197 protein-coding genes, 11 pseudogenes and 1 riboswitch (1 of these 209 running past the window's edge) are annotated in these 227,620 nt (G+C 72.8%); of the genes and pseudogenes, 106 read left to right on the top strand and 102 right to left on the bottom strand.

The features are described from left to right. The 5 genes from HS99_RS45730 to HS99_RS03160 all read right to left on the bottom strand — a co-directional run. Nucleotides 1-1,882, bottom strand: partial view of a putative Ig domain-containing protein gene (locus HS99_RS45730; RefSeq protein ID WP_063737767.1) — the 5' portion only. 5 nt of this gene lie to the left of the window's left edge; the window shows 1,882 of its 1,887 coding nt (coding positions 1-1,882); its start codon is at nt 1,880-1,882; its stop codon lies off the left edge, out of view. Nucleotides 1,883-2,457: 575 nt separating this feature from the next. Continuing rightward, nucleotides 2,458-3,270: an ABC transporter permease gene (locus HS99_RS03175; protein WP_030279358.1), complete on the bottom strand. Its 813-nt coding sequence runs from the start codon at nt 3,268-3,270 to the stop codon at nt 2,458-2,460. A 12-nt stretch (nt 3,271-3,282) separates the two neighbouring features. After that, the gene (locus HS99_RS03170; protein WP_030279355.1) at nt 3,283-4,167 is read right to left on the bottom strand and encodes an ABC transporter permease; all 885 of its coding nucleotides are present in this window, start codon (nt 4,165-4,167) and stop codon (nt 3,283-3,285) included. Next, complete coding sequence (locus HS99_RS03165) at nt 4,167-5,369, bottom strand: ABC transporter substrate-binding protein (protein WP_030550412.1); 1,203 nt, start codon at nt 5,367-5,369, stop codon at nt 4,167-4,169. The genes HS99_RS03170 and HS99_RS03165 overlap by 1 nt, the downstream gene beginning before the upstream one ends. Nucleotides 5,370-5,433: 64 nt before the next feature. After that, nucleotides 5,434-6,498 carry an ABC transporter ATP-binding protein gene (locus tag HS99_RS03160; protein ID WP_046385608.1) on the bottom strand — a complete coding sequence of 355 codons (1,065 nt, stop codon included), beginning with the start codon at nt 6,496-6,498 and terminating at the stop codon, nt 5,434-5,436. Nucleotides 6,499-6,762: 264 nt separating this feature from the next. Between HS99_RS03160 and HS99_RS03155 the strand changes: the two genes are divergently transcribed. Beyond that, nucleotides 6,763-7,344 carry a PadR family transcriptional regulator gene (locus HS99_RS03155; RefSeq protein WP_030279348.1) on the top strand — a complete coding sequence of 194 codons (582 nt, stop codon included), beginning with the start codon at nt 6,763-6,765 and terminating at the stop codon, nt 7,342-7,344. A gap of 19 nt (nt 7,345-7,363) precedes the next feature. Here HS99_RS03155 and HS99_RS03150 read toward each other — a convergent pair whose 3' ends face one another. Beyond that, on the bottom strand, nt 7,364-8,158 hold the full coding sequence (locus HS99_RS03150) for an SGNH/GDSL hydrolase family protein (RefSeq protein ID WP_030550408.1): 795 nt from the start codon (nt 8,156-8,158) through the stop codon (nt 7,364-7,366). Then, nucleotides 8,155-8,556, bottom strand: a complete 402-nt coding sequence (locus tag HS99_RS03145; RefSeq protein ID WP_030279344.1) for a nuclear transport factor 2 family protein — start codon at nt 8,554-8,556, stop codon at nt 8,155-8,157. Before HS99_RS03145 ends, HS99_RS03150 begins: the two co-directional genes overlap by 4 nt. A gap of 262 nt (nt 8,557-8,818) precedes the next feature. Here HS99_RS03145 and HS99_RS03140 point away from each other — a divergent pair, with 262 nt between their 5' ends. After that, nucleotides 8,819-10,957 (top strand): alpha-galactosidase, encoded by a 2,139-nt coding sequence (locus tag HS99_RS03140; protein WP_046385609.1) that lies wholly within the window; start codon nt 8,819-8,821, stop codon nt 10,955-10,957. 76 nt (nt 10,958-11,033) lie between these two features. Here the strand turns inward: HS99_RS03140 and HS99_RS47635 are convergent, their stop codons facing one another. From HS99_RS47635 to HS99_RS03130, 3 genes are all read right to left on the bottom strand, one after another. Further along, the gene (locus HS99_RS47635; protein WP_267885506.1) at nt 11,034-11,162 is read right to left on the bottom strand and encodes a hypothetical protein; all 129 of its coding nucleotides are present in this window, start codon (nt 11,160-11,162) and stop codon (nt 11,034-11,036) included. Nucleotides 11,163-11,305: 143 nt separating this feature from the next. Then, complete coding sequence (locus HS99_RS03135; RefSeq protein WP_046385610.1) at nt 11,306-12,067, bottom strand: FadR/GntR family transcriptional regulator; 762 nt, start codon at nt 12,065-12,067, stop codon at nt 11,306-11,308. A 316-nt stretch (nt 12,068-12,383) separates the two neighbouring features. After that, nucleotides 12,384-12,935, bottom strand: a complete 552-nt coding sequence (locus tag HS99_RS03130) for a hypothetical protein (protein ID WP_030550406.1) — start codon at nt 12,933-12,935, stop codon at nt 12,384-12,386. Between the two features lie 211 nt (nt 12,936-13,146). Between HS99_RS03130 and HS99_RS03125 the strand changes: the two genes are divergently transcribed. Beyond that, nucleotides 13,147-14,112, top strand: a complete 966-nt coding sequence (locus HS99_RS03125) for an extracellular catalytic domain type 1 short-chain-length polyhydroxyalkanoate depolymerase (RefSeq protein ID WP_094742846.1) — start codon at nt 13,147-13,149, stop codon at nt 14,110-14,112. A gap of 29 nt (nt 14,113-14,141) precedes the next feature. Here HS99_RS03125 and HS99_RS03120 read toward each other — a convergent pair whose 3' ends face one another. From HS99_RS03120 to HS99_RS03105, 4 genes are all read right to left on the bottom strand, one after another. Then, nucleotides 14,142-16,445 carry a beta-xylosidase/alpha-l-arabinosidase gene (locus tag HS99_RS03120; protein ID WP_094742852.1) on the bottom strand — a complete coding sequence of 768 codons (2,304 nt, stop codon included), beginning with the start codon at nt 16,443-16,445 and terminating at the stop codon, nt 14,142-14,144. Nucleotides 16,446-16,531: 86 nt separating this feature from the next. After that, entirely contained in the window at nt 16,532-17,350 is an 819-nt protein-coding gene (locus tag HS99_RS03115) for a carbohydrate ABC transporter permease (RefSeq protein WP_030279332.1), read from the bottom strand. Beyond that, nucleotides 17,350-18,246: a carbohydrate ABC transporter permease gene (locus HS99_RS03110; RefSeq protein WP_030550402.1), complete on the bottom strand. Its 897-nt coding sequence runs from the start codon at nt 18,244-18,246 to the stop codon at nt 17,350-17,352. Before HS99_RS03110 ends, HS99_RS03115 begins: the two co-directional genes overlap by 1 nt. Continuing rightward, entirely contained in the window at nt 18,243-19,535 is a 1,293-nt protein-coding gene (locus HS99_RS03105; protein ID WP_030550400.1) for an ABC transporter substrate-binding protein, read from the bottom strand. Before HS99_RS03105 ends, HS99_RS03110 begins: the two co-directional genes overlap by 4 nt. 208 nt (nt 19,536-19,743) lie before the next feature. On the opposite strand from HS99_RS03105, the gene HS99_RS03100 reads away from it, so the two are divergent. After that, on the top strand, nt 19,744-20,775 hold the full coding sequence (locus HS99_RS03100; protein WP_232790636.1) for a LacI family DNA-binding transcriptional regulator: 1,032 nt from the start codon (nt 19,744-19,746) through the stop codon (nt 20,773-20,775). A 152-nt stretch (nt 20,776-20,927) separates the two neighbouring features. On the opposite strand, the gene HS99_RS03095 is transcribed toward HS99_RS03100, so the two are convergent. Next, on the bottom strand, nt 20,928-22,400 hold the full coding sequence (locus HS99_RS03095) for an endo-1,4-beta-xylanase (RefSeq protein ID WP_046385612.1): 1,473 nt from the start codon (nt 22,398-22,400) through the stop codon (nt 20,928-20,930). A gap of 474 nt (nt 22,401-22,874) precedes the next feature. On the opposite strand from HS99_RS03095, the pseudogene HS99_RS03090 reads away from it, so the two are divergent. The 3 genes and pseudogenes from HS99_RS03090 to HS99_RS03085 all read left to right on the top strand — a co-directional run. After that, nucleotides 22,875-24,497, top strand: a pseudogene (locus HS99_RS03090) (glycoside hydrolase family 6 protein); the annotation flags it as partial. A 101-nt stretch (nt 24,498-24,598) separates the two neighbouring features. Then, nucleotides 24,599-24,895 (top strand): cellulose binding domain-containing protein, encoded by a 297-nt coding sequence (locus HS99_RS48315; protein ID WP_234344513.1) that lies wholly within the window; start codon nt 24,599-24,601, stop codon nt 24,893-24,895. A gap of 56 nt (nt 24,896-24,951) precedes the next feature. Then, complete coding sequence (locus HS99_RS03085; protein ID WP_030550397.1) at nt 24,952-26,466, top strand: cellulase family glycosylhydrolase; 1,515 nt, start codon at nt 24,952-24,954, stop codon at nt 26,464-26,466. A 19-nt stretch (nt 26,467-26,485) separates the two neighbouring features. On the opposite strand, the gene HS99_RS03080 is transcribed toward HS99_RS03085, so the two are convergent. After that, on the bottom strand, nt 26,486-27,520 hold the full coding sequence (locus HS99_RS03080; protein ID WP_030550395.1) for a LacI family DNA-binding transcriptional regulator: 1,035 nt from the start codon (nt 27,518-27,520) through the stop codon (nt 26,486-26,488). Between the two features lie 281 nt (nt 27,521-27,801). On the opposite strand from HS99_RS03080, the gene HS99_RS03075 reads away from it, so the two are divergent. From HS99_RS03075 to HS99_RS03065, 3 genes are all read left to right on the top strand, one after another. Next, entirely contained in the window at nt 27,802-29,160 is a 1,359-nt protein-coding gene (locus tag HS99_RS03075) for an ABC transporter substrate-binding protein (protein WP_078938908.1), read from the top strand. 85 nt (nt 29,161-29,245) lie between these two features. After that, nucleotides 29,246-30,229, top strand: a complete 984-nt coding sequence (locus HS99_RS03070) for a carbohydrate ABC transporter permease (RefSeq protein ID WP_046386654.1) — start codon at nt 29,246-29,248, stop codon at nt 30,227-30,229. A gap of 5 nt (nt 30,230-30,234) precedes the next feature. Further along, nucleotides 30,235-31,095, top strand: a complete 861-nt coding sequence (locus HS99_RS03065) for a carbohydrate ABC transporter permease (protein ID WP_030550388.1) — start codon at nt 30,235-30,237, stop codon at nt 31,093-31,095. A 48-nt stretch (nt 31,096-31,143) separates the two neighbouring features. Here the strand turns inward: HS99_RS03065 and HS99_RS03060 are convergent, their stop codons facing one another. Further along, nucleotides 31,144-32,367, bottom strand: coding sequence for an RNA-guided endonuclease InsQ/TnpB family protein (locus HS99_RS03060; RefSeq protein ID WP_030279308.1), 1,224 nt, complete (start codon nt 32,365-32,367; stop codon nt 31,144-31,146). Between the two features lie 213 nt (nt 32,368-32,580). Between HS99_RS03060 and HS99_RS03055 the strand changes: the two genes are divergently transcribed. The 7 genes from HS99_RS03055 (at nt 32,581) to HS99_RS03020 (ending at nt 44,467) form a co-directional block, all read left to right on the top strand. Then, nucleotides 32,581-34,044 carry a glycoside hydrolase family 1 protein gene (locus HS99_RS03055; RefSeq protein ID WP_030550386.1) on the top strand — a complete coding sequence of 488 codons (1,464 nt, stop codon included), beginning with the start codon at nt 32,581-32,583 and terminating at the stop codon, nt 34,042-34,044. A gap of 121 nt (nt 34,045-34,165) precedes the next feature. Next, entirely contained in the window at nt 34,166-35,170 is a 1,005-nt protein-coding gene (locus HS99_RS03050) for a LacI family DNA-binding transcriptional regulator (protein WP_030279304.1), read from the top strand. 437 nt (nt 35,171-35,607) lie between these two features. Further along, on the top strand, nt 35,608-36,765 hold the full coding sequence (locus HS99_RS46185; protein WP_030550384.1) for a glycoside hydrolase family 11 protein: 1,158 nt from the start codon (nt 35,608-35,610) through the stop codon (nt 36,763-36,765). A 96-nt stretch (nt 36,766-36,861) separates the two neighbouring features. Then, nucleotides 36,862-38,283 (top strand): non-reducing end alpha-L-arabinofuranosidase family hydrolase, encoded by a 1,422-nt coding sequence (locus tag HS99_RS03040; RefSeq protein WP_046385776.1) that lies wholly within the window; start codon nt 36,862-36,864, stop codon nt 38,281-38,283. Between the two features lie 265 nt (nt 38,284-38,548). Beyond that, nucleotides 38,549-39,469, top strand: coding sequence for an NADP-dependent oxidoreductase (locus HS99_RS03035; RefSeq protein WP_030279297.1), 921 nt, complete (start codon nt 38,549-38,551; stop codon nt 39,467-39,469). A gap of 167 nt (nt 39,470-39,636) precedes the next feature. Beyond that, nucleotides 39,637-42,048, top strand: coding sequence for a SpoIIE family protein phosphatase (locus HS99_RS03030; RefSeq protein ID WP_030279295.1), 2,412 nt, complete (start codon nt 39,637-39,639; stop codon nt 42,046-42,048). Nucleotides 42,049-42,433: 385 nt separating this feature from the next. Continuing rightward, nucleotides 42,434-44,467: an alpha-amylase family protein gene (locus HS99_RS03020; RefSeq protein ID WP_078938605.1), complete on the top strand. Its 2,034-nt coding sequence runs from the start codon at nt 42,434-42,436 to the stop codon at nt 44,465-44,467. Here the strand turns inward: HS99_RS03020 and HS99_RS03015 are convergent, their stop codons facing one another. Then, nucleotides 44,468-45,625, bottom strand: coding sequence for an ROK family protein (locus HS99_RS03015; RefSeq protein ID WP_030550377.1), 1,158 nt, complete (start codon nt 45,623-45,625; stop codon nt 44,468-44,470). Nucleotides 45,626-45,700: 75 nt separating this feature from the next. Continuing rightward, complete coding sequence (gene xylB, locus HS99_RS03010; protein WP_030550375.1) at nt 45,701-47,131, bottom strand: xylulokinase; 1,431 nt, start codon at nt 47,129-47,131, stop codon at nt 45,701-45,703. 98 nt (nt 47,132-47,229) lie between these two features. On the opposite strand from xylB, the gene xylA reads away from it, so the two are divergent. Next, nucleotides 47,230-48,402, top strand: a complete 1,173-nt coding sequence (gene xylA / locus HS99_RS03005) for a xylose isomerase (protein ID WP_030550373.1) — start codon at nt 47,230-47,232, stop codon at nt 48,400-48,402. Between the two features lie 217 nt (nt 48,403-48,619). Next, nucleotides 48,620-51,472: a glycoside hydrolase family 2 TIM barrel-domain containing protein gene (locus HS99_RS03000; RefSeq protein ID WP_030550371.1), complete on the top strand. Its 2,853-nt coding sequence runs from the start codon at nt 48,620-48,622 to the stop codon at nt 51,470-51,472. A 78-nt stretch (nt 51,473-51,550) separates the two neighbouring features. On the opposite strand, the gene HS99_RS02995 is transcribed toward HS99_RS03000, so the two are convergent. The 4 genes from HS99_RS02995 to HS99_RS02980 form a co-directional block, all read right to left on the bottom strand. Further along, nucleotides 51,551-53,533 carry a glycoside hydrolase family 31 protein gene (locus tag HS99_RS02995; RefSeq protein WP_030550370.1) on the bottom strand — a complete coding sequence of 661 codons (1,983 nt, stop codon included), beginning with the start codon at nt 53,531-53,533 and terminating at the stop codon, nt 51,551-51,553. A 113-nt stretch (nt 53,534-53,646) separates the two neighbouring features. Then, nucleotides 53,647-55,929 carry an alpha-xylosidase gene (yicI, locus tag HS99_RS02990; protein WP_030550368.1) on the bottom strand — a complete coding sequence of 761 codons (2,283 nt, stop codon included), beginning with the start codon at nt 55,927-55,929 and terminating at the stop codon, nt 53,647-53,649. A 127-nt stretch (nt 55,930-56,056) separates the two neighbouring features. Continuing rightward, a complete protein-coding gene (locus tag HS99_RS02985) occupies nt 56,057-57,040 on the bottom strand; it encodes an acetylxylan esterase (RefSeq protein WP_030279280.1) in 984 nt (327 codons plus the stop codon). Nucleotides 57,041-57,185: 145 nt separating this feature from the next. Further along, a complete protein-coding gene (locus tag HS99_RS02980; RefSeq protein ID WP_043480365.1) occupies nt 57,186-60,044 on the bottom strand; it encodes a glycoside hydrolase family 3 protein in 2,859 nt (952 codons plus the stop codon). A gap of 237 nt (nt 60,045-60,281) precedes the next feature. Between HS99_RS02980 and HS99_RS02975 the strand changes: the two genes are divergently transcribed. From HS99_RS02975 to HS99_RS02940, 8 genes are all read left to right on the top strand, one after another. Then, the gene (locus HS99_RS02975) at nt 60,282-61,952 is read left to right on the top strand and encodes a type 2 periplasmic-binding domain-containing protein (protein WP_046385774.1); all 1,671 of its coding nucleotides are present in this window, start codon (nt 60,282-60,284) and stop codon (nt 61,950-61,952) included. Continuing rightward, nucleotides 61,949-62,896, top strand: coding sequence for an ABC transporter permease (locus HS99_RS02970; RefSeq protein WP_232790647.1), 948 nt, complete (start codon nt 61,949-61,951; stop codon nt 62,894-62,896). The genes HS99_RS02975 and HS99_RS02970 overlap by 4 nt, the downstream gene beginning before the upstream one ends. Then, complete coding sequence (locus HS99_RS02965) at nt 62,893-63,867, top strand: carbohydrate ABC transporter permease (RefSeq protein WP_078938604.1); 975 nt, start codon at nt 62,893-62,895, stop codon at nt 63,865-63,867. Before HS99_RS02970 ends, HS99_RS02965 begins: the two co-directional genes overlap by 4 nt. Before the next feature lie 115 nt (nt 63,868-63,982). After that, a complete protein-coding gene (locus HS99_RS02960; RefSeq protein ID WP_030279269.1) occupies nt 63,983-65,011 on the top strand; it encodes a LacI family DNA-binding transcriptional regulator in 1,029 nt (342 codons plus the stop codon). A gap of 27 nt (nt 65,012-65,038) precedes the next feature. Then, on the top strand, nt 65,039-67,024 hold the full coding sequence (locus HS99_RS02955; RefSeq protein WP_030550360.1) for a beta-galactosidase: 1,986 nt from the start codon (nt 65,039-65,041) through the stop codon (nt 67,022-67,024). A gap of 177 nt (nt 67,025-67,201) precedes the next feature. Then, entirely contained in the window at nt 67,202-68,965 is a 1,764-nt protein-coding gene (locus HS99_RS02950) for a cellulose binding domain-containing protein (RefSeq protein ID WP_046387123.1), read from the top strand. A 94-nt stretch (nt 68,966-69,059) separates the two neighbouring features. Beyond that, nucleotides 69,060-70,571 (top strand): glycoside hydrolase family 43 protein, encoded by a 1,512-nt coding sequence (locus tag HS99_RS02945; RefSeq protein WP_030550357.1) that lies wholly within the window; start codon nt 69,060-69,062, stop codon nt 70,569-70,571. Nucleotides 70,572-70,619: 48 nt separating this feature from the next. Beyond that, nucleotides 70,620-72,371, top strand: a complete 1,752-nt coding sequence (locus tag HS99_RS02940) for a cellulase family glycosylhydrolase (RefSeq protein ID WP_030550355.1) — start codon at nt 70,620-70,622, stop codon at nt 72,369-72,371. Between the two features lie 195 nt (nt 72,372-72,566). Here the strand turns inward: HS99_RS02940 and HS99_RS02935 are convergent, their stop codons facing one another. The 7 genes from HS99_RS02935 to HS99_RS02905 form a co-directional block, all read right to left on the bottom strand. Next, nucleotides 72,567-73,655, bottom strand: coding sequence for an aldose epimerase family protein (locus HS99_RS02935; protein ID WP_232790706.1), 1,089 nt, complete (start codon nt 73,653-73,655; stop codon nt 72,567-72,569). Between the two features lie 86 nt (nt 73,656-73,741). Further along, nucleotides 73,742-75,250: an L-arabinose isomerase gene (araA, locus tag HS99_RS02930; protein ID WP_030279255.1), complete on the bottom strand. Its 1,509-nt coding sequence runs from the start codon at nt 75,248-75,250 to the stop codon at nt 73,742-73,744. Between the two features lie 10 nt (nt 75,251-75,260). Beyond that, entirely contained in the window at nt 75,261-75,929 is a 669-nt protein-coding gene (locus tag HS99_RS02925) for an L-ribulose-5-phosphate 4-epimerase (protein ID WP_030279252.1), read from the bottom strand. After that, nucleotides 75,926-77,755, bottom strand: coding sequence for a ribulokinase (locus HS99_RS02920; protein WP_078938856.1), 1,830 nt, complete (start codon nt 77,753-77,755; stop codon nt 75,926-75,928). The genes HS99_RS02925 and HS99_RS02920 overlap by 4 nt, the downstream gene beginning before the upstream one ends. Before the next feature lie 206 nt (nt 77,756-77,961). Further along, nucleotides 77,962-78,960: a LacI family DNA-binding transcriptional regulator gene (locus HS99_RS02915; protein WP_046386489.1), complete on the bottom strand. Its 999-nt coding sequence runs from the start codon at nt 78,958-78,960 to the stop codon at nt 77,962-77,964. Between the two features lie 299 nt (nt 78,961-79,259). Then, nucleotides 79,260-79,913: an MOSC domain-containing protein gene (locus tag HS99_RS02910; RefSeq protein ID WP_030279242.1), complete on the bottom strand. Its 654-nt coding sequence runs from the start codon at nt 79,911-79,913 to the stop codon at nt 79,260-79,262. Between the two features lie 240 nt (nt 79,914-80,153). Next, nucleotides 80,154-81,638 (bottom strand): arabinofuranosidase catalytic domain-containing protein, encoded by a 1,485-nt coding sequence (locus tag HS99_RS02905; protein WP_078938855.1) that lies wholly within the window; start codon nt 81,636-81,638, stop codon nt 80,154-80,156. Nucleotides 81,639-82,003: 365 nt separating this feature from the next. Here HS99_RS02905 and HS99_RS02900 point away from each other — a divergent pair, with 365 nt between their 5' ends. From HS99_RS02900 to HS99_RS02860, 9 genes are all read left to right on the top strand, one after another. Further along, nucleotides 82,004-83,152, top strand: a complete 1,149-nt coding sequence (locus HS99_RS02900) for a substrate-binding domain-containing protein (protein WP_030550347.1) — start codon at nt 82,004-82,006, stop codon at nt 83,150-83,152. Continuing rightward, on the top strand, nt 83,149-84,717 hold the full coding sequence (locus tag HS99_RS02895) for a sugar ABC transporter ATP-binding protein (RefSeq protein WP_046387278.1): 1,569 nt from the start codon (nt 83,149-83,151) through the stop codon (nt 84,715-84,717). Before HS99_RS02900 ends, HS99_RS02895 begins: the two co-directional genes overlap by 4 nt. Continuing rightward, on the top strand, nt 84,714-85,721 hold the full coding sequence (locus HS99_RS02890; protein WP_030279234.1) for an ABC transporter permease: 1,008 nt from the start codon (nt 84,714-84,716) through the stop codon (nt 85,719-85,721). The genes HS99_RS02895 and HS99_RS02890 overlap by 4 nt, the downstream gene beginning before the upstream one ends. A 332-nt stretch (nt 85,722-86,053) precedes the next feature. Further along, on the top strand, nt 86,054-87,148 hold the full coding sequence (chvE, locus tag HS99_RS02885; protein WP_030550343.1) for a multiple monosaccharide ABC transporter substrate-binding protein: 1,095 nt from the start codon (nt 86,054-86,056) through the stop codon (nt 87,146-87,148). A gap of 101 nt (nt 87,149-87,249) precedes the next feature. Continuing rightward, on the top strand, nt 87,250-88,797 hold the full coding sequence (gene mmsA, locus HS99_RS02880; protein WP_030550341.1) for a multiple monosaccharide ABC transporter ATP-binding protein: 1,548 nt from the start codon (nt 87,250-87,252) through the stop codon (nt 88,795-88,797). A 2-nt stretch (nt 88,798-88,799) separates the two neighbouring features. Then, nucleotides 88,800-90,035 (top strand): multiple monosaccharide ABC transporter permease, encoded by a 1,236-nt coding sequence (mmsB, locus tag HS99_RS02875; RefSeq protein ID WP_030279228.1) that lies wholly within the window; start codon nt 88,800-88,802, stop codon nt 90,033-90,035. 340 nt (nt 90,036-90,375) lie between these two features. After that, complete coding sequence (locus HS99_RS02870; RefSeq protein ID WP_232790780.1) at nt 90,376-91,335, top strand: expansin EXLX1 family cellulose-binding protein; 960 nt, start codon at nt 90,376-90,378, stop codon at nt 91,333-91,335. Nucleotides 91,336-91,466: 131 nt separating this feature from the next. Further along, complete coding sequence (locus HS99_RS02865; protein WP_030279223.1) at nt 91,467-91,997, top strand: SigE family RNA polymerase sigma factor; 531 nt, start codon at nt 91,467-91,469, stop codon at nt 91,995-91,997. Then, nucleotides 91,994-92,782: a hypothetical protein gene (locus HS99_RS02860; protein WP_030550337.1), complete on the top strand. Its 789-nt coding sequence runs from the start codon at nt 91,994-91,996 to the stop codon at nt 92,780-92,782. Before HS99_RS02865 ends, HS99_RS02860 begins: the two co-directional genes overlap by 4 nt. A gap of 193 nt (nt 92,783-92,975) precedes the next feature. Here HS99_RS02860 and HS99_RS02855 read toward each other — a convergent pair whose 3' ends face one another. From HS99_RS02855 to HS99_RS02845, 3 genes are all read right to left on the bottom strand, one after another. Beyond that, nucleotides 92,976-94,985, bottom strand: a complete 2,010-nt coding sequence (locus tag HS99_RS02855) for a PTS fructose transporter subunit IIABC (RefSeq protein WP_030550335.1) — start codon at nt 94,983-94,985, stop codon at nt 92,976-92,978. A gap of 106 nt (nt 94,986-95,091) precedes the next feature. Next, nucleotides 95,092-96,051, bottom strand: a complete 960-nt coding sequence (pfkB, locus tag HS99_RS02850; protein WP_030279218.1) for a 1-phosphofructokinase — start codon at nt 96,049-96,051, stop codon at nt 95,092-95,094. After that, nucleotides 96,048-96,809, bottom strand: coding sequence for a DeoR/GlpR family DNA-binding transcription regulator (locus tag HS99_RS02845; protein ID WP_030279217.1), 762 nt, complete (start codon nt 96,807-96,809; stop codon nt 96,048-96,050). Before HS99_RS02845 ends, pfkB begins: the two co-directional genes overlap by 4 nt. A gap of 350 nt (nt 96,810-97,159) precedes the next feature. Here HS99_RS02845 and HS99_RS02840 point away from each other — a divergent pair, with 350 nt between their 5' ends. Next, nucleotides 97,160-97,432 carry an HPr family phosphocarrier protein gene (locus tag HS99_RS02840; RefSeq protein ID WP_030279216.1) on the top strand — a complete coding sequence of 91 codons (273 nt, stop codon included), beginning with the start codon at nt 97,160-97,162 and terminating at the stop codon, nt 97,430-97,432. 8 nt (nt 97,433-97,440) lie between these two features. After that, a complete protein-coding gene (locus HS99_RS02835) occupies nt 97,441-99,087 on the top strand; it encodes a putative PEP-binding protein (RefSeq protein ID WP_078938578.1) in 1,647 nt (548 codons plus the stop codon). Nucleotides 99,088-99,172: 85 nt separating this feature from the next. Here HS99_RS02835 and aspA read toward each other — a convergent pair whose 3' ends face one another. The 4 genes from aspA to HS99_RS02815 form a co-directional block, all read right to left on the bottom strand. Then, nucleotides 99,173-100,582 (bottom strand): aspartate ammonia-lyase, encoded by a 1,410-nt coding sequence (gene aspA / locus HS99_RS02830; RefSeq protein ID WP_030279214.1) that lies wholly within the window; start codon nt 100,580-100,582, stop codon nt 99,173-99,175. 50 nt (nt 100,583-100,632) lie between these two features. Beyond that, complete coding sequence (locus HS99_RS02825; protein ID WP_030550330.1) at nt 100,633-101,649, bottom strand: asparaginase; 1,017 nt, start codon at nt 101,647-101,649, stop codon at nt 100,633-100,635. A 100-nt stretch (nt 101,650-101,749) separates the two neighbouring features. Further along, nucleotides 101,750-103,189 carry an amino acid permease gene (locus tag HS99_RS02820; RefSeq protein WP_030279212.1) on the bottom strand — a complete coding sequence of 480 codons (1,440 nt, stop codon included), beginning with the start codon at nt 103,187-103,189 and terminating at the stop codon, nt 101,750-101,752. Continuing rightward, nucleotides 103,186-103,866, bottom strand: a complete 681-nt coding sequence (locus HS99_RS02815; RefSeq protein ID WP_030279211.1) for a FadR/GntR family transcriptional regulator — start codon at nt 103,864-103,866, stop codon at nt 103,186-103,188. The genes HS99_RS02820 and HS99_RS02815 overlap by 4 nt, the downstream gene beginning before the upstream one ends. Nucleotides 103,867-104,327: 461 nt before the next feature. On the opposite strand from HS99_RS02815, the gene HS99_RS02810 reads away from it, so the two are divergent. Next, nucleotides 104,328-105,236, top strand: coding sequence for a LysR family transcriptional regulator (locus HS99_RS02810; protein ID WP_050367055.1), 909 nt, complete (start codon nt 104,328-104,330; stop codon nt 105,234-105,236). A gap of 98 nt (nt 105,237-105,334) precedes the next feature. Here the strand turns inward: HS99_RS02810 and HS99_RS02805 are convergent, their stop codons facing one another. Then, nucleotides 105,335-106,594, bottom strand: a complete 1,260-nt coding sequence (locus tag HS99_RS02805; protein ID WP_030279209.1) for a hypothetical protein — start codon at nt 106,592-106,594, stop codon at nt 105,335-105,337. A gap of 537 nt (nt 106,595-107,131) precedes the next feature. Between HS99_RS02805 and HS99_RS02800 the strand changes: the two genes are divergently transcribed. Next, on the top strand, nt 107,132-107,953 hold the full coding sequence (locus HS99_RS02800) for an SAM-dependent methyltransferase (RefSeq protein WP_030550328.1): 822 nt from the start codon (nt 107,132-107,134) through the stop codon (nt 107,951-107,953). A gap of 154 nt (nt 107,954-108,107) precedes the next feature. On the opposite strand, the gene HS99_RS47625 is transcribed toward HS99_RS02800, so the two are convergent. The 3 genes and pseudogenes from HS99_RS47625 to HS99_RS02790 form a co-directional block, all read right to left on the bottom strand. Beyond that, on the bottom strand, nt 108,108-109,193 hold the full coding sequence (locus tag HS99_RS47625; RefSeq protein ID WP_370863215.1) for a chitinase: 1,086 nt from the start codon (nt 109,191-109,193) through the stop codon (nt 108,108-108,110). Between the two features lie 42 nt (nt 109,194-109,235). Further along, a pseudogene (locus HS99_RS47620) lies at nt 109,236-109,664 on the bottom strand (carbohydrate binding domain-containing protein); the annotation flags it as partial. Between the two features lie 483 nt (nt 109,665-110,147). Then, on the bottom strand, nt 110,148-111,308 hold the full coding sequence (locus HS99_RS02790; protein WP_030550324.1) for a citrate synthase/methylcitrate synthase: 1,161 nt from the start codon (nt 111,306-111,308) through the stop codon (nt 110,148-110,150). Between the two features lie 150 nt (nt 111,309-111,458). Here HS99_RS02790 and HS99_RS02785 point away from each other — a divergent pair, with 150 nt between their 5' ends. After that, nucleotides 111,459-112,748, top strand: coding sequence for a citrate synthase (locus HS99_RS02785; protein WP_030550322.1), 1,290 nt, complete (start codon nt 111,459-111,461; stop codon nt 112,746-112,748). A gap of 130 nt (nt 112,749-112,878) precedes the next feature. Then, nucleotides 112,879-113,916, top strand: a complete 1,038-nt coding sequence (locus HS99_RS02780) for a zinc-binding alcohol dehydrogenase family protein (RefSeq protein ID WP_043480361.1) — start codon at nt 112,879-112,881, stop codon at nt 113,914-113,916. A gap of 20 nt (nt 113,917-113,936) precedes the next feature. Here HS99_RS02780 and HS99_RS02775 read toward each other — a convergent pair whose 3' ends face one another. Further along, a complete protein-coding gene (locus HS99_RS02775; protein ID WP_050367054.1) occupies nt 113,937-114,662 on the bottom strand; it encodes a hypothetical protein in 726 nt (241 codons plus the stop codon). A 66-nt stretch (nt 114,663-114,728) separates the two neighbouring features. Then, complete coding sequence (locus tag HS99_RS02770) at nt 114,729-115,433, bottom strand: metal-dependent hydrolase (RefSeq protein WP_030279197.1); 705 nt, start codon at nt 115,431-115,433, stop codon at nt 114,729-114,731. Nucleotides 115,434-115,813: 380 nt separating this feature from the next. On the opposite strand from HS99_RS02770, the gene HS99_RS02765 reads away from it, so the two are divergent. The 4 genes from HS99_RS02765 (at nt 115,814) to HS99_RS02750 (ending at nt 119,341) form a co-directional block, all read left to right on the top strand. Then, nucleotides 115,814-116,395, top strand: a complete 582-nt coding sequence (locus tag HS99_RS02765; protein WP_030550318.1) for a hemerythrin domain-containing protein — start codon at nt 115,814-115,816, stop codon at nt 116,393-116,395. A 102-nt stretch (nt 116,396-116,497) separates the two neighbouring features. Further along, the gene (gad, locus tag HS99_RS02760; protein WP_030550316.1) at nt 116,498-117,925 is read left to right on the top strand and encodes a glutamate decarboxylase; all 1,428 of its coding nucleotides are present in this window, start codon (nt 116,498-116,500) and stop codon (nt 117,923-117,925) included. Between the two features lie 72 nt (nt 117,926-117,997). Continuing rightward, nucleotides 117,998-118,867, top strand: a complete 870-nt coding sequence (locus HS99_RS02755) for a class II glutamine amidotransferase (protein WP_030279190.1) — start codon at nt 117,998-118,000, stop codon at nt 118,865-118,867. Nucleotides 118,868-119,074: 207 nt separating this feature from the next. After that, nucleotides 119,075-119,341, top strand: a complete 267-nt coding sequence (locus HS99_RS02750; protein WP_030279188.1) for a hypothetical protein — start codon at nt 119,075-119,077, stop codon at nt 119,339-119,341. A 289-nt stretch (nt 119,342-119,630) separates the two neighbouring features. Here HS99_RS02750 and HS99_RS02745 read toward each other — a convergent pair whose 3' ends face one another. Then, a complete protein-coding gene (locus tag HS99_RS02745) occupies nt 119,631-120,650 on the bottom strand; it encodes a YdcF family protein (RefSeq protein WP_232790734.1) in 1,020 nt (339 codons plus the stop codon). Then, nucleotides 120,647-120,946, bottom strand: a complete 300-nt coding sequence (locus HS99_RS02740; protein WP_141763641.1) for a hypothetical protein — start codon at nt 120,944-120,946, stop codon at nt 120,647-120,649. Before HS99_RS02740 ends, HS99_RS02745 begins: the two co-directional genes overlap by 4 nt. 160 nt (nt 120,947-121,106) lie before the next feature. Between HS99_RS02740 and HS99_RS48310 the strand changes: the two genes are divergently transcribed. Next, nucleotides 121,107-121,556: a helix-turn-helix transcriptional regulator gene (locus tag HS99_RS48310; RefSeq protein ID WP_078867059.1), complete on the top strand. Its 450-nt coding sequence runs from the start codon at nt 121,107-121,109 to the stop codon at nt 121,554-121,556. 116 nt (nt 121,557-121,672) lie between these two features. Here the strand turns inward: HS99_RS48310 and HS99_RS02730 are convergent, their stop codons facing one another. The 3 genes from HS99_RS02730 to HS99_RS02720 all read right to left on the bottom strand — a co-directional run bounded on the left by HS99_RS02730 (nt 121,673) and on the right by HS99_RS02720 (nt 124,625). Beyond that, nucleotides 121,673-123,172, bottom strand: coding sequence for a bifunctional phosphatase PAP2/diacylglycerol kinase family protein (locus HS99_RS02730; RefSeq protein WP_030550311.1), 1,500 nt, complete (start codon nt 123,170-123,172; stop codon nt 121,673-121,675). Nucleotides 123,173-123,311: 139 nt separating this feature from the next. Then, nucleotides 123,312-124,334: a YihY/virulence factor BrkB family protein gene (locus HS99_RS02725; RefSeq protein WP_046385404.1), complete on the bottom strand. Its 1,023-nt coding sequence runs from the start codon at nt 124,332-124,334 to the stop codon at nt 123,312-123,314. Nucleotides 124,335-124,454: 120 nt separating this feature from the next. Next, nucleotides 124,455-124,625 carry a hypothetical protein gene (locus HS99_RS02720; RefSeq protein ID WP_030279177.1) on the bottom strand — a complete coding sequence of 57 codons (171 nt, stop codon included), beginning with the start codon at nt 124,623-124,625 and terminating at the stop codon, nt 124,455-124,457. Between the two features lie 282 nt (nt 124,626-124,907). Between HS99_RS02720 and HS99_RS02715 the strand changes: the two genes are divergently transcribed. After that, nucleotides 124,908-125,897 carry an aldo/keto reductase gene (locus HS99_RS02715; protein ID WP_030550307.1) on the top strand — a complete coding sequence of 330 codons (990 nt, stop codon included), beginning with the start codon at nt 124,908-124,910 and terminating at the stop codon, nt 125,895-125,897. Between the two features lie 141 nt (nt 125,898-126,038). Here HS99_RS02715 and HS99_RS02710 read toward each other — a convergent pair whose 3' ends face one another. From HS99_RS02710 to HS99_RS44525, 3 genes are all read right to left on the bottom strand, one after another. Continuing rightward, the gene (locus tag HS99_RS02710; RefSeq protein ID WP_030550305.1) at nt 126,039-126,827 is read right to left on the bottom strand and encodes a phytanoyl-CoA dioxygenase family protein; all 789 of its coding nucleotides are present in this window, start codon (nt 126,825-126,827) and stop codon (nt 126,039-126,041) included. 118 nt (nt 126,828-126,945) lie between these two features. Next, entirely contained in the window at nt 126,946-127,173 is a 228-nt protein-coding gene (locus HS99_RS02705; RefSeq protein ID WP_232790619.1) for a hypothetical protein, read from the bottom strand. Nucleotides 127,174-127,556: 383 nt separating this feature from the next. Further along, nucleotides 127,557-127,709 (bottom strand): hypothetical protein, encoded by a 153-nt coding sequence (locus tag HS99_RS44525; RefSeq protein ID WP_157881748.1) that lies wholly within the window; start codon nt 127,707-127,709, stop codon nt 127,557-127,559. A 57-nt stretch (nt 127,710-127,766) separates the two neighbouring features. Here HS99_RS44525 and HS99_RS02700 point away from each other — a divergent pair, with 57 nt between their 5' ends. Continuing rightward, nucleotides 127,767-127,967 carry a hypothetical protein gene (locus HS99_RS02700; protein WP_030550301.1) on the top strand — a complete coding sequence of 67 codons (201 nt, stop codon included), beginning with the start codon at nt 127,767-127,769 and terminating at the stop codon, nt 127,965-127,967. 238 nt (nt 127,968-128,205) lie between these two features. Continuing rightward, entirely contained in the window at nt 128,206-129,810 is a 1,605-nt protein-coding gene (locus tag HS99_RS02695) for a sialidase family protein (RefSeq protein WP_063737766.1), read from the top strand. Between the two features lie 86 nt (nt 129,811-129,896). Here the strand turns inward: HS99_RS02695 and HS99_RS02690 are convergent, their stop codons facing one another. Further along, complete coding sequence (locus HS99_RS02690) at nt 129,897-130,388, bottom strand: DUF3995 domain-containing protein (protein WP_046385406.1); 492 nt, start codon at nt 130,386-130,388, stop codon at nt 129,897-129,899. Nucleotides 130,389-130,582: 194 nt separating this feature from the next. Here HS99_RS02690 and HS99_RS02685 point away from each other — a divergent pair, with 194 nt between their 5' ends. Continuing rightward, complete coding sequence (locus HS99_RS02685) at nt 130,583-131,089, top strand: RNA polymerase sigma factor (RefSeq protein WP_030279163.1); 507 nt, start codon at nt 130,583-130,585, stop codon at nt 131,087-131,089. Next, complete coding sequence (locus HS99_RS02680) at nt 131,086-131,598, top strand: SRPBCC family protein (RefSeq protein WP_050367053.1); 513 nt, start codon at nt 131,086-131,088, stop codon at nt 131,596-131,598. The genes HS99_RS02685 and HS99_RS02680 overlap by 4 nt, the downstream gene beginning before the upstream one ends. Nucleotides 131,599-131,634: 36 nt before the next feature. Here the strand turns inward: HS99_RS02680 and HS99_RS02675 are convergent, their stop codons facing one another. Next, nucleotides 131,635-132,348 carry an IclR family transcriptional regulator gene (locus HS99_RS02675; RefSeq protein ID WP_030279159.1) on the bottom strand — a complete coding sequence of 238 codons (714 nt, stop codon included), beginning with the start codon at nt 132,346-132,348 and terminating at the stop codon, nt 131,635-131,637. Nucleotides 132,349-132,563: 215 nt separating this feature from the next. Next, nucleotides 132,564-132,706, bottom strand: a riboswitch (SAM riboswitch). Between the two features lie 510 nt (nt 132,707-133,216). Next, complete coding sequence (locus HS99_RS47615) at nt 133,217-134,002, bottom strand: class I SAM-dependent methyltransferase (protein WP_030279158.1); 786 nt, start codon at nt 134,000-134,002, stop codon at nt 133,217-133,219. Nucleotides 134,003-134,294: 292 nt separating this feature from the next. Between HS99_RS47615 and HS99_RS02665 the strand changes: the two genes are divergently transcribed. The 5 genes from HS99_RS02665 to HS99_RS02645 all read left to right on the top strand — a co-directional run bounded on the left by HS99_RS02665 (nt 134,295) and on the right by HS99_RS02645 (nt 143,167). After that, nucleotides 134,295-135,491, top strand: coding sequence for a hydroxymethylcytosylglucuronate/cytosylglucuronate synthase (locus tag HS99_RS02665; RefSeq protein WP_030279156.1), 1,197 nt, complete (start codon nt 134,295-134,297; stop codon nt 135,489-135,491). Between the two features lie 180 nt (nt 135,492-135,671). Then, nucleotides 135,672-137,072 carry a M1 family metallopeptidase gene (locus HS99_RS02660; RefSeq protein ID WP_232790777.1) on the top strand — a complete coding sequence of 467 codons (1,401 nt, stop codon included), beginning with the start codon at nt 135,672-135,674 and terminating at the stop codon, nt 137,070-137,072. A gap of 88 nt (nt 137,073-137,160) precedes the next feature. Then, nucleotides 137,161-138,951 carry an RNA ligase family protein gene (locus tag HS99_RS02655; protein WP_030550294.1) on the top strand — a complete coding sequence of 597 codons (1,791 nt, stop codon included), beginning with the start codon at nt 137,161-137,163 and terminating at the stop codon, nt 138,949-138,951. Next, nucleotides 138,951-141,812, top strand: a complete 2,862-nt coding sequence (locus tag HS99_RS02650; protein WP_030550292.1) for an RNA repair domain-containing protein — start codon at nt 138,951-138,953, stop codon at nt 141,810-141,812. The genes HS99_RS02655 and HS99_RS02650 overlap by 1 nt, the downstream gene beginning before the upstream one ends. A gap of 149 nt (nt 141,813-141,961) precedes the next feature. Continuing rightward, nucleotides 141,962-143,167, top strand: a complete 1,206-nt coding sequence (locus HS99_RS02645) for an MFS transporter (protein ID WP_046387114.1) — start codon at nt 141,962-141,964, stop codon at nt 143,165-143,167. A gap of 119 nt (nt 143,168-143,286) precedes the next feature. On the opposite strand, the gene HS99_RS02640 is transcribed toward HS99_RS02645, so the two are convergent. After that, a complete protein-coding gene (locus HS99_RS02640) occupies nt 143,287-143,649 on the bottom strand; it encodes a PRC-barrel domain-containing protein (protein ID WP_063737765.1) in 363 nt (120 codons plus the stop codon). A 254-nt stretch (nt 143,650-143,903) separates the two neighbouring features. Between HS99_RS02640 and HS99_RS02635 the strand changes: the two genes are divergently transcribed. Next, nucleotides 143,904-144,380, top strand: a complete 477-nt coding sequence (locus tag HS99_RS02635; protein ID WP_046386946.1) for an ATP-binding protein — start codon at nt 143,904-143,906, stop codon at nt 144,378-144,380. A 145-nt stretch (nt 144,381-144,525) separates the two neighbouring features. Here HS99_RS02635 and HS99_RS02630 read toward each other — a convergent pair whose 3' ends face one another. The 6 genes and pseudogenes from HS99_RS02630 to HS99_RS46160 form a co-directional block, all read right to left on the bottom strand. Then, complete coding sequence (locus tag HS99_RS02630; protein ID WP_051835457.1) at nt 144,526-144,900, bottom strand: aggregation-promoting factor C-terminal-like domain-containing protein; 375 nt, start codon at nt 144,898-144,900, stop codon at nt 144,526-144,528. 693 nt (nt 144,901-145,593) lie between these two features. Next, complete coding sequence (locus tag HS99_RS02625) at nt 145,594-145,944, bottom strand: hypothetical protein (protein ID WP_030555568.1); 351 nt, start codon at nt 145,942-145,944, stop codon at nt 145,594-145,596. A 39-nt stretch (nt 145,945-145,983) separates the two neighbouring features. Beyond that, entirely contained in the window at nt 145,984-146,544 is a 561-nt protein-coding gene (locus HS99_RS02620; RefSeq protein ID WP_078938987.1) for a DUF2165 domain-containing protein, read from the bottom strand. A gap of 72 nt (nt 146,545-146,616) precedes the next feature. Beyond that, nucleotides 146,617-146,805, bottom strand: coding sequence for an amidase family protein (locus HS99_RS43075; RefSeq protein WP_030555572.1), 189 nt, complete (start codon nt 146,803-146,805; stop codon nt 146,617-146,619). Between the two features lie 13 nt (nt 146,806-146,818). Next, nucleotides 146,819-147,181, bottom strand: a pseudogene (locus HS99_RS40565) (amidase family protein); the annotation flags it as partial. Then, nucleotides 147,168-147,377: a hypothetical protein gene (locus HS99_RS46160; RefSeq protein ID WP_030555574.1), complete on the bottom strand. Its 210-nt coding sequence runs from the start codon at nt 147,375-147,377 to the stop codon at nt 147,168-147,170. The pseudogene HS99_RS40565 and the gene HS99_RS46160, both read right to left, overlap by 14 nt. On the opposite strand from HS99_RS46160, the gene HS99_RS46155 reads away from it, so the two are divergent. Further along, nucleotides 147,297-147,815 (top strand): helix-turn-helix domain-containing protein, encoded by a 519-nt coding sequence (locus tag HS99_RS46155; RefSeq protein WP_078938989.1) that lies wholly within the window; start codon nt 147,297-147,299, stop codon nt 147,813-147,815. The genes HS99_RS46160 and HS99_RS46155 overlap by 81 nt on opposite strands. On the opposite strand, the gene HS99_RS02605 is transcribed toward HS99_RS46155, so the two are convergent. Then, nucleotides 147,816-150,662, bottom strand: coding sequence for an ATP-binding protein (locus HS99_RS02605; RefSeq protein ID WP_046386947.1), 2,847 nt, complete (start codon nt 150,660-150,662; stop codon nt 147,816-147,818). 204 nt (nt 150,663-150,866) lie between these two features. Here HS99_RS02605 and HS99_RS02600 point away from each other — a divergent pair, with 204 nt between their 5' ends. The 5 genes from HS99_RS02600 (at nt 150,867) to HS99_RS02580 (ending at nt 155,362) form a co-directional block, all read left to right on the top strand. After that, nucleotides 150,867-151,643, top strand: coding sequence for a chitinase (locus HS99_RS02600; RefSeq protein ID WP_030555578.1), 777 nt, complete (start codon nt 150,867-150,869; stop codon nt 151,641-151,643). A 16-nt stretch (nt 151,644-151,659) separates the two neighbouring features. Further along, a complete protein-coding gene (locus HS99_RS02595) occupies nt 151,660-152,445 on the top strand; it encodes a thaumatin family protein (RefSeq protein ID WP_030555580.1) in 786 nt (261 codons plus the stop codon). An 18-nt stretch (nt 152,446-152,463) separates the two neighbouring features. After that, nucleotides 152,464-153,282: a glycoside hydrolase family protein gene (locus HS99_RS02590; protein WP_030555582.1), complete on the top strand. Its 819-nt coding sequence runs from the start codon at nt 152,464-152,466 to the stop codon at nt 153,280-153,282. A 189-nt stretch (nt 153,283-153,471) separates the two neighbouring features. After that, nucleotides 153,472-154,065 (top strand): winged helix-turn-helix domain-containing protein, encoded by a 594-nt coding sequence (locus HS99_RS02585; protein WP_030279131.1) that lies wholly within the window; start codon nt 153,472-153,474, stop codon nt 154,063-154,065. 31 nt (nt 154,066-154,096) lie between these two features. Continuing rightward, nucleotides 154,097-155,362: an MFS transporter gene (locus tag HS99_RS02580; protein WP_030279129.1), complete on the top strand. Its 1,266-nt coding sequence runs from the start codon at nt 154,097-154,099 to the stop codon at nt 155,360-155,362. Between the two features lie 22 nt (nt 155,363-155,384). Here HS99_RS02580 and HS99_RS02575 read toward each other — a convergent pair whose 3' ends face one another. From HS99_RS02575 to HS99_RS02565, 3 genes are all read right to left on the bottom strand, one after another. Beyond that, nucleotides 155,385-156,089, bottom strand: coding sequence for a hypothetical protein (locus HS99_RS02575; protein ID WP_232790741.1), 705 nt, complete (start codon nt 156,087-156,089; stop codon nt 155,385-155,387). 140 nt (nt 156,090-156,229) lie between these two features. Further along, a complete protein-coding gene (locus tag HS99_RS02570) occupies nt 156,230-157,048 on the bottom strand; it encodes a 2OG-Fe dioxygenase family protein (protein ID WP_141763640.1) in 819 nt (272 codons plus the stop codon). Between the two features lie 224 nt (nt 157,049-157,272). Beyond that, nucleotides 157,273-157,554, bottom strand: a complete 282-nt coding sequence (locus HS99_RS02565) for a hypothetical protein (RefSeq protein WP_030279123.1) — start codon at nt 157,552-157,554, stop codon at nt 157,273-157,275. Between the two features lie 229 nt (nt 157,555-157,783). Here HS99_RS02565 and HS99_RS02560 point away from each other — a divergent pair, with 229 nt between their 5' ends. Together HS99_RS02560 and HS99_RS02555 are read left to right on the top strand one after the other, a co-directional pair. After that, nucleotides 157,784-159,181, top strand: a complete 1,398-nt coding sequence (locus HS99_RS02560; RefSeq protein WP_030555588.1) for a pyridoxal phosphate-dependent decarboxylase family protein — start codon at nt 157,784-157,786, stop codon at nt 159,179-159,181. Nucleotides 159,182-159,394: 213 nt separating this feature from the next. After that, a complete protein-coding gene (locus HS99_RS02555) occupies nt 159,395-159,823 on the top strand; it encodes a PPOX class F420-dependent oxidoreductase (protein ID WP_030285737.1) in 429 nt (142 codons plus the stop codon). Nucleotides 159,824-159,936: 113 nt separating this feature from the next. Here the strand turns inward: HS99_RS02555 and HS99_RS02550 are convergent, their stop codons facing one another. The 3 genes from HS99_RS02550 to HS99_RS02540 form a co-directional block, all read right to left on the bottom strand. Further along, nucleotides 159,937-160,728 carry a putative protein N(5)-glutamine methyltransferase gene (locus HS99_RS02550; RefSeq protein WP_030285738.1) on the bottom strand — a complete coding sequence of 264 codons (792 nt, stop codon included), beginning with the start codon at nt 160,726-160,728 and terminating at the stop codon, nt 159,937-159,939. 326 nt (nt 160,729-161,054) lie between these two features. Next, nucleotides 161,055-163,181 carry an NAD-dependent DNA ligase LigA gene (gene ligA, locus HS99_RS02545; RefSeq protein ID WP_030555590.1) on the bottom strand — a complete coding sequence of 709 codons (2,127 nt, stop codon included), beginning with the start codon at nt 163,179-163,181 and terminating at the stop codon, nt 161,055-161,057. A 282-nt stretch (nt 163,182-163,463) separates the two neighbouring features. Then, a complete protein-coding gene (locus tag HS99_RS02540) occupies nt 163,464-164,186 on the bottom strand; it encodes a ScbR family autoregulator-binding transcription factor (RefSeq protein ID WP_046387272.1) in 723 nt (240 codons plus the stop codon). Nucleotides 164,187-164,575: 389 nt separating this feature from the next. Here HS99_RS02540 and HS99_RS02535 point away from each other — a divergent pair, with 389 nt between their 5' ends. Continuing rightward, on the top strand, nt 164,576-165,052 hold the full coding sequence (locus HS99_RS02535) for an ArsR/SmtB family transcription factor (protein ID WP_078968662.1): 477 nt from the start codon (nt 164,576-164,578) through the stop codon (nt 165,050-165,052). Then, nucleotides 165,049-165,543 carry an SRPBCC family protein gene (locus HS99_RS02530; protein WP_030285745.1) on the top strand — a complete coding sequence of 165 codons (495 nt, stop codon included), beginning with the start codon at nt 165,049-165,051 and terminating at the stop codon, nt 165,541-165,543. Before HS99_RS02535 ends, HS99_RS02530 begins: the two co-directional genes overlap by 4 nt. A 67-nt stretch (nt 165,544-165,610) precedes the next feature. Here the strand turns inward: HS99_RS02530 and HS99_RS02525 are convergent, their stop codons facing one another. After that, nucleotides 165,611-166,015 carry a RidA family protein gene (locus tag HS99_RS02525; RefSeq protein WP_030285747.1) on the bottom strand — a complete coding sequence of 135 codons (405 nt, stop codon included), beginning with the start codon at nt 166,013-166,015 and terminating at the stop codon, nt 165,611-165,613. Between the two features lie 232 nt (nt 166,016-166,247). On the opposite strand from HS99_RS02525, the gene HS99_RS02520 reads away from it, so the two are divergent. Further along, nucleotides 166,248-166,862 carry a C40 family peptidase gene (locus tag HS99_RS02520; protein ID WP_030285748.1) on the top strand — a complete coding sequence of 205 codons (615 nt, stop codon included), beginning with the start codon at nt 166,248-166,250 and terminating at the stop codon, nt 166,860-166,862. Nucleotides 166,863-166,864: 2 nt separating this feature from the next. Here HS99_RS02520 and HS99_RS02515 read toward each other — a convergent pair whose 3' ends face one another. Continuing rightward, nucleotides 166,865-167,341, bottom strand: a complete 477-nt coding sequence (locus HS99_RS02515; protein WP_046387336.1) for a MarR family winged helix-turn-helix transcriptional regulator — start codon at nt 167,339-167,341, stop codon at nt 166,865-166,867. Nucleotides 167,342-167,409: 68 nt separating this feature from the next. Between HS99_RS02515 and HS99_RS02510 the strand changes: the two genes are divergently transcribed. Further along, on the top strand, nt 167,410-167,820 hold the full coding sequence (locus HS99_RS02510; protein ID WP_030285752.1) for a VOC family protein: 411 nt from the start codon (nt 167,410-167,412) through the stop codon (nt 167,818-167,820). A gap of 122 nt (nt 167,821-167,942) precedes the next feature. Here the strand turns inward: HS99_RS02510 and HS99_RS02505 are convergent, their stop codons facing one another. The 3 genes from HS99_RS02505 to HS99_RS02495 all read right to left on the bottom strand — a co-directional run bounded on the left by HS99_RS02505 (nt 167,943) and on the right by HS99_RS02495 (nt 170,841). After that, entirely contained in the window at nt 167,943-168,485 is a 543-nt protein-coding gene (locus HS99_RS02505) for a hypothetical protein (RefSeq protein ID WP_030555592.1), read from the bottom strand. 130 nt (nt 168,486-168,615) lie between these two features. Beyond that, the gene (gene thrS / locus HS99_RS02500; protein WP_046385473.1) at nt 168,616-169,893 is read right to left on the bottom strand and encodes a threonine--tRNA ligase; all 1,278 of its coding nucleotides are present in this window, start codon (nt 169,891-169,893) and stop codon (nt 168,616-168,618) included. 213 nt (nt 169,894-170,106) lie between these two features. Beyond that, nucleotides 170,107-170,841 carry a leucine-rich repeat domain-containing protein gene (locus HS99_RS02495; RefSeq protein ID WP_030555594.1) on the bottom strand — a complete coding sequence of 245 codons (735 nt, stop codon included), beginning with the start codon at nt 170,839-170,841 and terminating at the stop codon, nt 170,107-170,109. Between the two features lie 284 nt (nt 170,842-171,125). Between HS99_RS02495 and HS99_RS02490 the strand changes: the two genes are divergently transcribed. Beyond that, complete coding sequence (locus HS99_RS02490; RefSeq protein WP_043481126.1) at nt 171,126-172,166, top strand: zinc-dependent alcohol dehydrogenase family protein; 1,041 nt, start codon at nt 171,126-171,128, stop codon at nt 172,164-172,166. A gap of 22 nt (nt 172,167-172,188) precedes the next feature. Here the strand turns inward: HS99_RS02490 and HS99_RS02485 are convergent, their stop codons facing one another. Together HS99_RS02485 and HS99_RS02480 are read right to left on the bottom strand one after the other, a co-directional pair. Further along, entirely contained in the window at nt 172,189-172,848 is a 660-nt protein-coding gene (locus tag HS99_RS02485) for a helix-turn-helix domain-containing protein (protein ID WP_030555596.1), read from the bottom strand. 25 nt (nt 172,849-172,873) lie between these two features. Further along, nucleotides 172,874-173,917 (bottom strand): zinc-dependent alcohol dehydrogenase family protein, encoded by a 1,044-nt coding sequence (locus tag HS99_RS02480; RefSeq protein WP_030555597.1) that lies wholly within the window; start codon nt 173,915-173,917, stop codon nt 172,874-172,876. Nucleotides 173,918-174,112: 195 nt separating this feature from the next. Here HS99_RS02480 and HS99_RS02475 point away from each other — a divergent pair, with 195 nt between their 5' ends. Continuing rightward, entirely contained in the window at nt 174,113-175,828 is a 1,716-nt protein-coding gene (locus HS99_RS02475) for a sensor histidine kinase (RefSeq protein ID WP_030285767.1), read from the top strand. A 16-nt stretch (nt 175,829-175,844) separates the two neighbouring features. Here the strand turns inward: HS99_RS02475 and HS99_RS02470 are convergent, their stop codons facing one another. From HS99_RS02470 to HS99_RS02455, 4 genes are all read right to left on the bottom strand, one after another. Continuing rightward, on the bottom strand, nt 175,845-176,834 hold the full coding sequence (locus HS99_RS02470; protein ID WP_030285769.1) for an Acg family FMN-binding oxidoreductase: 990 nt from the start codon (nt 176,832-176,834) through the stop codon (nt 175,845-175,847). Between the two features lie 237 nt (nt 176,835-177,071). Next, nucleotides 177,072-177,752, bottom strand: a complete 681-nt coding sequence (locus HS99_RS02465) for a response regulator (RefSeq protein ID WP_030285772.1) — start codon at nt 177,750-177,752, stop codon at nt 177,072-177,074. A 185-nt stretch (nt 177,753-177,937) separates the two neighbouring features. Beyond that, complete coding sequence (locus HS99_RS02460; protein ID WP_030555598.1) at nt 177,938-178,540, bottom strand: CBS domain-containing protein; 603 nt, start codon at nt 178,538-178,540, stop codon at nt 177,938-177,940. Nucleotides 178,541-178,549: 9 nt separating this feature from the next. Then, nucleotides 178,550-179,245, bottom strand: coding sequence for a CBS domain-containing protein (locus HS99_RS02455; RefSeq protein ID WP_030555600.1), 696 nt, complete (start codon nt 179,243-179,245; stop codon nt 178,550-178,552). 459 nt (nt 179,246-179,704) lie between these two features. Here HS99_RS02455 and HS99_RS02450 point away from each other — a divergent pair, with 459 nt between their 5' ends. After that, entirely contained in the window at nt 179,705-180,589 is an 885-nt protein-coding gene (locus HS99_RS02450; protein ID WP_046385472.1) for a YhjD/YihY/BrkB family envelope integrity protein, read from the top strand. A 90-nt stretch (nt 180,590-180,679) separates the two neighbouring features. Here HS99_RS02450 and HS99_RS02445 read toward each other — a convergent pair whose 3' ends face one another. Together HS99_RS02445 and HS99_RS48305 are read right to left on the bottom strand one after the other, a co-directional pair. Then, nucleotides 180,680-181,108, bottom strand: coding sequence for a DUF7144 family membrane protein (locus HS99_RS02445; protein WP_046385471.1), 429 nt, complete (start codon nt 181,106-181,108; stop codon nt 180,680-180,682). Then, nucleotides 181,105-181,755 (bottom strand): STAS domain-containing protein, encoded by a 651-nt coding sequence (locus HS99_RS48305; protein ID WP_360329626.1) that lies wholly within the window; start codon nt 181,753-181,755, stop codon nt 181,105-181,107. Before HS99_RS48305 ends, HS99_RS02445 begins: the two co-directional genes overlap by 4 nt. 74 nt (nt 181,756-181,829) lie before the next feature. Here HS99_RS48305 and HS99_RS02435 point away from each other — a divergent pair, with 74 nt between their 5' ends. The 4 genes from HS99_RS02435 to HS99_RS02420 all read left to right on the top strand — a co-directional run bounded on the left by HS99_RS02435 (nt 181,830) and on the right by HS99_RS02420 (nt 184,675). Beyond that, nucleotides 181,830-182,177: a hypothetical protein gene (locus HS99_RS02435; protein ID WP_030285786.1), complete on the top strand. Its 348-nt coding sequence runs from the start codon at nt 181,830-181,832 to the stop codon at nt 182,175-182,177. Between the two features lie 76 nt (nt 182,178-182,253). After that, entirely contained in the window at nt 182,254-183,897 is a 1,644-nt protein-coding gene (locus tag HS99_RS02430) for an MFS transporter (RefSeq protein WP_094743023.1), read from the top strand. Continuing rightward, the gene (locus tag HS99_RS02425; RefSeq protein ID WP_046385470.1) at nt 183,894-184,358 is read left to right on the top strand and encodes a DUF6325 family protein; all 465 of its coding nucleotides are present in this window, start codon (nt 183,894-183,896) and stop codon (nt 184,356-184,358) included. The genes HS99_RS02430 and HS99_RS02425 overlap by 4 nt, the downstream gene beginning before the upstream one ends. A gap of 50 nt (nt 184,359-184,408) precedes the next feature. After that, entirely contained in the window at nt 184,409-184,675 is a 267-nt protein-coding gene (locus HS99_RS02420; RefSeq protein ID WP_030555603.1) for an SHOCT domain-containing protein, read from the top strand. 116 nt (nt 184,676-184,791) lie between these two features. Here HS99_RS02420 and HS99_RS02415 read toward each other — a convergent pair whose 3' ends face one another. The 3 genes from HS99_RS02415 to HS99_RS02405 form a co-directional block, all read right to left on the bottom strand. Further along, the gene (locus tag HS99_RS02415; RefSeq protein ID WP_030555604.1) at nt 184,792-186,141 is read right to left on the bottom strand and encodes a chloride channel protein; all 1,350 of its coding nucleotides are present in this window, start codon (nt 186,139-186,141) and stop codon (nt 184,792-184,794) included. Nucleotides 186,142-186,263: 122 nt separating this feature from the next. Beyond that, nucleotides 186,264-186,995 carry a CBS domain-containing protein gene (locus HS99_RS02410; protein ID WP_030285795.1) on the bottom strand — a complete coding sequence of 244 codons (732 nt, stop codon included), beginning with the start codon at nt 186,993-186,995 and terminating at the stop codon, nt 186,264-186,266. A gap of 6 nt (nt 186,996-187,001) precedes the next feature. After that, nucleotides 187,002-189,725, bottom strand: coding sequence for a bifunctional acetate--CoA ligase family protein/GNAT family N-acetyltransferase (locus HS99_RS02405; protein WP_043481129.1), 2,724 nt, complete (start codon nt 189,723-189,725; stop codon nt 187,002-187,004). Between the two features lie 284 nt (nt 189,726-190,009). Between HS99_RS02405 and HS99_RS02400 the strand changes: the two genes are divergently transcribed. Then, nucleotides 190,010-192,406 carry a glycoside hydrolase family 65 protein gene (locus HS99_RS02400; protein ID WP_232790626.1) on the top strand — a complete coding sequence of 799 codons (2,397 nt, stop codon included), beginning with the start codon at nt 190,010-190,012 and terminating at the stop codon, nt 192,404-192,406. Nucleotides 192,407-192,412: 6 nt separating this feature from the next. Here HS99_RS02400 and HS99_RS02395 read toward each other — a convergent pair whose 3' ends face one another. Then, nucleotides 192,413-193,030 carry an Rv1733c family protein gene (locus tag HS99_RS02395; RefSeq protein WP_050367052.1) on the bottom strand — a complete coding sequence of 206 codons (618 nt, stop codon included), beginning with the start codon at nt 193,028-193,030 and terminating at the stop codon, nt 192,413-192,415. A 260-nt stretch (nt 193,031-193,290) separates the two neighbouring features. On the opposite strand from HS99_RS02395, the gene HS99_RS02390 reads away from it, so the two are divergent. The 6 genes from HS99_RS02390 to HS99_RS02365 all read left to right on the top strand — a co-directional run bounded on the left by HS99_RS02390 (nt 193,291) and on the right by HS99_RS02365 (nt 200,385). Continuing rightward, the gene (locus HS99_RS02390; RefSeq protein WP_030555609.1) at nt 193,291-193,824 is read left to right on the top strand and encodes a flavodoxin family protein; all 534 of its coding nucleotides are present in this window, start codon (nt 193,291-193,293) and stop codon (nt 193,822-193,824) included. A 165-nt stretch (nt 193,825-193,989) separates the two neighbouring features. Next, complete coding sequence (locus HS99_RS02385) at nt 193,990-195,255, top strand: APC family permease (RefSeq protein ID WP_030555611.1); 1,266 nt, start codon at nt 193,990-193,992, stop codon at nt 195,253-195,255. Nucleotides 195,256-195,456: 201 nt separating this feature from the next. Next, a complete protein-coding gene (ppsA, locus tag HS99_RS02380) occupies nt 195,457-197,820 on the top strand; it encodes a phosphoenolpyruvate synthase (RefSeq protein WP_030285805.1) in 2,364 nt (787 codons plus the stop codon). A gap of 240 nt (nt 197,821-198,060) precedes the next feature. Further along, nucleotides 198,061-198,555, top strand: coding sequence for a universal stress protein (locus tag HS99_RS02375; RefSeq protein WP_050367051.1), 495 nt, complete (start codon nt 198,061-198,063; stop codon nt 198,553-198,555). A gap of 244 nt (nt 198,556-198,799) precedes the next feature. Then, nucleotides 198,800-199,663 carry a universal stress protein gene (locus HS99_RS02370; RefSeq protein WP_030285809.1) on the top strand — a complete coding sequence of 288 codons (864 nt, stop codon included), beginning with the start codon at nt 198,800-198,802 and terminating at the stop codon, nt 199,661-199,663. A 14-nt stretch (nt 199,664-199,677) separates the two neighbouring features. Continuing rightward, nucleotides 199,678-200,385, top strand: a complete 708-nt coding sequence (locus HS99_RS02365) for a helix-turn-helix domain-containing protein (RefSeq protein ID WP_046385456.1) — start codon at nt 199,678-199,680, stop codon at nt 200,383-200,385. A 138-nt stretch (nt 200,386-200,523) separates the two neighbouring features. Here HS99_RS02365 and HS99_RS02360 read toward each other — a convergent pair whose 3' ends face one another. After that, nucleotides 200,524-201,012 (bottom strand): carboxymuconolactone decarboxylase family protein, encoded by a 489-nt coding sequence (locus tag HS99_RS02360; RefSeq protein ID WP_030285813.1) that lies wholly within the window; start codon nt 201,010-201,012, stop codon nt 200,524-200,526. Between the two features lie 117 nt (nt 201,013-201,129). Between HS99_RS02360 and HS99_RS02355 the strand changes: the two genes are divergently transcribed. Further along, nucleotides 201,130-202,101, top strand: a complete 972-nt coding sequence (locus HS99_RS02355) for a pirin family protein (RefSeq protein ID WP_030555614.1) — start codon at nt 201,130-201,132, stop codon at nt 202,099-202,101. A 388-nt stretch (nt 202,102-202,489) separates the two neighbouring features. Here HS99_RS02355 and HS99_RS02350 read toward each other — a convergent pair whose 3' ends face one another. Continuing rightward, nucleotides 202,490-202,708 carry a hypothetical protein gene (locus tag HS99_RS02350; RefSeq protein ID WP_030555616.1) on the bottom strand — a complete coding sequence of 73 codons (219 nt, stop codon included), beginning with the start codon at nt 202,706-202,708 and terminating at the stop codon, nt 202,490-202,492. 51 nt (nt 202,709-202,759) lie between these two features. Between HS99_RS02350 and HS99_RS40550 the strand changes: the two genes are divergently transcribed. The 13 genes from HS99_RS40550 to HS99_RS02295 all read left to right on the top strand — a co-directional run bounded on the left by HS99_RS40550 (nt 202,760) and on the right by HS99_RS02295 (nt 213,167). Next, nucleotides 202,760-202,930, top strand: coding sequence for a hypothetical protein (locus HS99_RS40550; RefSeq protein WP_198549594.1), 171 nt, complete (start codon nt 202,760-202,762; stop codon nt 202,928-202,930). 172 nt (nt 202,931-203,102) lie between these two features. Then, nucleotides 203,103-203,957 (top strand): universal stress protein, encoded by an 855-nt coding sequence (locus HS99_RS02345; RefSeq protein WP_030555618.1) that lies wholly within the window; start codon nt 203,103-203,105, stop codon nt 203,955-203,957. Between the two features lie 124 nt (nt 203,958-204,081). After that, nucleotides 204,082-204,522 (top strand): hypothetical protein, encoded by a 441-nt coding sequence (locus tag HS99_RS02340; protein ID WP_050367050.1) that lies wholly within the window; start codon nt 204,082-204,084, stop codon nt 204,520-204,522. Next, nucleotides 204,519-205,439, top strand: a complete 921-nt coding sequence (locus HS99_RS02335) for a V-type ATPase subunit (RefSeq protein WP_030555622.1) — start codon at nt 204,519-204,521, stop codon at nt 205,437-205,439. The genes HS99_RS02340 and HS99_RS02335 overlap by 4 nt, the downstream gene beginning before the upstream one ends. After that, nucleotides 205,426-206,826: a V-type ATPase 116kDa subunit family protein gene (locus HS99_RS02330; RefSeq protein ID WP_030555624.1), complete on the top strand. Its 1,401-nt coding sequence runs from the start codon at nt 205,426-205,428 to the stop codon at nt 206,824-206,826. The genes HS99_RS02335 and HS99_RS02330 overlap by 14 nt, the downstream gene beginning before the upstream one ends. Continuing rightward, entirely contained in the window at nt 206,827-207,243 is a 417-nt protein-coding gene (locus tag HS99_RS02325) for an ATP synthase subunit C (protein ID WP_030555626.1), read from the top strand. 10 nt (nt 207,244-207,253) lie between these two features. After that, entirely contained in the window at nt 207,254-207,466 is a 213-nt protein-coding gene (locus HS99_RS02320) for a V-type ATP synthase subunit F (RefSeq protein ID WP_232790623.1), read from the top strand. After that, nucleotides 207,463-207,975, top strand: a complete 513-nt coding sequence (locus HS99_RS45705; RefSeq protein ID WP_043481135.1) for a V-type ATP synthase subunit E family protein — start codon at nt 207,463-207,465, stop codon at nt 207,973-207,975. The genes HS99_RS02320 and HS99_RS45705 overlap by 4 nt, the downstream gene beginning before the upstream one ends. Beyond that, entirely contained in the window at nt 207,963-209,690 is a 1,728-nt protein-coding gene (locus tag HS99_RS02310; protein ID WP_043481138.1) for a V-type ATP synthase subunit A, read from the top strand. The genes HS99_RS45705 and HS99_RS02310 overlap by 13 nt, the downstream gene beginning before the upstream one ends. Then, nucleotides 209,687-211,060, top strand: coding sequence for a V-type ATP synthase subunit B (locus HS99_RS02305; protein WP_030555631.1), 1,374 nt, complete (start codon nt 209,687-209,689; stop codon nt 211,058-211,060). The genes HS99_RS02310 and HS99_RS02305 overlap by 4 nt, the downstream gene beginning before the upstream one ends. Then, nucleotides 211,057-211,731: a V-type ATP synthase subunit D gene (locus HS99_RS02300; protein WP_050367049.1), complete on the top strand. Its 675-nt coding sequence runs from the start codon at nt 211,057-211,059 to the stop codon at nt 211,729-211,731. Before HS99_RS02305 ends, HS99_RS02300 begins: the two co-directional genes overlap by 4 nt. 170 nt (nt 211,732-211,901) lie before the next feature. After that, nucleotides 211,902-212,099: an SDR family NAD(P)-dependent oxidoreductase gene (locus tag HS99_RS40545; protein ID WP_078938451.1), complete on the top strand. Its 198-nt coding sequence runs from the start codon at nt 211,902-211,904 to the stop codon at nt 212,097-212,099. A 105-nt stretch (nt 212,100-212,204) separates the two neighbouring features. Beyond that, nucleotides 212,205-213,167 carry a pyridoxamine 5'-phosphate oxidase family protein gene (locus tag HS99_RS02295; RefSeq protein WP_030555634.1) on the top strand — a complete coding sequence of 321 codons (963 nt, stop codon included), beginning with the start codon at nt 212,205-212,207 and terminating at the stop codon, nt 213,165-213,167. A 438-nt stretch (nt 213,168-213,605) separates the two neighbouring features. Here HS99_RS02295 and HS99_RS02290 read toward each other — a convergent pair whose 3' ends face one another. The 6 genes and pseudogenes from HS99_RS02290 to HS99_RS47595 all read right to left on the bottom strand — a co-directional run. After that, nucleotides 213,606-214,367 (bottom strand): MIP/aquaporin family protein, encoded by a 762-nt coding sequence (locus HS99_RS02290; protein ID WP_050367047.1) that lies wholly within the window; start codon nt 214,365-214,367, stop codon nt 213,606-213,608. 64 nt (nt 214,368-214,431) lie between these two features. Further along, a complete protein-coding gene (locus tag HS99_RS47610; protein ID WP_283809992.1) occupies nt 214,432-214,560 on the bottom strand; it encodes a hypothetical protein in 129 nt (42 codons plus the stop codon). A gap of 240 nt (nt 214,561-214,800) precedes the next feature. After that, nucleotides 214,801-215,043 carry an acyl carrier protein gene (locus HS99_RS02285; RefSeq protein ID WP_030555639.1) on the bottom strand — a complete coding sequence of 81 codons (243 nt, stop codon included), beginning with the start codon at nt 215,041-215,043 and terminating at the stop codon, nt 214,801-214,803. Beyond that, entirely contained in the window at nt 215,040-215,327 is a 288-nt protein-coding gene (locus HS99_RS47605) for a hypothetical protein (protein WP_275937835.1), read from the bottom strand. The genes HS99_RS02285 and HS99_RS47605 overlap by 4 nt, the downstream gene beginning before the upstream one ends. A gap of 125 nt (nt 215,328-215,452) precedes the next feature. Beyond that, nucleotides 215,453-215,812 (bottom strand): annotated as a pseudogene (locus HS99_RS47600) (AAA family ATPase); the annotation flags it as partial. Between the two features lie 319 nt (nt 215,813-216,131). After that, nucleotides 216,132-216,440, bottom strand: a pseudogene (locus tag HS99_RS47595) (ATP-dependent metallopeptidase FtsH/Yme1/Tma family protein); the annotation flags it as partial. A gap of 182 nt (nt 216,441-216,622) precedes the next feature. Here HS99_RS47595 and HS99_RS02265 point away from each other — a divergent pair. Then, a complete protein-coding gene (locus HS99_RS02265; protein WP_030555641.1) occupies nt 216,623-217,075 on the top strand; it encodes a universal stress protein in 453 nt (150 codons plus the stop codon). A 41-nt stretch (nt 217,076-217,116) separates the two neighbouring features. Here HS99_RS02265 and HS99_RS44500 read toward each other — a convergent pair whose 3' ends face one another. Next, the gene (locus HS99_RS44500; protein WP_170066659.1) at nt 217,117-217,257 is read right to left on the bottom strand and encodes a hypothetical protein; all 141 of its coding nucleotides are present in this window, start codon (nt 217,255-217,257) and stop codon (nt 217,117-217,119) included. A 263-nt stretch (nt 217,258-217,520) separates the two neighbouring features. Between HS99_RS44500 and HS99_RS02260 the strand changes: the two are divergent. After that, nucleotides 217,521-218,865 (top strand): annotated as a pseudogene (locus tag HS99_RS02260) (nicotinate phosphoribosyltransferase). Nucleotides 218,866-219,170: 305 nt separating this feature from the next. Then, a pseudogene (locus tag HS99_RS46140) lies at nt 219,171-219,266 on the top strand (IS5/IS1182 family transposase); the annotation flags it as partial. Between the two features lie 15 nt (nt 219,267-219,281). On the opposite strand, the pseudogene HS99_RS02255 reads toward HS99_RS46140, so the two are convergent. Next, nucleotides 219,282-219,545 (bottom strand): annotated as a pseudogene (locus HS99_RS02255) (aldo/keto reductase); the annotation flags it as partial. Between the two features lie 497 nt (nt 219,546-220,042). Continuing rightward, nucleotides 220,043-220,630, bottom strand: a complete 588-nt coding sequence (locus tag HS99_RS02250; protein WP_030555645.1) for an NADPH-dependent FMN reductase — start codon at nt 220,628-220,630, stop codon at nt 220,043-220,045. Between the two features lie 89 nt (nt 220,631-220,719). Between HS99_RS02250 and HS99_RS02245 the strand changes: the two genes are divergently transcribed. Continuing rightward, a complete protein-coding gene (locus HS99_RS02245; RefSeq protein ID WP_030555647.1) occupies nt 220,720-221,208 on the top strand; it encodes a MarR family winged helix-turn-helix transcriptional regulator in 489 nt (162 codons plus the stop codon). A gap of 160 nt (nt 221,209-221,368) precedes the next feature. Continuing rightward, nucleotides 221,369-221,655 (top strand): annotated as a pseudogene (locus HS99_RS40530) (transposase); the annotation flags it as partial. 2 nt (nt 221,656-221,657) lie between these two features. Here the strand turns inward: HS99_RS40530 and HS99_RS02240 are convergent. Continuing rightward, nucleotides 221,658-221,975, bottom strand: a pseudogene (locus tag HS99_RS02240) (aldo/keto reductase); the annotation flags it as partial. Between the two features lie 130 nt (nt 221,976-222,105). Between HS99_RS02240 and HS99_RS02235 the strand changes: the two are divergent. After that, the gene (locus HS99_RS02235) at nt 222,106-222,549 is read left to right on the top strand and encodes a winged helix-turn-helix transcriptional regulator (RefSeq protein ID WP_030555651.1); all 444 of its coding nucleotides are present in this window, start codon (nt 222,106-222,108) and stop codon (nt 222,547-222,549) included. A 67-nt stretch (nt 222,550-222,616) separates the two neighbouring features. Here the strand turns inward: HS99_RS02235 and HS99_RS40525 are convergent. Beyond that, nucleotides 222,617-223,397 (bottom strand): annotated as a pseudogene (locus HS99_RS40525) (IS5 family transposase). Between HS99_RS40525 and HS99_RS44495 the strand changes: the two are divergent. Beyond that, nucleotides 223,387-223,554 carry a hypothetical protein gene (locus HS99_RS44495; protein ID WP_157881755.1) on the top strand — a complete coding sequence of 56 codons (168 nt, stop codon included), beginning with the start codon at nt 223,387-223,389 and terminating at the stop codon, nt 223,552-223,554. The pseudogene HS99_RS40525 and the gene HS99_RS44495 overlap by 11 nt on opposite strands. 46 nt (nt 223,555-223,600) lie before the next feature. Continuing rightward, nucleotides 223,601-224,539, top strand: coding sequence for a ribose-phosphate diphosphokinase (locus HS99_RS02225; protein WP_030555653.1), 939 nt, complete (start codon nt 223,601-223,603; stop codon nt 224,537-224,539). Between the two features lie 175 nt (nt 224,540-224,714). Here the strand turns inward: HS99_RS02225 and HS99_RS47590 are convergent, their stop codons facing one another. The 4 genes from HS99_RS47590 to HS99_RS02210 all read right to left on the bottom strand — a co-directional run bounded on the left by HS99_RS47590 (nt 224,715) and on the right by HS99_RS02210 (nt 227,565). After that, nucleotides 224,715-225,467 (bottom strand): RtcB family protein, encoded by a 753-nt coding sequence (locus HS99_RS47590; protein ID WP_275937837.1) that lies wholly within the window; start codon nt 225,465-225,467, stop codon nt 224,715-224,717. Nucleotides 225,468-225,519: 52 nt separating this feature from the next. After that, nucleotides 225,520-226,143, bottom strand: a complete 624-nt coding sequence (locus HS99_RS47585) for an RtcB family protein (RefSeq protein ID WP_275937836.1) — start codon at nt 226,141-226,143, stop codon at nt 225,520-225,522. A gap of 5 nt (nt 226,144-226,148) precedes the next feature. Continuing rightward, on the bottom strand, nt 226,149-227,132 hold the full coding sequence (locus HS99_RS02215; protein ID WP_030555655.1) for a CapA family protein: 984 nt from the start codon (nt 227,130-227,132) through the stop codon (nt 226,149-226,151). A 73-nt stretch (nt 227,133-227,205) separates the two neighbouring features. Then, nucleotides 227,206-227,565: an archease gene (locus HS99_RS02210; protein ID WP_232790675.1), complete on the bottom strand. Its 360-nt coding sequence runs from the start codon at nt 227,563-227,565 to the stop codon at nt 227,206-227,208. Nucleotides 227,566-227,620 lie beyond the last annotated feature (55 nt).

The raw sequence follows: 227,620 nt of genomic DNA, 5'->3' as shown, positions 1-227,620 counted from the left end.
AGACGGTCACGTCGTCGTAGTAGGTGTAGGTCGGGTCACCCGCGTAGTCGTCGTCGTGGTTGCTCAGGGTGAGCGTGTACGAGTGACCGGGGGTGACGGTCGCGCTCTGGTTGGTCCAGCTCGCGGCGGAGGAGCAGGTCTTGGCGAGGACCGTGGTGGTCGTGCCGGTGGTGTTGTCCTTCAGGGTCGCGGTGGCCCAGTCGTAGGTCACGGTGTCCGGGCAGGTGTTGCTGTACCAGAAGGACAGCTTGCTGGAGCCGGTCGGCGCGGTGAAGGTCTGGGCGGCGGTGGAGTCGGTGCTCGGGCTGCCGGAGCCGAGCTGCAGGCCGTAGCTGCCGCTGTGGGCGGCCGCGCCGAGGACGGAGGCGCTGCCGGTGGTGCTCCAGCCGGTCGCGTTGCCGTTCTCGAAGCCGCCGTTGGTGACGGCGCTGCCGCCCGAGGTGGACGACTCGGTCCAGGTGAAGGTGGTGTTGCCCGCGGCACCGGTGGAGTCGGTCGCGGTGACCGTCACGCTGGAGGTGCCGGCGGCGGTCGGCGTGCCGGAGATCAGACCGGTCGAGGAGTTGATCGACAGGCCGGCGGGCAGGCCGGTGGCCGAGTAGCGCAGGGTCTGGCCGGAGGCCGAGTCAGTGGCGTGGATCTGCAGGCTGGCCGCGGTGCCGACGGTGCCGGACTGGTTGCCCGGGTTGGTGACGGTGACCGTGTTGCCGTGGGTCAGGATGGCGTGCGAGATCGCGCAGGAGTTGGTGTCGTTCGACCAGCTGGCCTGCTCGGCGAAGGTGCCGTAGGAGCCGAAGGAGACGTTCGCGGCGCCGCCGGCCGAGCCGGGCTGGATCCAGGCGCACTCGTCCGAGTTCTCCTGGCCGTTGTACGAGCTGCCGCTCACGTGGTTGGTCCAGCCGCCGGCCGGGTTCTGGTCGGACATCATCTCGTGCCACTCGTGGCCGAGGGTCATCGTGTAGCCGTCCAGCGTGCCGGGCGAGTTGACGAAGCCGACGCCGCAGGTGGAGCCCTGGTCGATGTTGTACGGCTGGTTGGAGAACGCGATGTCGCCGTAGGGCGAGCTGGCCGCGCCGCCGGTGAGGGTGGTGTCGCCGTTCCAGTCGTGCCAGGCGCAGTACCCGGTGGTCGGGTTCTGGTAGTCGTCCGGGTTGGTGCCGTGCGGCGACAGGATGACGTAGTACGCGTCGCGGTTGGCGGCGGCCGTGGTGTTGCCGAAGTGGCCGGCGGCCTTGACGGCCTCCTGGGCCAGCTGGTTGCCGGTGGCCTGGGAGGGCGAGGCGGCCGCGTTGTCGTACCAGACGCCGGACAGCACGCCGCCGCTCTGGTACGGGATGAAGTTGGCGTTGGACGGGCAGCTGGTGGCACCGGTGGAGACGTTGGGGCCGTCGCACCACTGGGTCAGGTCGGCCGACCAGGTCTCGCCGTTGGTGCCGATGCCCTTGAACATCTGCTGGGTGGCACCGGCGGCGCCGGCCGAGTCGCCGGAGAACTTCGCGTTCCCGTTGGCGTCGGTGGTCTGGGTGCCCCACTGGGTGCCGTAGAAGACCAGGTAGACCTTGGAGTGGCCGCTCTGCACGCCTATGCCGTCGACGCCACCGCCGTAGGAGAGCGTCTCCTGGCCGGTGGCCGCCGCCTGGTTCTTGGCGGCGAGCCACTTCTTGTACTGCTCGTGCTGCTGCTTGCCCGGGACCGCGCCGTGGCGGTACGGGTGACCGTTCTGCGGGCTCCAGGGGTTGAACTCGTTGCCGGCGCTGCCCGAGGAGCTGGAGGCGCTGGAGATGTCCTGAGCGGCGGCCGGGCCGGCCGCACCGGCCAGGCCGGCGGCGGCGAGGGCGAGTGACGCCATGCCGGTGAGCGCTGCGTACTTCGCGCGCCGCATTCTGCGGGAGTGACCCATCAGGTGGGGGTGCCTCTCTCGTACCGATCGCCCGTACGGCTGGGGGCCGCGAACGATCCCTTTGTGGGGAAGGAGCAGACGGCGGAATCCGCCCGAACGCCAAATCCGGTCGTTTCTTCCGGGCAACCGGAATTGACTGTCTTTCGGTGGGGGCTGCCTGCTGGGCTGAAGGAAAGCAGAGTTGATGAACGCAGGTCAACGGCCAGGGGTAAGGAAACATTAAGAACGGCATCCGGGCAGGTGAAAAACCTGATCCGAGGTCACTCCGAAGGGCTCCGCATTCACTGAATAGCTGTCAGGAGACTGTTTTCACATTCAGTGAAACGTCGCAGTTTCAACATTTCCTCATGGGTGGGGGACGGTCGGTTCGACCACGACCCGGGCGGCGCGGAGCCGTTGGCGCGGGCCTCGTGGAGAGAGTTCCGGAAGGCCGGGCGGCGGCTCACCGACGGGGGGCGCGGCCCGGGGTCGGGCGCGCGGCGCCGAGGACCGGGACCGGACGGAACGGGACCGGGTGGCAGCGGGTCCCGTTCCGCAGGGCCTGCCGCTGCCCTGCGCTACAGCCGCCCGCCGGGGCTGTCCGCGGAGAGCCGCTGGGCCAGGTACACCGGGACGACGGAGAGCAGCACCAGCACCGCGGCCACCACGTTGACCACCGGGGCCTGGTTGGGCCGCGCCAGGTTGGCATAGATCCAGACCGGCAGGGTCTGGACGCCCGGGCCGGCCGTGAAGGTCGTCACCACGATCTCGTCGAAGGACAGTGCGAAGGCCAGCAGACCGCCTGCCAGCAACGCCGACCGGACGGCCGGGAAGGTGACGTACCGGAAGGTCTGGAAGGTATGGGCCCCGAGGTCCGCCGAGGCCTCCTCGGCCGAGGGGAACGTCCGGCGCAGCCTGGCGACGACGTTGTTGAAGACCACCACGATGCAGAACGTGGCGTGGCCGATGACCACGGTGAGCAGACCGAAGCCGATGCCCGCGGGGCCGAGGACGGTCCGGAACGCGGCGTTCAGCGCGATGCCGGTGACGATGCCGGGCAGCGCGATCGGCAGAATCACCAGGAACGACACCGTCTGCCGCCCGAAGAACCGGTGGCGCTGGACGGCGAAAGCGGTCATGGTGCCCAGGACCAGGGCCACCAGGGTGGCCCCCGCGCCGGCCTGCAGCGAGGTGAGGACGGCGCTGCGCGCGCCCTCGGACTGCCAGGCCCGTACCCACCACTGGGTGGTGAGCCCGGCCGGCGGCCAGGCGAAGGAGCGGTCCCGGTTCAGCGAGTTGAGCAGGACCAGCAGCAGCGGCAGGTAGACCACGGCGAGGCCCGCGACCATGGCCGCGCGCAGCGCGATCCGGGTGCGGCGGGAGAGGATCACGAGGTTCGCCCCCTACAGGGATTCCAGGGCACCGGTGCGGCGCACGGCGAGCAGGTAGCCGACGATCAGCACCACCGGTACGCAGGACAGTGCGGCGGCCAGCGGCAGGTTGAGCGTCACGTTGTCGGCGATGGCGGTGCCCAGCACCTGGGTCTTCCCGCCGACGATCCGCACGGTGACGTAGTCGCCCAGGCTGAGCGAGAAGGTGAACACCGACCCGGCGAACACCGAGGGCAGCACCTGCGGGAGGACCACCGAGCGGAAGGTCCGTCCGGCGGAGGCGCCCAGGTCGGCCGAGGCGTCGAGCAGGTTGGCCGGCAGGTTCTCCAGCCCCGAGTAGACCGGCAGGATCATGTACGGCAGCCACAGGTAGGCGAGGACCACGATCACCGCCGTGGTGCCGTACCCGGGGCTGGAGAGCCCCAACGGGCCGACCAGCCAGTCGAGTACGCCGCCCTGACTGAAGATGACCCGCCAGGCGTAGGCTTTCACCAGGTAGCTGGCCCACAGCGGGGTCAGCACCGCGACCACCAGCAGCTTGCGGGTGCGCGGCCGGGCGACCCGGGCCATGTAGAAGGCCATCGGGAACGCCACCACGGCGTCGATCACGGTGACCGCGACGGCGATGCCCAGTGTGCGCAGGGCGATGGCCCGGTAGACCGGCTCGGTGAGGACGGTGGAGAAGTTGGCCGTGTTCCAGACCCGTTCGACGTCGTAGGTGAAGTCGTCGACGGCCCAGAAGGCGGACAGCAGCAGGACGGCGAGCGAGCCCAGGTAGGCGAGCACCAGCCAGGCCATCGGCGCCGACAGCAGCAGCGCCAGCCGCAGTCCGGCCCGCCGGTGCAGGACGGAGGCCGCCCGGCGCAGCGGCCGGGCGGCCGTGGGGGGCGGGGCCATCAGCCCTTGATCTCGGTCCAGGCCGCCGTCCAGGCGGCGTAGTCGGTGCAGGCCACCGTACGGCCGTCCAGGCAGCTCTTGACCGGGGTGGTCCAGTAGTGGACGTCCTTCCAGTAGGCCTCGTCGGCGGCGTGGAAGGTGTTGCAGAAGTCCTTGTCCGTGGTCCGGTCGCAGGCCTTGGCGTTGGCCGGGGCCTCGCCGAACCACTGGGCGACCTGGGCGTTGGCGGTCGGTGAGACGATCCAGTTCATCCACTGGTAGGCGCAGTTGGGGTGCGCGGCCTTCGCCGACACCATCCAGGTGTCCGACCAGCCGGTGGCGCCCTCCTTCGGCAGCACCGCCTTGACCGGCGCGTGGTCGGTCTGCGCCATGTTGGCGATCACCTGCCAGGTGGTGCCGACCACGGTGTCACCGGTCTTGAAGGAGTTCTCCGACTTCTGGAAGTCACTCCAGTACTCGCCGATCGCCTTGTGCTGGGTCTTCAACAGGTCGACGGCGGCCTTGAGTTGGTCCTGGTCCAGGGCGTAGGGATTCTTGATGCCCAGCTCCGGCCTGGTCCTCATCAGGTACAGCGCGGCATCGGCGATGTAGATCGGGGAGTCGTAGGCGGTGACGTGGCCGCTGTAGGGCGAGGCGCCGTCGAAGACCACGCTCCAGGAGTCCGGGGCGGGAGTGACCTTGTCGGTGCGGTACATCAGCAGGTTGGCGCCGCGGCCGTGCGGGATGCCGTACATCTGGCCGTTCACCGAGTTCCACGGCTGGTTCTTCAGGCCGTCGAAGACGTCGGCGTAGTTCTGGACCAGGGCGGTGTTGACGGGGGCGACGTCGCCGGCCGCGATCAGCCGCAGGGTCGCGTCGCCGGAGGCCGAGACGGCGTCGTACTGGCCGGTCTTCATCAGCGAGACCATCTCGTCCGAGGTGCCGGCGATCTTCGTGTTGACCTTGCAGCCGGTCTGCTGCTCGAAGGGGTGGACCCAGTCGACGGACTTGTCGTCCGAGCCGTCCTCGGCGTAGCCGGCCCAGGCGACCAGGTTCACCTGGCCCTCGCCGGGGCCGAGGGACTGGAGCATCGGCAGTTTCGGCGGGTTCAGGCCACCGTGTCCGCTGGTCGATCCGGCCGTGCCGCCGCTGCCGCACCCTGCGGCGAGCAGGGCGGCGGCGGTGGCGGCGGCCGCGGTGCGGGCGATCCGGGAGATGCGCATGCGAGGTGTTCCGATCTTCGGGTCTTCGGGTCTTCGGGTCTTCGGGGGTGAGGGTTGTCGGGGGCTACGGGCCGACGCGGACGGTGTGCTTGCGCTGCCAGGCCAGCACGACGTCCGTGCCACGGTGGCGCAGGACGTCGGCCGAGCCCTCGTCGAGGTTCTGCCGGACGGCGGTCAGCCGTCCGCCGGCCTCCAGGTCCACCAGGAACCGGGTGTGGCCGCCCGCGTAGACGACCTCGGCGACCCGCCCGGTGGCCGACAGTTCGTCGGGCCCGGCGGGATCGTCCGGGTGCGCTATCCGGATCTTCTCCGGCCGGACGCTGAACAGCCCGGTCTCGCCCACGACCTGTTCGGCCGCCGCGCCGTCCAGCAGGTTGGAGGTGCCGACGAAACCGGCGACGAAGGCGGTGGCCGGGTGCTCGTACACCTCGGCGGGCGAGCCGACCTGCTCGATCCGCCCCGCGTTGAACACCGCCACCCGGTCGCTCATCGTCAGCGCCTCGTCCTGGTCGTGGGTGACGAACACGAAGGTGATCCCGACCTCGCGCTGGATCCGCTTCAGCTCCGCCTGCATCTCGTGCCGCAACTTCAGGTCGAGCGCGCCGAGCGGCTCGTCCAGCAGCAGCACCTTGGGCCGGTTCACCAGCGCCCGGGCCAGGGCCACCCGCTGGCGCTGGCCGCCGGAGAGCTGGGCCGGCCGGCGCCGCTCGAAGCCCTCCAGGCGGACCATGGCGAGCGCCGCACGCACCCGCTCCGCCCGTTCCGCCTTCGGCACCCGGCGGACCATCAGGCCGTAGCCGACGTTCTGTTCGATGGTCATGTGCGGGAACAGCGCGTAGTCCTGGAACACCGTGTTGACGTCGCGGTCGAACGGCGGGAGCGCGGTGACATCGACTCCGCCCAGCAGCACCCGGCCGGCCGTCGGCCGCTCGAAGCCCGCGATCATGCGCAACACCGTGGTCTTCCCGGAACCGGACGGCCCGAGCATCGCGAAGAACTCGCCCTCGCCGATCTCCAGGTCCACCCCGTCGACCGCACGGACCCGGCCGTCGAAGGACTTCGCCAGCCCTTCGAGCCGGACGGCGCCGGCGGGCCGGTCCGGGTGGGGCGGGCTGTCGTCGCTCTTCAACTCCGGTGGCCCCTCTGCTCGGTGTCGGCGGGACGGACGGATCGGCCGTCCCGGTCGGATCTTTCGGAACACTAGGAGAAGATCCGTTCCTTGAAAGATCGGTAAACCTCGGGGATTCGCCCGCTATCGGGGCGAAGGTCCTGGTCCGGTCCGCTCCCGCCGCAGCGGGAGGCGCGAGGTGGCCTGCCCCTGCCGGCACCTATGCAACTTATTGATTAACCGCAACACTGGCCGACGGGAAGCGCTGCTCGCTAGGCTGGCGGCATGGCACTGCGCAACGCGATCATGTCGACCCTGTTGGAGGGCGAGGCGTCCGGCTACGACCTGGCGAAGGCGTTCGACGCGTCGGTGGCGAACTTCTGGATGGCCACACCGCAACAGCTCTACCGGGAGCTGGACCGGATGGAGGCCGAGGGGCTGATCAGCGCTCGGGTCGTCGAACAGGAGCGGCGGCCGAACAAGCGGCTGTTCTCGCTCACCGGGGCGGGCCGCGCCGCGCTGCGCTCGTTCACGGCCACGCCGCCACGGCCGTCCGCGATCCGGGACGAACTCCTCGTCCAGGTGCAGGCCGTGGACGCGGGCGACCCGGACGCCGTGCGTACGGCGCTGCTGGAACGACTGACGTGGGCGCAGGCCAAGATCGACCGCTACGAGCGCCTGCGGGCGCGGCTGCTGGACGGGCGTTTCGAGGACGAGTACCTCGCCACGGCCGAACGGATCGGGCCGTATCTGACGCTGATGCGCGGCCTGTCGTTCGAGCACGAGAACCGGCGCTGGTGCGAGCGGGCGCTCGCGGTCCTGGAGCGGCGTGCCGCCACGCCGGCCCCCGCACAGGGGCCGGCCTGACGGTCGACGGGCCGGCCGGTCACTGCACCTGGCGGGAAGCCTCGACGGGCCGCAGTTCGGGGCGCTTCGCGACCCGCCCGTCGCCGGAGGAGCGGCCGCGCAGACGGCGCAGCAGCCACGGTCCGAGGAAGGTGCCGATCCAGGCGGCCTCCTCGGCGGCCCGCTGCCGGGTCCCCGCCACCGGGAGCGGCGGCAGCGGCTCCGCCCACCCGTCGTCGCTTCCCGGCAGCGCGAGCGCGTGGGCCGCCGCTGCGGCGATCCCGGCGTGGCCGAGCGGGCTGGCGTGCAGCCGGTCCGCGCTCCACATGCGCGGATCGGTCGTCACCCGGTGCGGGAAGAAGTCGACGACCACGACGCCGCGGTGGTCGGCCGCGGCCCGGATGCGTGCGTTGAGGTCCAGGACCCGGGGTCGCAGTCCGCGGGCCAACGGCGCGATCCGGCCGATGTCGGGGAAGGTGAAGGTGAGCACCCGCGCCCCGGTGGCCGTGAAGGCGGCGAACATCGCGTCCAGTTCCGCCACGACCGCGCCCGCGTCGAACCCCGGCCGCATCAGGTCGTTCATCCCGGCGACCACGGTGACCAGGTCCGGCCGCAACGCGAGGGCGGGAGCGAGCTGTTCGGCCCGCACCTGGGCGGCGAGCCGGCCGCGGACGGCGAGGTTGGCGTAGAGCAGGCCGGGTTCCCGCTCGGAGATCGTCTCGGCCAGTCGGTCCGCCCAGCCACGCCAGCCGGCCGTCCCGTCACCGTCGCCCAGGCCTTCGGTCTGGCTGTCGCCGACCGCGACGTAGCGGCGGTAGCCCGTCGTCGCGCTCACGCTCCGGCCGCGCCCCGCGCCTCGGCGGTGATCCGCTCGAACTGCGCGCCCATCGCCGCGGCGAGTGCCTGCGCGCCGGAGAGCGGGCGGACCATCACCGTGAACTCGTCGATCAGGCCGTCCTCGTCGAAGTGGAGGAAGTCGCAGCCGTGCACCTCGCGGCCGTCGACGGTGGCCTTGAACACGAAGGCGTGGTCGCGGCCGTCGGCGCCGTTGATCTCGCGGACGTAGTGGAAGTCCTCGAAGACCCGACCTGCACCGCGCAGGATCGCGGCGGTGACGGCCTTGCCGGAGTACGGCTTGAAGGCGACGGGGCTGGTGAAGACGACGTCCTCGGCCAGAAGGGCCTCGATGGCGTCGTGGTCACCGGCATCGACGGCTGCGCGGAAGGGGTGCACGGCGGGCTCCATAGTCAACAAATTGAGTAGTGTCCTGCGCGGGAGCCTAGCCTCGTGCTCCATGTGCTGTCGAGGGTGCGTACAGCGGCGGCCACGGCTCCGGGTCCGGCTGTTTGAGGACGCGGCCGTGGAACCGTCTTGTTAGCGCTAACAGAAGCATAGGATGCCAAGCGACGTCCCCCTGGCCGGCACGGCAAGGCAGGGCCCGGGAAGGCTCGTTGACCGCCACGTTGACCTGCATCACCCCCTGAACGAGGACCACATGACCGAGTCGAACCTCGTCGTGCTGTCGGCCGGTGACGCGGCCCTCGCGCTCGACATCACCGGACCCGACCTGCCCCGGGTGCTGCACTGGGGCGTCGATCCCGGCCTCCGCGCCGACGACGCCGCACAGGTGCTCGATGCCATGGGCCGGACCCCGCGCCACCAGGCCGGAAGCCTGATGCCCTCCCAGGGGAAGGGCTGGTTCGGGCGTCCGGCCCTGACCGGGCACCGCGACGGCCGGGTCCGCCCCCCGCGTTTCGAGCTCGCCGAACCGGTCGCCGTGCGCGCCATGGACGGTTGCGGCGGCGCCGTCCACGTGCGGGCCCTGGACCGTGGCGCGGGGCTCGCCCTGGACACCGAGCTGCAGATGACGGAGCAGGGCGTCGTGCGGCTACGCCACGCCCTGACCAACACGGCGGCGGGCACCTACACCCTGGACGGGCTGGCGTGCGTGCTGCCGGTCCCTGCCCACGCCGTGGAACTGCTGGACTTCGCCGGCCGCTGGGCCCGTGAACGCTCCCCGCAGCGCGCCCCGCTGCGGCAAGGCGTGTGGTCGCGGGAGAGCCGCCGGGGCCGCACCGGCTTCGACGCCGGACTGCTGCTCGCCGGCGCCGCGGGCTTCGGTTTCCGGCACGGCCAGGTCTGGGGCGTGCACTCCGCCTGGAGCGGCAACCACGTCCAGTACGCGGAGCGGCTGGCCGACGGAACGACCGTCCTCGGTGGCGGCGAGCTCCTGGACGCCGGTGAGATCCGACTGGCCGACGGCGAGTCCTACCGGACCCCGTGGGTGTACTTCGCGACCTCCGGGACGGGGCTGGACGGAATCAGCCGCGGCTTCCACGAGATGCTCCGGGCCCGGCCCCGGCACCCGGCCACCGCCCGGCCGGTCACCCTGAACATCTGGGAGGCGGTCTACTTCGACCACGATCCCGAGCGGTTGCACGCCCTCGCACGCACCGCGGCCGCGGTCGGGGTGGAACGGTTCGTCGTGGACGACGGCTGGTTCCGGCACCGCCGCCACGACCGGGCCGGCCTCGGCGACTGGTACGTCGACGAGGAGGTGTGGCCCGACGGACTCCGCCCGCTCGCCGACCACGTCCACGGGCTCGGCATGCAGTTCGGTCTCTGGTTCGAGCCCGAGATGGTCAACCCCGACTCCGACCTGGCCCGCGCCCACCCCGACTGGCTCCTGGCCGACCCCGAACGCCTCCCGTTCGAGCAGCGCAGCCAGCACGTCCTGGACGTCGCGCACCCCGACGCCTACGCCCACCTGCTTGAGCGGATCGGCACCCTGATCGGGGAAGTGGGCATCGACTACCTCAAGTGGGACCACAACCGCGACCTCGCCGACGCCGTCCACGACGGCCGACCCGGCGTGCACGCGCAGACCACGGCGGTCTACCGGCTCCTGGACGAACTGCGCACCCGCCACCCCGAGCTGGAGATCGAGTCCTGCTCCTCCGGCGGCGCCCGCGCCGACCTCGGCATCCTCGACCGCACCGACCGGATCTGGGGATCGGACAACATCGACCCGATCGAACGCCAGGCCATCCAACGTTGGACCGGCCTGCTGCTGCCCTACGAACTGATCGGCTCCCACGTCGGCTCCGCCCCCGCCCACATCAGCCACCGCGACACCGAACTCGCCTTCCGCTGCGCCACCGCGCTGTTCGGCCATGCCGGCATCGAGTCCGACATCTCGGGTTGGTCGAAGGACGACCTGACCGCGCTCACCGCCTGGGTCAGCGCCTACAAGCAGCTGCGGCCGCTGCTTCACGGCGGCGACGTCGTCCGCACCGACCACCCCGACCCCGCCGCCTGGGTCCACGGCGTCGTCTCCCGGGACCGGGCCCACGCCGTCTTCGCCTACGTCCAGTTGGACACCTCCGTCGCCGAGAACGGGGCACCCGTACGGCTGCCGGGCCTGGAGCCCGCGACCCGCTACACCCTGCGCGTGCGCCCCGAGCTCTCCTCCCCCGAGGACACCTGGCCCGCCTGGGCACGGCGGACGACCGCACCCGCCCTGACCGGGCGGTACCTGGCCCAGGTCGGCCTGGCCGCTCCGTACCTGGCCAACCGCCCCGGCCGGGCGCTGGTGATCGAAGCACGGGCGCAGCCGGCCGCCGCGCCGGAGTGATCCGCGCCCACCGCGCCGGCGCCGCGCACCGCTCCCGCTCCGATCCGCCGCTCCGTCAACCGTGACTAGCGGCGGGTCAGTGGCCGATGTCCGGCGCCGGACAGGTGAGCCGGTGGCGACTGCCCGCCGCCAGACGCAGCCGCAGACGCCGCACGTCGCCCGCAACCGTGGCCGCCACGAGCAGGTTGCCCTGGTCATCGGTCACGACGGGAGGACCCGCGCGCTCGGGCAGGTGGAGGTCGACCGTGATGCCCCGGGCGGCGCGCAGTTCCGCTCAGCTCCGCGGGCGCCGGCCCCACTCCCGGACGTGGTGGTGCGCGTCGGCTCTCAGCCGCGGTCACTCCTCGGTCAGTGGCGCACGACTGGTCCGGTGGCACCGGGACGGTCCGGATCCGGGGACGGGCGGTCACGGGCCGGCGGGGATGGCTCTCCCCCGGCGAGGTGGTCGCGCAACCAGCGTTCGGTGGTGTTGACGTGCATCAGGGCGGCGGCCTGGGCGAGGTTCGGGTCGCGGGCGACGAGGGCCTGGTGGATCGCCTCGTGCTCGGCGACGGTCCGCCCCGCCGCGTCCGCTTCCGCCAGTCCCCGCCAGGCCCGGGCGCTGAGGGTGCGTCCGGAGATGTGCTCCAGCAGCGTGGCCAGGGTCTCGTTGCGGGTGGCGCGGGCCACCGCGTGGTGGAAGGCCGCGTCGTGCCGGAGCAGCAGTTCCACGTCGTCCTGGGCGTCCCGCATGGCCGACAGGTGCCGCTCCACCTCGGCGAGGTCCTCGTCGGTGACGCGGGTGGCGGCCAGCGCGGTGGCGACCGGCTCGAACAGCCTGCGCACCTCGGTGAGTTCCAGGACGGTGTCCCCCTGGAGCAGTTCGACCGCGCCCCCGAGGCCTTCCAGCAGCAGGCCGGGCGCCAGGCTGGTCACGTAGGTGCCGTCGCCGCGCCGGATCTCCAGGACCCGGGCGACGACCAACGCCTTGACCGCCTCGCGCATCAGGTTCCGGGAGAGCCCGAGGTCGGCCGCGAGCTGCTGTTCGGGGGGCAGCTTCGCTCCCGGGGGCAGCTCGCCCTCCCGGATCATCCGGCGGATTCGGGCGATTGCTCTGTCAGTCAGCGACACGGCGCCAACGTAGCAGGTGGTCCCATGTCCTGAAAGGGAACGAGTCCTTCCTGTCGCGCCAGTGAGCCCAACCGGCCAGGTAGTTGTCCGATCGCCCCGGACGCATCGGGGTGCCCGGGGCCGGATCCGTCCCATCTGTCGGCGCGGAGGCGACCGGAACCGGCGATGCGAGGAACCGCCCGGTCGCGCGCACGCGAACCACACGTGATCTCCGCAGAAGCCTCGCGCCGGGCCGGTGTCGCGAGCGGGGCAGTTCTGCGTAGGCTCCGCAGATCACCCGTCGCGGTATGCGGGCATCTACGGAAGATCGAATGAGTTACTGCACGCTCTGCCAACGGCATCTCAACGGCGCGCTCTCCTGCCCGGGCTGTGGACGGCCGCAGGAGGCGCTTTCCCGGCAGGAGCCCGAACCCCCGGTCGCGGACCCGCCCACCGCGGCTCCCGAACCCCGGAGGGCCCGGCGGCGAACGACCCGGCGGCGCAGCGCCCGGCTCGCCCTGGCGGCGCTCGGTCTGACGGCGGTCGGACTGGCCACCGCGGTGGCGGCCTTCGGCCAGGACGATGGCGAGGCGGTCCCGCTCACCTCGGGCGGTACGGTGACGTCCACGTCGACGGCCACGCCGTCCGCCCGGGGGCCTGTGAGCGTTCCCACGAGCGTGACGGCCTCGCCGAGTACGGCGAGCCCTCCGACACAGCCGTCGGTCGGCAGCACCCGGCCCACCGCGTCGAGGACGACCGCCACTCCGTCGCACACCGCCCCGACCGAGCCGACCGCTCCCCGGCCGACGCAGCCCACCACGGCGCCGCCGCCCACCCGGCCGTCGCCCGGCCCGGCCACTCCCACGGCGACAGCGACGCCGGCCTGCAAGCCGTTCCTCTTCTGGTGCGCCTGACCCCTTTCCGCCGTCCGTCGCAGGGAAGGGGCCCGACCGGCCGCGCCGCCCGCCACGGTGAAACTTTCACCAGCGGGACCGGCCCCATCGGCCGTATCACCGGTATTGCGGCGAAGGGACCTTGACTGCTCCTGGACAACCAACGGTCACTGATGCAGCGTCGACATCCCGTCGAGAAGAGGTCCCATGCTGCCTTTCCGGTACTTGAAGTCCCGCCTGCTCGCCGTGCTGCTGGCGATCGGCGCCGCGTTCGGGGCGAGCCTGTCCGTCGCTCCTCAGGCCGGCGCCGCCTCGTTGACCCGGATCACGGGTTTCGGCGACAACCCGACCGGCCTGCAGATGTACGTGTATGTGCCGAACGGCGTCAGGGCGCGTCCGCCGATCCTGCTGGCGCTGCACGGCTGCCAGGGCTCCGGGCCCTACCTGTACTCCAGCACCGACTTCGCAGCGCTGGCCGACCGGTACGGGTTCGTCGTCGTCTACCCCTCGACCAGCCCCGGCGGCAGTTGCTGGGACGTCTCGTCCGACCAGGCGCTGACGCGCAACGGCGGCAGTGACCCGGTCGGGCTGATGTCGATGATCAGGTACACGGAGCAGCACTACGGCGGGAACCCCGACGCCGTGTACGTCACCGGCGAGTCGTCGGGAGGGATGATGACGAACGTCATGCTCGCCGACTACCCGGACGTGTTCAAGGCGGGCTCCGCGTTCATGGGCGTGCCCTACCACTGCTTCCACACGGGCACCGTGCGCGGTTGGAACGGTCCGTGCGCCGGGGGCCAGGTCTCCATGACGGCGCAGCAGTGGGGCGACCTGGTGCGCCGTGCCGATCCCGGCTACACCGGGCCCCGCCCCCGTGTGCAGTTGTGGCACGGTACCGCCGACCCGATCCTGAACCACCGCGACCTCGGCGAGGAGACCAAACAGTGGACGAACGTCCTCGGGGTGCGCCAGACCCCGTCGTCCACTGACACCCCGGCCACCGACTGGAACCGGGCCCGGTTCGCCGACCGCTCCGGCGTCACACAGGTCGAGACGTACAGCATCACCGGCGCCGGCCACCAGCTGCCGGTCAAGGGCACGCCGATGGCCGCCTACGCCGTTCACTTCATGGGGCTGGACGGCCGCGGACCCGCCCGGGCCCGCGGCTGAACAGGCTTCGGAGCCGTGAGCTCCCTCCGTTACGGGGTGTCGGCCGGTGGGAGGTCGTGGACGGTGACGGTCGGGTGCAGAAGGCGGGTGTGGTCGAGTGCTCGTGCCCGGCCGGTGAGGCGCAGCGGCACGGTGAGGCGGGGGTCGGTGCTGGAAGCGGAGATCCGCAGTTCCAGGGCGCCGGGTTCGACGATCCGCCGGCCGTCGCGGCCGGTGAAGGAGGCGAGGTCGGCGGGGACGGTCAGCTCCACCCGGCAGGTGGCTCCGGCCGCCAGCGGGATCCGCCGGTAGCCGATCAGCCGCTGAACCGGCTGGACGACGGAGGCCACCGGGTCGTGGAGGTACAGCTGCACCACCTCGGCGCCCGCCCGCGAGCCGGTGTTGCGGAGGTCGAAGGCGAGGCGGAACGCGCCGTCGGTGCCGGTCTCGGCCTCCCGCACCTCCAGGCCGGACCACGCGAACTCGCTGTAACCGAGGCCGTGTCCGAAGCCGTAGGCGGGTGTCGGGTCGGTGCTGGAGACCCCGCCCGCCTGGGCCAGCCTCGCGGCCAGGTAGGTCGAGGGCTGGACCCCCGGGTGGGCGGGGACGGAGACGGGCAGCCGCCCGGACGGGTTGACCCGTCCGCTGAGCACTCCGGCGAGCGCCTCCGTCCCGGCTTCCCCGGGGAAGAAGCACTGGACGATCCCGGCCGCCTCGGTGACGGCCCGCCCGAGGGCGTAGGGGCGCCCGGCCAGCAGGGCGACCACCACCGGCTTCCCGGCGTCCAGCACCGCTTCCAGCAACTCCCCTTGTCTGCCGGGCAGTTCGAGGGAGGCGACGTCGCAGCCCTCTCCGCTGGTGCCGCGACCGAACAGCCCCGCCCGGTCGCCGAGGGCGAGCACCACCACGTCGGCCCGCTCGGCGGCGCGCACGGCTTCCGCGATGCCGGCGGTGTCCTCGCCGCCGTCCTCGCCGTCGACCGTCACGCCGCGCACCGTACACAGCTCACTGCCGGGGAACTCGGCCGCCAGCGCCTCGCGCAGGGTGGGGAGTCCGATGCCGAGCGGGGTGTCCGGGTGCCGGCTGCCGACGTGCACGGGGAAGGAGTAGCAGCCGAGGACCGCCATGGGTTCGTCGGCGTTCGGGCCGATCAGCGCGATCCGGCTGGGCTCGCGCAGCGGCAGCAGGCCGTCGTTGCGCAGCAGTACCACGGCCTGCTGGGCGAGTTCGGCGGCGAGCGCCCGGTTGGCGGGCCGGTCCAGGTCGATCAGGCCGCGCAGCGCCCGCGGTTCGCTCGGGTCCGCGTCGGCGAGGGCGGCCGGAACGGGCGACCAGTCGGCGTCCAGCAGCCCGAGTTCGGCTTTCTGGACGAGGACGCGGCGCAGCGCCCGGTCGATCAGCCGCTCCGGGACGGTGCCCGAGACCACCGCGTCGAACAACGGCTGCCCGAAGGTGTCGACGGTGGGCAGTTCGACGTCGACCCCGCTCTCCAGGGCCATTGCGGCGGCGGCGGACCGGTCCTCCGCCACACCGTGCAGGGTGTGGAGGAAGGCGATGCCGAAGTAGTCGGCGACGACCGTGCCGGTGAAGCCCCAGGTGTCCCGCAGCAGCCCGGTGAGCAGGTCCCGGTCGGCGGCGGAGGGCAGGCCGTCGGTGTCGGTGTAGGCGTGCATGACGGAGCGGGGGCGGCCTTCCCGCACGGCCATCTCGAAGGGTGGCAGGATCACGTCGGCGCGCTCGCGCGGGCCCATCGACACGGGGGCGAGGTTGCGGCCGGCGCGGGAGGCCGAGTACCCGGCGAAGTGCTTGAGCGTGGCGACGATCCCGGCCGACTCCAGGCCCTGGACGTAGGCGGTCGCGACGGTGCCGACCAGGTACGGATCCTCGCCGATCGTCTCCTCGACCCGCCCCCAGCGGGCGTCACGGACCACGTCGAGCACCGGCGCGAGGCCCTGGTGCACGCCGACGGACCGCAGGTCGCGTCCGATGGCGGCGGCCATCGTCCGGACCAGCTCCGGATTGAAGGTGGCGCCCCAGGACAGCGGTACGGGGTACGCCGTGGCGCCCCAGGCGGCGAAGCCGGCCAGGCACTCCTCGTGGGCGAGGGCCGGGATGCCGAAGCGGTTGGCGGCGGCGATCCGCTGCTGGGTGCGCAGCAGCGAGAGCGCGCCGAGCGCCGGGTCGACCGGGGCGGTGCCGAACGGCCGGGTCAGCTGGCCCAGTCCGAAGGGCAGGAGGGTGTCGAGGTCGGGTGGCGGCTCCATCTCGTGCTGGTGGGGGGCGACTTCCTCGCCGTCGGCGTCGGCGCCGACCCAGACGCCGACCAGTTGGGCGGTCTTCTCCCGCAGGGTCATCGCGGCGATCAGGGCGTCGGCCCTGGCCTCCGGGGCGAGCGAGGTGTCCCGCCAGGCGGGTGCGGGCTCGGGGTTCCGGTGGTCGTTCACTTTCCTCCGACCCCCGTCAGGCCCTGGACCAGGGCGCGGCGGGCGAACAGGTAGACGATGAGGACGGGGAGCATGGACAGCACCACGGCGCTGAGCAGTCCGGGCACGTCCACGCCGTGTTCGGTCTGGAAGTCGTACAGGCCGAGGGTGATGACCTTGGTGGAGTCGGACTGGGTGAGGATCAGCGGGAAGAGGAAGCCGTTCCAGGCCTGGAGGGCGGCGAAGACCGTGATCGAGGACAGTCCGCCCCTGGACAGCGGGAGCACCAGCTGGCGGAACACCCGCGCCGGGGACGCGCCGTCCATCGCCATCGCCTCGTACAGCTCGGGGCCGATGTCGCGCATCGCACCGGTCAGCACCAGGGTGCAGACCGGCAGGCAGAAGGCCGCGGTCGGGAGGATGACGCCGATCAGGTGGTCGTACAGGCCGGTCTGGCTGATGACGTAGAACATCGGCACGATCACCGCCTGGGCCGGGATCGCCAGCCCGAGCAGGAACAGCCGGAACACCCAGCCGGTCGCCCGGCCGCGGGCGCGCACGATGGCGTAGGCGAGTGGCGGGACGACCAGCAGCACGATGGCGACCACGCCGGCGGTGACGGTCAGGGTGTTGAGGAAGTCCTGGCCGAAGCCGTTCGACAGGTCGGTCAGGTAGTTCTGCAGGGTCCACCGGGCGGGCGGCTTCAGCGGGCCCCCGGTGGAGTAGTCGGAGCGGGTGCGGAAGGTGGCGATCAGCAGGACGTACAGCGGCAGGCCCACCAGCACCAGCCACACCAGGGAGCCGAACCCGGCCAGGACGTTGGGGCGTCGTCGCATCACAGGCCCTCCGCCGTGCCGCGCATCCGGTCGTAGCCGGAGAGCCGGACCACCGCGAGCGAGATCAGGGTGGCCACCACCACGAGGACCAGCGCGATGGCCGAGCCCACACCGAAGTCGAAGCCCTTGAAGGCCTTTTGGTACATGTAGTAGGCGGTGACGGTGGTGTCGGTGCCGGGTCCGCCCTGGGTGAGGATCAGCACCGTGTCGAAGGTGGTCAGACCGCCGACCACCATGAGGATCACCGAGGTGATGATCGTGTTGCGCAGCTGCGGCAGGGTGACGTGGAGGAACTGCCGTACCCGGCCCGCGCCGTCGACGGCGGCGGCCTGGTAGAGCACCTGGGGGATGGCCCGGGCGCCGCCCTGGTAGATCAGGGCGTGCAGCGGGGTGAACTGCCACACGCCGACGAAGGTCAGTACGCCGATCGCGCCGCCCTTGCTGCCGAGCAGGTTGCCGTCGCCGAACAGCCAGGTGAGCTGGGCCGGCACGCCGAAGTTGGGGTCGAGGACGGCCCGCCACACCACCGAGACGGCGGTGGCCGAGAGCAGCAGCGGCACGAAGTAGACCGCCGACAGGACGGCCCGGTTGCGCTGGTGTCCGGCGGCCCAGACGCCGAGCAGGATGCTGACCGGCGTCTGGGTCACCACGCCGAGGGCGGTGAGCAGCAGGGTGGTCCAGACGGACTGGATCATCACCGGGTCGTGGAGCAGGGCGGTCCAGTTGTCCAGGCCGTTGAAGCGCGGTTCGCCGATGCCGTCCCAGCTGGTGAAGGAGAGCACGACGACCAGCAGTAGCGGTGTGAGCGCGAACATCAGGAAGAACACCGCGGCGGGGAGCGCCCAGACGAAGCCCGGGCGGGTCGCCGCCGCGCCCGGACGCGCGGCGCGCGTCATGAGGTCGGCAAGGCCTGCATGGCCTTGATGAAGCCGTCGGTGTCGAGCCTGCCGTCGAAGAACTGCTGGACGGCGGTGTGCATGGGGGTCATGGCGCTCGGCGGGTACGCCTGGTCCCAGGAGAGCTGGAAGGAGGGGGCGGCCTTGACCAGCTCGTACTGGTCCTTGGAGTACCCGGGGCTGGCCGAGAGGTCGAGGAAGTTGACGGTGCTGGTGGTGGTCGGGAGGTTGCCGATGGCCAGTTGGGCCTTCACGAACTCGTCGGAGTACATCAGTTCGAGGAAGGCCGCGGCGGCCTCCGGGTGCTTGGTCCTCTTGAGCACGGAGTAGAAGTTGTTGGTGTTGCCGACGACGTCGGCCGGGTCGCCCTTGCCGCCGTTCAGGGCCGGGAAGCCGGTGTAGCCGAGGCCGGACTTGGCGAAGTCGGGGTTGGCGTCCTGCTGGGTGGAGTAGTACCAGGAGCCCATCAGCTCGAAGGCGGCCTTGCCCTTGGCGACCAGGGCCGGGGAGCCGCCGTCGGTGAACTTGACGGAGTCGTAGTTGCTGCCGAACGCCCCGGCGTCGACCAACTGCTTGAGGGTGGTCAGCGCCCTGCGGCTGTCCTCGCTCGCCCAGGCCTCGCGGTCGCCGCCGAGCGCCCGTTGGAACAGGCCCGGGCCGGCGATCCGGTCGTAGAGGTACTCCAACCACATCAGGGTGGGCCACTGGTCGCCGCCGCCGAGCGCGATCGGGGTGACGCCCCTGGCCTTCAGGGTCCTGGTGGCGGCGACCAGGTCGTCCCAGGTCTTCGGCGGGGTGAGCCCGGCGTCCGCGAGCACCTGCTTGTTGTGGAACAGCAGCACCGGCTGGGTGCCGCGCATCGGCACCCCGTACGGCTTGCCGTCCACCACCGCCGAGTTGAAGACCGAGGGCAGGAAGTTGTCCTTCAGGCCCGGGTCCTTGGCGATGAAGTCGTCCAGCGGCAGCAGCAGGCCCGCCTTGACGAACGGCTGGATGGAGCCGCCGCCCCAGTTGAAGAAGACGTCGGGGGCCCGCGGCGTGTTGATCACGGTCTGGAGCTTCTGCTGGTAGTCCGCGCCGGGGATGGTGTCCAGCACGGCCTTGACCTTGGAGGTCTTGTTGAAGGTGTCGACGAGCTGCTTCTCGACCTTGTTGGCGGCGTCCCCGTAGACCAGTACGTGGATCGTGCCGTCGCCGGCACCGGAGGAGGAGTCCCCCGAGCCGCAGGCTGCGGACGTCCCCAGGACGAGTGCGGTGACCGCGGTGATCGCGGCGGCTTTCGATCGCATATCCTGCCCTCTGTTTCGAATGTTTCGAGCAAGTTGCCGAATGTTGTGGGAAACCTAGATCCGTGGTGACCGTCCGTCAAGAGCCCCGACGGGATCGGCCCGCGACTCGTCCGGGGGGCTAGCATCCGTGCGGTACGGCCACCCGCGGCCGTCTCGTACAGCCATCCACGACGGAGTTCGCCCAGCAGGGGCAGTGCAGGAGGAACCCGTGACCAGAGCGGCCACGCTCGCCGAGATCGCGCAGGAGGCCGGAGTCTCCGCGCCGACTGTTTCGAAAGTCCTGAACGGGCGCGCCGACGTCGCGCCGGCCACCCGGGAGCGGGTGGAGGAGCTGCTCCAGCGGTACGGCTACCGGCGGCGGCGCGGCAACCGCCGGGCCAGCCCGCTGCTGGAGCTGGTCTTCCACGAGCTGGAGAGCGCGTGGGCGGTGGAGGTGATCCGGGGCGTCGAGAACGCCGTCCGCGAGGAGGGGCTGAGCATCGTGCTCTCCGAGTCCGCCGAACGGCACGGCCCCGGCCAGTCCTGGGTGGACGGGGTGCTCGCGCGGCGCCCCACCGGTGTGGTCCTGGTGCTGTCCGACCTGGACCGCTCGCTGCGCGAGCAACTGTCCCGCCGGGACGTCCCGTTCGTGGTGCTGGACCCGGCCGGCGACCCCGGGCAGGACGTGCCCGCCGTCGGGACCACCAACTGGGACGGCGGCCTCGCCGCCACCCGGCACCTGCTCGACCTCGGACACCGCCGGATCGGCCTGATCGGCGGCCCCGCCCGGATGATGTGCAGCCGCGCCCGGGCCGACGGCTACCGGGCGGCGCTCGACATGGCGGGCATCCCGTACGACGCGGACCTGGTCCGCGAGGGCTCCTTCCACCACGAGTCCGGACGCCTGCTCGGACTGGAGCTGCTCGGCCTGCCGGAGCGGCCGACCGCCGTGTTCGCCGGGAACGACCTCCAGGCGCTCGGCCTGTACGAGGCCGCCCGCGAGCTGGGGCTGCGCGTTCCGGAGGACCTCAGCGTGGTCGGATTCGACGACCTGCCGCTGGCCCGCTGGGTCGGACCGCCGCTGACCACCGTGCGCCAGCCGCTGACCGAGATGGCCGAGGTGGCGACCCGTCTGGTGATCGACCTGGCCCGCGGGGTGCGGCCCGGCACGCTCCGGGTGGACCTGGCCACCAGTCTGGTCCAGCGCAGCAGCACCGCCCCGCCGCGAACGGCCGTGCCCGGCCAGGTGGAGCGCGGTTGACGGGCGGCCGGGCCGTCCGGCGGTCCGGGCAGTCGAACCCGCCGAGCCGCCCGGGCCGTCGGGCGGCCGGCGGCCGGGCCGGGGACCGCAGAAAGCGGTGCGGCCGGACGGCCGGGGAACCCGGCGCCGTCCGGCCGCACCGCACCGCTCGGTCAGCCGAGGGTCCACTGCTGGTTGCTCCGGCCACTGCAGGTCCACAGCTGTGCCGGGGCGCCGTCGGCGGTGGAGCCGCCGGAGACGTCCAGGCACAGACCGGACTGGACGCCCGTGACGGTGCCGTCGGCGTTCACGTGCCACTGCTGGTTGGCCTGGCCGTTGCACGGCCAGACGACTACCTTGGTGCCGGGCACCGTGCCCTGCCCGGAGGCGTCCAGGCACATCCGGCCGGCACCTCCGTAGACGCTCAGCTGGTCGGCGGCGGTGTGCGTCCAGATCTGGTTGATGCCGCCCCAGCAGCTGTAGAGCTGCACCTGGGTGCCGGCCGTGGTCGAACCGTTCGGCACGTCGAGGCACTTGCCGGCACCGGCCGCGCGCAGCTCGCCCGTCGTGCCGCCACCGCCGCCGGTGCTCGAACCGCCGAGGGCGGAGAGCGTCGCGGCGAAGGCCGGCTTGGGCCGGTCGTTGTCGTCGTACATGGTGGCGGCGCCGTACCCGGGGAAGGTGCCGGGGATCCAGGAGTGCGCGTCGTCCACGCCCCACTGGCTCACGCCCACGCAGCGGGAGACGGCCAGGCAGGCCCGCACCACGGCGGCGTAGTCGGCCGCCTGCTGCTGGAGGGCGCCTCCGGAGGCGGGCAGCTGGATCCGGTCGTCCAGTTCGGTGACGGCCACGTCCAGGCCCAGGTCCGCGAACCGCTGCAGGTTGGCCCGCAGGTCAGTGGGGACCTGACCGACGACGAAGTGGCTCTCGAACCCGATGCCGCCCAGCGGCACGCCCTGGGCGAGCAGCGACCGGGCGAGGCTGTAGAGGGCATCGCTCTTCGCGTTCACGCCCTCGATGTTGTAGTCGTTGATGTAGAGCTTCGCGCCCGGGTCGGCGGCGTGCGCGGTGCGCAGCGCGTCGGCGAGGTAGTCCGGTCCCATCGCCCGGTAGAACGCGTCCGGGACGAGGGAGCCGTCGCCGTTGAACGGCTCGTTGATCACGTCCCAGGCGTAGACCTGCCCCTTGTAGTGGCCGGCCTCCGCGGTGATGTGCGCCTCCATGGCGGAGCGCACCTGGTTCAGCGGCAGGTTCGACATCCAACCGGGGAGCTGGTTCTGCCACACCAAATTGTGACCGCGCACCCGCATGCCGTGCGCCCGGGCGAACTGCACGAGCTGGTCGCCCGGGCCGAAGTCGTAGGAGCCGGGGGCCGGCTCGACAGTCTCCCACTTCATCTCGTTGGTCGGGGTCAGCGCGTCGAACTGCGCCCCGACGACGGCGGTTTCGCCGCCGACACCGAGGTCACCGTCCGACAGGGCGGTGCCGAAGTACCGGCCGTTCGCTTCTGCCGCCGCCTTCAACGTGCTGCCGGCCGCCGCGGCCGGGGTCGTCGCGGCCAGCGCACCGGTCGCGAGCACCAGCGCCAGGACCACCGCGGCGGTCCAGGCATGGTGAATTCCGTTCAGGGTCCTTCGAAGAGACATGGTCGCCCTCCAGCGTCGCTCCAGGGAAGGGGCACACCCGCGCTGACGGCGGGTCATGGCGCACGAGCGATGACGGCGGTGGGGCCGTCGGTTCGGGGAACAGGGGGGAGCGCTGCGGCGACCGTCCGGCAGACGGTGCCCCGGGTGGGTTGCGCCCCGGGCTAGGTAACTCGGAGTGTGCGAGACTCGTCAATACGTGGTTGAAAGTTTCGGCAATGTTTCGGAAATCTCTGCCGACACTCGGGGCACTGGCGACTCGGAGGTTGCCGGGTGTCCAGGCGTTCTGGGCGGGTGCCTTCCCCGGCGCGGCGGCATGTAACTTACAGCCTCTTTTGGGAGCGCTCCCGCGACTATTGACGCCGTTTCTCAGGCCCTGGCTTGATGTGACAGGGGTCGCCATGCCCCTCGTGGGCGCGTTCCCACCCGATTCCGCGACCCCGTCAGGAACCCCCACCCATCGGAAAGGACCCGGACGTGCCTCATCCCGTCCTGCGTCGGCTCCGCACGGCAGCGGCCGCCACGCTGTTCGGCGCCACCGGCCTGCTGCCGAGCATCGGTGCCGCCGCCCCCGCACACGCCGCGCCCGCCCCGGCGGCCGCGGCCGCCGTCCACCTCACCAACCCGTTCGCCGGCGCGACCGGCTACCTCAACCCCGACTTCGCGGCCGAGGTCAAGGCCCAGGCCGCGGCCGACGGCGGCACCCTGGGCGCTCTCGAAACCCAGGTCGCCGCCAACCCCACCGCGGTGTGGATGGACCGCATCGGCGCGATCGCCGGCGACGCCACCCACCTCGGCCTCCAGGCCCACCTCGACCACGCACTCGGCCAGCAGCAGCAGGGCGGCACGCCGGTGGTCTTCCAGGTCGTGATCTACGACCTGCCGGGCCGGGACTGCGCCGCGATCGCCTCCAACGGCGAGCTCCCCGCCACCGCGGCCGGTTTGGCCACCTACGAGGCGCAGTACATCGACCCGATCGCGGCCGTGCTGGCCAACCCGAAGTACGCCGGCCTGCGGATCGCGGCCGTCATCGAGCCGGACTCGCTGCCCAACGCCGTGACCAACCAGTCCAAGCCGACCTGTGCCACCGCCACCCCGTACTACGAGTCGGGCATCGAGTACGCGCTCAACAAGCTGCACGCGATCCCCAACGTGTACGACTACCTGGACATCGGCCACGCGGGCTGGCTCGGCTGGTCCAACAACATGGTCCCGGCGGGCAAGGAGTACGCCAAGGTCGCCCAGGCCACCACGGCCGGGTTCGCCAGCATCGACGGCTTCGTCAGCGACACCGCCAACACCACGCCGCTCACCGAGCCGTACCTCACCGACCCCGACCTGTCGGTCGGCGGCCAGCCGCTCAAGTCGGCGAACTTCTACCAGTACAACCCCGCGTTCGACGAGTACCACTACGACACCGCGATGTACTCCACCCTGGTGTCCAACGGGTTCCCGAGCAGCATCGGCATGCTGGTCGACACCTCGCGCAACGGCTGGGGCGGCTCCGCCCGGCCCACCGCGCTCAACTCCGGCCCCACCACGGTGGACGCGTACGTCGCGGCCAACAAGGTCGACCGGAAGCCCTTCCGCGGCGACTGGTGCAACGTCAACGGCGCGGGCATCGGGGAACGTCCGCAGTCCCTGCCGTACGGTACGGGCAGCCCGATCATCGCGTTCCTCTGGGTCAAGCCGCCAGGCGAGTCGGACGGCGACTACCCCGACGCCTCCCACCCCCACGGCGACCCGCACTGCGACCCGAACGGCACCCAGAGCGACGGCAACGGCAACACCTACCCGACGGACGCCATCCCCGGCAGCAACATCCCGGCCGGACAGTGGTTCCCGGCCCAGTTCCGGCAGTTGGTGCAGAACGCCTACCCCGCGTTCGGCAGCGGCTCCGGCGGCAGCACCGGCCCGAGCGTGCCGAGCGGGCTGACCATCACCGGCACCACCAGCAGCAGCGTGTCGCTCAGCTGGACGGCCTCCACCGACCCGGCAGGCGTGACCGGCTACTCGGTGTACCGGAACGGGGCCAAGGTCGCCACCGTGACCACCACCGGCTACACCGACTCCGGGCTCTCCCCCGCCACCTCCTACCAGTACACCGTCACGGCCCAGGACGCGGCCGGGAACGTCTCCGCCGCCTCGGCCGCGGTGACCGGCACCACGGCGGCGCCGGGCGGGGGCGGTGGCAGCAGCGGCTGCTCCGCCGCCTACGCGGTCGGCAACGACTGGGGCAGCGGCTTCACGGCCGGTGTCACCGTCACCACACCGGCAGTACGGCCACCAAGTCCTGGACGGTCACCTGGACGTGGGGCGGCAACCAGCAGGTCACCAACAGCTGGAACGCCACCACCGCCCAGAGCGGCAGCGCGGTGACGGCCGCCAGCCAGACCTACAACGGCGCGCTGGCGCCCAACGGCACCACCAGCTTCGGCTTCCAGGCGAGCTACTCGGGCGGCAACACCGCTCCGACGCTGACCTGCACCGCCAGCTGACCGCCCCCGGCCGGGGCCGCACCGGCGGCCCCGGCCCCCACCCACGAGGACCCGGCATGCCCCGTACCGCCACACCCCGCACGGCCGCCCTCGCGGCCGCCACCGCCGCGTGCACCGCCCTGGCCGTGCTCCCCCTCACCGCCTCCGCGACCACCTCCTCCCCGACCCCCGCCTCCGGCACCTCCTGCGACGTGAAGTACGCCGTCAACGACTGGGGCAGCGGATTCACCGCCAACCTCACCATCACCGACACCGGCACCCTCCCGATCAACGGCTGGACCCTCGGCTACTCCTACACCGGCAACCAGACCCTCCAGAACGGCTGGAACGGCACCTGGAGCCAGTCCGGACAGGCCGTCACCGTCACCAACCCCGGCTACGCCCCCACCATCGACCCCGGCGCCACCTACACCACCAGCGCCAACTTCTCCTACAACGGCACCAACACCGCCCCCACCGCCTTCACTCTCAACGGCACCCCCTGCGGTCCACGGTCGAGCCCGTCCCCGAGCCCCTCCCCCACACCGACCAGCACCCCGCCGACCACGCCGCCCCCGAACGGGTCCGCCCCGGCCGTGCACGTCGCGGGCAGGACGCTGGCGAAGGCCGACGGCACCCCGATCACCCTGCACGGGGTCGACCGCTCCGGGGCCGAGTTCATGTGCGTCCAGGGCCACGGATTCTTCGACGGCCCGGCCGACCAGGCCTCCGTCACCACGATGAAGTCCTGGCACGTCAACTCCGTCCGGGTGCCGCTCAACGAGGACTGCTGGCTCGGCCATTCCAACGTCGACCCCGCCTACGCCGGTGCGGCCTACATCGGTGCGGTGCGCAGCTACGTCGACCTGCTGGAACGGAACGGCCTCGTGGCGGTCCTGGACCTGCACTGGACCGACGGGGTGTACACCGGACCGTCCGCCGGCTGCCCGGACGCCAACGCCACCTGCCAGAAGCCCATGCCGGACGCGGCCGGTGCCATCCCGTTCTGGACGTCGGTGGCACAGACCTTCAAGGGCGACGACGCGGTGGTCTTCGACCTGTTCAACGAGCCGTACCCGTCACGCGCCACCGGGAGCGAGGACAGCGGCTGGACCTGCTGGCGGGACGGCGGCAGCTGTCCCGGAATCGGCTACCGGGTCGCCGGGATGCAGGCGATGGTCGACGCGGTGCGCTCGACCGGCGCGGACAACGTCCTGATGCTGGGCGGCCAGGAGTACGCCAACGACCTCACCCAGTGGGCCGCGCACCAACCCGCCGACCCGCTGCACAACCTGGCCGCGTCCTGGCACTCGTACAACTTCAACGCCTGCAGCACCACTTCCTGCTGGGACGGCCAGATCGCCCCGCTCACCGCGCAAGTGCCGGTCATCGCCGGTGAGTTCGGCGAGAACGACTGCGCGCACGGCTATCTGGACGCCCTGCTGCCCTGGCTGGACCAGCACGGTGTGTCCTACCTCGCCTGGACGTGGAACACCTGGGACTGCAGCAACGGCCCGGCGCTGATCAGCTCCTACGACGGCACCCCGACGGCCTTCGGCGCCGGATACCGCGCCCACCTGGCCGGCACGTAACGCCGCCGGGCCGTTCCGGTCACGAGGACTCCCGCACCACCAGTTCCGTCGGCAGGACCGTCTGCCGGCGGAACCGGCCCGGCTGAGCGATCTCCTTGAGCAACGACCGGACCATCAACCGCCCCGTCTCCTCGATCGGTTGGCGGACACTGGTGAGCGGCGGCTCGGTGTGCCGGGCCACCACGGAGTCGTCGAAACCCACCACGGCGACGTCCTGCGGCACCCGCCGGCCCGCCTCGCGCAGCGCCTGCAACGCACCCGCCGCCATCAGGTCCGAGGCGCAGAACACCGCGTCCAGACCGGGCCGGCGGGCGAGCAGTTCCCGCATGCCCTCGCGGCCGCCGCGCTCGGTGAAGTCCCCGTGGGCCACGAGCCCCTCGTCCGCCGGCACCGCGGCCTCGGCGAGCGCCTGCCGGTAGCCGGCCAGGCGCGCCGCGGCGCCCTCGATGTCGAGCGGCCCGGTGACGGTCCCGATGGCCGTCCTGCCCCGGGACAGCAGGTGCCGGACGGCCGCACGGGCGCCGCCCGCGTTGTCGGCGTGGACGTAGCTCAGCGTTTCCCGCTCCGAGCGGCGGCCGCCGAGCACGGCGGGCAGTTCCAGTCGCTCCAGGAGCTCGGGGAGCGGATCGTCCTGGTGGACCGAGACCAGGAGGACGCCGTCCACCCGGCGGGCGGTGAGGTAGCGGCTCAGCCGCTCCCGCTCGTGCTCGTCGCGGACCAGCACCAACAGCAGCTGCAGGTCGGAGTCGGCGAGTTCGGCGGAGACTCCGGTGATGATGTCGGAGAAGTAGGGCTCCGAGCTCAGTTTCGCGACGCTCTCCGGGATGACCAGGGCCACCGCGTCGGTGCGGGAGGTGACCAGGGAGCGAGCCGCCTGGTTGGGGACGTAGCCGAGTTCCGCGATGGCCTGTTCCACCGCCGCGCGGGCCTTGGCGCTCACCTTGGACGAGCCGTTGACGACCCGGGAGACGGTGCCCCGGCCCACTCCGGCCCGCGCGGCCACCGCCTCCAGGGTGGGACGGGCAGCGGGCGGCTGCTGCGCGGCTCGACTCATGATCGTTCTCCCGGCGGGCGATGGACGGACGGTGGACGGCGACGACCGCGGCGCGGACGTCCGGACGACACGGTCCGGTAACGGAGCCGTTGCCCGCCCTTGACACGCCTCGCGCGGCGAAGCAATCTTCCCACATCGAGGTGGGAGCGCTCCCATATGCCTTCCCATTCACGTTCCCCCGCATTCGCAAGTACTCGCACTCCCACAGTTCCGAGCACGGCTGCGCGCCGCCCCGGTGGCGCCGCGCAGCCGTGCCCCACCCTGGACAAGGAGATCCGGCCATGCGGAACCCCGGTACCACCCACGGCGGCAGAGCCACCGCCCCCCTCCCCGTGCGCAAGGTCCCCAAGCCGCTGCTGAGCGCCGCGACCGCCGCCCTGGGCGCCCTGCTGGTCGCCGGGTGCAGCAGCGCGGGCTCCGGCTCGGGCGGCGCCGCGGCCTCGGACTCCAAGATCACCCTGACCGTCGGCGACTACGGCACCTTCGGCTACAAGCAGGCCGGCCTGTTCGACGCCTACATGCGGGAGCACCCCGGCATCACCATCGTCGAACACACCGTCGAGCAGGAGACCGACTACTACCCCGCCCTGCAGACCCACCTCGCCTCCGGCAGCGGCCTGGACGACATCCAGGCGGTCGAGGTGGGCCGGATCGCCCAGGTGGTGAAGAAGCAGGCGAACAAGTTCGTCGACCTCGGCAAGGCGGACGGGGTGGACAAGGGCGCCTTCCTGCCCTGGAAGTCGCAGCAGGCCAGCACGACGGACGGCCGCACCATCGGCCTGGGCACCGACATCGGCCCGATGGCGATCTGCTACCGCAAGGACCTGTTCCAGCAGGCCGGACTGCCCACCGACCGCGAGGAGGTGGCCAAGCTCTGGCAGGGCGACTGGGCCAAGTTCGTCGAGACGGGCAAGCAGTACCAGGCCAAGGCACCTGCCGGCACCTTCTTCACCGACTCCGCCGGCGGCCTGTTCAACGCCGTGGTGTCCTCCAGCACCACCCAGTACGACAACGGCAGCGGCCAGCTGGACTACAAGAACAGCCCCAGCGTCAAGAACGCCTGGAACCTGGCGACCGGCGCGGTCCAGGCCGGGATCAGCGCCGGTCTCAAGCAGTTCGACACACCGTGGTACCAGGCGTTCGCCAACTCCAAGTTCGCCACCGTCGCCTGCCCGTCCTGGATGACGGCCATCGTCGCCGACAAGTCCGGGAGCGCCAACAAGGGCAAGTGGGACATCGCCACGGCGCCGGCCGCCGGGAACTGGGGCGGCTCCTTCCTCACCGTACCGAAGGCCGGCAAGCACCAGAAGGAGGCCGAGGCGCTCGCCGCCTGGCTCACCGCACCCGCGCAGCAGGCCAAGGTCTTCACCACGGTCGGCAACCTGCCGTCCAACACCCAGGCGCTGGGCCGGCCGGAGGTGCAGAACGCCCACCTCGACTTCTTCGGCGACACGCCCACCGGCCGGATCTACGCCGCCACCGCGCAGTCCATCCAGCCGACCGTGATCGGCGAGTGGGACGGCCTGGTCAAGGACACCCTCACCAACGGCGCCCTGCTCAGCATCGAGCAGCACCAGAGCGACCCCGCCAAGGCGTGGGGCAACGCGGTCAAGGAGATCGACGACAAGGTCAGCGACTGACGACCGGTCTCCCGCCGTCCGCCCGCCCGGCCCCGCTGCCCCGGCCGGGCCGGGACGGCGCCCCCCTCCAGAGAGGTCCTCACCCATGCTCGACGAGGCCGTCCCGGCCACTCCCCTCGGCAGGCCACGCCCCGCTCCCCCGCCGCCGCGCCCCTGGCGCGCCCGGCTCTACCGGTGGGACCTCAAGGCTTCGCCGTACCTGTACGTCGCGCCGTTCTTCCTCTGCTTCCTCGCCTTCGGACTGTTCCCGCTGCTCTACACCGGCTGGGTCTCGCTGCACAGCGTCGACCTGCAGACCTCCGACCAGATGCAGTGGCGCGGCTTCGACAACTACACCCGGCTGCTCCACGACGACCTGTTCTGGAACGCCCTGCGCAACACCGTCACCGTCGGCCTGCTGTCCACCGTGCCGCAGCTGCTGATGGCCCTCGGTCTGGCGCACCTGCTGAACTACCGCCTGCGCGGCCGCGGCTTCTTCCGGATCGCGATGCTCGCGCCGTACGCCACCTCGATCGCGGCGGCGACCCTGGTGTTCACGCTGCTGTTCGGACGTGACTACGGGATGGTCAACTGGCTGCTGGGCAACCTCGGCCTGGGCCACGTCGACTGGGAGGGCGGCACCTGGACCTCCCAGATCGCCGTCTCCACGATCGTCACCTGGCGCTGGACGGGCTACAACGCCCTGATCTACCTCGCCGCCATGCAGGCCGTCCCGCACGACCTGTACGAGGCGGCGGCGCTCGACGGCGCCAACCGGTGGCAGCAGTTCCGGCACGTCACGGTGCCGACCATCCGGCCCACCATCCTGTTCACCGTCGTGGTCTCCGGCATCGGGGCCACCCAGCTCTTCGGCGAGCCACTGCTGTTCGGCGGCGGAGCGACCGGCCACAGCGGCGGCTCGGCCCACCAGTACCAGACCCTCGGGCTCTACCTGTACGACCAGGGCTGGTACGCCTTCCACCTCGGCCGGGCCGCCGCCGTGGCCTGGGCGATGCTGCTGATCCTGCTGGCCATCGGCGCGCTCAACCTCGCCCTGGTCCGCATCCGCCGCAGCCGGAACGGAGGTTGAGAGCGATGGCCGTCAACCCGGGACGACGGCGCGCGGGAGCCCGCGGCCTCACCGGAGCCGGACCGTTCACGTACGCGGTGCTGATCCTCGTCGCCGTCCTCTCCCTGTTCCCCCTGTACTGGACGCTGGTCGGCGCCTCGACCTCCGGCAGCCGGATCGCGCAGACCCCGCCCCCGCTGCTGCCCGGCGGGAACCTGTGGCACAACCTCGACATCGCCTGGAACCAGGTCCACATGGGCCAGGCACTGCTCAACTCGGTGGTGGTGGCGAGCTGCGTGACCGCCAGCACCGTGCTGTTCGCGACGCTGGCCGGCTTCGCCTTCGCCAAACTGCCCTTCCGGGGCCGCAACGCCCTGCTGAGCCTGGTGGTGGCGACCATGACGGTGCCCGCCCAGCTGAGCGTCATCCCGCTGTACCAGATCATGGCGCGGCTGCACTGGACCGACCGGCTCCAGTCGGTGGTCCTGCCCAACCTGGTGGCCGCGTTCGGGGTGTTCTTCATGCGGCAGTTCCTGTCGGAGGCGTTGCCGATCGAACTGGTCGAGGCCGCCCGGATGGACGGCGCGAGCAGCCTGCGGATCCTGTGGAGCGTGGTGCTGCCGATCGCCCGGCCCGGGATGGCCGTCCTCGGCATGCTGGTCTTCGTCCAGTCCTGGAACGACTTCTTCTGGCCGCTGATCGCACTGAGCCAGAGCAATCCCACCGTGCAGGTCGCGCTGGCCGGGCTCGGCGGCGGATCGTACGACTCCGACCAGACCGTCATCCTCACCGGCGCGCTGCTCGGGACCGCACCGCTGCTGCTGGTGTTCGCCCTGCTGGGCAGGCAGGTCGTCGGCGGCATCACCGCCGGCGCAGTCAAGAACTGATCTTCAGTCGTTGACTTCCTCCCCTCCCTGGAAGGGAGGGGATTCCCCTCAGCCTCGCGGCTGAGCCGCTGCGCGTGTGCGCTGCGGTGGGATGACTTCCTGCTTCATCGACGACTGCCCGCCCGGAGTACTCCGTTGAGGTCTTACACCGTCTCCACAGGCTGCAACCGCCAGTCCGGCGGCCAGGATGTTGCGTGCCGCGTTCACGTCGCGGTCGTGGACTGCTCCGCAGTCGCACGCCCACTCGCGGACGTTGAGGGGCATCTTGTCGCGGATGGTTCCGCAGGCCGAGCACAGCTTGGAGCTGGGGAACCACCGGTCGATGGTCACCAGGTCGCGGCCGTACCACGCGCACTTGTACTCCAGCATGGTCCGCAGCTCGGTCCAGGAAGCGTCCGAGATGGCTCGGGCGAGCTTCTTGTTCTTGAGGAGGTTGCGGACGGTCAGGTCCTCGATCACGACCAATTGGTTTTCGTGGACGAGTCGGGTGGTGAGCTTGTGCAGGAAGTCCCTGCGCCGGTCGGCGATCCTCGCGTGGACGCGGGCGACCTTCGCGCGGGCCTTCTCGCGATTCTTCGAGCCCTTGGCCTTGCGGGCAAATTCCCGCTGGGCCTTGGCCAGACGCTCCCGATCCTTGCGCTCGGACCGGGGGTTGGTGATCTTCTCCCCGGTGGAGAGCGTCACCAGACTGGTGATCCCGGCGTCGATACCCACCGCCGCGCCAAGCGCGGGCAGGGGTTTGACGCCGGGGTCCTCACACAGCATGGAGACGAACCAGCGCCCCGCCGCATCCCTGGACACGGTCACAGTGGACGGCGACTGCCCTTCGGGCAGGAGACGCGACCACACGATACGCAGCGGCTCCGCCATCTTCGCCAGTGTCAGTTGACCGTCGCGGTACCGGAATGCGCTGGTGGCGTACTCGGCGCTGTCGCGGGACTTCTTCTTCGACTTGAACCGGGGGTACCTCGCCCGCTTCTGCCAGAAGTTGGAGAACGCCCCTTGCAGGTGCCGGAGAGTCTGCTGGAGCGGCACGGAGGAGACCTCATTGAGGAACGCCAGCTCCTCGGTCTTCTTCCACGCCGTCAGCATCGCGGACGTGGCGTTGTAGTTCACCCGCTCCTGCCGCATCGTCCACGCCTCGGACCGGGCATGCAACGCCATGTTGTAGACGAGCCGCACACACCCGAACGTGCGCGACAGCTCAGCCGCCTGCGCATCGGTCGGATAGAAGCGGAACTTGAAGGCCCGCTTCACCTGAGTGGTCGTCATGGATCGCACACCAGCGCCAATCTTTGTGACCATCTGCGGCTGATCAACCTACCGAGACACCGGTTCGCCCTGGCGGCGAAACGGCTATCCCTGCCCCGCTACGCGGGAGCTTCGTTTCTCCCCCGCAAGCGGGAGGTACCCCCACCCCCGGCTGAGGCCGGGGGTATCCACGAAGGAGTCCTGATGAACCCGCGAGAAACGAAGAAGCCGGCGATGACTTCCGCACGGACCGGGTCGGCCCCGGTCGACGCCTCCCCCTCCGCCTTCCCCCCCGGTTTTCTCTGGGGAGCCGCGACGGCGGCCTACCAGATCGAGGGAGCCGTCGACGTCGGCGGCCGGACCCCCTCGATCTGGGACACCTTCAGCCGCACCCCGGGCCGGACGGCCGGTGGCGACACCGGTGACCGCGCCACCGAGCACTACCGCCGCTACCGGCAGGACGTCCGGCTGATGAGCGAACTGGGCCTGGGCGCCTACCGGTTCTCGGTGTCCTGGCCCCGGGTCCAGCCGACCGGCCGGGGGCCGGCCGTCGAACCGGGCCTGGACTTCTACCGGCGCCTGGTGGACGAGCTGCTGGAGCACGGCATCCAGCCCGCCCTGACGCTCTACCACTGGGACCTGCCACAGGACCTGGAGGACCTCGGGGGCTGGCCGGCCCGCAGCACCGCGGAGCGGTTCGCGGACTACGCCGCGCTGGTGGCCGATGCCCTCGGCGACCGGGTCGGCATCTGGACCACCCTCAACGAACCCTGGTGCTCGGCCTTCCTCGGTTACGGCTCAGGGGTGCACGCCCCGGGCCGCACCGACTGGACCGCCGCCCTGCGCGCGGCCCACCACCTCAACCTCGGCCACGGACTCGCGGTCGAGGCGCTGCGCACGGTGCTGCCCCGGGACGCGCGGATCGCGGTGTCGCTCAACCTGCACGAGGTGCGACCGCTCACCGCGTCCGCGGCGGACCGCGAGGCCGCCCGCCGGATCGACGCGGTGGGCAACCGGGTCTTCACCGGACCGATGCTGAACGGCGCCTACCCCGACGACCTGCTCGCCGACACGGAACACCTGGTCGACTGGCAGGCCCTGGTCCACGACGGCGACCCGGCCACGATCGCCCGGCCGGTCGACCTGCTCGGCGTCAACTACTACACTCCGACGGTGGTTTCGGCCCTGCCGCACGGGCAGGACCCGGACCCGGCGACCGCGGGCGAGGCGGGTCACGGCGACGGTGCCCAGTCCCCATTCGCCGGCTGTGCCGACGTGCTCTTCCACCGCGCGCCCGGCCCGCGGACCGTCATGGGCTGGCCGATCGACCCGTCCGGCCTGACCGACCTGCTGCTGCGCCTCCACCGCGAACATCCCGGGCTGCCGCTGATGGTCACCGAGAACGGTGCCGCCTTCGACGACCGGCTGACGCCGGAGGGCACGGTGCACGACCCTCAGCGCATCGACTACCTGCGCGGACACCTCGACGCCGTCCGGCGGGCGATCGCCGCCGGAGCGGACGTGCGGGGCTACTTCCTCTGGTCGCTGATGGACAACTTCGAGTGGGCGTGGGGCTACGGAAAGCGGTTCGGTCTGTACCACGTGGACTACGCCACCCAGACCCGGACCGCCAAGGACAGTGCCCGCTGGTACGCGGAGGTGATCCGCCGGAACACGCTGCCTGACCTGCCCGGGTGAGGGTGCCGGATCCCTTGACGCAGACCGTTCAACCCTCCAAGCTGGCAGCCGGTGGGTGGACCGGCGCAGGACGGGTTCGGGGTGCGGTTCCCGTGTCGAGGATCGATCCAGGACGGCCCCCATGCCCCAGCCCTTGCGCAGCAACGACCCCGCTCCGACACTGGCCGAGGTCGCCCGGCGCGCCGGTGTCTCCACCGCGACCGCCTCCCGGGTGCTGAATCGTTCCGCCCCGGTTTCCACCGACGTGGCGGCCCGGGTGGAACGGGCCGCCCGCGAGTTGGCGTACGTCCGCCTCCGGGCGGCCAGTGCCCGGGAGACCGGCGTGGTGGCCGTCGTGGTCTTCGCCGATCCGGCGCAGTACCACGCCGACGCCTTCCCGGTGCGGCTGCTGTCCGGGCTGCGGCGCTCCCTGCCGGGCGCAGAGCGGGAGCTGGCCGTCTTCACGGTGCCGAGACGCTCCCGGCGGCCACCGCTGGTGCGCTACCTGTGCGGTGGTCACGTCGACGGCGTGTTGCTGGTCGGCCCCTGGGGGGACACCGCGCTCGTCAGGCTGCTGCACGCGGCCAGGGTGCCCGTGGTGTCGCTGGGCCGGCCGCCGGAGCCGGGCACCGTGGCGTTCGTGGACGCGGACAACCTCGCCGGCGCCACGGACGCGGTACGGCGGCTGTGCGCGTCCGGGCGCCGCTCGGTGGCCACCATCGCCGGACCGCCGGACACCGCCGCCGGCGCGGACCGGCTGGCCGGCTACCGCCAGGTGATGGCCGCGGTAGCGGCGGTACGGCCCGCCGTGGCCTACGGCGACTTCAGCAGCGCCTCCGGTGAGCACGCGATGCAGCGGCTGCTGGACCAGCGCCCCGAGGTGAACGCGGTGTTCGCCGCCTCCGACCAGATGGCCGCGGGCGCCCTGCGGACCCTGCGGCGGCGCGGCCTGCGGGTGCCGGAGGACGTCGCGCTGATCGGCTTCGACGACGCCCCCGTCGCGGCGCGCTGCCGACCTGGCCTGACCACCGTCCGCCAGCCGGTGGAGGAACTCGGCTCGCGCGCCATGGAGTTGCTGCTGGGGAACCCGGCGCGCGGCGAATCGGTGGTGCTCCCCACACGGCTGGTCGTCCGGGCATCGGGCTGAGCGCACCGCGGAGCGGTCACTCGCATGCGGTCCGAAACTTTCGAGCCGCCGACTCCCGCAACTCACTGGCCGCGCTGCCGGGAACGGCAGGTTCCCGTCGGACTCTTCGGCCACCAGGGGCTTGACCATTGCCTTTGGAGGAAGAGGCGGGGCGGCGCCCTCGCCGACTCTTTCGCCCTCTCGGCCGCAAGAGTTGACAGCTTGTCGGGGGCAGGCCAACACTGTCGCCGTCGACACCTGTGCACGGCCGTGGCCCCGGATCCGGGTCGCATGCGCGTGCCGCCGGCCACCTTTCGCCGTTCGCCGGAGCGGCGGTGACGGCACGTCGACTCCCTGCGCCGCCATGCGGTGCCGTCCGGCCCACCCTTCCCTCGGCGGTCACCGGGTGGCGCAGGGCCCCTCCCCGCCCCCCACCCATCGGCAGAACGGATCACCCTGTGAAATCTCCCCACCCCGAGAGCCGCAAGGTCGGCCGCCTCCGGCGGTCCGTCGGCAAGGTGCCCCTTCTCGCGCCGGCCCTGGCGGTCGTCCTGCTCCTGCCCGGCACCGCCGACGCCGACACGGTGACCACGAACCGGACCGGCACCGACGGCGGATACTTCTTCTCGTTCTGGACCGAGGGCACCGGCTCGGTCTCGATGTCGCTGAACGGCGGCGGTCACTACGGCACCTCCTGGACCAACGCCGGCAACTTCGTCGCCGGCAAGGGCTGGAGCACCGGGTCCCGCAATCCGGTGACGTACTCGGGCACCTGGAGCACCAACGGCAACGCCTACCTGTCGCTCTACGGCTGGAGCACCGATCCGCTCGTCGAGTACTACGTCGTCGACAACTACGGCTCCTACAAGCCCACCGGCACGTACAAGGGCACCGTCACCAGTGACGGCGGCACCTACGACATCTACGAGACGACCCGCTACAACGCCCCCTCCATCGAGGGGATCAGGACCTTCAACCAGTACTGGAGCGTCCGTCGGGACAGGCGGACCGGCGGGACCATCACCGTCGGGAACCACTTCGACGCGTGGGCCGGGCACGGCATGAACCTCGGCACCCTGAACTACGAGATCCTGGCCACCGAGGGCTACCGGAGCAGCGGCAGCTCCGACATCACGGTGGGCGGTTCCCCTGGCGGGGGCAGCGGCGGCGGCACGCCGGGCGGAGGCATCACCCCCGGCGCCGTCTACACGCTCACGGACGCTGCCGCCGGTCGCGTGCTCGACGAGCCCGCGGGGCAGAACGGCAACGGCACTCCGCTCCAGGTGTGGGACGCCAACGGCGGTGCCGCCAACCAGAGGTGGCGGGCGGACCGGAACGACGACGGCTCCTACACGCTCACCAACGTAGCCTCCGGCCGGGCGCTGGACGAGCCGAGCGGCCGTACGGGCAACGGGACGAGGCTCCAGGTCTGGGACTCCAGCGGCGCCGCCAACCAGCACTGGCGGGCGGACCGGAACGACGACGGCTCCTACACCCTGACCAACGTCGCCTCCGGCCGGGCCCTGGAACTCCCGGGCGGTCAGACCGCCAACGGCACGCCCGTCCAGGTCTGGGACTCCAACGGCGGCGCCAACCAGCACTGGAACCTCGGTTGAGCCGGGCCCCGGGGCAGGCGGCGCCCTCTGCGCCAACGTTTGTTAGCGCTCACATACTCGTCTGTCGGCCCCACCCGGCCGTGAAGGAGTCTCCCCATGCGTGAACGAAGGTCCTGTCTCCGGCGACCGCACAAGATGCTCGTCGCCGTCGTCGCGGCCGTGGCGGCGTTGGCGGCCGTACTGGTCGCCGGCCCGGCGCAGGCGGCCACCAGCGGCGCCCTTCGCGGCACCGGTTCCGGCCGCTGCCTCGACGTGGCGAACGCGAGCCGGACGGACGGCGCTCCCCTCCAGGTCTACGACTGCTGGAACGGGGCCAACCAGCAGTGGACGTTGACGCCCGACAACCAGCTGACCGTGTACGGCGACAAGTGCCTGGACGTTCCCGGCCACGCCACCGCCGCCGGTACCCGGGTGCAGATCTGGACCTGCACCGGAGCCGCGAACCAGCAGTGGCGGGTCAACGCCGACGGCACGGTGGTCGGCGTGGAGTCCGGGCTCTGCCTGGACGTCGCGGGCGCCGGTACGGCCAACGGCACGGCGGTGGACATCTGGCAGTGCAACGGCGGCAGCAACCAGAGCTGGACCGGCCTGTCCTCCTCGGCCCCGCCGGGCGGCTCGTGCGCGCTTCCCTCGACGTACCGGTGGTCCTCGACCGGCGCGCTGGCGCAGCCGGCGAACGGCTGGGTTGCGCTGAAGGACTTCACCGACGTGGTGTACAACGGCAAGCACCTGGTCTACGCGTCGAACGTGTCGGGGTCCTCGTACGGCTCGATGGCCTTCGCCCCCTTCACCAACTGGTCCGACATGGCCTCGGCCGGGCAGACCGGGATGAACCAGAACGCGGTTGCGCCCACCCTGTTCTACTTCGCGCCCAAGAACATCTGGGTGCTGGCGTACCAGTGGGGCCAGTGGCCGTTCATCTACCGCACCTCGAGCGACCCGACCAACCCCAACGGCTGGTCCGCGCCGCAGCCGCTGTTCACCGGCGGCATCCCGGGCGCGGCCCCGATCGACCAGACGCTGATCGGTGACGACCAGAACATGTACCTGTTCTTCGCCGGTGACAACGGCAGCATCTACCGGGCGAGCATGCCCATCGGAAACTTCCCCGGCAACTTCGGCTCCTCGTACACGACGGTCATGAGCGACTCGGTGAAGAACCTCTTCGAGGCGCCGCAGGTCTACAAGGTCAAGGACCGGAACCAGTACCTGATGATCGTCGAGGCCCGCGGCGCGAACGAGCAGCGCTACTTCCGCTCCTTCACCGCCACCAGCCTCAACGGCCAGTGGACCCCGCAGGCCGCCAGCGAGAGCAGCCCCTTCGCGGGCAAGGCCAACAGCGGCGCCACCTGGACCGACGACATCAGCCACGGCGACCTCGTCCGCAACAACCCCGACCAGACCATGACCATCGACCCCTGCAACCTCCAGCTCCTCTACCAGGGCAAGTCCCCCGCCGCCACCGGCCCCTACGACCAACTCCCCTGGCGTCCGGGCCTCCTCACCCTGCGACGCTGACCCACCCGTCACGACGGGGCACGAGGAACCCCGGCCGCCGTTGCGGCCGGGGTTCCGTCCGAAGCCGGTGAGCCGGGCCGGATTCCGTGAGCGCTGACAAGTCGTTGCTGACCGGGATGGGCCCTGGCCCGGAATCGGTGTTCGACAGCCCCGTCCGGCGGTTCGGGGATGCCGGGCACCGGCCCACGGCATAGCGTGGCCGATGGCGCCCCGCCCCCGGTGGCGGTGCGCGAGGCCGCAACACCGCTTCCCTGGAGGTCAGTTCATGCGCGCCGTGACCTACGACTCGTACGCCCAGGACAACTCCCGGCTGAAGTACGGCGAGGTGCCCGATCCCAAGGTCGGCCCCGGGCAGGTGCTGATCCAGGTCCGGGCCGCCTCCGTCAACCCGGTCGACTGGAAGGTCATGGCGGGTGGCCTGGACGGCATGATGGACACGGTGTTCCCCGTCATCCCCGGCTGGGACGTGGCCGGCGTCGTCACCCGCACCGGGCCGGACACTCCCGAGTTCGCCCCGGGGGACGAGGTGATGGCGTACGCCCGCAAGGACGTGGTGCAGGCCGGCACCTTCGCCGAGTACGTCGCGGTCGCCGCGCCCGCGGTGGCGCGCAAGCCCTCCGGGCTCGACTGGGCCCAGGCGGCCGGACTGCCGCTGGCCGGCCTCACCGCGTTGCGCAGCCTGGACCGGCTCGACGTCGGCCCCTCCGACGTCCTCCTGGTGCACGGCGCCGCCGGCGGCGTGGGCAGTCTCGCGGTGCAGCTCGGGCGCGACCGCGGCGCCCGGGTGATCGGCACCGCCTCCGAGCGCAACCACGCGTTCGTCCGCGGCCTCGGCGCCGAGCCGGTGACGTACGGCGACGGCCTGACCGAGCGGGTGCGCGCACTGGCGCCCGGCGGCGTGTCGACCGTCGCGGACTTCGTCGGCGGCCAGCTGGAGACGACCCTGGCCGTACTCGCCGAGGGCGGACGGCACGTCTCGGTCGCCGATCCCGGGGTGTCCCAGCACGGCGGCCACTGGATCTGGGTCCGCCCGGACGGCGCCGCGCTGGCCGAACTGGCGGCGGTCGTGGACCGCGGCGCGCTGACCGTGGAGGTCGCCCGGACCTTCCCGCTGGAGCGGACGGCCGAGGCCTTCGACGCCAGCCGGACCGGTCACACCCGCGGCAAGCTGGTCGTCGAGCCGTGACCGAGTGCCCTCCCCGCAGGGGGCGCGCGTGGCGGGAGCCGGACCCGGGGCGTGTCTTCGAACGCCCGTCGTCCGCCCGCAGGCGGGAGCTCGAAGACAGGCCCTAGGGTGGAGCAAGGCCGCCGGAATCCGTTCCGGCTTGCACCGCTGCCCGGACGGAGGCGCGCGTGGAGACGACTGGCGAGCAGGACGCACCCACCGCCGCTGTCGTGGTCGGACCGGACGGCGTGGTCAGCGGCTGGAGCGAGGGCGGGCGGCTGCTGCTGGGCTGGAGCGCGGAGGAGACCGTCGGGCGCCCCGTGACGGACTTCCTGGTCGATCCCCGGCCCGGTTACCCCGCGGACGCCGGCCCCGGCACCACGTCGCTCACGCTGCGCCACCGGGACGGGTCCGCGGTGGACGCCGCGGTGACGGCCCACCCCCTGAACGGCGGCGACGGACAGCCGCTGGGCCAGGTGCTGACCGTCCAGCGCTGGGACCGCCGTCCGGTGATCGCCGACCGGGCCTTCGAACAGTGCCCCTTCGCCCTCGGGGTGTACGACCCCGAGCTGCGGTTCCTGTGGGTGAACGCCGCCGCCTGCCGGGTGATGGCGCACTCGGAGGCCCAGGTGCTCGGTGACAAGTACCGTGAGCTGTTTCCCGAACTGGACGACGCCGCGTACACCAACCAGCTCTCCGAGGTGGCCAGGACGGGCGAGCCCGCGCGCCTCATCACGGTCTTCCGGCCGCGCGGCAGCGCCTCTGCCACCGCCTGGGCCACCAGCATGTGGCCCGTCCGGGACACCGGGGGCAGGGTACGCGCGGTCGCCAACTGGGCTTTCGACATGAGTGCGGAGTACTGGGGCCGCCAACGCCTGCTCCTCCTCAACGAGGTCGGCAGCGGCATCGGCCGGACCCTCGACGTGGTCAGCACCGCCCGGGACCTGGCGACCGCCTCGGTGCCGGGCTTCGTCGACCTCGTCACCGTCGACCTCTTCGACGAGGTCCTGCGCGGGGAGGAACCGCCCGCCGCCGCGGTCACCACCGATGGCACCGTCACGCTCAGCCGCGCCGCCCGGCACAGCACGCAGGAGGACCCCGACGGGCCCTCCGGACCGGTGACGCCGGTCGGGTACGCCTCCGGTTCCGTCGCCGCCCGCTGCATGGCCGCCGGCACGTCCATGGTCCAGCTCGCCGCCGAAGCCGACCAGGGCGGCGGGTGGGCCTTCGGCCCGGGCCTGGCCGCCGACCCCGCCCACTGGCCGCCGGGCCTCCCACTGATCGACCGGACCATCCTCGCCCAGGGACTGACCGGCCGGATCACCGTGCCGCTGCTGGCGCGCGGCGCCGTGCTGGGCGTCGTCGCCTTCGCCCGGAAGGACCGGCCCGAGGCCTTCACCGCCGACGACCTGATCCTCGCCGAGGAGCTGGCCGCCAAGGCCGCCGTCGCCATCGACAACGCCCGCAGGTACACGCGCGAGCACACGACCGCGCTGACCCTGCAGCGCAGTCTGCTGCCGCAGCGGCTGCCGAGCCACAGGGCGGTCGAGGTGGCGTCCGGATACCTGCCCGCCGGGGCTGGCGCGGGCGTGGGCGGCGACTGGTTCGACCTCATCCCGCTGTCCGGCGCCCGGGTCGCCCTGGTCGTCGGCGACGTCGTCGGCCACGGCGTGCACGCCTCCGCCGGCATGGGCCGGCTCCGCACGGCGGTGCGCACCCTGGCCGACGTGGACCTGCCGCCGGACGAACTGCTCACCCACCTGGACGACCTGGTCCTCCACCTCCCGGACGACTCCGGGCCCGACGGCCGTTTCGAACCGACCGGCGAGACCGGCGCCACCTGCCTGTACGCGGTGTACGACCCGGTCTCCCGCCGCTGTGCCCTGGCGAGCGCGGGCCATCCGCTGCCGCTGATCATCTCGCCGGACGGCACCGGTGTCCCGGTCGAAGCGCAGCTGGGGCCCCCGCTGGGCATCGGCGGCCTGCCTTTCGAGGCGACGGAGTTCGAGCTGCCCGAAGGCAGCCTGCTCGCCCTCTACACCGACGGGCTGGTGCGGAGCCGCGAGCGCGACGCCGAGCGGGGACGCGCGGCCCTGCTCCGGATCCTGAGCGAACCGGGCACCTCGCTGGAGGCGCTCCGCGACACGGCGATGAAGGCCATGCTGCCGGAGCACCGCACCGACGACGCGGCCCTCCTCCTCGCCCGCACCCGGGCGCTGGATCCCGACCACGTCGCCGACTGGGGCATCGAGCCCGACTCCGCACAGGTGGCGCACGCCCGGCAGCTGGCCGCCGACCAACTGGCGCTCTGGGGCCTGGAGGAGCCGGCGTTCGTCACCGAACTGGTCGTCAGCGAGCTGGTCACCAACGCGATCAAGTACGGCCGACCTCCCATCAGACTGCGGCTGATCCGCGATGCCTCACTGATCTGCGAGGTCTCCGACGGCAGCGACACCGCCCCGCACCTGCGCCGGGCCCGCACCTTCGACGAGGGCGGACGCGGCCTGATGCTGGTCGCCCAGCTCACCCAGGGCTGGGGCACCCGCCACACCACCAAGGGCAAGACGATCTGGTGTGCCCAGACCCTCGGTCCGGCGTAGTCCCCTGCGCGTCGCGCTGTGCACCACCTGCTTCGACGACACCTGCCCCGGCCCGGGGTGGGCGGGCGGAACCCGGCCCGGGGAGGGAACGCACACCGGTCCGGACTCCGGCACCTGGGCGTCCATCCGCTCGCTGGAGGTCGACGACCGCCCGTTCGCCGGCCCGACCGCTGCCGCCCCTCGAGACCGCACCGCCGGGTGACAGCGCAGGTCGGTGACACGGCGTCAACCCCACGTGAGATCCCATGTCGGAGAAGAGTGCCATCGACGCCTCGCAGCCCTGTGCATCGGGATCTGTCGAATTTGCCTCTGTGACAAGCAACTTCAAAGTTACCCTCGTGAAACCCCTGGACTCGCCGACGCGGGACTTCTATAAATCCATCCCATGACCCAGGATTTTGTGAGCGCTCTCAACCCCAGCCGCTTCCCCCGGCGCACGGTGCACCTAGACTTCCACACCGGTCCCGAAATCCCCGACGTGGGCCGGGACTTCGACCCGGTGTCCTTCGCGCGGACCTTCCGGGACGCCCACGTCGACAGCGTCACCGTCTTCGCCAAGTGCCATCACGGCCACCTCTACCACGGGACAGACCGGCCCGAGCGCCACCCGGGTCTCGCCCCCGGCCTGGACCTGCTCGCCGAGCAGGTCCAGGCCCTGCACTCGGTCGGCATCCGCGCGCCGATCTACCTGTCGCTCCAGGTCGACGAGTACGCCGCCCGCGAGCACCCCGAATGGGTCGCACACGACGAGAACCTGAAGATCGCCCGCTGGACGCCTTCGGCCTTTCAGGCGGGCTGGAACATCCTCGACATGTCGAGCCCCTACGCCGACTACTTCGCCGACCAGTTGGACGAGGTGCTGCGGCGCTTCGCCCCGGTCGACGGCATCTTCGTCGACATGTGCTGGAGCCAGCCGAGCCTGAGCCGCTGGGCGGTCGACGGGATGCGCCGGGAGGGCCTGGACCCGGCCGACGCCGACCACCGGGCGCGCTACGCGGACCTGGTGGCGCAGCGCTACATGGCGCGCTACTCGGCGATGGTGGAGAAGGCCCTCCCGCCGGACGCCGCCCAGGGAGTCTGGTTCAACGGCCGCCCGAAGACCCGGCTGCCGCAGGAGCGGCCGTTCGTGCGGCACGTCGAGATCGAGGGGTTGCCCACCGGCGGCTGGGGCTACGCCTTCCTCCCGTACGTGGCCCGCTTCGTCCGCCCGCTGGGGATGCCGACCCTCAGCCACACCGGGCGGTTCCACGAGAGCTGGGGCGACAACGCCGCGCTCAAGCCCCGCGCTGCGCTGCTCTACGAGAACAGCCGGATGCTGAGCCACGGCCTGACCAGCGGCGTGGGCGACGTGCTGCACCCGCGGGGCGTGCCCGCTCCGGCGGTGTACGAGCTGATCGGCTCGGTCTACGGGCACATCGAGGCCTGCGAGCCGTTCGTCGAGGGCGGGGAGGTCGTCAGCGAGGTCGCCGTGGTCGTCGACCCGGGTCTGGGCGACCATCCCGGCGCGAGCAACATCGGCGCCGTGCGGGCGCTGCAGCAGCTCCGGATCCAGTTCGACGTGCTCCCGCCGACGGCCGACCTGGGCGCCTACCGGGCCGTGGTGGTGCCGGAAACCACCCCTGTCGACGACGGCCTGGCCGAGCGCCTGGGCGCGTACCGCCGGGCCGGTGGCGCCGTGCTGCTGGTCGGGCCCGCCCTGCTCAGGAACGGCACGGAGCCCGTCCTACCCGATCTGCCGGTGGAGGGTCTGGCCCCGGCCCCGGACGGCGAGGTCTTCCTCGCCTGCCGGGGTGTCCCCGGCGTCCCGGAGGACTTCCCGGTGATCAGCTACGGCTCCCGGCTGACCGCCCGCGCGCTGCCCGGCGCCGAGGTGCTGGCCCGGGTCGTCGCGCCCTACTTCCCGCGCTCCTGGGACCGCTTCTGCGGGCACTCCTACACTCCCCCGGCCGACCCGACCGAGGAGGTGGCGGTCGCCGTCGGCGACGGGATGGCCGCGGTGACCGTGTCGTTGCTGGAGGCCTTCCACGACCACGGTCTGGAAGCGTACCGCCGACTGCTCGGCGCCGCGCTGGACCGGCTCCTGCCGGACCCGCTGGTCCGTGCGGGCGGGCCGGTCCACCTGGAGACCACCGTCGTGCGGACCGGCACCGGCACCGTGGTGCACCTGACCAGCTTCGTCCCGTCCCGGGAGACCCCGGAACTGGACCTGGTGCACGACCCGTTCCCGCTGGTCGACGTGCCCGTCGCCGTCCGGGTCGCCGCCGTGCCGCACTCGGTGCGGCTCCAGCCCGCCGGGCGGGAACTCCCCTGGGAGCACGACGGCGAGTACGTCCACGTACGGGTCACGGCAGCGGACGGGCACGCGATGGTCGTGGTCGAGCACGACCTCCCGGACGGGCCGTCCGGTACGGGCTCCTGATCACCCGGCGGGAAGCAGGGTCGGGTCCGCCATGATGCGGCGGATCGTCGTCAGCGCCGCGCCCAGCAGGGGCCCGCGTCGCCCGAGCGCGGAGGGGCGCAGCGCCTCCGCGGCCCAGGGCCGCACGGTGACCCGGGCGGCCAGCTCGGCGCACACGGACGGCAGCAGCCAGTCGGCGAGCTCGGCGTAGGCGCCGCCGAGGACGAGGCCGTCCGGGTCGATGAGGTCGACGGCGGACGTGAGGGCGAGACCGAGGGCACGGCCCGCCCGGTCGAGGGCCGCCAGGGTGGGCGCGTGTCCGTTGGCTGCCCGCTCGGCCAGCAGGGCGACCGGGTCTCCCGGGCCGTCCTGCGCGAGACCGGCCTCGCGCAGCACGGCCGCCTCGCCCGCGTACTGCTCCAGGCAGCCCCGGGCGCCGCAGGCGCACTCGGGGCCCTCCGGGTGCACGGGGACGTGGCCGAGTTCGCCGGCGAAGCCGCGGGCGCCCCGGAACAGTCGCCCGTCGATGACCAGGGCGGCGCCGATCCCGGCCCCGGCGGAGACGTGCACGAAGGTCTCCACCGGGGTTCCGGCGTTCCAGTACTCGGCCAGCGCCCCGAGGTTGGCCTCGTTCTCCGGCTCGGGCGCGGTCTCCGGCTCGGGCCAGTGGTCGGCGATCCCGACGGTGTGCCAGCCGAGGTTGGGCGCGCGCTCGACCAGTCCGCGGGGTTCGTTCGGCACCACGCCGGGCACGGCCAGCACCCGGCCCTCGACGCGCAGGCCGAGGGCCGCGGCCTCGGCCTCGGCCTCGGCGGCCAGGGCGGCGAGTTCCGCCAGTACCGTCCCGGGGGGCCGGCCCGCGTTGGCCCGTTCCACCCGGCGCCACAGCCGCGGCTCGCCGCGCAGGTCCGCGACGCACGCCCCGAGGTGGCCGACTCCGATCTCCAGGCCGAGGCCCGCCGGGCCTTCGCCGCTCACCGTCAGTGCCCGTCCGGGTCTGCCGACCCGTCCGCTGGCGGTGGCCGCCGCCTCGGTCACGGCTCCGCGGCCGATCAGCTCGTCGACGAGCGAGGAGACCGCCGCCCTGGTCAGACCGACCCGACCGGAGACGTCCGCGCGGGAGAGCGGGCTGTGCGCGGCCACCGCGGCAAGGACGACCGCCAGGTTCTGCCGCCGCATGTCCTGTAGCGACGCGGGCCCGTTCGCCGCGCTCCTGCTCGCCGCCCTGCCGACCACCGCCACGTGCCGCCCCTCCTACCGGTCCTCGGCCGGGGCTCCCTGCAAGGCCCCGGCCCGACGCAGGGTATCGCCGATCCTCGTGAGCGCGGCCTCGTCCTTCTCCACCGGCTCCAGAACCGGGCCGTGGGCCGTCCGCCAGCGGCGCGCCACCGCGTCGGCCGGCTCGCCGGTGAGCAGTGCGGCGGCCTGGGCGGCGGCGCCGAGCGCGACCAGTTCCTGCGCGTCGGGCACCTGGACGGCCCGGCCGGAGAGCCGCAGCACGGTCCGCTGCCAGGCGAGCCCGCGGGCGCCGCCGCCGATCAGCAGCAGCGGTTCGTCGCCCGCCGGATCCGCGCCGCCCGCGCGCAGCACACCGTCCAGGGCGGCGAGCAGGGCGTGGGCGGCGCCGTCGTAGGCGGCCTGCAGCAGTTGCCCCGGAGTGGTGTCGTGGCGCAGGCCGTGGACCAGGCCGGAGGCGCCCGGGAGGTCCGGTGTGCGCTCGCCGTCCAGGTAGGGCAGGACGACGGCCGTGCCGCCCTCCTCGACCTCGTCCCGGCCGCGTCCGAGGAGAACGGCGAAGCGGTCGACGGCGAGGGTGCAGTTGAGCGTGCAGGCGAGCGGCAGCCAGCGGCCGAGGGCGTCGGCGAAGCCCGCGACGGTGCCGGTCGGGTCGGCGGGCCTGTCGTGGCCCACGGCGTAGACGGTGCCGGAGGTGCCAAGGCTGAGTACCGGCTGCCCGGGGAGCAGCCCGAGCCCGAGGGCCGCGGCCATGTTGTCGCCGGTGCCGGTCGCCACCGGCACGCCCGCTCGCAGCGGCGTGCCCGGGCGGACGACGCCGGCCCGCTCGCCCGGCGCGAGGACCCGGGGCAGCAGGCCCGGGTCGAGTCCGATGTGGGCGAGGAGGTCGTGGTCGTAGCCGTCCGGCCCCCACCAGCCGGTTCCCGAGGCGTCACCCCGGTCGGTGACCGCCTCTCCGGTCAGCCGCTCGGTCAGGAAGTCGTGCGGGAGGCGGACGGCGGCGGCCCGCTCGGCGGCGGCGGGCTCGACGGCGCGCAGCCAGGCCCACTTGGCGGCGGTGAAGGCGGCGGTGGGGACGCTGCCGGTGCGGCGGGCGAGCTCCGCCGCTCCGATCGCGGCCGACAGCCCGGCGGCCTGGGACGCGGACCGGACGTCGTTCCAGAGCAGCGCCGGGCGGACCGGCGCCCCGCTCGTGTCGAGGGCGACCAGGCCGTGTTGCTGGCCGGCGACCGAGACGGCGGCCGCACGGTCCGCCCAGCCCGTCGCCGCCGCGGCCTCGCCGAGCGCCTGCCACCACTGCTCGGGATCGCTCTCGCGGCCGGTGCCCGTGCTGACGGTGTGCGGGGCACGGCCCTGGCCCAGAACGGTGCCGGTGTCGATGTCGACGGCGAGGGCCTTGGTGGACTGCGTCGAGCTGTCGAGGCCGATCACGACACGCTGCTCAGCCATGCGTTCCTCCGGTGCGGGGGGTTCCTTCCGACGTTCCGGCATACTAATTTGTTGAGAGTCCTGACAAACACCCCCTGGCACTGATCCGGAGCCGCTCCATGTCCAGCGACCCGCTCGCCCCCACCCCCGCGCACAAGTTCACCTTCGGCCTGTGGACCGTGGGTTGGCAGGGGCGCGACCCCTTCGGCGACGCGACCCGCCCCGCCCTCGACCCGGTCGAGACCGTTCAGCGTCTGGGCGAACTCGGCGCCTACGGCGTCACCTTCCACGACGACGACCTGATCCCCTTCGGCGCGGGCGACGCCACCCGCGAGGAGACCGTCAAGCGCTTCCGCGCCGCGCTGGACGCCGCCGGGCTGAACGTCCCGATGGCGACCACCAACCTGTTCACCCACCCGGTCTTCAAGGACGGCGCCTTCACCGCCAACGACCGCGACGTACGGCGCTACGCGCTGCGCAAGACCATCCGCAACATCGACCTGGCCGTCGAACTCGGCGCCTCGGTCTACGTCGCCTGGGGCGGGCGCGAGGGCGCCGAGTCCGGCGCGGCCAAGGACGTGCGGACCGCGCTCGACCGGCTCAAGGAGGCCTTCGACCTGCTGGGCGAGTACGTGGAGCAGCAGGGCTACGACCTGCGCTTCGCGATCGAGCCCAAGCCCAACGAGCCGCGCGGCGACATCCTGCTGCCCACCGTCGGCCACGCCCTGGCGTTCATCAACGAGTTGGAGCGTCCCGAGCGGGTCGGCCTCAACCCGGAGGTCGGCCACGAGCAGATGGCCGGCCTCAACTTCCCGCACGGCATCGCGCAGGCCCTGTGGCACGACAAGCTGTTCCACATCGACCTCAACGGCCAGTCCGGCATCAAGTACGACCAGGACCTGCGCTTCGGCGCGGGCGACCTGCGGCAGGCCTTCTGGCTGGTCGACCTGCTGGAGTCGGCCGGCTACGACGGCCCGCGGCACTTCGACTTCAAGCCGCCGCGCACCGAGGACGCCGACGGCGTCTGGGCCTCGGCGGCCGGCTGCATGCGCAACTACCTGCTGCTCGCCGAGCGCTCCCGCGCCTTCCGGGCCGACCCCGAGGTCCGGGCCGCGCTCGCCGCCTCCCGGCTGCCCGAACTCGCCGTCCCGACGGCCGATGACGGCGTCGCCGGGCTGCTGGCGGACCGCTCCGCCTTCGAGGAGTTCGACGTGGACGCCGCAGCCGGCCGCGGCATGGCCTTCGAGCAGCTGGACCAGCTCGCCCTCGAACACCTCCTCGGCGCCCGCTGACCGGTGCCGGAGCCCGGCCGGGTCGTGCAGGCGGCACGACCCGGCCTCCACGGCGGCCGGGAGCTACGGTGGTCGTCGTGACCGCCCGACGGGGAACCGAGGGACCACCGCTGCGCCCCGGTTCGGTTTTCCGGCCCGCCGGGAGGTGAAGCAGTCCATGGCGACCCGACCGTCCACCTCTCCTGTCACCACTGATCACACAGGGAGCGCCAAAGGGATGACGAACGACTACTTCGAGGACCACTCCCCGGGCCGAGGAACCATGACGCCCCGCGCCTGGTACGCCTCGTCGAGCGCCACGAGCCTGTCGCTGAACGGCAGTTGGCTCCTGCGGGTCTCGCCGACGGCCGACGCCCGGGACGAGTCCTTCGCCGAGCCCGGATTCGACGCCGCCGACTGGGCGGAGGTGACCGTCCCGGGGCACTGGGTCCTCCAGGGCGACGGCGCCTTCGGCCGGCCCGCGTACACCAACCACCTGTACCCCTTCCCGGTCGACCCGCCACGCGTGCCGACGGAGAACCCGACCGGCGACCACCTGTACCGCTTCGACCTGCCCGAGGACTGGCCGGACGACGGCGGCGCGGTGCTGCGCTTCGACGGTGTCGAGTCCTGCGCCCGCGTCTGGCTCAACGGCACCCGGCTCGGCGAGTTCAAGGGCTCCCGCCTGCCGCACGAGTTCGCCGTCGGCCACCTGCTCGAGCCGAGCGGCAACGTGCTCGCGGTACGCGTCCACCAGTGGTCGGCGGGCTCCTACCTGGAGGACCAGGACCAGTGGTGGCTCCCCGGCATCTTCCGCGACGTCACCCTGCGGCACCGCCCGGAAGGCTGCGCGGGCGACTTCTTCGTGCACGCCTCCTTCGACCACCGCACGGGCCAGGGCACCCTCCGCGTCGAGTCCGACACCGCCGGACGGGTGTCCGTGCCGGCCCTGGGCATCGACGTCGCGACGGGAGCCACCGTCACGGTGCCGGTGCGGCCGTGGTCCGCCGAGGTGCCGACGCTGTACGACGGCGAGCTGGTCACCGCCGGCGAGCGCGTCCCGCTGCGGATCGGCTTCCGCACCGTGGAGCTGGCCGACGGGCTGATCAGGGTCAACGGCACAGCGGTGCTCTTCAAGGGCGTCAACCGCCACGAGTGGCACCCCGGGACGGGGCGTGCCCTCGACCCGGAGACCATGCGCCGGGACGTCCTGCTGATGAAGCAGCACAACATCAACGCCGTCCGCACCGCGCACTACCCGCCCCACCCGGCCTTCCTAGACCTGTGCGACGAGTACGGCCTGTGGGTCATCGACGAGTGCGACCTGGAGACCCACGGCTTCACCGAACAGGACTGGCGCGACAACCCCGTCGACGACGACCGCTGGACCCCCGCCCTGCTCGACCGCGCCGCCCGCACGGTCGAACGCGACAAGAACCACCCCTCGGTCGTCATCTGGTCACTGGGCAACGAGGCCGGCACCGGACGGGGCCTCACCGCGATGGCCGAGTGGATCCACCACCGCGACCCCTCCCGCCTCGTGCACTACGAGGGCGACCCGAACAGCCGCGACACCGACATGTACTCACGGATGTACGCCGGACACGCCGAGGTCGAGCGGATCGGCCGGGAACTGGACGGCGGCACCCACAAGCGCCGCCGGCTGCCGTTCATCCTCTGCGAGTACGGCCACGCCATGGGCAACGGCCCCGGCGGACTCGCCGAGTACCAGCGGCTGTTCGAGACCTACGACCGGCTGCAGGGCGGGTTCGTCTGGGAGTGGATCGACCACGGCATCGCCCACCCCGGACTCGGCTACGCCTACGGCGGAGACTTCGGCGAGGAACTGCACGACGGCAACTTCGTCTGCGACGGCCTGGTCTTCCCGGACCGCAGGCCGTCCCCCGGTCTGCTGGAGTACAAGAAGGTCATCGAGCCCGTCCGCATCCACGGGGACGGCGCCGACGGCACCGTGACGGTCACCAACCGGTACGACTTCGCCGACCTCGCCGCACTGGCCTTCGAGTGGTCGTACCAGGTGGACGGCGAGACGGTCGAGACCGGCCCGCTGGTCGTGCCTCGGCTCGCGCCCGCCGAATCGGCGGTGGTGAAGCTGCCGCCGCGGCCCGCCGGCCCCGAGGACGGTGAGACCCGGTGGACGGTCCGGGCGGTGCTGGCGGCCGACACCGCGTGGGCTCCCAGGGGCCACGAGGTCGCGTGGGGCCAGTTCCCGGTGACCGAACGGACGCGGCCGGTCCTCCGCCCGGCCGTCGGCCCCGTCTCGGGCGACGGCGCGATCACCCTCGGCCCGGCCCGCTTCGACCCCCGTACCGGCGCGCTCGGGTCCATCGGCACCGTCGAGGTCAGCGGCCTGCGACTGGACGTGTGGCGGGCGCCCACCGACAACGACGAGGGCACCGACTGGCTGACCGGCACCCGAACCGCCGCGCTGTGGCGAAACGCCGGTCTGCACCGCATGCGGCACCGGCTGGACGCGGTGGAACTCGGCGAGAACACGCTCACCGTGCGGACCCGGGTGGCCCCGGCCGCCCGGGAGTTCGGCCTCGACACGGACTACCGCTGGACCAGCGACGGCGACCGCCTGCGGCTGACCGTGTCGGTGCGGCCCGACGGCGAATGGCCCGTGCCGCTGCCCCGCCTCGGCGTGCGGCTCGCGCTCGCCGCGGCGGACGAGGTGCGCTGGTTCGGTGCCGGCCCCCACGAGGGGTACCCGGACACCAGGGCCGCCGCCAGGCTCGGCCGCTACGAGTCCACGGTCGACGAACTGCAGACCCCCTACGTGCGCCCGCAGGAGAACGGCGCACGGGCCGACGTCCGCTGGGCCGAGATCGGCGGCCTGCGCATCGAGGGCGACCCGGCCTTCTACTTCACCGCCCGCCGCTGGACCACCGAGCGACTGGACGCGGCCGCCCACCTCACCGACCTCACGCCCGGTGACGCCGTGTGGGTGAACCTGGACCACGCCCTGCACGGCATCGGCACCGCCTCCTGCGGGCCCGGCCCGCTGCCCCGGTACCAGCTGCGGGCCGAAGGAGCCGAGTTCGCCTTCGTCCTCTCGCAGCTCCGCTGACCGGCGCCCCCCTGCGAACCACCCGGCGCGGCCGGCGTGACCGGCCGGTCACGCCGGTCACGCCGGCCGTGTGGGGAGTCAGCCGAACAGGTCCGCGACGTCGGCCCCTTCCCGCACGAAGACCGGAAGGCGTTCCAGCGGGGCCTCCGCGTCGAGCGCGCTTCCCCCCTCCAGCGCGCGTCCGGTGACCGGCTCGAGCCAGCGGGCACCGGCCGGCAGGTACACCCGGCGGGCCCGGGCGCCGGCCTCGTACACGGGTGCCACCAGCAGATCGGGGCCGAGTAGGAACTGGTCGTCGACCTCCCACGCGCGTTCGTCCTCAGGGAAGTCGAAGAACAGCGGGCGCATCGGCGGGGCACCGGTGCGGTGGGCGTCCTCGGACAGCCGCCGAAGGTACGGGCGCAGGCGTTCGCGCAGCAGCAGGTGGTCGCGGAGGATCGGGTACGCCTGCTCCCCGTACGACCAGACCTCGTTCGGCCCGCCGGTCATGTCGGCGGAGAAGGCGGGAAAGTTGGGCTCCCGGTCGCCGTGCAGACGCATGACGGGGCTGAAGGTGCCGTACTGGAACCACCGGATCAGCAGTTCACGGTACGCGGGGTCGTCCGGGTCGCCGCCGAAGAAGCCGCCGATGTCGGTGTTCCACCAGGGGATGCCGCTCATCGCGACGTTCAGCCCGGCCCGGATCTGGCGCCCGAGGGAGTCGAAGGTGGTGGGGGTGTCGCCGGACCACAGCAGGGCCCCGTACCGCTGGCTGCCCGCCCATGCGGAGCGGACCAGCGACAGCGGCCGGTCCTCGCCCGCCGCGCGCAGCCCCTCGGCCACCCCGCGGATGTGCTCCAGCGGGTAGAGGTTCGCGGCCTCGGCGGCGGGCCCGGCCGCGTAGACGGCGCGCTCGGCGATGCCCGGGGGCACGTCGGGCTCGCAGGCGTCCAGCCAGAAGCACGCCACGCCCGCAGAGCGGTAGTTGTCGTTCAGCCGCTGCCACAGCGCGGCGCGGGCTCCGGGATGGGTGGCGTCGTAGTACGCCATCGGGTGGATCCGTGCCTCGCCGCTGTACCGGGACGGCCACGGGAAGCTCAGCAGACCGCCGCCCGCGTCCCGGACCAGGTGCCCGGCCGAGCGCATCCCGTCGTACGCGTCACTGCCGGGCTCGACGGTGGGCCACACCGAGACGGCGAGCTTCACCCCGAGGTCCGACAGCTCCTTGGTCATGGCGGCGGGATCGGGCCACTCGCTCTTCTCGAAACGCCAGTCGCCCATCCTCGGCCAGTGGAAGAAGTCGCAGACGATGCCGGACAGCGGCAGTCCACGCTTCTTGTACTCCCGTGCCACCGCGAGGAGTTCGTCCTGGGTGCGGTAGCGGAGCTTCGACTGCCAGAAGCCGGAGGCCCACTCGGGGAGGAGGGGCGGGCGGCCGGTGGCCCGGGTGTAGGAGTCCAGGATCTGGGCCGGGGTGTCGCCCGCGGTGATCCAGTAGTCGATGCGCCCGCCGCCGTCGGCCGTCCACCGGGTGGCGTCGGCGCCCAGTTCGACACGGCCCGTGGCGGGGTTGTTCCACAGCAGCCCGTAGCCGCGCGAGGAGTGCAGGAAGGGGACGGCCACCACGGTGTTGGCCTGGACGAGGTCGATCACACAGCCTTTCTGGTCCAGGCGTCCGTGCAGGTGCTGCCCCAGGCCGTGCAGCCGTTCCCCGTCGTAGGCCTGGAAGGACTGTTCCGTCCGGCCGTCCGCCGCGTGGACGCGAACGGCGCCGTGGTGGGCGTGCGGGCTCCGCTCGGCGAGGAGCTCGCGGCCCGACGCGGCGTGGTGGAACCTCAGCCGGCCGTCCGCCGAGGCTTCGACGGCGATGCGGCCGTTGACCAGGCGGGCGCGGCCGTCGTCCGAGACTGACGGTTCGGCGTGCGGGCAGGGCGCAGGGTTCTCCAGCGCGCCGGGGGCGGTGGGGTCGATGGTCCCGGAGGAGGCGCGCACCCGGACGGCGTCCGGTCCCCAGGGCTCGATGCGGAGGATCTCGGCGGCGGTGTGGCGTTCCAGAGCGCCCGCGCGAATGGTGTAGGACAAGGGACCTTCCTCTGTTCGTCTCAACGGGCAGGTGGGAGTGGGCCGTTGCCCGAGGGGGCGGGGCGCCGCACGCCCATGTGGCGACGTGCGGGGCCCCGCGCACGGGGCCGGCCTCAGGCCGGGTAGGGCAGCTCGGCCTCAGGGGTGCCGGCCCGGCTGACGTGCAGGGCACCGTCCGGACCGCCGATGCGCAGCTGCCAGGGGTGCGGGCTGCTGGTGGCCACCGTGAGGCGGTCGCCGGTGCGGCGCACGTGGAAGCGGGCGGTCTCGCCGGGCCCGTCGGAGCGCGGGATCACGACGGTGCGCTCGGCGCCGTCGGCGAACGCGTGGACGCGCAGTTCGACGCCCTCCGCCCAGGCGGAGACCGGGCGCTGGTCGTCCGCACCGAGCGGGACGACGGAGTCGGGGCGGGCGAGCAGCGGCAGGGTGTGGAAGCCGTGCTGTTCGCGCACCCAGCGCGGCCCGGTGACCTGTGCGCCGGTCAGGAAGTTGGTCCAGGCGCCCTCCGGCACGTAGTACTCGACCGTGCCGTCCTCCGTGAATACCGGGGCGACGAGCAGGTCGTCGCCGAGCAGGTACTGCCGGTCGAGTGCGGCGGCGGCCGGGTCGTCCGGGAATTCCAGCACCATCGCGCGCATCACCGGGAGGCCGCTGGCGTGCGCCTGCTGGGCCGCGCGCTGGAGGTAGGGCGCGAGGCGGTGCTTGAGCAGGGTGAACTCCCGGGTGACCTCGACGGCCTCCGCTCCGAACTCCCACGGGACCCGGTAGGACTTGCTGCCGTGCAGCCGGCTGTGCGAGGAGAGCAGGCCGAACTGGGTCCAGCGCTTGAAGACGGCGGGTGTCGGGGTGCCCTCGAAGCCGCCGATGTCGTGGCTCCAGAAGCCGAAGCCGGACAGACCGAGGGACAGGCCGCCGCGCAGCGACTCCGCCATGGCGTTGAAGTGCGATTCGCAGTCGCCGCCCCAGTGCACGGGGTACTGCTGGCCGCCCGCGGTGGCGGAGCGGGCGAACAGCAGCGCCTCCCCCTCCCCTCGCACCTCCCGGAGCAGTTCGAACACCGTCCGGTTGTACAACTGGGTGTAGTGGTTGTGCATCCGCTCCGGGTCGGAGCCGTCGTGCCAGACCACGTCGGTGGGGATGCGCTCGCCGAAGTCGGTCTTGAAGCAGTCCACCCCGATGTCCAGCAGGGCGCGCAGCTTGTCGGTGTACCAGGTGCGGGCGGCCGGGTTGGTGAAGTCCACCAGGGCCATCCCGGGCTGCCACAGGTCCCACTGCCAGACGGTGCCGTCCGGGCGGCGCACCAGGTGGCCCTCCCGCACGCCCTCGTCGAACAGCGCCGACTTCTGCGCGATGTACGGGTTGATCCAGGCGGAGATGCGCAGGCCCTGCTCCTTGAGCCGGGCCAGCATCCCGGTCGGGTCGGGGAAGGTGTCCGGGTCCCACACGAAGTCGCACCACTGGTACTCGCGCATCCAGAAGCAGTCCAGGTGGAAGACGCTGAGCGGGATTCCGCGCTCGGCCATCCCGCCGACGAAGCGGTTGACGGTGGCCTCGTCGTAGTCGGTGGTGAAGGAGGTGGTGAGCCACAGGCCGAGGGCCCAGGCCGGGGGCAGCGCGGGGCGGCCGGTGAGGGCGGTGTAGCGCTTCAGGACCTGCTTGGGGGTGGGGCCGTGGACGACGAAGTACTCCAGCGACTGGTCCTCGACGCTGAACTGCACCTGGCCGACGACTTCGGAGCCGATCTCGTAGCTGACCTTGCCGGGGTGGTTGACGAAGACGCCGTAGCCCCGGTTGGTCAGGTGGAACGGGACGTTCTTGTACGCCTGCTCGCTGCTGGTGCCGCCGTCCGCCTGCCAGATGTCCACCACCTGGCCGTTGCGGACGAACGGGGTGAACCGCTCCCCCAGGCCGTAGACCAGTTCGCCGACGCCGAGGGCGAGCTGTCCGAGCATGTGGTGACGGCCGTCGGCGTCGGTGACGAAGCCGGTGCCACGCTCGCCCACCGTGGTGAGCACCCGGCCGCCGGCGGTGAACTCCAGTTGCCAGGGCTCGGAGGTGTCCACCCGCAGCGTCAGCTCGCCCGAGGCCAGTTCCACCACGTCGCCGTCCCGGCGCACCTTTCCGCTGCCCGCCTCGGCTCCGGGCAGTGCGAACTCCGGTCCGCGCCGCACCGAGCCGGCGTGGTGGGTGGCGCGCACCCCGATCACCCCCTCGGCCGGGGACCAGCACTCCACGGTCAGCAGTGGGCTGTTGAGCGTGTCACCGCGGCCGCGCACGTGTCTGACGGGCGCGTACAGGGTCATCCGGTCCTCGCCGGTGCGGACGTCGGCGACCTCGGTGGCGTAGCGCGCGGTGACACCCGGGCGCATCAGCCAGTAGCCGTCGGTGAACTTCATCTGGCGGATTCCTCCGTCCGCGCACGGTGCGCGGTGATCAGGCCCCGGTACCAGTGGTGACTGTCCTCGGGGGTTCGGGTCGGGGTGTCGTGGTCGACGCGGGGTGTCTCGGTGGGCGGGCACTCGGTCACGGCTGCGGCGCCAGCCCGCGCCCGCGCAGCCAGGACAGCTGGACGGGCGGGTTGGAGCCGCAGCCGCCGGCGTGGTCGGCGAAGGGCCAGACGGTCATGGTGCGGTCCTCGCCCGCGTAGTGGTTGAAGGCCGCGTAGACCGTCCGGGGCGGGCAGACCGGGTCCATCAGGCCGACGCTGAACAGGGCCGGTGCGGTGGCCCGCCGGGCGAAGTTGACGCCGTCGAAGTAGTCGAGGGTGGCGAAGGCCGGCCGCACCCGGTGCCGGCTGTGCCAGCGCAGGTAGTTGACGAGCTCCTGGTACGGCCCGTCCAGGGCGGTCTGCGCGCCCTCGCGGTAGTGGCACAGGAAGGGGACGTCGGGCATCACCGCGGCCACCCGGTCCCCGGTGAGCCCGGCGGCGGCGAGGGCCAGTCCGCCGCCCTGGCTGACCCCGGCGACGACGATCCGGTCGGTGTCGAGACCGGGGAACTCCGCGACGGCGTCCACGGCGCGCACGCAGTCGGTCATCAGCCGGCGGTAGTAGTAGGTCTCCGGGGAGTCGATGCCGCGGGTCATGAAGCCCCCGACCCACTGGGTACCGTCGCCCGTGGCCGGGTCCGGGGTGTCGTGCCCCTGCCCCCGGCTGTCCACGACGAGCTGGGCGTAGCCGGCGGCGGACCAGAACAGGTGCTCGGTGGGCAGGCCCCGGCCGCCGGAGTAGCCCAGGTAGGTGACGACGACCGGCAGCGGGCCCGCCGCGCCGCGCGGACGCAGCAGCCAGGCGGCCACCGGTTCGCCGTTCCAGCCGGGAAACCGTACGTCGTCGACCTCGACGGTGCGCAGCCCGTGCTGCGCGGTGACGCGTTCGGCCTTGACCGCCCCGCCGTGCGAGCGGGCCTCGGCGAGGGTGCGCTGCCAGAACTCGTCGAAGTCCTGCGGGATGGTCGATTCGGGCTGGTAGTCGCCGAGTTCGTCGGCTCCGAAGTCGGTGAGCGGCACGGGGGCTTCCTCCGGGTGTCGCGGGTTCGGGGTGGGGTGGTGGGGCGTGAGCAGTGACGTGCGGGCCGCCTCCGGGCGGTGGGTGGCCGCGGGCTCGGACGGAGGCGGGCGCGGACGCGGGCGCGGACGCGTGGGGCGGCAGGCGTCAGTCGGCCGTGCCGAAGCGGAAGGCGGCCAGCCGGAAGTCGCCGTGCAGGGTCAGGCTCAGGTCGTGCACGCCGTCGAGCGGGACGGCGAGCCCGGCGGTGGTGCTGGTCCAGGCGTAGCGGTCGCCGGTCACGGGCACGTCGATCTCGGCCAGCACCCGGTCGCCCGACCGGACTTCCAGCCGCGCCCCACCGGTGCCGGCGCCCTCCCGGGCGGTCTCGACCTCGATGGTGCGGGCACCGCAGAGGTCGACCTCGCGGAAGAGGAGCGACGCGGGCTGTGCGGGATCGGCGGGCGTGACGGCATCGCCGTCGGAGCGGGTGGCGTCGACGACGGTGACGTCCTCGTAGTCGTCGAAGTCGACGGCCGGGATCCGGTGTTCGACGCCCGCTCGCGGCGCGGCGGGCGACCCGGTCACGGTGAGCGGCGCGGTGAGCACGGGGTGGTCGGCGCCACGGGCGACGACCACCTCGTAGCCGCCGGGCTCGACGGTGAAGCCGCCGGTGGCGACGGACCAGTGGGCGAGCTGCTCGGCCGGCAGTACGAAGGTCAGCTCGCGGCTCTCACCCGGATCCAGCCGGACCTTGCGGAAGTCCGCCAGGCGCAGCCGGGGCGCTTCGTAGCGGGCCTCCAGGGCACGGACGTAGACCTGTACCACCTCGCTGCCGGACCGCGTCCCGCTGTTCTCCAGGGTCACGGTGGCCCGGACCGAGCCGTCCTGGGCGATCGACGGCTGCGACAGGCTCAGGTCGCGGTACGTGAAGTCGGTGTAGCTCAGCCCGTGGCCGAAGGAGTAGAGCGGGGCGGAACGGTGGTACTGGTAGGTCCAGCCGGCCTTGATGATGTCGTAGTCGAGCGGGGCGGGCAGCGGGTCGTCGCCCCGGTACCAGGTCTGCGGCAGGCGGCCGGCGGGCTCGGCCCCGCCGAGCAGGACGTCGGCCAGCGCGTTCCCCGTTTCCTGCCCGCCGTGGGAGGTCCACACCACGGCGGGCAGGTGCTCGTCGGCCCAGTCGAGGGCGTACGGGTAGCTGCTCATCACGACCAGGGCGGTGTCCGGGCGGACGGTCGCGACGGCGCGCAGCAGCTCCTCCTGCCCCTCGGGCAGGTCGATGTCGGCGCGGTCCTCGGTCTCGCGGCCGTTGATCAGCGGGTGGTTGCCGAGGACGACGACCGCGACGTCCGCCGTCGCGGCGGCCGCCCGGGCCTCGGCTGCGCCGTCGCGGACCAGCTCGCGCTGCCAGCGTTCGGCGTCCTCCGCGCTCTCGGCGGTGACCGCCACCCGGCCGTCGCTCGGATCCACGGCGGCGTAGCGACCGGTGAACACCGAGCGGAGCAGCACGGTGTCGGGGCCGTCGGGTTCGATCCGGAAGGTCTCCTTGACGAACCAGCTCTTGATGACGTCCTGGCCCGCGGCAAGGGCGTCGTCGTCCTGGAGGGCGAGGTAGCGGCCGGTGTCGGCTTCGCGCAGGATGGAGGCGCCGCCGCCCCAGTCGGTCACGTCGAAGGCGGACTTGCCCAGCAGTTCGCCGGTGGTGCGCGAGCGCAGGGTGATGCGGTTGGAGCCCTCCACCGTGACGACCTCGCCGCCGAGGGCGCCGAGGGCCTCGGCCAGCCCGGTGGCGATGCCCACCCGGTAGGGCAGGGTGCCGCTGTACCAGTCCTCGAAGAGGGTGTCGGCGAGCGGGCCGATCACGGCGATCCGGCGCGCGCGGACCGGGTCGAGCGGCAGCAGGCCGTCGTTCTTGAGCAGGACGGTCGACTCTGCCGCGGCCCTCCGGGCCAGGGCGCGGTGCTCGGGGCTGTCGACGACCTCGGGGCCGATGCCCGCGTACGGGTCCAGCTCGGGGTCGAACTCGCCGAGGCGCAAGCGCACTTCGAGCTGGCGGCGGACGGCGCGGTCCACGTCGGCCTCGTCGATCAGGCCGCGTTCCAGCGCCTCGCGCAGTCGGCCGATCGGGGTCCCGCTGTCCTCGCCGTGGTCGGTGAAGTTGTCGATGCCGGCCTTGAGCGCGGCGGCGTGGGACTCGGCGTGGTCGTCGAAGTAGTGCTCCGGGTCGACCAGGTTGGAGGGGGCCTCGGCGTCGCTGACCACGAACAGCTCGTGGCCGGTCGGCTTCGCCCAGCGGCGCAGCTCCGTCTCGATCAGCGGACTCACGTGGCAGGGGCGGCCGTTGACCAGGTTGTACGCGGCCATCGCGCCGGTCGCGGCGCCGGAGGCGACGACGGGGCGGAAGGCGGCGAGGTCGTACTCCTGGAGGACACGCGGGCGCAGTCCGGAGGAGGTGGTGCAGCGGTCGTCCTCGTTGTTGTAGGCGAGGAAGTGCTTGAGCACCGGGGCGGCCCGCAGGTAGGTCGGGTGGTCGCCGGAGAGGCCGCGGCAGAACGCCTCGCCGACCCGCGCGGTGTGCACCGGGTCCTCGGAGTAGCCCTCCTCGTTGCGTCCCCAGCGCGGGTCGCGCAGCAGGTTGAGCACGGGGGCCCAGGCCTGGAGGGAGTTGGGTCCGCGCTCCTCGCGGGTGCCGACCGCCGGTGGGCGGTGGTGGTGGAAGGCCCGCAGCTCGGTCGAGACCGCCCCGGCGACGCCGCGCACCAGCTCCTCGTCCCAGCTGGCGCCGAGGCCGACGGCCTGCGGGAAGACCGTCGCCACGCCGAGCCAGGAGACGCCGTGCAGGCCCTCGCTACCGGTGCGGAACGGGGCTACGCCCAGGCGCGGAACGGCCGGCGCGTACTGGTGCAGCATCGCGAGCCGTTCGTCGAGCGTGAGCCGGTGGAGCAGGTCGTCGACACGCTTGCGCAGGGGCAGCGTGGGATTGCGGAAGTCGGGCAGGCCGGCGGCGGACGCGGGAACGGAACTCACGTGGGAACACCCCTCGGACGGGCTCTGGCTCGGCAGTCGTTCATCGAAGCGCTTCGACGCTGGCACGCTCCGATGGGGCTGTCAACTCCCCAGGCAGCAAAGGATTTTGCATTTGTTCAGACTCTTGCTCAACAGGTAACGCGTCGTTAGTCTCGCCGAAACATCCAAGCGCTTCGACGATCCGGTCGCTTCGAGCGCGCTTCGACGGAGAGGGGCCACGCCACCATGAGATCCGGGATGAACCGCAGGAGCTTCCTGAGTACCGCCGCCACGGTCGCGGGAGCCGCCGCGATGGCGCCCCTGCTGTCCGCCTGCGGCGGAGGCTCCACCAAGAAGGCCGGGGCGAACACCAGGGAGGGCCTGAAGGCGGCCCTGCCGACCTACGCGCCGAACGCCGGCGCGGTCAAGCCGGACATGGTACCCGTGCGGGGCGGATCCGACGCCGCGACCGACCCGGGCTTCCTCTCCTACCCGGCCGCCCCGCCCACCAGCGTCTCCGGCGTTCCGGGCAAGGGCGGCAGCTACACGGCGGTCACCCCGCTGTGGGGCACCGCCCCTCCGGTCGGCAACTCCTTCTACCAGGCGCTGAACAAGGTGCTTGGGGTCGAGCTGTCCATGAAGCCGGCGGACGGGATCAACTACAACACCATCGTCCCGACGATGACCGCCGCCGAGAAGCTGCCGGACTGGATCAACCTGCCCTCCTGGTGGAACTCCAACTTCAACACCGGCGGGCTGGTCGGCAGCCAGCTCGCGGACCTGACCCCGTACCTGTCCGGTGACAACGTCAAGAAGTACCCCAACCTGGCCGCCCTCCCCACCGGCGCCTGGCAGAACGGGGTCTGGGGCGACAAGCTCTACGGGATACCATGCTTCTCCACCAGCTTCGGCGTGCCCGGAGCCACCTTCTACCGCCGGGACGTCCTCGAAGCCCGGGGCATCACCGCCGACCAGGTGACGTCCGCCGACGACCTGATGAACCTCGGCAAGGAACTGACCGACGCCAAGCGGGGCGTGTGGGCCTTCGACGACGTGTGGGTCTACCTCCAGACCGCCTGGAACGTTCCGATGAACTGGCGGATCGACAACGGCAAGCTGGTCCACATGTTCGAGACCCAGGAGTTCCTGGAGGCCGTCGACTGGCACTACCGCCTGGCCACCTCGGGCTGCATGCACCCGGACGCGCTGGCCGGTGACGTCGCCAACGGGTCCACCCGCTTCTACAGCGGGAAGACGCTCATCGCGGGCGGCGGACTCGGCGCCTGGAACCTGTCCGACCACCAGTCCGGCATCGCCGCGGACCAGAACTACCGGCGCGGCGCGTTCAACGCCGTCAGCGCCGACGGCAGGAGCACGCCGGTGGTCTACATGGGCGCCGCCGCCAGCATGATCAGCTACCTCAACGCCAGTCTGAAGCCGGCGCAGATCGAGGAACTGCTCGCCGTCGCGAACTACCTCGCCGCCCCCTACGGCACGGCCGAGTACACCCTGATCAGCTTCGGCGTCGAGGGCGTCCACCACACCCGGGTCAACGGCGTGCCGACCTTCACCGAGGAGGGCAAGAAGGACGTCCAGGCGACGACCTTCCCGTTCCTGGCCGCCCCCGCCTCCGTGATCAGCAACCCGGGCGGCGAGCAGGTCACCAGGGACTACACGAGCTGGGCGGCCGCCAACGTCAGGTTCCTCACCAAGCCGCCCTTCTGGGGCATGAACTTCAGCATGCCGCAGGCGCTCGCCACCGCCGCGGCCGCGCCGAACGTCAACGACACCCTCAAGGACTGCTACCACGGCAAGAAGAAGGTCTCCGACGTGCAGGACGCCATCGCGAGCTGGCGGTCCGGACCGGGCGGGCGGCTCAAGCAGTGGATGACCGACAACGTCCTCGACAAGTACGGAACCGGCCAGTGAGCACCGCGGCACCCGAGCGCCCGGCCGGCCACACGCGGCTCAACTGGCGGATCAGGCTTCGGCGCGACAAGTCGCTCCTGCTGATGACGGTGCCGGCGGTCGTCCTGCTCCTGGTGTTCAACTACGTGCCGCTGTTCGGCATCGTCACCGCCTTCCAGGAGTACGACCCGCTGGTCGGGGTCTGGCACAGCGAATGGGTCGGCTTCGACCAGTTCCAGCAGCTGTTCGGCGACCCGGCGTTCTGGGCCGCGCTGAAGAACACGCTGTACCTGAGCTTCGTCCAGCTGGTCCTGTTCTTCCCGGTCCCGATCGCCCTGGCCCTGCTGCTCAACTCGGTGCTGAGCGAGCGGATCCGCAACTTCTTCCAGTCCGTCGTCTACCTGCCGCACTTCTTCTCGTGGGTGCTGGCGGTCACGATCTTCCAGCAGATGCTGGGCGGCGCCGGCGTGCTCAACCAGTTCCTGCGCCAGCACGACATCGGCACCTGGGACATCATGACCAACCCGCACACCTTCGCGCTGCTGGTCACCTCCCAGGCGGTCTGGAAGGAGGCGGGCTGGGGGATCATCGTCTTCCTCGCGGCGCTGAGCGCGATCAACAGCGAACTGTACGAGGCCGCGGCGGCGGACGGCGCGGGGCGGGTCCGGCGGATGTGGCACATCACGCTGCCGGGACTGCGCGGGGTGATCGTGCTGATGCTGGTCCTGCGGCTCGGCAACGCGCTGTCCGTCGGCTTCGAGCAGTTCCTGATCCAGCGCGACGCCGTCGGCCACGAGGCCGCGGACGTCCTGGACACCTTCTCCTTCTACTACGGCATCTCCACCGGCGGCTACAGCTACGGCGCGGCGGCCGGGCTCTTCAAGAGCGTGGTCTCCCTGCTGCTCATCTGGGGTGCCAACCGGCTGGCGCACGCCTTCGGCGAGGACGGGCTGTACCGCAAATGACGAACGCACTCACCATCGGTTCCCGCCGCGAGAAGCGCCGCCGGGCGGCCGTGGCCGCCCGGCGCCGGGCCCGCTCCGCCCGCCCGCCCTGGGAGGAACCGCCCACCGCCGTCGGCCGGGCCGCCAAGGGGCTCACCCTCGGCGGGACGCTCGCCGTCATCCTGGTCCCGCTCTGGATCATCGTCCTGACCAGCTTCTCCACCCCCGGCGCCATCAACCGGGCCGGCGGCCTGGTGATCTGGCCGGACGGCCTGACCACCGACACGTACCGTGAGATGCTCAGCGACCCGACGGTCGTCACCGCACTGACGGTGAGCCTCGGCATCACCGCGGTCGGCACCGCGGTGTCCATGGCCGTGTCCGTCCTCTGCGCCTACGGCCTCTCCCGGCCGCGGTCGTTCGGGCAGCGCTTCGTCCTGCTGCTGCTGATCGTCACGATGTTCGTCAGCGGCGGCCTGATCCCGAGCTTCCTGGTGGTCACCGGCCTCGGCGGCTACGACCAGTGGTGGGCCCTGATCCTGCCGAGCGCCCTCTCCGTCTTCAACATCCTGGTGCTGCGCGCCTTCTACCAGGAGACCTCGTCCGAACTGATCGACGCGGCCCGGATGGACGGCGCCGGCGACTGGCGGATCCTGTGGTCCGTCGTCCTGCCCACCTCACGCGCCGTCACCGCCGTCACCGCGCTGTTCTACGCCGTGGGGTACTGGAACTCCTTCTTCAACGTCATGCTCTACATGCCGACGGACAGTCAGAAATGGCCGCTGCAGTACGTGTTGCTGACATACGTCAACCGGGCCAACGGTCTGCCCGGTTCCGTCAACTCCGGCTTCGGCAACACCCAGGTGCAGACCGCGCCGCTGTCACTGCAGATGGCGGTCGTGGTCCTCACCCTGGTACCACTGGTGATCGTGTACCCGTTCGTGCAGAAGCACCTGCGCACCGGTGTCCTCACCGGCGCGATCAAGGGCTGAGCCGTCCGCACCGGGCCCGACGGACCCCACGGACCGGGAGCGGTCACCCTGCGGACCTCCCCGTCGCACGACCGGGACCGCCCCCCACCGGAACCCACACGAAGGAAGCGCAACGATGGTGACACTCGCCGATGTGGCCAGGCACGCCGGCGTCTCGTCCAGCACGGTCAGCTACGCCCTCAGCGGCAAGCGCCCGATCTCCGACGAGACCCGGACCCGCATCGAGCAGGCCATCACGGACCTCGGCTACCACCCCCACGCGGGTGCCCGGGCCCTGGCCGGCAAGCGCTCCCACATCATCGCCCTGGTGGTGCCGCTCCACCCCGAGGTGCACGTGCCCACCATGATGGAGATCGCCATCGCGGTCACCGTGGCGGCCCGCGAATACGGCTACGACGTCCTGCTGCTCACCAACGACGAAGGACCGGAAGGGGTCCGCCGGGTCGCCGCCACCGGCCTCGCCGACGGCGTGATCCTGATGGACGTCCGGCTGGACGACGACCGCATCCCGGTCCTGCGGGCCCAGGACATCCCCGCCGCCCTGATCGGACTGCCCGGCGACCCCACCGGCCTGTCCTGCGTCGACCACGACTTCGCCACCGCCGGCGCCCTGTGCGCCGACCACCTGGCCGACCTCGGCCACCGTGACATCGCCTTCATCGGCTACAGCAGCCGGGTCTACCGGCGCCACGCCGGCTACGCCGAACGCACCCTGAACGGCTTCCGCGCCCGCGCCGAGCGGCGCGAGCTGCGCTTCCTCCACCGGCCCTGCGAGGGCGGCTACGAGAGCACCGCCGGCACCCTGGCCCGCATCCTGGCGGACCGCCCGGACACCACCGGGTTCGTGGTGCAGAACGAGGCCGCGATCGGCCCGCTGCTCAGCCTGCTGCGCGCCAGCGGACGGACCGTGCCGGAGGACGCCTCGGTCATCGCGATCTGCCCCGACCCGATGGCCGAGCAGCACTCCCCCCGGCTCACCTCCGTGACCAGCGCCAAGAAGGACCTCGGGCAGGTCGCCGTCGAGCAGGTCATGGCGCGGATCGCCGAGACCGCCGCGGGCGACCGGCCGCAGGAGCGGCTCGTCCTGATGCCACCGGACCTGGTGGTCCGGGAGAGCACCGCACCGGCCCCGCGCCGGGCCTGACCCCACTCCCCGAAGGACGGTTCCCAGATGGACATCCGCCGGCTCACCGACCGGCTCGGTGGCCTCGCCTACGGCGGGGACTACAACCCCGAGCAGTGGGACGCCCAGGTGTGGAAGGAGGACGACGAGCTGATGCGCCGGGCGCGGGTCAACCTCGCCACCGTCGGCGTCTTCTCCTGGGCCCTGCTGGAACCCGAGGAGGGCCGGTACGACTTCGGGTGGCTGGACTCCCACCTCGACCGGCTGCACGCCAACGGCGTCGCCGTCGACCTGGCCACCCCGACCGCCTCCCCGCCGCCCTGGTTCACCCTGGCCCACCCGGACGCCCTGCCGGTGCGCCCCGACGGCGCCCGACTGACCCACGGCAGCCGGGACACCTACTGCCTCACCGCCCCCGCCTACCGCCGGGCCGCCCGCCGCATCGCCGCCGCCCTCGCCGAACGCTACGGCGACCACCCGGCGCTGGCCCTGTGGCACGTCCACAACGAGTACGTGACGCCCTGCCCGTGCGACCACACCGCCGCCGCCTTCCGGGTCTGGCTGCGCGCCCGCCACGGCTCCCTCGACGCCCTCAACGAGGCCTGGGGGACGGCGTTCTGGAGCCAGCGCTACACCTCCTGGGAACAGATCCTCCCGCCCCGGGCCACCCAGTGGCACCACAACCCCGGCCAGACGCTGGACTTCAGCCGCTTCTGGTCCGACGAGACGCTCGCCGCCTACCGCGAGCAGCGCGACGCGATCCGCGCCCACAGCGACCGCCCGGTGACCACCAACCTCATGGTGCCCGCCTACCAGAACCTGGACCTGTGGGCCTTCGGCCGCGAGGTCGACCTGGTCTCCATCGACCACTACCCCGGCGCGCCGGGTGTCGAAGCCGCCGCGCAGGCCGCCTTCGACGCCGACCGGGCCCGGTCCTTCGCCGGCGGCGCCCCGTGGCTGCTGATGGAGTCGGGCACCAACACCGTCCACGCCGAAGGCCGCATCCTCCCCAAGGAGCCGGGCGACATCCTGCGCCACTCGCTCGCCCACATAGCCCGCGGCTCGGAGGGTGCGCTGTTCTTCCAGTGGCGCCAGTCCCGGGCCGGGGCCGAGCAGTGGCACTCGGCGATGGTCCCGCACGCCGGGCCGGACAGCCGGATCTTCCGGGAGGTCACCGCGACCGGCGAGGCCGTCGCCCGGCTCGGCGAACTCGCCGGCTCCACCGTCCGGGCCGAGGTCGCCGTCCTGCACGACTCCGACGCCTGGTGGGCGATGAACGTCGACGGTCTTCCGTCCTCCGAGCTCGACTACCTCGCCGCCTTGCGCCGCGCCCACCGGGCGCTCTGGGACGCCGGCCGGACGGTCGACTTCGCCCACCCCGAGCACGACCTGGGCCGCTACCGGCTCGTCCTCGCCCCCGCCCTGTTCCTGCTCGCCGACGCGGGCGCCGAGAACCTGCGCCGCTACGTCGCGGACGGCGGCACCCTGCTCGTCCAGCACTTCAGCGGCATGGTCGACGAGCGCCTCCACTCCCGGCTCGGCGGCTACCCGGCCGCACCGCTGCGCGAGGCGCTCGGCATCCGGGTCGAGGAGTACCGCCCACTGCGCCAGGACGAGCGGATCACGCTCTCCGACGGCTCGACGGCCACCTCCTGGAGCGAGTCCCTGCGCACCGAGGGCGCCGAGGCCGCCACCGCCTACACCCATGGCATGCTCACCGGCAGCCCGGCGCTCACCCGCCACGCCTTCGGCTCCGGCCACGGCTGGTACCTGTCCACCCGCCTCGACGACCCCGGCTACGCCGCCCTGGTCGACCGGCTCCTCGCCCAATCCGGCGCCGGCCCCGAACTGCCGGGCCTGGCGCCCGGGGTCGAGGCCGTCACCCGGTACGCCCCGGACGGCCGCGGCTGGCACGTGCTGCTCAACCACCGCGCCGAGGCCGTACCGCTGCCCCGGCCGAGCCACGACCTGCTCACGGACGGGCCGCTGAGCGAGCTGCCGCCCGGCGGCTGCGCGGTCCTGCGCGCGCACTGACCTCCCGTGATGCGCACTGCGACCGCGCGCGCTCCGCCGTGGCGGCCCGCATTCCGAACGGAACACGCTTCGCGTCCGGGCCCGACCCTGAGCAGCCGCCGGGCTCCACCGTCCAGAACGCGGGAGTTCGATCCCCCACCCGAACACCACGCACCCCCACCCCCCTGGAGGGACGCAGTGACATCACCCGTACAGTCTTGTCGTGAACGCGTCGCAGCCGTCGCGGCGGCCCTGTCGCTCGCGGTCACCGGCGCGGTCGCCGCCGTCGCGCCGCCCGCGGCCGCGGCGAGCTCCGTGTCGGTGTCGGTCGACGCCGCCCTGCAACTCGCCACCGTCCCCGCCACCGGCGTCGGCGTGAACATCCCGGTCTACGACGCCAACATGAACGCCGCCGCCACCCCCGGCCTGCTCAGCACGGCCGGCATCAACACCGTCCGCTACCCCGGCGGCAGCCACTCCGACGTCTACCACTGGCAGACCGGCACCGCCGAGAACGGCCAGTACGTCGCCCCGAACACCGGCTTCGACGCCTTCATGGGCACCGCGCGCGCCGCCGGAGCGCAACCGATCATCACCGCCAACTACGGCTCCGGCACCCCGCAGGAGGCCGCCGCCTGGGTCCAGTACGCCAACGTCACCAAGGGCTACGGCGTCAAGTACTGGGAGATCGGCAACGAGGTCTACGGCAACGGCGAGTACAACGCCACCTGGGAGTACGACACCCACAGCAGCAAGAGCGCCACGACCTACGCCAACAACGTGCTCCAGTACGTCTCGGCGATGAAGGCGGCCGACCCGAGCGTCAGGATCGGCGCCGTGCTGACCACCCCCGGCTACTGGCCGGACGGCATCGTCGGCCCGGGCGACACCATGGACTGGAACCACACCGTCCTGTCGATCGCCGGCTCCAAGATCGACTTCGCCATCGTGCACGCCTACCCCACCAGCACCAGCCCGGCCGATCTGCTCACCAAGCCGCAGGCCCAGAACGCCGGCATCACCGGCGCCGTGCGCTCGCTGATCAACCAGTACGCCGGATCCAACGCCCCCAACGTCGGCATCGCGGTGACCGAGGCGAACGCCCAGGCCTACCTCGACACCTCCCCCAACGGACTGTTCGCCCCGGACAACTACCTCACGTGGCTGGAGAACGGCGCGTTCAACGTCGACTGGTGGGACCTGCGCAACGGCACCGACTGCACCAAGGTGACCACCGTCGAGGGCGCCACCGACTACAACGACGGCGGCATGGTCTCCAGCGGCTCCCCCTGCGAGCCGGCCGTCAACACGCCCTTCCCCGCCTACTACGGCATCCAGATGATCAGCAGGCTGGGCGCACCCGGCGACACGCTCGTCAAGGCCGCCAGCTCGTCCTCGCTGCTCACCGCGCACGCCGTCCGCCGCGCCAACGGCGACGTGGACGTCATGCTGATCAACAAGGACCCGCACAACGACGCCACGGTGAACCTCTCCTACACCGGGTTCACCCCCTCCTCCGCCACCCCGACCGTCCACTCCTACCTCAAGAACGCCCACGGGATCGGCACGGCCCAGTCCGGCAGTCCGACCGTCCAGACCGTGCCCGCCTACGGCATCACGGTCGTCCAGATGCACCCGACCAGCGCGCCCTGCCGGGTCGTCTACAACAGGAACGAGTGGTCCGGCGTCATGGTCGGCAACGTCACCGTCGTCAACAACGGCCTCGGCCAGGTCAACGGCTGGTCCCTCGGCTTCACCTTCCCCGGCGACAACACCATCACCAACACCTGGAACGCCTCGGTGTCGCAGAGCGGCCGGAGCGTCAACGCCCAGAACGTGTCCTACGACGCCACCGTCCCGCAGGGCGGCAGCGTCCAGTGGGGCTTCCGGGCCGCCTGGTCCAGCAGCGACGCCGACCCGTCCGCCTTCTGGTTCAACGGCGCCTCCTGCGCCATCGGCTGAACCGGACCCGATCCGGTGGTGCCCCGGGCTTCCCCAGGGCCCGGGGCACCACCACCCCCCTCCCGAGCCGAAGCACCGAAAGGAACCGACCCACGTGTCAGAGCAGTCCCGGCCCGGCGGCACCGTCACCAACCCGGTGATCCCCGGCTTCCACCCCGACCCCAGCGTCTGTCGCGTGGGCGACGACTACTACCTCGTCTGCTCCAGCTTCGAGTACTTCCCCGGCATCCCGGTCTTCCACAGCCGCGACCTGGTGAACTGGAGGCAGATCGGCAACGCCCTGGACCGGCCGGGCCAGCTGCGCCTTCCGCGCGACACGCCCTCCTCCGGCGGGATCTACGCCCCCACCCTGCGCCATCACGACGGCCGGTTCTGGCTGATCGTCACCAACGTCAGCGGCGACGGCAACATGATCTTCACCGCGACCGACCCGGCCGGCCCCTGGTCCGACCCGGTCCGGCTGCCCGGGGTCCACGGCATCGACCCGGACCTCGTCTGGGACGAGGACGGCACCTGCTGGTGCACCGTCGCCGGGATCTCCCAGGTGCGCATCGACCCGGCCACCGGCGAGACCTTCGGCGAGCCGCACCGCATCTGGTCCGGCACCCCCGGCTCCACGGCCCCCGAGGCCCCGCACCTCTACCGGATCGGCGCGTACTGGTACCTGATGATCGCCGAGGGCGGCACCGAGCGCGGCCACAGCGTCTCCATCGCCCGCGGGCCGTCACCCTCCGGCCCGTTCGAACCCTGCCCGGCCAACCCGGTGCTGACCCACCGTGGCACCGACAGTCCCATCCAGAACACCGGGCACGCCGACCTCGTCCAGGCGCCCGACGGCTCCTGGTGGATGGTGCTGCTCGCCGTCCGGCCGCGCGGCGGCACCCCCGCCTGGTACGTGCTCGGCCGGGAGACCTTCCTCGCCCCGGTCGAGTGGGTGGACGGCTGGCCGGTGGTCGGCGCGGTCACCCCCGAACTGCCCGGCCCGCCCTGGCCGCTGCACCCCGCGCCCGCGGTGCCGGCCCGGGACGACTTCGACCTGGCCGAGCTGCACCCCCAGTGGATCTCGCTGCGCGCGCGCCCGGAGCGCCTGTGCACCTTGAAGGAACGTTCCGGCTGGCTGACCCTGCGCGCCGCCGGAGCCTCGCTGGACGAGAACGACGCGGTCTTCGTCGGCCGGCGCCAGCAGCACCTCGCCTGCCGGGCCAGCACCCTGATCGACCCCACCGACGGCCGCGGCGGCCTGGCCGTCCGCCTGGACGAGGAGCACCACTACGAGATCGAGGCGGCCGACGGCGAGGTGAAGGTGTTCGCCCGGATCGGCTCGCTGCGCACCGAGGTCGCCGCCCGGCCGGTGCCCGCCGGAGCGGTCGTGCTCGGCGTCGAGATCGCTCCGCGGCCGACGCGCGGCCCGCGCACCGGCCCTGACGACGTCCTCCTCGGCATCGAGGAGCCCGACGGCACCTTCACCGCGCTCGCCGCGCTCGACGGGCGCTACCTGTCCACCGAGGTGGCCGGCGGATTCACCGGCCGGGTCATCGGCATGTACGCCGCGGCCGGCACCGTCCACTTCGACCGGTTCGACTACGAGCCCCTCCCGCTCCCCTGACCTCCCCTCAGGGGCTTCGCCACCTGTTCACCCGAAGGGACACACCCCGTGAAGGACGCCCAGCAGACCGCACGCACCCGCAACCGCCGCCTCCACCGCACCGCCGGCCTCCTGGTGGCCCTGGTCACCACCGGCGCCCTCTGCGGTGGCACGGCGATCGCCGCGCCCGCCGAGCAGCCCCCGTCGGCGGCCGAGGCCGCCGGCGCCGGGGTCCCGCAGAACCCGATGGCCGCCGTGGCCCGGATGCAGCCCAGCTGGAATCTCGGCAACACCCTCGACGCGATCCCCGACGAGACCTCCTGGGGCAACCCGCTCACCACCAAGGCCACCTTCGACGGCCTCAGGGCCCAGGGCTTCCGGAGCGTCCGGATCCCCGTCACCTGGTACCCGCACCAGTCCGACACTGCCCCCTACACCATCGACCCGGTGTGGATGGACCGGGTCAAGCAGGTGGTCGACCTCGCCCTGGAGGACGGCCTCTACGTGGAGATCAACGTCCACCACGACTCGTGGAAGTGGATCGCCAACATGTCCACCGACCACGACAACGTCGTGGCCCGGTTCGACTCCACCTGGCAGCAGATCGCCACCGTCTTCAAGGACGAACCGCGCACGCTGCTCATGGAGAGCATCAACGAACCGCAGTTCTCCAACGCGACCGACGCCCAGAAGACCCGGTACCTGCGGGAACTCAACACCTCGTTCCACGACATCGTCCGCAACTCCGGCGGCAGGAACCGGGACCGCCTGCTCGTCCTGCCCTCGGAGGAGACCAACAACGCCCAGCACTGGCTCGACGACCTGTCCACCACGATGGGTTCGCTGCAGGACCGCAACCTGGTCGCCACCGTGCACTACTACAGCTGGTACCCGTTCAGCGTGAACATCGCCAACGGGACCACCTACGACGCCACGGCCCAGAAGGACCTGACCGAAGGCTTCGCCCGGGTGCACGACACCTTCGTCGCCAAGGGCATCCCCGTCTACCTCGGCGAGTACGGCCTGCTCACCTCGCCCTACTCCGGCGTGGTCGAGCGCGGCGAGATGCTGAAGTACTTCGAGCAGGTCAACTACGAGGCGCGGCGCAACGGCATGACCTCCGCCGTCTGGGACGCCGCCAACGACTTCCTGGACCGCGGCACCATGCAGTGGCAGGTCCCCGAGATGAAGGCCCTGATCCAGAGCTCCTGGCGGACGCGTTCCGGCACCGCCTCCACCGACAACGTCTTCCTGCCGGAGTCCGGCCCGATCGCCGCGCAGACCATCACCCTCAACCGCAACGGCCTCTGGTTCGCCGGCCTGTGGCAGGGCGACCGCCCGCTGACCCCGTACGTCGACTACACCCTCGACGGCGACCGGCTGACCCTGACCACCGACGCCCTGACCCGCCTCGCCGGCGACCGCGCCGCCGGGGTCAGTGCGACCCTCGAGGTCCGCTACTCCGACGGCGTCCCCTGGAAGCTCTTCGTGCGCTCCTACGACAAGCCGGTGATGTCCGACGCCACCGGAACGGCCGACGGGCTCACCATCCCCACCCGGTTCAACGGTGCCCTGATGGCCAACGTGCAGTCCACCTACGCCGACGGCACCGCCGCGGGCCCGGCCTCCTGGACCACGTACCAGACCTTCGACAACTACCGGGCCGACTACGGCGCCGGCACCACCACCGTCAAGCCCGACTTCCTCAAGTCCCTCAAGGACGGCGCCCCGGTGACGCTCACCTTCCGCTTCTGGACCGGCGACACCGTCACCTACCACCTGACCAAGTCCGGCAACACGGTCACCGGCACCGCCTCCTGACCTCCGTCCTCCCCGCCCCGGCTGCCGAGCCAGGCAGCCGGGGCCCTCACGTTCCGAGGTGTCCCGGTGTTCCCGCGCGTCCGCGCGTCCGGTACGACGAGTTCAGCAACCTGTCCGCGGACCTGCCGGTGCGAGCCGCCCCCGGCAGGTCCGCTGCCGCTTCCGGTGCCGCCCGTTCCCCTCGGCCCGAAGCCCCTACCGGGCCGAGAAGCGGTACACCGTCATCGAGCGGAACTCCTCCCCCGGGCGCAGGACGGTGGAGGGGTACTCGGGGTGGTTGGGCGAGTCCGGGAAGTGCTGGGTCTCCAGGGCGACGCCCGCGTACGTGCCGTACGGGCGGCCGGAGGGCCCGCGCAGCGTGCCGTCGAAGTGGTTGCCCGTGTACACCTGCAGGCCGGGTTCCGTCGTCAGGCACTCGACCCGCCGACCGCTGGCCGGGTGGCTCAGGACGGCGGCCGGTCGGAGCCCGTTCCCGTCCAGCACCCAGTTGTGGTCGAAGCCGGCGCCGGCCCGGCGGATCTGCTGGTCCCCGTCGACGACGCGGTCCCCGATCCGCCGCTCCTCGCGCAGGTCGAAGGGCGTGCCCAGGACGCGCGCGGCGGGCCCGATCGGGATCAGCTCGGCATCGACGGGGAGGTAGCCCCGGGCCTCGACGCGCAGCAGGTGGTCGAGCACCGTGCCGTTGCCCTCACCGGCCAGGTTGAAGTACGCGTGGTTGGTGAGGTTGACCACCGTCGGCGCGTCCGTGGTCGCCCGGTAGCCGATGCACAGCCGGCCGGCCGGGTCGAGCAGGTAGGTCGTCTCGACGGTGAGCGCTCCCGGGAAGCCCTGGTCGCCGTCCGGGCTGTGCAGGCGCAGCCGGACCCCCGCCCGCCGGCCGTCCCGGACCGGTACGCCGTCCCACAGCCGGGTGGCGAAGCCGTCCCTCCCGCCGTGCAGGGTGTGGCCGGTCGGCTGGGTGGTGAGCCGGTGAGTCGTGCCGTCGAGCGGCAGGACTCCGTGGGCGATCCGGTTGGCGTAGCGGCCGATCGTCGCACCGAAGTACGCGCCCTCTCCGAGCAGGTCACCGGCGCGCTCGCAGCCGAGCACGACGTTCGCCCGCCGCCCCTCCCGGTCCGGCACGTACAGCGCCTGGAGGCGGGCGCCCAGGCTGAGCACCTCCGCCCGCACGCCCGAGGGCGAAGCGATGGTCCAGCGGGTGACGGACCGCCCGTCCGGCAGGGTCGCGGCGACTCCCTGGGAGACCGTCAGCTCGCCCGGCGACACGAGTGCGTCCTTCGGCACGGGGTTGCTCCGTTCCTCGCGGGGCCGGGGGGAGAACGGGCGACGCCCGCCGCGAGGGCGGGCGTCGTCCGTCCGGGGCCGACGGCTCACAGGCCCTGGGCCAGGCGGTGGTAGGCCTGGTTCCAGCGCAGTTCCTTGGTGAACCGGCGCAGGGACGTCTCCTCGTCGATCAGCAGGAGTTCCACCCCCAGCATCTCCGCGAGGTCGTCGAGCTCCTCGGCGCCGACCGCGCGGGAGAGCACGGTGTGGTGCGGCCCGCCGGCCGTCAGCCAGGCCTCGGTGGAGGTGTGGAGGTCCGGGCGCGGCTCCCACACGGCCCGGGCGACCGGCAGGTGCGGCAGCGGCGCCGGCGGCGCCACCACGTCCACCTCGTTGGCGACCAGCCGGAACCGGTCGCCCAGATCGGCGAGGCCGACCACCACGGCCGGGCCGGGCTCGGCGTCGAAGACCAGGCGGACCGGGTCCTCCCGTCCGCCGATGGACAGCGGGTGGATCTCGCAGGAGGGGGTGTCGGCCGCGATGCTCGGGCAGACCTCGAGCATGTGCGCGCCGAGGATCAGCTCACGGCCGAACTCCAGGTGGTAGGTGTAGTCCTCCATGAAGGAGGTGCCGCCGGCCAGTCCGCCGGACGTCACCTTGAGGGTGCGCAGCAGAGTCGCCGTCTTCCAGTCGCCCTCGCCGCCGAAGCCGTAGCCGTCGGCCATCAGCCGCTGCACCGCGAGGCCGGGCAGCTGGCGCAGTCCGCCGAGGTCCTCGAAGTTGGTGGTGAAGGCCTTGAAGCCGCCCTGCTCCAGGAAGCCGCGCAGGCCGAGCTCGATGCGCGCCGCGTACCGCAGCGAGTCGTGGCGTTCGCCGCCGGCCCGCAGCTCGGGCACGAGACGGTAGGTGTCCTCGTACTCCTTGACCAGCGCGGTGACGTCGCCGTCGTCGGCCGCGTCCACCGCGGCGACCAGGTCGTTGACGCCGTAGGTGTTGACGGAGACCCCGAACCGGCGCTGGGCCTCGACCTTGTCTCCCTCGGTGACGGCGACGTCGCGCATGTTGTCACCGAAGCGGGCGAGTCTGAGGCCGCGCAGTTCGGCTCGGCCGGCCGCGGCGCGGGCCCAGGTGGCGACCCTGGCGGCCACGGTCGGGTCGCTGACGTGTCCGGCGACGGTCTTGCGGGCGACGCCGAGGCGGGACTGGATGTAGCCGAACTCGCGGTCGCCGTGGGCGGCCTGGTTCAGGTTCATGAAGTCCATGTCGATGGAGTCCCAGGGCAGTTCGATGTTGGCCTGGGTGTGCAGGTGGAGCAGCGGCTTCTGCAGGGCGTCGAGTCCGGCGATCCACATCTTGGCCGGGGAGAAGGTGTGCATCCAGGCGATCAGGCCGATGCAGTCGTCTGCGGAGTTGGCCTCCAGGCAGATCCGGCGGATGGCGCTCGCGTCGGTGAGGACGGGCTTCCAGACCACCTCGACGGGCATCGCCGGGTCGCCGTCCAGGGCTGCGGCGATCCGCTGGGACTGCTCGGCGACCTGGCGCAGCGTCTGCTCGCCGTAGAGCCCTTGGCTGCCGGTCAGGAACCAGACCTGGCGTCCGTCCAGTGGCTTCTTCACGGGGGGCTCCTTACCGGGCCTGGGGCTGGCCGTAGACGTTCTGGTAGCGGTGGTTGAGACTGTCGATGTCCGCCTGGGCGATCGGCAGGGGCTCGCCGAGCTGACGGGAGAGGTGGACGGTGCGCGCCACGTCCTCGCACATCACGGCGGCCTTGACGGCGGCCTCGGCGTCCTTGCCGATGGTGAAGACGCCGTGGTTCTGCATCAGGACGGCGGGCGAGCGGTGGCCCCGGAGGGTGTCCACGATGCCTCGGCCGATCGAGTCGTCGCCGATCAGGGCGAACGGACCGACCGGGATCTCCGCGCCGAACTCGTCGGCCATCGCGGTCAGTACGCAGGGCACGGCCTCGCCGCGGGCCGCCCAGGCGCAGGAGTAGGTGGAGTGGGTGTGGACCACCCCGCCGACCTCGGGCAGGTGGCGGTAGACGTAGGCGTGCGCGGCGGTGTCGGAGGACGGCGCGTGCTCTCCCTCGACCACTTTGCCGTCGAGGTCGCAGACGATCATGTTCGCGGGCGTCAGCTCGTCGTAGGGGACGCCGCTGGGCTTGATGACCAGCAGATCCTCGCCGGGGACGCGGGCGGAGACGTTGCCGGCCGTCCAGACCACCAGGTTGTAGCGGACCAGTTCCTGGTGGAGGTCGCTGACCTGGCGGCGGATGCGGTCGATGGTTGCGTTCACGGAGCCTCGCTCGGTGTGGTGAGGGCGGCGTTGCGGATGTCGCGCAGGCGGTGCAGAAGCTTGTCGGCGCCGAGGCCGAAGTGGTCGTGCAGGGCGCGGTACTCGGCGAAGAGCCGGTCGTACGTGTCGGCGGCTGCCCCGTCGGGTCGGTGGGCGCCCTGCCGTACCCGTCCCATGGCTGCTGACGCGGTCCGGACGTCCGGGTACGCTCCGGCGGCGACGGCCGCGTGGATCGCCGAGCCGAGCGCCGGGCCCTGCTCGGACTCGGCGACCGAGACCGGGCGGCGCAGCACGTCGGCGTAGATCTGCATCAGCAGGGCGTTCTTCTTGAGGCCGCCGGTGACGATGAACTCGGTGATCGGGACCCCGCCCTGCTCCAGGGCCTCGACGATGACGCGGGTGCCGAAGGCGGTGGCCTCCAGCAGGGCCCGGTAGATCTCCTCGGGCCGGGTGGCCAGGGTGAGGCCGACGATCACCCCGGACAGGTGGTGGTCGACCAGGGTGGAGCGGTTGCCGTTCATCCAGTCGAGCGCCACCAGGCCGTGGGCGCCGACGGGTTGGCCGGCGGCCTTGCGGGTGAGGAGCTGGTGGAGGTCCTCGCCGTTCGCCTCGGCCTCGGCCAGGTACTCGGCGGGCACCCCCTGGCGCAGCCACCAGGCGAAGATGTCGCCGACGGCGCTCTGTCCGGCCTCGTAGCCGTAGGAGCCGGTGACGATGCCGTTCTCGACCACGCCGCAGATGCCGGGGACGTCGGCGAGGGTGGCGCCGTTGACCACGTGGCAGGTGGAGGTACCCATGATGGCGAGGAGCCGGCCGTCGTCGACGGCCCGGGCGGCCGGCGCGGCCACGTGGGCGTCGACGTTGCCGGCGGCGACGGCGGTGCCGACGGGCAGGCCGGTCCACTCCGCCGCCTGCGCGGTGAGCACGCCGACCCGGGTGCCCAGCGGGGAGAGCGGGTGCTCCAGGCGGGTGCGGGCGAAGTCCGCGAACTCCGGGTGGAGCGCGGCGAGGTAGTCCTCGCTCGGGTAACTCCCGTCCTGGTGGATGCCCTTGTAGCCGGCGGTGCAGGTGTTGCGGCTCTCGGCGCCGGTGAGCTGCCAGACGATCCAGTCGGCGGCCTCGATCCAGCGCGCGCAGGCGGCGTAGACCGCCGGGTCCTCCTCCAGTACCTGCAGCGCCTTGGCGTACTGCCACTCGGCGGAGATCCTGCCGCCGTACCGGGAGATCCACTTCTCACCGCGGGCATGGGCCAGCGCGTTGATCCGGTCGGCCTGGGGCTGTGCCGCGTGGTGCTTCCAGAGCTTCGGCCAGGCGTGCGGCCGGGCCGACCAGGCGGCGGTCTCGGCCAGCGGGGTGCCGTCGGCGAGCACGGGCAGGACGGTGCAGGCGGTGAAGTCGGTGGCGATGCCGATGACCTGGGCGGGGTCGACGCCGGAGGCGGCGATCGCGGCCGGGACGGCGGTACGCAGCACCTCGCGCCAGTCCGCCGGGTGCTGGAGCGCCCAGTCGGGCGGGAGCAGCCGGCCGGTGCCGGGCAGCTCGCGCTCGATCACGGCGTGCGGGTAGTCGTGGACGGCGGTGCCCATCTCCTCGCCGTCCCGGACCCGGACCACCACTGCGCGGCCGGAGAGGGTGCCGAAGTCGACACCGATGACGTACCGGTCGGCGTCGTGGGCGGCAGGGGGCACGATCACTTCGTCATCCTTCGTACGGGAGGGCTGAGTTGGTCGCCCGTCACCTGGGCGTGCGTTCTGCCGAGACTTCGGTCTGTCGCCGGTGCGGTCTTCGACCGGGGCAGGGCGGACCGCACCGGCGACAGACTTCATTCCGCCACCCCACCCTCGGAGGCGGCGGAACGCGGACCCGTCGGCCGGGCACGTGGAAGCGGGATGCAGCGGCCCGGCCGGCGGAGTGGAGGGGGCGTTTGTTGTTAACGCTCACAGTGATTGTTAGCGCTCACAACCATGGTGTCAAGGAAAGTTTCACGAGGGCGGAACCATCGAAACCGGCTGATCCGCGCGCCGGCTGGCGCCTACCGGCTGAACGCCCCAGGGGCGGGGCCCACGCTGCGCCGCAGCACCATCTCCGGCAGGATCTCCACACGGGAACCGGAGAACGCCACTCCCTCCAACTCCCCGACGAGCATCTCCAGGGCCCGGCGGCCCAGTTCGGCGAAGTCCTGCCGCACGGTGGTCAGCGGCGGGGTGAAGTACGCGGCCTCCGGGATGTCGTCGAAGCCCACCACGCTGATGCCCTCGGGGACCGAGCGGCCGGCCTCGTGCAGAGCGCGCAACAGCCCGAGGGCCATGTGATCGTTCGCGCAGAAGACGGCGGTGACCTCGGGCAGTCGAGCGATCCGCAGACCCGCCTGATAACCCGAGCGGGCGCTCCAGTCACCGCGCTCCACCTCCGGCACGGGAGCTCCGGCCGCCTGCAGCGCGAGGCGCCACCCCTCCTCGCGGTCCCGGCTCTCCAGCCAGTTGGCCGGCCCCGCCACGTGGTGAACCGTGCGGTGCCCGAGGTCGAGCAGATGACCGGTGGCCTCCTCGGCGCCGGAGCGGTTGGCCACCGACACCATGGGCACCCGGTTCTGGTCGCCCGAGCCGACCGCGACGACCGGCACCGAACTGGAGAGCCGGGCCACCGCGCTGACCGAGGAGGTCTGCGGCGCGATCACCACCACGCCCTCCACCCCCTGGTCGCGCAGCCGGTCGACGGCCTCCTGGACCGAACGGCCGTCCAGCGACCGCAGGCTGGTCACGCTCACGAAGTACCCGGCACTGCGCGCGGCGCGCTCTATGCCGTCCAGCATCGAGGCGGGGCCGTAGAGGGTGGAGTCGAAGCTGACCACCCCGAGAGTCTGCGAGCGGCGGGTGACCAGCGCGCGGGCTGCCGAGTTGGGCCGGTAGTCCAGTTCCCTGATGGCGGCCAGCACCCGGTCCCGGGTGTCGGGCCGGACGTGCGGGGCGCCGTTGAGCACCCGGGAGACCGTCTGGTGGGACACTCCCGCCAGTTTCGCCACGTCCGCCATCACGGGCTGGCGCTGTTCAGTCCCGGCGCTGTCGGTTCCCACTCGCAGTCCCCTCCTCGGTTGTGGACCACAGTACGCGACCAGGTCCAGGCCAATCCGTCGCCCACGGTCCAACCGGCGGTTTCCCTTCCTACCAGCGCTTCGGGCCGCGGACATGTGCCAATACCGCCAAGTTAACGCGCACATGTTCTCCGTGGGGGAGATTGCCGGGTCGAACCGTCCCGCCGTCCCGCCGCCCGCGACTCGACGGCGCTGGGTGAGCGGTGCGGCACGCAGCGCGTCCCCCCGCGCCGAGCCGATCAGCTGTTCGGCATGCGCCGCCGAACCCGTGCCCGGTCCTGCTCGGGCAGCGCGTCGGCGACCAGGAGTAGCGGCAGCAGGGCCGGTTCGAGCGTCATCGCGCGGAAGACGACTTCGACGGTCACGTCGTGGTCGGGCCGGTGCACGATCTCGACGGGGTCGCCGGCCCGGATGGCCCCCGGCGCGATCACACGCAGATAGGCACCCGGCACCGCGGCCTCGGTGAAGCGCGTGACCCAGCCCTCCCGCTCCAGCCACCCCTGGAACGTCGAGCACGGGATCCGCGGGCACGACACCTCCAGGACCGCGTCCGGTCCGATGCGCCAACGTTCGCCGATCCGAGCACCGTTGACGTCGAGACCGACGGTCGTGAGGTTCTCCCCGAAGACGCCGTTGGAGAGCACCCTGCCCAGCTCGGCCTCCCAACCATCGAGATCCTCGCGGGCATAGGCGTAGACGGCCTGATCGGCGCCGCCGTGGTTCTTCACGTCGTAGGCGCGGTCACCCGCGAGACCGACCGCACCGGTGCCCTTCGGACCGGGGTCGGCGACCGCGACCGGGCCGTCCACGGGCCGCTTGTCGATGCCCGTTGCGCCGAGCCCCTTCCACGGATTGGGCCGGGGCCTGCCCACGTTGACGGAGAGCAGCTTCATGCCCCCGACGGTACGGGCCCCTGCGCGCCCGGGCGATCCATTTCCCTGCCACGTCTCGACGTCCATCCTCCGGTTCGCCCCCGCCACGGCAGGCGCGGTCGTTTCGCCGCACACGGCCGGCCCCCTGGCCGCCGCGCCCCGGCCCCTCCGGTGACTCGGGCGCCGGCCCCGGCCCGACTCCGTCGGCGGTGCGGAGCCGGGACCGGGGCCCGGGGCGGCCAGGGGCGGCCGGAACGGCAGCTACCCGAGTGCCCACCTCTGGTTGTCCCCGCCCCAGCAGCTCCACAGCTGGACCGGCGTCGCATCGGCGGTGAGCGCCCCGGCGACGTCCAGGCACCGGCCGGACTGGACGCCGGTGACGCTCCCGTCGGAGTTGAACCGCCATTGCTGGTTGGCACCGCCGTTGCAGGGCCAGGTCACCACCTTCGTCCCGTCGGCCGTCGCGGCGCCGTAGGCGTCCAGGCACAGGGTGGTGCCGGCGACGTTCACGGTGAGCCGGCCGTCGGCGGTGCGGGTCCAGGTCTGGTTCGCCGCTCCGGAGCAGCCGTAGATCTGCGCCTGCGTCCCCGGTGCGGTGGAGGCGTTCGGAACGTCCAGGCACTTGCCCGAACCGGCGCCGCGCAGGGCCCCCGTGGCAGCCGCCGGGGCACTGGCGTAGCCGGCCGAGACGATGTTGGCCTGGACGGCGTTCTCGGTGGCCTCCGACGGGTAGCCGGAGGTCATCACGCCCTCGTAGAAGGTGCCGCTGGCGCTCTTGCTGTTGTCGCCCCCGATGCCGAGGATGATCGCCCCCTCCTTGTGCATCGGGTTGTAGCCGGACGCGTTCGGGCGCGGACCGGAGTAGAAGGTCGACAGCCCGCCGGACTGGGCGTCGCCCGCGCGGATCGCCCACTGGTTCGGGGCGCCCTTGACCATGGCCGTCAGGTAGCGGTGGCTCACCGTCGGGTCGTTGGCGTTGTAGCGCGTGTCGACGCCGGAGAACAGGCCGTTCTCCAGGTCGGCCATCACCCAGGGGCCGGGCCCGCTGCCGTAGCCCCAGACCTTGATGTTGCCGAAGTAGACGGCCTCCATGTGACCGTTGCCGGTGTCGTTGCTGCTGGTCTCGGCGTTGCCGTAGTCGAAGCAGCAGCCGCCGTTGTAGTGGGTGCCGTCGAGGATCGCGTACATCCCCTCGGGCTGGTCGCCGGTGGCGACGCCGGAGGTGTGGTTGTTGCGGTAGCCGGTGCCCGGCGCGACGTACACGCCGTAGGCGCGGTGGCCGTTCAGCGTGGTGGGCGCGAGGGTCGCGTCCGCGAGGTTGTCCGGGCCGGGTGCGGCCCCACCGCCGGGGGCCTGGGTGAGGTGGTTCTTCCGGCCGCTCTGGTCGTAGATCACGGTGATCACGCAGTGGGTGCCGGCGCAGAAGGCGTCCTGGGCGGCGGCGTCGGCGTAGCCGCCCGTGCTCAGGACGCCGATGTCCCGCAGCGCCTGGTCCGAGGCGCGGCGGACCTGGTACAGCGGCCCGCCGTACCCGCCGTAGAGCGCACGGGTGGTGCTGTGCGCGGCCACGCAGGGCGTGCCGCCGGCGGCGTAGAGGTCGCACGGCCCCTGGGTGGCCGCCTGGGCCACCCCGCTGGTCGCGGTGGCGCCCGCCAGGGCGCCGACGAGGACGGCGAGGGCCGCCCCGGCCCGGGCGAGGCGGCGCAGTGCGCCCCGTCCACGGGTGGTGCTGTGGGTGTCACTCATGGTGTCTCCCTGCTCATCCGGTGTCTCCCGGCTCGTGGTTGAGCGCGGCCAAGGGAAAGTGAGCGTTAACAATCCAGCCCGCGGCAGCACACTTCGGCCCGGGCGGGAGGTTGGAGGGTTCCTGGACCGGTGACAGTGCCCGCACCGACCGTGTCCCGTCAAGGGTTCCGACACGTCCGCAGCGAGGAACCTCCCACCATCCGTGACTGACCGTCAGTACGCCACAGGTCCATGACTGCAAGGTGGTTGACGCTGGCGGATGTGAGCGCTCACACTCCACAGCGGCACACCCGAGCATTCGCGCCGGTTCACCGCGCCTTTCACCAGCTCCCCACCCACCGGCAGCGACCGAGAGGAACCACCCCATGCGCGCACCCCTCCCCCGTCCCACCAGAGCCGCCCGCATCGCGTCCGCCGCGATCGTCACCCTGGCCCTGACCCTGGCCGTCGGCTGCAGCAAGCAGGGAGCCGGCGACCCGGGCCCCTCCACCGGCGGTTCGCCGGCCGCCGCGCCCGCGATCCAGGGCGACATCACGTTCAACGACGACAACCTGACCCGCCTGGACGCCGCGCTCAAGTCGGCGCTCCAGGGCAAGGACCTCTCCCAGCTGGACCTGGCCATGGTGGTCAACGTCGCCGTGGACTACTGGAACGCCGGCAAGGCCGGCTTCGACAAGGGCCTTGCCGACCTCGGCGTCAAGGGCACCTTCCAGGCCCCGGCGAACGGCCGGCTGGACCAGCAGCTGTCCATCCTCCAGACCCTGCGCGGCCAGTCCATCTCCGCCTTCTCGCTCTCCGCGATCGACCCGACGGCCGTCAAGTCACCGATCCAGTCCGCGTCCTCGGCCGGGATCCCGGTGCTGGCCATCGACTCGCCGCTGCCCGCCGAGGACGGTGCCGCGCTCTACCTCGGCACGCCCAACTACCAGGCCGGCAAGCGGGCCGGCGAGGCGATGAAGGCCGCGCTGGGCGGCCGGGGCAAGGTCGTGGTGCTGGTCGGCTCACTGACCGCGTCCAACGCCGTCGAGCGCATCCAGGGCTTCGAGGACGCGCTGAAGGGCACCGACATCAAGGTGTCCAACAAGCTCGCCGACAACATGGACGCGGCCAAGGCCCTCACCAACGCGCAGACCGCCATCCAGACCGACCCGGGCGTGACCGGCCTGTACGGCGTCTACTCCTACGACGGCCCCTCCGCCGCACAGGCCGTGCAGGCCGCGGGCCGGGCCGGCAAGGTCAAGGTGATCTCCGACGACAGCGACGCCCAGACCCTGACGTTCATCCAGCAGGGCGTCATCCAGGCGACCGTCGTCCAGTCGCCCTACCAGCAGGGCTACACCGGCGCCTACCTGCTGGCCGCGCTCAAGGTGTTGGGCAGGGACGCCACGATGGCCGTCGTCAAGCCGCTCCTGGAGTCCGACGGCAGCACCCTCAGCTCCGGGGTCGGCGTGGTCACCCCGGACAACCTGGGCGCCTTCCGCGCCAAGCAGACCCAGCTCGGCATCACCGGATGACCGGGACGGCCGCCCGCACCGCCGACCGGCCGGCCGCGGCCCTGCGCGCGGTGCGCAAGAGCTACGGGCCGGTCACCGTGCTGGACATTCCCGAACTCGAGCTGGCGCGCGGTCGGATCACCTGCCTGGTGGGCGAGAACGGCGCCGGGAAGTCGACCCTGATGGGGGTGCTGGCCGGCACCGTCTCCCCCACCTCCGGCGAGGTCCTGATCGCCGACCGCCCGCTCCAGCCCGGTCGGCCCGACCATGCGAAGGCGCTCGGCGTCAGCCTGGTGGCGCAGGAGTTCCCACTCGTCGGCCGGCTGAGCGTGGCCGAGAACCTGCTGCTCGGCCGGCGCACCCGGGCCGCCCAGGGCGCCGGTGCGCTGCGCCGCGCCCTCTTCGACCGGGCCGGCACCCACCGGGAGGCCCGCGAACTGCTGGCCGACGTCGGCGTCGAGGGCGTGGACGTCGACCTGCCGGTCGAGCGACTGCCCGTCCCGCTGCGGCAGATGATCGAGATCGCCAAGGCCTGGGGCAACCGGCCGCTGGTGCTGATCCTGGACGAGCCGACCTCCTCGCTCGGCCCGGTCGAGGCCGGCAAGGTCCTCGCCCTCGCCCGGCGGCACGCCGCGGACGGCGGCGCGGTGCTGTTCATCGGCCACCGGCTGGACGAGGTGCGGGAGGTCGCCGACCGCGTACTGGTGCTGCGCGGCGGCCGGCCGGTCGCGGACCTCACCCCGGCCGAGGCCACCGAGGAACGGATGATCCGTGAGATGGTCGGCGGCGAACTCGCCCGCGACCTCGCCGCATCCCGTGCCCCCGCGCCGGCCCGTACGGTCCTGACCGCCCGGGGACTGACCGCCGACGGGCTCGGCCCGGTCGATCTGGAGCTGCGGGCCGGCGAGATCGTCGGGGTGGCCGGTCTGATGGGCGCGGGCCGCAGCCGGCTGCTGCACACCCTGATGGGCGCGCAGCCCCGCACCGGCGGCGAGGTCGAGCTGGGCGGTCGGCCGTTCCGACCGCGCCATCCCGCCGACGCGGTCGCCGCGGGCATCGGCCTGGTGCCGGAGGACCGCAAGGAACAGTCCCTGCTGCTCTCCCACTCCGTGCGCTGGAACGCGACCCTGGCCACCCTCCGGCGCGACTCCTGGCACGGCGTGATCACCCCCGGCGGCGACCGTGCGCGCTCCCGCCGGATCATCGGCGACCTGGGGGTGCGGCTGCACAGCCAGGAGCAGCCGATCGGCGACCTGTCCGGCGGCAACCAGCAGAAGGTGGTGTTCGGACGGTGGCTGCACGCAGCCCCCGAGGTGTTGCTGCTCGACGAACCCACGCGTGGCGTCGACGTCGGTGCCAAGGCCGAGATCTACCGGCTCGTCGACCGGGCCGCGGCGGACGGTCTGGCCGTCCTGGCCGCCTCCTCCGAGTTGGAGGAACTGCTGTGGGTCTGCCACCGGATCCTCGTCATGGCCCACGGGCGGGTCGTCGCCGACCTGCCACGCGAACTCTTCAGCAAGGAACGGATCATGACAGCGGCCACCAGCCGGCCGGAGCCGGCGGCGAGCACGGAGGCGACCGTATGACCACCCGGACCGCACCCGCCCCGGAGAAGGCCGGGGCACCGAGCCGGAGCCGACTGCGCACGCTGGTCGACACACCCGAGGTGGGCGTGGTCCTGGCCTGCTTCGTCGTCTTCGCGACGCTCGCACTGGCCCGGGACACCTTCGCGAGCGCGGTCAACCTCCAGGGCATGGGCGCCGATCTGGCGCAGTACGGGCTGATCGCGATCGGCGAGTCGCTGGTCATCCTGACCGGCGGCATCGACCTGTCGGTGGGGGCCCTGCTGGGCACCAGCGTGATCCTGATGTCCTGGTTCAACGTGCGGGCCGGACTGCCCGTCGGCCTCGCGGTGCCGGCCACACTGGCGGTCGCGGGACTGGTCGGCCTGGTCCACGGACTGGCCGTCACCCGTCTGCGGATGCCACCGTTCGTCGTCACCCTGGTCACCTACACCGTGGCGCAGGGCGTGACCCTGGCGATCACCTCCGGCACCTCGATCATCGGCATCTCGCCGTTCTTCGGCGACATCGGCCAGAGTTACCTCGCCCAGGTCCCGGTGCCGCTGGTGCTGTTCGCCGTGGTGGCCTTCGCCGCGTGGTTCTTCCTGGAACGCACCTACGCCGGGCGGCAGGTCTACGCGGTCGGCGGGAATCCCGAGGCGGCCCGGCTGGCCGGCATCCGCGGCGACCGGCGGGTGGTGTCCATGTACGTGACCTCCTCGCTGATGTCCGCCTTCGCCGGCATGCTCGTGCTGGGCCGGATGGGAGTCGGCTCCGCCAGCGGGGTCGGCGTCGGCTGGGAACTCACGGCGATCGCGGCCGCGGTCATCGGCGGGGTCAGCCTGACCGGGGGGCAGGGCCGCGTCCTGGGGATCGTGGCCGGCGCCGTCCTGCTGGAGCTGATCAACAACGGACTGACCACCCTTCAGGTCAACTCCGACTACACCAACATCGTGCTCGGTTGCGTCCTGGGTTTGGCCATCACGGCCGACCGGCTGCGCGCCCGGCACGTGGCGCGGAGGTCCTGAACCCGCCTCCCCGTCACGGCAGCCGAACTCGCTGGCGAGGCTCCCGCCGTGGTCCGGCGGGGCCCTCGCCGTGGTCCGGCGTGGCCCTCGCCGTGCCCGCGTGCCGCCGGGGGCAGCCGAGCCGTCCCGGCGCCGCGACCCAACGGTGATCTAACGCCCCTTGACGGCGCGGTTGTTAGCGTTAACACTTCAAGTCACGCCAGGCCAGAGCTAACACAGCCCCGACGTTCCACAACGCGAGGGACCGCTCCGGCCGGCCCCGCTCGACCGCCCCCGGCGCCCCCATCAGGGTCGCTCTGCGCGGTCGCGGAACACCATTCACTGGAGGAACTGTGCGGAAGCTTTCAGCGGGCCTCGTCGCGGTGGGCCTGACGCTCTCGTTGGCGGCCTGCGGGCAGAGCGCCAACGGAGCCGGCGACGGGGCGGCCAAGGGCGACGCCAAGGGTGGGCTCATCGGCATCGCGATGCCGACCAAGTCGTCGGCCCGCTGGATCGACGACGGCAACAACATGGTCAAGGACTTCCAGGCCAAGGGTTACAAGACCGACCTGCAGTACGGCGACAACGTGGTGGAGAACCAGGTCTCCCAGGTGGAGAACATGATCACCAAGGGCGCCAAGCTGCTGGTGATCGCCGCCATCGACGGCTCCTCCCTCACCAACGTGCTGCAGAAGGCCGCCGATGCGCACGTTCCGGTCATCTCGTACGACCGACTGATCAAGGGAACCCAGAACGTCGACTACTACGCGACCTTCGACAACTACAAGGTCGGCGTCCTCCAGGGCGGGTACATCGTCGACAAGCTCGGTCTCAAGGACGGCAAGGGGCCGTTCAACATCGAGCTCTTCGCCGGCTCGCCGGACGACAACAACGCGACGTTCTTCTTCAACGGCGCCATGAGCGTGCTCAAGCCGTACATCGACCAGAAGAAGCTGGTCGTGCAGAGCGGGCAGACCGACTTCAACCAGGTCGCCACGCTGCGCTGGGACGGCGGTGTCGCCCAGTCCCGGATGGACAACCTGCTGAGCAAGGCCTACACCACCGCGCACGTCGACGCCGTGCTGTCGCCGTACGACGGCATCTCGATCGGCATCCTCTCCTCGCTGAAGGGCGTGGGCTACGGCACCGCGAAGTCCCTGCCGATCGTCACGGGCCAGGACGCCGAGCTGGCCTCGGTCAAGTCGATCATCGCGGGCGAGCAGACCGAGACGGTCTACAAGGACACCCGCCAACTGTCGAAGGTCGCCGTCCAGATGGGCGACGCGCTGCTGACCGGCGGCAAGCCCGAGGTCAACGACACCACCCAGTACAACAACGGCGCGAAGGTCGTCCCGGCCGAGCTGCTCCAGCCGGTCAGCGTCGACAAGGACAACTACCAGAAGATCCTGGTCGACAGCGGCCAGTACACCGCGGACCAGCTCAAGTAGCCCGCGGGGCCCGGTCGGCCGGGCCCCGCGCCGAACCGGCGGTGCGACGCCCGGAAGACCTGCCCGCGCCGCACCGCCCCGAACGATACGGACGCACAACCATGGCTGGACCCGTTCTCGAAATGCGGTCGATCAGCAAGTCGTTCCCCGGCGTCAAGGCGCTCTCCGAGGTCAACCTGACCGTGGCCGCCGGCGAGGTGCACGCCGTCTGCGGTGAGAACGGCGCCGGCAAGTCCACCCTGATGAAGGTGCTCAGCGGGGTCTACCCGCACGGCAGCTACGAGGGCGAGATCCTCTTCGAGGGCGAGCCCTGCCGGTTCAAGGACATCCGGGCCAGCGAGCAGCGCGGAATCGTCATCATCCACCAGGAGCTCGCCCTGGTGCCGTACCTGTCCGTCGCCGAGAACATCTTCCTGGGCAACGAACACGCGACCCGCGGCGTGATCAGCTGGCACCGGACGCTCACCCACGCCGCCGAACTGCTCCGGCAGGTCGGCCTGGAGGAGAGCCCGCAGACCAGGATCGCCGACCTCGGCGTGGGCAAGCAGCAACTGGTCGAGATCGCCAAGGCGTTGGCCAAGAAGGTCAAACTGCTCATCCTGGACGAGCCGACCGCCGCGCTCAACGACGAGGACAGCCGCAAGCTCCTCGACCTGATCCTGGAGCTCAAGGCGCAGGGCATCTCCTGCATCATCATCTCGCACAAGCTGAACGAGATCGCCCGGGTCGCCGACGCCGTCACCATTCTGCGCGACGGCCAGACCATCGAGACCATCGCGATCGGTCCCGAGGGCATCTCCGAGGACCGGATCATCCGCGGCATGGTCGGCCGCGACCTCGAACACCGCTATCCCGACCGCACCCCCGACATCGGCGAGGTCGCCTTCGAGGTCCGGGACTGGACCGTCCGCCACCCGATCGACCAGCAGCGCACGGTGGTCGACGGCGCCTCGCTGAACGTGCGTCGCGGTGAGATCGTCGGGATCGCCGGCCTGATGGGCGCCGGCCGCACGGAACTCGCGATGAGCGTCTTCGGCCGCTCGTACGGGCGTTGGAGCGGTGGCCGGGTGCTGCTGCACGGCCGGGAGGTCCGCACCCGGACGGTGCCCGAGGCCATCCGGCACGGCATCGCGTACGTCACCGAGGACCGCAAGCACTTCGGTCTCAACCTGATCGACGACATCAGCCGGAACATCTCGCTGAGCGCGCTCGGCAAGGTCGCCCGGTACGGCCGGGTCGACCGGCACGAGGAGAGCAGAGTCGCCGAATCGTTCCGGCGGACCATGAACATCAAGGCCCCGACGGTGTTCACCCGGACCGGCACGCTCAGCGGCGGGAACCAGCAGAAGGTCGTCCTCAGCAAGTGGATCTTCGCCGAGCCGGAGGTGCTGATCCTCGACGAGCCCACCCGGGGCATCGACATCGGCGCCAAGGCGGAGATCTACACCGTCATCGCCGAGCTGGCCGCCCAGGGCAAGGCCGTGCTCGTCATCTCTTCGGAACTCCCCGAACTCCTGGGCCTGTGCGACCGGATCTACACCATGGCCGAAGGCCGGATCACCGGCGAGGTCGCCCGCGCCGACGCCACCCAGGAATCCCTCATGCGGCTCATGACCATGAGCACGGCATCCAGCAACGAGCAGGTGTAGGTATGGCCCAGACCGAGATCATCGCGGACTCCGCCCGGAACGGCGCCGAGTCCGACCCGAGTCCGTCCGTCGGCTCCGTGCTTGCCCGCGCGCTGCGCGGCAACGTGCGCCAGTACGGCATGCTGGTCGCACTCGCGCTGATCGTGCTGCTGTTCCAGATCTGGACGGACGGCATCCTGCTCCAGCCGCTCAACATCACCAACCTGATCCAGCAGAACGGCTACATCCTCATCCTGGCGATCGGGATGATGATCGTCATCATCGCCGGGCACATCGACCTCTCGGTCGGCTCGCTGGCGGCCTTCGTCGGAGCCGCCGCCGCGGTGATGATGGTCGAGCACCACATGCCGTGGCCCGTGGCGATGCTGGTCGCGCTGGTGATCGGCGCCCTCGCCGGTGCCTGGCAGGGCTTCTGGATCGCCTACCTCGGGATCCCGTCGTTCATCGTCACCCTGGCGGGCATGCTGCTGTTCCGCGGGGGCACCCAGATCCTGTTGCAGGGCCAGTCGGTGGCACCGTTCCCCAAGGGCTTCCAGAGCATCAGCAGCGGCTTCCTCCCCGAGGTGGGCCCGCACACCGACTACCACAACCTGACCCTGCTGCTCGGTCTCGCGGTGCTGGTCGTCGCGGTCCTCCAGGAGCTGCGCGGTCGGCGGCAGACCGCCTCGTACGGCCTGGAGGTGCTGCCGCTCGGGCTGTTCCTGGCCAAGCTCGCGGTGATCACGGCGGCCGTGGTCGTCTTCACCCTGCTGCTCGCCAGCTACCACGGCGTGCCGATCGTCCTGCTGATCCTCGGTGCCCTGCTGGTCGGCTTCGGCTACCTGATGCGCAACTCGATCATCGGTCGGCACACCTACGCCATCGGCGGCAACGAGGCGGCGGCCAAGCTGTCCGGGGTGAAGAGCAAGCGGGTCGTCTTCCTGGCCTTCACCAACATGGGCGTGCTCGCGGCGCTGGCCGGGCTCGTCTTCGCCGCGCGGCTCAACGCCGGGACCCCGCAGGCGGGCATCAACTTCGAGCTGGAGGCGATCGCCGCCGCGTTCATCGGCGGCGCCTCCGCGAGCGGCGGCGTGGGCACGGTCCTGGGCGCCATCATCGGCGGCCTGGTGCTCGGCGTCCTGAACAACGGCATGTCGCTGGTCGGCGTCGGCACCGACTACCAGCAGGTGATCAAGGGCCTGGTGCTGCTCGCGGCCGTGGGCTTCGACGTCTACAACAAGCGCCGGGCCGGTTCCTGATCCGGCCCGCGGAAGGGCGGGCGTGGTGCCGCGGCACCGCGCCCGCCCTTCCGCGTTCCCACCGCGCGGAGCGGTTCCCCGATGTCTTCCGGTGGACGGCAACCTTCTGCCGCTACGGCGCCCCGTCCTGACCCTGGCGGTCCGGGGCGGACGGCAGGGCCGCGCCGTCCGCCCCGGGGGCGGCCCTGGAAGGCCGCGGAGAAACCGGCGCCCGAGCGGCAACCTTTCCGCCCCCGGCGGCCACTGACCGGTGCAAGGTCGACTCGATCTACCGAATTGGATGGGCATGAGGGCAACGAAGCACGCCGTCCCGAGGGCGCGGCGCGGGCGAGGGCTGGGCATGGGTGGTCCGTTGGCGCTGGTGGCCGTCGGGCTGCTGGTGTGCGTGGCACTCGGGCTCACCGGAGTCAGCGGGGCCGGTTCCGGGCAGCCCGCCGGCGCGGCCGCCGGAGCCACCGCGCAGAGCATGCCCACCACCGCCGACGGTCCGGACGGTGCCACGCCCTCGGCCGTGCCGCCGTCGCCCACCGCGCCGTCGCCGTCGCCGACGCCGTCCACCGGCACGGCGTCGCCCTCGGCTCCGGCCACCTCGAAGCCGTCCGTCGCCTCGAAGCCCTCCGCCACCGCGACGCCGTCGCCCTCGGCGGCCGGCAGCGCGCGTACGGCGGCCGCCGCGGCGGCGCAGGCCGGGCGGATCGAGCCCGGGACGAGCTACCAGGGCGTGGCGACCTCGTACGACGCGGCCGACGGCAACGGCGCCTGCTCGTTCGGCCCCTCCGGCGATCTCATGATCGCGGCCATGAACCACACCGACTACGAGACGTCCAGGGCGTGCGGGGCGTACGTGCGGGTCCGCACCGCCAACGGGGCGAGCGTCACGGTGCGGATCGTCAACGAGTGCCCGCTGCCCTGTGCTCCTGGTCAGCTCGACCTCAGCCACGAGGCCTTCGCCAAGCTCGCCGACCTCTCGGTGGGCCGCCTGCCGATCACCTGGACTCTGTTGAGCCCCGGCGAGCCGGACGGCATGTCCGTCCGGTACAAGACCGGATCCAGCCAGTGGTGGTGCGGGATCCAGGTCATCGGGCACCGGAACCCGGTGGCGGCGCTCGAGGTCCGGACCGCCGGTGGCTGGCGGCAGTTGACCCGCACCGACTACAACTACTTCCTCTCCCCCGACGGCGGCGGGTGCGGCGGTCCGATCAGGGTCACCGACATCTACGGCGAGCAACTGACCGTCGACGGAATCGCGTTGCGGCCGGACGTCGTGCAGTCGACCCGCGTCCAGTTCGCCCGGCATTGAGCGCGCGGCTCGCCCGTCGGCGGGTGACGGCCCCCGGCGGGGGCGGCCACCACTCCACCCCCAAGGAGGGCACTGCTAGGCTCATGCCTCTTGTTAACGCTCACATTGCAGGGAGAGGGCGACCGGGGAACATGCTCCTCGATGACGCGTCCGCGGAATTCCACGACTTCTTCGAACGCCACTACGCCGAACTCGCCCGTCTCGCCCATCTCCTGACCGGTGAGACGGACGCGGCCGACGACCTCGCAGCGGACGCCCTGGTCGCCCTGTGGCAACGCTGGGATCGGCTCCGCGCAGCCGACCACCCGGTGGCCTATGCGCGCGGGGTGGTCGCGAACATGGCCCGGGAGCGGATCCGCAGCGCGGTCCGCGAGCGCCGGCGGGTCCTGCTGTTCTGGTCCCGCAGCCCCGAGAGGACTTCGGGGCCCGACGTCGCGGCCGTGCTGGACGTCCGCGCGGCACTCGCCAGGCTGCCGTTCCGCAAGCGGGCCTGCGTGGTCATGCGACACGCCTTCGACCTCTCCGAGAAGGACACCGCCGCAGCCCTGGGGATATCGGTCGGTACGGTGAAGAGCCAGACCTCGAAGGCGATGGCCGAGTTGGAACAGCTGCTCGGCGCACGAGCGGTCGGCGAACTGACGGCAGGAAGGAGGAACCGGTGAACGAGCACATCTCCCGGCAGCTGCGCGAGGCGGCCGGGGCCCACCAGCCCGACCGCGCGAGGATGCTGGCCCGAGTGCAGCGCGGCGCAGCCGGTCCCGCCCCCCGTCACCGCACGCGGTCGGGCCTGAGGTCCTGGCCCCGGGCCGCGATCGCCGGACTGGCCGCCGCCGGCATCCTGGCCACCGGTGGTCTCGCCATGGCAGGGATCACCCAGGCCCCGCCGCCCTCGGAAGCCACGACCGCTCCGGCGCCCCCATCCCCCGTCGTCACCCCGACTCCGACCCGGCCGGCCCCCCCGGCCGCCACCGCCCCCGCCACCGCTCCCGCCCCGGCCGCCGTCACGCCGCCGAGCCCGCACCCGACCCCCTCGGCCTCGGCCGGCTCCCGGACCCAGAACGGCCCGCTGTGGTCGGCGGGATCGATCGGCTCACACAGCAACGCCTACTGGAGCGAGAGCGACCTCGTCCTCAGGACCAGCCAGCCGCTCACCTCGCTCACCGTGGAACTGCGCGTCGCGCAGACCGGCGGCGTGCGGGACACCGGCAACTGGCGGACCCTGCCGGCCGACGACTTCACCGTCACCGTCCAGGAGGCCGGGGGTGCACTGGTCTACCGCTGGGTCCTCAAGCCGGGCCGCACGGTGCCGCCCGGAGAGCACCAGTTCGCCGGTCAGTACAACCACGCCACCGGTGTGCGTGCGGCCACCGGCGACGGCTACCGCGCCGAGGCCCAGTCGACGGGCGGCCCCGCCACCGTCTGGGGCGGCTTCACTCCGGCGGGCTGACGGCCGGGGTCCGGCCGTCAGCCCGCCGGGGTCCGGCCGGAACCGGTGGTCCGCGGTCGGCCCCACCGGGTGCCGGTCCGCGGCCCGGAAACGGAGCGGGCGCCCGCTCGTGAGAGCGGGCGCCCTGCACCGGCCGAGCTCTGACCGGGCCGGCGGACCGGCCCGGTCAGGGCTCACCGCACGGCCCGTCGGATCAGACGCCGGCCAGCCCCTTCTCGGCAACGGGGGATTCCGGAACCTCCGCGGCGGCCCCCTGCCGCATCCCCTTGAGCAGGACGACCACCGCCGCGGTGAGCACCGTGCCCGCCACGACCGCGAGCAGGTACAGGACCGGGCTGCCGATCAGCGGGAGCACCCAGATCCCGCCGTGCGGGGCCCGCAGGGTGGAGCCGAAGGCCATCACCAGTCCGCCCGCCGTCATGCTGCCGACGATGCTCGCCGGGATGACCCGCAGCGGGTCCGCCGCCGCGAACGGGATCGCGCCCTCGGTGATGAACGAGGCTCCGAGCACCCAGGCCGCCTTGCCGTTCTCCCGCTCCTCGGCGGTGAACAGCTTGCGCCGGACGACGGTGGCCAGGGCCATGCCCAGCGGCGGGGTCATGCCGGCGGCCATCACGGCGGCCATCACCTTGAGGCTGCCGGCGTCCGGAGTGGTGCCCGCCGTGGTGAGCGCACCGGCCGCGAAGGTGTAGGCGACCTTGTTCAGCGGACCGCCCATGTCGAAGGCCATCATCGCGCCGAGCAGCGCGCCGAGCAGGACCGCGTTGGAGCCGGAGAGGCCGTTCAGCCAGTCGGTCAGGCCGTTCATCGCCGAGGCGATGGGCGAGCCGACCACCACGAACATCAGGAAGCCGACCACCGCCACCGACACCAGCGGGATCACCACGACCGGCATGATGCCCCTGACCGCGCGCGGCACGTTCCAGCGGATCATCCACAGCACCAGGAAGCCCGCGGCCAGACCTGACACGATGCCGCCGAGGAAGCCCGCGCCGACCGCCACCGAGACGGCGCCGCCGGCGATGCCTGCGGCCAGTGCCGCCCGGTCGGCGATCGCCCAGGCGATGTACCCGGAGAGGATCGGGACGAGGAAGCCGAAGGAGGCCTTGCCGGTCTGGAACAGCATCGCCGCCCAGCTGTGCGAGGAAGTCCAGTCGAAGTGGCCCAGCACGGACGGCGCGGAGGCGATCTGGTAGCCGCCGACGGCAAAGGCGAGGGCGATCAGCAGACCACCGGCCGCCACGAAGGGGATCATGTAACTGACGCCCGTCATCAGGTACTTGCGCAGCCGCTGGGCCCAGTGCTCACCCGCCGGAGTGCGCGGACCGGGAACCGGTGCACCGGTGGGACGTGTGCCCCCGCCGTACTCGGCGACCAGTCCTGCGGCCTGGGCGATCAGGTCGTCGGCGCGGTTGACGGCGGCCTTCACCCCCACGTCCACGGTCGGCTTGCCGGCGAAGCGGGCGCGGTCCCGGACCTCGACGTCATGGGCCAGGATCACCGCGTCGGCGGCCGCGATCACCTCGGGCGCGAGCACCGTCGTCCCGGCCGACCCCTGGGTCTCGACCTCGATCCGCGCACCCGCCCGGGCGGCGGCCAGTTCGAGGGCCTTGGCCGCCATGTAGGTGTGGGCGATGCCGGTCGGGCAGGAGGTCACGGCGACCAGCCGCAGCTCGCCGTGCGGAGCGGCCGCCTCGGGGGCCGGAGCCGGGGACGGGGCCGGAGCCGCCTCCGGAGCGACGGCCGGCACCTCCTCGCCGTTGATCAGGGCCGCGACCGCGCCCGGGCTCCCGGCGTCGCGGAGGGCACCGGTGAAGGCGGGGTCCATCAGTCGGCGGGCCAGCGCGGCGAGGATCTGCAGATGGGTGTCGTCCGCACCGGCCGGCGCGGCGATCATGAAGACCAGGTCGGCCGGCCGTCCGTCCGGGGCGTCGAAGTCCACGCCCCTGGTACTGCGGCCGAAGGCCAGGCTCGGCCGGGTGACGTGTGCCGATCTGCAGTGCGGGATGCCGATCCCGTCCCCCATCCCGGTCGGGGCCTGGGCCTCGCGGGCGGCCACGTCGGCGAGGAAGCCGTCGAGGTCGGTCACCCGGCCCTCGGCGACCAGCCGCTGGGCGAGGGAGCGGAGGGCTTCGCCCTTGTCCGTCGGGGCGAGGTGGAGATCAACGAGTGCGGGTGTGGTCAGTCCGCTGGTGTCGCTCATCGTGTCGGTCCTTCAACTGGTGCCTGACAGTCTTCCCTTGCCCCCGGGAATGGTCGCCGTTCCGTCCCACACGGTCGGGCGTGCTGCCTCCGGCTGGAGGCCGTTCTCAACCGCGGAGCGGTCGTTCGAGCGGGATGTCCGCCGTCACGACCACGGCGGCCGGGTCCAGATCGGCCGGGGTCGGCATGACGCTCCCCGGCAGTTGCACGGCGGCGGCGCCGTGCGCCAGTGCCGCCGCCAGTGCCTCGGGGCCGGTGCCACCGGCTCCGAGGAAGCCCGCGAGCGAGGCGTCGCCCGCTCCCACGTCGCTGCGCACGACGGCGACCGGTGCGCTGCCGAACCAGCTGCCCTCCTCGGCGATCAGCAGCATCCCGTCCGCACCGAGGCTGGCCAGGACCTGCTGGGCACCGCGCTTGCGCAGTTCCCCGGCCGCGTCCACGGCGTCGCCGACGGTGGTGACCTGGCGGCCCACCGCCTCGGCGAGCTCCTCCCGGTTGGGCTTGACCACGTCGGGACGGGCCGAGAGCGCGGCGAGCAGCGCGGGGCCGGAGGTGTCCAGGGCGATCCGGGCGCCGCCCGAGTGCACCTGGGCCACGAGCTGGGCGTACCACTCGGGCGCCAGCCCGCGCGGCAGGCTGCCGCAGCAGGCCAGCCAGTCGACGTCGTTGCCGGTGCCCCGTCCGATCCGCTGGGTGTCTCGGACGAGCGCCAGCAGCGCTGCCGACTCGGCGGCGCTGAGCTCTGGGCCCACCGCGTTGATCTTCGTGAGGCCGCCGCCGTCCTCGGCGATCGAGACGTTGATCCTGGTGTCGCCCGCGATGGTGACGGCCGCCACGTCGATGCCCTGGCGTCGCAGCAGATCGGAGAGCAAACCGCCGGAGAGGCCGCCGAGCGGCAGGACGGCCGTGGTGCGGTGGCCCGCGGCGGTCAGCGCCCGGGAGACGTTGACGCCCTTGCCGCCGGGATCGAGCCGATCGTGCGCGGCGCGGTTGACCTCGCCCGGGGTGAGTGTCGGCAGCTCGTAGGTGCGATCGAGACTGGGGTTCGGGGTGATGGTGACGATCATGCGCGGATGACTTCCGGTCCGTGGTTCTCGATCTCGGTGGTCTGCTCGTCGGTCAGTCCAGTGTCCGTGACCAGCACGTCGACCTGGTCCAGCGAGCCGAACCGGGCGAAATGGCGGGCGCCGTACTTGGAGGAATCGGCCACCAGAACCACTCGGCGTGCCCCGGCGAGCATCGCCCGCTTGACGGCGGCCTCGGCGAGGTCCGGCGTCGACAGGCCGCCCTCCGGGGAGAAGCCGTTGGTCGCGACCACCGCGACGTCCGCGTGGATGTCGGCCAGGTCGCGCAGCGCCCAGGCGTCGACGGCCGCCTGGGTGCGGTGGCGCAGCCGCCCGCCGACGAGGTGCAGGGCGAGCGCGGGGTGGTCGGCCAGCCGGGCCGCGACCGGGAGGGCGTTGGTGACGACGGTGAGGGCACAGTCGACGGGCAGCAGGGCGGCCAGCCGGGAGACGGTCGTCCCGGCGTCCAGGATCACGCTGCCCTCGCCGGGCAGCAGGGCCAGGGCGGCCCTGGCGATGCGCTCCTTCTCGGCCGCGGCGGTGGAGTCCCGTTCGGCCAGGCCGGGTTCCAGGTGCAGCGCGCCGACGGGAAGCGCCCCGCCGTGCACCCGGTGCAGCAGACCGGCCCGGTCCAAGGCGCTCAGGTCACGCCGGATGGTCTCCTGCGTGACGCCGAAGTCCTCGGCCAGCGTCGGCACGTCCACCCTGCCCCGCTCCTGGGCGAGGCGGAGGATCTGTTGCTGCCGCTCCGGTGCATACATGTGGGTTCGGGTCCGTTTCATGTCCGTTTACGCCTGGTGAAGCCCGACCATACGCGCTTCGGACCGAAAAGCAAGAGGTCGTTCCACCTCTCGCCGGATTCGTGGATTGCGCCCGAATGTGTTGACATCTCCGCGTAACCGGGCGTAGAACCAACCGAAACAACGCTCAAACGGGCGTGAAACCACAGGGTGCCCGGTCTCCGCGACCGCCCCCGTATGCGATTACCAGGCACCCGGCCCCGGTGGCCCGCGCTTCACCCTTCGCGCGGGCCACCGGATCCGCCCTCCCACCGACCCGGTTCCCACCCGGGTCGGCGACCGTCTTCTCCATCTCCCCCCAAGGACTCCCCATGCCCTCGATCCAGATCACCGTCGGCTCCAGCAGCGGTCTGCACGCCCGCCCGGCATCCCTGTTCGTCCAGGCCGCTTCCCGCCGGCAGGCCAAGGTCACCGTCGGCCGCCCCGGCCAGGCCCCGGTCGACGCCCGCAGTCTGCTGTCCGTCCTCGCCCTGGCCGCCCGATGCGGCGACACCCTGGAGCTCACCGCCTCCGGCGACGGGGCCGAGGAGGCGCTCGAGGCGCTCGCCGACCTGCTCTCCTCCGACCTCGACGCCGCGGCGTGAGGGACCTGATGCGCGGGATCGGCGTCGGCACCGGCAGCGCGGCGGGCCCGGTCGCCCGCATGGCACCCGTCCCGGCACTGCCCGCGCCGAGGGCCGTCGCCGACCCGGCGGCCGAGGCGGCGGCGGTCCGCGCCGCCCTCGGTGCGGTCGTCACCGACCTGGAGGAGCGCGCCGCCCGTACGAGCGGCACCGGCTCCCAGGTGCTCTCGGCCCTGACCATGATGGCCGCCGACCCCGCGCTCGCCGACCGGGCCGCCGGGCTCGCCGAGCAGGGCACCGACGGCGCCCACGCGCTCGCCACCGCCTTCGACGGCTTCCGCGCCGCGCTGGTCGCCGCCGGCGGCTACTTCGCGGAACGCGCCCCCGACCTGGACGACCTGCGCGACCGCGCGGTGGCCCACCTGCTCGGCCTGCCGACGCCGGGCCTGCCCGACCCCGGGCACCGGTACGTCCTGGTCGCCGAGGACCTGGCGCCCGCCGACACCGCGCTGCTCGATCCCGAACGGGTGCTGGCCCTGGTCACCGTTCGCGGCGGACCGACCAGCCACACGGCCATCCTCGCCAAGGCCCTCGGCGTGCCCGCGGTGGTCGGCTGCACGGGCGCCTCGGAACTGGCGGACGGACAGCAGGTCCTGGTGCACGGCGCGGACGGCGTGGTCGAGCCCGACCCGAGTCCGGAAGCGGTCGAGCGGGCCGCCGCGCACGAGCACCGGCGCCGCGAGCTGCTGGCCGGGTTCCAGGGGCCCGGCCGCACCGCGGACGGCCACCCGGTCTCTCTGCTGGTCAATCTGGGCGCGCCGCACGAACTGGCCGGCGCGGCCGCTGCCGACGCCGAGGGGGTGGGGCTGTTCCGTACCGAGTTCCTCTTCCTGGACCGCGCCGAGGCTCCGGGCCTCGCCGAACAGGCCGCCGCCTACCGGAAGACCTTCGCGGCGTTCGCCGGCCGCCGGGTGGTCGTGCGCACGCTGGACGCGGGCGCCGACAAACCGCTGCCCTTCGTCCTCTCCGCCGACGAGCAGAACCCCGCGCTGGGCGTGCGCGGTCTGCGGAGCGCCGTGCGCGATCCGCAGCTCCTGGAGACCCAGCTCGCCGCGATCGCCGAAGCCGCCCGGGACAGCACCGCGCAGGTCTGGGTGATGGCCCCGATGGTGTCCGTCCCGCGTGAGGCCGCCGAGTTCGCCGCCCGGGCCCGCGCGCACGGCCTGCCGATGGCCGGTGCCATGATCGAGGTCCCGGCGGCCGCCCTGCGCGCCGACCGACTGGCCGAGTCCTGCGACTTCTTCAGCGTCGGCACCAACGACCTGGCCCAGTACGCCTTCGCGGCCGACCGGACGCTCGGCGACCTCGCCGAGTTGCTCGACCCCTGGCAGCCCGCCCTGCTCGAACTGGTCGCCACCGCGGCGCGGTCGGCGGCCGGGCACGGCCGTCCGATCGGCGTCTGCGGCGAGGCCGCCGCCGACCCGGCACTCGCCCTGGTGCTGGTCGGCCTCGGGATCACCAGCCTGTCCGCCGCGCCTGTCTCCCTCCCCGGGCTGCGGGCGGCGCTGGCCGCCCACACTCTCGCGCAGTGCCGCGAACTCGCCGGGCTGGCCCTGCTCGCCGACGACGCCGCGACCGCGCGCGCCGAGGTCATGTCGCGCATGTCGGAACGCTGAGCCGTCGTCGTCCACCGGGACCGAGCAGCGCGCCGCCGCACCGAACTCCGGTGCGGCGGCGCGTCGTTCGGCCCTTCCTGGTTCGTCAGGCGGCGGGGGCTCCGCTGCCCGCGATCACCTCGGGCCGCAGCAGGGCGGCGAGCCGCTCTGCCGGCAACAGGCCCTTCTCCAGAACGAGTTCGGCCACGCCGCGGCCGCTGGCGAGGGCCTCCTTGGCGATCTCGGTGGCGGCCGTGTACCCGATGTGCGGGTTGAGGGCGGTGACGAGGCCGATGGAGTTCTCGACGGTCGCGCGCAGCACCTCGGTGTTGGCGGTGATGCCGACGACGCAGCGCTCGGCCAGGGTGAGGCAGGCGGCGCGCAGATGGGTGATCGACTCCGACAGCGAGTGCAGGATGATCGGCTCGAAGGCGTTGAGCTGGAGCTGGCCCGCCTCGGCGGCCATGGTGACCGCGACGTCGTTGCCGATCACCTCGAAGGCGACCTGGTTGACGACCTCGGGGATCACCGGGTTCACCTTGCCGGGCATGATGCTCGAACCGGCCTGCACCGGCGGCAGGTTGATCTCGCCCAGGCCCGCCCGCGGCCCGGAGGAGAGCAGTCGTAGGTCGTTGCAGGTCTTCGACAGCTTGACGGCGATGCGCTTGAGCACGCCGGACATCTGGACGAACGCGCCGCAGTCCTGGGTGGCCTCGACCAGGTTGGCGGCGGTGACCAGGGGCAGCCCGCAGATGTCCGCGAGGTGGCGGCGGGCTGCCTCGGCGTATCCGGCCGGAGCGTTGAGGCCCGTGCCGATCGCGGTGGCGCCGAGGTTGATCTCGTAGATCAGCTCCACGGCCTCCGCGAGCCGGCTGCGGTCCTCGTCCAGCATGACCGCGAAAGCCGAGAACTCCTGACCAAGGGTCATCGGCACGGCGTCCTGCAACTGCGTGCGGCCCATCTTCAGGACGTCCCGGAACTCGACGGCCTTGCGGGCGAAGGCGTCCTGGAGGACGGCCATCGCGTCGAGCAGGCCACGCACCGCGTAGACGGTGGCGATCCGGACGGCGGTCGGGTAGACGTCGTTGGTGGACTGGCCGAGGTTGACGTCCTCGTTGGGGTGCAGGTGCGGGTACTCGCCCTTGGCGTGTCCCAGCAGCTCCAGCCCCCGGTTGGCGACGACCTCGTTGGCGTTCATGTTGGTCGAGGTGCCGGCGCCGCCCTGGATGACGTCGACGACGAACTGGTCGTGCAGCTTTCCGCCGCGTATCTCCCGGCAGGCGGCGACGATCGCGGCGGCCTTCCGGGGCTCCAGCAGGCCGAGTTCCTCGTTGGCGAGGGCGGCGGCCTCCTTGACGGCGGCGAGGGCGTCGATCAGGTGCGGGTACGTGGAGATGGGCGTGCCCGTGATCGGGAAGTTCTCGGTCGCGCGCAGGGTGTGGACGCCCCAGTAGGCGTCGGCGGGGACGTCGCGGTCGCCGAGCAGGTCGTGTTCGCTCCGGGTGGCGGTCGTCATCGTGTGCGGGTCCTCTTCCTGAGGTGGGGTGGTCACGGGTCGGGGGTCGGTCACGCGGGACGGGTGAGGGTGTGCGGGGCCAGCGCCGGTACCGGCCGTACGCTGCCGACGCGCCGGCCGCCGCCCGACGTCGCCTCACCGGCGCAGTCCACCAGCAGGCGGGGATCGACGCCCGCCAGCGTCAGGGCCGCCGCCGCCACCGGGATCCGCGCCCGGTTCGCCCCGTCCGCGATCTTCACGGCGATGGCGCGGCCGTCCGGCAGCGCGGCGATCTGGACGCCCTCGAAGCCGTCCTTGGCGAGCAGTCCCGGTACCGCGCGCATCAGCGCGGCCGTGTCCCGTCCGGTCCCCGACGCCATCTCCGGGTGACCGCGCAGCGCGTCCGCGACCCGGTACCCGGGAGTGCCCGGGGGCGCCGTGGCGATCCGGGCGGCGGCACGGGCCAGGCCGTGCAGGGAGACGGCGAACAGCGGGGTGCCGCAGCCGTCCACGCTGACATGGGCGGCGCGCTGGCCGGTGAACTCCTGGACGACCTCGGCCACGGCGATCTGGAGCGGGTGCGCGGGGTCGAGGTACGTCTCCAGCGGCCAGCCGTTGAGCCGGCAGAGGTAGAGCATCGCAGCGTGCTTGCCGGAGCAGTTCTGGGCGAGGCGGGAGGGCGGGCGCCCACTCCGGACCCAGGTGTCCCGCACCGAGGGGTCGTACGGGAGGTCCGGTACGTTGCGCAGGTGGTCCTCCCCGAGACCGGCCAGTTCGAGGATCCGTCGGGTGCCCGCGAGGTGGCGCTCCTCTCCGGAGTGGCTGCCCATCGCGAGGGAGAGGAGTTCGCCGTCGAGCGGCAGCCCGGCGCGCACCATGGCGACGGCCTGGAGCGGCTTGAGGGCGGATCGGGGGTAGAAGGCGGCCTCGGTGTCGCCGAGCCGGAACCGGACCGCGCCGTCGCCGTCGAGGACGACGACGGATCCGTGGTGGACTCCCTCGATCACGCCGCCACGGGTGACGTGGGCCACGGGGACGTGCCGGGGCTCGCGGATCGCGGGTGCGTCCGCAGGGGTACTTCTGTGCATCACTGCCTCGATCGATGGTGGGTCACTGCCGGTTCGTCGGCCGGGCGGCGGCCCCCGACAGCGGCGGAACCGTCTCCGCGTCGAGGTCCGCCGCCCGTTGTCAGTCGTCGGACCCGGCGGCCGCGCGCCCGGCACGGCCTCGGATCGCGTACCAGCCGGCGACCAGCACGGCGGCGATCAGCGGTACGCACAGGACGGTGGTACGGCCGGCACCGCCGTCGGCGTACATCAGGACCAGGACGGTGACGAGGAAGGCCAGCGTCACGAGCTCCGTCCAGGGCGAGCCCGGCAGCCGGTAGGCGGGGCGGGTCAGTTCACCGGCTCGGGTCTTCCGCCAGAAGAAGAGGTGGCAGATCATGATCATGCCCCAGGTGGCGAGGATGCCGATCGCCGCGAGGTTGAGCACGATCTCGAACGCGTCGGCGGGCACCACGTAGTTGAGGACCACGCCGAGGACGCACATGCCGCTGGTGAGCAGGATGCCGCCGTAGGGCACCTGACTGCGGCTCATCCGGGCGGTGAAGCGCGGGGCCGAGCCGTTGACGGCCATCGAGCGCAGGATGCGGCCGGTGGAGTAGAGGCCGGAGTTGAGCGAGGACATCGCCGCGGTGAGGACCACCAGGTTCATCACGCTGCCCGCGGCCGGCACCCCGATGTGGGACAGCACGGTGACGAAGGGGCTCTGACCGGCGGTGTACCTGTTCCACGGCAGCAGCATCGACAGCAGGAGCACCGAGCCGACGTAGAACAGGCCCACCCGCCACATGATCGAGTTGATCGCCTTCGGCATGATCTTCTCGGGGTTCTCCGTCTCCCCGGCCGTGACGCCGACCAGTTCGACGGAGGCGTAGGCGAAGACGACGCCCTGGATGATCAGCAGCATCGGCAGCAGACCGTTGGGGAAGATGCCGCCGTTGTCGGTGACCAGGGAGGGGCCGGGCACGGTGCCGTCCACCGGGTGCCGGGTGACCAGGAGGACGATCGCGATGCCCATGAAGACGACCAGCGCGCTGACCTTCACGATGGCGAACCAGAACTCCAGTTCGCCGAAGATCCGCACCGAGATGAGGTTCACGGTGAGGACCACCGCCAGGGCCACGAGCGCGATCACCCACTGCGGGACGTCGGAGAACAGGTGCCAGTAGTGGGCGTACGTGGCCACCGCGGTGATGTCGGCGATACCGGTGGTCGCCCAGTTCAGGAAGTACATCCAGCCCGCGGTGTACGCCCCCTTCTCGCCCAGGAACTCCCGGGCGTAGGAGACGAAGGCTCCGGAGGACGGCCGGTACAGGACGAGTTCACCGAGCGCTCTCACGACGAGGAACGCGAACACCCCGCACACCGCGTAGGCGACGAAAAGGGAGGGCCCGGCATCGGCGAGGCGGCCGCCGGCGCCGAGGAACAGGCCGGTGCCGATGGCGCCGCCGATGGCGATCATGTTGACGTGCCGGGGTTTCAAGGACTTGCTGTAGCCGGTGTCCCCGGCGTCGACGTGACGGGTGGAGGGGCGCTTCTCGTCTTTGAGGAACTGCTCGCTCACGCCTCGGGTCTGCCTTCTGTTGGGGGGATGTCCGTGCGCTGAGGGCGCACGATGTCGGTGAGGGTCGCCTCGACGCGGCGCAGGTGGTGGGACATGGCTTCCACCGCGTCCGGCTCGGACCCGTCGATCAGTGCTTCGACGATCGCCCGGTGCTCGCAGTTGGACTGCTCGCGTCGATCGCCGAGCTCGTTGAGGAAGGCCGACTGACGCGCCAGTGCGTCGCGGATCTCCTCGATGACCTTGCGGAAGACCGGGTTGCGGGAGGCTTCGGCCACTGCCAGGTGGAAGACGGTGTCCAGGGCGACCCACGCCGTGGTGTCGGTCTCCCGCTCCATCCGGTCGAGCAGGTGGGCCAGGTGGTCCAGGTCCTCCGGGGTGCGGCGCAGCGCCGCGTACCCGGCGACCGGGATCTCGACGTGCCGACGCACCTCCAGGAGGTCGCTGGCCGCGTAGTCGCCGAAGGTGGGGTCCTCGACCGTGTTCGCCACGACGAAGGTGCCCTTCCCGGTCTTGGAGACGGTCAGTCCCATGGTCTGGAGCGCCCGGAGCGCCTCCCGCAGCACGGGCCGGCTGACCTCCAGGGCGCGGCAGAGCTCCGCTTCGGAGGGGAGCTTGTCCCCCACCGCGTACTCGCCTCGCTCGATGGCACCGCGGAGATGACCGAACACCGCTTCCATCGCGCTCACGCGCCGGGGCACCGGACTGACTGTCTGGCTGTCTGACAGGTTCACGGGGTGATCCTGAGGGATTCGTACGATGATGTCAAGACACTCGGAGTGAAAGCTCAACTCCACTGGGGCGAACTCGAGTTCGCGCGGTCCGCCGAAAGGCACGGCCCAGGCGGGCGCTCGCGGTGGAGAGGGGCCTGCGCACGGCGCTTCCTTCCGGGACTGGGGGTTATGGTCAACGGCCGTCTCCTCCGTCGCCCACCCACCCGGCCATGCGTTCGGGTGGGTGGGCGACGGAGGAGGGGGTGCACGGCGCTGCGGCGCACGGACGCAAACCGCGGGGCGAAGCGATCGGCCACCGCGCGGAGGCGTTGGCTTGCGCATCCGGGCCGCAAGCAAGAATCCTGCTGCCGTTCACCTTCAAGTACAAGAAAAGACGTCTTCGCGACAGTTAAGTGAGCGTTAACCCCATGCAGAGACTGGACCCCCGTCTGCTCGCCACCCTCGAAGCCGTGGTCCGCCACGGTTCCTTCAACTCCGCCGCACGTGAGCTGGGTTACAGCGCACCCGCCGTCTCGCAGCAGATCGCCGAACTCGAACGCCGTACGGGTCTCAGGGTGCTGGAGCGCCGGCCCGTACGGCCCACCCCGGCCGGCGAGGTCCTCCTCGACGCCGAGCAGGGTGTCAGGAGCGCCCTGGCGGCGGCCTCCGTCGAACTCGACGCCATGCGCGCCGGCACAGCCGGGCGGATCCGGCTCGCCGCCTTCGCCTCCGCCGCCACCAGCATCGTCCCGAAGGCGCTTGCGCAGCTGCACACGACGTACCCCGACGTGCGGGTCAGCCTCTCCCAACTGGAGCCCGAAGCGGGCTACAGCCGCCTCAAGCGCGGAGACATGGACCTCACCCTCAGCTACGACTACGACTTCATACCCCAGCCCCCGCCCCGGACGCTGCGCCGGACGCTGGTCGCGCGGGATCCGGTCGTGGCGGTGGTCCCGGCCGGCCACCACCTCGCCGACCGGGAGGTCATCGACCTGGCCAGCCTCGCGTCCGAGACCTGGATCGCGGCTCCGGAAGCAGCGCTGCGCCTGGAACTGCTCGCCCAGATCGCCAAGACGCCGGGGTTCCGGGCGCGCCTGGAGTACGAGGGGGACGATTTCAACACCGTGCTCGGCTTCGTGGCCGCGGGCCTGTGCGTCGCCGTCATGCCGCAGCTGGCGCTCCCCCGCGGTACCACCCAGGTCGTGGCGCGCCCGTTGGCCGAGCCCGAGCTGACGCGTTTCATCTACGCCGTCCGCATCGACACCCGGCACGCCCCACACGCCCTGCTGGCCCTGGAGCAGATGCTCGCCGCGCAGGCGCTGGCCGCGCTCTCCTGAGGCGTGGAGGCGTGCGCGACGAACCGAACGTCACCGGGCCCCCGCCCGCCGGGGCGACTGTCGCGGCGCCGCCTCCCACCGGGGCCGCCGGACGGGCCCTACTCCGGCCGGGTGCCCCGGTCCGCCGTGAGCCGTTCACGCCACTCGGCGACGACCGTCGGGGACGTCGCGGCCAGACCGGCGATCTCCTCGTCGTCCCGCCCGTCGGTCCAGCTGAGGACCCGGGTGAGGACGGTGTTGCGCACGCGCCGGAGTTCCGTGACCATCTCCTCCAGTCGCTTCAGCTCCTCGCCGGTGGCGGCGAGCGTCTCGTCGACCGCCGCCCTCTCCTCGGCCCGCTCCTGCCACAGGTAGGCCGGCAGTCCGGTGAGAACCACGCCGTCGTCGCCCGCGGCACTGCGAAACGTCTCGGCGAGGTGGGCGAGCACGCAGTCCGAGGCGTCGGCGAGGCTCGCGCCCACGACCTTGGCGGCCTCCCAGGCGGTGCGCCCGGCGTCGCTGGTCCGGAGCCAGATCCGGGCTTCGACCGGCGTGCGGTCGCCGCAGGCGGCCGCACGGTAGGCGTACAGCGCCGCGCGGTGGCCGTAGAACGTGTAGCCGTCCTCGATCTGAACGTGCGCCGGGGCGCACATCCGCCCCGGAACGCCTCCGTAACCGGAAACGGGTTCGTAGGCGGCGTAGGCGTCGAGTTCCGCGTCGGTCGCCGTCGACCAGGACGGATCGCACAGCTCCGGGTTCCGGGCGAGGAAGTCCGCCACCTCCACCCGCGTGCCGGGGACCCGGCTCGCGCGGGGGCCGGCCCAGACCACCGCGCCCGTCGCGTCGGACGTGTGGTCGCAGGCCCGTTCGAGATCTGACCAGGCCGTGGCGGCCTCGGCGGACCACTCCAGGTCACCGGCAGGCCCCACCCGGTGCAGGGAGTCGATCACCCGCTGAACCACGGGCAGTATTCCCTCGGCCAGCGCATGGAGTTCCTCGGCCGTGAAGAACCGCCACGTGCACGCACCCTGGCCGTCGGAGCCCCGGTGGGTGAGCGGGTGGACGAGGACGGCGGGCGAGGGCAGGGCCCCGTCCCCGACCTCGGCCCGCCGAGGCCCCGGGAGCCCCGGGAAGGAATCCTCCTGCGGCGCCCGCCAGTCGGTGTCCCCGAACCACACGGCGCCGGTGCCGAGGTCGACGGCCAGCCACTGCTGGTAGCGGTTCCCCGGGCCGAACCGTTCCTGCTGGTGCTCGGCCCGCCGGTCGTGCCACACGTATTCCGCCGGGGGCGGACTGAGTTGGACGGCGACGAAACCCTCATGGGGGGTGTACCCGACGACGACGTGTGCGGTCGGTTCGGTGTGCTCAGTCCCGGACATGCGGCTCCCTCCGTGCCGGACAGTGGCGGATCCACCACTGTGCGCACAGAGCCTGCCTCGCCGAAGCTGTCCGATCAAATCCGATCACTTGTGGACTTGCACGCCTTCGAGAGTCCGTACACGAGCGGAATCGACGTGACGGGCCCCGGGTGGTGATCACGGAACGCCGCCGTTCCCAACCAGTGAACAGCCGGCGAACGACGACTTGACACCATGTCATCGGCGGCCTCAGGATCGGCTCGTGAACCTGTCAGACAGCAGGACAGGCGGTTCGGATCGGCGGCCGTACGACCGGCCGCGCCCCTCCGCCCAAGAGCTGCCCGGCAGGACTGCGGCACACGCAGCGTGTCCCTCCGGTTCGTCCGCACCCCGGAGGGCCGGCGGATCTCGGCGATCGCCTGGCACGACCACTCCTGACCGCCCCGACCGAGCGGGATGCCGCCCACGCCGTCCAACGCGCCGTGAGGTGCGCGGCACCCGCGTCCGGTTCTCCTACCATCAGGGCGGCACCGGCCCTCAGGAACGGAGTCGCCTCCCGTGACCGATGATCGCAGCGCCCTGACCGACCGGTCGAAGCCGAGCATCGCCCGGGTGTACGACTACCTGCTCGGCGGCGAGGAGAACTACGCCGTCGACCGCGAGATCGGCGACTTCTTCCTCCGGGACCTGCCCGGCTCGGTGGCGATCGCCCACGCCAACCGCCGGGCGCTGGTACGGGCCGTGGGCGCGATGGTCCGCGAGGGCGTCCAGCAGTTCGTCGACATGGGCAGCGGCCTGCCGACCGCCGACAACGTGCACCAGGTCGCCCTGCGGCACGCTCCCGGGGCGCGCGTCGCCTACGTCGACCACGATCCGACCGTGCTCGCCCACGGCCGCGCCCTGCTGGGCTCCGCCGGACGCAGCACCCTGGTCCAGGCGGACCTGCGCGAGCCGGAGTCGATCCGCGACCACCCCGACGTGCGGCGCCTGATCGACTTCAACGAGCCGGTGGCCGTGGTCTTCAGCGCCGTACTGCACCACCTCGACGACTCCGAGCATCCCGCCGCGCTGGTTCGCTGGTGGGTGGACCGGGTGCCCCCGGGCAGCCTGGTCTACATCTCGCACTTCCGCTCCGGCGGGAACGAGGAGGCCCGGATCGCCGAGCAGAAGCTGCAGGACAGCTTCGGCCGCGGCCGCTGGCGCACCGACGAGGAGATCCTCGGCCTGTTCGACGGCCTCGAACTGCTCGAACCGGGCCTGGTGCCCTGCTCGTTGTGGCGGCCGGAGCCCGAGGCGGACGGCACCGCGGCGCCCTCGGACGAAGCCGACCTGCCGGTCTGGGAGCGGCTGATCTCCTGTGCCCTGGCCCGCATGCCCTGACCGGCCGCAGCGCTGGACAGCCCGCGCTCCGGGGCCGGGGCGCGGGCTGCACGGTGTTCGCCTCAGCGGTTCAGTGCTTCGGTGCTTCAGCGGTTCGGTGCTTCGGCGGTTCGGTGCTTCGGCGGTTCAGCGGTTCAGCGGTTCGGTGCATGGCTCAACGGCCCTGCAGGGACTTGACGTTGTCGCCGAAGGTCCAGCCCTTCGAACCGTCCCAGTTGAGCGACCAGGTCATCAGCCCCTTCAGTGCTCCGCCGAAGGCGCTCCACGCCTGGCCGACCGATCCCGGGTCCATGTAGCCGCCGCCCGCGCCGGGTTGGGCCGGCAGGCCGGGCACCTGTTTGTCGTAGGGCACGGTGACGGTGGTGCCCTGGATGGTCAGCCCCCTGTTCAGGCATGTGGTCTGCGCGGTGAAGCCCTGTACGGTGCCGGCCTGGTAGGAGTCGCCGGAGCAGCCGTACATGCTGCCGTTGTAGTACTGCATGTTGAGCCACCACAGCTGCCCGTTGTCGACGTACTTCTTGATGATCGGCAGGTAGGCGCCCCAGATCGAGCCGTAGGTGACGCTGCCGCCGGTGACGTAGGCGGTCTCGGGGGCCATGGTCAGGCCGAACCCGGCGGGCATCTGGGCCAGCACGCCGTCGATGATGCGGATCAGGTTGGCCTGGGAGGCGGACAGCGTGTTGATGCTGCCACTGCCGGAGAGGCCGGTCTCGACGTCGATGTCGATCCCGTCGAAGTTGTACTTCTTGAGGATCGGGACGACGGTCGCCACGAACCTGTCGGCGACGGCGCTGGAGCTCAGGTCGATGCCCGCGGCGGCGCCGCCGATGGACATCAGGATCGTCGCGCCGGCGGCCTTGGCCTGGCACATCTCGGCGGGGGTCGACACCTTGACGTTGGTGTCCATTCCGTCCTGCCACTGGACGGTGCCGTCCGACAGGATCACCGGGAAGGCCGCGTTGATGACGTTGTAGCCGTGCGCGGCGATCCGGCTGTCCGTGATCGGGGCCCAGCCCATGCCCGGGTGGACGCCGTTCGAGGCGCCGTCCCAGTTCTCCCAGTAGCCCTGAAGGACCTTGCCCGAGGGCTTGGGCTTGGTGGGGCAGGTGTCCCCCGGCGCCGGGGTCGTGGGCGGCGGAGTGGTCGGCGGGGTGCTGGTCGGCGGCGGAGTGGTGGGCGGTGCGCTGGTCGGGGTGGCGGTCGGCGAGGGGCTGCTGCCGCCGGGACCGGTGAGCGACACGTCGTCCGCGTAGTACGCGGGCTGGCCGTACCAGCCGTGCAGGTAGACCGTCACCGAGGTGGTGGTGGGGCCGGTGGTGAAGCCGACGCTGAGCTGGCCGTACAAGGAGTTGCCCGGCGTCCAGGTGGACGGTTCGCTGCCGGCGCCGGTGCCGGTGGCGCCCAGGTAGACGTAGCTGCCCTGGACGTAGGCGCTCAGCGTGTACTGCGAGTTGGGCTGCACGCTGACGGTCTGGCCGCACTGGGCGTCGTCCTGGCCGCTCGGCGTGGCCCGGAGCGCGGAGGCACCGGAGTGGACCGGGCTGCCGACGGCCGCGCCGGAGCCGCCGGAACACGTCCAGCCGGAGAGTCCGTTCTCGAAGCCGGGGTTGGACACCAGGTTGGTGGTGGCGGCCCCGGCGGTGACCGAGCCGACCGCGGCGATTCCGGCACCGATGACGGCGGCGGCGCTCAACCCGGCGAGGGAGCGCATCAGGACACTCGCGCCCTGTTCGGGGCGACCGGGATCCGGACTGCGGTGGAAACCCCCCGACGACGCGCGCGGCGCGCGTGACCTCCGACCGGACATGCTGAGCTCCCTTCCCGCCGGGCGCCATGGGAATGACCGGCGCGTGGGGGCGTGCCGCCCGGCTGTGGGTGAGGTGGGGACATGTGGGGCTGTGCCGGACCGGATCGTAGGAGGGCGGGCAGCGTCGGTCAATAGGTCTGGACCATTTAGGTCTGGACCAATTTCGCCACCCTCACCGTGCCGCCGTCACGCCGCCTCGCCCGCTGGACGTCACCGCGACCTTCGCTCGCGGCCCGCGGGGTCGACACCTCCAAGACCTACCGCCTCAACGGCGCCGCTGAGGAGGCCTCCTGACGCGCACTGCGCCGGCCCGCGGGAGGACGCCGACCGCCGCGTCCCCGGGGCAGTTGTCCGGTGGCCACCGCGGGTGCTGCGCGGGCAGGCCGCTCAGACCGTCGGCAGCGGCGCCGGGGCGGCCGGACCGGTGTAGCGGGCCGACGGGCGGATGATCTTGGAGTCGGCGGCCTGTTCCAGGATGTTGGCGCTCCAGCCGATCGCCCGGCCCGCGGCGAAGGTGGGGGTGAACATCTCCCGGGGCAGGCCGCACAGGTGCATCACCACGCCGGCGTAGAACTCGACGTTGGCGTGGAGTTCGCGCCCCGGCTTCAGCTCCGCCAGGATCGCCTCGACCTGGGCCTCGACCTGGACGGCGAGGTCGACCAGCTCGCCGCCGAAGGACTGCGCGACCCCGCGCAGCATCCGGGAGCGCGGGTCCTCGGTGCGGTAGACGGCGTGGCCGAAGCCCATGATCCGGTCGCCGGCCAGCACGCGCTCCCTGATCCAGCCGTCGATCCGCTCGGGGGTGCCGATCGCGTCCAGGGTGTCCAGTGCCCGGCTGGGGGCGCCGCCGTGCAGCGGGCCGGAGAGCGCGCCGAGCCCGCCGACCAGGCAGGCCACCAGGTCGGCGCCGGTGGAGGCGATCACCCGGGCGGTGAAGGTGGAGGCGTTGAAGCCGTGGTCCACGGTGGAGATCAGGTACTGCTCGATCGCCCGGGCCTTGGCCGGCTCGGGTTCCTCCCCGGTCAGCATGTAGAGGTAGTTGGCGGCGTAGCCGAGGTCCTCGCGCGGCTCTATCGGCTGCTGAGCGTTCTGCAGCCGGTGCAGCGCGGTGAGCACGGTGGGCACCAGCGCGGTGGCGAACAGGGCGTCCTCGACGCGCTGTTCGGGGGCGGTGTCGTAGAGCGGCCGGATGCCGCGGTCGGCGGCGGCGATCGAGAGCGCGGCACCCAGGGCGGTCAGCGGGCCGCCGTGCGCGGTGCTCGCCGCGAGTGCGGGCAGCAGCGGGCGCAGCGCGTCGGGCAGTCGGCGCAGCGGTGCGGTACGGGCCAGGAAGGCGGCGCGGCGGGCCGGGTCGGGGAGTTCGCCGAGCAGCATCAGGTGCCAGACGTCCTCCAGGGTGCGCTGCTCGGCGAGGTCGATCGCCGAGTACTGGCGGTAGTGGTAGAAGCCCTCCAGCCCGCGGACGTCACTGAGTTCGGTCTCGGTGACCACGACGCCCTTGAGTCCGCGCGGGACCTCGATCTCGGTGGTGCTCGGGGTGTTCGACATGGCGGCAGCCCTCCTGGGGGTGTTCGTACCCGTTGACGTTCTGTACTCTCCGATCATTGATCCATGTTGTCAATGTTGATTGAAATCAATGTGGAATACTGTGGATCGATCGATCACCATCAAGTCGCGGGACGAGGACGAGGGCAGACCATGGCCGAACGCTTGACCACCCAGCAGGTCGCCGAGCAGCTCGGGGTCAAGGTGGAGACGGTGTACGCCTACGCCAGCCGCGGCCAGCTCAGCAGCGAGCGGGCCCCGGGCGGCAAGGGCAGCACCTTCGACGCCCGCGAGGTGGCCGAACTGGCCGCCCGCGGCCGCCGGGCTCCGCTGCGCCCACCGGGCCAGGCCTCCGCCGGCGAACCCCCGGCCGCCGGACGCTCGGCCGCCGACCCGTGGACCACCGCGGCCTGGCCCGGCGGGCCTGTCACGGTGCGGACCGGCCTGACCCTGATCGAGAACGGCCGGCTCCACTACCGCGGCCGGGATGCCGTCCAACTCGCCGCCGAGCACGGCTTCGAGGCCGCCGTTGCCTGGCTCTGGGGCCTGGGCACCGACGCCCCCGTCTCCCTGCGGGTGCCGCCCGCCACCGCCGAAGCCCTCACCCGGGCCGCCGCCGCGCTGCCCGCCGGGATCCGGCTGCCCGACCGGCTGCGGATCTCGGCCACCGTCGCCGCCGCGCTCGACCCGCTCCGCTTCGACCTGCGCGAACAGACGGTGCTGGCGGCCGGCGCCGCCCTGATCGCCGGAATGGTCGAGGCCCTGCCCCGCACCGCACCCGATCCCGGGCCCGACGCCACGCTCGCGGCGCGGCTGTGGAGCCGCCTCGCCACCGCCGCCCCCACGCCCGAGGCACTGGCCTGCCTGGACCGCGCCCTGGTGTTGCTCCTCGACCACGAGCTGGCGGTGTCCACGGTGGCGGCCCGGGTCGCGGCCTCGGCCCGGGCCCATCCGTACGCGGTGGTCTCGGCCGGCCTCGGCGCCACCGACGGCCCGCTGCACGGCGCGGCCAGCCCGCTGGCCCACCGGATGCTCGCCGAGGTGCTGGCCGACGGCGCCGTCCCCGTGGTCTCCGACTACCTGCGCACCGGCAGGGCGATCCCCGGCCTCGGCCATCGCCTCTACCCGGACGGCGACCCCCGGGCGGTCGCCCTGCTCGACGCCGTCGCCCGGCTCGACGGCGGCGCAGTCGTGGTGAGGGCGGTCGCCGAGGTCGAGGCGGCGGCGGGCCCCGCCGGACGACCGGCCCTGCGGGCCAACGTCGACCTGGCCCTGGCCGCCATGGCCCTGGCCGCCGGCCTGCCGGCCGAGGCCGGCGAGGTGGTCTTCGCCGTCGCCCGCACCCCGGGCTGGCTGGCCCACGCCGTGGAGGAGTACCGCGAGGAGCCCCTGCGCATGCGCGCCCGCGCCGGCTACACCGGCCCGCGGCCGCAGCAGAGCTGACCCCGCTTCACCACGAGCCGGGCCGGCGCCCACGCGGTGGTCGTCGCCGTCGAACGCGGGCTGTTGGACAGGCGTCAGCCCCTCAACCAATACGGAGCGTCAGAACGGTTAGTGGATTAGGCTGGTCGCCATGACCCACGAGACCCGCGGCGCCACGATGCCCGCCGTCGCCTACCGCCGGAGCCTGCCGATCGACGACCCCGAGAGCCTGGTGGACGTCGAGCTGCCGGTCCCCGAGCCCGGCCCGCGGGACCTGCTGGTCCGGGTCGAGGCCGTGGCCGTCAACCCGATCGACTGCAAGGTCCGGCGCGGCACCGACCCGGGCGGCACGCCCAAGGTGCTGGGCTGGGACGCGGCCGGCACCGTCGTCGCCGTCGGCGCCGACGTGGAGCTCTTCCGGGTCGGGGAGGAGGTCTACTACGCCGGGGCCGTCGACCGCCCCGGCGCCAACTCCCGCTACCACGCCGTCGACGAGAGCCTGGTCGGCCGCAAGCCCGCCTCGCTCTCCTTCACCGAGGCGGCGGCGATGCCGCTGACCTCGCTCACCGCCTGGGAGGGCCTGTTCGACCGGCTCGGGCTGCGCACCGGCGCACCGGAGCAGACCGGCACCCTGCTGGTGACGGCGGCCGCGGGCGGGGTCGGCGCGATGGTCGCCCAGCTGGCGCGCGCCCTGACCGGACTCACCGTGATCGGCACCGCCTCCCGCCCCCGGACCGCCGCGTTCGCCCGCCGCATGGGCGTCGACCACGTGGTCGACCACACCGAGCCCCTCGCCCCGCAGCTCGCCGAACTCGCCCCCGGAGGCCTCGACCACGTCTTCAGTACGGTCGGGACGCAGCGCAACCTCCCCGTCTACGCCGAACTGCTCAACCCCTTCGGCCGGATCGTCGCCATCGACGACGTCGACACCCTGCCGATGGGGCTGCTCAAGCCGAAGAGCATCGCGTTCCACTGGGAGTCGATGTTCACCCGCTCCCGCTTCGCGACCCCGGACCGGGCCGGGCAGCACCGGATCCTCACCCGGGTGGCACACCTGGTGGACGCCGGCGTGCTCCGCACCACCGCCATCCGCGACCTCGGGCCCGTCAACGCCGCCAACCTCCGTGCGGCGCACCGGCTCCAGGAGTCGGGCACCACGATCGGGAAGACGACCCTCACCGGGTTCTGAGCGGCCGCCGTCCCGCCCCGTCACGCACTCGGCGGGTTCCGGTCCAGGTAGCGCAGGCCCTGTTTGAGGTACGCCCGCGGGTTGGTGGTCAGATGGCGGGCCCAGGCGGGCTTGGCCTCGCCGCGCCGGTGGGCGTAGCAGGCCAGGGCGTAGCCGAACATCCGCTCGCTCAGGTAGCCGAGCCGCGTGTACGACCAACCCTGTTTGTCCTGGCTGTAGTTGAAGGCGGAGTTGGCGGTGAAGATGCCGAGTCCGAAGTGGACCGTCAGCAGGTCGGTGAGCGGCTCGTGGTCGTGCCGGTCGGCGGGGATGCGCTGCTCGTCGAGGAGGCGGACGTGCCCCAGCTCGTGGGCGACGGTGGCGACCAGGGCGACCGGACGGGCGGCCTGGCGCTGGTCGACGGCGATCACCGGCCGCCCGTTCTCGCGCCGGTAGTGCCCGGCGGCGTAGCGGGACCGCCTGGCGAGCCGGAGGTCCGCGACCATGGCGTCCTCGCCGTCGTCCGGCTGGATCTCGATCGTCAGCCGGTTGGGCGCCACGTCCAGGTATCCGCAGATCTGGGCGATCACGCCCCGGATGTCCTCCTCGGAGCCCCGGAACGGCCCCGGGAAGTACTCCCCGGTCGGCAGCACCGGCGCGCGGTCCAGCACGGCACGGCCGAATTCGGCCGCCAGCCAGGCCATCGACTCCTCGATCCAAGCCCGTTCGTCCGGCCCGACCGGGCACTTCGGCGAGAACAGCGCCATGACACCCCCGAGTGATCACGGCCATCATGCCATTGGCTGACGGGCCGCCCACATCGGTGGCTGAGCTCAACCCGTGGCCAGGCGCGGGGCGAAGGCCGAGAACCACAGGGCCGCGAACGTGGCGACGGTCATCACGGGCACGAAGAACCGGGTCTCCAGCTTCCCCCCGGTCCGCCGGATCAGCACGAGCTCGAAGCGCCTGCGGCAGGGCCAGAACAGGGGCGCGCCCCGGCGGGTCAGGCAGTCGCCGAGCAGGTGGCTCAGCGTCCCCAGGCAGACCGTGTAGGGCAGCCAGACGGCGATGCCGGTGAACCAGGCAGCCACCGTCGCCGTCCCGACACCGGCCAGACCGACGGAGGTCACCCATGCCGTCAGCCCGCGCCCCGGCGGGTGCAGGTGCAGGGCACGCGCCGCGAGAGCGAAGAGGACGAAGGTGAGACCGAGGGTGAAGCCGCCGCCGAGGCGGGTGACGCCCATCCAGGTGCCCCAGCTGGTGAGCGCCACGAACAGCAGCGAGTGCGTCGCATGGCGGTGGCCCCCGCACAGTCGGCCCACCACACGGCACAACCCCCTCGACAGCGGACCCAGCAGGTGCGCGGGCGTCGCGTCGTGGTGGTCGAGGTCCGGCAGCAGCGCGGCCCCGGCACAGAGCAGCGTGCCGACCAGGACCTCGCTCGGCCGCGGCTGCGCGCCCAACAGGGCCTCCGGCAGGAACGGCGCGGTGGCCGCGTAGAGCAGTGCCCCGCTGATCGCATGTGACTGACCCAGCATGTCGCCCCCCTTCTCCGTCCCGCTGCCTCGCGCCCCGCCCGCTCCGACCGCCACCCGGGAGCCCGACGGGGACCCGTCTGCTACCCGCCCAGCCCCCGCCCACTCCTCCGCGGCCACGCACCGCCGGGCCACGGGCGCTGGTGGTCGCGCGGCAGGCCTCGAGCGGGCGGAGCGGCGGCGACGTGCTCAAGCACACCGGGTGGGAGTTCCTCGACGGTGAGCCGTCGGGCCGGGCTCCGACGCACATCGCGGCGGGACTCCCGCGTTGCGCGACCGGATTCCTCCGCACGGGACGGCAAGCTCGGACGGTGGCAACAGCGTGCCGCCGGGTTTTCGGGGGTACGCGGTGCACCTGACCGCAACCGAACGTTGGGAGAGCCATGCCGAAGGACGTCATCGAGCTGATCACCGCGGACCACCGCGAGGTCGAGAAGCTGTTCGATCGCTTGCAGGCGGGCGGTGCGGACCGGGTCGCGGTGCTCGACCGGGTCGGCGCGCTGCTGGTCGCGCACTCGCGGGCCGAGGAGGAGCGGGTGTACCCCGTCGTCGCGAAGCGGGCACCCGGTGAGAAGGACCAGGTGGCGCACAGCGAGGACGAGCACGAGCAGGCGGAAGGACTGATCAGGCGGCTGCAGGCCACCGATCCGGGCTCCGAGAAGTTCGACTCCCTGGTCACCGAGCTCGTCGAGGCCGTCCGGCACCACGTCGAGACCGAGGAGTCCGAGGTCCTGCCCGCGCTGCGGGAGGCGGTGGACAGCAAGCAGTTGCACGAGCTGGGCGGGAAGTTCCGCGAGCGGCGCGAGGAGGCACTGGCCGAGGCCGAACGGGAAGCGGCCGAGCGCCGCCGGGGTGGCGAGCCGACCAAGGACGAGCTGTACCGGCAGGCCCAGGAGGCGGAGATCTCCGGACGCTCGAGCATGACCAAGCAGGAACTCGCCGACACCCTGGAACACCAGGGGTGACCCACCCCGTGCTGCGGCCGGGGCAGCAGGGCCCGGGCCGACGTACGACCCCCGGCCGCGCGGTCGAGCAGCGGTCCCCGACGAAACGAAAGGACGCCGAGAATGCCGCTCAAGCGAGCCCAGGAGCACCACCACATCAGCCGCGACCTGGAACTGAACCCGGTCTTCAGCCGTGAGCCCGTAAAAGTCCCCCGGTACGCCCTCCCGAAGAGCGAGATGGAGCCGGAGACCGCCTACCAGCTGGTGCACGACGAACTCATGCTGGACGGCAACGCGCGGCTGAACCTGGCGACGTTCGTGTCGACCTGGACCGAGCCGCAGGCGCTGCGTCTGATGGGCGAGTGCGCCGAGAAGAACATGATCGACAAGGACGAGTACCCGCAGACGGCCGAGCTGGAGACGCGCTGCGTGCACATGCTCGCCCGGCTGTGGAACGCCCCCGACGCCCACCGGGCGGTGGGCTGCTCGACCACGGGTTCCAGCGAGGCGGCGATGCTCGGCGGACTCGCGCTCAAGCGCCGCTGGCAGCACCGCCTCGCAGCGGACGGCACGACGGCGAAGCCGAACCTGGTCATGGGCATCAACGTGCAGATCTGCTGGGAGAAGTTCGCCGACTACTTCGACGTGGAGGCCCGCTACGTCCCCATGGAAGGCGAGCGCTACCACCTCTCCCCCGAGGCCGCGGTCGAGCTGTGCGACGAGAACACCATCGGCGTCGTCGCGGTGCTGGGCTCCACCTTCGACGGCAGCTACGAACCGGTGGCCGAACTCGCCGCCGCGCTGGACGACTTGCAGGAACGCACCGGCCTGGACATCCCGATCCACGTCGACGGCGCCTCCGGAGCGATGATCGCCCCGTTCCTCGACCCCGACCTGGTCTGGGACTTCAGGCTGCCGCGGGTGGCCTCCATCAACACCTCCGGCCACAAGTTCGGCCTGGTCATGCCCGGGGTCGGGTGGGCGCTGTGGCGCGACGAGCAGGCCCTGCCCGACGACCTGGTCTTCCATGTGAACTACCTGGGCGGCGACATGCCCACGTTCGCGCTCAACTTCTCCCGCCCCGGCGCCCAGGTCGTCGCCCAGTACTACAACTTCCTGCGCCTGGGCTTCGACGGTTACCGGCGGGTGCAGCAGACCTGCCGCGACGTCGCCACCCGACTGGCGGGCGAGATCGCCGGACTCGGACCGTTCGAGCTGATCACCGACGGCAGCCAGACCCCCGTCTTCGCCTTCCGGATCCGCCAGGGCATCGACGCCTTCAGCGTCTTCGACGTCTCCGCCGCGCTACGCGAACGCGGCTGGCTGGTGCCCGCCTACACCTTCCCCGAGAACCGCACCGACCTGGCGGTCCTACGGATCGTGGTCCGCAACGGCTTCAGCCACGACCTCGCCGACCTGCTGCTCGCCGACCTCAAACGCGTACTCGAACGCCTGGAGCACCAGAGCGGGCCGCAACGCAGCGCCGACGACGCGGGCGGCTTCGCTCACGGAGCCGAGACCAAGAACCCCAAGCGGCCCGGACGGCACTGACACCCCCGCGCGGGGCGGCCGCGCCGGGGCCCCGGCGCGGCCGCCCCGCACTCCCAGGAGAGGCAGGACCCCATGTGCCGCTTGTTCGGCATGAGCAGCGCGCCCCGGCGCAGCCGCGCGACGTTCTGGCTGCTGGACGCCCCCGACAACCTGAGCGACCAGAGCCGCCGGGAGCCCGACGGAACCGGGCTCGGCTACTTCACCGCCGACGGGACGCCACAGGTGCACAAGGCCCCCGTCGCCGCGTTCCAGGACCGCGCCTTCGCCGAGGACGCGGCGACGGTGGAGTCGGCGACGTTCCTGGCCCACATCCGCTACGCCTCCACCGGAGCCCTGCGGGAGTCCAACACCCATCCCTTCGAAATGAACGGCCGACTGTTCGCCCACAACGGGGTGATCGAAGACCTGGACCGGCTCGACGCCCACCTGGGCGCGGACCGGTCACTCGTCAAGGGCGACACCGACTCCGAACGCTTCTTCGCCCTGGTCACCCGGGAAACCACCGCACACGGTGGGGACGTCACTGCCGGAATCGTGGCCGCCGCCCGCTGGACGGCCCGCCACCTGCCCCTCTACGCCCTCAACATCGTCCTCGCCACGAGCGACCAGCTCTGGGCGCTGCGGTACCCGGACACCCACGAACTACACGTCCTCGAACGCCGGCCCGGCGGGCACCACGGCAACCGCCAGCTGGACCACGCCGGCGCCGCCGGACGCATGCGCGTCCACTCCGGCGACCTCGCCCGGACCCCGGCGACGGTGGTCGCCAGCGAACGCATGGACGACAACCCGCACTGGCTGCTGATGGAGCCCGGTGAACTCCTGCACGTCGGGCCCGACCGGGCGGTCACCCGCCGGATCGTCCTCCCGCAGGAACCCGCCCACCGCCTGACCCTCGCCGATCTCCACCCCACGGCCGCCGCCTCCCAGCAGGCGGCCTGAGGCCGCCGCCGGCCCCACCCGGCAGTAGCCGGCGCGACGCACCCCGCGCCGTGAAGTGGCCTCTTCGGTGACTTCGCCCCCCGACGGCCGATTCCGCCGATCGAGGAGACCGTGCCCGAACCTCGCGCCGATCCCGTGTAGGGCGCCCGCATCCGGGCAGTCGCCCGGACAGCTGTGCACACCCCTTCAGAGCGGAGAGTCGTTCTCATGATCATGGAGAAGCTGCACAAGGCCGGAGTGAAATCCGAGCACGCCTACATGGCCGGCCTGGCCTCCATCGGACTGTCCTTCGTCTCCTGGATGGTCTCCGTCAAGGCCGAGGCCGCCGGCGTGGAGCGTGCCGACCGCTGGGGCATCTTCGTGGGCGAATGGGCGCCCACGTTCTTCTGCATGGGACTCGCCCTGTCCCAGTACGAGCGTGACGACAACCCCGTCTACGCCAACGACCCCAGGGTCACCGCCACGACCACCTGAATCGGACGGCACGGTCCCGCGCCCGTAACGCACCCGGGGCACACCGCCCCGCGGCCGGGCCGCGGCGACCGAACGGCGTCGGCCACCGGACCGCGACCCGGACGTACCGCCCGGGAGCGGCGCGGGGCCGACGCCGGCCGTGTGTGAACACCAGGGAGGGTCCGGGGGTGGGGTGGGGCCCGCGACGCCGAGGTGCCGGTACCCGTCCGCCTACGGAGGCCGGCATCGCCGACGGTGCCGCGCACGGGCGCGGGCGTCGCCGAGCCCCCGGCGGCCCGGCCCCTCCGGCTCAGCCGGACCGGCCCGCCCGGACCCCGGCCGCGGCCAGCACCGCGCACACCGCCAGATTCGTCAGCGGGTAGGCCGCCAGGACAGCCACGAACTCCCGCAGGGTCGCGCTGGGCCGGTAGTAGGCCGCGGTCGGCGCGCCGTGTGCCTCGCCCGGGACCCCGGCCCGGCGCGCGAGGATGGCCGCTCGCAGCGAGTGGAAGTCGTTGGTCACGATGGCGCAGCGGTAGCCCGGGCGGATCCGCTCCATCAGCTCCCGGCTGAACGCTACGTTCTCCCCGGTGTTCGTCGAGGCGCTCTCCTGGAGGATGTGCGTGCCGGGGACGCCCCGCGCCATGAGGTAGTCGGCCATCGCCTCGGCCTCGGATACGCGCTCGTCCGAGCCCTTGCCGCCGGAGACCACCAGGGTCGGGGGCCGTCCTTGCGCCGCCTGGCGCCGGTACAGGGTCAGGGCCTTCTGGAGTCGCGAGGCCAGGAGCGGCGGGACGGTGGATCCGTCCGCCAGTCCGGCGCCGAGGACGACCACGAAGTCGACCGGGCGGCGTGCCGTGACCCGTTGGTAGAGCACGGCGTAACCGACGAAACAGAGGAAGAGGAACCCCACGTAGCCGGCCACCAGCAGGGCAGCGGTTGCCGCGGCGCGCAGCGGCCCGTGCTCGGTGCGTGCGGCGACGACCGCGAGCGCGAGTGCGGCCAGGACCGCGAGGCCCGCCAGTGGGGACAGGAGGTTGGCCGGGCGACCGCCTTCGGCGCGGACCATCCGGATGCCGTTGGCCATCAGGGCTCCGGCGACGGCCGTCGCGCCCGCCACGGCCGCGACGCCGGTGGCGCCCGCCACCGCCTGGGCCACCGGGCGGTGGAAGCGGTCGAGCACCAGGAAGGAGCCGGCGAACACCAGGACGGTGCACAGGCCCAGGAGGACGCCGTTGCCGAAGCGACGCCGGTCATCGCGGAAGCGCCGTGCGAAGAGCAGCAGGAGCAGAACGGCTGCGAGAAGGCAGAGGAAGGGGAGCAAGGTCACTGCGGCTCCTGGCAGCAGGTGGTGGGGCGCCGGCTGCCGCCGGTGTCCGGGGCTCGCGAACACGGCAGTGCGATGCGCTCCAGGTCCGCCCACAGGTCCTGGGCCCGCTCACGCAGTCCCACCACCGTGGAGCTGCCCGCCTCGACCGCGCTGAGGTAGGCGTCTATGCCGGTCACCGCGTGATACACCTGCCGACGCAGCGGCTCCACCCGCGCCGCCTCCTCGCCGTGTTCGCATGGCGACCCGACCCGCTCGGCCAGCAGGAGCCTGAGCCGCTCCAGCCCTTCCCTGCTCATCGGATCCACGTCCACCATCTCCGTACGAGAGCCGCCGCACGGATCGCCATGACGATCCGCGTTACCTTCACTGTTCGCCGATCCGCCAGACATGTCAACCAATGCACGAATCCATTGTCATGTTTCAGCGGTCATGAAACAGGAGTCTTATCGTGGATACATGAACGACGCAACGGCGGCCGAGCGGCAGTGGACCTTCCTGACCAACCACGCCCGGGTCCTCGTCCAGATAGCCCGCGACCCCGGCATCCGGGTGCGCGACATCGCCACCCGCTGCCTGCTCACGGAACGCGCCGTCCAGCGCATCATCACCGACCTCGAACAGGCCGGATACCTCAGCCACGAACGCCGCGGCCGCACCAACCACTACAGCGTCCTCGCGGGCAAGCAGCTACGCCATCCCGCCGACGCCGGCCCCACCGTCGCCGAACTCCTCGCCACCCTGCTGCGGACACCCGGCGACGGGCAGCACCACCCGGCTCCCGCCGTGCCGGAACCTGCCGGCCCGCGCTCACCGGATCAGGTCGACGGACAGCAGGGTGACGGACTGTCCCAGGGCCGCCCGACGGGCGCGGACCGCCTTGACGGTGCCGTTTCCGGTGCCCAGTAGCGTCCAGCCGGTGGCCGTCGCCGGCGGTCCGCCCGAGCGCCGAGCCGGGGCGCCGGCCGCCGCCGGGCCGGCGGGGCGCGGGGAGCTCCTCCCGCGGTGGCACCGCGGAGAGGCGCTCAGGGGATGGCGGGACGTTCGGGCCGGTAGACGGTCAGAGCGGCGGTGACCTTGGACAGGCGCAGCCGGTCGGGGGCGGGGAAGGCCTCGCCGTCGACGGCGAGGTTCCGGACCTCGTGCAGATCGCTGAGGTCGAGGGCGGCCAGGCGCGCCTCGCGGTAGACGCGGGAGGTGGCGAGGGTACCGGTGAGGAAGGCGAGCAGGAGGCGGGTGCGGGCGAAGGGGTGGCTGCCGTCGACGGCGCGGATGTCGAGCCGGCCGCCGTCCAGTGAGGTGCGGTGGGTGGGCGCGAAGCCGGGTGGGTCGTAGGTGCCGTTGCCGGCGAAGAGCATCCACAGGGTCCGCGGGACACCGGAGACGGTCAGGCGTACGGGCTCGGCGCCGGCCAGGACGCGGACGAGAGCGACGGCGAGGGCGGGCCACTTGCCCAGGCGCCTCTCCAGACGTTCGCGGACTCGGACGAGTTCGGGGTAGATCCCGATGCTGAAGGTGTTGAGGAACAGCTGCCGGTCGCCGTGGTCGCCGGTGGCCAGTGCGACGTCGACGGCGCAGGCACTGCCGGCCTTGACCGCGTCGGCGGTGGCGCGCAGGATGTGAGTGCCCAGGTCGACGGCGAAGTGGTTCAGGGTGCCGCCGGGGAACACCGCCAGTGGCAGGCCTTCCCGGGCGGCGACGGCCGCGGCCAGGTTGACGCTGCCGTCGCCGCCGCAGATGCCCAGCGCCCCGTCCGACGTGACGGCGAGTGCCGCGGCCTGGTCCAGCAGCGCGGCCAGGTCGTCGCCGTCCGCGCACAGCCGGATGTGGGCGTCGGGGAGTTCCCGGCGCAGTTCCTCGACGGACCGCTCCGCGCTGTCGGCCCCCGTGAGGGCTCCGGAGCCCGAAGCGCCGTTGACGACGAGGTACAGGCCCTCACCGGTGGGCAGGGCGGGCGCCTTGACCACGGGAGCGGCCGTGCTGGCCGAATGGTCGCTGCGACGCGGCCACCAGCGCAGGGTGAGCGCTGCCGTCCCCGCCCCCAGAGCGGCCCCGGCCAGGACGTCGCCGGGATAGTGGACACCCACGTAGACGCGCGAGGCCATCACCGCGGCGGCCACGGGAGCGGCGATGGCGCCCAGCAGCGGCGATTCGATGGCGAGGGCGGTGGCGAAGGCCGCAGCCGAGGCGGAGTGCCCGGAGGGGAAGGAACTGGTGGCGGGCTGTTTGAGCAGCCGCCGTACGACGGGCACGGGGTCGAGGGCGGGGCGGGGCCGGCGGGTGAGGCCCTTGGCGGCGACGTTGGCGAGAGCGGAGGCGAGCAGGAGGGAACCGGCTCCACGCAGGGCGGCCCGCCGGGCGGTCCGATTGCCGGTGGCGCCCAGCAGCGCCGCGCCGGTCATCCACAGCTTGCCGTGATCGGCGGCGCGGGTCAGGCGGGAAAGCCACGGGTCGGTGCCGCGCAGGCGGCGGGACGCCACCCTGACGAACAGCCGGGCGTCGAGATCGTTCAGGGCTTTCCTCATGCGAAGCGGTCCTTCTGGTCGTGCGGGTAGCGGGTGGGGATTGCCGGGCTCGCCCGGCGGCACGTCGGCACGTCGGCAACGCGCGTCGGCGGTCGGGCCCGACGCGTCATGAGGGGCGACGCGGTGGTTCAGCGGTGGTTCAGCTGTCCGCCGGAGAGGGAGGACGGCCGCCGTCGCCTCGCTGCGCTCCGGGTGGGGGGAAGTCCACGCGGATCTCCTCGTCGGGCTTGTAGGCGGCGGCGGTGGCGTAGGAGGTGTAGGCCCGCCGGTCCGCCCGGGTCAGCGGGGCGTGATCGGCGAAGGGCGCCGTGATGCCCCGGGGCCACAGCCCCCGGGTTCGCACTGCCGCGCTCTCCGCGCAGACGACGAGCGTGAGCGCGCCGAGGTAGATCCACGCCATCAGGCCGAGCACCATGCCGAACAGCCCGTACGTGGCCGTCGCCCCGCGCAGTTCGTGCCCCACGTAGTAGGTACCGACCAGCAGCAGCGCCTGCCAGGTCAGCGAAGCCGCCAGGGCTTCGGGCCACAGCAGGCGCACCCGGAGCCGGCTGTTGGTCAGGAGCTTGAAGCCGGCCAGCAGCAGGGCGGTACCGACGGCGACCGACAGCGGGACGGCGGCGATCCGTACGCACCGGTCGATCCAGGCGGGCCAGCCGTGTGCGGTGGCGGTGAGGGCGGCCAGGACCGTGGAGGCCATGACCGCGACGGCGAGGACTCCCAACAGGGCAAGTCCGCGCAGCCGGGCGGTCAGCGCGTTCGGGCGGCTGTGCTGCGGGACGGCCCACACCGTGTTGAAGGCGTTCTGGAGCGCCTGCGCCACGCCCAGCGCGCCGTAGAGGCTGCCGGCGATGCCGACGGCGAGCGCGAAGCCGCTGCCCTGGAACGACCGGATGTTGTGCTCGATCTGGTCGCCGATCACCGGGAACTGACTGAGGGCGGAATGCAGCACCTGCTGCTGCAACTGGGCGTCGCCGTGCAGCGCGAATCCCAGCACGGCGACGAGGAGCAGCAGCATGGGGAACAGGGACAGGAACCCGTAATAGGTGATCAGGGCGGCCATGTAGGTGCCCTGATCGTCGATGAACTTGTACACCACCGCGATCGTGAGACCCGCCCAGCGGTGCCGCCGCTGGTAGTCGTCGAGTCCGTCGAGCACGCTCATGGACCACCCGTTTCGGACGGAGTGCGCGGACAGGGGGAACGCGTGCCGCCCGGGCGACGCGTCGAGCCGCGGCCCCGGGTGTCACCGCACCCGGGGCCGCCGCTGCGCCGATTCCGGTGCTCACCACCGGTACCAGCGGCGTCGGCCGCCGGCATCGTCAACGGTGCGGACCACGAAGCCCAGGAGCCACACCGCCAGGACGAACAGCGCCACCCACCACAACACCTTCACCGCGAAGCCGAGACCGAAGAGCACGACGGCGAGCAGCAGTACGAGCAGAAGGGCACCCATGGGTCTGTCATCTCCTTGGTCCGTCTACTGGGGACGCTCATGCTGATGACCCGATCGGCGGGAAACATGCCTCCGAATCGGCGCGCGGATGCGGACGCCGAGTGTCCGCCGCCGGGGCGCCCCGCCGGGGACCTGTCTGCGGCCGTGCCGGTCCGCCGTCGGACGGCGCGGGCCCCGTATGGTCCTCTCCCAGGGCACGCGGCCCGGCCGGTGCGCCCGGAGCGGGGCGTCGCAAGAGCGTCGGGCCGCGGGAAGGACGAACGGGAAAGGCTGGCACGTCACATGCAACAGCGCAGTCTGCGGGACCTCCAGGTGTCGGCCATCGGCCTCGGCTGCATGGGGATGTCCGCCTTCTACGGCACGGCCGACCAGGACGAGGGCGTCGCGACCATCCGGCGCGCCCTGGAACTGGGCATCACCTTCCTCGACACGGCGCAGGTCTACGGACCGCTCACCAACGAGTCCCTGGTCGGCGAGGCCGTCCGGGGACACCGTGACGAGTACGTGATCGCCACGAAGTTCAACTACCGGATGGACGGCGCGGTGCCGGGCGACATGTCGACGGTGGGCCGCCAGGACGGCTCCGCCGAGCACGTCCGCAGTTCCGTCCACGGGTCGCTCGCGCGGCTCGGCACCGACCGCATCGACCTCTACTACCAGCACCGGGTCGACCCGGCCGTGCCCATCGAGGAGACCGTCGGCGCGCTCGGCGAACTGGTCGCCGAGGGCAAGGTGCGGTACATCGGGCTGAGCGAGGCGAGTGCCGAGACCATCCGCCGCGCCCACGCCGTCCACCCGGTCACCGCCGTCCAGAGCGAGTACTCGCTCTGGACCCGGGACGTGGAGGCCGAGGTGCTCCCCGCGTGCCGGGAGCTCGGAATCGGCTTCGTGGCGTACTCCCCCCTCGGCCGAGGCTTCCTCGCGGGCCGCTTCAGCTCCCCGGACGAACTGGACCAGGACGACTTCCGCCGCGGCAACCCGCGCTTCACCGAGGCCAATCTGGCGGCCAACCTCCGGCTCGCGCAGAAGGTGAAGCAGATCGCCGCGGAGAAGGACGTCGCGCCGGCCCAACTGGCGATCGCCTGGGTACTGGCCCGCGGCGAGGACCTCGTGCCGATCCCCGGCACCAAGCGCCGGACCTACCTGGAGCAGAACGCGGGCGCGGTCGACGTCGAGCTGACGGACGAGGAACTGGCGCGCATCGACGCCGAGTTGCCCGAGGCGGCGGGCGAGCGCTACGACGAGGACGGGATGCGGGCGGTGAACCGCTAGGAGCGTGTCCCGGTAACCGGCAACCCGCGTGCGGCCTGTGATCCGCCGGCCCCGAGGGTCGCACTCCCTGATCCGGTGGACCGGCTGCACCTGCCGGGGGCGGCCGCGCGGACGGGGCTCGGCGGGACGGCCCTCGGTCCGTCAGGAAGCGTGGCCCGGGGTGTCCCGGCCCAGGCCCTGGCGGATCGCGGTCTCCACGGGCGAGTACGCGCCGTCGGCCCGTTCCAGCTCGTACGGCTCGGCCGGCATCAGCGGCGGCTGGGCCATGAAACGCGGCCGCAGCCCGTGATGCGGCTGGGCCGCGTGCACCAGGAACGGATGGCACAGGAAGACGTCCCCCGGGGAACCGGTGGCGAGCGCGATCGGCCGGTGCTCGGACGCCGCCACCAGATCGGGCGCGAGGGTCAGCCCGCTCGCCCCCTCCTCGCCGTACTGTGCCAGGACCTTCGGCACGTCCAGGTGTGAACCGACCCGGATCCGGGTCGGAGCGTCGTCCTCCCCGACCTCGCTGAACAGGAACAGCATCAACAGCGCCCGGCCCTTGGAGCGCAGGTTCGTGAAGTACCGGTTCTCGCCCTCCGGCAGGTAGCTGCCCTCGATGTGCCAGCCCGCGTCGTCCGGCTCCTCCTGGTGCGGGAAGCGCAGCGGGAACGAGCCCAGCGAGTAGCGCGGCTCCCAGCGCCCCCCGCCGACCAGCAGGTCGTACGCGCGGTGCAGCGAGAGCGAGTTGGGTGCGGCGGCGAACGGTCCCTGCGCCATGCCGGCCACCCAGTGCACGGGCTGCGTCCACGTCGACGGGTCGTCCGGGTCGCAGCCGGTCTCCCGCCACAGCAACCGTGCGCAGTCCGCGGCCACACGCGGCGCGACGGCGCCCTCCAGCTTCACGAAGCCGTCGCGCAGGAAGGAGGAAATCAACGTCGTGTCATCCATGGCCCCATGGTGCGGCGACACGGCTCCCCCTCGCCCGACATTTCCCGTACCGCCTTTGTCGGGCGAGCACCGGGCCCCGTTCCGCCGGCGGCGGCGACCGCCGGCCCCGGGCCCGCGGTCAGACGAAGAAGGCGTTCATGCCGGGGACGTCGGACAGGTAGGTCTCGATGTCGGCGATCCTGCCGTCGCGAAGGCGGCAGACGGTGGCCAGGTACTCGTCCAGGACCGCGTCCGGGCGCTGGGCGGTGTTGTGCAGCGACAGGGCCATGTTGTCGCGGCTGACCAGGACGTGCAGCAGCTCGAAGGAGACACCGTAGGAGGCGATCTTCCGGGCACGTTCGATCACGGCGTCCCCGCCGTGGAGTTCCGGGCAGAGGTCTCCCCCGACATCGACGAGCGACGCAGCGGCCGCCGGGAATGCCTGCAACGCGCCACCGCCGGCCTCGACACGGTCCTCGAGGCCTCCCGCGCCCGGGGGGGAGACGCCTCCCCCGCTCGAACGGCTGCTCGACCGGATCGTCGCCCCGCTCTACTTCCGCGTCGTCTTCTCCGTGCCGAACACCGACGAGGCCTACGCGCGCGCCCTGGTCGCCGACCTGGTCGGCGATCCCTCCCGGCCGCCACGCTGACGGCCCGCGGTGACCGGCGCGGCGGTGAGGTTCACCAACCGCCACCCGCCCGTCCTGCTGGACCGACTGGAGGAGGTCTACGGACCGGACCGCACCGTGGTCACTCGCCGCCCTCGCCGCCCTCGCCGGCTTCCGCATCCCGGCCGGCTTCCACTGGCAGGAGGTTGAACGGCCGTCGCCCCGCCCGGCAGGACGGGCCGGAGCCGTAGGGGTCGCCGACCTCGCCCTGCTGCTCGACCCGATCACCCTGCACCCGACGCTCCACGGCACCGGCCGGACGGCGGACGACGAACCGGTCCCGCTGGTCGGCATGGTGCCGGTCGACGCCGAGTCGGCTCAACTACTGGCAACACGCCCGCAGTTCGGCATCCCGGCGGGCCCGTGGGCGCACCTGGCGGTGCTGGCCGCCGAGGTGAGCCGGGACGGCGGGCTGTTCTGGTGGCACGACTGGGAGCAGTCCGCCACCTCCCTGCGGACCGTCGAGCGTGCACTGTCGGAGGGCGGACGGTAGGCCCCTCGCGCCGGAGCGGTTGTCGCACCGGCGGCCCCCTCCCACCGGAGGTAAGTCGTACCGGCGGCCGGTGGGGTGGTGTCGCGACGGTAAGAAGCGTGTCCCGACCGTAGGCGCGGCACCCGGGCCTGGATAGACTCGCGCGGCCGACCGAACATCAACTCCAGTTCGGTACCGGAACAGCGCAGCACCACCCGGGACACCAGGCAGTTTTCCGCCGACGACCATGGGGGTCTCCATGCAGTTCCGCACCAGAGCGTCGCTCGCCACCGCGGCCGCAGCGCTCGTCCTCGCCGCCGTCGCGGGCGGCGCACCCGCCGGTGCGAGTACGACCGATGGGAACACGGACGGCGCGGGCGCGACGCATCCGCCGCTCGCCCTGATCTCGCCCGGCGATCCGTACGCCACGTGCGACCTCACGGCGGACGGCCCCGGCACCAACTACCCCTCCGCCGAGGACGAACCGTTCGCCGCCTCCAACCCGCTCGACCCGGCCGACACGATCACCATCTACCAGCAGGACCGCTGGTCCAACGGCGGTGCCCGCGGCCTGAGTTCGAGCTACACCACGGACGGCGTGCACTTCACCCAGACCGCCCTGCCGTTCACCCACTGCGCGCCGGGCGGGCTGGCCTACCAGCGGGCCTCCGACGGCTGGGTGAGCTTCGGCCCGGACGGCACCGCCTACGCCAGCGCCCTGGTCTTCGACGCCACCACGCCGCGCGGCGCGGTGGCCGCCGCCACCTCGACCGACGGCGGCCGCAGCTGGCAGCACGTCGCCGAGCTGATCAGCGACAACGACCCGGCGATCACCGACGACAAGAACGCCGTCACCGCCGACCCGGTGCACCCGGGCGTCGCCTACCAGGTCTGGGACCGGGTCGACCAGGTCACCAGCCCGGCACCGTACTTCGACGGGCCGGGCTACATCTCCGTCACCCGTGACCACGGCCGTACCTGGAGCCCGGCCAAGCCCTTCGTCGTCACCAGCACGACGCCGAACACCCAGACCATCGGCAACCAGATCGTGGTCGACCCACGGACCGACACGCTGTACGACTTCTTCGACTCGATCACCTTCACCGACGGGACCGCCACCACCGTCAGCGACGTGCACTTCGGCATGGTCACCTCCACCGACCAGGGACGGACCTGGAGCCAGCCGGTCCGGGTCGCCGCCGACACCTCCGTCCCCGAGGTCGACCCGAACGCGCCCGCCGACGCCACCAAGTCCCTCCGGGCCGGTGCCGGGCTGCCGAGCGTGGCCGTCGACCCGCAGACCGGCGAGCTCTACCTCGCGTACGAGGGTTCGGAGTTCACCGGCGGCCAGTACGACGCCGTCCAGCTGGTGCACTCCACGGACGGCGGCCGGACCTGGAGCGGCCCGACCCGGATCAACCAGGCCCCGGGCGCCCCGGCGTTCACCCCTTCCATCACCGTGACCGCCAACGGCACCGTCGCCGTCAGCTATTACGACCTGCGCTACCTCACCGCGGGCAACACCACCACCCTGCCCACGGCCGCCTGGCTGCTCAGCTTCCCGCGCGGCGGCGAGGACAGCCCGGTCGAGCGGCAGATCTCGCCGGTGTTCGACTGGCTCCAGGCACCCTTCGCCGGCGGCCACTTCCTCGGCGACTACCAGTCACTGATCAACGACGGCCGCCAGATCCGGCCGGTGATGGTGACCGCCAACGCCGAGCCGCTGAACGCCACCGACGTGTACAGCGGCCGCTTCCAGCCCGGCACCCTGCGCAGCCCGGCCGCCGGCGCGCCAAGCGCACAGGCGGCGCGCGCCGCGGCGCCCGTCGCCGCCCCGCGCGCCGTCCAGCACCTGCGGCGCTGACCCGGTCGGTCCGGTTGGACGGACGGCGTCCTGCGGCTCCTGCCCCTTGAGGCGGAACCGCAGGACGCCGTTCGGGTTCCGGTGGCTCAGGCCCGCACCGCCCCCGTCGGCGCCGCGCCCGCAGCCGTCGTCACCGCGGCGGAGACCTGCCACGCCGCCCGGCCGAGCAGCAGGCACAACGGGGTGTAGAGCGCCAGGTTGAGCCAGTAGAAGGTGTCGCCCGGGTCCGCCCAGGCGCCGGTAACCCAGACCAGTCCGACCGCGCCGCGGGCGAGCAGTCCGCACGCCACCGCGCGGCTCCCCCAGCGCGGCAGAACCGCAGGCAGCCGACGGGCGAGGGCCGGCAGCCACCCGCCCCGAACCAGCACCAGCGTCGCCCCCGAGAAGAGCATCCCCGCGAGCGGCACCAGCCCCTGCGGGGTGAACGGCACCTGGGTGTTGAGCACCAGCTGCGAGAGCCGGGTGGTGCCGTCCACCGGCCAGGTCCGCCCGGTGGCCCAGTAGAGGTGGACCAGGCCGTCCACCGCCAGCACCGCGCCGACCGCGGTGGCCCTGCTGCTGATCTTCGTCGACTTCATGCCGTCACCTCACGGGGTCTCAGGACGCTCGAACACCCGAAGGAGCACCCCGCCGACCGATCCGTTCCTGTGACGGGGAACACTTGCCCGGGGCGGAATCCGCAGGGAACGTTTCGCCGCTCCGGGCCCTCCCTCTACGGACCCCGGTCGCCCGACGGACGACCGACAGCAGAGGAAAGAGCGGAGACAGCACCATGCAGGAGCCACCGCCCGGCCTCGCCGAGCTGGTGAGATCCGCCCAGGGCGGCGACCAACTCGCGGTCGGCCGGCTACTGGACCTGATCACCCCGTACGTCCGCCGGCTCTGCGGCCCGATCGCGCTGGACGACGGCGCCGACGCGACCCAGGAGGCGCTGATCGTGGTCTTCCGCAAGCTGCGCCAACTCCAGGACCCGGCAGCGCTGTACGGCTGGGTCCGCGCCATCGCGGTGCGGGAGGCGGTGCGGTGCGCCAACCGGGCGGCGCGCTCGCGGCCGGCCGAACTCGGCGAGGTCCCCGCACCAGGCGATCCCCAGCTCGCCGCGGACATCCGCGACGTGCTCTCCCGGCTCTCCCCCGCGCACCGCGCCGTGCTGCTGATGCGCGACCTGGAGGGACTGGACGAACGACAGACCGCGGCGCTGCTCGCGGTCGCGCCCGGGACAGTCAAGTCCCGGCTCTCGCGGGCCCGACTCAGCTTCCGAAAGGCGTGGCAGCAGTGACCGACTCCCCGACGCCGATGCCGCAGTGGCCCGTCGCCGACTTCGACCCGGTCCGGCGGCTGCACGTGATCGCCGCGACCGCACCAGGGGCGGCCCGGATCGGCGAGACCGTCCTCGGCGCGCCGTTCGAGCGGGTCTGGGCGCTCGCCCAGGACCTGGAACGCACCATGCCGCTCTGGATCCCCGACGTCCGCACGGTGCGGCTCGACCGCCCCGCACCTTCCGGTTCGCTGCCGACGACTTCGCTCCGGGCCCGGATCCACGGCCACACCCGGCTCCGGGCCACGTTCGGGATCGACCTCGCACCCGGCTGGTGCCTGATGCAGAGCCGCCTGGTGCTCGGCGGGATGGCGGCCCGCCCGGAGACCGACCGCACCACCCGCTTCGCCTTCCTCGGCGGCCTCCGGTTCCCCGGCGCCCGCCTCCTCGCCCCCGCGCTGCGCCCGTTCACCGGGGATCCGTTGGCGCGGTTCGCCGCCCTGCTCGAGGAGGAACAGGACGAGGAGTAGGAGAGGAGCCGGAGCCCCGGAAGGCCGGAAGGCCGGTCAGGTCCTGTTGAGGGCTTCGGTGAGCCGGGCCGCCGCCTCGACGACGGCCCGGGAGAGCTGGGCCCCGGGGTGACGGGTGAGCCGTTCGATCGGGCCCGAGACGGACACCGCCGCCACCACCCGGTTGGACGGGCCGCGCACGGGGGCGGACACGGAGGCCACCCCGGGCTCGCGTTCCCCGATGGACTGGGCCCAACCGCGACGCCGTACGCCGCTGAGGGCGGTGGCGGTGAAACGGGCTCCCTGCAGGCCGCGGTGGAGCCGCTCGGGCTCCTCCCAGGCCAGCAGCACCTGGGCCGCCGACCCGACCTTCATCGGCAGGGCGAGGCCGACCGGGACGGTGTCGCGCAGCCCGAACAGACGCTCGGCGGCCGCCACGCAGATCCGCACCTCGCCCTGCCGGCGGTACAGCTGGGCGGTCTCGCCGGTGAGGTCGCGCAGGTGGGTGAGGACCGAGCCGGCCGCCGCCAGCAGGTGGTCCTCACCGGCGGCGGCCGACAGCTCGGCGAGTCTCGGACCGAGGACGAACCGGCCCTGCACGTCCCTGCCGAGCAGGCGGTGGTGTTCCAGCGCGACGGCGATCCGGTGGGCGGTCGGCCGCGCCAGGCCGGTGGCGTCGACGAGCCCGGCCAGGGTGGCCGGGCCGGCCTCCAGCGTGCCGAGGATCGAGGTGATCTTGTCGAGCACGCCGACGCCGCTCGTGTTCTCCATGTTCTCCATGGACGGGTACTCCAGTCTCGAATCCCGTGAGCCGCGGGTGGGTCTGGGTCCGGCTCACGGACGCTCCGGTGGGGTGGGGAGCGGGGTGGTCAGCGAGGACGGGCCTGCGGAAGCGGCCGATTGCCTGCGCCGGACACGAGACGGGTACGCGGAAGGGCCGGGGCGGGAAGCGCCCGGGCGAAGGACAGCACAGAGAGCACCGTGTCTCCTCATCTTTCCCGCGCCACGTTGGCGACAGGCCGGAGTTGGCACTGAACCCGGACGGCACGGCGCGTACTTCGGACGCCGGGTCGACCGGGGAGTTGCCGGGGCTTCGTAGGGCCGGTCCCTCCACCCCTCTGGATGATTCGCGACGAACCATACAAGACTTCCTGGGCGCCCCGCCAAACTTTTCCCTCACCCGCGCAACCGGAATCCCACCGGGAGGTCAGGGCTGAGAGTGCCCCCATCAGTCGCCGTGCGCTGCCGCCGGCAGTGCCGGGCCACCCGGGCACGGTCGCCGCAGGACGGCTTGCGGTACCCCTGCCGCCCATGGCTCTTCACGGAGTAGCGCACGCACCGGGGCGCGGTGCAGGCGCGCAACTGTTCGCGCTGCGGACCGCTCAGGGAGTCGGTGGCAGCGCACGGGCCAGGGCGAGTTGACGGGCGTCCGCCGGACTCGGCGGAGCGGGGCCGAGCACTCGACGGCCACTGCCCACGCACCACTGACGGCGCTCTGGCTCCCCACCTGGACCGCCCTCGTCGAGCGCGCCTCGCAGATGCCAGGACGCTCCCGCTTCAAACGCGCGACGGCCAGGATCACGGCCGTGGTCTTCCTGGCCTCGGCACCCGGACCGCCGTGACGTGACCGAGAAGGAGATCAGACCTCGGCACGGCGGACGATCAGCATGTCCTGGGTGTGGCCGATGGCGTAGCCGCCGTCGGGCCGGGCGAAGTGCTGCTGGACGTAGGCGGCGAGGGCGGCCCGAGTCGGGCGGGCGTCGAGGGTGGCGAGGTCCGCGACGTTGACCATGAACTCGGCGACGTCGACGGCTTCGGTGAGGTGGGGCGTGCGGTAGTGGAGGGCGAGGGTCTCCAGGGCGTAGTCGTGGGCCGGATGCTGGGCCCGCAGGCGGTCGAGGAGGGGGCGCAGGTCGTAGCGGACGCCGGTGAAGTGGGCGGCCATCCGCATGCAGGGGCTGTCGGGGTTCTGCAGGACGATCAGCATGGCGCCACCGGGGGCGGTCCAGCCGAGGGCGCGGGCGACGGTGGGGAGCCAGTCCGGTTGCGGCACGTAGTAGAGCACGTGGGAGAGGTGGACAAGGTCGGCCGGCTCGGGCGGGGCGGCGCGGTCCAGCGGGTGGGGGATGACCAGGGCGTCCGGGCAGGCGGCGGCGAGCTTCTCGCGCATGGCCGCGCTCGGCTCGACGGCGATCGTGCGCTCGAAGTGGCGGGCGAGGTACGCGGTGGTGCGGCCGTCCCCGGCGCCGAGGTCCAGCAGGACCCGGCGGTGCGGGAGGGACGTGGCGATCTCGCTCAGCCGGGCGTGGGTGCGGGGCTTCTCGTCGGTGCCCGCGAGGAAGAGGTCGAAGGCCCGGCGATAGTCGGTGCCCGAGGTCTCCAGTACGCGCACCGGGTCGGCGTCGGCGGTCGTCGGCTGCTCCATCGGGCGGTCCTCTCGTGTGGTGTGCCGTCGGCGTTCGGCCGGGTCTGGCCCCATTGCAGCCCGGTACGGCGCCCGGGCGCCGCAGGGACGTTCCTGCCCGCGTGTTGCGCGAACGGCGAGCCGGCCTCCTCGATCCATGGAGCGCATTTCGTCAATTGGCGAGCGGAAGGCTTCACCTTGTGGGGTGGTTAGCTTTCGATTTTCCGTAGGCAGTCGAACCAAACGTGGACGCCTGGCCTGGTACGAATACGGAACGGCAGGAAATCGCGTGCGGGCGGGGGAGTTGACACGGATGAGGGCGAAGGCGGAGACCCGGACGGTTGCCGTGGCCGGGGTGGAGTTCGGCTGGGGCAGTTCGGGGAAGTTGAGCGCGGTGCTGTCCGCCCTCCGGGGCACCGGGGGCCACCGGCTGAGATTCATCGGGCTGGCCTCCGGGCTGGGGAGATCGGTGCTCGCCGAGCAGCCGGTGGAGCGCTGGTTCGACCTCCCGGACCGCTCGAACGCGGAGCTGAGACGGATCGTCCAGGCGCAGCGCGTGGAAGCGGCGCTGGTGGTGCTGGACGGCGGGTTGGCGAAGGCACTGCGGGCCTGTGGGGTGCCGGTGGTGTTCGTCGACAGCCTGCCGTTCCTGTGGACGGACGGCGACCGCCCCGGCCTCCCGCTGGACGCCGAGGTGTACTGCGTCCAGCGGTGCGTGGAGCTGCCGCGGGAGGGCGCCCGGGTGCTGGCCGACGTGCACCACCTCCGCTGGGTGGACGCCGTGATCGCCGACGGCGGAGTCGCGCGCGGCACCGCGCCGACTCCGCACCCCCGGCGTGCCCTGCTCAACCTCGGCGGCCTGCGCGCGCCCCAACTCGCCGACTGGGCCGACTATCCACGGCTGGTCCTGCCTCCGGCCCTGGAGGCACTCACCGCGAGCGGAATCACCGAGGTGCACATCGCGGGCAACCTGCCCGCCTGGCTGGCGGCGCAGTTGGTGGACTCCTGCGCGCATCCGGCCACCACCACGGTCGGTGCCCTCCCCCACGAGGACTTCCTGGGCCGCCTCGCCGAGTGCGACGTGCTGCTCACCTCCCCCGGCCTGACCACCCTCCTGGAGGCCGGGCAGCTCGGGACTCCCACGCTCTGCCTGCCGCCGCAGAACCTCAGCCAGATCTTCAACGGCCGGTTCCACAGCCAGGCACTCGGCACCGATGTGCGCGTCCGCTGGCCTGCGGCGGTCTTCGACGAGGACGAGGCACTGGCGCTGCGCACTCACGGCGTGGACAAGGCCCTCGACCTGATCCACGGCGGCATCGCCCGCGCCGCCCACCTCGGCCGCCACCGGACGGCGACGGCCGTACGGCAGGGGTTGGTCGAGAAGCTCAGACGCCTTTCCGACGGGGCCGGGCCCGACACGCCCGGCCCCGACTGGACGGCGATGACGCGGTCGGTCGGCACCGCCGGTGCGGCACAGGTCGCCGACGCCTTGGTCCAGCTCCTGGTCTGACCCACGGAGGGAGGAACCTCCCGGCCCGGCGGATCACTCCGACGGAGGAGCTGGTGCGTGTCCCCGCGGTGGTCGAGGCCGTTCCCAAGATCGGTGTCGGCGACTCGGGCTCCGGGTGGTGGGCGCCTCCCTACCCGGCACCACCCCCTGCCTCCCCTTTCGACGACAGGAGACCACGGCGTGCGACGCCTCCGCCTACACCCCCTGTTCGCTGTCCTCGCCGTACTGCTGACGGCGGCCGCCGCCCCGCCCGGCCGAGCCGTTGCCACCACCCCTGCGGCCACTGCCGGCGACCCGACGCGAACCCCCGGCGCCCCCGCCTACACCGTCGACCTGAGCAGCGACGCCACCGGCGCACACTGGCACGGCCACGAGCGGATCACCTTCAGCAATGTCTCGCCCGACCCCCTCCAGGAGGTGTACCTGCGGCTCTGGGACAACTTCCGCGGCGGCTGTGCGAACCCGTCCGTCCGGGTGACCGGTCTGGGCACCACCCAGGTCACCCAGGCCACCCTGCTCCCGCAGGACACCCGCGGTCGCTACGAGGTCGGCTGCACCGCCCTGCGCGTCCCCCTCCCCCACCCGCTGACCCAGGGCTCCTCCGGCACCGTCGAGTTCGACCTCACCATCGACGTCCCGGACGGCATCGACCGCTTCGGCCGTGACGGCTCCTTCAGCTTCATCGGCAACGCCCTGCCCGTCCTCGCCGTCCGCGACGAGGCGGGCTGGCACCTCGACCCGTACTCCGAGCTCGGCGAGTCCTTCTACGGCCTCAGCTCCGACTTCGCCGTCACCCTCGACCACCCCACCGACCTGCTGGTCCCCGCCACCGGCACCGCCGTCGACACGCCCGGCGAGCCCGGCCGCACGCTCACCCGGATCGGCGCCCGCAAGGTCCGCGAATTCGCCTGGGCGGCCGGGCCGTTCAGCCGCATCGCGGGCCGGTCGGCGGACGGCGTCCGGATCGCCGTCTACTCGGTCGCCGACATCACTCCCAAGGACGCCCAGGACATGCTGGACCTGTCCCTGCGGACCATCGACGCCCACTCCGCCAGCTACGGCGCCTACCCGTACGGGGACCTCGCCCTCGTGCTCGACAACCGGTTCGACTTCGCCGGCATGGAGTACCCGGGCTTCGTCCTCGACTGGATCCGGCCCTCGGCCGTGATCCACGAGCTGGCGCACCAGTGGTGGTACGGCATCGTCGGCGACGACCAGTACCGCGCGCCCTGGCTGGACGAGTCCTTCACCGAGTACGCCATGGCCGTCGCCATGGGCGACACCGGCGAGGGCTGCACCACCAGGACGCCCTGGCGGTCCGCGGACGAACGCCTCACCAACCCGATGAGCTACTGGGACACCCACCCGGACCGCTACGTGCCGGTCATCTATGACCACGGCTCCTGCGCCCTCCACGAACTGCGCCGCCTGATCGGCGCGGACACCATGGCCGGCCTGTTGCGCGACTACGCCCGCGCGCACTGGTACGGCGTCTCCACCACCGCCGACTTCAAGGCCGCCGCCCAGGCCGCGACCCCCGTCGACCTGACGCCCTTCTGGCGCGAGCACCGCATCGGCTGAGCCGCACGGCAGTCCGATATTCGGTGGCCCGTCCCTTCCGTCCGCTCCTACAGTGGCCGCCGGATCAAGGACGTACAGGGAGCCGGACATGCGTGTGCACTACCCCCGGACGCCGCATCTCCCGTGGTCACCGGGGGCTGCGGCGGACGACATCCGGACCGGGGACCTCTCCGGCCTGACCGGGTCGGAGGTCGTCGTCACCGAGAAGCTGGACGGCGAGAACACCACCCTCTACGCCGACGGCCTGCACGCCCGCTCGCTGGACTCCGCCCACCACCCCTCCCGGGCCTGGGTCAAGGGCCTGCAGAGTCGGATCGGCCCCCGGATCCCGGCCGGTTGGCGGGTCTGCGGCGAGAACCTCTTCGCCCGGCACTCCATCCCGTACACCGACCTGGACAGCTGGTTCCACGGTTTCTCGGTCTGGACGGACCAGGACCGTTGCCTGGACTGGGACGACACCGTCCGCTTCCTGCGCCGCCTCGGCGTCCCGACGCCCCGGGTTCTCTGGCGCGGCCGCTACGACGAACGGGCGCTGCGCGCCCTGCGGTTGGACCTGGACCGGCAGGAGGGCTACGTCGTCCGGACGGTCCGGGGCTTCCCCCGGGCCGAGTTCGGCGGACGGATCGCCAAGTGGGTCCGTCCGCAGCACGTCCGCACCGACACCCACTGGATGCACGCCGCCGTGGTGGAGAACGGCCTCGGCCCGACCGCCGCGCTATGGGAAGTGCGTTCCGGCCAGCTGCCGGAACTCCCGCTGCTGGCCAAGTCGCTGGGAATTCCCGAACTCCACTGCTCGGCGGATGAGTTGGCGGACGTGTCCGCTCGGCTGGACGAGCTGGGCCGCACCGGCGACGCCCGACTGGCCGGTGTGCTCGCCACCGCGCTGCGCACCACCCGTCGGGATCGAGCCGCCTCCCAGCTCTCTCCCCGACCCGCAGCGCCACAGCTCGCCCCCCGACTGGCCGACCGGCTCGGCCTGCCGCTGGCCCGCCGGGTCGCCGACCTGGTCGGCCTCCACTCCGGCCTCCAGCAGCCGTACCCGGACGAGGAGCGTCGCGCCGGCCTGGTCAGGCTCGCCGCGGCCGCCGACCTCGGCGTGCTCCACGCGGTGGCCGCGGCCGCCGCCCCCGGGCCCGCCGAGCGCGAGCAGGTCGCCTGGTCCGCCCTGCACGCCGAGGACGCCGGACTGCTCGACGCCGATCCGCTGGCCTGGCTGCGCACCGGCCTGCGCGAGGCCCTGGCCGACCTCGCCCCCGACGGCCCCGACGCCGCCGACCCCGCCGACGCCGCCGACCGCTGCTGGGCCCAGGCCCGCGAGGCGTACGCGCTCGGCCGGATCAGCACCGTAGAGGAGGCGGTCGCCGCCACCTGGCGCTGGCGGGACGGCCGCTTCCCCCGTCTGGTCCACCTGAGCGGCCCGTCCGGCAGCGGCAAGAGCACCTTCGCCGCCGCACTGCCCGGCGTCCCCACCCGGATCAGCCTGGACGACCTGCGCGCCGCCCTCGGCTCGCGCGCCGACCAGCGCCACAACCCCGAGGTGCTGCGCACCGGCCTGGCCCGACTGGACACGGCCCTGGCCGACGCGGCCGCCACCGTGGTCTGGGACGCCACCTCGCTCAACCGCGAGCAGCGCTCCCACGTCCACGGCATCGCCCGGCGCCGCGACGCCCTGGTCACCCAGGTGGTGCTGCTGGTCGGCGAGCAGGAACTGCTGCGCCGCAACGCCGTGCGCCCGCACCCGGTGCCGTCCGAGGTCCTCACCGCCCAACTGCACCGCTTCAGCCCGCCCCACCCCGGCCAGGCGCACCGCACCTGGTACGTCGGCCCGGGTGGCACCGTGGAGGACACGGCGGGCTCGCTCGACTCCGAGGAGTACTGATGCGCCCCATCGAACAGGTCTGCCAGCGCATCCGCTGGGACGCCCGCTTCGACCCGGCCCGGTTCACCCTGGGCGTGCGGCAGCGCGACGACCGCACCAAGCGCGTCCCGCTGGAGGCCTTCGCCGCCTCCGGCGAGGTGCCCTGGCACCGGGTCCGCTGGGTCGAGGCGGACGGCGTCGTGGTCTGGGACCGCACCACCGGCGTCGACGTCCTGGACACCACCGAGGCCGGGCGCCGCACCGAACCGCGCCACCTACCCTCCCCCTTCTTCACCGCCGTCACCCCGTACGCCTGGCGGGCGGACGGCGGCTGGCAGCCCCACGAGGCCCGCACCGGAACGGCCGACCCGCACACCGTGCGCGTGGTCACTTGGAACACCCTGTGGGATCGCTACGACGCCGACCGGATCGCCACCGCCCGCCGCCGGCCGCTGCTGCTCACCGAGCTGGAGGCCGCCGACGCCGACGTCATCGCACTCCAGGAGGTCGAACCGGCGCTGGCCGCCCAGCTGTTGGCCGCCCCCTGGGTCCGCGACGGCTACACCCTCGGCGGCGACCCGTCCGGGGGCGACGTGGCCGAGTACGGCCTGCTGCTGCTCAGCCGGCTCCCGGTGCTCGAAGCCGGACGGCACGTCCTCGGCCCGCACAAGGCCGTCACCGCCGTCACCCTCCGGACCGCCGACGGGCCGCTGACCGTCGCCGCCGTCCACCTGAGCAGCGACCACTCGACGGACGGCCCCGCCCGCCGTCAGGCCGAACTCGCCCGGCTGGCCGAGGGACTGGCCGCCGTCGAGGGCGAACTGCTGCTGCTCGGGGACTTCAACGACGCCCGCTCCGGCCCGGCCGGCCCCGCCGCCGCCCTCGGCCTGCGAGACGCCTGGACCCAGGTGTACGGCCCGGCCGACGACACCCCCACCTTCGACCCGACCGTCAACCCGCTGGCCGCCGTCTCCTCGCTCACCGGCCGGCCCGGCCGGATCGACCGCGTGCTGCACCGCTCCGACCGCGCCCGCGCCACCGCGGCCGCGCTGCTCGGCGACCGGCCGGGCCCCGACGGGCTCCACCCCTCCGACCACTACGGCGTGGCCGTCGACCTCGCCCTCGGCGACGCCTCCTCCCCGGAGACGCTCGACACCGCGCCCACCCCCCGGACCGCCGTCGCCTGGCTGCCGCCCGAGGAACTGTGGCCGCCGATCCAGCAGTTGCGCGCCGCCCACGACCCCCAGATCCGTCGCTGGCCCCCGCACGTCAACCTGCTGTTCGGCTTCGTCCCGGAGTCCGCGTTCGACCGCGCCCTGCCGCTGCTCGGCGCGGCCGCCGCCGAGGTCGCCCCGTTCACCGCCCGGCTGGACGGGGTGCACACCTTCGGCCACCGCGAGGACGCCACCGTCTGGCTGGACCCGGCCGCCGCCGCGCCCGAACCCTGGGCCGCGCTGCGGCACGCCCTGGAACGCCGCTTCCCCCGCTGCCGAGGCCGGGCCGAGGGCTTCACCCCGCACCTCAGCCTCGGGCGCAGCGCCGACCCGCAGCGGGTGGCCGCCGACTGCACGGCCCGACTGAGCGCCACCAACGCCCGGGTGGGCGAGCTGGTGGTGCTGTCCCGCCGGGGCGAGGAGCCGATGCGCCCGCGCGCGGTGGTCACGCTGGGGACGGGCGAGGTACGGGTGCTGCCGGAGGAACCGGTGGTGTCGCTGCACGCCGAAGCACCCGAACGCACGTCCGCTGCCGCCGAGTTGGCCCGGCGGATCGCCTCGGCACTGCCCGAGGGCGTCGTCCACACGGTGGGCTCGCGGCGCCTGGGCTGCCAGTTGGACGACGGCGACCTGGACCTGGTGGCCGCGCTCCCCGGGCCGGCCGACCTGCCCGGGGTGCTGACCCGGGTAGCGGCCGCCGCGCCGCAGGCCCGGCAGGTCCGGGAGGTGCGCGGCGCCCGGGTGCCGGGGCTGCGACTGGAGGCGGACGGGCTGACCGTCGACCTCGCCCTGGTGTTCACCGGCGCCCTCGACCCCGCCCGAGCCGTGCCCCGGCGCGTCGAGGTGGGCGGGGGGGCGGCCGTCGCGCTGAGCGCCGTGACGGACGCCGAGGCCATCCTGTCGACACTCGGGGACCGGCACCCCCGCTTCGTCCGACTGGCCCGGCAGGTCAAGGCCTGGGCCCGGGCGCGCGGCCTGGACGGTGCACCGTTCGGCCAACTTCCCTCGCTGGCCTGGTCGGTGCTCGCCGCCCGTACCGTCCTCGACGCCTCCGACGCCCCGGGCGCCACCGGCTCCGCCGACGCCACGCACGACGACCTGTTCCGGCGCTTCACCGAAACCTGGGCCTCCTGGGACTGGCGCCAACCCGTCTCCCTCACAGGCGAGTTCACCGAGGAGTTCACCGACGGGTTCACCGACCGAAGTCGCGCCCCGCTGACCGTCCTCACACCCTCCGCCCCCGTCCGCAGCTGCACCACCCAGGTCGGCCCGGACACCCGCGACCTGCTGACCGAGGAGCTCTACCGTGCCTGGGAACTCACCTCCACGAGCCCCGACCCCTGGCCCGCCCTGCTCACCCCACCCCCGCTGCACCGCCGCCACGCCGCCTGGGCCGTGATCACCACCGACCGGGAGTCCGCCGGTGCCGTCCGCGGCCGCCTCCGCAGCCTGCTCACCGCCCTGGAGGAGGCCGGTGCCGCCCAGCTCCACGCCTGGCCCCACCCCTACCGCACCGGCGACGACCGCATCCACTTCCCGATCGGCCTCGGCCCCGCCCCAGTCCCCCGCGCCCAGCTCGCAACCGTCGCCGCCGCCTGGTCCCGCGGTCTGCCGAGCGTTCACGTCGACCACGTCGAGTGCGGCGCCGTCCCGACCCTCACCCGGTGACGGACGCCTCCGAACCGATTGCGGGACTCGCGGCACGACAGTCGACACCCCGCCACGGCACCGGGACCGCGGCGCGCTGTGGGAGCGGCTCAACCGGGCGACGCCACCCTCCGCCTGTGACGCCGAGCCGACGAAGTACCGTGCGGGTCATGACCTCTCCGATCCGTCGGTTACTGGCAGGGCGTACCCTTGCGGCCCTGGCGACTGCGCTGATCCCGACCACCCTCACCCTCGCCGTCGTCCGCACCGGCTCGGCGACGGACCTCGGCCTCGTGCTGTCCTGCGAGCTGCTCCCCATGCTCGTCCTGCTGCCCGTCGCGGGAGTGGTCGCCGACCGCTTCCCCCCGCAGCGGGTCGTGTTCACCGCGGACCTAGTCCGCGCCACCGCACAACTCGCGATCGGGGCGGAACTGCTCGGCGGCGGGCTGCGGATCCCCGATCTGGCCGTGCTGTCGGCGATCACGGGCGCGGCCGTGGCCTTCGGGACACCGGCCGTCCGTACGCTGGTCGCCGCCGTGGTAACCGGCGCCGAGCGGCTTCGTACCAACGCGCAACTCGGGGCCGCGCAGGGGCTCGCCCAGATCGCGGCTCCCGCGGCAGCCGGCGGCCTGATGCTGCTGGTGGGGGCCGGGTGGTCCTCCCTGCTGACCGGCGCGCTGTTCATCGCGTCCGCCTCCACTCTCGGCGGCCTGCGGCCGGACCGCTCCCTCCAGCGCGCCGAGCGGAGCGCCTTCCTGGGAGAACTGCGCGAGGGCTGGGCCGAAACCCGCCGCCACCCCTGGTTCCTGGCCAACGTCCTCGGGCACGGCGTCTGGCACCTGACGGCGGGCGTCCTCCTCACCCTGGGCCCGTTGATCACCGTACGCCACCTGGGCGGGGACACCGCCTGGGTCGTCATCGCCGAGGTCGGCACGGTGGGCACGGTCGCCGGTGTCTACGCCGCCTCCCGGCTGCCTATCCGCCAACCGCTGGTCGGCGTCGCCGTCGGCGCCGCCGTCTTCGCGCTCCCGCTCACGGCTTTCGCCCTTCTGCTACCGGTCCCGGTCGTCACGGCCGCCTACTTCGCCGGGATGTTCGGAGTCGGCGTCCTCAACCCGCTGTGGGAGACCACCATGCAACGCCGCATCCCGCCCGAAGCCCTCGGCCGCGTGGGATCGTTCGACACCCTGATCTCCTTCGCCGCCCGACCGCTCGGCCTCGCCGTCGCCGCGCCCCTCGCGGCGGGCATCGGGACCACGACACCTCTGCTCCTGGGCGCAGCCCTGGTGGGCACCGCGAATCTCGCCGTCCTCCTGCTCCCCACCGTCCGGGAGACGACCCGCGCCCCGCTCCCGGCCGCCGAACAGGCCTGCTGAGCCCGCGCCACGGACTGTCCGGCCGGCCGGTGCGACCGGGAGCACGGCGCACCGGCGGGCCGGTCAAGGGCCGAAGGCCAGAGGTCGGAGACCAGAAGTCAGAGGTCAGAGGTCAGAGGTCAGAGGAAGGGACCGACGTAGAAGGGGCCGTAGTAGGCGTCGTAGCCCGCACGGTAGTCGGTGCCGGTGCCGTGGTTGGGGTCGAACGCGGGGCCGTTTTTGATCTCGTCCTTCGTGCGGTCGACGTACACCTTCTTGTCGTGCTGGTCGACCCTGGCGACGGTGCCCGCGGGCAGGAGGACCCGGGTTCCGAAGATCCACGGGCCGGTGTCGACCACGAGGTAGGAGGCGCCGACCTCCTCCGAGTGCTTGTCGATCTTGCCGATGGGGCCGTCGGTGGCTTCGACGTGGAAGCCGACCAGGTCGGTGCCCGAGACGTGGCCGGATTCGGAACGGAACTCCCAGATCCTGCTGGCGCTCATGTCTCTCCTCGTGTCACGGCGCCGCCTGTTCGGCGACGCGCTCCGTGACGACCGCCTTCCCGCAGGCTCCGGTTCCATGCCGGCGGCTCGCCCTCCCGCCCTCCCTCCCCCTCCGGCGTGGAAGCACGGGATCGCCACCGGCGGCTTGCGGCCGCGTTCCTGAGCGGTGGTCAGCGGGCGGGAGGTGATCCCGGTCGCATGCGGCCGCCGGATGCGGGCACACGAAGGTGGCACGCACCTGAAGGGAGGCCTTCATGTCCAGGAGGAGTGGAGTGGGATGGGCCCGGCGGCTTCCGCTCGGCGCGGGAGTACGGGCCGGTCGGGAGTGGGCGAGGAGGCATCTCGACACCCTCGGCTGGAACCGGGACGCGCCGGCCCTCGCGGACGCGGTCGTGCTGGCCGTGTCCGAACTGAGCACCAACGCCCACGTCCACGCCGGCAGCGACGCGGAGCTGGTGCTGACCTGGGACGGGCGCTGCCTCCACCTGAGCGTCCACGACCACAGCAGCCGGCTCCCCCGCCCCCGGGCGGCGACGCCGGAAGCCACCGGAGGGCGCGGCCTGGCACTGGTCGACGCACTCGCCGACCACTGGCACACCCGTCTGCAGAAGGACGGCAAGACCGTCACCGCCTACTTCCACTCGCCGGGCGCGGGTCAGCCGGGCGGATGGCAGTGCCTGAGCTCCTCGGGCTCGTCCAACTCGTCGGGCCCGTCCAGCTCGTCGGGGTAGCTGCCGTTGGCGACGGGCGTGCAGGACGGCGCCGGGAGAAGCACGAGGGCCCGGGCCCTCGCGCATGGGCGCGGGCCCGGGCCCTCGTCGGTCACCCCGGCGGCCCCTGTCCGACCGCCGAGGCGGGAGGAGCCGAATGGTCGGCTCAGTACCAATGGTGGTTCTGCCAGAACGTCCACGCGGCGTTGGGGCTGCCGTAGCGGGTGTTCATGTAGTCCAGCGCCCACTTGATCTGGGTGGCCGGGTTGGTCTTCCAGTCCGCGCCCGCCGAGGCCATCTTGGAGGCCGGCAGCGCCTGGCCCAGCCCGTAGGAGCCCGAGCTCGGGTTGGTCGCGGTCACGTTCCAGCCGGACTCGTGGGAGACGATCTGGCTGAACGAGGCCAGCTGGTTCGCCGGGACGATCCGGGCGGCGACGGCCTGCGGGGAGGCGTCCGCAGCCGAGGCCACGGCGGGGACCACGGCGGCACCCAGGGCGGTCACACCGGCGGCGCCGGCCAGGATCGCGGCAGAGGTACGCATACGGAGCTTGAAAGCGGGCATGTAGAGCAAGACCTCAATCGGGTTGGGCCGAGTCACCCCCCGTTTTGGACCGCGGCCGGACAGGGGCCATAACGGTCGCGGGTGTGACTCGGCGGTTAGCGCATCCGGCGGGACAGGAGCCGGTCTGGCTGACGACAAATGCCAAGCTGCCAGACCGGTTCGGCGACCGCCAAGAGCTCCCCGGAACGATCCCCCGTCGTAGCCGGGGAGTCCGGAACCGATTCGTCGGTGGGGCTCCGCGGCGGGCCGACGGCGCCCGGCAGCCCCCTCCGCTCCTGCCCGAGCCCGTCCTCACCCGTTCACCGAGCGGTCCTCGAGCAGCGGAAACGGACACCACTATCCGTCGTCGTACACAGCACTACCGTGTGAGCGCACTCACCACGCAACCAACGTCAGCATCACCGACCGGCCGACCGCCGTCACGCTGCGGCATCACCGGGGGGATCCGCCCACCGAGGTCGTAGGCGGGCTCCAGGACCGCGGTGGACACGACCCCGGTCGGTGCCGGACGGTGCGGGGTGGCAGGAAGGCGCGCAGCAGCTGCGCGGGCAGGCTCATGGGCTCCGCGGATGCCCGGGGCGTAGCTGTCGCTGGTGTCACGTTCGGAAGTGACCAGCATGGCGAGCAGCGCGGCGAGCAGTCGGCAACGATGGAGCGGGGGCGCGTGAGCGGTCAGTCCCCCTGGGACCAGGCGGCGATCGGCAGTGACAGGTAGACGCCGAAGTCGACGAGCCCGGTCGCGGCGCGGATGCTCTCGTGGAGCGCGTCCACCCGCTCCTGCCGGTTGGCCTCCCTGCTGGCGAACCACTTGGACTTGATCTCGATCACCACCGCCAGCCCGCTCCGGTCCAGCGGGCCCAGCGACCGGAAGCGGATCTCGACGTCTCCGGGCCGCAGATCGCCGTCGTACGGTTCCTCGGGGCACTCCACGGCCAGGGACACCAGATGCGGCAGCACCGATCCCAGTTCGCGCAGGGAGGACTCGGGGACGGTGGGCGCGTGGGTCACGTCGACGAGCGGCATGCCGGACACCCTAGCCGGGCCGGCGGAGCACTGTTTCCCTCACTCCGCCGGGGCCCGGGTGCGGTGCGGCAGGTTCACCACCACCAGGGCCAGTCCCGCCAGGGTGACGTTGCGGATCGCCGCGTCGAGGCCGTTCCACGCCTTCGACTGCCACATCGCGAACCACTCTCCGCCGATCCCGATGAACCCGGCCCCGAAGAGCAGCAGCATCAGCAGCAGGCCGAGGGTGCTGAGCCGGCGTGCCACTGCGGGCCGCAGCCACCAGGCGAACGTCCCCGCCGTCAGCACCAGGGCGCTCAGCGCCTCCCAGGCGATGATCGCGACGTACGCCGCGTTCTGCAGACCCGGGGACGTGACGGCACGCCACATCAGGTCCTGGTCGCGGAAGGTGGTGTCCATCGCCAGCACGTGCTGGACGAACTGCTGGTTGGTGGCGAAGTCGGTGACGTTCCCGAAGACCACGAGCAGCAGGTAGAGCGCGTTCGTCCCGGTGAGCACGGCCGCCGCCGCGCGCGGTGAGCCGAGTTCGAGCAGGCGGTCGCGGACGGTGGGGCCGCCGGGGCTCACGGCGGCCGGACTTGCGGGGCGGGTGGTCGGCATGGGGAACAGGCTAACCGCTGCGGGGAGTTGACGGGCTGGGCGCCCGCGGGCCCGGGCGCCCGCTCAGACCGCTCAGACCGCTCCGGCCAGGGCCCGGGCGGGCCGCGTCGACTCGTAGGCGTGACCGACCCGCAAGAGTACGGGCTCGCCGAGGGGGCGGGCGGGCAGCTGCAGGCCGATCGGCAGGCCCGCCGGGTCGTGGCCGACCGGGACGGTCAGGGCGGGCACCCCGGTGATGTTGGCGGGGGCGCTCAGGCGCACGTAGGCGTCGGAGACGGCCTCGGAGGACGGCGCCGGCCGCGCCCAGGCGCGCGGCGACCGTGCTGTCCGCCCCGGCGCGGTGGCCGGCGCGGCCCCGGGAGCTGGCGGTGGTGGGCATCCCGCCGACGTCGATCAGGTCCTTCAGCCCCATCGGGATGCCGTGCAGCGGTCCCCGGTAGCGGCCGTGGGCCACCTCGTGTTCGGCCTCGGCCGCCGCCCGGCGCGCCCGCTCGGCGGTGACGGTGACGTAGGCGCCGAGGTGCGGCTCCACCTCCTCGATGCGGCCGAGGACGGAGTCGACCAGTTCTACCGGGGACAGGCGCCGGGCCCGGATCGCGTCCGCGGCGGCGGCCAGGGACAGCTCATACGGCTGCACGGTGCGCCTCCTGCACGGGGTGGTAGGCGGCGGCGGGCGGGACGTCCTCGAAGTCCAGTTCGCGCAGGACGGCGACGACGTGGTGGATGTGGTCGGCGACCACGGTCACCGCGGCGTGGCGCTCGGCGGGCAGGCGGAGTCCGGCGCGGGCGGCCCAGCGGGCGGCTTCCGGGGGTGTGAGTGCGAGGGCTGGCACGGCTGTGGTCCTTCTCGGTGGGGCTGGGCGGAAGAGGCGGTTGCCCGGGAGGTCTTCACCGAACAGGGCCACGACCCCCACCTGGACGACGTGGCGCGCCGGGCCGGTGTCGGGGCCGCCACGCTCTTCCGCCGCTTCCCCGACAAGGCCGTGATCCCTGCGGGCCGTGCTGGACGCGCGCTTCGACGAGCGGGTGCGGCCCGTCATCCGGGCGGCCGCCCACGACCCCGATCCCGCATCGGCACTGGCCCGGGTGCTGGAGACTGCTCTGGAGTCGGTGGCCGGCGACTACAACGTGCTGGCCGCCGCCCGGGTCGCCGGCGTGCTGACCCCGGCGACCGGCGAGGAGTTCTTCGCCGCCCTCGACACCCTCCTGGCACGCGGTCAGGACGCGGGCGCGCTCCGGCACGCACCGTCAGCCCTTCGGCCGACCGTTGATCACCGGGCCGCGGCCCGGTGGCTGCGCGCCCCGGTCGCCGCGGCGACCTCCCGGCGTGAGCGGACGCCGAGCTTGCCGAGGATGTGGGAGACATGGGTCTCCACCGTGCGACGCGAGAGCAGCAGCATCGCGGCGATGTCGGGGTTGGACAGCCCCTGCACGACCAGTTCGGCCACACGCTGCTCCGTCACCGTCAGCGCGTCCCGGCCGGAGGCCGGCCGGGACCGCGGTCCCCGGATCCCGGCCCGCACTCCCCAGGGGCGCATGCGGGCGGCGGCGCGCCGCGCGTCCCAGACCGCGCCCAGCTCGGCGTAGACCGCGAGGGCCTCTCCGAACGCGGCGCGGGCCGCGTCGCGGTCCCCGGACGCCGCGTGGAGCACGGCGAGGTCCTCGAGGGCGTTTCCGAGGTCAGGGGGGCGGTCGGCGGTGCGGTGGTGGTCGATCGCGACGAGCAGCCGGGCCGGGTCGTCGTGCAGCAGTCCGCGGCACCACTGGGCGGCCGCCCGCGTGGCGGGCAGCGGTTCGATGTGGGCGTTGCGTCGGCTCGCGAGCGCCGCGGTCCGCGCCGTGCGCCGGTCGTCCACGGCCAGCGCCAGGCGGACCAGGCCGGCCAGCCACTCCGGATGCCTCCTGGTGTCGTACTCGTACGCGGGGGCCAGCAGCGCCGCGAGCACCTGGAGGGCCTCGCGGGGCCTGCCCGTGCGTTCGAGGGCGAGGCTGCGGGCCACGATCCGGTAGGAGGCCGCGACGGGCCAGGTCGGCGGCACCGTCCGGGCATCCAGGATGTCCGGGTGGCCGGCGGCCTCCTGCCCGCTGTCCCGCCGGGCGCTGATCAGCGTCCGCAGGCTGTGCCGGGCGAGTTGCCAGCGCTCCTGCGGGAGGTCGGTGACCTCGTCCAGGACCGCCTGGGCGTCGTCCCAGCGACCGTGCTCGTAGTGCCTCTCGGCGATCTTGACCAGGCTCATGGAGAGCAGCGTCTCCCCGGTCCGCCCGGCGAGGGTACGGGCGTGCGCCAGGGTCTCCTCCGCCTCCTGGGGGCGGCCGAGGCCGTCCAGCGCCACAGCCCGGTGGCCGAGCAGCATGAGCCTCAGGTCCACGAGTTCGCGGTCGTCGCCGATCTCCGCCAGCGCGCGGTCGGCCAGGGCCAGCGCACCGGCCTGGTCGCCCTCCCGGCTGCGGATCAGGGCGCCCGCGTTCAGGGCGTAGCCGATGGTGGTGGCGCTGTGGAGCCGCACCCCTTCGGCGAGTGCCTCGGTCATGGCCGTGCGGCCCGCGCCGAGCCGGCCCTGGAAGCCCCGGGCGAGCGCGAGCAGGGCCAGCAGGCCTGCCCGCCAGCGCGGCCCGAGCCGCGGGTCGCCGACGGCCGCCTGCCAGTTCGCCTCCACGTCCTGGTAGCGGCCGGCCCGCAGCGCGACGCCGGCGAGCAACCACCTGGCCCGTCCGACGAGTTCGCGGTCGGAGGTCGCCAGCAGGATGCTACGGGCGAGTTGCTCGGCGCGCTCGACGGGCCCGGTGCGGAAGTAGAGCGCCGCCAGCCGGTCGGCCAGCAGGTGGTGCCTCGGACAGTCCGCGTCCGTCTGCCGCAGGGCGTGTTCGAGCAGGTCGGCAGCGAGCGCCGGGGCCCGGTCGACCAGTTGCGCCGCGTGGTCGGCGAGCCACTCCCACTCCCAGCCGTCGGCTTCCCGCACGGCCGGCAGGATCAGCGCGGCCACGCGCTCGATCGGCGCCCCGGCGGCGGTCAGCTCCTGTACCGCCCGCCGCAGGAGCCCCGCGCGCAGGGCGGACGGGATGGTCTCGTGGAGCACCTCTCCCAGCAGGGGGTGACGGAACCGCAGCCGGGGCCCGGCCGACTCCAGCACGCCCGCGCTCAGCGCCTCCTCCACCACCGTCAGGAGGTCACCGCTTCCCGCCGCTGCCGTCAGCTCCGCTGCCGAGAACTCGGGTCCGAGCAGGGAGGCGACGCGCAGCGCCTGTTGGGCCCTGGCCGAGAGACAGGCCAGCCGGTCCGCGATGACGTCCGTCAGCGACCGGAGGTCACCCGGGTCTCCGCGCTCCGCGGACAGCTCCACCGTGCCGGCGGCGCGGTGCAGGGATCCGCCGCGGGCGAGGGCGTCCAGCAACTCCCTGATGTACAGCGGATTTCCGGCCGCCGAGCCGAGGCGGGCCGTGAGCCGCGGCCCGGGGGTTCCGCCGGCCAGCACACCCGCCAGCTCCGACACGCCCGCCTCGCTCAGGGGGTCGAGTGAGAGCACCCGTCCGCCCTGGGGGCGAAGCTCCCGGCGCAGCCGCGCCAGGCCCGGCCGGCGGGGCACCGGCCGGCAGGTCCCGATGGCCAGCAGCGGCCGCCGCATTGCGGTCCGGCACAGGCGGCGCCACATCAGCAGGGTCGTCTCGTCGGCCCATTGCAGGTCCTCCAGTGCCAGCACCACCGGTCCGGACGCGCACAGCCGGTCGACACGGGTCAGCAGTTGCTCGGTGGCGGCCGCCACCGGATCGGCGGCGAGGAGGTGCGTGTCCCGGTCCGCGCAGGTGTGCGGCCGTCGAGACGGCGGTGCGGCCTCCGCGTGCCGGGGGTCGGCCCAACGCGGGGGCACGCCGAGGAGTCGTGTCATGGCCGACAGCGGAAGCCGCTGCCCCAGCTCGTCGCACTGCCCGAACAGGACCTCGCAGCCGACGGCCCCGGCCGCGGCGAGCGGTGCGGCGAGCAACGCGGACTTGCCGATGCCGGGTTCGCCCTCGACCAGCAGGCTGCCCCCACGGCCGGCCGCGACATCGGCGACCAGGTCCGCCAGCAGTGCTCGTTCGGCTCCCCGACCGGTCACGCCGACCATGTACGGAATCCGCATGTACATGACCTTAACCGGCTCGGGCGGGGCGCCAAACGTCGCGCACGTCACGCCCGGATCACCGAGGGGCGGCCCGGCGGCGTACGGCACTCCGGAACCTCAGTGAGTCTCACGGATGTCTCCACGGATCCGCCGCCGGACGATCATCCGGCGCCCCCGGCACGGTCATTCGGAGAATCCGTCACCACGCGAGGAAGGTCCCGCATGTCCCTTCGACGCTCAGCCCTGAGGATCGCCGCGGCAGTGGCAGCCGTATCGGCGATCGCCCTGCCCACCGCCGCCTCCGCGTCCACCTCCACCTCCGCCTCCGCCTCCGCCGAGTCGAAGGCCGGACCGACGCACGCGACGGCGGCGGACCAGGCCGGTTTCGTCGTGAGCAAGGCCCAGTTCGGCCGGATGTTCCCGAACAGGAACCAGTTCTACACCTACGAGGCACTGGTCGGCGCGATGAGCGCCTACCCCGCCTTCGCACACACCGGGAACGATCAGGTCAAGCGGCGGGAAGCGGCGGCCTTCCTGGCGAACGTCAGCCACGAGACCGGCGGCCTGCGCCACGTCGTGGAGCAGAACACCGCCAACTATCCGACGTACTGCGACGCCGCCCGGCCCTACGGGTGTCCGGCGGGACGCGCGGCCTACTACGGACGAGGGCCGCTCCAGCTCAGCTGGAACTTCAACTACAAGGCGGCGGGGGACGCCCTGCACATCGACCTGCTCCACAACCCCGACCTGATCCAGACCAATCCTCAGGTCGCGTGGAAGACCGCGCTCTGGTACTGGAACACCCAGACCGGGCCCGGTTCCATGACGGCCCACCAGGCGATCGTCACCGACGCCGGCTTCGGCCAGACGATCCGCAGCATCAACGGCGCCGTCGAGTGCAACGGCAGGAACACCGCCGAGATGAAGGACAGGGTCGACCTGTACCAGAGGTTCGCGCAGATCCTCGGCACCTCCCCCGGAACCAACCTGACCTGCTGAGCGGAACGGAGAAGTCATGCACAGGTTCCTGACCAGGCTGTTCGTCGCGGCGGCCGCTGCCGCACTGACCGTGGTGCTGCCGGGCGCGGGGCCGGCGACGGGCGCGGCAGTGCTCCCCCGTACCGCGCCGGTCGCGGCTGCGGCGGTCAACCACACGGTGACGTTCGTGAATCACTCGTCCCAGAAGCTCTGGATCGGAAGCGGCGTCAACGCCGACGGGTCGAAGCAGTTCACCCGGCTACCGGTCCTCGCTCCCGGGCAGTCCGCGACGGTGGCGATTCCCGAGACGGCCGCCCCGTTCCACTGGCGTGGAAAGTTCTTCGCACGGCAGGGCTGCGGCGGGGCCTCCGGCAGCACCTTCCACTGCCGGGTGGGTGACTGCGGCCCGTCGGCCGACCACTGCACGACGGGCGAACAGCCCGTCGGCCTCGCGGAGTTCAACTTCGACAGCAAGGACGGCGCCGCTCCCTGGTACGACGTGAGCTACGTGAACGCGTTCTCGCTGCCGATCACGATCACTCCGGTGAACGCCGCGCCGGCCGGCGGAGGCTGCGAGACGCGGGGCTGCGCGACGAACCTGCTGCCCTACTGCCCACCCGCCGACCTGACGCGCGGGCCGGACGGCAAGCCCGTACTGTGCACCAACCCCAGCCGGGACACCCCCAGCGACTACAGCCGCGCGCTCAGCGCGAAGTGCCCCAAGGCCTACACCTGGTCCAAGCAGGACCAGGTGCCGGGCAACAAGGTGATGCAGCAGTGCAGCCGCTGCAGCGGCTTCACCGTCACCTTCGGACCCGCGTGATCGAAGGAGGGGAACGTCTTGCCGGGTCGAACACGCCTGTTCGCCGTTCTACTCGCGGTGCTGACCTGCCTCACGGTCGGCAGTACCGCCGACGCGTCCGCCGCCCCGGTGAAGAAGAAGGGCGTGAGCGCCTGGAACTTCACCGACGCCACCGGGGCACTGGCTGACTCCGGGGTCGGCTGGTTCTTCACCTGGGCCTCGGACCGGCAGCAGATCAAGCCGCCGGCCGGCGTCGAGTTCGTCCCCATGATCTGGGGGGCGGCCTCGGTGACCGACGCACAGCTCGCGACAGCCAGGAAGGAGGGCACGACGCTGCTCGGGTTCAACGAACCCGACCTGCCGGCGCAGGCGAACATGAACGTGTCCCGGGCCCTCGACCTGTGGCCCCGGCTCCAGTCGACCGGAATGCGCCTGGGCGCACCCGCGGTGGCCGGCGGCGGCGACGTCGCGGGCGGCTGGCTCGACCGGTTCATGAAGGGCGCCGCCTCCCGCCACTACAAGGTCGACTTCGTCCCCCTGCACTGGTACGGCTCGGACTTCCGCGCCGACGCCGCGACCGGTCAACTGCGCAGCTACCTCCAGGCGGTCCACAACCGCTACAACAAGCCGATCTGGCTCACCGAGTACGCCCTGATCGACTTCTCCAGCGGCACCCCGAGGTATCCGACACCGGAACAGCAGGCCGCGTTCGTGACGAAGTCGACCGCGATGCTCCAGGGCCTCCCCTTCGTCGAACGCTACGCGTGGTTCACCCTCTCCGCGGACCGCGGTGGCACCGGTCTCTACAACCGGGCAACCCCCAACCGCGTGGGTACGGCCTACCGCGCGGCGGGCTGAGCCCGAGCGGCCGACCGGACCCGCACACCCCCGTCCGCGACTGCGGACGGGGGCGCGGTCGATCACGGCGCCCGACCCGGCGAACCCGTGGCCGGGCTCCGGACCGCGTCCCGGAGCCCCTGAGGTCTCCGAAATTTTTATTGCGCAGTTTTCATTGCGCAACTTTCCTTTCGTACCTACCGTGGAGGCATGCCCGAAACCCCCCGGCCGGAGCGGATCACCGACCTCTCCCGCCTCAAGGCGTTCACCAACCCCCTGCGGATGCAGCTCTATCGCCTGCTCTACGCGGCCGGCACCGCCACCGCCTCGCAGCTCGCCGAGCAGGTCGACCAGGCGCCGTCCCTGGTCAGCTACCACCTGCGCAAGCTGGCCGAACTCGACTTCGTCGTCGAGGCGACCGGTCAGAGCGCCGACGGACGGGAGCGGTGGTGGCAGGTCGCCTCCGAGGAGGGCTGGGGCTTCCGCGAGTCGGACCTCGCCGGGACGCCCGAGGGCGCGGCCGCGGTCGGCGCCGTCACCCGCGGCCTGCTCGACAGCCGCGCCGCCCAGGTCCGCACCTACCTGGACCAGGGCGCCGCCTGGGGCCGCGAGTGGACGGACGCGGCCTTCACCTCCGAGTGGCTGCTCGATCTCACCGCCGCCGAACTCGCCGAACTGAACGACGAGTTGCAGGCCCTGGGCCGCCGCTGGCGGGAGCGCGGCAGGGCCGCCAAGGCGGCCGGCGACAGCGAGAACCGCGAGCACGTGTCCGTCCACCTGTACGGCTTCCCGTTCCGCCCCTGACGCGTCCGCCCACCCACAGGAGCCCGCCCCCATGGCCACGTTGGAAACGGCACCGTCCGTACGCCCCGCTCTCCCCGCGCACCGTGACGCCAACGTCCTGCGCTGGCTCACCGCCTACACCGCCTCCCTGGTCGGCGACACCGTCTACTTCCTCGCCCTCGGCTGGTCGGCCCAGAAGACCGTCGGCCCCACCGAGCTCGGCCTGGTGATGGCCGCCGGTGCGCTGCCCCGGGCGGTGCTGATGCTCGGCGGAGGGGTGGTCGCCGACCGCCTCGACCCGCGGCGGGTGATCCTCGGCAGCGACGCGCTGCGCTGCCTGCTCATCCTCTCCATCGCCGCCGCTGTCGCCCTGACCACGCCCGCCCTGTGGCTGCTGATCGCGGTGGCTCTGGTCTTCGGCGCCGTCGACGCCCTGTTCGTCCCCGCCGTCGGCGCCCTGCCGCCCCGCCTCACCAGCCCCGACCAGCTGGCCCGCGTCACCGGTCTGCGCTCGCTCGCGATGCGCCTGGGCCAGATCGCCGGCCCGCCAATCGGCGGCCTGGCCATGGCCCTCGGCGGCCCGGCCGTCGCCTTCACCGTCGCGGGCGGGCTGTTCGCCCTGTCGCTGCCCCTGCTGCTGTCCGTACGGATCCGGCCCCTGGAGCCGCACGAGGACCGGGCCGCGCCCGGTGGATCCGGCACCGCCCGTGCCGAGCTGCGCGACGGCCTGCGCTACCTCCGGCGCCACCGCCTGCTCGGACCGCTGGTCCTGGTCGGCGCCGTCTGCGAACTCGGCCTCATCGGCACCCTCAACGTCGGCATGGTGCTCCTCAACGCCGAACGGGGCTGGGGCCCGTCCGGCCTCGGCCTGATCGTCGCCTGCTTCGGCGCGGGCGCCGCCGCCGGCGCCGCCCTGCTCGCCGTCGCCGGCTGGCTGCCCCGGGCCGGCCTGACCATGGCCGTCACCCTGCTGCTCGGCAGCCTGGGCGCGGCCGCCATGGGCTCGCTCCCCGCGCTGTGGTCGGCCGCCGTGCTCGCCGCGTTCGTCGGCCTGAGTGCGGGCGTCTTCGGCAGCCTGGACGGCGCCCTCGTCCAGACCACCGCCGACCCCGCCTACCTGGGCCGGGTCACCTCCGTCGTGATGCTCACCATGGTCGGCGTCGCCCCGCTCAGCTACCCCCTGGTCGGCGCCGCCATCGGCGCCTGGGGCGCCGCGCCCGTCTTCCTGGGCTGTGGCGGCCTCTCCTGCCTCGGCGCGATCTACGCGCTCACCTCCCGGCCGGTCCGGCAGGCCGAACTGCCCCGACGCCCGCGCTGACCGGCCCCGCCGACAGCTCCGGTCACTCGGCCACGCCCAGCCGACGCCCGTACTCCGTGAGGGCCAGCACGCCGGTGCCCCGTACCGGCGTGTCCGGTCCGATCGCCCCGGGGTCGAGGCTCAACTCCCCGGCCAGACGGGGTGCCAGTTCGAGCAGCTCCCACTCCCAGTCGTCCGCCTGCTCCTCGGGGTCCACCTGGCCCGCCGCGAGCGGGGGCAGCCCCAGCTCGGCACGCCGCCGCTGCTCGTAGGGCAACGGCGCACCCAGCTCCAGGTGCGCCGTCTCCTCGCCCGGGACGAAGCCGAACCGCCGTACGGCCACGCCCTGTTCGGCGACCAGGACGGCCGAGCCGTCGTTCTGCGCGCTGTACCAGTACGCCTGGGCCCGCCCGTAGCGGGCGCTCAACCGCTCGCAGGCCGCCAGGACGTCCGCGGCCCGCTCGGCGTCGACCGGATCGCACCAGGCTCCCGCCACCAGCGTCCACCCGGCCAGCTCCGGCGTGACGAACACCCGGCGGAAGCCGTCGTGCGGATCGTCGTCGGAGAAGGGGTGGCCGTCGCCGTCCACCGCGTCGACCCCGACCTCGAACGACACCGGCAGCGGCGCGGACAGTCCCAACAGGTCCATCACCCCGGCCTGGTCGCCGGTGTTCACCGCGATCCACGCCAGCCAGCAGCAGACCAGGGGCACCGGCCGGTCCTCGGACACCCCGGTCTTCGCTCCCATGTGCCCCGTCCCTCCCGTCCGCCCCGTCCGCCCCGGCCGTTCCGTCCGTTCCGTCCGTTCCGTTCCGGGACATCCGTTCGGAGGCTAGCGGGCAGGTCTGACAACGGGCCCGACCCTGCCGCGGGAACGGGCGCGCCCGGCTACAGCCCGGGTTCGTACGGGGCGATGCCGACGATGAGGATCTCGCGCCGCCCGTCGCCCTCCTCGTCACCGAGACGGACCGGGCCGACGTAGTGGCTGACCCGCTGGTCGTGCACACCGTAGCCGTCCAGGGGCTCGGTCAGGAAGAACCGGTCGTGGACGGCCCCCGGGGGCAGGTCGTCGGGTTGCCGACCGGCGCTCTCCGGGGTGGCGATGACGTTCTCGCCGCCCTCGACGTTGCGCCGCCCGAGGAGGTGGGCGAAGGTGAACGTCGCCGGCGAACCACCGTCCTGGTGCAGGCAGTTCGGCGAGGACACCGCGACCTGCTCGCGGTCACGCACGGCGAGCGCGATCAGGTGGACACCCACGTAGACGGGGACGCGGTGCAGGTCCTCCAGCCACAGGGCGTGGTCGAGATCGGCACGGATCAGGGCCTCCAGCAGTCGGTTGCCGTGGAGGGCGGGCGGGATGTCGGGCAACCGACGGCGCATCCGCGGGTACTCGGGGTTGTGCTCGTCCTGCCAGTACTCGGTGGCGGTGCCGAACTCGTCGTCGGGAGCGCCCGGAACGTAGGACAGCTCCCCGGTCCAGGGCAGGTGGACGGCGTGGGAGTAGCGGCGGAACCGGTTGGTCCGCCGTGCGTACGGGTCCGGGGGCAGGTCGCGACAGGCGTCCGTGAGGCCCTCGAAGTCCGTCGCGAACGTCTCGGTGTCGATGCCGAGATCGGCGGCGCTCAGCCGGGCGTAGCCGTCACGACGCACACGCCCGTCTCGTACCGCCGCCGGAGCTGCGGACGGCCGGGCCATGACGCGGGGCACGATCACAGGGTCCTCCCGAAGTCGACCGGACGGTTCTCGGCACGGAGCGGCCGGTGCGGTCCGGTGTCCGAAGCCGCCCCGGGGCGCGTGTACCGCCGCGAGGACGCGCCAAACCCTCCCGGCGCGGAGCGGACGCGACACACGCGGCACACACTCGGGCGCCTGGCGGCCGGGGTCCGCAGGCCCCGGCCGCCAGGCGGCGGTGGACGCGTCCGACGACCGGATCACGCGTCGTCCGACACCTCCGTCTCCCCCGACTCGTCGGGCCCGAGCCGGCGCGCCCGGCCGGGTTGCGCGGTGGTCGCGTCCCCCTGGTCCTCGACCGGGTCCTCAGGCGCCTGTCCGGACGCACCGGACCCACCGGTCGTCCCTGACCCGCCGGAGCCGCCCGATCCGTCATCGTCCCGGCCGGTCACACCCGGAGCCCGGGGATCGGTGCTGCCGTCCTCCTCGGAGCCGTGGTGCAGCGGCACACCTCCGGCGCCTCCCTGCGCGATGTCGTTCACCGTTACCTCCTCGCCTCGTGCCGGTTCCTCGGTCGCATCGCGCGTGCCCCAACCGCGGCGGAGGAATCCTCACGCTCCGCTACCACCGGCGAGCGGTCCCCACCCCCCCGGGCCCACACCAGGCACACGCCCACCCGGGACGCCCAGGCCACCGACCGCGGATTGGCCCGCGACACGATCTCCGCGCGCCACTACCCTCGGCCTGACAACCGATCAACGGAGAAACCCCATGCACCCCGACCTCGCCTCCGACCTCGACCAACTGCCCGCCCTCCTGGAGGAGGCCCGGCAGCGGGCGGTCGGCTTCCTCGCCGGGCTCGACGACCGGCCGGTGATCCCGCGGCAGGCCGACCGGCCCACGCCGGCAGGCCCGCTGCAGGAGAACGGCGGGGGCCTGCGGGCGGCCCTGGCGGAGTTCGACGAGCGCTGGGAACCCCGGCTGTCGGCCAGTACCGGGCCGCGCTACTTCGGGTTCGTGACGGGCGGGGCGACCCCGGCCGCACTGGTGGGCGACTGGCTGACCGCCACCGCCGACCAGAACTCCAACTCCTCGCTGGACCCGGCCGGACAGCACCTGGAGCGGGAGACGGTCGGCTGGCTGCGCGAGCTCTTCGGGCTCTCCTCCGCGCACAGCGGCGCCTTCGTCAGCGGCGCCACCATGTCCAACACCGTGGGCCTGGCGGTCGCCCGGGAGTGGCTGGGCGAGCGGCTCGGGGTGGACGTGGCCGAGGACGGGGTGGCCGCGCTGGGCCGGGTGCGGGTGCTGTCGGGCAGCGCGCATTCGAGCGTGTCCAAGGCGCTGTCCGTACTGGGCCTCGGCCGCGCCGCGCTGACCGTCGTCCCCACCCTGCCCGGCCGGGAGGCCGTGGACGTGGCCGCGCTGGAGCGGGCGCTCGCCGAGGCCGACGGCCCGTGCATCGTGGTCGCCAACGCGGGCACCGTCAACACGGTCGACTTCGACGACCTGAGCGCGATCGCCGCGCTCCGCGAGCAGTACGGCTTCTGGCTGCACGTCGACGCGGCCTTCGGCGCCTTCGCGGCCCTCTCCCCGGAGCACGCGCGGCTGGTCGCCGGGCTGGACCGGGCCGACTCGGTCTGCGTGGACCTGCACAAGTGGCTCAACGTGCCCTACGACAGCGCCGTGCAGTTCACCCGCCGCCGCGACCTCCAGGCCCGGGTCTTCCAGAACGCCGCCGCCTACCTCGGCCCGATCGGCGAGCACCCCGACCTCGTGCACCTCACCCCGGAGAACTCCCACCGGCTGCGCGCCCTGGCCGCCTGGTTCACCCTGCGCGCCTACGGCCGGGCCGGCCACCGCGAGATCGTGGAGCGCTGCACCACCGGCGCCCGCGCGCTCGGCGAGGCGATCGAGGCGATCGACGGCCTGCGCCTGCTCGCCCCGGTCCGTCTCAACGTCGTCTGCTTCACCCTCGCCGAGGACCCGACCCCCGAGCGCCTCGCCGCCCTCGCCGCCGAGCTCTCCGGCGAGGCCTTCCTGACCCCCACCCGCTACGCCGGCCTGCCCGCCCTGCGCGCCGCGTTCAGCAACTGGCGCACCACGGAGGCGGATGTGCGGCGGACGGCCGAGGCGCTCGCCGGGGCCGTCCGCAAGCTCGGGACCGACTGACCGACTGACCGGCTTACCGGCACGGCGGGCGGCGGGCGGCGGGCGGCGGGCGGCGGGCGGCGGGCGGCGGGCGGCGGGCGAGAACTACCCGCGACCGCTCACGGATGCGCCGCGTCCCCGTACATGCCGACCGCCGAATCCGTCAGGCGCGGGGGACAACACGCCTGCACGGCCTTGACCCTCACACCGGTGTGAGGCCCCATGATTGCTCGCATGACCGCCACTGATCACGACCCCCACGCCCTGCTCGCACAGAGCCGCCTTGGCATCCTCGCCACCATCAAGGCGGACGGACGGCCCCAGCTCTCCCCGATCATGCCGTTCTACGACCGCGAGGCGAACGTCATCCTGATCTCCACCCGGGAGGGGCTGGCGAAGACCGCCAACCTGCGCCGGGACCCGCGGGTCAGCCTGGAGGTGACCGGGCCGGACGGGCGGTCATGGGCCACCGCCGAGGGCGTCGCCACCCTCACCGGTCCGGGCACCGACCCGCACGGGCCCGAGGTCGAGGCGCTGGTCGACTACTACCGGCGGGCCGCCGGGGAGCACCCGGACTGGGCGGAGTACCGCGAGTCGATGGTCGCCGACCGCCGGGTGCTGCTCACCATCCCGGTCGACCACGTGTACGGCGCCAAAATCTGACCGGCCGAACGGTCGACCCGGTCGGACGGTCGACCGACCGTCGCTCCGGCCACCGGCACGGGGGTCCGGTGGCCGGAGCGACGGATGAGGGGTCCTCCGGGATCCGCCGCGGCTCAGCCCAGGGTCGCCGTGACCACGGTGGCGTCCAGTTCCTCCTCGCGGCTCACCGCCGCCGCCAGACCGGCCTCCCGCGCCACCGCCAGCGCGCCGTCCGCCTGCCGATCGCTGGTCTCGAACAGCAGTGCGCCACCGGCCGCCAGCCACTGCGGCGCCGCCGCGGCCACCCGGCGCAGCACGTCCAGCCCGTCCGTCCCGCCGTCCAGCGCGGGCCTCGCCTCGTGCAACCGGGCCTCGGGCGGCAGCAGCTCGATCTCGCCGGTCGGCACGTACGGGACGTTGGCGATCAGCACCTCGACCCGGCCGCGCAGCGCGTCGGGCAGGGCGGCGAACAGGTCGCCCTCGAAGACCCGGGCGCCCGTCCCCGCCAGGTTGCGGCGGGCGCAGCGGACGGCCACCGGGTCCAGATCGGCCGCGTACAGCTCGACGGGGCGACCGGTGGTGGCCGCGACGGCGGCGCCGAGTGCGCCGCTGCCGCAGCACAGGTCGACCACCACCGCGCCGGGTCCGGCGAGTCGAGCGGCCTCGGCGGCCAGGAACTCGCTGCGTCGGCGCGGGACGAACACCCCGGGGTCGACGGCGATCCGCAGACCGGCGAACTCGGCCCAGCCGACGACGTGTTCGAGCGGCCGGCCCTGGGCGCGGGCGCGGACCATGGCGGCGAGTTCGGCGGTCGTGGCGGCGGCGGTGAGCAGGATGCGCGCCTCGTCCTCGGCGAACACACAGCCGGCGGAGCGCAGTTGGGAGACGACGGAGGAACGGAGAGCGGCGGAGACGAAGACGGGCAAGGGGACCCCTTGGGAGGACGGGAGGAGAACGGAGGACTCCGTCAGGGCTCCCGCCAGGGCCGACGCCGCGTCGGTGCGCCCGCGCTACGCGCGCGGTGCGCCCGCACGGCCGCGCTCCGGGAGCACCCGCTCGGACATACCGGTAATGGGTCTCACCTCCCTGGCTCGCGGTCGTGTTCAGCGTCGGTCACCCTACCGCACCCGCCCCGGCCGTGATCAACCCCCGCATGCCTTGGCCGAGGCGCCCCGGCCAAGGCTCGGTGGCCGTGGCGTCACGGCCGTGGCATCACGGCCATTGCGTCGCGGCCGCGGGCTCGGCGGGTGGCTCAGCCGAGGAAGTCGGCCACCAGGACGGCGAACTCCTCCGGGCTGCTGATCGGCACCCCGAGCTCCTCCGCCTTGGCGCGCTTGGAGCCCGCCTTCTCGCCCGCGACCAGCAGGCTGGTGCGCTTGGACACCGAGGAAGACGCCTTGCCGCCCGCGCGCTCGATCAGCTCGTTCATCTCGTTGCGGGAGAGTGCGGCCAGGGCCCCGGTCATGCTGCCGGTGACCACGACACTCTTCCCCGCCAGCGGACCGGCCGCCGCGCCGCCGGCCGTGGCGCCCTCGTCCGCGATCCCCTCGCCCGTAACTCCCTCGCCGATGACGGCCGTGCCGGTGACGGCCGCAGCGACGTCGGCCGCTGGCGCCGCGGACACCGGCCGGGACACCTGCGTCCCCACGCCCTGTTCCACCAGCCGGTCCAAAAGTTCTGCCACCGCGGCGAGTTCGGCGACGATCACGGCGGCCTTCTCCACCCCGATGCCGTCCACGCCCGCCAGCGCCACGGCGTCGGCGGCCCTGATCGCGGCCATGCTGCCGAAGTGCGCGGCGATCCGGCGCGACATCGTCCGCCCGGTGCCCCGGATGCCCAGCGCGCAGAACACCCGGTTCAGCGGGCGGGTGCGGGCGGTCTCGATGGCGGCGAGCAGCTTGTCGGCGCTGGTGTCGCCCATCCGCTCCAGGGTGAGCAACTGCTCCTTGGTCAGGGTGAACAGGTCGGCGAGGTCGGCGACCAGTCCGGACTCGACCAGTTGCACGGCCCGGGTGCCGCCGAGGCCCTCGATGTCGAGCTGGTCGCGCCCGGCCGCGTAGATCACCGAGGCGACGGCCTGGCAGCCCCGGCCGCGCACGCAGCGCCAGCGCTGCTCCGCGCGGTCGATGGCGTCGCCACAGCGCGGGCAGACCTCGGGGAAGGCGATCGGCTGCTCGGCGCCGGTGCGCTCGTCGACCAGCGGCGCCTCCACCCGCGGGATGACGTCCCCGGCGCGGTAGACGAAGACCTGGTCCCCGATCATCAGCCCGCGGCGCTCGATGTCCGCGGGGTTGTGCAGGGTCGCGTAGGTGACGGTGACGCCGTCGATCACCACCGGGTCGAGCACCGCCCGCGGCGCGATGATGCCGGTGCGGCCGACGTTCCACTCCACCCCGAGCAGCCGGGTGACCTTGTGCTGGGCCTGGAGCTTGCGGGCCACCGCCCAACGCGGCGCCCGGGAGCCGGAACCCGCCGCTTCCTGGTCGGCGACCGCGTCCGCCTTGACCACCACGCCGTCGATCCCGAACGGCAGCGCGGCGCGCAGGGCGGCGATCTCCTCGATCCGCTGCTCGGCCTCGGCGAGGGTCGCGCAGCGGAGCGGCGCGGCGTGGGTGCTGGCGGCGGTGTTGGCGCCGAGTTCGGCGAGGCGAGTGAGCAGTTCGACGTGGCCGAGGCCGGGCAGGCCGTGGGCGTCGTAGCCGAAGAAGGTCAGCTCGATCCGGTAGGGGCGGTCCTTGGCGCGCAGGGTGCCCGCGGCGCCGCTGCGCGGGTGGGCGAAGGGGGTGGCGCCGTGGGCGGTGCGCACCGCGTTGGCCTGTTCGAACTGCTCGTGGGTGAGCAGCACCTCGCCGCGCAGTTCGACGTCGAGCGGCTCGGCGAGCCGGGCGGGCAGGCCGAGCACGGCGTCGGCCGCGTGGGTGATGTCCTCCCCGGCCAGGCCGTCGCCCCGGGTGAGCACCTGGTACAGCCGGCCCTCCCGGTAGTGGGCGGCGACGGCCAGACCGTCCAGCTTGGGTTCGACACACCAGGCGGCGACCGGCCGGCCGAGCCGGCGCTCCAGCCCGGCAGCCCAGGACTCCAGCTCCTCGGCGGAGAAGACGTTGTCCAGCGAGAGCATCGGCGTGCTGTGCGGGACGTCGCCGACCGCCGCTCCCCCGGCCACCTTGCCGGTGGGCGACTCCGGCAGCACCTGGTCGGGGTGCTCGCGCTCATAGGCCTCGACCGCCCGGACCAGAGCGTCGTACTCGTCGTCCCCCAGCGCGGTGGAACCGTCGGAGTAGTACGCCGCGGCGGCCCGTACGGCGGTGGCGACGGCGTCGGCGTAGGCCTCCGGGGAGGCGAGGGCGGCGGGGATGGCCGTGGTGGCTGCGTCCTTCATACCGTCATCATGGCGAGCAGCACTGACATTCGACCCGTCCGCCGCGGGCGGGCCGGGTTGGGCGAGCTGCGGCGCCATCGGCCCGCTGCGGCGCCCGCCGGAGCTGCCCGGCGGGACGAGACGGTGACCGCCGACCGGGACATCGGCGAAGACCGGGCCGCCCCGCACGGCGAGCGCCTCGCCGAGCAGACGGCCTACCCCCGGGCAAGGCGAAGGCGGCCTCGGATCCCCGTGGCCCCGGGGCGCTCCCGTCCGGAACCGAGCCACTCGGGACGGGTTCGGTCAGCCCGCACCGGCCCCGTTCACGACCACCTCGCCCCCGGTCCGCGACTTCGCCGACGACCCTCCGCCGCCCTCCCACGCCGCCCGGGCCGCCGCGACCTCGGCGACCACCTGGGCACCGCGGTCCGGGCCCATCTGCAGGGAGCCGAGCACGCCGGGCACCGCGACGCTCGGCATCAGGTGCTGGAACAGACCGGAAACCCGCCGCTCCAGGTCGGCCCGGCCACAGAGCTTCTGCGACTGGATCTGAACTCCGGTCCAGGCGGCGGTGACCAGCCACGCGGTGTCGGCCGGAACGACGTGCGGCAGCAACTCGCCGCGCTCACCGGCGGCAACCAGCAGCGCCTCCATCCGGCCGATCCAGCCGGGGATCGCCCCGCCGCCGAAGTCGTCGGACGCGTCCTGACCGAGCGAGAGCCGAGCGCCCGCGCTGAGCAGCGGGTTACGCGGCATCAGGTGCGCGACCGTCATCCCGGTATCCACGAACTCCTGGAGTTTGCAGCTGCGTTCCGGCACGCCGTCCTGGACGAACTGTTCCTCGACGACACCTTGCGCGAGTTCCCGCTTCGAGGCGAAGTGGAAGTACACGGCTCCACGCGTCACACCCGCGCGGGAGACCACCTCCCCGATGGTGGCGCCCTCGTACCCGAACTCGTCGAAGACCGTCGCCGCAGCCTCCAGGATCAGCCGACGCGTCCGGAGCGCCCGTTCTTGCCGTACCACCGCAACCACCCCGCCCTGAGCCCCGGAAACAAAACCAAACACCCCGTATCTTAGCTGCGGGCCACCGACGGGCTACAAGCAATGTCGGGCCATCAGCCCGCTCGGCCCCTCCACCCACCCCACCGCTTGGCCCGCCCCACGGTCCGTCAGCCCCTCTTCGGTCAAGCGGAATCCGGGCCTTCCGGGCAATCCGCCGACCCCCACTCCTTCCACCGAGCCCTGTGGATCAGAAACCGAACGATCGGTTTCTGATCGCCGGCCACCCATCAGGAACCCGAAACCCACCCGGGACGCGCCCCCGACCCCCCGCAACCAATTGGTTGAATACGCGGCGAGGCCGGAGTACCGTTGTTCTCAACCAAACGGTTGAGGATGAACAGAGGTGTGCCGTGGCCGTCGACCAGCTCTCCCGGGCGTTCGTCGCCCTGGCCGACCCGACCCGGCGCGACATCGTCGCCCGGCTCTCGGTCCGGGACGCGACCGTCGGCGAACTGGCGGAGTCCTACGCGATGTCCATGCAGGCCGTCTCCAAGCACCTCAAGGTGCTGGAGGAGGCCGGGCTGGTCAGCCGCAGCCGAGACGCCCAACGACGGCCGTGCCACCTGGAGCCGCAGGTGTTCGACTTGATGACGAGCTGGATCGAGCGCTACCGCCGCCAGGCCGAGGCACGTTTCAGCCGCCTGGACGCCGTGCTCTCCGCCCTGGGCGATCGCGACACCGCCCCGGGCGCCGCAGCAGACGCGACCCCGGACGCCCACCCGGCACCGGACACTCACCCGACCCCGCCCCCGCCCCCGGACCCGACCGGTCCGGTGAACGCCGGTACCCGACCCCGCCCCGACCCCACTCGAGGAGCCCCGTCATGACCTCCACCTCCACCCACGAGACCCGGATCGAAGCGGACCCGACGCTGCCCACCATCCGGATTGTCCGCGAGTTCGACGCCCCGCAGGAGCGGGTGTTCCGGGCCTGGATCGAGCCCCAGCTGGTCGCCCAGTGGCTCGGCCCCGAGGACCTCGACATGAAGATCGACGACTGGGACGGCCGCACCGGCGGCCACTACCGCTACTCCATGCACCGTGACGGCCAGGAGGTCGCCGCCTTCTACGGGTCCTTCCACGAAGTCCGGCCGGCCACCCGGCTCGTCCAGACCTTCACCTTCGAGGGCGTGCCGGACGGCGTTTCGCTGGACACCGCCGTCTTCGAAGCCGTCGGCGAGGGCCGCACCCGGGTCACCGTGCTGTCGGTGGTCGACAGCCTGGCGGCCCGGGACGCGATCCTGGCCAGCGGAATGGAGCATGGCGTCGTCGAGGGCTACCGGAAGCTCGATGCCCTGCTCGCCGGCGCCTCTTCCTGAGCAGCACCCGTCCGAACGGCACCGGACCGGACGGCAGCCGACCCAACGCCGGGGTCGACCACCGCCGTCAGGGCAGCACGGCCACCGCCTCCACCTCCACCAACTGGTCGGTGTAGCCGAGCACCGTGACGCCGAGCAGCGTGCTGGGGGCGTCATGCTCGCCCAGGTACTCCCGGTACACGTTCCACACCTTCACCAGGTCCGCCTGATCGCTGGATGCCACGTACACGGTGGTCCGGGCGATGTCCGTGAGCCCCGCGCCCGCGTCCTCCAGCACGGTTGTCAGATTGCGCATCACCTGGTGCGTCTGGCCCTCGTAGTCGCCGACGGCGACCGTGCGCCCCTCCTCGTCCAGCGGACAGGCCCCGGCGAGCCAGAGCGAGCGGGCCGGAGCGTCGACGACCGCCGCGTAGGCGTAGTCGACGGCCGGGGTCAGACGGGTGCTGCGGATCAGCTTGACGGCGCTGCTCATGGGGCCCTCCGAGGATCGCGACCGAACGTCCGCGCTCATCGTTGGCCCCTCACGAACGAGCGTCAAACGATTTCCGGCGAACTCCCGGCCCCGCCAAGGCCCGTGTGCTCATGATTCACCTGTGCGGGTGATGGCGGACCGAGCCACCGGACCGCGATCCTGGTGCCCGCCCACGCCAACAGGGCGACCAGCGCCGCGGCACAGGCCGCCACCACCGCCCGGGAGCCGACCGATGGAGCCCCAACCGCCCGGCCACGACCAGGCCTCCGGAGTCGGACGCCGCCGCGTGCTCGGCCTCGCGCTCGGCGCGAGCATCGTCCCGGCGCTCGGTCAGGCGGCCCAACCCGCCCACGCCGCAGGCCCGTCCGAGCCCGCCGCCGCGCTGGGCCAGCGGGTCGCCGCCGTCGCCGCCGCGCAGATCGGTGTCCCGTACGCCTGGGGCGGCGGCGACCGGCTGGGGCCCGGCCTCGGCTTCTGCGACCAGGACAACGGCTACCTCAACGGCGTGTGCCTGGGCGAGAGCACGGTCGGCTTCGACTGCAGCGGCCTGTCCCTCTACTGCTGGTACCGCGCCAGCCACGGGACCGTCGAGCTCGGGCACTACACCGTCGCCCAGTTCAACCGCAGCGCTCCGGTCGAACGCGACGCCCTCGCCCCCGGCGACCTGCTGTTCTTCTCCCGCCCCGACGCCCCGCTGCACCACGTCGGCGTCTACGCGGGCGACGGCGCGATGATCCACGCCGAGCGCACCGGCACGCTGGTCGCGCGGGTGGAGAAGGTACTCGACCTCCCGCGCTGGGCGGGCGAGTTCGCGGGCGCCCGCCGACCCGCGCCGCCGACCACCTGAGCTCACACCGGTCCGCGCCGCAGCGCGGCCCCCTCGTTCACCCGCCGCAACAGTCCCTGCAGCACCCGCCGCTCCCCCTCGTCCAGCGGTGCGAGCACCTCGTCCTGCACCGCCCGGGCCCGCGCCTCCAGTTCGGCCAGCAGCGCCCGCCCGGCCTCGGTGACGGAGACCGAGACCCGCCGCCGGTCCGCCCGGTCCCGGCTGCGCTCGACGTACCCGGCCGCACCCAGCTGATCGGCGACCTTCGCGAGGTCGCTCGGGTCGATGCCCAGCCGCCGCACCAGGTCCCGCTGCGCCTGCGGCCCGAAGTCGGCGAGCGCCGCGAGCACGGCCATGTCCCAGAGCCGCAGGCCGCGTTCGGCCAGCTGCTCGCCGAGCCGGCCGCGTGCGGTCCGGCCGATCCGGGCGAGCAGGAAGGTGCTGAGTTCCAGCAGGGTCGGCGGGAGTCCGTCGGACGGCGCGGGGGTCTCGGAGTCCATGGCGGAATTCTAGGGCCTCTCCCTATAGTGGGTTCCGACCCACCGTTTTCGATCCCAGGAGTTCGACCGTGGACGCCCTCTACCCGCGCCTGCTCGTCACCCGCTTCGCCGAGTGCTTCGACTTCTACCGCGCGGTCCTGCCCGCGCTCACCGGCGCCAACCTGGTCAAGGGCGCGCCCGAGGGTCCGTACGCCAACTGGGACGTCGACGAGCAGGCCGTCCTGGCGCTCTACGACCGCGGCGCGATGGCCGCCGCCCTGGGCACCGACGGGCTGCCCGCCCAGCCCACCGCCCCCGCCCAGGACGCCGCCATGCTGGTCTTCCGGGTCGACGACGTGGACAAGGCGCTCGCCCTCTGCCTCCAGCACGGCGGCGCCCTCGTCGCCCCGGCGACCGACCGCCCGGAGTGGGGCCCCACCCTGCGCAGCGCCCATCTGCGCGACCCCGAGGGTCGCTTGATCGAGCTGCAGTCCTACTGACCGGCCGAGGGCCGCGCGGACGTCGCACCCGACGTCGGACCGGACATCGGACCCGGCGTCGGGCCGAACACCGGACCGGCCGCCGGGGCGTACTCCCCCGGCGGCCGGCGACAGCTGAGCGCTCAGCTGTGGAACACCTGCAACTCGCGGACCGCGTCGTTGAAGTCCGGCCCCAGGTAGGAGGCCGGCAGGCCCAGCGTCTCCTCCTTGCCCAGCGTCGACCAGAGGTGGACGGTGTTGCAGTTGTGGTAGCCCTTCATCGAGGAGACGCTCAGCGCCACATCGAAGTAGTTGACCAGGTGGTAGCCGGTGGAGTCGCAGCCTCCGGCGTCGCCGTAGAAGGAGTAGACGACGCCGCCGCCGTAGTTGATGTCCTTGTACTCCTCCAACAGCAGCGTCCGGTCGGCCGGCTGCTCCGGCGTGCGGGGACGGTGGTCGGCCCGGGCGAGCGCGTCGGCGGCGGAGTCCGGTGAGCAGGCACGGCCGAGCACCGGCGGGACGCCGTCGGCGCCGGGCAGATGACCGAGGACGGCGGCGCAGTACTGGACCTCCGGTACGGGCAGCGGGCGGAGCCCGGCAGAACCCGCCGGGGCGGCGGCCACCGCCCCGGCGAGGGCGAGACAGGCGGTGAGGACGGGAACGACGAACCTACGCGGTCTGCGCACGGGTACCTCCGGTCCGTGGGGACAGCGGCGGCCGTGGACTCGGCCGCCGCGCCTTCATTCGACGGGCGGTCGCCGCCCCCGGCCCCGCCGACACACCGGGCATCGCACTAGTCGTACGTATGCCCCCGGTTCACCGGGCGGGTTCGTCCCGCCACAGCTCGGCGCCGCAGTCCGCGACCAGCGCGCCGATCCGCGACCAGGCCTCCTCCGCAGGCATCGGATCCAGTCGGCGGCCGTCCCGCAGCCGCAGCGCGACCCGGTCGTCCACCGCCTCCTTGGCGCCGATCACCGCCTGGTAGGGCACCAACCGGGCCTCCCGGATCCGGGCGCCGAGGCTGCCGTGCTCGGGACCGGCGACCTCGGCCCGCAGCCCGAGGTCCAGGCAGCGCTGCCGCAGCCGCTCGGCCTGCGGCAGTTCGGCGTCGGAGATCGGCAGCAGCACCACCTGCGCGGGCGCGAGCCAGGCCGGGAACGCCCCGCCGTACAGCTCGATCAGGTGGGCGACCACCCGCTCGACGCTGCCGATCACGCTGCGGTGCACCATCACCGGGCGGTGCTTGGCTCCGTCCGGACCGATGTAGTGGAGGTTGAAGCGCTCGGGCTGATGGAAGTCGATCTGCACGGTGGAGAGGGTGAACTCGCGCCCGGCGCCGTCGGCGATCTGCACGTCGATCTTGGGACCGTAGAACGCGGCCTCACCTTCCGCCGCCTCGAACGGCACCCCGGAGCGCTCCAGCACGTCGGTCAGCAGCGCGGTGGCACGCTGCCAGAGCCCGGGATCGGCCACGTACTTTCCGCCCTCGCCGGGCAGCGAGAGCCGGTAGCGAACCGGCACGACGCCGAGCGCGCGGTGCGCCTCGCGGATCAGCTCCAGGGCGGCGACGGCCTCGTCGGCGGCCTGCTCGGGGGTGCAGAAGACGTGCGCGTCGTTCAGCTGGATGGCCCGGACCCTGGTCAGGCCGCCGAGCACACCGGACAGTTCGGAGCGGTACATGCCGCCCAACTCGGCCATCCGAAGCGGAAGTTCCCGGTAGCTGTGGGGGCGGGAGCGGAAGATCAGGGCGTGGTGCGGGCACAGGCTCGGGCGCAGCACCATCTCCTCCGAGCCGAGCTCCATGGGTGGGAACATGTCGTCGCGGTAGTGGTCCCAGTGGCCGGAGGTCTCGTACAGCTCGCGTTTGCCGAGCACCGGCGAGTAGACGTGGCGGTAGCCGGCCCGGCGCTCGCGGCCGCGGATGAACTCCTCCAGGGTGTGCCGGATCGCGGCGCCGTCGGGCAGCCAGTACGGCAGGCCGGAGCCCATCAGCGGGTCGGTGTCGAACAGGTCGAGCTCGCGGCCGAGCTTGCGGTGGTCGTGCGCGGGCCGGTCGCCGTCGAGGAGGTGGTCGTTCTTGAGCCGCTCGTTCATGGGTCTCCACTCGGATGCGGGGCGAGCGGCCGGGAACGACGAAGCCCCGGGGCACTCGCCCCGGGGCTTCGGACTTGGTCAGCAGTCAGCGCGCCGGGACTTGTTCCGGCGTCGTCGTGACGAGTGCAGCGCGCTTCATGCGTTCCACGGTAGCAGGTCCTCGCCCCCCGCGTTGATCTTCATGAGCCGGCCGGCCCGCAGCGGCGGACCCACTCACCGCAGGACGACACAGCCGCGCTCGGCGAGCGCCTCCCCCACCCGGTCCGGCACCTCTACGTCGTTCCAGCGCAGGTCGAGCTTCTCCAGCGCGGGGAGCGCAGTCGGGTCGGCCAGCCAGTCGGGCAGTTCGGCGATCTCGTTGCTGCGCAGGTCGATGCGGCGCAGCCGCGGCAGCCGGGCGAGGACGGCGGGGAGCTCGGCGAGGGCGTTCTCGCGCAGCTCCAGCTCCCGCAGTTCGGACAGCAGCCGGAAGGAGGCCGGCAGGGTGGTCAACCGGTTGCCGCGCAGCCAGAGTTCGCGCAGCTGCCCGAGGGCGCCGATCGGCTCCGGCAGCGCGGTGAGCCGGTTGTGCTGGGCGCGCAGTTCCACCAGCTCGGCCATCTTGCCGATGGAGGAGGGCAGTTCGGTGAGCCGGTTCTCGCCGACGTTGAGGTAGCGCAGCTGGGTGAGCCGTCCGAGCGAGTCCGGCAGTGCGGTGAGCTGGTTGTCGTGCAGGTAGAGGAAGTCCCGGAGCCCGGTGAGCCGCCCCAGTTCGGCGGGCACCTCGGTGAGCAGGTTGTGGCCGAGGTCCAGGGTGCGCAGCCTGGACAACCTGCTGATTCCGGGCGGGAGTTCGGAGATAGCGGCCTCGGCGAGGATGAGCACGGTCAGCTCGTTGCGGTCCCACACCGTGCTGAGCATCTCGGCGGCCACCGGGCCGAGCGGCTGCCGCCAGAGGTTGAGCGTCATGTCTGTCACGCCGCCATTCTCCGCCTCCGCCACCCCTCGGTCGGCACCCACCGCCGCAGCGCGCCACAGGCCGGCATCGCAACCGCGCACCGCAGCGCGCACGGCCGTTGGACGGGACTCCTGGGCGGCCGGGCTACCGGGCGGCGGGGTGGAACAGCCCGTCCACGACGCGGTGGAGGAGGTCCTCCGGGAGCTCGGCCCCCGCGCTCGGTCTCGCACCGCGCCCGTCCCGGGCGCAGGCTGGGAGGAGCAGTCTTGCCTCCGGTGGACGGTGGGAGTCGGTGATGGACACGACGCGACTGGTGGCCGGTGAGACCGGCGCGTGGGTGGTGGCGCAGCCGGGGCCGGTGGGCGGCGCGGGCCCCGGGCCGTTGGAGTGGGAGCGGCGGCCCGTTCCCGAGCCGGGGCCCGGGGAGGTCCTGGTGGAGGTGGAGGCCTGCGGGGTGTGCCGCACCGACCTGCACCTGGCGGAGGGGGACCTCTCCCCCAGGGTGGCGAGGTGCACCCCCGGGCACGAGGTGGTCGGACGGGTACGGGCGGTGGGCTCCGCCGTCGGGGGCTTCGCGACCGGGGACCGCGCCGGGATCGCCTGGCTGGCCCGCACCTGCGGCAGCTGCGCGTACTGCCGGAGCGGGCGGGAGAACCTCTGCCCGCGCTCGCGCTACACCGGCTGGGACCGGCACGGCGGCTACGCCGGTCACCTGACCGCCGACGCCCGCTTCGCCTACCGCCTGCCCGAGGGCCCGCCCGCCGAGGAACTCGCCCCGCTGCTGTGCGCGGGGATCATCGGCTACCGCGCCCTGGAACGGGCCGACCTTCCGCCCGGCGGCCTCCTGGGCATCTACGGCTTCGGCGCCTCCGCCCACCTCACCGCCCAGATCGCCCTCGCCCGGGGCTCCCGGGTCGCCGTGTTCACCCGGGGCGAGGCCGCCCGGCAGCTGGCCCTCGACCTGGGCGCGGCCTTCGCCGGGGACTCGTACGACCCCGCACCTGAGCCGCTGGACGCCGCCATCCTCTTCGCCCCGGCCGGCGAACTCGTGCCGGTCGCCCTGACCGCGCTGGACCGCGGCGCCACCCTCGCCGTCGCCGGCATCCACCTCAGCGACATCCCCCCGCTCGACTACCAGCGCCACCTCTTCCAGGAACGCACCCTGCGCAGCGTCACCGCCAACACCCGGGACGACGGCCGCGCCTTCCTGGCCGAGGCCGCCCGGACCCGTCCGGTGGTGCACGTCAACCGCTACCCGCTACGGCAGGCCGGCACCGCGCTCGCCGACCTCGCCGCGGACCGGGTGACCGGCGTCGCGGTGCTGCTGCCGCAGTAGGCGATCCGACCGTACCGGCCGGTCATTCCGTACCGAGCCGACGGCCGGCGATCTCGCTCGGGCTGATGCGGACCCACAGCGGGCGGGCGCCGCCCGCCCACGGGGTGGCGCCGGGCCGGGCGGAGAGCCGCCGCTGCTCGTCCGGATCGTCGATGTGGTGGGCCTCGCCGAGGATGAGGACGCTCCAGCCATTGCTGCGGCGGTCGTCGACGTGGTCGACCTGGAACGAGGCGGGAGATCCCTCGGTGGGGGCGGCGGCGCCCTGGGCGGCGGTCCGGTAGACGACGGTTCGAGCGTCCACGGTGTAGTTCACCGGGAGTACGACGGGTGCCGCCCGCCCGGGCAGGCCGATCCGGCCGACGCCGTGGGTGCCGAGCAGTTCCCAGCACTGCGGCCCGGTCAGGTGGAGCAGCAACGGGCGCGGAGCGGCGGGGTCGGCCTGTCCCGGCGGGGCGTCGGGGCGTCGGCCGGTCAGCAGCTCGGACCAGGTCGTGCCGAGGGCGGTGGCGATCCGCAGGAAGGCCTCCCGGTCGAACTCCGGCCCAGCGCAGAGGAGTTGCCGGAGGTAGGCCGGCGACATGTGGGTCCGGTACGCCAGCATTCCTTCGCTCAGGCCGAGTTGGTCGCGGCGCTGGAGGATCCGGCGGGCGATGGCAGCAGGATCGGTACGGTCGGGGATCATGGTTGCGGCTCCTGCGCGCGGGAGGTCACGTCCGGAAGAGCGCGACCTTGAGGGCTCCGGTGTCGGCCGCGTCGGCGAAGACGTCGTACGCGTCCTGCATCTCGTGGAGCCCGAAGCGGTGGGTGACCAGTCCGCCGACCTCCAGTCGTCCGGCGGCCAGCAGGTCGAGCAGCAGCGGAGTGCTGTCGGTGTCGACCAGGCCGGTGGTGACGGTGATGTCGCGGATCCAGAGGTCCTCCAGGTGGAGCACCGCCGGCTTGCCGTGCACGCCCACGTTGGCGACCCGGCCGCCCGGGCGGACCAGGCGGGTGCACAGCTCGAAGGACTCGGGCACGCCGACGGCCTCGATCGCGACGTCCACGCCGAGCCCGTCCCGGCTCAGCTCGCGGACGGCCTCCGGAGTGGCCTCGGCCACCGTCAGCGTGGCGTCGGCGCCGAAGCGCTTGGCGGCGTCGAGTCGGGCTCGGGCGAGGTCGACGGCGACGATCCGGGAGGGGCTGTACAGCCGTGCGGTGAGGATCGCGGCGAGCCCGATCGGCCCGGCGCCGACGATCGCGACGCTGTCGCCCGGGCCGACCCGGCCGTTGCGCACCCCCACCTCGTACGAGGTGGGCAGGATGTCGGCGAGCAGCAGGGCGTCCTCGTCGCTGACACCGTCCGGCAGCTTGTGGAGGGAGGTGTCGGCGAAGGGGGTACGGACGTGCTCGGCCTGGCAGCCGTCGATCAGGTGGCCGAGGATCCAGCCGCCACCGCCGGTGCACTGGCCGTAGCTCGCGCCGCGGCAGTAGGTGCAGCGGCCGCAGGCGGAGATGCAGGAGACCAGGACGCGGTCGCCCGCCATGACCGTACGGACGCCCGGTCCGGTCGCGGTGACGGTACCGACGGCCTCGTGGCCCAGGATGCGGTTCTGTTCCACCTCGGGAACGTCGCCCTTGAGGATGTGCAGGTCGGTGCCGCAGATGGTGACCGCGTCCACCCTGACGACGGCGTCCTCCGGGTCGCGGACGACCGGGTCGGGGACGTCACCCCAGGTGCGGCGGCCGGGTCCGTGGTAGGTGAGCGCCTTCATGCCCTGTCCACTCCTCTCGGGGCGGCGGAGCCGGGCCGGTTCCGCTCGCACTTCCAGCCTCCGCCGCGGGTGCACCGGTGTGAGGGGGCCCGGTGGGGTCCGGCGGGTGGGCCGTTGGGCCCCTTCGGTGTCCGGCGGAGCACGGCCGGTGCACCTACGCTTGGCAGTGGTAGGGGGCGAGCGTGGAGGACTTCCTTGGCCAGCGCACCGGAGAGTTCGGCCCCCGTACCGAAGCTGCGCCTGGACGAGCTCCTGGAGGAGCTGCAGGTCCGGCTGGACACGGCCCGGGGCACGCGCGACCGTGTCCACAGCCTGCTGGAGGCGGTGCTGGCGGTCGGGCGCGACCTGGAACTGGCCCAGGCCCTCCAGCACATCGTGGAAGCGGCGGTGACCCTGGTGGACGCCGAGTACGGCGCCCTGGGAGTGATCGGCGAGGGCCAACGGCTGTCCCAGTTCATCCCGGTCGGCATCGAGGACGACCGGGTCAAACTGATCGGTGACCTGCCCTCCGGTCACGGCATCCTGGGCGAGCTGATCCGCCACCCCGAGCCGCTGCGCCTCACCCGGATCTCGGACCACCCGTCCTCCTACGGCTTCCCGTCCAACCACCCTCCGATGAACAGCTTCCTGGGAGTGCCGATCCGGATCCGGGACAAGGTGTTCGGCAACCTCTACCTGACCGAGAAGCGCGGCGGCGGCGACTTCGACGAGGAGGACGAGTCGGTGCTCGCGACGCTCGCCGTCGCCGCCGGGGTCGCGATCGACAACGCCCGGCTCTACGACCGGGCCAGGCAGCGGCAGCGCTGGCTGGAGGCGAGCGCCGAGGTCACCAGCACCCTGCTGTCGGGCAGCCCCGAGCAGGAGGTGCTGGACCTGCTGCTCTCCCGGGCCGCCGAGATCGCGGGCGCGGACCTCGCGGTCGTCGCCGTGCCGATGCCGGACACCGGGGAGCTGGAGGTGCGGATCGCCGTCGGGCTCGGTGCGGAGCAGCACCGCGGTCTGGTGCTGTCGGTCGAGGGCTCGTTCATGGGCGCGGCCTTCCGCACCGGTGGCCTGGTGGTGAGCCCGGACGTCCAGAAGGACCCGCGGATCACCGCCGGACCACCGCGCTGGCAGGGCCTGGGCCCGGCGGTCGCGGTGCCCGTCGGCACGGCCGAGCGCGGGATCCGCGGAGTGCTGCTGCTGGCCAGGGCGGCCGGCGCACCGCTGTTCGAGGAGGGGGAGTCCGGGCCGCTGCTGGGCTTCGCCGGTCAGGCGGCGGTGGCCATGGAGCTCGCCGAGCGCCGCCTCGACTCCGAACAGGTCGCGCTGCTCAAGGAGCGCGACCGGATCGCCCGTGACCTGCACGACCTGGCCATCCAGCGGCTGTTCGCCACCGGCATGACCCTCCAGGGCGCCACCCGCTTCATCGACCACCCCGAGGCGACCGACCGCGTCCTGCGGGCGATCGACGACCTGGACGAGACGGCGAAGACCATCCGCGCCACCATCTTCGGCCTGCGCCTGCGCGAGTCCGGCCCGGCGGCGAGCGGCCTGCGCGCCCGACTCGTCGACGTCGTCGACCGGGCCGCCCGCTCCCTCGGATTCACCCCCGCCCTGCGGATGACCGGCCTGCTCGACGCCACCGTGCCCGCCGAGATCGCGGACGCGGCCGTCGCGGTCCTGGAGGAGGCCCTGTCCAACGCCGCCCGCCACGCCAGGGCCCACGCCGTCGATGCCTCGGTCGCCGCCGAGGGGGACGTGACCGTCACGGTCACCGACGACGGCGTCGGCCTCCCCGAGGGCGGCCGCCGCAGCGGGCTCACCAACCTCGCCGACCGGGCCACCGCCCTGGGCGGCACCTTCACCGCCCGCACCCGCCCGGAGGGCGGCACCGAACTGGTCTGGCGGGTTCCCCTGCCCGAGTCCTGAGCCGTCTCTTCCTGGGCTATTCCTCCCGGTCCAGCACGTTCCCGGCCGCGAGCCGCGGCGTCGGGGCGCCCTCGGGGCCGTAGCCCAGGCGGATCAGGATCTGGACGTAACCGGGGCCCCGGTGCGGGTCGCGGGCCTCCCAGCGCAGGTAGGGCCACTCCATCGCCTGGTGCAGGAGGGAGGCGCGGACGCCGTGGACGGTGGCGGCGAGCAGGACGTGTTCGAGGGCGAGGCCGGCGCGCAGCCAGTCCTCGGGGGTGTCGTGCTCGGTGGTCAGGACCGCGATGCGGGGCTCGTGCTCGAAGGGGGCGGGGGCCTGGTGCTCGGCGGCGCGCAGGGCCGCGAAGTCCCGCACGGGCAGGTGGCCGGCCTGGTCCTGGGGACCGAGCGCGGTGACCGGGATGCCGTAGGGCTGGGCCTCGGCGTCCCCGGTACGGATCCAGCTGCGGCTCTCGGTGCGCTGGGCCTCGTCCGTGGTGCTGCGGCGCTCGGCCTCGGCGGTGAGGTGGAGCAGCCGGGTGGTCTCCGCGTGGTCGGGCAGTTGGAGGGCGGTGTGCTCGGTGCGGGCGGCCGCGACCAGTTCGTCGAGGACGGCCTGGGGCACGGGCTCGCCGGTGAACGGTGTGCGGATGGAGTGCCGGCGCCAAATCGCCTCGAACAGCCGCTCGGTGCCCGGGGCGGGCACGGTTGCCGCGCCGTCCAGCCGTACGGCCGCGAAGAGGTCCGGGTCGGCCGGGTCGGGCAGCAGCCGCACCTCGGGGGCCCAGCCGAGGTGGCGGGCGGCGACCCGCAGGTTGAGGATGGCCGCGCCGACGGAGATGTGCAGCGCCCGGCCCTGGGGGTCGGCGGCCGGGACGGCGCGGCTGCGGTCGGCCCGGACCTCCAGGGTGGAGGTGGCCGGCTGGAGGTGGAAGCGCCAGGGCTGGCTGTTGTGGATCGAGGGTGCGGCGACGGCGGCGGAGACGAGCTTCTCCAGGCCGGCGGCGTCGAGGGCGAGGGTGGACATGGTGTCCTCCGGGATCGGTGTCAGCCGGAGACGGACGGCTCGGCGCAGCGGTGCGGGGTGTCCCGGAGGAGCGGAGTGCCCGCGGTCGCCGGGGGGATGCCCCGGGCGCTCGTGCCGTGATCGTCCCAGTACCTCATCGCGGTCTCCCCGGTCGTGGCGGGTGGATCACTTCCACCGTGCGACCGGGTTCCGGCGGGGTGCTTGGGCCGTTCGGCTCTCTTTCCGGGCCCGGTCGACTCAAACCCGGCGCGGGTGGTGCGACTCGGAGGGCTCTTCGGCATGGGCGGCGAGGACGGCCGCCTGGAGCCGGCGCTCGACACCCAGCTTGGCGAGCAGCCGGGAGACGTGGTTCTTGACGGTCTTCTCGGCGAGGTAGAGCTCCTGGCCGATCTGCCGGTTGGTCTTGCCCTCCCCCACCAGCTCGAGGATCTCCCGTTCGCGCGGGGTGAGCCCGGCGAGCGCGGCCTCCGGCTCGCTCTCCTCGTGGTGGCGCAGGCTCTCCATCAGCTTGCGCGTGGTGGCCGGGTCGAGCATGGACTGGCCGGAGGCCACCGTCCGTACGGCGCTGACCAGTTCGGCGCCCTTGACCTGCTTCAGGACATAGCCGGCCGCCCCGGCCATGATCGCGTCGAGCAGGGCGTCGTCGTCGTCGAAGGAGGTCAGCATCAGGCAGACCAGTTCGGGCATCCGGTCGCGCAGGTCCCGGCAGACGCTCACCCCGTCGCCGTCCGGGAGCCGTACGTCCAGCACGGCGACGTCCGGGCGCAGGGCCGGCACCCGGGCGAGGGCCTGGGCACAGCTGGCGGCCTCGCCGATGACCTCGATGTCCTCCTCGGCCTCCAGGAGGTCCCGGACGCCGCGCCGCACCACCTCGTGGTCGTCCAGCAGGAACACCCGTACGGGCTGGGGCGTGTCCATGGCCTGCTCCCTGGGGTGCGCGAGCGGTGACACCACCGATTCTGCGCGTTCGCGACGCGCGGCGCACCGGGTCGGCCGCGCGGGACCACGGCGACCGGGCACCGGGCCCGGTGGATCACCGCCCGGGTCACCGGGCCGGGGCGGTGCCCGGTTCGCCCGAGGACGAGCAGGCCGGCGGAGCGGGTTCAGGCCGCGGCGGCGAGCCGGAGTTCGACGCCGGCCACGCCGGGTACGGAGCGCACCAGGCGCTCCAGGACGTCGGCGGAGACCATGTCCGGCAGGCTGCCGGTCAGGGTGATCCGGCCGTTCTCGGAGCGGATGTCGGTGTCCACGGCGGCGCTCGGGCCGAGAGTGGCGACGAGCTCGAAGCGGACCCGGTCGGCGAGTTCGCGGTCGTCGCCGAGGTAGACCTTCAGCAGGTCACCCCGGCTGACGATGCCGACCAGGTAGTCCTCCTCGTCCACGACCGGGAGCCGCTTGAGGTGGCCGCGGGCCATCGCCCGGGCGGCCTCGTTGAGCGGGCTGCCGGGGTGCGCGGTGACCGCCGGGACGGACATCATCCGCCCGGCCGTCAGGGCGTCGGCGCGCTCGCCGTCGCGGTCCCGGGCGGTGAGCAGGTCGGCCTCGGAGACCACCCCGACCACCCGGCCGTCGCCGGTCAGCACGGGAACGGCGCTGACCCGCCAGCGCTGCAGGGTCTCGGCGACCTCCCGGAAGTCCGCGTCGCGGCCGACGGCGACCACCGCGTGGGTCATGACGTCGGCGACGGTGCTCGGTGTGCTGGTCACGGCGGCCTCCTAGGAAGCGGCGCGGTAGGCGCGGGGGTGTTCCAGGTGCGGGTCGGTGTCGTCCTCGGTCCAGTCGAGGGCCGCGTGCACCGCGACCACGCCGTCCACGGCGCGGCAGAGCTGCTCGGTGATCGGGATCAGGCTGCGACGCGGCAGCCGGCCCCTGAGCGTGACGACGCCCTCGTGAACGCCGACCACGACGTCGCCGGGGGTGAGCCAGAGGGTCTGGCCGAGCACGTCGTGGTTGATCTCGTCGCGGATGGCCGCGTCGTGGCGCAGGAAGACCTCCAGCAGGTCACGGCGGCTGACGATCCCGACCAGACGGCCGGCCTCGTCCACCACGGGCAGCCGCTTGACGCGGTGCTTGTCCATGGCCCGGGCGGCCTCCGGCACCGACCAGCCCGGGCGGGCCGTGACGGCGGGGCTGGTCATCAGCCCGCCGGCGGTCTCCGCCTCGGCCCGGGCACGGTCCCCGGCGTCCAGCCGGCGCCCGGGGAAGCGGCCCTCGGGGTCGGGAAGGACAGCTTCCTTGCGGAGCAGGTCGGCCTCGGACACCATGCCGAGCGGCCGTCCCTGGTCGTCGATCACCGGGATGGCGGTGATGTCGTTGCGGTGGAACAGCGCCGCAACCTCCTTGAACGGTGTGTCGGGCCGGGCGGTGACGACCTCACGGGTCATCACGTCGCCGACGCTGCGGTGCTGCATCGTCCTCACTCCTCCTCGGGTGGTTCCGCCTCCACTGTCCGTCCGCCGGAAGCCACCGGACAGGGCCGTACGGTCCCCGCCGACAGGGCCGGGTCGGCCCAGGACGCATCGGCCCCACCGGGGGCCGGGGAACTCACGCATCGGACGGGGCCCGGCGCCGGAGCAACAGCACAGTCAGCACGGTCGGGTGGTTCCACAGGCCTCCCGGAACTCCGCGCGGCCGTGCCGCTGAGCACCATTGCCCCGTAGCGCGCGGCGCCCGACACCCGGGGTGAGCCGTCCGGGCGAGGAACGGCGGACGGCTGCGGCCGGTGGCGTGTGGGCCGTTGCGCTGAACGGCAGTCCGCCGGAGATGCCCCGCATCCTCCCGTCGCGCAGTCTTGGACGGAATCCGGGGTCCTCGCGTCGGCGACGAACCACGGCGGCCGGAGGGCCGACATCGGCCGGAGGGAGAACACAGTGGCGGAACAGCCCGGCCGGCCCGGCCGCTCCCGGTGGCTCCGCGCCGGATCCACCTGGTTGCGGGGGCGGACGGCCACGCTGCGCGACGCCCCGTTCCCGCGCCGGCTGGTGGCGCAGCTGGTCCACATCCATGTCCTGGACATGTCCACCCGCCTCGCGGCGCAGGCCTTCCTGACCGCCGTTCCGGTGCTGTTCGTACTGGCCGCCTTCATGCCCCAGGAGGTGCGCAACAGCGTCTCCGAATCCTTGCGCACCGTCCTGGGGCTGCGCGGCGCCTCGCTCGACGAGGTCAACCACGTGCTCCAGACCGACCTGACCCAGACCACCGACACCTTCGGCGCCGTCGGAATCCTGGTGACCCTGCTCTCGGCCACGAGTTGCAGCCGCGCACTGCAGCGCTTGTGCGAGCGGAGCTGGCACCTGCCCCATCTGGCGGGACGCCTGGCGGCCTGGCGGTGGCTCGCCTGGCTGCTGGTCTGGCTGACCGCCCTGACCGTCCAGGGGAAGGTGTGGTCCGGGTTCGGAGTGGGCCACGGCCTCGGGGTCTTCCTGTACCTGCTCACCGCCGCTCTGCTCTGGTGGTGGACACAGCACCTGCTGCTCGGCGGCCGTGTCCCCTGGCTCCCGCTGCTGCCCGGGGCCGTGCTGACCGGTGCCGCCCTGACGGCGCTCGCGTGGGGATCGCGGCTCTACGTCCCCCGCTCGCTGGAGCGCAGCGTGACGCAGTTCGGCCCCCTCGGCCTGGTCTTCACCCTGCTCAGCTGGCTCATCGTGGTGTTCACGGCCGTCACGCTCGGGATCAGCACCGGCTACGTGGTGGCGGGCCAGGGCCGACTGGCCCGGCTGCTGGCGACGCCCGAGCCGGCCTCGGCCGACGACTGAGGTCCACGGGAAGCGGCCCGGCCCCCGGCTGATCGCCGGGGGCCGGGCCGGCCACGGTGTCAGGGCCCGGGACGGGCGCCCTCCGGGCCGTCAGGTCTCCTTTCTGACCGTTCCGACGCACAGCGCCCAGATGACGAAGACGTCGAGCGCGATCAGGACGACCGCCCAGAACGGGTAGTAGGGCAGCCACAGGAAGTTCGCGATCATTCCCAGCCCGGCGACGACCACGCCGACGGCACGGGCCCAGACGGCGCCGCTGAACAGCGCCACACCGGCCAGGACGAGGACGACCCCGAGGATCAGGTGGATCCACCCCCATCCCGTGGTGTTCATCGAGTACACGTAGTGCCGGGTGACGACTATCAGGCTGTCCTTGGCGATGCCGGCGATCCCCTCGAAGATCGCCATGATGCCGCCGGCGATCAGCATGATCGCGGCGAAGACTGTCCACCCGGTCACGAAGGGACGGTTCTCGGGTGCCTGGGCGGTGCGGCCCGCATCGGTGACACTGCTGGTCATGACATGGACTCCTTCGGTAGCGGCAGCCTCGCCGGGAACGGGAGGCGAGAGGGGGGAGAACTCGCGTGGAGGGGATCCGGTGAACCGGCACCCGCCCCGCTCCCGACCGGCTCGGCCGGAGAAGTCAGGAGGTCGGTGAGGCGGAGGAGAACGAGGATCCGGCCGAGCCCCGGTCGGACGCCGACGAGCCGGAACCCCGCACAGTGGACGCGGCAGATCCGGCGGGCCTGGAGAAGGGCGTGCACACCGGCGGCGTCGCAGAAGGTGAGGGCCGCTACGTCGAGGTCCAGCCGTGGCCGGCGAGCCGCGAGAGCCCGCACGACGGCGTCGATCAGGAGCGGCGCGGTGGCGATGTCGAGTTCGCCCTCCAAGGCCACCGACGTGGCGCCCTGGGCGTCCCCCGTCCTGGTGCGGAGTGGGTCGTGGTCTTCCACTACGACCGCCTCGCTAGCTCGGCTGGCTGACGGACCCCGGAACCGGAGCCCTGTGGCCACCGTAGGGCCGGGCCCGCCGGCCGGGCAGGGCCGCTCGGACCGCGGCAGTGGTCCATACGGCCCTGCCCGTCGTCCGGTCGCGCACAGGAACGGCGCCGTGACGCGGAGTCCTGCGGGCGTCCGGCCCCCCGGGCCATGGGCCGGACGGCCCATGGCACTTCGCGCGGGCCCTGCGAACGTCGGAAGGTAGGGATCGTCCCACCGCATCCAGCAAGGAGGCGAGGCACATGCCCGGCACCCACCACCTGGTAACGCGTCGCACCGTCGCAACCGGACCCACCGAGCTCGGACGAGTCGACTGGGTCGTGATCGGCTCGTCGATGATCATCGCAGGCGCGATCAAGCACGCGCTGTCGGGCGTCGTCGCGATCGCCAAGGGGATGCTGCGCCCTGCTCCGCACGGTGCATCCGCGCCGGACCGCCCCGCACCCGCCGCTCTGAGCGTCGACGAGAGGGACGGCTGGATCCTCATCAGTGCCCTCCTCCTCCTGACCGGCGCGATGGCCCACGTCCGAGGACGCGTCCGGGAAAGCGTCAGGGCGGCCAACCCGGCGCATCGGCGGACGGGGACGTGACGCCCACAGCACGCGGAACACGTGAGCGTGGCCGGATCGACGCGAGCGCGGACGCGTGAACCCTTCAGGAGGTGCCGTGAACCGGTGGAAGGCGCTGATCATCCTGGGGATGGCGCAGTTCCTCATGGTGCTGGACGCATCGGTGATGAACGTGTCGATCAGCCAGCTGGTCATCGACTTCGACACCGAGGTGACGGCGATCCAGGCGGTCATCACGCTCTACACGCTGGTCATGGCAGCCTTCATGATCACCGGCGGCAAACTCGCCGACATGTTCGGTCGCCGCCGGGTGTTCGCCGGCGGGCTCGTCGTCTACGGGGTGGGATCGGCGCTCACCGCCGTCGCGCCCACGCTCGGGGTGCTGGCACTGGGCTGGTCCGTCATCGAGGGCTTCGGTGCCGCGCTGGTCCTCCCCGCCCTGGCCGCCCTCGTGGCGAGCACCTACCAGGGCCGGGACCGCGCGGTCTCCTACGGGGTCATCGGCGGCCTCGCCGGTGCGGGGATCGCGGTGGGCCCGTTGCTCGGCGGGTGGGTGACCACGTACCTGACCTGGCGCCTGGTGTTCGCCGGGGAGGCCGTCCTCGTGGTGGTCATCCTCCTCCTGATCCGCTGGATCACGCCGCAGCCCGCGCCCGCGACCCGGCCCCGGCTCGACCTGGGCGGGGTGCTGCTGTCGGTCGCGGGACTGGCCCTGGTGGTGCTGGCCGTGCTGCAGAGCAGCTCGTGGGGATGGCTCCATCCGCGCAACCCCCCTTTCACCGTTTTCGGGTTCTCCCCGACGGTCTTCGTCATCGCCCTCGGCCTCGTCCTGCTCTATCTCCTCCGCCTCTGGGAGGAGCACCGGGCGGATCCGTTGGTGCGGTTCAGCCTGTTCCGCATTCCGAGCCTGCGTTCCGGCCTGCTGATGCTGTTCAGCCAGAACGTCATCCTGCTCGGCCTGTTCTTCGCCATTCCGCTCTACCTCCAGGTGGTGCTGGGGCTCAACGCCTTCGAAACCGGCCTGCGGCTGCTGCCCGTGTCGGTCACGATGCTCGTGGCGGCGCTGAGCGGCCCCGCGCTGAACAGGTTCGTGTCCCCGCGCACGGTGGTCCGGACCGGCCTGCTGGTGCTCTTCGCCGCGACCCTCTGGCTGCTCGGCACCATCGAGCCCGAACTCGACGACCTGTCCTTCGCCCTGGCGATGGCGCTGCTCGGTCTCGGCATGGGCCTGCTCGCCTCCCAGCTGGGCAACGTCGTGCAGTCGAGTGTCGGCGAGTCCGAGCGCAGCGAGGTAGGCGGGCTGCAGTACACCGCTCAGAACCTCGGCTCGTCGCTGGGCACCGCGCTGATCGGAGCCATCGTGATCAGCGCCCTGGCGGCCGCCTTCACGGCAGCGATGGCCAAGGACCCGGCGGTCTCGGAGACGGTCCGACAACAGGCCGGCATCCGGATCGAGTCGGGGCTCAACTTCGTACCTGCCGACCAGGCCGCCGCTGCCCTCGCCAAGACCTCGATCCCGCCGGAGGAGGCGGACGCCGTCGTCTCGGCCTACCGGACGGCCCAGCTCGACGGCCTAAAGGTGGCCGTGCTGGCCGCCGCCGGCATCACCCTGGCCGGCTTCCCCTTCACCCGTCGGCTGCCCGCCACCGGGAGCGGCTACGGCCGCGTCCCGGCTCCCACCCGCGGTACGCCTCCGGGCGGACCCGGTGATTCCACTGAACAGCACGAGGAGCTGCCATGAGCGACACCATCGACGAAGAGTTCAACGAAACCGGCCCGATCGACTACCTGATCGTGGAGTTCCCCGGTACCCGTCTGACCGGCGAGGGCATGCCCCTGCTCCTGGACCTGGTCGAACGGGGCATCATCCGGATCCTGGACCTGACCTTCGTCAAGAAGGAGCCGGACGGCTCGCTGACCGCGCTGGAACTCGCCGATCTGACCGGCGACGGACAGCTCGACCTCACCGTGTTCGAAGGGGCCTCCTCGGGCCTGCTCGGCGACGACGACATCAGTGAGGCGGCCAAGGCCCTGGAACCCGGCAGCTCGGCCGCCGTCCTCGTCTACGAGAACCTCTGGGCCGCTCCGATGGTGGGAGCCCTGCGCCGCGCCGGCGCCCAGCTCGTCGCCAGCGGTCGGATCCCGGTCCAGGACGTCCTGGCGGCTCTGACAGCCGTCGAGGACGCCGGCAGCCCCGTCTGACCGGCGCCGTACGACCCGCACGAACCGAAGCACGACCGAAGGAGGAACCCGTGCCCGGACTGATTCGAGGAGTGGCCCGCACCGCCGTGGTCGCGGGGACGGCGACGGCCGTCTCCAACCGCGTCTCACGGCGGCAGGCCGGCCGGTGGGCCCAGCAGGACCAGGCCGCCGCCTACCGGGATCCGCCGCCGGCCGCTGCTCCCGGCAGCACCGACGACACGATCGCCCAGCTCCAGAAGCTCGGCGCCCTCAAGGAGCAGGGCGTCCTGACCGAGGCCGAGTTCGCCACCCAGAAGGCAAAGATCCTCGGCACCTGACCCGCTACGGGCCGGACGTCCCTTCTCCCCGGCCCGTGATCCCTCCGCCCCGGCCGCGCCTCCCCGGCCGGGGCGGTCCTCTCAGGCCGGCGGTGACCGACAGGCCCCGCTCCCCTTCAGCCACGAACGACAGGGGCGCTCGCTCCCGCACCGCTTGGGCCGATCCGCAGCGTCAGGACGTAGGCGACCACCACCGAGACGATCACCAGCGGCATGACGGTGAGCCCGTCGGCGCCCAGCAGCAGGGTCGCGAGCAGCACCGAGGTCATCGGCAGCCGCAGCAGCGCGACGCACATGGCGCCGATCCCCGTCGCGAACGCGGCGGTGAGCGGCAGTCCCGCCAGGTGGGAGAGGGCCGTGCCCCCGGCCGCCCCCAAGAACATCGCCGGGAACACCGGCCCGCCCCGGAACGCGCTGAGCGAGGCGCAGTAGGCCAGTCCCTTGCAGGCGACGAGCAGGCCCAGGGCACCGACCGAATAACCCGCGTGACCCGCCAGCAGCGGGCCGATCGCGCTCTGCCCGGAGTAGAGCACCTCGGCCGCGCCCTTGCCGGTGGCCTCGGCGTAGGCGATGGCGCACCCGGCGACCACCAGGCCCATCACCACCGTCGCGGGCACCGTGCGCCGCTCGACCCGAGCCCGGAGCAGGAGGGCCAACCGGCGGATACCGGCGCCGAGCAGGGCCGCCGCCACCCCGATCACCAGCGCCCAGCCGAACCCCGGGAGGTCGGGCCGGTCCGCGTGCGGCACGTCGGTCAGTGTCAGGGAGTAGGTGCCGAGACCGGTCCAGCTGCCGAGGCCGAGGAAGACCAGGGAGCCGATACCGGCGGCGAGCAGGCCGGGGACCAGCACCGCCCCCATCATCGGGCCTCCGAGCCCCGAGGCCTCCATCAGCAGGAAGGCGCCGAGCAGCGGCGACCCCAGCAGCGTGCTGACGGCCGCGAAGCTTCCGGCGGCCCCGACGACGGCGACGACCGGCGGGGCGACGTCCCGGCCGGGCCGCTTGACCGCCAGCACCGCCAGCCCGCCGCCCAGGGCGATCAGCGGCGCCTCCGGCCCCAGGACCGCGCCCAGGCCGAGGGTGGCCAGCGCGGCGAGGAACACTCCCGGTAGCTCGATCGCGCTCGGTGTGCCCGTGGTCGCCAGGCCCGCGGTCGGTTCGTGCCCGCCGGTTCCGGGGAGGTGGCGGACGGCCGCGCCGACCAGCAGCCCGGCGACGCCCAGCAGCGGCAACGGCCACCAGGGCGGTGTCCCCTGGAAGCCCAGCGCCTTCGGCAGGTCCGTGTAGGTCGCCGACTGCAGTCTGGAGACCAGGGCGAGGAAGCCGTAGGCCGCGGCCGAGATCAGCACCCCGAGGACGGCCGCCAGCGCCAGCAGCTCCAGGTAGCCGAAGGTGCGGACGAGCGCCGCCGGATCCGATGGGTCCGCGCCGGGTGCCGGGGACCGGTGGTCGGCCGACAAGCGCATCGCCCTCCTCGGCGCCGGTCTGCGGGTGGACACGCGGCGGCGGCCGCGTCCCCGACGTCTATCACGCAGCGGCCGCCAGCGCGGAACGATCCGGACGCGGCCGGTCGGCGGTGCGCCGAGCCTCACCCGCTCGGCCCACCGCCGGAACCCGTGGTGTCCGCGTCGTCAGTGACCGGCGGCCCCGGATCGATGTCGTCCAGGTCCCAGCTGAGGTGGTCGGCCAGGGCCCTGAGTCCGTCGATGCGGGCGAGTTGGAGGCAGAGGGTGGCGGCGTCGCCGCGGGTGCGGGTGCGGCCGGTGATCGAGAGCAGTCCGCGTTCGCAGCGGATGTGCAGGGAGGCCGGGACGACTCCGCTGCCGGGTGTGAGGGCGAGGGCGAACGCCTCGGAGCGGACGGCCTCGTCCTCGCGGCGCAGGGCGTCCAGCAGGTCGTGCGTGGAGAGCAGACCGGTCAGGCGGCCGTCGGCGTCCACGACGGGCAGGTGGTGCAGGGAGTGCCCGGCGACCAAGGCCACCGCCTCGGTGACGCTCATGTCCTCCGTGACGGTGACCGCTGGGGAGGTCATCAGGTCCCGGGCGAGGAGTTCCCGGTCCGGGTCCTCCGCGGCATGGGCGACGAGCAGGTCGGAGGCGGCGACCACACCGGCGACGGTGCCGTCGGCGCCCACCACGGGCGTGATGCCGCGCCGGGAGGCGATCAGCACTGCGGACATGGTGGCGAAGTCGGTGCGGGGGGTGACGGCGACAGCGGCACGGCTCATGCAGTCGCGGACCCGGGTGCGGACGGGTGGGCGTGCGGGCTCGACAACCGGGAAGGTGTCGGCCGGGGTGCCGTCGAGAATGCTGTGCTTCATGGGGGTTCACTCCCCCTCGACGGCCGCCGGGCGGCGCAGCCGTCGCAGGTAGGGGTCGAAGGACGGACGGCGTTCGAGGCGGACCCGGGCGTCCACGCAGAGCGCGCCGTCCGGGCGGGCGATGACGGGGTTGAGATCGGCCTGGGCGAGTTCGGGGAAGTCGTCGGCGAGCCGGGACAGCCGGGCGAGGACGGACCGTACGGCGGCGAGGTCGACGGGTGGCGCCCCGCCGTCGCCCAGTAGCAGCGGCGCGCTGCGCAGTTCGGTGACCATCGTGCTCAGGTCGCGTTCGCTGAGCGGGGCGAGCCGGGCCACCCGGTCGGCCAGCACGTCGGCGGCGGTGCCGCCCAGGCCGAGGACGATCAGCGGGCCGAACACCTGGTCCTGCACGACTCCCGCGAGCAGCTCGACGCCGGGCGCGGCCATCGGCTGGACCACCGCTCCGGCCAGCCTGTCCCCGAACCGTCGCGTGAACTCCCGGTAGGCAGAGCGCACTTCGGCATCATCACCCAGTCCGGTGCGGACCGCTCCCGCGGCGCTCTTGTGCACCTGCCCGGGCCAGTAGGCCTTCAGGACCACCCTCCCCTCGTACCCGAGGCGACGCAGCCCCGCCGCGCTGACGGACGCCATGTGCTCGTCGCGGGCCCACACCGAGGTGGTCAGCGGCAGCCCGTAGGCCTCCAGCAGGTCGGCGGTGGAAAGCGGGTCGAGCCAGCCGCCCTCGGGATGGGCGGTGAGGTAGCCGTCCACCACACTGCGGGCGGCGCGGCGGTCGCAGCCCGGGGCGTCGGCCGGCGGCGAGGACGGCTCCGCGAGCCAGCGGGCGCGGTCCCGGGCGTGGGCGAGGGCGCAGGCGGCGGAGAGGCTGTCGGAGTAGGCCGGGAGGCTGCCGCCGTCGGCGCAGCCGTGGTACCGGACGGGCACCTGCTGGTCGAGCAGTACGGCCGCGATCGGGACGCGCCGCAGGGCCGGGCCCTCCAGCAGGGCGCGCACCGGGTCGTGACCGGGGGTCTCGCACAGCGCTGTCGGCACCAGGCAGACCAGGATCGCGTCGACGCCCTCCTCCTGCTCCAACGCGTGCAGGAACAGGGCGAGTTCGGTGGGGCGCACCGCCGCCGTGGTGTCCACCGGGTTGCGGACGGAGGCGCCGGGCGGAAGCAACTCCCCCAGCTTCGCGGGGAGTTCCGGCAGGGTCAGTCCGGCCTCGACGCAGGCGTCGGCGGCCAGGATGCCGATTCCGCCCGCGTTGGAGACCACGGCGACCGCGCCGCGCGGGGCGGGCAGCGGCTGGGCGCGCAACAGGGCGGCGGCCTCGACGAGTTCCTCGATGCTGCGGGTGGCCGTGATGCCGGCCTGTCGGAACAGCGTCTCCCGGGCGACGGTGGGGGTGGCGGCGGCCGCGGTGTGCGAGGCGGCGCCCCGGCGGCCGGCGGTGGAGCGTCCGGCGTCGACGGTCAGCACCGGGATCGTCCGGGTGACCCGGCGGGCGGTGCGGGCGAAGGCGCGCGGGCTGCCGAAGGACTCCAGGTGGAGCAGCGCGAGATCGGTCCGGCCGTCCGCCTCCCACCACTGGAGCAGATCGTTGCCGCTGACGTCGTACTTGTCACCGAGCGAGACGAAGCTCGACACCCCGACGCCCAGCCAGGCCAGCCGCTGCAACAGCGCGATCCCCACGCCACCGCTCTGCACCGCCACGCCGGCGCTGCCCGGCCTCGGGAAGGCGCCGCCGAACTCGGCGTCCAGCCGGACGACGGGATCGGTCTGGGCCATACCGAGGCTGTTCGGCCCGACCAGGCGCATGCTGTGCCGACGGCAGGCCCGCATCAGCCCGCGGGCCTCGTCCGCCCCGAGGCCGGAGGTGAGCACGACCAGCGCCCGGACGCCGGCGGCGCCACATTCCTGGGCCACCGCGGGGACGGCGCCCGCGGGCACGGCCAGTACGGCGAGGTCCGGCACGGCGGGCAGTGCGCGGACGGACGGGTAGGCGAGCCGGCCGTCGATCTCCGCGGCATACGGGTTGACCGCCCAGACCTCGCCCACGAAGCCGCCCCGCCGGATCTTCCCGAGGACGGTCCGCCCGACCGAGCCCGCCCGCCGGGACGCCCCGACCACCGCCACCGAGGCGGGGCGCAGCAGCGACGTCAGGCTCGCGAGGTCGGCGCGGCGGCCGCGTTCGTCCACGGCCGAGCGGTAGCGCTCGCCGTCCTCGTCGTCCAGCGGTACCCGGATCCTGACCTCGCCCTGGGCGTAGCGGCGCTCGACCGGGAGCCCGAGGTCGGCGAAGACCTGGTGGACGGCCCGGTTGCCGAACAGGGTGTCGGCCTCGAAGAAGCGGATGTCGGCGGCTCGGGCGGCGTGCACCAGGTGTTCCAGCAGCAGGGTGGCCGCGCCCCGGCCCTGCCAGCTGTCGGCCACCGAGAGGGCCAGCTCGGCGGTCTCCGGCGGCTCGTCCAACAGCTCGCAGTCCGCCTCGCCGATCAGCGCCTCCCCCACCCAGGCGCCGAGCGCCAGGAGACCTGGCCGCGGTGTGCACAGCCGGTCGGCGGCCTGCGCGGGCGCGTTGCGGCTCACGCCGAAGAAGCGCATCCGGCGGCTCTCCTCGGACATCCCTTCGGCGTGCAGGCCGAGCACCGCCTGGTGGTCGTCCGGGCCGAGCGGGCGGAGTTCGACGGTGGTGCCGTCGGCCAGCAGGGCCTCGGTGGTGGTGTGCGGCGGGTGGACGGTGGACATGGCGCCTCCTCGGCCGTCGCCGTGCTACCCCTCCAGCCTCCGCGCGCGCCGCCCACGCGGGGAGGGCCGACCGGCCCCGACCAGCCCGCCGAACGGCGTGGCGGCCGGGGCCCCAGAGGGACGGGCTGGCGACGGGGGACCGGTCACCCGTCGACCGCCCTCCCCGACCGGTCCGCGCCGGGCGGGCCGGTGGCTGAATCCGGCGGCGGGCGGACCAGCGGCGAGCGGCCCGGCGGCGCGGTGCGCAGACTGGAGGCAGGCCAGTCGGCACAGGAGGTCACCTCGTGGCACCAGACCCGCCTGCGGGGTACCCCGACATGCCGGACCGGTGGACGCTCCGCTACCAGGGCTTCGACCCCGTCGAGGAGGGGCTGCGCGAGGCGCTGTGCGCGATCGGCAACGGCTACCTGGTCAGCCGGGGCGCGGCGCCGGAGTCCGTCGCGGACGGCGTCCACTACCCGGGGACGTACCTGGCTGGCTGCTACGACCGGGTCGAGTCGACGGTCGCGGGGCGGACGGTCACCAACGAGGACCTCGTCAACTGCCCGAACTGGCTGCCGCTGACCTTCCGCCCGGCAGGCGGCACGTGGTTCGCCGGACCGCCTGCCGAGCAGACCCTGGAGCTGGACCTGCGCCGTGGCGTGCTGGCCCGCAGCGCGCTGGTGGTGGACGAGCGGGGGCGGCGGACCCTCCTGGTGCAGCGCCGCCTTGCCAGTCAGGCCCGGCCGCACCTGCTCGTACTGGAGAGCACCTTCACGCCGGAGAACTGGTCCGGCCCGCTGGAGGTCCGCTCGGCCCTGGACGGCGGCGTCACCAACACCGGTGTGCTCCGCTACCGTGGGCTGACCGCGTGCCACCTCGTCCCGGCGGGTCAAGGAGTGGACGAGGCCGGGCTGCTCTGGCTGGAGGCCGATGCCGTCAGCTCTCCGCTGCGGATCGCCCTGTGCGCCCGGACGAGCACGGACCGCGCGGCGCGGGTGGGCACCGAGTGCCGCGAGGGCTCGGCGGCCCACCTCCTCACCCTGGACACCGAACAGGGCCGCCCCGTCACCGTGACCAAGACCGTCGCGGTCCACACCTCCCGCGACCGGGCGATCGAGACCCCGCTGCGCGCCTCCCGCCAACTCGCCGCCGAGGCCGGGAGCTTCGACGAGCTGCTGACCGAGCACTCCCTACGCTGGGCCGAGTTGTGGCGCCGCTGCCGGATCGAGGCCGACTTCGACGGCGCCGGCCCGCTGCACCTCAACCTGTTCCACCTGCTCCAGACCTACTCCGAGCACTCCGTCGACCTGGACGTCGGCATCCCGGCCCGCGGCCTGCACGGCGAGGCGTACCGCGGGCACGTCTTCTGGGACGAGCTGTTCGTCCTGCGGCTGCTCAACCTCCGCTTCCCGGAGCTGGCCCGCGCAGTCCTCCGCTACCGCCACCGCCGTCTCGACGCCGCCCGCCGCCAGGCCCGTGAGCTCGGCCTGCGTGGGGCGGCGTACCCGTGGCAGAGCGCCGCCGACGGCCGGGAGGAGTCCCAGCAGCTGCACCTCAACCCGCTGTCCGGCCGCTGGCTGCCCGACCACAGCCACCTCCAGCGGCACGTCGGCTCGGCCGTCGCGTACAACATCTGGCAGTACTACCAGTCCACCGGGGACCGGGACTTCCTGGCCACGGCCGGCGCCGAGATGCTGCTGGAGATCGCCCGCTTCTGGTCCTCGGCCGCCTGCTACGACCGCTCCCAGGAGCACTGGTCGATCCGGGGCGTGCTCGGCCCCGACGAGTACCACGACGCCTACCCCTGGGCGGCCCGGCCCGGCCTGGACGACAACGCCTACACCAACGTGCTCGCCTCCTGGGTGCTGGCCCGCGCCCAGGACGCCTTGGAGGTCCTGCCCGGCTACCGCCGCGACGAGCTGCGCGAACGCCTCGCCCTGGACGACCTGGAACTGGACCGCTGGCAGGAAGTCGGCCGGCACCTCCACGTGCCCTTCCACGACGGCGTGCTGAGCCAGTTCGCCGGCTACGAGCGGCTCGCCGAACTCGACTGGGAGAGTTACCGGCGCCGCTACCCCGACCTACGGCGGCTCGACCGGATCCTGGAGGCCGAGGGCGACACCGTCAACCGCTACAAGGCCTCCAAGCAGGCCGACGCGCTCATGCTCTGGTTCCTGTTCTCCGCCCGCGAGGTCCGTGACCTGCTGCGGCGTCTGGGCCACCCGGCCGGCCACGAGTTGCTGCGCCGCACCACCGGGTACTACCTGCGTCGAACCGTGCACGGTTCGACGCTCAGCTCCGTGGTGCACGCCTGGGTGCTCACCCGCTCCGACCACCGCGCCTCCTGGCACCACTTCCGCGACGCCCTGGTCGCCGACCTCCGCGACAGCCAGCACGGCACCACCGCGGAAGGCGTCCACCTCGGCGCCATGGCGGGCGCGGTCGACCTGCTGCAACGCTGCTACACCGGTTTGGAGCTGCGCGAGGACGCCCTCTGGCTCGACCCCCACCTGCCGTCCGCCCTCGGTCACCTGGAACTCGACCTGCGCTACCGGAGCCACTGGGGCCTGACGATCGCCGTCGACCGCCGTACGGTCACGGTCAGCCTGCGCGAGGACCGCCAGGAACCGGTCCGCATCCGCCTGCGCGGCACGGAGGCGACGATCCGACCGGGCGAGACCCGCCACTTCCACCTCTGACACCGTTCACCGCCGCCCGGACCAGCGCGGCTCCACCTGCTCCCAGGCGGCCTCCCAGCCCTTCTCCGCCCGCCGCTCCAGCGCGTGGCGGCGCAGCGCGAAGACGCCCTCCGCGCCGAAGCCGAGCACGGTCACCGTGCCGAAGCCGACGAGCACGGCGTCGGTGACGATCAGGTCGACCGGCTTGGGCGCACGGACGGGGTCCCCGGCGTCGTTCAGTCCGACCCGGACGGCCGTCCCGGCGAGGGTGCCGTCCGGCACGGGCACGATCCCGGTGCCGGGGCCGACGGGGTAGGTCCAACGGGCCGGGGCGTACACCCGCACGCCGCCCGCGCGCGGATCGGCCGACCCCGCCGGGCCCGTGGTGACCGCCGTGACGGTGTGCCGGTGCCGAGCCGCCTGCTGGGCGGTGTGCGTCTCGGCGCGGTACACCAGCAGCGCAGCGGCGGCGGCCACGACCAGCGTTGCGAGCATCGCCAGCGCAAGCCCGGCCACGAGGCGGCTGTACGCCCGGTCGAGCGGGCGGCAGAGCGGGCTGTGGTCCCTGCCGGTCGCCCGGCGCACGTGGCGGCGCAGGGACGTGTGCGTCGACGGGTGCCTGGGCGTGGTGACTGTGGCGGACATGTCTCCTCCGTACCGGGGCGGCGGGTGCTCCCGTGCACCAGTCTTCCGAGCGCTCCCCCGGCTGCCCGAGGGCCTGACGGCCCCGGTGCCGGGCCCCAAGGGGTAATCCGTTGCGGGCCACTCGTCCCCGGTGGCGCCGAGAGCATCCCCGGCGGACACGGCACTCGGCGCAGGCCCGTCCGGCCGCCCGGTCCGGGCCGTTCGACCCGCGCCGGGCGGGCGGCCCCGGAGCGAGCCTGGGGTGACGAAAGGTGGAGACGATGCACACCGTGATCGTGTACGAGAGCATGTACGGCGACACCCGCGAGATCGCCGAGGCGATAGCCGAGGGAATCCACCAGGCCGACCCGAGGGCGGCTGTGGACTGCCTGCCGGTGGCGGAGGCCGACATGGAGACCACCCGGTCCGCGGACCTGCTGGTGGTCGGCGGACCGACCCACATGCACGGCATGTCCTCCGGGCTCAGCAGACGGATGGCCGTCGCCGCCGAGGCGCACAAGCAGGACCGTGAGCCGGCCGCGGCCGAGGCGCGGGAGACCGCCGAGGGACCGGGGCTGCGGGCCTGGTTCCACGATCTGCCGCAGGCCGGATCCGGCGCCTGCGCCGCCGCGTTCGACACCCGGGTCGACATGCCCCGGGCCGGTGGCGCCGCCAACGGCATCGCCCGCCGGCTCTCCGGCCACCACTACGAGATGGTCGCCGAACCCGAGGGCTTCATCGTCGAGGACAACGACGGCCCGCTGCGGACCGGCGAGCTCGCCCGCGCCCGCGCCTGGGGGGCAGGGCTGGTCTGACCGCGTTCGGTCGTTCCGAGATCGTCGCGCACGCCCACCGGAACTCCGAGGAGCACGGCCACCGGACGCGGTGAGCGCACCGCCCCGGAGGCCGGTGGTCGTCCTCGTGCAGCACCTCCAGTAGGGTGCGCGCCGACATCGAAGAGCGTCGAGAGGCACGGATCCATGACTTCGTCGGCACCGGCGACCGGGCCCGGGGAGCTGAGGCGGCACCTGGGCGTGTTCGACGCTGTGGTGATCGGGCTCGGCTCGATGATCGGCGCCGGGATCTTCGCCGCGCTGGCCCCGGCGGCCTCGGCGGCCGGCTCTGGGCTGCTGCTGGGTCTGGGGCTGGCCGCCGTGGTCGCGTACTGCAACGCGACCTCCTCCGCGCGTCTGGCCGCCCGCTATCCGCGGTCGGGTGGCACGTACGTGTACGGGCGCGAGCGACTCGGGGACTTCTGGGGCTACCTGGCCGGGTGGGGGTTCGTGGTCGGCAAGACCGCGTCGTGCGGAGCGATGGCGCTGACCGTCGGCTCGTACGTGTGGCCACAGCAGGCGCACGCGGTGGCGGTCGCGGCGGTGGTGGCCTTGACGACGGTGAACTACCTCGGGGTGCAGAAGGCGGCCTGGCTCACCCGCGCCATCGTCGCCGTCGTACTCGCCGTGCTCGCCGCCGTGGTCACCGCCTGCCTCACCGGCGACAACGTCGACACCGGCCACTGGGCGGTCGGTACGGACGCCGGATTCCGCGGCGTGCTCCAGGCGGCGGGGTTCCTGTTCTTCGCCTTCGCCGGGTACGCGCGCATCGCCACCCTCGGCGAGGAGGTCCGCGACCCACGGCGGACCATCCCCCGCGCGATCCCGCTCGCGCTCGGCATCACGCTGGTGGTGTACGCCGCCGTCGCGCTCGCCGCCCTCGCCGTTCTCGGCCCCGACCGCCTGGCCCACGCCGGCGCTCCGCTGACGGAGGCGGTCCGGGCGGCCGGGGCGCCCGGCCTGGCCCCGGTGGTGCGCGTCGGCGCTGCGGTGGCCGCCCTCGGCTCCCTGCTCGCACTGATCCTCGGTGTCTCCCGCACCACCCTGGCGATGGCCCGCGACCGGCACCTTCCGCACGTCCTGGCCGCCGTGCACCCGCGCTTCGCCGTGCCGCACCGCGCCGAACTCACCGTCGGTGCGGTCGTCGCCGTCCTGGCGGCCGTCGCGGACGTGCGCGGGGCGATCGGCTTCTCCTCCTTCGGCGTGCTCGCCTACTACGCCGTCGCCAACGCCTCCGCCTGGACCCTCACCCCCTCCGAGGGGCGCCCGCCGCGCGTGGTTCCGGTGTTCGGCCTGGCGGGGTGCGTGGTGCTGGCCTTCGCCCTGCCCGGCGCCTCGGTGCTGGGGGGCGCCGTGGTGCTGGCCCTCGGCGCCGCCGCCTACGGCGTGCGCAAGGCCCTCTCCCGCACCTGACCGTCCGGCTGGGGCGGACCGGGTACGGCCCCGGACCGCGCCCGCCCGACGGGCCGATCGGCCCTCCCGGGACGACCAGCCGGACCAGCGTCCGGAGGCGTTCGCCCCTGGGCTCGACCGCGCGCCCCGACGGACAGTGACAGGGACGGAGCCCCCGGCGCGTCCGGCGCCGGATCACCGCGAGCGCGCCTGGAGGCAGCCATGCGCCGTGTCATCCGCTTCCGCGACCTCGGCCGGGAGGACGTCGGCCTGGTCGGCGGCAAGAACGCCTCTCTGGGCGAACTGATCAACGGCCTCGGTCCCGCCGGAGTACGGGTACCGGACGGTTTCGCCACCACCGCCGACGCCTACCGCGAACTGCTCGACACCGGTGGCCTGCGCGAGCGGATCGCCGAGCAGGTCGACCAGCTGCACGGGGGCGCCCCGCTGCCCGAGGTCGGCGCCTCGATCCGCTCCGCCATCCTGGCCACTCCGCTGCCCGCCGCACTGGCCGGGGACGTCCTGACGGCGTACGGGCACCTCGCCCGCGGAGCCGGGCGCACCGACCCCGACGTCGCGGTGCGCAGCAGCGCCACCGCGGAGGACCTGCCGGAGGCGAGCTTCGCCGGCCAGCAGGAGACCTTCCTCAACGTCCGGGGCGCCGACGCCCTGCTGGACGCCTGCCGGCGCTGCTACGCCTCGCTGTTCACCGACCGGGCGATCGACTACCGGGAGCGGATGGGCTTCGACCACCTCGCCATCGCCCTGTCCATCGGCGTGCAGCTCATGGTGCGCTCCGATCTCGCGGGCGCCGGCGTGGTGTTCACCCTGGACACCGAGACCGGCTTCCCGGGCGTGGTGGTCATCAGCGCCGCCTGGGGGCTGGGCGAGACGGTGGTCAGCGGTCAGGTGGACCCGGACGAGTACACGGTGTTCAAGCCGGTGCTCAAGGACCACCGCCTCGACCCGGTGGTCCAGGTGCAGCTCGGCGCGAAGAGCCGGAAGGCCGTGTACGGCGAGGACGGCTCGACCACGACCGTCGACACCGACGAGACCGAACGGGTCCGCCCGGTGCTCGGCCAGGGCGACATCCGCACCCTCGCCGAATGGGCGGTGGCCGTCGAGGAGCACTACGGCTGCCCGATGGACCTGGAGTGGGCCAAGGACGGCATCACCGGGCAGCTGTTCCTCGTCCAGGCCCGCCCGGAGACCGTGCAGTCCCGCCGGCACGGCGAGGTGCTGCGCCGCTTCCGGATGACGGGTACGGGTGAGCGGCTGGTGGACGGCATCGCGGTCGGCGAGGCGGTCGGTGCCGGGCCGGTGTGCGCGCTGGCCGAGCCGGTCCGGCTGGAGCGCTTCCCGCAGGGGGCCGTCCTGGTCACGGAGATCACCGACCCGGACTGGGAGCCGCTGATGAAGCGGGCCGCCGCGATTGTCACCGACCACGGCGGGCGCACCTCGCACGCCGCGATCGTCAGTCGGGAGCTGGGCGTGCCGGCGGTGGTCGGCACCGGTTCGGCGACCGCCCTGCTGACCGACGGGCGGCAGGTCACGGTCTCCTGCGCCGAGGGCGCGGAGGGCCACGTCTACGCGGGCCGGGTCGCCTACGAGGCGACCGAGACCGACCTCGGATCGCTTCCGGCCACCCGGACCAAGGTGATGCTCAACCTCGCCGACCCGGGCGCCGCCTTCCGCTGGTGGCGGCTGCCGGCGGACGGCGTGGGCCTGGCTCGCACCGAGTTCGTGGTCGCCCACCAGGTGCGCGTCCACCCGATGGCGCTGGTCCACCCCGAGCGGTTGTCCGCCGAGGACCGGCGGCTGGTGGACGAGCTGACGTACGGCTACCCCGACCGCACCGACTACTTCGTCGACCTGCTCGCCCGAGGCGTCGCCCGGATCGCCGCCTCGCGCTGGCCGGACCCGGTGGTGGTGCGCACCAGCGACTTCAAGACCAACGAGTACGCCCGGCTGGTCGGCGGTGCGCCGTTCGAGCCGGTCGAGGCCAATCCGATGATCGGCTGGCGCGGCGCGAGCCGCTACTACGACCCCGGCTACCGCGAGGGGTTCGCCCTGGAGTGCCGGGCGCTGCGCCGGGCCCGGGACGAACTGGGGTTCACCAACGTGGTCGTGATGATTCCGTTCTGCCGCACCCCGCAGGAGGCCGACCAGGTCCTCGCGGTGATGGCCGACAACGGGCTCGCCCGGGGCGCGAACGGCCTGCGGGTGTACGTCATGGCCGAGATCCCGGCCAACATCATGCTCGCCGAGCAGTTCGCCGAACGCTTCGACGGCTTCTCGATCGGCAGCAACGACCTCACCCAGCTCACCCTCGGGGTCGACCGGGACTCCGGCCTGCTCGCCCACCTCTTCGACGAACGCAACCCGGCCGTCACCCGCAGCGTCGAGTCCCTGATCGCGACCGCCCACGCGGCCGACCGCCACGTCGGTCTCTGCGGCCAACGCCCCAGCAACGACCCGGACTTCACCCGCTTCCTGATCGAGGCCGGGATCGACTCCATCTCCGTGACCCCGGACAGCTTCGCCGCGGTGAAGCACGCGGTGGCCTCGGCCGAGGCGGAGGGCTGACGGCGCACGGGCTGCACGGAACCGCGGCCCGCCGTTCGGGCTGCACGGAACCGCGGCCCGGTGCCCGGTGCGGTCAGGAGCCGGGGGCGGGAGTGCCGCAGCCCCGGCCACGGCTCGCACCGGCATGCCACCGCGCGACGGCCGCGGGATCATGGGAGTGAACCGGCTGACCCGCGGCCCGCCTCCCCGGACCGCGAGCCGGGCAGGGCACCAGTCGGTGGCCACATCGTGGAGGTCCCCGTGAACACCACTCCCACCACACGCCCGGCCGGCCCGATCGTGGTCGGAACGGACGGCTCGGAGCCCGCCCGCCGGGCCGTGCTCTTCGCTCTGCGCGAGGCGCAGCTGCGCGGGGTCGGCGTCCGGGCCGTCTGCGCCTACGGCGGCGGACGCACCGAGCCGTCGAACCGGGCGATGACCGGCTGGCGCGATGCCGGCAGCGAACCCTTGCCGCACCTGCACGACACCGTCGCCCGGGAGGTGACGGACTTTGTCGAGGAGCTGCGGCAGCAGGTGGGCGAGCCCCACGTGGAGGTCGAGGTCCGCTGCGAGCGCGGCCGGCCCGCCAAGATCCTGCTGGAGGAGAGCCAGGACGCCACCATGCTGGTGGTGGGCACCCGCGGCGCCGGACTGTGGGGCCGACTCACACTCGGCTCGACCAGCACCGAAGTCGTCCACCACGCCCACCTGCCCGTCGTCGTCGTGCCGCCCGAACCCCGGACCCCCCACGGATGAGCCGGCACCCCCCCTGCCCCGCCCGGATGGCCGGCGCCCACCCCGCCCCGCCCGGATGAGCCGACACCCACCCCGGCCCCGCCCGGATGGCCGGCGCCCTCCGGGGCCCGCGGGGCCCACCGACCCACCGTCCCGGTCCGACCGGCCCTGCCCCGCACGGACCGCGGCGGCCGACGATGAGGGTGGTCAAGGCTCCGCACAGAGCCGGTGACGGCGCCGGCCGGGGCCGACGAAGGAGTCTGCGATGAACGGCTTCGAAAGCCTCCGCCCGGTGATCGTGGGCGTCGACCGCTCCGAAGCGAGCCACTGGGCCGTGCGCTGGGCGGCGGACGAAGCGGCCGGGCACCATCTGCCGTTGCGGCTGCTGCACGCGCAGGAGTGGCCGGTCGACCGGGCCACCGACGTGGCGGACCACCCCTGGGCGATCGGCCTGCGGGCCGCCGGGGAAGCGGTGCTGGAGACCGCCCGGCTGCTGGCGACCGAGCGGCACCCCACGCTCGAGATCACGTCCGAACTGGCCGAGGGCCGGCCGGTGCGCGTGCTGCGCGACGCCGCCGACGAGGCCACGCAGCTCGTGCTCGGCGTCCGCCGGGTGAGCGAGGCGCACTCCGCCCTGCGGATCGGGTCCAAGGGCGCTTCCCTGGCCGGCCACCTGAGCTGCCCGCTCGCCCTCGTCCCCGAACCCGCCGACGGTCTCTCCGGCCCCGGTCCGGTCGTGGTCGGGGTGGACGGCTCGCCGGCCTCCCGGGCCGCGGTCGGGTTCGCCTTCGAGGAGGCGTCGATCGGCGGCACCGACGTGCTGGCCGTGGAGGTCCGGCGCCCGACCGAGGCGGGCCGGCCCGAACTGGTCGAGGAGTCCCTGACGGACCTGTCCGAGTCGCTGGCCGGCTGGCAGGAGAAGTACCCCGAGGTCCGGGTGCGGCGCGAGGTGCTCACCGGCTCCCCCGCCCCGATGCTGGCCACCGTGGCAACGCACGCCCGGTGCCTGGTCATCGGCAGCCGAGGCCTGGGCGGCTTCCGCGGGCTGCTGTTCGGCTCCACCGGCCGCGCCCTGGTGCACCGCTGCACCGTGCCGCTGGTGATCGTCCCCAACGGCGCCCCGGCCTGACCACGGAGATGGTCATGAAGACCACCAACGAACGCGCCGTCACGGCCGACCCCGGCGACATCGGCCGACGGGTGGCCCATCGCCGCGCCCGGCTCGGCCTCAGCCGCGAGCTGGTGGCCGAGCGCAGCGGCCTGGACGCCGGATTCGTCGCGTACCTGGAGACCCGTCCCGTTCCGGTCGGCGTCAGCACCCTCACCCGGCTCGCCGACGCGCTCGACACCACTGTCACCGACCTGCTCGGCGGCGGGCGCGAGGTGCCGCCCGGCCGGGCCCGCGCCAACTCCCGGGTACGGATCGAGGAGCTGGACCCGGCCGCCTGCTGGACCAGGCTCGGCCGCGGCGGTGTCGGCAGGGTCGTCCTCGTGGCACCCCGCGGGCTGGTGGCGCTGCCCGTCAACTACCGGGTGCTGGACGCCACCGTCCTTTACCGCACCGACGCCGACGGCACTCTCGCCCGCGCCGCGGACAGCGAAGTCGCCTTCGAGGTGGACCAGTTGGACGAGGTGTTCGCCACCGGCTGGAGCGTACTGGTGAACGGCACCGTCTCGGTCGTCTCCGACGAGGAGGCCGTGCGCTGGTTCGAGCGGCACTCCGACCCCGGCCCCTGGGCGGGCGGCACCCGGGACACCTGGATGCGGATCCGGCCCACCGGGATCAGCGGCCGCATCATCCTCCCGGAAGGGCCTCCCGTCGCCGACTCCGGAGTGGGCGGGGAACCGTGACGGTGAACGCCTGACCGCACGTCCTCGTGGCCGGCGGCGGCTTCGCCGGGCTGGAGACGGCCTTCGGGCTGCGCCACCTGCTCGGCGTCCGCGTCCCCGGCCGCCACCCCGGCCCGCAAGCCCGTCCACACGCCCGGTCTACACACCCGGCGTCGGACGGACCGGGTGCTTGCTCATGATCGACACCCGGTTGAACGAGTTGATCGCGATCGCCACCCAGATCGCCGCCGATATCTCCTCCTCCGTCAGCGCGTCCCGTGCGAGCATGTAGGCGGCCTGCTGCGCGGCCGCGTCCGACGGGTCCGTGGTCGCCTCCGCCAGGGCCAACGCCGCCCGCTCCCGCGCGGTGAACAGCTCGGTGTCCCGCCAGGCCGGAAGCACGCCGAGCCGCTGGGTCGTCTCGCCCTCGCGCAGCGCGGCCCGGGTGTGCACGTTCAGGCAGTACGCGCAGCCGTTGATCTGCGAGACCCGCAGGTTGACCAGCTCCACCAGCCGCCGGTCCAGCCCGGCCTCCGCCGCGACCGACCGCGCCGCCTCGGCGGCCGCCAGCAGCGCCTTGTAGGCCTTGGGGCTCTGCTTGTCGACGAACACGCGTCGCTCCGCCGGGACCACCGTCACATCACTCACCTGAAACCTCGACTCCCACGGACACCGTCGACTCACTGCCGTTCGGCACTCTGCCATGCATAATAGTTGAATCTGGAACTATATGGAACCGACTCCACCCCGGGAGGGACCCCAGCCGTGAGCAACGCCGAGACCGAGCCGCACCCCAACGCTCAACCCCAGGAGCCCCAGGAACCGCAGGCCCCGTACGTCGAAGTCCTGTCCGCCCGGGACGTCCCGCTCGGCGGTCCGCGCGCGATGACCGTACGCCGCACCCTCCCGCACAGCTCGCGACGGCTCATCGGCGCCTGGTGCTTCGTCGACCACTACGGCCCTGACGACGTCGCCCTGACCGGCGGCATGGACGTCGCCCCGCACCCCCACACCGGTCTGCAGACCGTCAGCTGGCTCTTCACCGGCGAGATCGAGCACCGGGACAGCCTGGGCGTCCACGCCCTCGTGCGCCCCGGCGAGCTCAACCTGATGACCTCCGGCCACGGCATCTGCCACTCCGAGGTCTCCACCCCCGCGACCACCGTGCTGCACGGCGTTCAGCTCTGGGTCGTCCTGCCCGACGAACACCGCGACACCGCAAGGGACTTCCACCACCACGTCCCCGAGCCCGTCACCCTGGACGGCGGCGAGGCCCGCGTCTTCCTCGGCACCCTGGCCGGCCACACCTCCCCGGTGCCGACCTTCACCCCGCTCCTCGGCGCCGAACTCACCCTCGATCCGCACGCCACCGTCACGCTGACCGTCGACCCCACCTTCGAACACGGCATCCTCGTCGACCGCGGCGAGGTCCGCCTCGCCGGCACCGCCCTCCACCAGGGCGACCTCGGCTACCTCGCCCCCGGCCCCACCAGCCTGACCGTCACCAACACCGCCGACACCCCCGCCCGCCTCGTCCTCCTCGGCGGCACACCCTTCGAGGAGCAGATCATCATGTGGTGGAACTTCATCGGCCGATCCGGTGAGGAGATCGTACAAGCACGGAACGACTGGGAGAAGGGTGCCCGGTTCGGCGAAGTACACGGCTACGACGGCGGCCGACTGGCCGCCCCGGAGCTGCCGTCGATCCCCTTGAAGGCGCGAGGGCGGGTGCGCTGACCTGCGGAGACGCATGTCGGTGGATCGGTAGAGACGCTCGGCGCCGGTGCTGCGGTGGCCTGTCGACCCCGGCGGGCGGTGATGGCTGGGTCGTGTGCCGGAGGCCGGGCGAGACGGGAGTCGAAGTTCCGCAGAGTCTCACATGTGGGTGGGTGTGACAGCGTTTGCTCGGATGAATGCTGACCTTTTGCTGACTTTTCTGACGGTAAATCAGACCCCTCGCTGCCTGGCGCTCAGGTCGTCCGGTACGCCGGACGACCTGCCCGCGCGGCTCTGCTCCGGGCCTTCGGCTCGCTCCGTTGCTCCGCGAGGAGGACTGCAACGCCGGCGACCCGGTCCGCGGCGAGGTCCGCGAGCGCCTCGTCCGCCCGTCGCAGGGGATAGCAGGTCACGGCCGGGCGGGTGCGCGCGGCCTCCGCCAGGTAGGCCAGGCCGTCGGCTTGTCCGTCGCCAGCACGGTGACCGAGCCGAGCGTCTCCACGGCCGGCAGCCTCCGGACCAGGGCATGGCGGGCGACCATCCGGCGCGCGCCCAGCGCGAGGGCGTCCGTGACGACGGCCGGCAGCGATTCCGGTACGGCGGCGACCGCCAGTCTGACGGCCGTCACCCCATCTCGCCGGGCGGTTGATGCCGGAGCAGGCCGAGGACGAAGACCACCGTGAGCATCGCGTTCCTGGGCCTGGCCGCCGGCTCCATCATCTACGTGATCACCGAGCTCCTCGCGGTGGCACGTCGCGGCGGGATGAAGGTGCTGACCCCCTGGATGATCCTGCTGGGCCTGCTGCTGGGCTTCGCCACCGACGCCGTCGTCACCGCCGCCGGAGTGTGAGGCCCGGCCGCAGCCGGGCATCGTCGCGAATCATCTGCTTGGTCGCGGTCTACGGCGGGCCGACCAGGTGCGCCCGGCCCTCCGCGGTCGGGGCCACTCGGCCCTGCCGGTGGCGGTACCGGTGCCCGTACGGTGCCCATGGGGGCAAGGTACGACTCCGGTTGGAGGAGCGATGATCGGCCCTGGAGAGTCCCGTCCCGTCGTCGTCGGTGTGGACGTGCGGGACAGCGTGCGGCCGGCCCTGGACTGGGCCGCCGACGAAGCCGAGCGCCGTGAAGCACCCCTGCGGCTGGTCCACGCGGTGCCGCCGGGCCACTACGGGCAGCGCGGAACCGACGGCTCCAAACAGCGGAAGGCCGGGCAGCGACTCCTCGACGAGGCCGCCGCCTCCGTCTCCGGTCGGCATCCCGGCCTCCACATCGCCACCGTCCTGGAGGAGGGCGCGCCCGCCCAGGCGCTGTACCGCGAATCGCACAACGCGTGCCTGGTCGTCCTCGGCTCGCGGCGGCTCAGCCGCCTGGAAGAGCTCCTCAGCGCGAACTCGGTGGCCGTACCGGTCAGCGCCCAGGCCGCCTGCCCGGTGGTCGTGGTACTGGAACCCGGAAACAGCACCGAGCAGCCGCCGCACCTCGTCGTCGGAGTCGACGGCAGCCCGGCCTCCCACGCCGCCGTCGAGCACGCCTTCGAGACCGCCGCAGCGCGTGACACGCACCTGCGGGCGCTGTGGGTGTGGCAGCCGTCGCTCCTGGAGTCCACCGACGAAGTCAACGCGCTCCAGAAATGCCGCCGCCTGCTATCCGAGGCGGTAGCCGAGCAGGCAGCGAACCACCCCAGCATCACCGTCACCCGCCAGGTAGTACGCGGACATCCCGTCGAGGAGCTGGCCAAGGCCTCCGAGAACGCACTGGCCGTCGTCGTCGGACGGCGCGGCCGAGGCGGGTTCACCGGAATGCGGCTCGGCTCCGTCCCCCACGGCCTGCTGCACCGCGCCCACTGCCCGGTCGTCACCGTACCCGCACCCGAGTGAGCCACGCTGCCGGCCGGTCCGGGAGACGTCCTGCCCCGGCAGGTCACCGTCAAGGTACGTCCCGGATGACAGCCGCCGCTCCGCGTGGAGACTGGAGTGGGGGCCGACCCGCAGGAGGGCTCGCGTGGTGATGTTCCGGGACTTCCTGGCAAGATTCCGCCCGACCGGAGCGCCGGGAGCGAGTGCGACCGGCGTCCCTGCGGACCGCGCGGCGGAGCTGGCCGCCGAACTGGGGCCGTCCCTGGCCGAACTGACGCAGGCCCAGGAGGAGGCCGCAGCGATCCGTGCCGCAGCCGCACAAGAGGCCGAGAACATGCGGCGGATGGCCGCGCAGCGGGCCGAGGAGATCGTCGCGGAGGCCCGCGACCAGGCTCCGCAGGTCCGGGCGGAGGCCGCTTCCGCGGTGCGTCGTCCGGCTGAGGCCGAGGCGGGCAGGCTGCTTGCGGCGGCCGATCGGGCGGTGACGGACGTCCGCCGCCGGATTGCGGAACGGATGCCCGCACTGGTCGACCGGGCGGCAGCACAGGCGCTGCCGCAGACTGAGAAGCCGGGGAGGTCCCGGTGAGCGCCGGGTGGGTCGGCGGGGCAACCCGGGCGCGGGCGCTGCTCTCCCGCTGTCTGGGCCTCCAAGGGGCGCGGGAACTCGCATCCGCCCCCACGCTCGGTGATGCCCTGAGGCAACTGGCGGCGACGCCCTACCGTAGGGACCTTCTCCCGGACGCCGACCTTGCCCAGGCGCAGCGAGCGGTCTCCGAGACACTGCTGTGGCACCTCCGGGTACTGGCCGGCTGGCTGCCGCGCGCCGGTGCGAACGCGCTCCGGGTGCTGGCGGGCGGGTTCGAGATCGCCAATATCGAGGGCCGGCTGCGCTCCTTCACCGGAGTCGAGCCTCCTCCGCCGTACCGACTCGGGGCGCTGGCGACCGCTTGGCGCCGCCTGGCGCAGGCCGGGAGCCCCGCCGAGCTGCGGGCCGCCCTGGCCGCCTCGGCCTGGCTGGACCCGGGTGGCGAGGACCCGGCGTCCGTGGCCACCGCGCTACGGGTCGCGGCCGCCGCCCGGACCGCCGAGGCGGTGCCGCCCGCACGGCGGTGGGCGGCGGGCCGGGCCGCACTGCTGGCGGCCCGCGACCGGTACGTCACGGGGCGTCCGCTGCCTGCGGCGGCCGCGCGGCGCGCCGCCCCGCTACTGGGGCCGCGGGCCGTCGGGGCTGCCTCGTTCGAGGAGTTCCGCCGTCACCTGGTGCCGGACGCCCGCTGGGCGGTGGACGGAGTCGAGGACGCGGCGGACCTGTGGCGGGCGGAGGCCCGCTGGTGGACGGTGCTCGACCGGGACGGCGGGGCGTTGCTGCGCGGCACCCACTTCGGCCTCGCACCGGTGGTGGGGGCCGTGGCGGTGCTGTCTGCGGACGTGTGGCGGGTGCGGGCCGCGCTGGTGCTGGCCGAACGCGGCGGGTCCCCTGAGGCGTTCGATGCGCTGGGCTGAGGCGATGTCACCGGTCCGGATGCGGCGGGTGGCGGTCGTGGCGCCCACCGGGGCGCTGCGCGAAACACTGCTGCTGGTCGCGGAGGCGGGCTGTGTGGAAATCGACCGGGTCCAGGAGGTGCCGCCGGGACCAGCGGGCCGACGGCTGCGGCGGCTCACCGCCGCGCCGGGCGGATCCGCCGCCCTGTCCGGCGCGCCACCCGATCTCGACGCGCTGGAGAGGCAGCACCGGGGTGATCTCCTGGCGGGCGAGGCGGAGCTGGAGGAGCGGCTGGCGAGCGCGGTCCGGCAGGGCGAGGTGTCTGCCCTTGCGGGCTGGTGCCCCGCCGCGGAGGTGCCGCGCCTGGCCGAGCGGCTGGGCCCGGTCGGGGGCGCGGTGCTGCCGTTGCGCCCGCCGCGCGGGGTCGACCCGCCCACGCAGCTGCGCGACGCCGGACGGGTGCACCGGGCGTTCGCCCCGCTGGTGGCGACGTACGGCACGGTGCCGTACGCGGACCTCGACCCGTCCTGGCCGGCCGGGATCGCCTACATGGTGATGTTCGGCCTGATGTTCGGCGATGCCGGACACGGGCTGCTGCTCGTGCTGGCCGCGCTGCTGCTGTGGCGCGGTCGCGTCCCCCGGCGGCTCGCGCGGCTCCGCCGGCTGTGGCCGTTCGTGGCCGGCGCCGGGCTGGCCGCCACGCTGGCGGGTGCGGCGTACGGGGAGTTCTTCGGTCCGACCGGGCTGCTTCCGGTGCTTTGGCTGGATCCGCTGGACGAGCCCGGGCGGCTGCTGCTGGCGGCCGTCGCCCTCGGCGGGCTGCTGCTGGGGCTGGCGTACGCGGCCGGGGTGGTGAACAGGTGGCGCGAGGGAGGCCCGGCAAGGGCGCTGTACGCGACCTCCGGGGTGGCCGGTTTCGCGGTCCTCCTCGGCCTGGGCCTGGTCGGCGGCGGAGCGTACCTGCACGTACCGGTGGCTGCGGTCACCGGGGCGGCGCTGGCGGTCACCGGGCTGGCGCTGGCCGGTACGGGCCTGTCCGCCGCGACCGGCGGTGGGCTGGGCGGCGCGGCGCAGACCGGGGTACAGCTCTTCGACGTGCTGGTGCGAATCCTCGCCAACACCGTGTCCTTCGCGCGGCTCGCCGCATTCGGCCTCACCCACGCGGCCCTCGGGCAGGTGGTGTGGCACGGCACGGCCGCTCTGGCCGGGCGGGGTCCGTGGGCGCTGATCGGGGCGGTGCTGGTGTTCGTCGCGGGCAACGCCCTGGCCTTCGCACTGGAAGGGCTGGTGGCCGGGGTCCAGGCCCTGCGGCTTGAGTTCTACGAGCTGTTCTCGCGTGTGTTCGAGGGCCTGGGCCGGCCGTTCCGGCCCTGGCGGCTGCCCGTCCGACGTACGGAGGTGAGCTGAGTGGTCACCTGGCTGATCGCGCTCCCGGTCCTGGCCGCGGCGTTCGGCGCCGTCCATCTGCTGACCCGTCGGCGCGGCCGTGCGGCCGTGTGCTGGCTGCTCGGGGTCAATGTGCTGCTGATCGGCGGCGCGCTCGCCCTGCTGGTGACCGCGCTCACCAGCACCGCCCGGGCGGACGCGCCGGCAGCCGCCGCGAGTTCGGGGTCCGGGTCGGCCGCGCTGATCGGCGCCGCGATCGCGGTGGCGGGCGCGTCGATCGGGGCGTCGCTGGCCGTCGCCTACACCGGAGCCGCCGCGATCGCCGCGCTGAGCGAGCGCCCGGAGCTCTTCGGACGGGCTATGGTCATCGTCGGCCTCGCCGAGGGCATCGCCGTGTACGGCCTGGTGGTGGCGATCCTGCTGATCGGGAAGGCCTGACGTGGGCGCGGTGGCTGCCATCGGCGAGCGGACCCGGGTGGCCGGGCTGGCACTGGCCGGGGTGGTGGTACTGGTCGCCGAGCGGCCCGAGGAGGTGCGGCGGGCCTGGGCCGAGCTGCCCGAGGGCGCAGAGCTGGTCATCCTCACACCGGACGCGGCGCGGGCGGTCGGCCGCGAACTCGCGGAGGGGGCCCGGCCGCTGACCGTCGTGATGCCCCCGTGAACGCCGAACCGCCGAGCGACGCACTGCGCCCGGTGCGGGCGGAGCTCCTGCGAACCGCCCGGGCGGACGCGGACGTGATCCTCTCCGAGGCGCGCCGGGACGCCGACCGGACACTAGCGGCCGCCAGGACCGAGGCCGAAGCGATCCTCGGCCGTGCCCGACAGGACGGCGCGGCCGACGGACGGGCAGCGGCGCGGCAGGAACTCACCCGCGCCCGCAGCGCTGCCCGGAACGCCGAGCTGGCCGCCCGGGGCGCGGCCTATGCGGAGCTTCGCCGGCGCATCACCGCGCGTCTGCGCGAGCTGTGCCAGGCGGACCCGGCGTACGGCGAGCGGCTGGCAGCACGGGCACGATCCCTGCTCGGCCCGGATGCCCGGGTCGTCGGGCACCCGGACGGCGGCGTCCTGGCGACGGCCCCGGGGCGGGTGGTCGATCTCGGCCTGCCCGCCGTGACCGACCGGGCGCTGGAGCGGATCGGCTCGGACGCGGAGGCCCTGTGGGAGCCGTGACCCCGTACCGGATCCTGCGGGTCGCCGGTCCGCTGGTGGAGCTGGCGTGCTCCGGTGACATCGCCATGCACGACGTGGTGCTGCTCGGTGACGCCGAACTGCCCGGGGAGGTGGTGGCGATCGGCGGTGGGGTGGCGACCGTGCAGGCGTACGAGTACACCGGCGGTCTGGCACCGGGGCATCCGGCCCGTCCTCGGGGCGGGCCGCTGCGCGCGGCGCTGGGGCCGTGGCTGCTCGGCGGTGTCTTCGACGGCCTGCTCCGCCCGCTTGCCGGTGCCGGGGACCGGCTTGTCCCCGGCGGTGGCAGCCGCGCGGACGGCCGCACCTGGCGCTTCGTCCCGTCCGTCGAACCAGGCGCGCGGACGGATGAGGGCGGCGTGCTCGGGACGGTCACCACCCAGGCGGTGCCCTTCCGCGTTCTGGCGCCGCCCGGTTGTTCGGGGCCGGTGGAACGGATCGCCCCCGAGGGCCGCTACCCGGCCGACGCGGTGCTCGCGGTGGTCGGCGGCACCGAGGTCCGGATGGCTGCCGAGTGGCCCGTCCGCACCCCTCGCCCGGTGCGCGCGCGGATCGACGCCGTCGAGCCCCTGCATACCGGCCAGCGGGTGATCGACCTGCTGTTCCCGGTGGCCCTGGGCAGCACGGTCGCCGTCCCGGGCGGCTTCGGCACCGGCAAGACCGTCCTGCTCCAGCAGATCGCCAAGTGGTGCCACGCCGATGTCATCATCTACGTCGGCTGCGGAGAGCGCGGCAACGAGATGGCCGACGTGATCGCCGAACTGGCCGAGCTGGACGACCCCAGGACCGGAGGACGCCTCGCCGACCGGACGGTCGTGGTCGCCAACACCTCCAACATGCCGATGATGGCCCGCGAGGCGAGCGTCCACACTGGCGTGACGGTGGCCGAGTTCTTCCGCGACATGGGACTAGACGTGGTGGTAATCGCCGACTCCACCTCGCGCTGGGCCGAGGCGCTGCGCGAGTTCGCCTCCCGGATGGGCGAACTCCCCGCCGAGGAGGGCTACCCGGCCCGCCTCGCCTCGGAGCTGGCGGCCTTCTACGAGCGGGCCGGAGCCGTTCGTACCCTTTCGGGTGCCCCGGGCACGGTGACCGTGCTGGGCGCCGTCTCACCGCCGGGCGGGGACCTGGCCGAACCGGTCACCGCACACACCGAACGCTTCGTGCGCTGCCTGTGGACGCTCGACCGGGAGCTGGCCTACGCCCGCCACTATCCGGCGATCTCGTGGGCCGGCTCCTTCTCCCGCGACGCCGCAGCCCTCTCCACCGCCCGGGCGCGCTCCGGCGACCCGAGCTGGGCACGGCACCGCGAGCAGGTCGCCGCCCTGCTCACCGAGGCGGACCGACTGGCCGACCTCGTCGAGCTGGTCGGCCTCACCGCGTTGCCGGACCAGGAGCGGATCAGCGTGCTGGCCGGCCGGCTGGTCCGGGAAGGGGTGCTCCAGCAGAGCGCGCTGTCCGCGCGGGACGCATACTGCGCGCCGGAGAAGACCGCCGCGCTGGTGGAGGCCGTTCTCGCGGTCGCCGCCCGGTGCCGGCAGCTGGTGGAATCCGGCACCCCGGCGGACGCGGTCGAGGTCGTCGACTTCACGCCGCTGCTGCGCGCCCGCGAGGAGACCGGGCCCCGAAGCGCCGCGGGAGTGGCCGCCCGGCGGGACGCCGTCCTGCAGGCGCTGGCACCAGGGGGACGGCCGTGAGATGGAGCGAGGTCGAGTGCACCGATGTCCGCGAACTGCGCGGTCCGCTCGCGGTGGTGGGCGGGGTCACCGGGGTCGGCTGGGACGAGTTCGTCCGGATAACCCTCGGCTCGGGCGAGCGGCGGCACGGCCTCGTCCTGGAGGTCGACCGCGACCTCGCCGTGCTCCAGGTGCTGGAGGGCACCGCGGGCATCGACCCGACGGCGGTGCGGGTCGCCTTCGCGAGCAGCCCGCTGCGCATTCCGGTCGGGCCGGGCTGGCTGGGCCGGGTCTGCAACGGGCGAGGTGAGCCGATCGACGGCGGACCGCCGGTGTTCGGGGCTGCCGAGGCCGAGGTCGGCGGTACCCCGATCAACCCGGTTCGGCGTGTGCCCCCCTCCGAGCCCGTCCTCACCGGGGTGGGTGCCATCGACGTCCTCACCACGCTCGTACGGGGGCAGAAGCTGCCCATCTTCTCGGCGGCGGGTCTGCCGCACCTCGAACTCGCCGTACAGATCGCCGCGCAGTCCACGGCCGGCGGCGAGGAGTTCAGCGTCGTCTTCGCCGGCATGGGCCTCACACACGCCGACGCGTCCTTCGTCCGCGGCGCCCTCGCCGAGCGCTCGGCCGCCGGCGAGCTGGTGCTGCTGCTCAACACCGCCGACGACCCGGTGATCGAACGGCTGCTCACCCCGCGTCTGGCGCTCACCGTCGCCGAGCACCTGGCCTTCGACGGCGGGCGGCACGTCCTCGTGGTGATGACCGACATGACCGCCTACGCCGAGGCGCTGCGCGAGGTCTCCGCCGCACGGGGCGAGATCCCCGCCCGGCGGGCCTATCCCGGCTACCTCTACAGCGACCTCGCATCGCTGTACGAACGCTGCGGCCGCATCCGCGACCGCTCCGGCTCGGTCACCGTCCTGCCGGTCCTCACCATGCCCGCCGGCGACATCACCCACCCGGTCCCCGACCTCACCGGTTACATCACCGAGGGGCAGATCGTCCTCACCCGCGAGGCCCACGCCCGCGGCGTGTACCCGCCGGTGGACGCGCTCTCCTCGCTCTCCCGCCTGATGCGCAAGGGTGCCGGCCCCGGGCGCACCCGGGAGGACCATCTCGACGTCGCCGCCCAGCTGCTCGCCGCGCTCGCCCGGGCCCGGCAGGTCCGGGAGCTCGCCGACCTCATCGGCCGCCCCGCCCTCAGCCCCACCGACCTGCGGTACCTGGAACTCGACGAGGCCTTCCAGCTCGGCTTCCTGGCCCAGCGCCCCGACGAGAACCGGCCGCTGGACGCCTCCCTGGCGCTTGCCTGGGAGGTACTGCGCACCCTGCCCCGTGGCCAGCTCGCCATGATCCCCTCCGAACTGCTCGACCGGCACGGTGTCGCATGACCCCACCGCGCCCCGGAGGACCGCACCCCGAATCGGGGCGGGCCGGACGGCTGCGCCTGCGGCACCGGCTCGAGGTCGCACTGCGCGGGGCCGAGCTGCTGGACCGCAAGCTCGCCGTCCTGCGCGAGCGCCACCGACTGTTGGCGGCCGAGGAGGAGGCCGCCCGGCGGGCCTGGCACACGGCGGTGCAGGAGGCCGAGACGTGGCTGCTGCGTGGGCTGCTGCTGAGCGGCGATCGGGCGCTGGCGGCGGTCGTCGCGAACCGAGCCGACGTCGTCGTCGAGTGGACGGTGTCGATGGGCGTTCGCCACCCGTCCAGGGCCGTCTGCACCGACGCCGCACGCGCGACCACCGAGCCCCCGCCCGCCAACACGGCCCTCGCCCACGCGGAGACCGCCTACCGCACCGTGGTGCGGACGGCTGCCGGGTACGCGGCGGCTCGCACCGCGGCCGGCCTGGTCCAGGCCGAGATCGACCGTACCGGGCGGCGGGTCCGCGCCCTGCGCAGACACTGGATCCCGCGCCTCGCCGAGGCGCTGGCGCACCTGGACCAGGGGCTCGAGCAGGCCGAGCACGAGGACGCGGTCCGCCGCCGTTGGGCGGCCGGCGCGCCCGGCCGCTCGCCGACAGCGGGAGCGGGCTCCGCGGGCAGAGCCGACACGGCGCGATGACTCGCCTCGCCGCGCCTCCGGGAGGCGCGGCGAGGCGAGTCGCGCTCTGCCCGGCGGCGAGCAGACCGGGCCGTCCGAAGTGCGGCTGGTGTCGCCGCTGCCCAGGCTGGAAGTGGTAGCGCCATCGGAGAACAGGAGGCCGTCATGGGTCGCTTGGACGGCAGGCCGCGATCGTCACGGGCGGCGCGCGCGGGATCCGCGCGGCGATCGCCCGCCGGTTCGCAGCAGAGGGCGCGGCAGTGACCATCGCGGACGTCCTGCGCGAGGAAGGTGAGTCGCTCGCGGCCGAACTCGGACCGCCCACGACGTTCCACACCTTGGACGTCACGAGTTCGTCGTCGACGGTGGCGCGACGACCGGCAGCATGATCCTCGCTGACCCCGAGACCTAACTCAGCGCCGAGTAGAGGTCGGCGTGGTCCGCTCCACGACCGACACCGCGCTCCACCCCGAAGATCCTCCTGGGAGACCGCAATGAGAGCCGCCATCGGAGACCGCGTCATCGTGGAAGGCACGCGCCCCGGCGTACCGCGGCGCGACGGAAGGGTGACCGCGCTGCACCGGCCGGACGGCGAACCGCCCTGGGAAGTCCTGTGGTCGGACACCGGGCACTCCACCCTGTTCTTCCCCGGTCCGGATAGTCGCCTGCACCACTTCACCCGGCAAGCCCCGAGCAGGCAGGCGCCCCGGCCGTCCGTACGACCGCGCACCTCCTCGAAGACGGAGCGGAGCGAGCCGGCCAGGCCCGAGGAACCCACCGGCGGTCAGGAACAGGCCATGCCGAGCAACCCCGGCGACCTCGGCAGGCGAGTCGCGCTGCGTCGTGAGCAGCTGGGACTCAGCCGGGAACAGACCGCAGTCCGGGCAGGCATGGCGGTGAGGTACCTGGAGTACCTGGAAACCTCGCCCACCGCCGTCGAGAGGGGAGCACTGGCCAGGCTGGCCGCCGTGCTGGACACGTCGGTCACGCAGTTGCTGGGCGGCGGACTCGACCTGCCGCCCGGCCGCACGAGCGCCGCCGCGCACCCGGTGCTGGAAGAGCTGGCACGTTCCGAGTGCTGGGAGCGACTGTCCACCGACGGAGTCGGCCGGGTGGCCCTGGGCACCGCAACGGGTCCCATCGTCCTCCCGGTCAACTACTGGGTGCTGGACGGCACACTGATCTTCCGCACGGCTGCCGACGGCCCGCTCGCCGCCACCGTCGGCCAGCGCGTCGCCTTCGAGGTCGACCGGATCGACGAGGTGCTGCGCACCGGCTGGAGCGTGCTGGCCACCGGTGACGCCCACCGGATCGACGACCGGCCGGCGCTGGCACACCTGAAACAACAGGACAAGCCGTCGCCGTGGGCGGGCGGTGAGCGGGACGTGTGGGTCCGGATCAAGCCGACCGAACTCAGCGGTCGCGTGATCCGTACCGCCGACGACCCGACGCGGTGACGCCGTCCGACGACATGGTGCCCCCCCATCCGTCACCTGCGCGGCTGGGCCCCGGTGGGCTTCACGTCCGATTCGGCCCGTCGTCCAGCCGGTTCCAGCTGTACCAGCCCGCGCGGTCGTAGCCCATCTGCGCCAGCCACGGCCACACCTCCGCCGGTGGCGCGGGAAGGGTTGGGCCATCGTCGACGTGCTGCCCGCGTCCGGGACCGGCTCGTCCCCGGGGTACGCGCGCTCGGCCTCGTCGCGTGTCGCTCCACAGGTCAGCAGGTGAGGCCCGAGGAGGAAGCCGCGGACGGCGAGGGCGAGCGCCGATCCGGGGGCGACCCGTCCGAGTGCGGTCCGGTGTCCGCTCGCACTTCGAGCGTTGGCGCCTCTGGCGCGTAGCCGCCAGTGACACGGCTACCGAAGCCGGGGCCCGCTCGGCCGACCGGCTGGTGCTCACCCCGACCGGCTGTCGGGCTCGGAGGGGTGCTCGTTGGGCGGGCCCATCTCGTCGGTGCCCTGGGCCGCGTGGGTGGCCTCGGCGCTGGGAGGTCCGCGCAGGACCCAGGCCAGCGGCACTGCGAGGCCCGCGCCGACCAGCGGCCCGAGCAGGTAGACCCACAGGGGGCCGCCGTGCCCGCCGACCAGCACCGGTGCCAGACTCCTGGCCGGGTTCATGGACGCTCCACTGATGGGGCCCGCCCACAGTCCGGCCAGGGCGATGTAGCCGCCGATGGCGATGGCCGCGTTGTGGCCGATGTTCCGGGCCCCGGAGGACGTGCCGAGGATGACCGTCATCAGTCCGAGGCTCAGCAGGACCTCGAGCGCGAACACCGCACCGGTATCGATACCTGTCCCGGGCCGGGTGGCGCCCACCTGCCCCGCCGTCCCGAACAGCGCGCGCAGCACACCGGCCGCCGCGATCGCCCCCGCCAGCTGCGCGGCGACGTACGCCGGAACGCGCCGCCACGGGAAGTGCCCGCGAGCGGCGAACGCCATGGTCACCGCAGGATTGAGGTGGGCCCCGGAGGTCTCGCCAAGTGTGTAGATCAGTGCCAGCACCATCAGTCCCGGGGCTACCACGGCGGCGGGTCGGCCCACCTGGCCGCCGGTGACGCCGTCGACCACGCCCGCGCCGGCGGCGACCAGGACCAGGAAGAACGTTCCCACGCCCTCTGCGCTCAGCCGCCGCCACCCGGACCGCTGGCTCGTGGTCATCCGTCCCACCTTCCCGGTAGTTCCTCCACGGTGCGCCGTACGGGCATCGGTCGGCCAGGGCCTGTCAGGCCACCTCGGTGATCACCCAGGTCCGCACGGTCCCGGTGTCCGCTCCGCCGGAGTCACGGTACCGGCCGAGTCGTGGGCGTTCGGCGACGAGGCCGAGGTGCTCCGCGCCTTCGCCCGAGCCCACCCCGGCCAGGTCAGCCTGCTGGTGGACACCTACGACACTGAGGCCGACGTCGCGGCCGCCGCCTGCTGCGCGAACCCGGACTGCACGAGGGCTGCGCACTACGCCTCGACAGCGGGGACCTCGGCGCCCTTGCCGTCTCCGCCCGGAGAGGCGCTGATGACCGCAGTCCGGCGGACGACCGGGCCGCCCGGAAGCTGTCGCAGTCGGAACTCCCCCACTCTCCGCGTCCGCACGGGTACGTCAGGTCCGCTCAGCGAGGAAGGCAGCGGCGCTGTTCAGGGTGGTCAGGCGGGGGTAGCCGTCCTCGTCGATCCGGCAGTCGGCGTGCTCGGTCAGTCGTTCGACCAGGTTCAGGAAGTCCAGCGAGTCGAGTTCGAGGGCTTCCCGGAAGGCGGTGTCGGGTCCGATCTTGGTGAAGTCCGCGTCCGGGACGATCTCGGTGAGCGCCTCCCGGACGAGGAGCAGGACCTGGTCGCGGTTCACAGTTCCTCCGGTGTGCGCAGTAGCCGTTCGAGGGCTGCCAGTAGCGGGCGCCGGTGGCGCCGTCGCTGTCGTGCACGGCGACTGAGCGGCGTTCCTCCGGGAGCAGGGCGTTGGAGGACTCGCGCCGTCCGAGAAGCACCCCCGTCGCGAGCCGTGTCCAGGTCCCCGGCTGTGAGGGTGGACCGCTCGGCGCGCACCGCGTTGATGGCGGCCTCGTTGACCAGGTTGGCCAGGTCCGCGCCCGAGAAGCCGGGGGTGGCACGGGCGATCCGATCCAGGTCCACGCCGGGGCCAGGGTCCTGCCCTGCACGTGGACGGAGAGGATGGCCGAGCGTTCGGCCTGGTTGGGCAGTGGCACGGTGACCTGGCGGTCGAACCGACCGGGCCGCAGCAGCGCCGGGTCGAGGGCGTCGGGGCGGTTGGTGGCGGGGCGGTTGGTGGCGGCGAGGACGACGATGCCGGTGGACTGGTCAAAGCCGTCCATCTCGGCGAGCAGCTAGTTGAGGGTCTGCTCGCGTTCGTCGTTGCCGCCCAGCCTGGTGCCGCCACCGCGTCGGCCGCCGACGGCGTCGATCTCGTCGACGAAGATGATCGAGGGTGCCCGCTTGCGCGCTTCGTCGAAGAGGTCGCGCACCCGGAAGGCGCCGACGCCCACGAGTATCTCGACGAAGCCCGAGCCGGTCACCGACAGGAACGGGACCTCGGCCTCTCCGGCGACCGCGCGGGCGAGCAGGGTCTTGCCTGTGCCGGGCGGGCCGACCATGATCACGCCGCGCGGGCCCTTCGCTGCGCAGGAAGTCGACAACCTCGCTGACCTCTTGCTTGACGCCTTCGTAGCTGCCGACGTCGACGAACCGGGTGCTCGGGCGCTCGGCCTCGATGATCTCCGCGCGTGAGCGGCCGATCGCGCTGAGACCTCCGGTCATCGCCCGGCTTGCCGTCCGTCCGGACCAGAGGGGCGGTCCGCCGATGAGGATCAGCGGCAGGAAAATCAGCAGAACCGACAGGAACGAGCTGCCGCTGCTGCTCTGCTTGGCGGTGATCTCCACGTGCTGGGACTTCAGCTGGGTGGTGAGTGCGCTGCTGTCCAGGGCGGTCGGAATCTGGGTGGTGAACTTGGTTCCGTCCTTGAGTTCGCCGGTGATCTCTCCCTTGTCGGTGATCTCGACCGTCTGGACCTGGCCCGCGTCGACCTTCCCGGCGAAGTCGCTGTAGCTGTAGTGGGTGCCGCTGCCCGACGGGCTGCGGGACAGCAGGATGAGCAGAGGGTGATCGCGATCGCGGCGGCGCCGCCAGGCCGGTGGAGGGGTGGGGGCGGGCTTCGGCGGCTCGCGCGGCGGCCCGGGTCTGGCCCGGCCCGTCGGATGCCGGGCGGGAAAGCGCCTCGGCGTGATCATCTGGTGCATTCGAGCCTCCGCGCCCATCATCCCGTCGCGGCGGCCGCGGAGGGCAGGGCCCGATCGGTCCACCTGGCCGGGACATCCGGGCGGGCCCGCCGGGTCCGCGTGCGAACCCGGCGTGCGAGAAGGATCCTGCAGAAGAGGGGGCGTTGCCGGGCGCCGATCGGAAGGACGAGGCCATGGCTGAGGAACCGGCTCTCGAGGGAAAGATCGTCGTCGGCGTGGACGGCTCGGAGCAGTCCCGACAGGCTCTGCGCTGGGCCGTGCGGCAGGCCGAGCTCACCCACGCCGTGGTGGAGGCGGTCATGGCCTGGGAGCCGCCGTTCTCCGGGTGGGGCAGCGCGGTACCGGTCGGTGAGGAGGCGCACCTTGCGGAGGTGGCGCGCAGGGTGCTGACCGAGAACGTCGGGAAGGTGGTGGGTAGCGCGCCGCCGGTGGACATCCGGCTCAGGGTCGGGGAGGGCACCCCGGCCTGGGTCCTGCTTGCCGCCGCCAAGGAGCAGGCGTCCCTGCTCGTCGTCGGCCATCGCGGTCTCGGCGGCTTGGAAGGCGCCCTGTTGGGCTCCGTCGGGCAGTACTGTGTGCAGCACGCGTCCTGCCCGGTCGTGGTCGTCCGTAGCTCGGCAGACTGACGGCCACCGCCGGCCTCCAATGAGCCAGGCCGCGTCACCGGTCACTGGTCGGGCTGACCGCCCTCCAGCGGGTAGGTCTTCGCCCACACCGCACCGCAGCGACAGGCGAACTGCTCCACCAGGTCACCGTCATCGTTCACCCCGAGCCCCTCGCGGAGCCGCACATGGACGTGGTCACTCATGGTCCACCAGCCTTCACTTCGTACTCGAAACAGGACCCCCATCATCCACGGGCGACTGCGGGCAGGGAAGGGACGGCCCGGAAGCGTCCGCTTCGTGAGATCGGAGTACCCGGGCAATCGCCACGCGCGGACGGGTCGCACGGGTCGGGTTTTCGGCGGGAGGCACCGCCGCGGTTCCGGTACCGGCCGAGTTGCCGGTACCGGACTCGAACCGGCGGGCGATCACCCCGCAGTCCACGCCCTGGCAGCCGGAGGTTGAACCGATGTCGACAGTTCAGGTCACCGATCTGTACGAGGTGACGATGGCGCACTCGTATCTGCGGGAGCAGATGACCGCCCCGGCGACGTTCGACCTGTTCGTGCGCAAGCTCCCGCCCGGCCGCGGCTTCCTGGTGGCGGCCGGCCTGGAGCCGGTGCTGGACTTCCTCGCCGAGCTGCGGGTGGACGAGGAGGACGTCGTGGCCTTCGCCGCCGCCCTCGGCCGGCCGTACCGGGACCTGGAGCCGCTACTCGGACTGCGCTTCACCGGCCAGGTGCGGGCCGTGCCCGAGGGGCGGATCGTGCTCGCCGGCGAGCCCATCCTGGAGGTGACAGCGCCGCTGCCCGAGGCGCAGCTGGTGGAGTCGTTCCTGCTCAACCAGGTGTGCCACCAGACGGCGGTGGCGTCCAAGGCGGCGCGGTGCGTGCTCGCGGCGGCAGGTCGGCCGGTGGTGGACTTCTCGCTGCGCCGCAGTCATGGCGTGTCGGCGGGCGAGCAGGCGGCCCGGTTGGGTGCGCTGGTTGGCTTCGCCGGGACGAGCAACGTGGCTGCCTCGCGCCGGTACGGTCTGCGGGCGGTGGGCACGATGGCGCACTCGTACATCGAGGCGTTCGACGACGAGGCCGAGGCGTTCCGGGCCTTCGCCCGGGCCCACCCCGGCCCGGTGACCTTTCTGGTGGACACCTACGACACGGAGGCCGGCGTGGCGGTCGCCGCCCGGGTGTTGCGCGAGCTCGGGCTGCACGAGGGCTGCGCGGTGCGGCTCGACAGCGGCGACCTCGGGGCCCTGGCCGTCTCCGCCCGGCGGATCCTGGACGAGGCCGGGCTGCCCGGGGTGAGGATCACCGCGAGCGGTGGGCTGGACGAGTACGCGGTGGAGGAGCTGGTGCGCACGGGCGCGCCGATCGATGTTTTCGCCGTCGGGACCCTGGTCGGGGTGGCCGCCGACGCGCCGTACCTGGACGCGGCCTACAAACTGGTCGCCTACGACGGCCGGCCGATGATGAAACTCTCCACCGGCAAAGTGACCGCCCCCGGTGCCAAGCAGGTTCATCGAGCGCCCGGATTCGCCGACACCGTCGCACTGGTCGACGAGCCTGCGCACAGGCACCCGGCCGCTGCTGGAGACCGTGATGGCGAACGGCCGCCGCACCTGCCCTGCCCGGTCACTCACCGAAGCCCGCACCATGTTCGACGCCGATCTCGCCGAACTCCCGGACGCCGCCCGCCGCATCGTCGACCCGCAGCAGCCGCCGGCCGTCATCTCCGAGCGGCTGCGTGCGCTCACCGACAGCGTCCGCCGGTCGATCGAGGCGCGGCAACGAACGGTTCGCGACCGGGGCGGCTGAGCGGGCCCGCCCCATCCGTCCGCGGGGGCGACGGTGGAGCCGGCTCAGTCGGGTGCGACGAGCCTGACGTCGGCGTCCACCACTCCGGGGGCGGCGCGTACCAACCGTTCCATCACCGGCAGTAGCGAAGCGTCGGGCAGCGTCCGAGGGTCGGGGCGTTCAGCCGCTGCCTTCGCCGGAACCGCCTGGCAGGCTGGTCGAACAAGGGGCTGCGCAGGTAGGCGGGGTGGGGTGCCGGGTAGTGAGGCGGGCACAGGTGTCCGTGATCATGGAGTTGCGACGCTCTGTGATCACTGGGGAGACCTGTGCCCGTCCTTCGAGGATGGCTGACTGACCCGCTGTGGGACCAATTCGCGGCGCTGCTGTCCGAGCGTCCCGCGGTCGATCCGGCCCACCCGCTGTGTAGCGCCGTGGGATCAGGAGCCGATCTTGTCAAGCTCGGCGAGATCGTCCTCGGAGAGCGGAAGTGCCGCACCGGCGACGTTTTCGCGCAGGTGTGCCACCGATGAGGTGCCGGGGATCAGCAGGATGTTCGGCGACCGCTGCAGCAGCCAGGCCAGGGCGACGGACCTCGGCGTCGCGTTCAGCCGGGTGGCTACGGCCGTGAGCGCCGAGGACTGCAGCGGGGTGAAGCCGCCGAGGGGGAACAAGGGCATGTAGGCGATCCCCTGCTCGGCTAGTACTCCAGCTGTAGATCGTGATCTTGCTGGTCAGGGCCGGTGCAGAGATGGCTTCGCCCGACTTCGACAGTCGGTGGGCACACGGGGCTCGCCACGCGACTGACCTGCGGCAACGTAGTTGATCTCGCATGCCCACGCGGAGGTCGCAGTGCGGGTTTTGCTGACAATGATTCATCGGGAGCTATGTGACGAACTATCAGAGTTCCGGACGAACCGTCATGTTTCGTCGATTCGGCCATGGCGACCCGCGACGCAATCTGTCCTCCAACCTCCCAGGCCACGGCCCCGACCGCGACCTGTAGGCACACGCCCGGCAGACGAATTTCAGCAGATCAAGGGGCCGCCAGGCTCTCGTATGCCCGCAAACTGTCGAACTCGGGCTTCAGCCTCCGTTGATCATCATGTCCATCGGCAGCCGGTGGTAGGGGCTTCAGTGCCTCCTTGCAGCGTCCGTCGGCTCGCCACGTCCTAGCACGCGATCGGCCACGAACTGGGCCTCATGCAGCCGTGGCCGTCTGCCTCTTGGCCTCGCGCACCTCGCGCAGCGCACCGGACCACGCGATCACCTGGTCGAGCATGCCGCCCATGGCGGTGTCGAGGCCCTCCTGGGGGACGAAGGCGCCGGTGTGGAACGAGGGGTGTGTCGAGATGGTGGGCTGGGCGCGGACCGTGGCCACCTGGAGTTCGGCGAGGACGAGCCGCAGCGCCTCGGCGGCCCGGGCTCCGGCGACCCAGCCGCCGTAGCTGATGATCCCGGCGGCCTTGTCGTTCCACTCCCGGTAGACGTAGTCCAGGGCGTTCTTCAGCGCTCCGGGGTAGGAGTGGTTGTACTCGGGGACGAGGAATACGTAGCCGTCGAAGCTGTCGATGAGTGCGCCCCAGGCACGGGTGTGGTCGTGCTGGTACTGCTGGAGGTTCGGGTTGCCGGGCTCGTCGAGGTTGCCGAGGTTGTGGTCGGCGAGGTCGACGAGTTCGTAGTCGGCACCGCCGTGGGCACGGGCGACCTCCAGTGCCCAGGCGGCGATCTGGTCGCCGCGGCGTCCGGGGCGGGTGCTTCCGAGGATGAGTGCGATGCGAAGTGTCATGGTCTTCCCTTCGAGAGAGTTGATGTGTCAACTCTAGGTCGATTAGAGTTGACGTGACAACTCCGCTGGTCGGGGATATTCTCGATGACATGACAGAGACTCGATCACTGGAACCGGAGGAGTGGGAGTTCTGGGATACCTGGATGCGCGCGCAGCGCCTGCTCACCAAGGAGCTGGAGCGTGGTCTACAGCGTGACTGCGATATCTCGAAGCCCGAGTTCAGCGTGCTGGTGACGCTGTGGCAGGCCGCCGGCAGCGAGATGCGGGTCGGCGAGCTCTCCGAGTCCCTCGACTGGGACAAGAGCCGCGTCTCACACCAGCTGACGAGGATGGAAAAACGCGGCTTCGTCAAGCGCACCCAGTACGGGGCGGATGGTCGCCGTGCGGGGATCGGGCTGACCGCCCAGGGGCGCCGCGCCGCCCAGAGTGCCATCCTCGTGCACGGCGGCAACATCCGCCGCCACTTCCTCGACTCACTGACCCCCGAGCAGGCATCAGTCATCCGGGCATGGAGCGAGCAAGCGGTCGACCGCCTCGAGTCGCACCGCAGCGAGACTGCCGGCGACGGCGCATCCTAGTACTCCAGCCGCGCATCTTGATCTTGCTGGGTCGGGCCGGTCCGCCGATGGAGACAGCCACCGTTGATCATCGTGAGTTGTGTCGACAAACGAAGATCAGCCGGTGGCCGTGGGCCACAGCGTAGACCCTGCCCGGTGGCAGGCGGTATTCGAGGGCCTGATGGGTAAGGTGGCCGGCCGGTTCGCCCGGGTGGAACCGCGTCGCCGGGCGCGGGCGTTCGTGCTGGGCCTGCTCGCGGACCTACCGAGGAAGAACTGCTGGACGATCGCCGAGCACGCCGGCGACGCGAATCCGGCCGGGATGCAGCACCTGCTCGCCGGGCGTCGTGGAACGCTGATCAAGTACGGGACGATATCCGGGACTTCGTGGTCGAGCACCTGCGCGATGAAGGTGCCGTCCTGGTCGTGGACGAGACCGGAGACCTGAAGAAGGGTATCGCGAGCGTTGATCGTGCCGGAGGCCAGCCTCCCTCCTCGTCGCGGGTCGCGCCGACCTTGGTCACGATGTGCAGCGAGTCGGAGTACGGGTGCAGCGCTTCGCGGATCAGCTGGTTGGTGACGTGCGGCCCGTAGGCATCGGCGGTGTCAATGTGCGTGATGCCGAGGCCGACGGCCTCGCGGAGAACGGCGAGTGCCCCGTCGCGGTCGGCGAGCGGACCCATGACCCAGGGGCCCGCGAGCTGCATGGCGCCGTAGCCGAACCGGGTGACGGTCAGGTCGCCCAGGGTCCAGGTGCCGCCGGGAAGCGAGGCGGAGGAGGTGCGCATGGTGTGCCTTTCGTGTCGAGCCAGGGGATGGTGCCTGACGGCGCCTTGCACCACTATTAGTGCGTAGCTTTATATCGGGAAGTAGGCACTTCGAAGTGCGTAGGGCACCTGCGGGTGAGAGGAACGGTCCATGGCGACGATGACGGCAGCCCAGCAAAGGGCACAGGCCAAGGTGGAGTACGACGCCTTCGTGGCGGCCTGCCCCAGCCGCAAGCTGCTCGACCGGATCTCGGACAAGTGGGTCACGCTGATCCTGGCCGCGCTCGGCAGCGACAGCGCGCATCAGCCCGGCGCCTGCTGCGCCGGCGGGCCCCGGGTGATGCGCTACTCAGAGCTGCAGCGCCTGCTGGCCGGCGTCAGCCAGAAGATGCTCACCCAGACGCTGCGCTCCCTGGAGCGCGACGGCCTGGTGTCCCGCACCGTCGTGCCGACCGTGCCGGTCACGGTGTCCTACGAGCTGACCGATCTCGGCCTGTCGCTGTACGAGATGATGCGCGGCCTCAAGGCATGGGCCGAGGTGCACATGGACGAGGTGCTGGCCAACCGCGAGACCTACGACACCCGCGGCGCCTGAACCACAACAGGGCTGCTGATCAGCGCCGAACGGTCTGCGCGGAAGAGGCCGGGCAGATGGGCGGGGCTCATGGGCGTCGTTTGGGGCGGTGGTCCCAGCGGTGGGTGGTCCAGGCCCGGCGGATCAGGTTACGAACCGTGATGATCGTGTCCGCGAGGTCGAAGAAGGCGTTGGCAGCGTTCGCACGGCGCTCGTAGCAACGGGCAAGTCGATGCAAGGCGTTCTGCCGTGCGCTCGACGTGCCACCGCTCGCTGGCCTGGATCGGCGCCTTCTCGCCCTTGTGCGCAATGCGGCCGTGCAGGTTGCGGGCGGCCAGTTCGGTGCGCGTCTTGTCCGAGTCGTAGCCGGCGTCCAGGTGCACGGTGATCTCGTCGGGCAGCGGTCCCAGGTGCTCCAGCAGGTCCAAGGTCGGGGCGAGCAGCGGGGAGTCGTGGCGGTTCGCTACGGCGAGGACCCTGCCGAGCGGAATTCCAAAACCATCCGTCATGCCCGAGCGTTTCAGGCCTTGCTTACCGCGGTCGACCGGTGAGCGCCCGGCGACCTCGCCGCCGCCGGGGGCCTTGGTGGTCGAGCCGTCGACGGCGATCCGGTCGAGCTCCAGCCCGACGATCCGGTCGTAGGGCTCCAGCGCGATCTGCTTGAGCCGGGCGAAGACGCCAAGCCGGATCCACTCGTCGCGGCGGTTGCGGATGGTGGTCGCCGAGCAGGTGGTGTCGGCGATCGCCTGGTACGAGCAGCCGAACCGCAGCAGTTGCAGTAACTTGTCGAACACGATCCGGTCACCGATGCGTGGCCGGTGACACCCCAGCGGGTGGGCCGGATCGACCGCGGGACGCTTGGGAGCCACGGCGGGCGCCCCGGCGGTGAGCGGGGACGAGGTGGAGCGCCTGTTCGCCGCCGCTCTGCTGGCCGGGCTGATCGCACCGGCGGAGTACAGGGAAGCCATGACCGTCCGGGCCCGCGCCCACGACGCCGACCGACCGCTCGCCGTACCGCTGTGGTGAGCTCGCACAGACGGCCCGCGACAGCCGGGAACACGCGGGAGGCGCGATGACGAACCCACGGATCCTCCCGGGCACGGCCCATCCCACGCTCGGCGACGCCGTCTCGGAGGCACTCGGCACCGAGCCGGTCGAATGCGAGGTGGAACGCTTTCCCGACGGCGAGTTGCAGCCCGTCGTCGGCCATGTCCGCGGCGAGGACGTGTACGTCGTCCAGCCCACCGGTCGCGACGTGAAGGAGCACCTGATCGAACTCCTGCTGCTCCTCGACGCATGCCGCCGCGCAGGCACGCGCCGAGTCACCGCCGTCGTCCCCTACTTCGGCTACGCCCGCCAGGACCGCCGCACCCGGGCCGGGCAGTCGGTCGGCGCCCGCGTGGCGCTCGACGCCCTGGCGGCCGCCGGTGCCGACCGGCTGGTCGTCGTCGACCCCCACACCCCGACCCTCGAAGCGATGAGCAGCATCCCCGTCGAGACGCTCAGCGCGGTACCGCTGCTCGCCGCCGCGCTGGCCGAGCACACACCCGCAGCCGCCGTGGTGGTCTCGCCCGACCTCGGCGCCGTCAAACTCGCTGAACACTATGGCGAGTTGCTCGGCCGGCCGGTCGCCATCGTCCGCAAGACCCGCCTGTCCGGCAGCAACGTAAAGGCCGAGGAACTGGTCGGCGATGTCGTCGTCCGGCCCGCGGTGATCGTCGACGACATGATCAGCACCGGCGGCACCGTCAGGGCGGCCGTCAAGGTCCTGCTGGCCCATGACGCGGCACCGGACATCACCGTCGCCGCCACCCACCCCCTGCTCGGGGACCGCGCCACCGACCGGCTCGCCCGGCTACCGATCAGCCGCCTCGTGGTCGCCGACACCGTCCCCCCGCCCCGTATCCCCACGCTGCCCCACCGCGTACGCACCGTGGCGCCGCTGCTCGCCGAAGCCATCGCTCTGCCGCACGGCGGCGAGCCGTTGGACACCCTTCTGCTGCGCGGCTGACGCACCCGCCGCTCCACGCCCCCGCATCCACCTCGGGCAGCCCCTGGCTCGGCAGCGCCCGGGGCACCAGGCAGGACGCGGCCACCCCCTTCCCGGGCTCAGATCTTCTCCAAGCCCCTGGCTCATCACCGCCGGGTGACCCGGCGATCGGGGCCGCCTTCCGCCGCGACCATCGTCAGCCCTTAACAACACCCAGCGGCACCAGGCGGGCGACGAGCCGGGCGAGCCCCGCGCCCTCGGTGGCGGCGGCAACGGCGTCGACGTCCTTGTACGCCTCGGGCGCCTCCTCCGCGAGCCCGCGCCACGACGACGGGCGCACCGCGATGCCGCTCGCCTCCAGTTGGTCGCGCAGCCGCTCGCCGCGCACCATGCGCAGCGCGTGGTGGCGGCTCCACACGCGCCCGGCGCCGTGGCAGGCGGAGTGGAAGGCGTCGTTTCCGGGCAGGCCGACCATCACGTAGGAGGCGGTGCCCATCGTGCCGGGGACCAGTACCGGCTGGCCGGCGTCGGCGAGGTCCTCGGGCAGGTCGGGGTGGCCGGGCGGCAGTGCGCGGGTGGCGCCCTTGCGGTGGACGCACAGCGGTCGTTCGACGCCGTCCACCTCGTGTGTCTCGAGTTTGGCGGTGTTGTGGGAGATGTCGTAGATCAGTTCCAGTCCCGCCCCGGCGGCCGTGGCGAAGGCGCGGCGGGTGGCCTCGGCGAGCAGTTGCCGGTTGGCGCGGGCGTAGTTGGCGGCTGCGGCCATCGCGCCGAGGTAGTCGCGGCCGGGCGGGGAGTCGACGGGCGTGCAGGCGAGCTGCTGGTCGGGGACGACGATGCGGTAGCGGTGCATCGAGCGGTCCATGGTGCGGACGTGGTCGGTGCAGACCTGGTGGCCCAGGCCCCGTGAGCCGCAGTGGATCATGGCGCAGACCTGGCCGGTGTGCAGACCGAAGGCGGCAGCGACGTCGGGGGCGTAGAGGTGGTCGACGGCTTGTACTTCAAAGGAAGTGGTTGCCGCTGCCGAGGCTGCCGACCTGGTGGAGGCCGCGTTCCACGGCCCGGTTGCCGACCTGTCCGGGGGCGGCGCCTGCGAGGACGCCGTGGTCCTCGCAGCGGGCCAGGTCGCGTGGGACGCCGTGGCCGTGCTCGACGGCGTAGCGGGCGCCGCCGACCAGCAGGTCGTCCATCTCCTCGGTGCCCGACAGCTTCCACAGGCCGCCGCGTCCCATGCCGCGCGGGATGGTGGTGTCCAGGATGTCCATCAGGTGCCGCATCCGGTGGTGGCCGAGTTCCTCGCGGTCGATGCCGGCTGCCAGCAGCCGTACGCCGCAGGAGATGTCGAAGCCGACGCCGCCGGGTGAGACGACCCCTCCGTGGGCGATGTCGGTGGCGGCCACCCCGCCGATCGGGAAGCCGTAGCCCCAGTGCACGTCCGGCATGGCGAAGGAGGCGCGGACGATGCCGGGCAGGGTCGCCACGTTCGCCACCTGTTCCAACGCCTTGTCGCCCGCAGCCTGCGGCAGCAGTTCCCTGGACGCGAACACCACCCCGGGTACCCGCATCTGATCCCTCTGCTCGATACGGAAGCGGTAGGGGCTCTCCTCGACAAGCGTGATCTCCACGTCACTCATCTCCAGTCGACCGTCAGCCGCCCGGCCCGCTCGCCCACGTCGGTGCCGAACTCGGCGCAGGCGGCGGTGAACCGCCCGCGAATCCACTCCCACTCCTCGCCGCGAGCAAGGCGGGTGTGGCAGAAATCGAGGAACAGGGGCAGCGCCTCCAGCCGGACCGGGGCCAGATGTGCGGGCTCGAGCCCGTCGAAAGTGACCAGGAACAGCAGCCCCAGGTCGTTGCGCAGCGCCGGGTGGACGGCGTAGTCGTCGACGAAGTCGCCCATGTCGTAGATGATCCGGTCGGCGACGCCGTGGAAGACGTGGGCGGAGTGCCCGGCGACCAGCGTCGCACCGGCCGCCAGCAGCTGTGGGGCCGCCGCGAGCACGTGTGCCGGCGGCCGCGAGGTCATGTTGGGGCCCCAGTGCGCCGTGACCAGCACGACATCCGTCTCCCGCGCGGCCCGGGCCACCAGCGAAGCCAGCCAGTCGGGCACGCCACTGTGAAGGTCGGCCCAGGCCACCCCCGGACGCTGCCCGCCGGCCGCGTAGTCCTCCGGGTGGTCCGTGACACCGACCACCGCCAGCCGCGCCCCGCCTGCTTCCAGCACCGCGAACTCCCGTGCCGCCAGAACGTCCCGACCTGCACCCACCGTGCGAACGCCTGCGCGCTCCAGCAGGCCACGGGTGTCGACGAGGGCGTCGTAGCCGTAGTCCAGGGCGTGGTTGTTGGCCAGGGTCACGCAGTCCACGCCCAGCCCGGCGAGCACGTCGGCGGCGGCGGGAGGGGCGCGGAAGAAGAACGGCCTGTACGGGTTCGGCCAGCGGTTCCCCCGGCCGGAGATGCAGCACTCCAGGTTGAGCACGACGAGATCGGCTTCCGCGAGTGCCTGCCGTACCTCTGTGGCGAACAGTGCCTGCGGCGTCGGCGAGCGCCGCAGCTGCTCGGCCACGCCGCGCCCGAGCATCGTGTCACCGGCCAGTGCCACCGTGAGCGCCATTCCTCCGCCCCGTTTCCCCATCGTGTTCAGACGTCGAGCGTCACCTGGCAGCTCCAGCCCTCGCGGCCGCCGGTCAGGTGGAGACCGTGCAGCGAGACGGCCTTGGGTACCGCCCCGATCTGCTCGGCGGTGTCGGCTTCCGCATCGTGAAGCGGACCGACACCGCCCGGCCGTCCCCGGCGGCGCGGACCGTTTCGACCTCCGTGTCGAGGGGGATCTCGCCGTCGACGTCCATCCGGTAGATGACCTCCTCCTCCAGGGACACCAGCAGATCCTCGTCGCTGTCCGCCGTGACCGCCGCACACGCGCCCCCGGCCGGCCGGGCCCCGGAGGTGTCCGCGAAGCCCTCGACCACGGCGCGCACCGCCTCGCGGATGCAGCCCTCCGCAGTCGGCGCCCACGCCTCCACTCGCAGGTCCGCCGTGTGCGCCACAGCCCGATGACCGCTCCGTGGCCCCCGCTGCCCGGTCACCGGCGACAACTCCCCT

This window comes from Kitasatospora aureofaciens, from assembly GCF_001188955.3.
In the GTDB taxonomy this organism is placed as follows: Bacteria; Actinomycetota; Actinomycetes; order Streptomycetales; family Streptomycetaceae; genus Kitasatospora; species Kitasatospora aureofaciens.
This window is presented reverse-complemented; position numbering and strand designations above follow the sequence as displayed.

What these genes read in the sequence shown, in the direction of transcription:
- HS99_RS02825 (WP_030550330.1), bottom strand. Translation starts at nt 101,649, where the DNA reads ATGCACAGAAGTACCCCTGCGGACGCACCCGCGATCCGCGAGCCCCGG.
- HS99_RS03105 (WP_030550400.1), bottom strand. Translation starts at nt 19,535, where the DNA reads ATGCGATCGAAAGCCGCCGCGATCACCGCGGTCACCGCACTCGTCCTG.
- HS99_RS03070 (WP_046386654.1), top strand. Translation starts at nt 29,246, where the DNA reads ATGCTCGACGAGGCCGTCCCGGCCACTCCCCTCGGCAGGCCACGCCCC.
- HS99_RS02385 (WP_030555611.1), top strand. Translation starts at nt 193,990, where the DNA reads ATGACTTCGTCGGCACCGGCGACCGGGCCCGGGGAGCTGAGGCGGCAC.
- HS99_RS02895 (WP_046387278.1), top strand. Translation starts at nt 83,149, where the DNA reads ATGACCGGGACGGCCGCCCGCACCGCCGACCGGCCGGCCGCGGCCCTG.
- HS99_RS02580 (WP_030279129.1), top strand. Translation starts at nt 154,097, where the DNA reads ATGGCCACGTTGGAAACGGCACCGTCCGTACGCCCCGCTCTCCCCGCG.
- HS99_RS02765 (WP_030550318.1), top strand. Translation starts at nt 115,814, where the DNA reads ATGCCGAAGGACGTCATCGAGCTGATCACCGCGGACCACCGCGAGGTC.
- HS99_RS03140 (WP_046385609.1), top strand. Translation starts at nt 8,819, where the DNA reads ATGACCGAGTCGAACCTCGTCGTGCTGTCGGCCGGTGACGCGGCCCTC.
- HS99_RS02650 (WP_030550292.1), top strand. Translation starts at nt 138,951, where the DNA reads ATGCGCCCCATCGAACAGGTCTGCCAGCGCATCCGCTGGGACGCCCGC.
- HS99_RS02870 (WP_232790780.1), top strand. Translation starts at nt 90,376, where the DNA reads ATGGGTGGTCCGTTGGCGCTGGTGGCCGTCGGGCTGCTGGTGTGCGTG.
- HS99_RS47615 (WP_030279158.1), bottom strand. Translation starts at nt 134,002, where the DNA reads ATGGAGCAGCCGACGACCGCCGACGCCGACCCGGTGCGCGTACTGGAG.
- mmsA (WP_030550341.1), top strand. Translation starts at nt 87,250, where the DNA reads ATGGCTGGACCCGTTCTCGAAATGCGGTCGATCAGCAAGTCGTTCCCC.
- aspA (WP_030279214.1), bottom strand. Translation starts at nt 100,582, where the DNA reads ATGACGACCGCCACCCGGAGCGAACACGACCTGCTCGGCGACCGCGAC.
- HS99_RS02370 (WP_030285809.1), top strand. Translation starts at nt 198,800, where the DNA reads ATGAACGGCTTCGAAAGCCTCCGCCCGGTGATCGTGGGCGTCGACCGC.
- HS99_RS02425 (WP_046385470.1), top strand. Translation starts at nt 183,894, where the DNA reads ATGAGCGACACCATCGACGAAGAGTTCAACGAAACCGGCCCGATCGAC.
- xylB (WP_030550375.1), bottom strand. Translation starts at nt 47,131, where the DNA reads ATGGCTGAGCAGCGTGTCGTGATCGGCCTCGACAGCTCGACGCAGTCC.
- HS99_RS02295 (WP_030555634.1), top strand. Translation starts at nt 212,205, where the DNA reads ATGAGAGCCGCCATCGGAGACCGCGTCATCGTGGAAGGCACGCGCCCC.
- HS99_RS02665 (WP_030279156.1), top strand. Translation starts at nt 134,295, where the DNA reads ATGAGGGCGAAGGCGGAGACCCGGACGGTTGCCGTGGCCGGGGTGGAG.
- HS99_RS02700 (WP_030550301.1), top strand. Translation starts at nt 127,767, where the DNA reads ATGGTGCCGGTCGACGCCGAGTCGGCTCAACTACTGGCAACACGCCCG.
- HS99_RS02905 (WP_078938855.1), bottom strand. Translation starts at nt 81,638, where the DNA reads ATGAGTGACACCCACAGCACCACCCGTGGACGGGGCGCACTGCGCCGC.
- HS99_RS02655 (WP_030550294.1), top strand. Translation starts at nt 137,161, where the DNA reads ATGCGTGTGCACTACCCCCGGACGCCGCATCTCCCGTGGTCACCGGGG.
- HS99_RS02435 (WP_030285786.1), top strand. Translation starts at nt 181,830, where the DNA reads ATGCCCGGCACCCACCACCTGGTAACGCGTCGCACCGTCGCAACCGGA.
- HS99_RS02495 (WP_030555594.1), bottom strand. Translation starts at nt 170,841, where the DNA reads ATGACGCTCAACCTCTGGCGGCAGCCGCTCGGCCCGGTGGCCGCCGAG.
- yicI (WP_030550368.1), bottom strand. Translation starts at nt 55,929, where the DNA reads ATGAAGTTCACCGACGGCTACTGGCTGATGCGCCCGGGTGTCACCGCG.
- HS99_RS03020 (WP_078938605.1), top strand. Translation starts at nt 42,434, where the DNA reads ATGACCCAGGATTTTGTGAGCGCTCTCAACCCCAGCCGCTTCCCCCGG.
- HS99_RS03055 (WP_030550386.1), top strand. Translation starts at nt 32,581, where the DNA reads ATGACTTCCGCACGGACCGGGTCGGCCCCGGTCGACGCCTCCCCCTCC.
- HS99_RS02675 (WP_030279159.1), bottom strand. Translation starts at nt 132,348, where the DNA reads ATGGAGAACACGAGCGGCGTCGGCGTGCTCGACAAGATCACCTCGATC.
- xylA (WP_030550373.1), top strand. Translation starts at nt 47,230, where the DNA reads ATGTCCAGCGACCCGCTCGCCCCCACCCCCGCGCACAAGTTCACCTTC.
- HS99_RS02805 (WP_030279209.1), bottom strand. Translation starts at nt 106,594, where the DNA reads ATGTCCGGGACTGAGCACACCGAACCGACCGCACACGTCGTCGTCGGG.
- HS99_RS02300 (WP_050367049.1), top strand. Translation starts at nt 211,057, where the DNA reads ATGACCCCACCGCGCCCCGGAGGACCGCACCCCGAATCGGGGCGGGCC.
- HS99_RS02515 (WP_046387336.1), bottom strand. Translation starts at nt 167,341, where the DNA reads ATGGACTCCGAGACCCCCGCGCCGTCCGACGGACTCCCGCCGACCCTG.
- HS99_RS03080 (WP_030550395.1), bottom strand. Translation starts at nt 27,520, where the DNA reads ATGAGTCGAGCCGCGCAGCAGCCGCCCGCTGCCCGTCCCACCCTGGAG.
- HS99_RS02865 (WP_030279223.1), top strand. Translation starts at nt 91,467, where the DNA reads ATGCTCCTCGATGACGCGTCCGCGGAATTCCACGACTTCTTCGAACGC.
- HS99_RS03110 (WP_030550402.1), bottom strand. Translation starts at nt 18,246, where the DNA reads ATGACGCGCGCCGCGCGTCCGGGCGCGGCGGCGACCCGCCCGGGCTTC.
- HS99_RS03125 (WP_094742846.1), top strand. Translation starts at nt 13,147, where the DNA reads ATGCTGCCTTTCCGGTACTTGAAGTCCCGCCTGCTCGCCGTGCTGCTG.
- pfkB (WP_030279218.1), bottom strand. Translation starts at nt 96,051, where the DNA reads ATGATCGTCACCATCACCCCGAACCCCAGTCTCGATCGCACCTACGAG.
- HS99_RS44500 (WP_170066659.1), bottom strand. Translation starts at nt 217,257, where the DNA reads ATGAGTGACCACGTCCATGTGCGGCTCCGCGAGGGGCTCGGGGTGAAC.
- HS99_RS02890 (WP_030279234.1), top strand. Translation starts at nt 84,714, where the DNA reads ATGACCACCCGGACCGCACCCGCCCCGGAGAAGGCCGGGGCACCGAGC.
- HS99_RS02840 (WP_030279216.1), top strand. Translation starts at nt 97,160, where the DNA reads ATGCCCTCGATCCAGATCACCGTCGGCTCCAGCAGCGGTCTGCACGCC.
- HS99_RS02710 (WP_030550305.1), bottom strand. Translation starts at nt 126,827, where the DNA reads ATGGATGACACGACGTTGATTTCCTCCTTCCTGCGCGACGGCTTCGTG.
- HS99_RS02750 (WP_030279188.1), top strand. Translation starts at nt 119,075, where the DNA reads ATGATCATGGAGAAGCTGCACAAGGCCGGAGTGAAATCCGAGCACGCC.
- HS99_RS02455 (WP_030555600.1), bottom strand. Translation starts at nt 179,245, where the DNA reads ATGCAGCACCGCAGCGTCGGCGACGTGATGACCCGTGAGGTCGTCACC.
- HS99_RS02445 (WP_046385471.1), bottom strand. Translation starts at nt 181,108, where the DNA reads ATGACCAGCAGTGTCACCGATGCGGGCCGCACCGCCCAGGCACCCGAG.
- HS99_RS02525 (WP_030285747.1), bottom strand. Translation starts at nt 166,015, where the DNA reads ATGAGCAGCGCCGTCAAGCTGATCCGCAGCACCCGTCTGACCCCGGCC.
- HS99_RS02780 (WP_043480361.1), top strand. Translation starts at nt 112,879, where the DNA reads ATGACCCACGAGACCCGCGGCGCCACGATGCCCGCCGTCGCCTACCGC.
- HS99_RS02620 (WP_078938987.1), bottom strand. Translation starts at nt 146,544, where the DNA reads ATGCCGACCACCCGCCCCGCAAGTCCGGCCGCCGTGAGCCCCGGCGGC.
- ligA (WP_030555590.1), bottom strand. Translation starts at nt 163,181, where the DNA reads ATGAAGGACGCAGCCACCACGGCCATCCCCGCCGCCCTCGCCTCCCCG.
- HS99_RS02960 (WP_030279269.1), top strand. Translation starts at nt 63,983, where the DNA reads ATGGTGACACTCGCCGATGTGGCCAGGCACGCCGGCGTCTCGTCCAGC.
- HS99_RS02575 (WP_232790741.1), bottom strand. Translation starts at nt 156,089, where the DNA reads ATGGGAGCGAAGACCGGGGTGTCCGAGGACCGGCCGGTGCCCCTGGTC.
- HS99_RS02695 (WP_063737766.1), top strand. Translation starts at nt 128,206, where the DNA reads ATGCAGTTCCGCACCAGAGCGTCGCTCGCCACCGCGGCCGCAGCGCTC.
- HS99_RS02635 (WP_046386946.1), top strand. Translation starts at nt 143,904, where the DNA reads ATGTCCAGGAGGAGTGGAGTGGGATGGGCCCGGCGGCTTCCGCTCGGC.
- HS99_RS02625 (WP_030555568.1), bottom strand. Translation starts at nt 145,944, where the DNA reads ATGCCGCTCGTCGACGTGACCCACGCGCCCACCGTCCCCGAGTCCTCC.
- HS99_RS02815 (WP_030279211.1), bottom strand. Translation starts at nt 103,866, where the DNA reads ATGGAAGCGGTGTTCGGTCATCTCCGCGGTGCCATCGAGCGAGGCGAG.
- HS99_RS03095 (WP_046385612.1), bottom strand. Translation starts at nt 22,400, where the DNA reads ATGTCTCTTCGAAGGACCCTGAACGGAATTCACCATGCCTGGACCGCC.
- HS99_RS02900 (WP_030550347.1), top strand. Translation starts at nt 82,004, where the DNA reads ATGCGCGCACCCCTCCCCCGTCCCACCAGAGCCGCCCGCATCGCGTCC.
- ppsA (WP_030285805.1), top strand. Translation starts at nt 195,457, where the DNA reads ATGCGCCGTGTCATCCGCTTCCGCGACCTCGGCCGGGAGGACGTCGGC.
- HS99_RS02415 (WP_030555604.1), bottom strand. Translation starts at nt 186,141, where the DNA reads ATGCGCTTGTCGGCCGACCACCGGTCCCCGGCACCCGGCGCGGACCCA.
- HS99_RS02775 (WP_050367054.1), bottom strand. Translation starts at nt 114,662, where the DNA reads ATGGCGCTGTTCTCGCCGAAGTGCCCGGTCGGGCCGGACGAACGGGCT.
- HS99_RS03065 (WP_030550388.1), top strand. Translation starts at nt 30,235, where the DNA reads ATGGCCGTCAACCCGGGACGACGGCGCGCGGGAGCCCGCGGCCTCACC.
- HS99_RS02345 (WP_030555618.1), top strand. Translation starts at nt 203,103, where the DNA reads ATGATCGGCCCTGGAGAGTCCCGTCCCGTCGTCGTCGGTGTGGACGTG.
- HS99_RS02910 (WP_030279242.1), bottom strand. Translation starts at nt 79,913, where the DNA reads ATGAAGCTGCTCTCCGTCAACGTGGGCAGGCCCCGGCCCAATCCGTGG.
- HS99_RS02755 (WP_030279190.1), top strand. Translation starts at nt 117,998, where the DNA reads ATGTGCCGCTTGTTCGGCATGAGCAGCGCGCCCCGGCGCAGCCGCGCG.
- HS99_RS03165 (WP_030550412.1), bottom strand. Translation starts at nt 5,369, where the DNA reads ATGCGCATCTCCCGGATCGCCCGCACCGCGGCCGCCGCCACCGCCGCC.
- HS99_RS02965 (WP_078938604.1), top strand. Translation starts at nt 62,893, where the DNA reads ATGACGAACGCACTCACCATCGGTTCCCGCCGCGAGAAGCGCCGCCGG.
- HS99_RS02785 (WP_030550322.1), top strand. Translation starts at nt 111,459, where the DNA reads ATGGCCGAACGCTTGACCACCCAGCAGGTCGCCGAGCAGCTCGGGGTC.
- HS99_RS02490 (WP_043481126.1), top strand. Translation starts at nt 171,126, where the DNA reads ATGGACACGACGCGACTGGTGGCCGGTGAGACCGGCGCGTGGGTGGTG.
- HS99_RS02740 (WP_141763641.1), bottom strand. Translation starts at nt 120,946, where the DNA reads ATGAGCAGGGAAGGGCTGGAGCGGCTCAGGCTCCTGCTGGCCGAGCGG.
- HS99_RS03035 (WP_030279297.1), top strand. Translation starts at nt 38,549, where the DNA reads ATGCGCGCCGTGACCTACGACTCGTACGCCCAGGACAACTCCCGGCTG.
- HS99_RS03075 (WP_078938908.1), top strand. Translation starts at nt 27,802, where the DNA reads ATGCGGAACCCCGGTACCACCCACGGCGGCAGAGCCACCGCCCCCCTC.
- mmsB (WP_030279228.1), top strand. Translation starts at nt 88,800, where the DNA reads ATGGCCCAGACCGAGATCATCGCGGACTCCGCCCGGAACGGCGCCGAG.
- HS99_RS02560 (WP_030555588.1), top strand. Translation starts at nt 157,784, where the DNA reads ATGCACCCCGACCTCGCCTCCGACCTCGACCAACTGCCCGCCCTCCTG.
- thrS (WP_046385473.1), bottom strand. Translation starts at nt 169,893, where the DNA reads ATGAACGAGCGGCTCAAGAACGACCACCTCCTCGACGGCGACCGGCCC.
- HS99_RS03120 (WP_094742852.1), bottom strand. Translation starts at nt 16,445, where the DNA reads ATGACCCTGCGGGAGAAGACCGCCCAACTGGTCGGCGTCTGGGTCGGC.
- HS99_RS02975 (WP_046385774.1), top strand. Translation starts at nt 60,282, where the DNA reads ATGAACCGCAGGAGCTTCCTGAGTACCGCCGCCACGGTCGCGGGAGCC.
- HS99_RS02790 (WP_030550324.1), bottom strand. Translation starts at nt 111,308, where the DNA reads ATGTCGAACACCCCGAGCACCACCGAGATCGAGGTCCCGCGCGGACTC.
- HS99_RS02640 (WP_063737765.1), bottom strand. Translation starts at nt 143,649, where the DNA reads ATGAGCGCCAGCAGGATCTGGGAGTTCCGTTCCGAATCCGGCCACGTC.
- HS99_RS03040 (WP_046385776.1), top strand. Translation starts at nt 36,862, where the DNA reads ATGCGTGAACGAAGGTCCTGTCTCCGGCGACCGCACAAGATGCTCGTC.
- HS99_RS02485 (WP_030555596.1), bottom strand. Translation starts at nt 172,848, where the DNA reads ATGATCCCCGACCGTACCGATCCTGCTGCCATCGCCCGCCGGATCCTC.
- HS99_RS02470 (WP_030285769.1), bottom strand. Translation starts at nt 176,834, where the DNA reads ATGTCCACCCTCGCCCTCGACGCCGCCGGCCTGGAGAAGCTCGTCTCC.
- HS99_RS02215 (WP_030555655.1), bottom strand. Translation starts at nt 227,132, where the DNA reads ATGGCGCTCACGGTGGCACTGGCCGGTGACACGATGCTCGGGCGCGGC.
- gad (WP_030550316.1), top strand. Translation starts at nt 116,498, where the DNA reads ATGCCGCTCAAGCGAGCCCAGGAGCACCACCACATCAGCCGCGACCTG.
- HS99_RS02690 (WP_046385406.1), bottom strand. Translation starts at nt 130,388, where the DNA reads ATGAAGTCGACGAAGATCAGCAGCAGGGCCACCGCGGTCGGCGCGGTG.
- HS99_RS02245 (WP_030555647.1), top strand. Translation starts at nt 220,720, where the DNA reads ATGACAGAGACTCGATCACTGGAACCGGAGGAGTGGGAGTTCTGGGAT.
- HS99_RS03060 (WP_030279308.1), bottom strand. Translation starts at nt 32,367, where the DNA reads ATGACGACCACTCAGGTGAAGCGGGCCTTCAAGTTCCGCTTCTATCCG.
- HS99_RS02715 (WP_030550307.1), top strand. Translation starts at nt 124,908, where the DNA reads ATGCAACAGCGCAGTCTGCGGGACCTCCAGGTGTCGGCCATCGGCCTC.
- HS99_RS02725 (WP_046385404.1), bottom strand. Translation starts at nt 124,334, where the DNA reads ATGAGCGTGCTCGACGGACTCGACGACTACCAGCGGCGGCACCGCTGG.
- HS99_RS02395 (WP_050367052.1), bottom strand. Translation starts at nt 193,030, where the DNA reads ATGTCCGCCACAGTCACCACGCCCAGGCACCCGTCGACGCACACGTCC.
- HS99_RS02530 (WP_030285745.1), top strand. Translation starts at nt 165,049, where the DNA reads ATGACCTCCACCTCCACCCACGAGACCCGGATCGAAGCGGACCCGACG.
- HS99_RS03050 (WP_030279304.1), top strand. Translation starts at nt 34,166, where the DNA reads ATGCCCCAGCCCTTGCGCAGCAACGACCCCGCTCCGACACTGGCCGAG.
- HS99_RS02390 (WP_030555609.1), top strand. Translation starts at nt 193,291, where the DNA reads ATGCACACCGTGATCGTGTACGAGAGCATGTACGGCGACACCCGCGAG.
- HS99_RS02605 (WP_046386947.1), bottom strand. Translation starts at nt 150,662, where the DNA reads ATGCGGATTCCGTACATGGTCGGCGTGACCGGTCGGGGAGCCGAACGA.
- HS99_RS02845 (WP_030279217.1), bottom strand. Translation starts at nt 96,809, where the DNA reads ATGTATGCACCGGAGCGGCAGCAACAGATCCTCCGCCTCGCCCAGGAG.
- HS99_RS02920 (WP_078938856.1), bottom strand. Translation starts at nt 77,755, where the DNA reads ATGAAGTCTGTCGCCGGTGCGGTCCGCCCTGCCCCGGTCGAAGACCGC.
- HS99_RS02520 (WP_030285748.1), top strand. Translation starts at nt 166,248, where the DNA reads ATGGAGCCCCAACCGCCCGGCCACGACCAGGCCTCCGGAGTCGGACGC.
- HS99_RS02290 (WP_050367047.1), bottom strand. Translation starts at nt 214,367, where the DNA reads ATGACCACGAGCCAGCGGTCCGGGTGGCGGCGGCTGAGCGCAGAGGGC.
- HS99_RS02480 (WP_030555597.1), bottom strand. Translation starts at nt 173,917, where the DNA reads ATGAAGGCGCTCACCTACCACGGACCCGGCCGCCGCACCTGGGGTGAC.
- HS99_RS48305 (WP_360329626.1), bottom strand. Translation starts at nt 181,755, where the DNA reads ATGGGCCGTCCGGCCCATGGCCCGGGGGGCCGGACGCCCGCAGGACTC.
- HS99_RS02685 (WP_030279163.1), top strand. Translation starts at nt 130,583, where the DNA reads ATGCAGGAGCCACCGCCCGGCCTCGCCGAGCTGGTGAGATCCGCCCAG.
- HS99_RS48310 (WP_078867059.1), top strand. Translation starts at nt 121,107, where the DNA reads ATGAACGACGCAACGGCGGCCGAGCGGCAGTGGACCTTCCTGACCAAC.
- HS99_RS02730 (WP_030550311.1), bottom strand. Translation starts at nt 123,172, where the DNA reads ATGAGGAAAGCCCTGAACGATCTCGACGCCCGGCTGTTCGTCAGGGTG.
- HS99_RS02330 (WP_030555624.1), top strand. Translation starts at nt 205,426, where the DNA reads ATGCGCTGGGCTGAGGCGATGTCACCGGTCCGGATGCGGCGGGTGGCG.
- HS99_RS02645 (WP_046387114.1), top strand. Translation starts at nt 141,962, where the DNA reads ATGACCTCTCCGATCCGTCGGTTACTGGCAGGGCGTACCCTTGCGGCC.
- HS99_RS02225 (WP_030555653.1), top strand. Translation starts at nt 223,601, where the DNA reads ATGACGAACCCACGGATCCTCCCGGGCACGGCCCATCCCACGCTCGGC.
- HS99_RS02600 (WP_030555578.1), top strand. Translation starts at nt 150,867, where the DNA reads ATGTCCCTTCGACGCTCAGCCCTGAGGATCGCCGCGGCAGTGGCAGCC.
- HS99_RS02835 (WP_078938578.1), top strand. Translation starts at nt 97,441, where the DNA reads ATGCGCGGGATCGGCGTCGGCACCGGCAGCGCGGCGGGCCCGGTCGCC.
- HS99_RS03155 (WP_030279348.1), top strand. Translation starts at nt 6,763, where the DNA reads ATGGCACTGCGCAACGCGATCATGTCGACCCTGTTGGAGGGCGAGGCG.
- HS99_RS03000 (WP_030550371.1), top strand. Translation starts at nt 48,620, where the DNA reads ATGACGAACGACTACTTCGAGGACCACTCCCCGGGCCGAGGAACCATG.
- HS99_RS03085 (WP_030550397.1), top strand. Translation starts at nt 24,952, where the DNA reads ATGCCCCGTACCGCCACACCCCGCACGGCCGCCCTCGCGGCCGCCACC.
- HS99_RS02915 (WP_046386489.1), bottom strand. Translation starts at nt 78,960, where the DNA reads ATGGCGGACGTGGCGAAACTGGCGGGAGTGTCCCACCAGACGGTCTCC.
- HS99_RS02720 (WP_030279177.1), bottom strand. Translation starts at nt 124,625, where the DNA reads ATGGGTGCCCTTCTGCTCGTACTGCTGCTCGCCGTCGTGCTCTTCGGT.
- HS99_RS02250 (WP_030555645.1), bottom strand. Translation starts at nt 220,630, where the DNA reads ATGACACTTCGCATCGCACTCATCCTCGGAAGCACCCGCCCCGGACGC.
- HS99_RS02405 (WP_043481129.1), bottom strand. Translation starts at nt 189,725, where the DNA reads ATGTCCACCGTCCACCCGCCGCACACCACCACCGAGGCCCTGCTGGCC.
- HS99_RS02235 (WP_030555651.1), top strand. Translation starts at nt 222,106, where the DNA reads ATGGCGACGATGACGGCAGCCCAGCAAAGGGCACAGGCCAAGGTGGAG.
- HS99_RS02630 (WP_051835457.1), bottom strand. Translation starts at nt 144,900, where the DNA reads ATGCGTACCTCTGCCGCGATCCTGGCCGGCGCCGCCGGTGTGACCGCC.
- HS99_RS02855 (WP_030550335.1), bottom strand. Translation starts at nt 94,985, where the DNA reads ATGAGCGACACCAGCGGACTGACCACACCCGCACTCGTTGATCTCCAC.
- HS99_RS02555 (WP_030285737.1), top strand. Translation starts at nt 159,395, where the DNA reads ATGACCGCCACTGATCACGACCCCCACGCCCTGCTCGCACAGAGCCGC.
- HS99_RS02265 (WP_030555641.1), top strand. Translation starts at nt 216,623, where the DNA reads ATGGCTGAGGAACCGGCTCTCGAGGGAAAGATCGTCGTCGGCGTGGAC.
- HS99_RS03170 (WP_030279355.1), bottom strand. Translation starts at nt 4,167, where the DNA reads ATGGCCCCGCCCCCCACGGCCGCCCGGCCGCTGCGCCGGGCGGCCTCC.
- HS99_RS02955 (WP_030550360.1), top strand. Translation starts at nt 65,039, where the DNA reads ATGGACATCCGCCGGCTCACCGACCGGCTCGGTGGCCTCGCCTACGGC.
- HS99_RS02465 (WP_030285772.1), bottom strand. Translation starts at nt 177,752, where the DNA reads ATGGACACGCCCCAGCCCGTACGGGTGTTCCTGCTGGACGACCACGAG.
- HS99_RS02770 (WP_030279197.1), bottom strand. Translation starts at nt 115,433, where the DNA reads ATGCTGGGTCAGTCACATGCGATCAGCGGGGCACTGCTCTACGCGGCC.
- HS99_RS02585 (WP_030279131.1), top strand. Translation starts at nt 153,472, where the DNA reads ATGCCCGAAACCCCCCGGCCGGAGCGGATCACCGACCTCTCCCGCCTC.
- HS99_RS02810 (WP_050367055.1), top strand. Translation starts at nt 104,328, where the DNA reads ATGCAGAGACTGGACCCCCGTCTGCTCGCCACCCTCGAAGCCGTGGTC.
- HS99_RS03015 (WP_030550377.1), bottom strand. Translation starts at nt 45,625, where the DNA reads ATGCGGCGGCAGAACCTGGCGGTCGTCCTTGCCGCGGTGGCCGCGCAC.
- HS99_RS02410 (WP_030285795.1), bottom strand. Translation starts at nt 186,995, where the DNA reads ATGAAGCACAGCATTCTCGACGGCACCCCGGCCGACACCTTCCCGGTT.
- HS99_RS02595 (WP_030555580.1), top strand. Translation starts at nt 151,660, where the DNA reads ATGCACAGGTTCCTGACCAGGCTGTTCGTCGCGGCGGCCGCTGCCGCA.
- HS99_RS02365 (WP_046385456.1), top strand. Translation starts at nt 199,678, where the DNA reads ATGAAGACCACCAACGAACGCGCCGTCACGGCCGACCCCGGCGACATC.
- HS99_RS03115 (WP_030279332.1), bottom strand. Translation starts at nt 17,350, where the DNA reads ATGCGACGACGCCCCAACGTCCTGGCCGGGTTCGGCTCCCTGGTGTGG.